Genomic DNA, 230,686 nt, shown 5'->3' with positions numbered 1-230,686 from the left:
CTTGATCTGCCACTCCAGCTAAATAGCGAATCCCCATAACTACTGTTGCCATTTTACTCTCCGTAGTAATCACTAATGGCCAAAGATACTGATTCCAACCGTACACGAACAAAATAACAAATAATGAGGCAACTTGCGTTTTGGATAAAGGCAAAACAATATCAAAAAAGAAACGTACAGCACCTGCCCCATCCAGTTTTGCTGCATCAACAAGTTCAGAAGGAATTGTTTTAAAAAACTGACGAAACAAGAAAGTTCCAGTTGCAGATACAAATAGAGGTAAAGTTAACCCAGTAAATGAATTTAATAATCCAAATGAAGCAACAACCTGAAAAGTAGGTACAATCCTGACCTCTATAGGCAACATCATGGTAGTAAAGATCAATGCAAAACATAATTTTTTAAAAGGAAAATCAAAATAAACCAAAGCAAAGGCAGAACCTAAGGCAAAAACAATTTTTCCCAAAGCAATAGCTATAGCCATAAAAAAACTGTTTAACAACATAGAAGTAATAGGTTCCCCACCTGTAACCGACAAGCCCTCCGTCATCACAGCCTTCAAATTCTTGAATAATAAACTCCCTGGAACTATAGGTATATGAGATTGCATCATAGCACTGCCATCATTACTGGCAGCGACAAGAGCCAAATAAACAGGCAATAACATCAAAATCACAAAAAAGCATAAAAAACTATGCTGGATAACACGAGCGAAATATGATTTCATGCGTAATGAACCTTTTTTTCGAGGTATCTAAATTGCACTAAAGAAACAATAATTACAATAAACATCAGCAGTACTGATTGCGCTGATGAACTTCCCAAATCCATTCCTTCAAACCCATCTTGATATACCTTATAAATCAAATTAGTCGTACTGTTGCCAGGTCCGCCATGGGTTATCACTTGAATAATGCCAAAAGTATCAAAAAAACCATACATTAAATTTATAATGAGCAAGAAAAAAGTAGTTGGTGATAAAAGTGGAAAAATAATTTGCCAAAAACGTTGCCATCCAGATGCACCATCAATAATCGCCGCATCAATTAATGACGAAGGAACCGCTTTGAGTGCTGCGAGATAAAATAGGAAATTATAGCTGAACTGCTGCCAACTGGCAGTGAGAATTATTACTGAAAATGCCTGATTTACATTATTTACATAATCAAAATTAATCCCTAATAATTGTAAAAGATGCGTCAGCCATCCTAAAGTGGGATGGCATAAAAAACGCCATAAAATTGCTGCTACTGCAGGGGCTATAGCATAAGGCCAAATTAATAAAGATTTATAAACCCCTTGCGTCTTGCCTCTATTATTCACTAATATGGCCATAAGGAGTCCTAAGCTCATTGTGAAAAAAGTCACGCTCAGAGCAATAATAAAGGTTACCCCAATTGTCTTGCTATAACTTGGATCAATGAATAGATCCACAAAATTGGAAAATCCTGCAAACTTTTTATGTAACCCAAAAGCATCCGTGTAAAAAAAAGATTGCAATAATGCATTACATGCAGGCCAAATAAAAAATATGAGGGTAACAATAAGTTGTGGAATTATAAAAAGCCAAGCAGAAAGACGTTGATGATTGAATTTAGCCATTGCCCAATATATAAGAGGGTCTGTATAAGCATTATATAGGTATGTTTTTTTAAGTAAAGTGTCTGAGCTCTTCACTCGCCCCATTAATTTCTTAAATTAAGGAAACCATTTTGCGCTACGTACACATAGAAAATCCAGGCCCCCACAGTCGATTGATCATCAAAAATGGTCCTAAGCCAGAATACAGCGCGTCACAAATTTTAGTGGGTGTTAAAGTGACTGCCCTTAATCGGGCAGATATTATGCAACGCTATGGTAAATACCCGCCTCCTCCTGGGGAATCAGATATTCTAGGCCTGGAGGTTGCTGGAGAAGTTGTCGAGGTGGGTGCAAACGTAACTCAATTCAAACCTGGTGATAAAGTCTATGGGTTAGTCGGTAGTGGGGCTTATGCCGAATTTTGTCCTGTAGAAGAATCGCTAGCCCAACATATCCCTGAAAATTGGAGTTATGCGCATGCAGCAGCACTTCCTGAAGCACTAACAACCGTTTATGCCAGTTTATTCGATTTAGGGAAGCTCAAATCGGGACAAACCTTGCTTATTCATGGAGCAGGAAGCGGCATCGCCTCATTGGCAATTCAAATGGCAAAATTGATCCATGCCCATGTAGTTACCACAGCAGGAACAGATTTCAAAGTAGAAAAAGCAATTAAACTCGGCGCAGATCAAGTGTTTAATTATCACAAACAGGATTTTGAAGACTTAATTGAAGATCACAGCGTGGATTTAATCGTTGATTTTATAGGTGGAGATTATTTTAATAAGCATCTGCATTTATTGAGGCCTAAAAGCAAGCTCATCCAGATTGCATGCCTCAAGGGAAGCTCAGTGGAATGCAATCTTGCATTGATTATGCGTAAAAGATTGCAGATCATTGGTTTTGTGCTTCGTTCTCAATCGATTGAAGAAAAAAATAAATTATGGAGTCAAGCCCATAAAGAGTGGATAGAAAACTTGAGAATAAAAAAATTGATGCCCATTATTGACTCAGAATTTAAACTGGAACAAATTGAAGAAGCACATCAATACATGCAATCAGGAGCACATTTCGGCAAAATTGTTGTCCATGTAGATTAAGTCGGGATGTATTGTATGCCTGAGTGCTGGTTATTTAGACGAAATTTTCTTAGTATGGAGAGCACGATTCAATAATTGCTCATAGATAGGTCCATTTGGGGTGAGCTGGAGCACAATCGTTGCGGTAATACATGCCATCATTACCGGAAAGATTAAATAATAATTATGAGTCATTTCTACCACCAATACTGCTCCGGTTATTGGTGAACGCGTAGATGAGGCAAAGAGTGCAGCCATCCCCGCAACTGCAAACATCCCCGGCTGGGTTAAAAAGTCAATATGCAAAATTTCCAGGATATGAAATATCGCCAAACCAAGAAGTGTCCCTAAAGACAATATAGGAGCAAAAATTCCTCCCGGAACCGCTGTTCCATAGCATGCCATGGTTCCTATAAATCGTGCTACTAAAAGAAAAAACAAAAAACCAAATCCTGGCGATAGGGTTAATGCCTGATGAATAATGTGCATGCCGCCACCTACTGCTTCTGGATGATGTACTGCTAAATAGCCAATCAAAAATCCTACAGCCAGCACGTAATATGTTTTTTGTTTTGAAGAAAGTTTATCCAGGAGCTTTAGGGTACCTATTAATGAAAGATTAAATAAAAGTCCTACAAAGCCTACCACAATGCCAAAGAGAGCAAATAACCATAACGAATCAAGATGAGGAAATTCAAATACATTCATTGGGATCGTTGGCTGAGGACCAATTATCAATTCAAGAATAACAGTAGCTGTGATGCAACAAATAACCACCATACTGAAACTGGTAAAAGAATAGTTGAACTGATTTCGCATTTCTTCCATGACAAAGATAACTCCAGCTAGAGGAGCATTAAATGCAACTGCTAAACCTGCAGCAGCCCCTGCGGCAATTAAACTGTCCTTTCTACGCCGCGTCAGGTTGAATAACCCGCCCAACATTTCTCCCAAACTACCCCCAATGTGGATCGTGGGTCCCTCTCGTCCCAAAATCATTTGGGCAGAGAGCACCAAAATACCAAAAAAGAATTTTACAGGTAATAAGCGGCGCCAGGATATGCGTCTTAAATGGAGTAATGCGCCTTCAATCTCCGGCACGCCGCTTCCTGATGCCTCAGGTGCAAAGTGCTTCACAGCTAAATATGCAACGTAAACCATAATCATCGAGACAAAACCTGAAATCAATCCGGCCGGCCATCCATGAAGACTAAGTAAATGAAAAAAATTATCGAGCAAATTACTCAACATATCGATTGATAATCGAAATGTTGAACCGACAAGGCCAACTACAATGCCTAAAACAAAAGATACAGCATAAAGCATTAATATCTTATTGCGCATTGCGTTACATCATCCCCATCAAATTGTTAATAATTTTGAGCCCCGCCTGATTGACTAAAGATAATATGGTTTCAGGATGAAATTGAACTGCATGGATTGGTAATTGCCGATGCGAAATAGCCATCACAATCCCATCATCACTCATAGCTGTAACCTTCAACTCTTTTGGCATCGCGTTTAAACGGGCATGGAGTGAATGGTACCTCCCTGCTTTGAAGTGCTCCCCCAAACCCGAGAATATTTTGGAATTATCTACAACTTTTATGATGGATGGCTTGCCATGCATGGGATATTCTAGAACATCCAAAATGCCACCAAAATGCTCAACAATTCCTTGCAAGCCCAAACATACTCCGAACAAAGGGATGTGGCGAGAGACAGCAGCGTCAATTGTTTGAGATAGATTAAAATCACTGGGTTTACCAGGTCCGGGAGATAAAACAACAAGATCATACTTTTGATTTTGTAAATAGTGTAAGGCCTTATCAAACCGAATTGTACTCACCTCTGCCCCGGTTTGGCGGAAATAATTTGCTAAAGTATGTACAAAAGAATCCTGGTGATCGATAAGTAAGACGTGCTTACCTTTTCCAATCAAAGGCAAATGGGACGTCTCTGCTTGGATATGGGTTTCTCGCTTTTGCAACATGTCTAAAAAAGCAGATGCTTTTAAACGTGTTTCCTGTTCTTCAGATTCAGGAACTGAATCGTAAAGCAAAGTAGCGCCTACACGAATTTCAGCAACTCCTTTTTCAATGCGTACAGTTCTTAAAACCAAACCGGTATTTAAATTTCCATCGAACCCAAACCAACCCACCGCACCGGCATACCACTTGCGAGGAGATTTTTCATGTTTTTCAATAAAATTAAGAGCCCAAATTTTAGGCGCACCCGTTACGGTCACGACCCACATATGAGTTAAAAAAGCATCTACAGCATCAAAGTTTTCCCTTAAAATGCCTTCAACATGGTCCACGGTATGAATCAATCGTGAATACATTTCAATTTGTCTACGACCAATAACTTTCACGGAGCCCGCCTCACAAATACGGGATTTATCATTTCTATCCACATCCGTACACATCGTCAATTCAGATTCTTCTTTTTTTGAATCCAATAAGATCTGGATATTTTCTGCATCTTCAATCGCATCAGCGCCCCGTTTAATCGTTCCAGAAATTGGACACGTTTCTACCCTTCTTCCCTGAACTCGAACATACATTTCAGGAGACGCACCAACCAAATACTCCCCATTACCCAAATTAATAAAAAAACCATAGGGGGAAGGGTTTAATCGACGCATTTGTTTGAATAAAGAAGACGGTTGCTCTCTATAATGGGTGTAAAAAGTCTGACTTGGAACTACTTCGAACAAATCACCACAAGCAAAACGCTCCTTGGCTGTATTTACAACCTGAGCATATTCACCTGGCATATGATCACATTCTTTTTCGGGTTTATTAGAGGATTGATATACTTGAGAAACTCCCTCTCTCGGCAAAGATTTTGTTGATTGACCTTGGAATTGAAAATCATAACGTCGAAGAAAAGCTTCTTCTTTGCGATGATTTACTACATAAATTTCATCAGGGAGATAAAGAACCATATCTCTTTGTGACAGCTCTCTTTCTTTATGCTTTTGTAACTCTTCAAATTGAAAAATCAGATCAAAACCTAATGCGCCATATAATCCCAAATAAGATTCATTTTCGAATTTAAAAAAGGACAATAACAAACGGATTACCGTAAATACTGAAGGCTGTTGGCTGCGTTCTTCTTCGCTGAAAACCCTTTCAGAGGCCTTAATCTGGATTTGCAACAACTCATTACTTTGCGCCACAATTTCTAAAGACGCTTCATTTTCCAATAAGGGAATAATAAAAGTTAATAATATCTTGCCACGATGATTTAAAGCATCAATTTGAATTAAATTCTGTTTGCAAATAACAGCGAGAGGCGGATTATAAAAGCCGATATCCCAACATGTGTAACGTCCTGGATATTCAAAACTTGAAGCAAATAATGCTCCCCTTTGTGAATCCAGATGCTCAAGAAGATTTTCGATACCTTGTTGGTACTCTACAGTGGTCTGAGAACACTCTACTTCAACGCCCCCTTGGGTTTTGTAATGCTGCAACATGAATGACTAACTCGATTAAATAATTTATAGAGATCTTCATTCTACTTTAAAAATGGTGTTCTGCAAGGATCTCGTTTCTTAGATCCAATGTAGCCTGGGTGCAGCGAACTGAATTTTCTACACATCCCTGAAAAACCAGTCAAGCCCCTATTCCTATGTCCACCCCCACGACTTGTTCGCAGGGGTGCCCGCGAGATCCAGAAGATCTTCCTAGAACACTGGACCCCGCGGAGAAAGCCGCGGGGGCGTAGTCAGGGATGTAATCAAGAGACAGACGCTGCACCCAGGCTACATTGTTAAGATGGATTTTTAATGATCTCCTCAAGAGAGCAATTTTTATCTATTGCTTCCTGCACCCACAAACCCACCTGATGATGTGCATCCCTAAAAGGCATACCTTGTAATACTAAGGACTCTAAAACTGCAGTAGCGTTCAAGTAGCCGCCATTGGCTTTCTGTTCCATCAATTTTGTATTAAATTGCACGCTTTCAAGAAAAGGAGTAATTATTTCCAAGCACGCAGTCAAGGTTTTTATTGTGTCAAAAAGACATTCTTTGTCTTCTTGCATGTCCTTATTGTATGCGAGCGGTAATCCTTTCATTACCGTTAGAATACCCATTAAATGCCCAAAAACTCGACCGCTTTTACCCCTGATTAACTCCAGAACATCCGGATTTTTCTTGTTAGGCATCAACGATGAGCCGGTTGCAAAGGCATCATCAAGGGTAATAAAACCAAACTCTTGAGTAGCCCAAAGAATCAAATCTTCAGCAAGACGTGATAAATGCATCAAAATGATGGAAGCAACAGAACAAAATTCAATAATAAAATCTCGATCGCTTACTGCATCAAGTGTATTCTCAATCACTCCGTTAAAACCCAAAGTTTCAGCAACCCACGCTCTGTCTAAAGGAAGCGAGCTCCCTGCTAAAGCCCCAGCACCTAGAGGAGAGAAATTCATTCGTGTATGCCAATCGTGCATACGGCTTAAATCACGTTGAAACATTGCCCCATAAGCAGCAAAAAATTGTCCTAAATAAATTGGCTGAGCTTGCTGCAAATGGGTATAACCTGGAATTTTATCTTCAGCATGATGGCTTTCCAGCTTTTGCAAAACCTGGTTTAAGCGCTGCAAAAGCAGATTAATTTGCTCACCTGCATCACGAGCATACAATCTTAAATCCAGGGCAACCTGATCATTTCGACTTCGACCTGTATGCAGCTTTTTACCCACACCACCAATTTTCGCAATAAGTAATTGCTCCACAAACATATGAATATCTTCACAAGACTCATCCAATTCATGGATGCCCTTCCTTATTTCATGACTTATTTCTTCCAGTCCATTGCAAATCAAATCTGCTTCACCCCCGGAAATAAGCTTTTGTCGTGCAAGCATTTTTGCATGTGCTTGACTCCCGACTATATCGTGAGCATAAAGCACCTTATCAAAAGCTAAAGAAGCATTAAAATGCATGACACCCGGATCGAGTTCTTTTTTGAATCGCCCGCCCCATGTTTTATGAGCCATTATTTATCTCCTTTATGTACCTTGCCATACACCTGCGCTGATAAAGAAAATAAATTTATAAATCCTTCAGCATCCTGTTGGTTATAAACACCATCTTCTTCAAAAGTAGCCAATGCAGGATCATGCAAACTAAATGGAGAGTACATTCCATAAGGAATGATGTTCCCTTTGAATAATTGCAAACTCACAGTTCCAGTCATATGCTGTTGTGTTACATCAATCAATGCATCCAATGCATTTTTGGCTTGGGAAAACCATCGTCCCTCATAAACAAGATTGGCATAAGTTTGCTGTAAGGACTGTTTTAAATGCAAAGTTGCTCGGTCAAGACATAAACTTTCAAGCATCTGATGCGCCTTATAAAGAACTGCTGCCGCAGGTGCTTCATATATTCCTCTAATCTTCATTCCGACCAATCGATTTTCTACAATGTCTGCCACCCCAATTCCATGAGCCCCTGCAATTTTATTTAACTCTTTAAGTAACGCCACTGAATTCATTTTTTTTGCATTCAAGGCAACAGGGACACCGTGGTCAAACTCAATGTTCACTAATTCAGCATTATTTGACGATTGTTCTAAGGATGCAGTCATCAGCAATAAATCATCGGGCTTAGGTTGTGCTGGATCTTCTAAAACACCACCTTCATGAGAAATATACCAAAGATTATGATCGCGTGAATAAGGTGATTTAGGTGTAACTGGCACTTCAATACCATGTAATTTGGCATATTCAATTGCCTCTTGTCTGGACTTAATTTTCCAGGATCTCCAGGGAGCGATAATTTTAAGTTCTGGAGCTAAAGCTTTTACAGTATATTCAAAACGAACCTGATCATTACCTTTTCCAGTGGCTCCATGAGCAATAGCCTCTGCCTTTTCTAACAGGGCAATTTCAACCAGTTTTTTTGCAATGAGCGGTCGAGAAATGGTACCCAGAACATACTGGTTTTCATAGAGTGCTCCTGCTTTAACCAATCGCCACAGGTAGTCGCTAACAAACTCTTCCTGTACATTCATCACGTAGGCTTTCGCGGCACCGCTTTTTATTGCTTTTTCCTTGATCGCCGTTAAATCTTCATTTTGTCCTAAATCACAAACCATCGCGATAATCTCTGCTTGCTGGTAATGCTCTTTAAGCCATGGAATCATTACTGAAGTATCCAGGCCACCCGAATAGGCAAGGACAATTTTTTTAATCGATTCAATCATGGTTTACTCCTGGTAGTATTGTTTTAAATGTAAAATAGGTTCAGCTAATTCTTTAGGTACTACATCCGCGACTAGCTGTCCCCCTTTTAGAACAATTAATCGGTCTGACATTTTGCTGAGAAAATCAAGATCGTGGGAGGCGATTACCATCGTAACTCCTAAAGATTTCACTGTATTTAATAAGTGAATCACGTCATCAATTGTTGCCAGATCAAGACCTGATGTAGGCTCATCACAAAGCAATAAATTGGGTTTCATCATTAAGCTACGTGCTAAAGCAACTCGCTGTTTTTGGCCTCCGGACAATTTGTGGGGATAGGCAGATGCTTTATCATTAATTCCCAAACTCAGCAGTAACTCATGTGCCTGTTCATCATGATGTAACATTTTGTCATGTAGGCGAGGTGCATACACCAAATTTTGCATCACAGTCATATGTGGAAAAAGCTGGAAATCCTGAAACATAAAACCACTTTGACCTGCTACTTCAATCGTACCCGAATCCAAAGTTTCTAATTGTTGTATGCAACGCAACAATGTGGATTTTCCACTTCCAGATGGTCCCGCCAAACCAACCACCGTTTGTGCTTGTACTTTTAAGTTAATATTATTTAATACGGTGAGTGAACCAAAATATTTGCAGGCTTGATTAATTGCTAACATAAGGCCTCCTTTGTTCCATTTTCTTACCCAGGAACTCTATCAAAAGCACCATGCCATAGTAAAAACAACCCGCAATGCACAGTGGAACAAAATAGGTAAATTGCTCTGCAGCCACCGATTGAGCTCTGCGCATCAAGTCCATTCCTCCAATAGTCGCAATCAAAGCAGTTTCTTTCAGCAGTGCAATCATTTCATTAATGTATGCAGGGAAAATATTCTTAATCACTTGCGGCAAAACAATATCCTTCCATAGATAAAAACCAGGTATTTGAAGCGTTTTTGCTGCCTCAAACTGTCCCTTTGGCAAATGCTCTATTCCTGCTCTCAAAATCTCGGCAATATAAGCGGAGCTGTTCAAACCAAAAGTTAAAAGTCCTGCTACCAAAATATTTGGTTTGATACCGATTAATGCAGGAGCAGCAAAATAAATAAAACTAAGTTGTAAAATTACTGGAGTCCCTCTCATTAGCGAAATAAATCCATTTATTATTGGCTTCATAATTCCTTGGTATCGCAGTAAAGCCAGTGTTGTTCCTAATAAAGTCCCTATCAATAACCCACCAAACAACAGAATTAAAGTAACTAGAGTTCCCTCGCCAATATAGAGGACATTTTGTTTTAATTCTTCCATTTTGTGTCCTCCAACCATTTTTTCTTGAGTGCAGTAAGCTCACCAGTTTGCTCCAGTTCATATAAAGCATGATTTATTTTGTGAGTTAATTCAGAATTCTTTTTCAGTGCCAAACCATAGCCATCTGCTGATTGAGCAAGAATCGCAAAGGATAATCCAGGATTTTTCTGACTAAATACCGCACCTTGCACTCCATCAACGAGAACCAAATCAACATGGCCAGCCTTTAGGGCTGCGATGGTTTGATTGTTATTATCCATTACTAGAAGGCTGGCATTTGGCATATTCTTTTTTAGCCAAATTTCCATGGTACTGCCTAATTGAACCGCTATTTTTTTATCAGCTAATTGTTTTACATCGTTAATCGGCTTTTTTTCGGGAAAAACAGCAGCCATACTTTCAAAATAATAAGGCTTAGTAAAATCAAAATTCTTTTTCCGCTGTTCTGTAATCGTAATCGTAGAAATTGCTGTATCAACCTGTCCTGAACTTAAAGCAGGTAAAATACTGCTGAATTCCATGGTATCAAACATTGCTTCCTTACCAAGCTTTTTTGCTATCAAGCGTGCTAAATCGATATCGAACCCTTTGATTTGACCATGATCGTTATATTCAAATGGTGGATATTCTGCAGCTACTGCAAAATGAATATATTGCCCCCCTTCATTGGAAATCTTTGCGTAACAAAGAGATACAAAAAAAGCAAACCCCACTAAAAATGTAAAGAATATTTGTTTCATTTGAATATAAATCCAGTTTTTATGCGTTTTTTAAATTTATCAATCTTGACTTGCCCTGTCAACTTATTTTGAATATAATTTCATTGAAAATGATTTTGTATTCAAAAAACACTAATAAAGTGGAGAGATAAATGAGCCAAGATGCTGCTCTTGATGGGCATATATTAAATATTGTGCAAACAGAGAAAATTGCGGAACAAATTGATTTACAAAACAGTTTAAAGCAACGAGGCTATACTATTCCTCAGGCAACCCTATCGCGAAGATTGAAAAAATTAAAAATTGCGAAAATAGGGGGCACTTATCAAGTAGTGGATTTCAATATACCCAACCTGCCTTTAGTGTTGAATATGCAAGTATCCGATTATGGTCTTATCGTGCTTCATACACATCCAGGGAATGCAAACAGTCTGGCTTTTTTTATTGACAGAAAATTCGTGTCTTACTCCCCTCAAGTCGCTCAAAACTCAGGTATATTAGGTACAATTGCTGGCGATGATACCGTGCTTCTTATTGTAAAAAGCAAAGAACAATTACACCAGGTAATTCATTTATTGCAAGATGAATTTCCTTATCTGAAAAAATAATTAAATTATGTATCCTGGGTGCAGCGCAACCCGGCATTTAGAAGTTCATTCATATTATGAAAACCCGGGTTTCGCTACGCAGCCCCCAGGCTATAACTATATTTATATTTATAAGTTATAACATCCTCGTTATAATATGGTGTTAATTCTTGGGGTACCATTTTATGACCATCTCAGCAAAAGATTTAGAGAAAATTTCTCAACTAGCCTATCTGGATACGGATATAGAGCATTCGCCAAAGCTCGTTGAAGAGATTAACGCAATCATGAATTTTGTCGATCAACTGCGCTCTGTTAATACCCAAGAGGTTGAACCGCTTTTTCATCCCCTTGCCTTAAGTCAACGTTTAAGGCCTGATGCGGTTACTGAAGAAAATTGTCTGGTTGAATTAGAGGCTCTTGCACCAAAATTCGAACAAGATCTTTATTTAGTACCTCAAGTCATAGACCAGAGTAAATAATCATGGAACATTTATCATTAAAGCAATTATCACAGGATTTACATCAGAACAAACTCTCTAGTGTTGAATTAACTCAGCATTGCCTAAAGCAAATTCAAAAACATAAAGATTTAAATGCTTTTATCAGTTTGGATGAAGAGCATGCTCTCCTTGAAGCTCAAAAAGCAGATCATAAGTTAAAAAATGGGGATGACAAAATCCTTACTGGTATCCCTATGGCATTGAAAGATTTGTTTTGTACCAAGCGTATGCCGACCACTTGTGCTTCTAAAATGCTTGAACAGTTCCAGTCACCTTATGAAGCGACATTGGCCAGTAAGTTACTTGAACAAGGATCGATTCTGATAGGTAAAACAAATATGGACGAATTTGCCATGGGCTCGTCTAATGAAAACAGTTACTTTGGTGCGGTAAAAAATCCATGGGATAAAGATCGGGTTCCTGGTGGTTCTTCGGGTGGCTCAGCAGCGGCCGTAGCCGCCGGGTTGATCCCTTTCGCTATAGGCTCTGATACTGGGGGTTCGATAAGACAACCTGCCGCCTTATGTGGAATTAGTGGAATTAAACCCACTTATGGACTCATTTCTCGCTACGGAATGATTGCCTATGCATCCAGTCTGGATCAGGCAGGACCTTTGGCCAGAAGCGCAGAGGATCTTGCATTGGTCCTCCAAGCTATGGCAGGATTTGATCCCAAAGATTCTACATCGGTTGATACAACAATTCCCGATTACTACACTGAACTCAATAAACCTTTATCCGAATTAAAAATTGGATTACCTTCGTGTTTTTTTCAACCCCAGGTAGATCAAGAAATACAAAATACGATTCTTGAAGCAGTAAAAATTTTTGCAAGCATGGGCGCCGAAATTATTGATTTGAATTTAGAACTCCAACCTTTATGGGTACCTTGTTACTATGTAGTTGCGTGCGCTGAAGCTTCATCCAATCTATCACGTTACGATGGTTTGCGTTTTGGTTACCGCAGTGATAATGCATCAACATTAACCGAACTCATTCGTAATACGCGCAGTGAAGGTTTTGGTATCGAAGTTAAACGTCGAATTCTTACCGGCACCCACGTTCTTTCATCAGGTTATTTTGATGCTTATTATTTGCAAGCACAAAAAATTCGTCGCCTTATCCAAGAAGAACTCGTTACAACACTAAAATCGGTCGATGTTATTCTCGGTCCCACATCCCCGATAGGTGCATTTAAACTGGGTGAAAAAATTGCTGATCCAATCCAAAACTACCTGGCAGACGTGTTTACTGTAGCTGCTAACCTTGCTGGACTCCCCGCAATTTCAATACCTGCAGGTTTTTCTAAAGGGTTACCTGTAGGCATGCAACTCATGGGCAAACATTTTGGTGAAAGCCACTTGCTCCAGATAGCTCATCATTATCAACAACACACCAACTGGCACTTGGCCAGTCCAAACCAATAAGGGTGAATTATGGAATGGGATACAGTCATTGGCCTTGAAGTACATATTCAGCTCAAAACAAAGTCAAAACTTTTTTCTGGTGCATCTACCGCTTTTGGTTCTCCCCCTAACTCTCAAACCTGCTTTATCGATGCAGGATTTCCTGGGGTTTTGCCAGTATTAAATCAGGAAGCGGTCATTATGGCGATTCAGTTTGGCTTAGCTATCCAAGCTGACATTAATGATCAATCTGTTTTTGAGCGTAAAAACTATTTTTATCCGGATTTACCCAAGGGTTACCAAATCAGCCAATTTCAAAAGCCAATAGTTAGCAATGGTAAATTAACAGTTGCTTTGAATGACGGCAGCGAAAAAGAGGTGTTGATTGTACGTGCCCATTTGGAAGAAGATGCAGGTAAATCATTACATGGAGTACATTCAGGTTATAGTGGTATTGATCTTAACCGGGCAGGCACACCCTTATTGGAAATAGTAACTGCCCCCTGTTTGTTTTCAAGCCATGAAGCGGTGAGTTATCTCAAAAAACTGCATCAATTGGTTCAATTTATAGGTATTTGTGATGGGAACATGCAAGAAGGAAATTTCCGCTGCGATGTCAACCTATCCTTAAAACCTAAAGGTTCTTCTGTTTTAGGAACACGAACTGAATTGAAAAACTTGAATTCATTCCGTTTTATTGAAAAAGCCATCGCTTATGAACAAGCACGCCATCAGGATATACTGGAAAGTGGCCACCCCATAATCCAAGAAACTCGTCTTTATAATCCTGACACACATACAACACATGCAATGCGCAGTAAAGAAAATGAAAATGATTACCGATATTTCCCAGATCCCGACTTACTGCCAATACAAATCACCCGATTTCTTATTGCCGAAGTAAAGAATAATTTACCGGATTTACCTGAGAAAATTCATGCTGAATTAAAAAATGCACCTTCTCTAAATGAGGGGGACATTAATTTTATTCTCTCTTCACCCGCAGCTTATCAGTTTTTTAAATCAATTAAAGCTGAATGCCGTGCTCCGGAAAAAATGATTATTAATTGGCTTAAAGGTCAATATGCTGCTGCTTTAAATGAAGAGAACTTAACCTTTGATACACCGCGCATATCAGCAGAACTCATGGCGAGCCTTCTTAATAAACTGCATGACGGTACTATTTCTTTAAACAATGCGCGAGCTATTTTTGCATTACTTTGGGCTGGAGAAAAAGACATTGAAGCAATTATTGAGCGTGAAGGATACCAACAAGTCGATGATACTGCTGCTTGGGAGGAAATGATCCTTCAGCTGATTCAGCAATATCCTGAGCAAACTGCGGATTACCGAGCAGGAAAAGAAAAATTATTGGCATTCTTTGTCGGACAAATTATGAAACAAACTAAAGGAAAAGCTAATCCGGAACAAATTAATACCCTCCTGAAAAAACACTTAACAGGAAATGGTTCATTTTGAATTAAAAAAGAAATTTTATCCAGAAACTCGAGGCACCTGTTTCACATAATGCTTTAGGTATTAAAGAACGCTCTCCCTCCTTGATTTCAAATCAAGCCAGGTTATTAAAGGCATTCTAGTTTTTTGTCAGCTGCGCTTGGAAATACCTGTTCTTTTAGCTGCTGGTATGCTTTATCACTGTCAGCTTCTTCAAGGAAGAAATTTTTCACGATATTTTCTACGTCATCACCAACTAAGCCCGAAGTTTTAAGTCCATGCAAATCAGACTTGGTTGAAAATAAAAGAATTTTGGAGTGTCCTTTCATTTTCCAGGCTTCATCAATGCCCAAAAGTCGTTGTAAACTAAGCATGCGGCTTGTACCGAAATAGCTACCACCTTTGGTGATGATTTCTTTTTGAGCACCAGCGCCTGTGGTTACTTTATTATGAGCATTATTAATAATATCGTGTAAGTTGCTTTCAAAATTTAAACCTTTATCTTGCAACTTAAGTTCTTTTTCTAATGCATTGCAATAGCTTATCTTCGCCTGATTTCGTGATTTATGAAAAAATTTTACAGAAAATCGTTCTTGCTCGTGTTCTATTGTTTCTCTATATGTTTGTATTAATGAGATTGCTTCTTGCAGTCGGTTTTTCTTTGCCATAAACGTTTCTTCATTTTTTGGATCACTTTTCTCAGGTAACTCCTGTGGAGAGGAAAACTCCTCATCTATTCTTTTTTGTGGGACTTCACTGCTCGTCTTGCTAATTTTTTGTAAAAGAGACTCGGCCTCCACCTTTTTTTGCCGAATGGATTGTTCAATCTTTTCAATAGCCTGGATAGTTTGTTGATGTATTTCCGAGCTGCCATTAATCCCTTGCTTGATATGCTGTATTTCTTGTTCCTTAGCTTCAATTAATCGTATGAATTCTTGCAGTTTCTGAGCATCTGAAGGGATTAGTAGTTCAACTTCTTTTTGCGTGATAATGCCTTCAATCGTTTTTACTTGCTTAAGCAGCGTCGTTAAGCTCTTTAAATCTGTTGCTTGCTTCATAATCAATTCAAAGTTTATTATTTGCTGATTAAGCTCTGATTGCTCCTTCTTAATCACTTCTTCCACAGAGGTTCCTTTACATTCCTTTACGATTCCATCCATACTGAGCTTTCTTTCAGCAAAGTGCTTTCTGAATGCCAAGATGGACTTCTCAGCAAATAAACGAGCAAATTTCTTCTCAAATGCAACAAATGATTCTTGCGAATAATTTGAAAGCAACTCAAGATAATCGTCTTTCATTAATCCCAAGTTTTCCTGATTTATATCTATGTCAACTCTTGCTGAATTTACTAAAGACTTGGCTTTGAAGACTAGTTGTTGATTGCGAAGAGCCTCTAACTCTTTTTTAAATGCATCCAGTCGTTTGGCAACGTTCATATTGAGAGTCGAGTCCTCAATGTCTTCAATTGACGGGTATTCGTCCTTCGTTTTTGGTTGCCTTGAATAATGTTGATTCTGAGCATGCTTCTCACGAATAATCCTTGTATTAATATCCGTTTTTGCTGAAGACAATACTAGAATCATGGCATTTAGGAAATCCAAATAGTCCTGGCTGTATTTTGAGGCATCAAACGCGGTAGAAGTGAATAACTTAATGTTCTTTTTATTGGATTCAATGAATTTTTTGAGGTGTTCATTAAACCCTATTTCAGCGAACTCCTTAACTTGCTCTAGAAGAGTTTGTTCAGAGATTGCGTCAGGGTTTGTATAAATGGCACGCAGTTGCTGATTTTTCATAATAAGCATTACGGATTAAAAACAGAATGAATATATTATAATCCAAATTGACAATTAATTACACATATTTCGAGCTAAATGGAAATTGAATTTACATTAAGGGCAAAATTGAATCATTGTTTAAAAATAAGAATATAGCTATTGATCTACCTAATTGAAAATCCTTAACTTGGAAATCAGTCGCTTCATAGTGCGCTGGGATTGTAGCTTAGTTCGTGTCAAAGGCTTCTTACAACATAAATATTACTTTCACTATCCCCGATAATGATAAAATGGATATCTGACATTGAATTTCTATAACTTGAAATTATTGTAATTTAAGGAATAAGAATCAAATCGATGGGTAGATAATTGGATAATGAAGTAAAAAGAGTCAGTCGATAAGCCGGGTTCTGTCATGGACAATCATTCATCTGGGACATGCGTCACCACATGCCTCAAGCGACCTACCCGAATCCCGTGCGGGTCACACGTAATGACTTTTCAGCCAAATGGATTCCTATTTGATCTTGCTCCGAGTGGGGTTTTCCCTGCCACGTCTGTTACCAGCCGTGCGGTGCGCTCTTACCGCACCATTTCACCCTTACCTCAAAGAGGCGGTATATTTTCTGTGGCACTTTCCGTAGGTTCACACCCCCCAGGCGTTACCTGGCACTCTACCCTATGGAGCCCGGACTTTCCTCCCTTTGCAAAGCAAAGAGCGATTGTCTGACCAACTCTGTTATCAATAGTAGCAGAGTGCCTAGCTAAAGACCACTATATTGGGAATATTTAATTATGAAAAAACCAGCGAGACTATTCTAATCAATTAGAAATCACGAGTCCCAATAAATTCATCATCAAAATAACGCTTTAATTTAGTACGTAATGTACCACGGCTTACACCAAGAACACGGGCAGCTTTTGATTGGTTGTAACGGGTTAACTCCATAACAGTACGAAATAACGGAGCTTCAACTTCTTCAACAATTAATTGATATAAATTTAAGTTGGAATCTTTATTGCTAATACTGGTTAAATAACCCTTAACAGCATGAATTACTTGATGTGAAAGTGCTTCGCTGCTTTGCACCATTGTTTCTGTGCTCATTTAAGTCTCCTAGTACAGATTAATTAAATAAAATTATGCCCAGTACATACACTCACCGAACACTATGGCCTATATAGTACCAAACATCTCAAAGAGTGTAAATATTGTTTTAATGATATTCATTTCTTAAGGAAATATTAAGTCAAAAAAATTTTACCATTTTACAAGTTGAATGGACAAGGCGAATTTATTATTTAATTGCTGTATGACTGTTATTTTTTATTAAGTAGAAGAAAAATAATAAGAAAATTTGTATGATTTTATCTCAAATGCCCAAAAATTGTAGATTCCTATTTAATCTTTTCAATTATTTTTCATAACTGGTGGCATTTGAATTATTAAGGATAAATAGGCCAAAAGAGCATACCAGTGACGTGTATTACCATCTTAATGGAACCTTTAGTTTCCCTTTTCTGGAAAAAACAGCAAAAAAAATAACTGCATTGAAATATATGAAGAATTAATTCGAGTACGTAGAGAATATCTCCAAAAAACACCGCAACACCCCAAAGTGCTTATTCCAAAGAGTTAATTGTAATTATTTGGAAACATTTAACTTGGTGTATAAGATGATTCAGAATCTAACTGATATTTTTGATGGCGCGGTGGATATAGTAGAAAGTTCAAAAGCTAAGTATATTGAAATTAGAACAAAACCTAAAGAAATGGCGAATGAAACGCGTGATAGATATATAGATTCATTCATATTCGGCCTATAGTTAATCTTCGGCGCTTCTTCCAAAGCTGAATTAAATAAAGTCTTAGGCTTTTTTTTCAAATAAGCAGCAATTAAGCAGGAAACAAATTAAAGAGCATCCATTATGTTTTCCATATAAATTCTCATCAATGTAGGTATGTTTATTGATGAAGCCCTCCGTTAACGTGCCACAGCTTCTCCGTAGCACGTAGGCTATAAAGACATTGCTTATGCCGCAACGCATTCTACTCCACTGTGAAACTTTCCCCACATCCACATTGACCTGTTTGGTTAGGGTTATTGAAAACGAATTTATAATTTAAACCCTGTTTTACGTAATCAACACTCATATTTTTCAGAAAGGGATAACTGGACTTATCAATACATGCACTATAATTTTCAGTCAGAGTAAGAACCAAATCACTTTCATCAGGAGCTCGTACATAATCAATGACATAAGATAAACCAGAACACCCAGTTTTTTTTACCGATAAACGGATCCCAGTATATTCAGAATTTTTTTGCAAATAAGACACCAAGTGTTTTACTGCTGCTTCAGTAAAAATGATTTCAGGTACGGTGCTTTCTACATGATGCATTACTACACTCATTATTACCTCTCGATTCGATTTGTTTTCTTCATTAAAAGCAATGCTTCTTTATAAACATCAATAATCCTTAATGCTATAGGATATTGAGCAACAGGAATATCTAATTCTTTAACGATGAGCTGATAATCAATTTGCGGTACGGCATCCATGGTCCGCCCTTCAAGCTGCCTGCATAACCATTCCAGGCTCGCAATTACATAAGGATTACCATTTGTTTTAAAACAAGCTCGGACAATTGTACCCTCTGAATTACACTGTACATAGAGTTCAATCGTTCCTTGACCTTTTTGGTCGTTTTTAACAACTCCCGCAAAATGATCATTTAAATCGATAACCCCTACATGTCTGGGTGAAAAAAAACAATCCTCTACAATTCTATTATACATCATGATGGTGATATTTCATGCAATCGAGTTACTTGCGTACAAATAACGTTAATCGCGTGCTCTACTTCTTCTTCCTTAGTAAAACGCCCTATTGATAATCTCATGCTACTTTGCGCCAAATCATCGCTTAGCCCTAAAGCTCTCAACACGTAAGAGGGTTGGATACTGGCAGAACTACAGGCTGAAGTAGTAGATACAGCTAACTCATTCAATGCTAAAAGCAAAGAATCCCCATCTAAACCGGCAAAGCTTATATTAAGATTGCCCGCAATTCGCTTTTGCTCATCTCCATTAAGCTGGATGCCCGGCAAATGCTTAATACCATTCCATAAACGCTGACGATAGCTTAAAAGACGGGCTTGTTCCTCTTCTCGTAAGCTTTCGGCTAACGCAAACGCTTCTCCCATGCCTACAATTTGATGCGTGGCCAAGGTACCTGACCGTAAACCTCCCTCATGCCCACCACCAAAACTTTGCGGCTGAAGACGAATTCGTGGTTTGTGCCGGACATAAAGCGCACCCACACCTTTGGGACCATAATTTTTATGGGCTGATAACGCCATTAAATCTACAGAAAGATGTTCAAGGTCAATAGGAATTTTTCCAGCACTTTGTGCTGCGTCAACATGAAAAAGAATTCCTTTATTACGTAATAAAGCACCAATAGACGCAATATCTTGTACTACACCAATTTCATTATTCACATGCATGATGGATACTAAAATGGTATCTGATCTCAATGCTTGAGTAAGTTTTTCAAGATCAAGCAAACCATTGGATTCAGGCTGCAGATAAGTTACTTCGAATCCATCTTTTTCTAAACGATAAAAACTATCAAGTACTGCCTTGTGTTCTGTACTCATCGTAACCAAATGCATCCCTTTATTCTTATAAAAGTGGGCTGCGCCTATTATCGCCAAATTATTCGCTTCTGTGGCACCTGAAGTAAATACTATATCCTGGATGGACGCGCGAATTGAATCTGCAACTTGTAAACGCGCATGCTCAACAGCAAGAGCTGCAACGCGACCGTATTCATGGGTTACTGAAGAAGGATTACCATAATCTCCATCTGGGCCTAAATAACAAATCATGCGCTCTACTACACGCGGATCTGTCGGTGTTGTTGCCATATAATCAAAATAAATTGGTATTTTAATTATTCTGTTCACTCCGGCTCCTTTTACTTGCCCATTCCAACGTTTTTTGAACTTGACTCAACATACCTCTTAGCAGATTTACTTCCATTTTTTCCAAATTTACCCGATTAAATAATCGACGCACACGCTGCATTAAACGTCTTGGATTTGACGCTTTTAAAAATTGAATCTCAATAAACACTTCTCTCAAATGCTCATAAAATTGTTCTATTTCATCCGCTGCAGCATATTCATCCTCACGTAATGCCACTTCTGCTTTGGGTGCTAACAGCTTCATTCGCAATTCATAAGCAATAATCTGTACCGCCTGTGCCAAATTAAGTGAAGCATATTCAGGATTGCTCGGAATATGGATATGATAATGACATTTTAGCAGTTCTTCGTTAGTAAGACCTGCATGCTCTCTTCCAAAAACAATCGCAATCTGAGTATTTTCTGATTGTTGGCTTACCAAATCCGCACACGATGCAGGAATTAAGCCAGGTAAGGAAAGACCTCTAGGCCTAGCGCTTGTTCCCAAAATCAGCTGGCAGCCAACCAAAGCCTCATCTAAAGTTTCAGTAACGACAGCTCGTTCTAAAAGGTCATCAGCCCCTGCTGCCATTTCTTTTGCTTTATAATCCGGAAAAGATTTAGGTTTAACCAGATACAGGGAATTTAACCCCATAGTTTTCATCGCTCGAGCTGCTGAGCCTATGTTACCGGGGTGAGATGTTGCTACTAGAATAATACGAATTGAGCTTAACTTCATAAAAAAACTTTTATTAATGCATTGAAATGCCTCTATCATATCATCGAACACCCTTTTTGACGATTTTTGCTTTTTTCATATTTAACTCTATTTGCGCAAAAAAAATATGATAGAATCACCGGTTTTGTACATTCAAGAGTATATTCATGGAACCACTTTTAAATATAGCAATTAACGCAGCACGACTGGCCGGTGAAATTATAATTCGACATATGGAGCAAGTGGATCGTCTCAAAATTACCGCTAAAAATAACCATGAATATTTTAGTGAAGTAGACATCAAAGCCGAACAAGCCATTATTCATACGATTCATAAAGCATATCCTGAACATGGGATTCTTGCTGAGGAAAGTGGTATCCAGGAAGGAGATGGCGAGTCAATCTGGATTATTGATCCACTGGACGGAACATCCAATTACTTACATGGATTTCCTTTCTTTTCAGTTTCTATAGGGGTAAAAGTTAAAGGCAGGATAGAACATGGAGTTATTTACGATCCATTACGACATGAATGTTTTGCTGCAAGCCGAGGGCGCGGAGCACGATTAAATGATCGAAGAATACGCGTTTCCAAGCAAACTCAACTTGTGGCCTCGCTTTTAGGCACTGGTTTCCCCTCACGGGACATCAATGCAGCACAAAAATACCTACCTACTTTTGAAGCATTATTTGGTAAATGTGCCGGAGTCAGAAGAACTGGATCTGCAGCACTTGATTTGGCTTATGTAGCCAGTGGTCGGCTGGATGGATTTTGGGAGTTCGGTTTGCGGCCTTGGGATATTGCAGCAGGATCCTTATTAATTCGAGAGGCAGGTGGATTAATTAGTGATTTACAAGGCGGTGATGATTTTCTCAAATACGGAGACATTGTAGCTGGAACACCTAAGGTGTTTAAATCATTGTTACAAACTATTTCCCCTATTTTGAAATAAGAAAAATCGTAGCCTGGGTGAAGGCAGAGCCGTTACCCAGGAATAATTTGTTACAGTCCCGGGTTTCGCTGGGCTCCACCCAGGCTGCAAAGAATTCAGGGCTTAAATTTTATTTAAACCCCGGCTTTAATCCAAGAGCTAAAGGAAGTTCATCAGCCAAAGCAGTTCCAAGACTTTTGGACACTCGATCAAAAAGATTTTGCTTATGGGTATAATCAATAACTTCAGGGATTTTAATCACTTCACGAGCTACCTGTCCACTGCTGGCAAGACCATCAATTAGCCCAATTGATAAAGCCTGTTCGCCAGTCCAAAAAAGTCCAGAGAATGTGTCATTATCAATATGTAAGCGACTTCCTCGACCTTCTTTTACTCGATTGATAAACTGTTCATGTACTTGATCCAACATAACCTGTAATTTTTGCTTGGCGAAATCAGTTTCAGGGGTAAAAGGATCTAAAAATGATTTATTTGCACCCGATGTTTGTAATCTTCGCGAAATACCAATTTTATTGATTAAATCTACAAAACCAAAACCATTATACAAAACACCTATAGAACCAACCATGCTTGCAGGACTGGCATAAATATTTTCCGTTGCAACAGCAACGTAGTAAGCAGCAGAAGCACACGCATCCACACAAACTGAATAAATTTTTATATCCGGATATTTTTTATGATAAAATTTTATAATGTTGTACATATATTCAGCCTGAACTGGACTGCCTCCAGGGCTATTAATACGAACAATCACTGCCTTTAACCCAGGATTTTTATAAGCTGAATCCAACCCCTTTGCAAAATCATCTGCATTGGCTTTAGTTTCAGACATTTCTCCTGTAATATCTACTATACCTACGTGAGACTTGATATTAGTACCTACACCTTCATTGGTTCCCTTTGACACGTAATAAACTATATAAGCAATGATGAGCAAATAAATAACACGCATAAACCATTTCCATCGGCGCTTCCTTTTCGCTTCTTTCATATAATCAATAATGATTTGATTCAGCAAAGCTTGGGAATCCGAAGTAGAATTAGAAGAATGGTTATTTGTCATAATCAATCACTTGAAATAATTAAATAAGCCCTTATTTTACGGTAGATGCAAGAAAATTAATACCCATTAACCATTAGAAGGTTATACATCATGAGAATGGATAAACTAACATCAAAATTTCAAATAGCTCTGGCAGATGCTCAATCTCTGGCTTTAGGACGAGACAACGGCTTTATCGAACCCGAACACTTAATGAAGGCGCTTCTGGATCAACAAGGAGGTACTTGCAGACCGCTGCTTAGTAAGGCTGGTATTAATATCCCTCTCTTAAGAACCCTTTTAGATCAGGCGTTAGATAAACTTCCTAAAGTTGCTGGTATGGGAGGTGATATCCATATTTCAAATGGATTAAATCGTCTATTAAATCTTACTGACAAGCTGGCGCAACAAAAGAAAGACAATTTTATTTCCAGCGAGCTTTTTGTTTTGGCGGCAATAAGTGAGGAAGGCAGTCTTTCTCGCATACTAAAACAAGCAGGTGGTGAAGCGAAAGCAATAGAAAATGCAATTAATGAATTGCGTGGTGGAGAAACGGTTAACGATCCTAATGCCGAGGAACAACGTCAAGCTCTTGAGAAATATACTCTAGACCTAACCGCCCGCGCAGAACAAGGTAAATTAGACCCGGTAATTGGTCGCGATGATGAAATTCGCAGAACCATTCAAGTATTGCAAAGGCGTACAAAAAATAATCCTGTTTTAATTGGTGAGCCCGGCGTAGGTAAAACAGCAATTGTTGAGGGATTGGCACAACGTATTATTAATGGTGAAGTTCCTGAAGGTCTAAAAAATAAACGGTTACTTTCATTGGATATGGGGGCATTGATTGCCGGAGCAAAATTTCGCGGTGAATTCGAAGAGCGATTGAAAGCTGTTCTAAACGATCTAGCAAAACAAGAAGGTCAAATTATTCTCTTTATTGATGAGCTTCATACTATGGTGGGAGCTGGAAAAGCGGAAGGCGCAATGGATGCAGGAAACATGCTCAAACCAGCTTTAGCGCGCGGTGAGCTCCATTGCATCGGTGCAACCACTCTTGACGAGTACCGACAATATATCGAAAAAGATGCTGCTTTGGAACGGCGCTTCCAGAAAGTTCTTGTTGATGAACCCAGTGTTGAAGATACAATTGCTATTCTTCGTGGTTTAAAAGAGCGTTACGAAGTACATCATGGGGTTGAAATTACTGACCCAGCTATAGTCGCAGCTGCTACTTTATCGCACCGATACATTACGGACAGACAACTTCCCGATAAAGCGATTGATTTAATCGATGAAGCAGGAAGCCTGATCCGCATGGAAATTGATTCTAAACCCGAAAGCATGGATAAGTTAGAACGACGTTTGATTCAATTAAAAATTGAGCGTGAGGCACTCAAAAAAGAACACGATGAAGCATCTAAAAAACGACTTGATGACTTACAACATACAATTGACGAGATGGAACACAACTACTCTGATTTAGAAGAAGTTTGGAAATCAGAAAAAGCGATGATGCAGGGAGCAACTCAAATTAAAGAGGCCCTTGAGCAAGCAAAACTTGAAATGGAAACCGCACGTCGAGCTGGAGATTTGAGTAGAATGTCTGAATTACAATATGGACGTATTCCAGAACTTGAAAAACGTTTGACACAAGTGGCTGAAGCAGAATCTCATGAAAATAAATTAGTGCGTAATAAAGTGACAGAAGATGAAGTGGCAGAAGTCGTTTCCAAGTGGACTGGCATACCTGTAGCTAAGATGATGGAAGGTGAAAAAGAAAAATTACTGAGGATGGAAGAAGTATTGCATCATCGTCTCATAGGTCAAAATGAGGCAATAGATGCTGTATCCAATGCCATTCGTCGTTCACGTGCAGGATTATCCGATCCTAACCGTCCTATTGGATCATTTTTATTCCTTGGTCCTACTGGTGTGGGTAAAACTGAATTATGTAAGGCCCTTGCTTCATTTCTCTTTGATACCGAAGATGCGATGGTACGCATCGATATGTCCGAGTTTATGGAAAAACATTCTGTTGCCCGTCTCATTGGGGCGCCACCTGGATATGTTGGTTATGAGGAGGGAGGCTATTTAACGGAAGCGGTTCGACGCAGGCCTTATTCCGTTATTTTGCTTGATGAAGTAGAAAAAGCGCATACGGATGTGTTCAACATACTCCTGCAAGTGATGGATGATGGACGCTTGACTGATGGCCAAGGACGTACTGTTGACTTTCGCAATACCATTATTGTCATGACCTCAAACCTGGGCTCCAATCTGATTCAGGAAATGGGGAATAAATTTAAATACGAACAAATTAAGGATGCTGTAATGGAAATGGTGCGCCAGCACTTCCGTCCTGAGTTCATTAACCGCATTGATGATACCGTAGTTTTCCATTCCCTTGCTAAAGATCAAATTGCGAAAATTGCTGCAATCCAAATTGGTTATTTGCAAAAACGCCTGAAACAACAAGATATCCATCTTGATGTAGCTCAGGAAGCATTATCACACTTAGCAGAAGCAGGCTTCGATCCTGTATATGGGGCAAGGCCTTTAAAACGCACCATTCAACAACAATTGGAAAATCCTCTGGCTCAAGATATATTGACAGGAAAATTCAAGGCAGGTGATACCATTAAAGTCACTTATAAAGAGGGTGAGATGAAATTTACAAGTCATTAATCATGGCCGCATGAGCGAGTCATAGTCGTGCTGGCCATTAAGTGAAGGATTCTCGACTTTCTCCCCTGCTTCCCGCGGCTTGTCTGCGGGAAGCAGATAACTGAATAGCAGACCCCATTATACCTCATCCAATGCTATCTAGATTACTTCTTAACACTTTATACGCTTTAACCGTTCTACTAACCGTTTTTTCACCTCTGGCCATTCTCCGGCAAGGATACTAAACAGGACCGTATCTGTGACCTGGCCATTGTGATGAATCATATGTTGACGGAGAATACCTTCTTGTGTTGCTCCCAATTTTTTTAACGTATTGTAGTTTTTGACATTACGAGGGTCTGTTGCAATTTGTATGCGATTGATACTCCAGATCTCAAATGCATTTTGAAACAGTAACAGCAAAGACTCGTGATTATAGTGCTTCCCCCACACTGACGGTGTAAACCAACCATAACCAACTTCTAGCTTTTTATGTTGCAGATCTATCTCATAATAAGCTCGGCTTCCAATTAATTCATTGTCCTTTAACCGTCTTATTACATAGGTAAGTTGGATGCCGTGGAGCTGCTTCATCAAACAATTCTGAAACCAGGTATCATAAAATTTACCATTCGCTTTATTGGGCATATAAGTCCAAATTCGCGCGTCATTGGCTGGATGACGCAAGCTCTCGTAATGACTTAAAGCAAGAGGCTCCATTTGAATGCTTTGACCAATAAGGTTCTCAGGCACAAGTGTACTGACTTTTGTTTTACTTTTGGGCATAATAAGCATGTCATACATTATTGTTTTCTCAATCTAAAAACATGATCAATAAATTATTTCATCGAATAAAACAACTGTTCCAAGTTCCAGCGGATAAAATTATTTCTAATGCTTATCGGATTATCTCAGTTAATGAGAGTTATCAAAACACTGCAAAAGTTTATGTTACAGTGCAAGTTACTGGAAAAGCAGTAACCTTTGACAAGTCAGTAAGCGAATTGTATCAAAAAAAATGGCTGGATAATTTTTCGCATGAAGATGTAGCACATATTGCGGCTTTATATTCTGCAGAACAAACCAAGAATCTGGATTTAATTAAACGATTCCCCAAACAAACCCCCGCAAACAAATCCAGTGTTATTAGTGTTGGAATACTGTTCACAACTTTTTTAATCTTATCGAATTTAGCAGCCTTTAAAATAGCTGCTTTTGGTTCCATCAATTTTGCTGCGGGTTTAATTTTTTTCCCTTTAACCTATGTCTTTGATGATATTCTGACTGAAGTATATGGATTTAAAGTTAGCAGGCGGATCATTTGGATGGCATTACTAGCGAATACTATTGTATTCTTGGGCACCTGGCTTACCATTTATCTGACCCCTTCGCCCTACTGGTCTCATCAAGAAGCTTATGCAACAGTATATCAAGGAACATTAAGAGTTTTCGTAGCTTCCGTCATTAGTTATTTTTTTGGGGAATTTGCCAATTCAATTATTTTAGCCAAACTCAAAGTGCTGACATCCGGGGAGCGTCTGTGGCTGCGTGCGATTACAAGCACGATGGTTGGGGTGGGTATTGATACAGTACTTTTTACTCATATTGCCTTTTTGTTCCTAATTCCCTACGCAGGCATTTGGCAAATTATTGGAACAATGTATTTACTCAAAGTATTGTATGAGGTATGTGCGTTGCCCATCACATATCGTGTTTCAAATTATTTAAAACGAAAAGATAATGTCGATCATTATGATGTAAAAACTAATTTTAATCCGTTTTCATTAGCGCTTTAATCATGGATACAACCATAAATAATCTATCTGGAAATGGAAGAATTATTATTCATTCGAGTTATTTGTGGTATTTGACCTTAACTTATTCCATGATCATTATACTGGCTAATTGGTTTGATCCAAGGTTAATTAATGTTTGGGGCTTAACAACTGATGCTGGAACACTGATCTTTCCATTATCCTTTTTGCTTTCTGATTTGATTACTGAGGTGTATGGTTATAAATATGCACGTCGTACTATTTGGTGTGGGTTCGTATTTAATTTATTTTTTATTTTATATGGCCAACTTGTCATCCATATGCCCAATCCTAATTTTACCACCAATAATGCTATTTTCGATACCCTGTTAACCATTAACTCCAGAATTATTTTGGCATCATTTATCAGTTACCTAATTGCCGAATCGTTCAATTCTTACCTTATTGCCAAAACCAAAGTTAAGACTCAAGGACGGTATATGGGAGGAAGATTTCTTTTTGCTACATTTTTAGCCTCAGGGCTGGATAGTGTAATTTTTACAGCGATTGCATTTTATAAAACACTACCTAACTCTGTTTTCATTACCATGATGTTCACTATGTGGTTCATTAAGGTGTTTATTGAATTATGTGGCCTTCCGCTCTCCATAAATCTAGTCAATAAGTTAAAAAAAATAGAACAAATTGATATTTATGATAAAAACACAAAATTTAATTTATTTCGTTTTGATCTCAACTACATCCAGCAAGAAAACGAGTATTTAAACAAAACAAGAGGAAATGATACAGTGTGACCTGGGGGTCGCGACCCCAGGTTAGTTTGCAATAAAAATTAAACCGTAAGAATCACCACTTCGCTCTCTTCTTTTTTCGGTGCTACTTGCAAAGTAAGTTCTTTTTCAGCCCTAGCAATCGCAGTATGCATCTTCTCTGCTCCTTCAAAAAACTCACAATCAAAGGCAGTATCCTGTTTGGACTCAATGAACCGTTTGAGAAATTTCACACCGTCTAACATATCTTCTTTTGACAATTCATCCAGAGATCGTTCCAGACCTAAAGCCTGTTGGATAATAAATAACAGATCTGTATCAAGGAGCTTTAGTTGTTGCAGTAGTAATACATAACCACCAAAAAGCATGTAACTGCATGTAGAATCAGAACAATCTTTCATCTTTCCCAAAAAATTACTGTGATCAATCGATTCAAGATCATCTTGAACCGAGGGAGTATAAAATAAACTAAATATTGCATTTCTTGATGTCTCTGACTCAACATGTTTAATCAGACTGGCATTAATTGTTTCTCCGTCTAAAATTTTAAACGAATTAAAATTCCTATAATCTTTTGCAACCCCTCTACACCATTTCTCCATATCTTTTTCAAGCTGTTGGCGTTCGCTTTCGATTTGTGTCACTAGAGATTTAACAAAATCAATCGCTTTAAATCGATGTAACACTGCTGCGCCACGTTTTCTTTGCTCATCAATAATATCCTGAAGATACTGTTTGAAATGTTCATCCTTTACAAAATGGGGGTACTTCATGAAACGGGGAACTTTCTCTTTATCTTCAAGCAACATGTTATCACGAAAAACTTCTAATGATTTTACGATGGTTACAACATCAAGAATCTTTAAATCATCCTCTTTATATCTTTTTCTGACAACATCTATTTCTTTAAATTGCAAAGCTCTTCTTATGGCTTGGAATAACTTGCAAGTGGTCACATCACATTTGCCAAAGTAGGTCCAAGATGCATATGCATTATAATCATCATATTCTTTAATCAACCGAAAATAGCGATGAATTAATGCACCTAATAAAAACAAAGTACCTTGTTTGGTTTTTTCTTTATCCTCTTTGGGAATTTGCCGCAGTTCATTTATGAGTAAATTAAACACATCAACCTGGGTATCTCTGCCCGATTTACATTTTATTACCTCATTTGTTCTAGCAATTAATACTTCAAGGCTAGATTGTTGTACTACAGAGGATCCATCATTGACCTGACTATCCACTACTTTATATCTTCCTAATAAAGTGGAGTATTTTGCTTCTAGATTAAGCGTATTGACTCTAAATTTTGCAAATGCTGGCGGGATAAAAGTCATACATCCTCCTTAATACATACTCATTCCTAGAGAACTCATAACCCCTTTATAAAAGCCATATAAGGATGAAGAGTTCTTATTAAACGAAAAATATTTTGTCTCATGAATATCCTTTTGAATTGTTGCTCCTAATCGTTCGTTTAGATCCTTATATGTTTTTTCTTCTCTTCGTTCATATACAAAGGTGCAATAGTAACTAAACTCACTCAAACATGAGTTAAAAAAATCCTTATCCATGTCTTCAAGAGATTGAATGTCTAAATGACTGCGAAATAAATCAATTAAACTTTGATGAAGATAATTACTTACCGAGGAATCATATTGAAACCACTTGACCAAATATATTCCAATAATAACCTTTCTTCTAAATTCATTGAAATCATCTAGAGTTAGCTCAGGATTTCTTTTAACGACTTTAACATATTGGATTAATTCATATGTCTCATCTAAACTGTGAGCCAGCATACTTATTGTGGTCGCATCATCCATGGCAGCATGTCTCGAAATGAATAGGGAAAAAAAACTTAAACATCCCGCATGTTGTCCATTAGTTCGCGCTAAACACGTCGCTAGTCCTCTTGCTTTTTGCTGAAATTCGGCAAACAACATTGTCATTGCGTCCCTCCTGCAAATATTGACCCGCAATAACTGCAACGCGTCATTGTCCAAAAATGTAAACGCCTTCATTTTTTATAGCAACCTATAAAAAATAATGCAACTATTAATTTAACTAATTGAACATAAAAAGAATTAAAAGTCTTTTTTATAATTTTTTATGTCCAATACGTTCGAGGATAACTCAAGTAAGAAAGAGGTGAAGAGCAAAGAAATTAAGCCCGGGCGAACAAAGGTGCAGCATAACTAAAAAAACTAAAGGAAGCCTGGGTGAAGCGGGTACGCTTCGCCCAGGTTATAAACTATCTTGAAAAGCGCTCGTCTATAGAGTTGATTAATTTTTGATGAATTCCATTAAAACCTCGATTACTCATGACCAAAACAGCATCCCCCTCTTGTACAACCCCAGTCACCTCTCTAATTATTTCATCATGGTTTTTACAAATCTTATAGGGACAAGTCCAGTTGTTTACAGTTTCGTGCAAATTAAAATCATTCGGTTCCAAAACATATGCGCCATTCACTGGTTCCAAAGCATGTGCCATTTCATTAGCATGAACACCAGTACGCATGGTATATGAGGCAAATTCTAACACCGCAAAAATACGTTGATGTCTCTTACTTTGTTTTAAAGCATCGATTGTTCGCATAATGGCTGTAGGATGGTGCGCAAAATCATCATAAAGTGTTATACCATATTTATTGGATCGAACCTCTAAACGACGCTTTACTGGAGTAAAACGTTCTAACGCTTCAGCTGCTACTTTGGGGCTTACTCCAGCATTTACACTGGCAACAAGAGCAGCCAAGCCATTTTCCACATTAAAACGCCCAATTAAAGGCCATCTAACTTCAGCCACTTCCTTGCCATCATGCAAGACTTTAAATGCTGAACCATTCTCTTCAATTAATTGTGCTGTCCATTGTGCACTATCACCTAAACTCAACTCTTCAATTCGCGAATATTGACCACGAGCAATCACTTCATTAAGTGCTTTATCATCTCGAGGCTTAATCACAACACCACTTGCAGGGATAGTTCTCATCAGATAATGAAATTGCAATTGAATCGCTGCTAAATCAGGATAAATATCTGCATGATCAAATTCCAGATTGTTTAAAATAGCGATTCTTGGACGATAATGCATAAACTTAGGACGTTTATCAAAAAAAGCACTATCATATTCATCTGCTTCAATTACAAACCATTTACCCAAACCAAGACAAGAGCTTGTTTGAAAATCAGATGAGACCCCACCAATTAAAAATCCAGGATTAAATCCTGCTTGATGCAAAATCCAGGCAACCATTGACGTAGTTGTTGTTTTACCGTGGGTACCAGAAATGGCGATTACTTGATATCTGGATAAAATATTTTCAGCAAGCCATTGTGGTCCAGAAGTATATGGTTTGCCTGATTCAATTACAGCTTCGAGTACTGGCATACCTCTTTTAATGGCATTGCCCACAATAACCAGATCTGCTTGTAATGCTAAAGTAGTATCATCATAACCTTCATTCCAGGTTATTCCTTTTGCTGCGAGTAAGTCACTTACTGGCGGATAACAGTTGGCATCACTTCCAGTAACCTTATAGCCCGCATCACGCGCCAACAAAGCTAAGGCGCTCATAAAAGTGCCGCTTATACCTAAAATATGTAAATGCATGATAATCCTAATCTCATTGTAATAAAGAAATAGTTAAAATATTAACCGCTATTAAGCCAAATGCAGCCAATACAGATTGAATCGCTGTAGTGTTTAATGCAAACTTATATATATGAGCTGTGATAACAATCTGCCAAACAGATAATCCCAAACTTAAAAATAAATAAAGAATGCCAATAAATAAAAATAAAGGATTTCTTAAATTAACCAGAGAAAGATATGGTCCAATAATCAATAGAGGAATAATTAATATATGGATGATAATATTAATACAGTACAATGAAGTGACTGTCTGCACAAGCCTCGGGGTCAATCCTTTAACAAACAACACAAGATAAGTATAAATGACATAGGAGATAATTAAAGATATGGAGGTGAATACATTATTTATCATCTCCCCAGAAGAATTTATCATCTTTTCAGTAGAGTTGAAATAAGCGTAATCCCATTCGACCGCCATAAGTAAAGCCAATAAGAAAGCACTCAAAACCATTCGAGTAATAGAGTAAGGTGTATTTTCTGGACTTTCTTTTAATAAGCAAATATCCCAATAACGATCAAATATTAGATGTAACATTTAAGTCTTCATTTTTTAATTAAATTTAATCACTACAAAACTACCTACTCTCCGATAATGATTCTTCTTTTCTCATTATTTTTTTTACCATGCCGAGCTGTTGTACAACAGGCTCGCTCCATGGCCCTGAAATTTTATAACTGTATGCAGATATTTTTTGCATGCTCTGATTAATAATTTTATTCGCCACCCAAGCTGCAACACCTGCTACAGGACCGCCAGCAATAGTTGCAACCACAGGCAAACTCGCGGTTATATGGGGAGATATTTTTAAGTTCAGGTCATAGGTATGTTTCACTAAGTCAAGATCTCCTTTCATACTTGCATAAGCAACAGGCCCATCAAGATAACTATCCTGTGTACCCATGATTCCTTTATTCACACTAAAATTTCCCTGAAAAATATCAAAACTATAGCCTTGATGTGCCAAATCACTAAAATCCAATTGTAAACGGCGTGGAATAGTCTGCAAACTTAGAATACTTAATAATTTACCTAGGCCTAACTTTTCTTCTGTGTCCTTGCTTAAATTCGTAATTCTTCCATTTTTAAGTTGTAAATACATAGTTCCTTTTAGCGCGGCAAGAGAAAATTGATACAAACTCTTTTTCCAACCCCCATGAAACTCCATATACCCTTTTTTTGCATGAACAGCAGGAGTTACATTCCAACGCTCTAAAGTTTTAGCTAAATTTGTGATATTCAGTTTTACATCAAGATTTGTCTGATTTACATTTTCTTTTTGAATCCATTCCCCCTCAACATTAAATTGATAGACTGGAGATGTAATTTGGCAATAATCGACTTTCCATTTTTCAGTGGTGGATTTACTCTTCAAAGTTACATCCCCCACTTGCACTTTTCCCACAGACAAATTATCAACACGCAAATTAAGGTTTGGTATTTGATTTGGATGCATTTGTGTCGTTTCAGCAAACTCTTTACCTGCGGTATCCATTTTATCCAAATTTAAATGGTGCACATGACCGCTTAATTCATTGGTAGGTCCATGATAAATTAAGTCAGCAGCAACATTTTTTTGCTGTAAATTAAAAGACCAATCTTTACTCGGTAATATTTTTGCTTTCACTATAATTCTATTAAACTGCTGTTTCAAAAAACTGAATTTATCTATAGTTATATTAATAATTCGCAAATTATTTAATATAGATGAGTCTGTTTTTGCAGAAGAAAATTGACTGTAGATATCCTTCCATTCCTGGAGATCGAATCCTTTTAAGGCACCTACAACAGAAAGGCCGGGTAATTTTTGATTTACAGCATTTGCACTACCTAAACGCAACTGTCCAGAATCAAAGGCATACCCCTCTTTAGAATTTTTAAATAATAGATCCGCGCTTAAACGATTATCGTAGTTACCTCGTAAGCGCATTGATTTTTTCGCATTGAGCTCAAGAGTTAATTCCAAGGGGGTCTTTTCATTTGATTTTTTACCTAAAGGAGTAGGTAAATTTACATCCATCCCCTCTAAAGTACTATTAAAACTGATACTGTCTGCTTCGGAAGGTTTATCACTTAACTTTAATACTGCGTTCACATCTAAAGAACCATCAACTACAGCAAGTTGGGGCAATCTAAATTGGTTTTTCAAAGAATCAACGGTACATTTCCCATTGATCGTAATTGTTGTTGCAGGCATTGGTGTTTTAACCGATTGAATTTTGATGTTCATTGGATGTCCCAAGATTGTGGCAAACAAGTAACTATCTGTTATCCCTGTTTCATTAAACATCAACCCGCCTGATAGATTTTTCACAGAAAATTGGGCTACTTCATGATTCACTGTAATTGTATTATTTTTAAAGGTGAGATTCCCTTTAGCAAGTACCTCATCATTTTCTGGATATAAAGGAACCTGTACGCTTAAATTGAGTAAGGCAGAGCCTTTAATGGACAGCATTTTTAAAAGGGTTAGCTTTTTCCTTAAAGGAGAAGCCATAACATAATTAATCATTTTTTGTACTGATGCATCAATTTTTCCAGTCACCAGCAAATTTTCTTTATTCTTTCCAATGTCATTGATACGCAAATACATTTCTTTTGTAGGTACACCCTGGAAATTAGCATGGACTATATCAATATTAAGATCCCGGTTTTTTAAATGAATAAATCCATCAATTTCTTTTATAGCCCGCCATTTGGAGTTGATTGCTATCTCTCCACCACTTGCAAAACTCTCTATGATAAATTCGCCGGTATTGTTATCGAAAGGAAAATCTTTTGCCATACCATTAACTCTTACCCTTCCACTCGCATTAGCAATCCGTTTTACATCATTTTTTAGCCAAAGATACAATTTAGGTTTCATGTATTTTTTAGGTAAAAACGGAACCCATTGCTGCCAATTTTTACCAGAAAATTCCGCACCAAGACGAACATGACCCACAGATTGGCGAGTCACCTGATCTACCGCGCCCTGCATGCTTAATGTTAATTCAGGCTGGCTTACTACAAACCGTTCCATACTAACCCGTAAACCATCATTCAACTCCTTCCAGTCAAAAGCACCATTAAGTAGTGTTAATGTTTGCTCTGGATAACCATTAACCTTTATCGAAGTATTTTCAGAGTCAAGCTCCAATCGCCCTTGTTCGGGTTGCCAGTTTATAACACCTGAAAGATTTTTTACTTGGGGAATATCATCTTTGGCATCCCATCCTAACTGCTCAAAACGTGTTAAAATATAATTTATAGAATAGTCATCAATAGAAAAACCATTCCCTCTTTTTTGTGATGTGTCCGTAGCATTTGGGGTTGTGTTAAGTACGGTCGAAGATTCTGATTGCAAATGCTCATTTTCAGTAACCGTGCTAAAAACCGGGACTGGAGGAATAACCGAAACATTGGTATTTAGTGAGACCAGGACCTGAGTATCTTTTAAAATTCCCTGCGGTTTCATAGCCAATATGTTCTGGATACTTTCAGGCCAGTTAATTGCATCAGAAAACAATGATTCAATAATGATTGATTTTGCAAATAATAGATAACTTTGTTGTTCTTTATTGTATTTAAGCAATAATTTATTCTCAGGCCAAGCTACACCACCAATACGCAATTTAATTGGATCGGCTTGGAGCTGCCAGCCTAAATTGTCGGGCTTCCATGAAAGATTTGCAAAGAATGATTGGATAAGTTGACTGTTTTGATTATTCAGCAATCGCCAAGCCAGCCGCTTAAAGGTTATCTGTGCTTGCACTGAAGAAACTGCACCATGATGTACATCAAGCCAGACCTTAATATTGCCCTTTCCCCCCTCAAAATGCTCAGTCGTCTTAGGAAACAAATTTTGCCATTGAGCAGGCACTATATTTTTAGCTGAAAAATAAAATTGCCCTTCAATATCCTCAAAATTGTCGGGATCAAAATATCCATCACCTAACAGTTGAAAATTAGTACTGCTTGTTTGTGCAAGTTGCGCCTCTCCTTTAAACTTATAATGTCCACCGCGATTTGCTACCGATACATTTAAACCATCAACAGGAATCAAGCCCCCGTCGCTAAAATGGAAATAAGCTGAAACATGCTTAATGATTAAGTGTTCTTGCTGCGAGAGCCAGACCAAAATCCGCTTGGTTTTCTCTGGCGTCATCTCGGTACTATTTAGGGGATCGGTAGCAACACCATCAATAGACCAATGATTATCTTTTTCTCTCAAATTGAGATGCATGTCATCAATAAAGAGAACTCCCGGTTGGATCTGCCAATTCCATAATGATTTAAATAAGTTAATTCCGACTAACAATTTATTGATATGAAAATCATGCTCTGAATCATCCCCCAAAGTAACCTGATTTAATTTAAGTACAGGTTGAAACCAATACCATCCTGTTTCCATTGTTTGTATTGTTACAGGTTGCCCTATAAGGATTGATAGACGATGTTCTACTTCTCCCTTATATTCTTTTGCCCAGGGAGTTAGAGAGCGAAATATGCTGGATAAAACAGCCATAAAGATAATTAGGACAGCTAAAAGCATCCAAACTCTTTTTAATACTGTACTCACGCGTTGTGTTCGATTACTCATTGATTTTTTTACTATACCATTGCTTTTGCGCATACTCATCATTTTCTTTTTGTTCGATGCGCTGTAATTTGAGTTGTTCGATCTTGTTAACCCGATCTACCAATTGGCCAACCCCTTCTTCAGAAATCTTTGTCTGTTTATATTTGAGTTCAGCCTTTGCCCTTATTTTTCCTAAATGAGCCAAATGTGCGGTTAATTGTATTAAAGCCGTATCCAAATGGCTAATAAAATCGATGCGATTACGTAGTCGAGCAACTGCTGTTCCTTGTTGACCAATTTTCTCAACTTGCTTTAGATAATCCTGTCGATAAGCAACCAACTGATCATGCTTTAACTTATTATGCTTAAATTGCTCCTGGGCTTTTAAAAACTCATGATATGCAGCATAAGTTGCTTCTTTTTTAATCTGTAAAAGCTGTTTTAAACGTTCCAATCGCTGACTCATCCATTAACTCCAAAAGATGATGCTAACTGGGATAACATATCCACACTTTCCTCATAAAGAAACCGTTCATTGATACTTTGCTCCATATATCTGCGAATTTTATCTCGAGATTGAATCGCCTTATCGAGATTTGGATCACTTCCCATTGCATAAGCGCCCAGCAATATGAAATCTTTATTTTTTTCATACAGTGATAAATTCTTTTTGAATAATAGCATATCATTCATTTGTTGCTCAGATACTATAGTTTGCATTACCCGACTAATTGAAGCTTCCAAATCAATAGCAGGATATTGTCCTTCTTCAGCAATAGACCGACTTAAAACAATATGCCCATCCAAAATAGCTCGTGCTGCATCTGCAATAGGATCTTGCATGTCATCGCCTTCCGTTAAGACTGTATAAAATGCAGTAATCGAACCACTGCCAGTTTCGCCATTACCCGCACGTTCGACGAGTTTTGGTAATTTGGCAAATACAGAAGGGGGATATCCTTTAGTTGCTGGCGCTTCACCTATAGATAGAGCAATCTCTCTTTGAGCCTGAGCAAAACGAGTTAAAGAGTCTATTAGCAGGAGTACATGCTTGCCCTGATCGCGAAAATACTCAGCAATACTCGTAGCTACTTTAGCACCGTGTAAACGCATTAAAGGGCTTTCATCTGCAGGTGCCGCCACAACAATTGCGCGCTTTAAACCCTCTTCACCTAAATTCAATTCAATAAATTCCTTGACCTCTCTACCACGCTCCCCAATCAAACCCACAACAACCACATCAGCTTTGGTAAAACGAGTCATCATTCCTAACAAAACAGATTTTCCTACTCCTGATCCTGCAAATAATCCGATTCGTTGGCCACGTCCCACAGTAAGTAATCCATTAATTGCGCGTATTCCTACATCTAGGGGCGTATCAATGACCGCTCTTTTTAAAGGATTAATTATGGGACTAATTAAAGGATATACCTCATTTAGCTCAAGAGGAGGACCGTCATCTATAAGAACTCCAGAACCATTTATAACTCGCCCTAATAATTGAGCCCCCACTTCGACCTGAGCAACACGTCCCGTTGGGGTAATAATCATCCCGGGAGCAAGCCCCTGAATCGCGCCTATGGACATCAAATAAGCACGATCTTGGCTAAAGCCAACAACTTCAGCGTCAATCGTGCGTGATTCATCAATAGTAATAAAACAACGCGCACCAACAGGTTGATTAAAACCTTTAGCCTCCAGTGTGAGGCCGACAGCCCGACTTATGCGACCACAATGTAATAATCCTAAATGCTTTTTTTCGCGAATTTCAGGCAATATTTTGGCCAGATGTGACTCGTAAACTTTCATCTGTTCACCTTAGTTTTGCAAAGGTTCAATCAGATCGTGAGTAATATACTTTGTGAATAAAGTGGCTAAACGGGTATATACTCGAGCATCTAATTCACTATCTTCCCCTTTTAAATAAAAATCTCCTCGATTTAATAAAGGATCTGCCACCAAAATCTCTTGCAGACCAGGTATCTCTTTTTCACCAAATTCTTTTTTGACCCAGGTAACATCTTCTGGATGCATGGCAAGCACTTTATAGGTTTTTAGGGAAGGCAATTCAGATTTGATGGCATTGAGTAAATCTATTAATTTATTAGGATTAACAGATAGTTCCACACCAATACAATGCTGAGTTAACCAAATTATAGTTTGAATTATTTCTTGAGTAACCTGTTCATCCACAAGTTTTATCGGTTTTTGCAGTAGATCAAACCAATATATAAACTGTTTTCTTTTTTCATTAATTTCAGCCTGTGCCTGTTGTATGCCTTCTGCATAGCCTTTTTCTTTAGCCTCCTGCTTTAAACGTTCACACTCGGCGAGAAACCGCTCCTCTTCATTAATTTCAACTTTCGCTTCATTATTTATAATCGATTTATATTCCCAGGCACTAAACTCGCTATTATTCTCATTTCTCTTTAGGTAAGGCTCGAATTTATCCGACATATACTTATCATCCCTGAAAATCATATCCAATCATAAAATGTAACTTTAGTGCAAAAAAATAAACATTAGTTCCCTTCACTACAACCCAGGTTAGATCATCTCATCCCCACCTTTGGAGCCTAGTGCAATTTTACCATCTTCTGCAAGATTTTTTGCTGTCGCCAGAATATCACGTTGAGCACGCTCTACATCAACTACTTTAACAGGTCCTTGTAACTCAATATCCTCTCGTAATAAATCGGCACCACGTTTAGACATGTTAGAGAATATTTTTTCCTTAGTAGGCTCGGTAGTCCCTTTCAAAGCCAGTTTTAATTGCTCCGGTGTCACATCACGCAATAACGTTTGCATGCTTCGATCATCCATATCCACCAAATTCTCAAAGACGAACATTTTATCTCGAATTTTTTCGCTTAACTCTTTATCCCAGTCTTTAATTTTATCGAGTACTTCTTCTTCCATAGCACCATCAAAATAGTTAATTACATCAGCTACACTCTTAATGCCTCCTACCGAGGCAGATTTACTTACTTTCTGACCACTGAGTTGTTTCTCTATAACTTGGCCTAACTCTGAAATGGCTTCTGGTTTTACTGTATCAATATTGCACATACGCAACAATACTTCCGAGCGCTTCTCCACACTAAAATAACGCACCACTTCAGCCGCTTGTTCACTATCCAAATGGATTAATATTGTTGCAATAATTTGTGGATGTTCATTACGAATTACATCAGCAATTAATCGACCATCTAACCATTTTAAACGGTTAAGTCCGCTGTCTTTATCAGAAATCAGAATGCGATCAATAAATGGAGTCGCTTTTTCTAATCCTAAAGCTTCAATGAGTACTGTACGTAAATAATGCTCTGTATCTACCGTTAAACTGGTTTGCTCCCCAATAGCATTAGTAAATTCGACAAGCACAGTTTCCATTTTCGCCTTGGTAACATTACTGAGCGTCGACATCGCGACACCCACCTTTTGTACTTGTCTCGGCTCAAGATGTCTCAATACTTCAGCAGCATTTTTTTCACCCATGCTTAATAGCAAGATGGCTGCACGCTCTATCCCATCCATAATTACCCCCGATCAACCCAATTTTTAACTACCTGTGCTACGCGCTTGGGCTCCTTATCAACAACCTGGCGTAATAAATTTAACTGCGATTCATAATCATTGGCTTCTTTGATTGAGATTGTTCCATCATAGGTCAAATCTGCTATAGGTTGCTCATCATCCGCAACACCTCTGACATTTCGATTACTGGCCAGTGTTTTTAGCATTGGCCTTAGCACGCCAAAAATTAAAGCCAAAACAAATAGAGCAGCTGCCGTTTGCTTCACTATGGACCAGAAAATATCCTTTTGCCAAAAACGCTCTTCAGGTATAGCCGCTATAGGATCGGGTTTTACAAAATCTGTATTGATTACATTTAAACTATCACCGCGTTGTGCATTTAATCCAATTGCATCTGCAGCAAGTAATTTAATTTGTTGTATTTCTTTTTGCGTCAAAGGAGTTTTAGACATTTTCTTAGTTTTCTCATCCATTACCGCCCTATTGTCTACCAAAACTGCAACAGTGAGTCGTTTAATTGTTCCAGGTTGATTTTTGGTATGGCTAATTGTCTTATCCAACTCAAAATTCTTAGTACTTTGCCTACGCAAATCCGTGGATTGATTGGTATCTGATGCTATTTGTGTTTGCGGTGGTGCATTTGGTGGTACATTTTTAGGAGGGGCATTTTTGGGATTAAGAGCAGGATTGGCTTGCGGTGTATTAGATAAAGTTCCAGGGACTCCAACCGCTTCATTTGAAACATTACGTTTCTCTTCCATGGTTTGTTCGCTTCGCAAAGAAGGAAGCTCGGGATTAAACATTTCTTGTGTTTGTTCATAAGTGGTAAAATCTATATCAGCAGAAACTTTTGCTCTAACCCGACCATAACCAAGTATTGGTGTTAATATATCTTGAATTTTTTGAGCATACTGATGTTCCAAATTTTGTCTGTAATCTAAAAAGCGCTCTGTAGCTGTAAAAAGGGTTTGTCCACCGCCTTCATTTAACAACTGTCCATCCTGATCGACAACCGTTACCCGACTTGCAGAGAGATTTGGAATGCTGGATGCAACCAAATTTACAATTGCGGCAATTGTATGTTTTTTAAGTTCCAAACCTGAATAAACATCTAGGAAAACAGAAGCGCTAGGCTCGTGAGCATCTCGAACAAAAGCCGATTCACGTGGAATTGCCAAATGAACCCGAGCTGATTTAATATCATGGAACTTACTTATAGTACGGGCAAGCTCAGCTTCTAAAGCTTGTTTGTAACGTGCGTTTTCCATAAATTGACTGCTGTTAAACGCATTCGAGCTTGAAAAAAGCTCTTCCGAACCCACAGGATCACGTGGCAATCCTTCCATTGCAAGTTTAAGACGCACATTTTGCAGATTATCTGCTGCAACCATAATCATGCTATTGCTATTATCAATCTTAAAATCAATACCATTGCGTTCAAGAGCAGAGACTACTTCAGCTGCATCACGCGCATTCATTTGCGTGTATAAAGGGACATAATTCGGATCACGAGACCATAAAACAACTGCCAAACCGATTGCAATGCTTGCAGCAATCCCCACCAGCAAACCAATTTGCCGCGCAATAGAAAGATTTGCAAATTTTGCTGCCACTGTTGACGCACTATTAGCCAATGCCATATCAAGCTCCTAATTATACTGGCATATTCATAATGTCTTGATATGCTTGTACCACTTTGTTGCGAACCCGAACAGTAGCCTCAAGTCCCAGATTGTTTTTCTGGGCTGCTATCATTACTTCCCCTAAACTCACATTAGGATCACCCATTTCAAAACGAGTTTTTAAAGAATCTGCAGATTGATTTAACTCATTGACTTGACTTAATGCTTGTTGAAATACCGTACCAAAAGAATGACTCGTTTCTGTTTCAATCACCGCACCTTCAGCCTTTGCAGACATTGTCTTTATCTGATTTAGCAGATTTACTGTATTAATATCACTCATTTCCTTATCTACCTCATAATTATTTGGTGTTTTATCCCTTCATCTGGTGATTTGGTGTCACCAGAATTTGTCCTTGCTGCAATGATGTTACAATTATTTATACTGTATACCCTTCCTCACGCATTTTTGCTAATTTATAGCGTAATGTTCTTTCACTTACCCCTAATAAAGCTGCTACTTTCTGTCTATTTCCCTCATTCTCCAATAAAGTTTTTTCAATTAATTCAAATTCATGAATTTGCAGATTTTTACTGTTAGCAAGTGGAGTAATTTCAGGAACCAAGGTAGCATTTAATGACAATTGTAAATGCTCTGCTTCTATAATACCTTGAGTTTGTAAAACTAATGCTCGTTGAATCACATTATCTAATTCCCGCGCATTCCCCGGCCAGGGGTAAGCTAACATCAGCTTCTGAGCTGCTGGACAAATCACTGGAACCACAGGTTGCTTGTGCTGACAATGTTTACGAATCAGATAGTTAGCCAAGGGAATTATGTCATTCTTTCTTTCACGTAAAGGATGCCACTGCAATGGAAATACATTCAAACGATAAAACAAATCTTCCCTAAAACGACCCGCTTTCACTTCATCCTTAAGCTGTCGGTTAGTCGTAGCCAGAATGCGTACATCCAAACTAATTGTTTTATTGGCTCCAATTCGCTCCACTTCTTTTTCTTGCAAAACTCGAAGTAACTTAGCTTGTAAGCTTAAAGGCATTTCACTCACTTCATCAAGAAGTAAAGTCCCCCCTTGTGCCTGTTCAAACTTTCCAGCCGTTGATTTATAGGCTCCAGTAAATGAACCTTTTTCATAACCAAATAAGGTGGCCTCGAGCATTTGCTCAGGAATTGCAGCGCAATTAATCGCAATGAAAGGTTGTTTTTTTCGGGGTGAATGATCATGAATAAAATGAGCTAAAACTTCTTTACCCGTGCCACTCTCTCCACTAATCATTACACCCACATCCGATTGGGCCACTTTCAATGCCATAGTTAGTAAAGCCTGACTTTTAGGATCCTTGGCAATGGGCTCACCAGTATCCTCATCAAACTCCACTTTAATGTATTGATTAATTTTTTCAGTTAACAATTGGGCACTAAAAGGCTTTTGTAAATAATCCACCGCACCATTATGAAGAGCATTCACTGCATCTTGTACTGATCCATAGGCGGTCATCAAAATTACAGGAAGACCCAGTCTTCTCTTTTGGATCTCAGCTAATAGCTGATTTCCATCCAGTTCATCCATGCGAATATCCGTTAGTACCACTGATGGATTATGAATTTCGAGAAGAGCCAAAGCTTCCCTGCCATCTTTAGCAGTAATATATGTATGGCCAGCAATAGTCATTGTTTCAGCCAGCGCTTCCCTTAATACTGGATCATCTTCAACGATTAAAACATGACTCATAAAAAGTCCTTTTTCTAAGTGTTATAAAAAGGATATCATCCGGGGCGTGGTAAAGCGCCCCCTGAATTTATTTTAAAAGCTTAAACGGGAGACACTCAACATGCTCAGGATGACGACTTAAAATATTACGGCAAAAACAAATTAACTTGAGTTCCAACTCCTTCCGTAGATTCCATACTCAACCGACCGCCGTGTGCTTTTGCTACAGCATAAACAACTGCCAAACCTAAACCATTTCCTTGCGCTTTTGTAGTATAAAAAGGGGAAAAAGCCTGGTTCTTTACTTCCTCAGTCATTCCTTTACCATTGTCCTCTACTGATATTTGTATACCTGAATCATCCATAGATGCAAGTGTTAAATTAATTTCTGTTGCATCCGATTGCAATGAATTGATCACTAAGTTTAAAACAGCACCAATTAATGATTCTGCATGGACTAATGACTCACTGGAAACCAGTTGATTGTTCACATTGAATGTCACATTACGAGCTAAAACATAAGGCTGCGCACGTTGTACCAGCAAGGAACACCAATAGTTCATATCCGTGCGTGTGGGCTCTATTGTAGTTCCTCGTGCAAATAACAATAAGTCCTGAATTTGCTGCTCAATGCTGGTATGGCACTCTTGCAATCGATGAATCCAGTTTAGGGTACGCCCATCTAAATCAGGAAGATTATTCAAATGTTCTGTATACAACATCGCTGAAGCCAAAGGAGTTCTAATTTGATGTGCGAGCTGTGCCGTCATTGTACCAATTGAAACCAATTGCTTTTCATTTTCTTTAGCCTTCTCATAATCTCGTGTCGCAGTTATATCAGTTAAACTAACTAATATGCCCGGCAAACTGTCCAAGGTTGCAATCGCTACATGGACACGACGGCCGTCCGCCAGAGAAACTTCATGGCCATCATCAGCTCGAGGAACAAAAGCACGTAAAATCACATCCAACCATAATGAATCGAGTAAACCATATCCCAACATTGCCTCAGCAGGCGGATTTAACCACACAATACGTCCTTGAGAGTTAATGATGACTAAAGCGGTTGGCAAGCTAGATAAAATATCCCACTCAGAAAGAGGTATTTGCGGTCTTACAGCACATGTTTGGTAATTAGAATAATGCATACTGGATGAAATTATTATAATTAATAAGATGACTGTAACAAATTTAGAATAAAATGAAAATACTTTTAAAATCAGGCAATTAATTACTCTAAACTCCATTCCTCCTTTTTATTGACATAAAATGATAACCGTGATAAACATATTGCTATTAAATTATTCAAGAAAAGTAACATTATGACAATTATGCGTCCTAATATGACTATGTATATGAGCTGCCTGAACATTGTTTTTCAGGTTGGGCATGTGCAGTTAAATTTGGCGCTATAACTCCCCCACATTTCCCAATACCAGTGTTCAGGATAATCTCAAAAAGCGACCTTGTTAAAGTTAGAGGGCTTATTCATGAGCATATGCATTTTAAAAGGATCAAAGAGTGAATCTATTGATGAAATCAATTATCCAAGCATCAAGGGATGTTACCAGGAGTTAATTAAAGCTTTGGTTAAAAAAGGTTTCCCACTGGAAAGCATCAAAATTTATTTTGATGATGAAAAAAGGCAAATTCATTTTGATTACTACCCCGATGAACTGGATGTTCTAATCACTTATACGGATTTTGATGAAAAGCTACAACTTAATGTAACCCAACTACCTTTTGCATCAAATTGGGATGGTAATCGCTACCTTCTTTGGCATAATAAATCAGTGGAAGAATATGTAGCTGAAATTAAATCTTTGCATAAGTTGTCTGTTGATTTAGCACAACAAACAAACTATCCCCATCCTCGTTGGAATTTTTCACAAGCATCACATTCCTATTTATCAGTACCCCAAAGAAAGGAGGCACTAAAAAAATCATTCAGTGAGTTAAAAAATAAAAATGCGTTTCCCCAAGGAATCTACTTAGGCGAAATTCATCATCATAAGTTTCCCAAAAAATTTCTTACAGAAAATCTGGAATATTTTAAGCAACTAGGAATAAAAACCTTATTTTTTGAATTTCTCTTTTACGATCGCCATCAAACATTGCTTGATGCATATTTAAATAGCCCCAGTGAAGAACTGCCCCCTGAATTGGCTGCCTATTTACATTTCAAGGATGTAGCAAGTGGATGCGGATTTTCTGGTTATACAGATGTAGTAAAAGCAGCAAAAAAAGCAGGTATTCGTGTAGTTGCTCTGGATTCTTATCCTGCAATCTTATCCTGTATTAAAGGTTTCCAAATCAAATACTTAGGTGGAGATGAATACTTTAGAATTCATAGTTTTAATGGCAATGCAGCGAAAATTATTGAAAAAGAAAGCAATGGTGAACCTTACCTGGCTTTTTTAGGTTTTGATCACAGTTACATCAGTGGTAATTCTCGCTATAAAAATATCAAAAGTGTAGCAGAGTTATTACCAAATACGTGTTCAGTATTTCTTACAGATAGCCAAGTAAGTTATAAAAACTTATATGCTCCTTTTTTTAGTCATGGTAAACCATTGGTATTTAATTACAGCCGATATCATGAAGCAGGAGCAAATATTATTGAGACGAGTTGGAATACCCTGGATTGTCGATTATAAGTGCAAAAATACAAAAGAGTGGATCCATGTGGAACCATTCCCTGGCATTAAATTAAGAACTAATGCTCTCACGGCTTGTCCATGGAACACAGAATAAGATTAAGGACAATTAATGCGACATGAGACAGTGAAAGATCTACTCTTTTTAGAGATTAAGCTATGACTCTTGCTTTTTTTCATCCAATGATTTTAAAAAGTCTAACTTTTCGGCAATTTTTATTTCTAAACCACGATTTACTGGTTTATACCAACCGGGCTCCTGCATCCCTTCAGGTAAATAATGTTCTCCAGCAGCATAAGCATGCGGCTCATCATGCGCATAACGATACTCTTTTCCATATCCTAGTTTTTTCATTAAACGTGTAGGAGCATTACGTAAATGAATAGGTACTTCTCGAGATTTATCCCGTTTTACAAAATCCATAGCCTGGTTGAATGCGACATAAGCTGCATTACTTTTTGCAGCAATTGATAAATAAATGACAGCTTCTCCCAGAGCAAGTTCTCCCTCAGGAGAGCCCAATCTTTCATAAGTAAGTGCAGCATCATTTGCAATTTGGGCGGCACGCGGATCAGCTAGACCTATATCTTCCCATGCCATTCTAACGATACGCCGTGCCAAATAACGAGGATCCGCTCCCCCGTCTAACATACGGCATAACCAATAAAGTGCTGCATCAGGATGGGAGCCGCGCACTGATTTATGCAGCGCAGAAATTTGATCGTAAAAATTTTCGCCGCCTTTATCGAAACGTCTTACTTGTTCTGTCAGTGAATTCATAACAAATTCTTTAGTGACATGTACATTATTCATTGTGGTACATGCTGCATGCAATTGTTCGAGACTATTCAATAATCGCCGGGCATCCCCATCAGCAAATCCGATAACCATTTCTATCGCGTCATCATCAAATTGGATATGAGATAAAACAGCTTTATATGCTTTTTGGAACAAACGTCTTAATTCTTCATCAGTTAAAGACTTTAAAACATAAACCTGTGCGCGTGACAGCAATGCTGAGTTTACTTCAAAAGAAGGATTTTCAGTAGTAGCTCCTATAAAGGTCACCAAACCTGATTCAGTATAAGGTAATAATGCATCTTGTTGCGCTTTGTTAAAACGATGAATTTCATCAATAAACAATAAAGTATGTTTACCATAGGTCAAATTTTCTTGGGCTTTTTCAACTGCAGCACGAATGTCCTTTACACCGGAGAAAACCGCTGAAAGCGCTATCCATTCGCAGTCAAAAGCTTCAGCGGCAATACGGGCAATCGTTGTTTTACCAACTCCTGGTGGCCCCCATAAAATCATTGAATGAAGTTTTTTCCCAGCAAAACTCAGTCGTAACGATTTTCCTTCCCCCAATAAATGACTTTGCCCAATCACTTCATCCAGACTTTTGGGTCTTAAAAGCTCTGCTAATGGTGGTGTAGGCATCATCTTAAATAAGCTCATTGCCGAACCACATCCACCCCTTTTGGCGTTTTGAATTGAAACAAACTAGCGGCCAATTTAGGGTTTAATTTGATTTGCGATAATTGGACAGTTGTTACTTGACCCAATTGATCATAAAGCTCCAACCCTGTTAAGGCATTTTGGCGAAACTTCAATTTTATCCGTTGGAAGTTTGCTTTAGGTGATTTTGATTTCAAATCAAAAACAAGCTCATTACCCACATTACTTTGAGCCACCTTAAAATCTCGAGTTACAGTATCGTCATAGCCACTCAAGAATAAAGCAGCAGTTCCCCCTAAACCTTTTTGTTGTGCTTTAACAGTTACTTGCTCTAAGTCCTTATCATAGACCCAAATTTTTTGACCATCAGCTACCATTAACTGCTCCATAGGTTGTGTCGTCTGCCAACGAAATCGACCCGGTCTTTGTAATGCCATAGTACCCGATGAACGAGATACTACTCGTTGTTTTGCTTTTACTGTTTGCTTAAAAACAGCTGTCATAGAGCGAATGCTATTTAATTTGGCCTGCAATAATGCATCGGGTGTTTCACAAAATCCGGCGATAGAAACACTCAAGAGTACTGCGAATAATATTTTTTTCATTGCTAATCCTCCGTCACGGACGATACCAGAACATCACGATAGCCGCCATCTAATGGCCCCACAATTCCTGTTCGCTCCATTTCCTCAACCATTCTTGCTGCGCGGTTGTAACCTATTTTTAAACGTCGTTGAACTGCAGAGATACTTGCCTTACGCGTTTGAATAACGAATTCTACTGCTTGATCATAAAGAGGATCATCGTCCTCAGCTGCGGATTGCCCCTCTTCATCTGCTCCACCTTCATTACCATCACCAGTTAACTTTAAGATATCCTCAATATAATCAGGTTCCCCTCGAGCACGCCAGTCATCGGCAATACGATGAACTTCTTTGTCATCAACAAAAGCCCCATGAATACGTAAGGGTGCTCCACTTCCTGGTGCCAAATAGAGCATATCTCCATGTCCTAATAATTGTTCTGCACCTTGTTGATCTAATATAGTACGAGAATCAATTTTTGACGAAACTTGAAACGACATCCTTGTAGGAATATTTGATTTAATCAATCCTGTCAAAACATCCACCGAAGGCCTCTGTGTAGCAAGAATCATGTGAATTCCAGCGGCACGTGCTTTTTGAGCAATTCGCGCAATCAACTGCTCTACCTTCTTACCTACAACCATCATCATGTCGGCAAGCTCATCAATCACAACAACTATATAGGGTAAAAGCTCTAACTCTGGAGCTGTTTCATCCATTGAATCAACAGGCTTCCATAAAGGATTTACCAAAGGTTTGCCATCAGCAATCGCCTCAGCGATTTTACTATTAAAACCTGCCAAGTTCCTTACACCCAAAGCAGCCATAAGCTTATAACGACGTTCCATCTCTTCAACGCACCAACGCAATGCACTGGCAGCTTCTTTCATATCGGTAACCACAGGAGTCAACAAATGCGGAATTCCATCATAAACGGATAACTCCAACATTTTAGGATCAACCATAATGAGACGTACCTGATCGGGGGTTGCCTTAAATAAGATACTTAGAATCATGGCATTGATACCAACCGATTTACCCGACCCTGTTGTCCCAGCAACCAATAAATGCGGCATTTTAGCCAAATCAACCACTACAGGATGGCCTGCAATATCAACACCTAAGGCTAAGGTAATTGATGAGTGGGCCTGTTGATATACATCCGCTAATAGGACATCCGATAAGCGAACGGTTTCTCGCGAATGATTGGGTAACTCCAATCCAACCACAGTTTTACCTGGGATTACTTCAACAACACGAACTGAAATGACAGATAAAGAACGGGCTAAGTCTTTAGCCAACGCAGTCAACTTGCTTACTTTGATACCTGCTGCCAATTGTAATTCAAAGCGAGTTACCACAGGTCCAGGATGGACAGCAACTACACCAGCCTGAATGCCAAAATCCAGTAAATGTTGTTCTACTTCCCTTGATAAATTCTCCAATTCCTGATGCGTATATCCACCCATTGGTTTTCCAGGTTGTCCTTTATCTAATAAACCTAGAGAGGGCAATTCACCGGAAATACTTACTTTGGGAATACGGATTTCCTTTATTTCCTTAACTGGAGCCGGAACCGATTTAACAATTTCAGGTTTTACTTCAGTAATTAAAATAGGAGGAGCTATCCCCTCTTTTTCTTTCTCTACTTTTGGCTTAAATAATTTCGGAGCGGTTTTTTCACGAGGTGCTTTGGTTATTTCCTTTAACTTTGAACGCTCAACTTGAGCCTTAAGAAGATATACTACTTTTTGTATTGCCTTAGAAACATAATTTGCAGCGAATAATGTATAAAAACCGATAAGTTCAATTGCCTTTATCCAGGATAGACCGGTTAACCATGTAGTTCCTACCAAAAGCATAGCCAATAGAACCAAGCTTGCTCCATGCAAATTCAGCATTTGATACCAACCACCTCCAACAGCTTGCCCTATAAATCCTCCGGCACCATGAATGGAATCCAATTGATTCATCTCTGCCTCGAGGCTTAACAAGCCGCACCCCCCAGCAAACATAAGCATCAATCCAACAGAACGAAGAACTAAAACGCGTTTATCAAAAATCTTTAATGCACGAAAATCATGTAATAAGGCCCAGGAAATATAAACAAAAGCGATGGGGACCAAATAGGCAAAATATCCAAATGCAAAGTAAAGAGCGTCTGCAATATAAGCGCCCACTTGCCCACCTGAGTTTGCAACTAGCGCTCCGGCTCGTGAAGCATGTGAAAATCCAGGATCACTGACTTTATAAGTCAGTAAAGACAAGAGCACAAAAAGAGCACTTGTTAAAATTAATATAAAACTACCCTCACTAAGTCGCTTTACAACATAGCTAGGCATGTCTTTTTTAGAAGCACCAGATTTTTTTCCTGAATGTTGTTTTTCCATAGGTATTTTCATATAGTTGTTTTTGTCATAATATTCGCCATCTTAACACAAAATATCAAAATATTAAGGAAGGCAGAGACAATGAGCTCAAGCAATCATCATCGCTTAATCATATTAGGTTCAGGACCAGCAGGTTACACCGCTGCAGTCTATGCTGCAAGAGCCAATCTTCATCCGGTTTTAATCACTGGAATGCAACCAGGAGGTCAATTAACGACCACAACGGACGTTGATAACTGGCCTGGTGACATCGAAGGACTACAAGGCCCTGCCCTGATGGAGCGTATGCAAAAACATGCAGAACGCTTTGAAACCCAAATTATTTTTGATCATATTGTTAAAGCGAATTTAGCACAAGCACCTTTTACCCTGCATGGTGATAGTGATATTTATACCTGCGATGCACTGATCATCGCGACTGGAGCTTCTGCACGATACCTAGGATTAGAGTCAGAATCAGCTTATCAAGGCCGAGGGGTCTCCGCTTGCGCTACGTGTGACGGCTTTTTTTATCGCAATAAAGCAGTTTGTGTTATTGGTGGAGGAAATACTGCCGTTGAAGAAGCGCTTTATTTGTCTAACCTCGCCTCCTCCGTAACCTTAGTACATCGACGGGACAGTCTGCGCGCAGAGAAAATCCTCCAGGATAAACTCTTTGAAAAAACACGCAATGGCAATATTAAAATAATATGGAACTCCACTCTTGATGAAGTCATTGGTGATGATAAAAAAGTAACTGGGGCTTTAATTCGTAATGTACAAAATGATACAAAGGAGTTACTAAATGTCGATGGGGTATTCATTGCTATAGGACACACACCCAATACTGATTTGTTTAAAGATCAACTCATCATGAATAATGGTTATATCGTGATTAAATCAGGACTGGAAGGTATGGCAACCAGCACTTCCGTTCCCGGTGTATTTGCTTGTGGTGATGTGGCTGACCATGTGTACCGACAAGCCATCACCTCTGCTGGTTTTGGTTGTATGGCTGCTCTTGATGCAGAACAATATTTGGATTTAGGGGAGTAGCGTTTAATTAAAATCTCGCGCAGTGAAGCTGACTTAGAAGGCAATAACGTTGCTTTGCTGTCCCGATAAAATTGCTATTTATGGTGACCCTGTAGTTTCATTTTGATGAAGCATTTTCAACATAATATCTTTCCCCATAGCTTCAATCATTTTCATAAATAAGGGCGGGTTTTTCTCTTGTAAGCGGCGCAAATCGGAATAACGCCAATATAAAAAATCCACTGGTTCTCGTGAATGTATGGTAGTGCTGGCCTTACCGTCTCTAAAATAGCTCATCTCACCAATAAAATGATAAGGGCCTATCTCAATAATAGCCCCATCTACCTCAATATAAACCAAACCTTTGGTGATCAACATTAGGTTTTCTACAAGTTCTCCTTTAATCAGCATTCTTTTATTGCTGGAAGTACCTCGATAACTCAATTTTATAAGGCGAATAAAATCACTCGTTTGCATACTTGAAAAAAATAAATCTTTTATTTGTTGCAAATCATAAGGCAAGTCTCTAGGTATCATATCTCTTAACAAAATGCCAATCTGTACAAAATTAATCACTAATGATGCGATAGCCCAATATGCAACTGGAGGTACATCAGCCAATACGCCATAAAGCAAAAACGATAAATCCGATAGTATAAATATTGTACGAAGAAAGAGTACTTTTCTAAAGCAAAGACTCAAGAGCATTAAAATATTTCCCAAACTATACAGATAATCCAATTGCTTCCTCCTGTTCTTTGTTTAACCTAGAAAAACAGTAGAAACCCTAGTAAGCGAACTAAAGATCCTGAAGGAATTGGACTGTTTTAAAACAATCCGGCAAATTTGATACCTTTAGGTCCCGCAGCAGGTTTCAACTGCTTTTTCTAGGTTTATAATAATTGTAGAATAAAAAAGATTTGTAAGAGAAAAATTCTTGATAAATCCAGGAGATTGTATTGAGTTATAATGAAACTCACTTCTTTCCAAATCCAGAAACAAGTGATAACCAAGGTCTATTATTCATTGGCGGTGATTTATCACCCCAACGCCTACTTCAAGCTTATAAACAAGGAATTTTTCCCTGGTATGAGCCAGGAACCCCTATTCTCTGGTGGTCTCCAAATCCAAGACTCATATTAATTCCCAATGAATTTAAAGTATCCCGCAGTCTACAAAAATCATTAAAAAAGTCCTTCAGATTCACAATAGATACTGCATTTAAACAAGTAATTACTGCATGCGCTACGCGTGCTGAACGAATAAATAATACCTGGATAACAGAAGAAATGATTGAAGCATATACCCGTTTACATACCATGGGCTATGCTCATTCTTTTGAAATATGGTATGAAAATGAACTTGTAGGAGGCTTATATGGAATCAGTTTGGGCCATGCTTTTTTTGGTGAATCTATGTTTCACAAGATAACCAATGCTTCAAAAATTGCTTTTTATTATTTATGTAAAACAATGGTAGACTGGAACTTTGATTTTATTGATTGCCAAATTCCAACCAATCATTTACAAAGCCTAGGCGCTAAAGTTATCGAACGAAAAGAATTTCTTCACCTGTTATCCCAGTCATTAGAACACCCTACAAAGCAAGGCCAGTGGAATATCATTTTACCTTAATATTTCAAATAGCAACATCAGTGTACTATTATTATACGATATAGACATACCATTACCATTTCATCCTGTTATGGCTTCAATGATTGATAAGGTAGTTACATAACCCGGAGTAGTTGCCTATGGATTCAAAACAAAATAATGAATCAGGGTCTAAAGTTTCTATTATTTTTGGACAACTTAGCAGTTACCAATTACATGATATTTTGGATAACCATGGTGCCACAAAACAAGAAACTAAGGCTGTGTTTTTAATAAGAGATAATTCGGCAGGGATAATGACTGTTTCATATTACTCTCAAGAACACGAAATGGTAAAACATCTCCGATTGGGATTAACACATGATGGGTGGAAAATGGTTCCTAAACCACCTAAAGAGCCTGCATTTACAGATACCCTTGAAGTAAAAGCAAGATATATGCACGATAAAGCAACTTTTGATGAGGAAATGCGGTGCTTTCTCAATACGGCAAAGCGGCTATTTGAACAAAGCGTTACCCCAGAGCAGATTAAGACACTGAGCTTTGAATTACAAAAAAATGAATTTAATCTGCATGGGCTGATTAGACCCAGTCGTGCGCAAGCCAGTCAAGAGAGATACTATTTTGACTATGTCGGTGATGTATTTGTAGCTGAGAATATTCCTGGATTAGTTAAATAAGAGAGATTTTATTAATAGCTGAGTCGATAATGTCTGTAGTAAACCCATTGTGGAGCAGTACAAATAATTAAATTTTAATGAGCTTAGATTGCCATTTTCTTCATTTTAGTGCAGTATACACGCAGTAAAGTATATAATAATAAACCTTAAATTTTGGTAGATTACTGAGAGACCTATGGCAAAAGAAGATCATATAGAAATGGCTGGAACGGTTATAGATACCTTACCCAACACCATGTTTCGAGTTGAATTAGAAAATGGGCATGTTGTCACCGCCCACATTTCTGGTCGTATGCGTAAAAATTACATTAGAATTTTGACTGGTGACAAAGTTAAAGTCGAATTAACTCCCTATGACTTGTCCAAAGGTCGCATTATATTCCGCGATAAAAACTAAGTAGCGCTTTTTTTCTTTACACCGTGTAACCTGAGAGACAGCAAAAGCAAAATGTAGCTCGGGCTTGACATGGAAGAAGAAACATTGAGCCAGGCAAAAGCATCAAACCTGGAACGTGAATTAGGACTCCTACTTATCAATTGAAGTCAAATATAGGATAAGCAATTAAAGAGGATAATTAGTCTTCAGAACTCTTGGAAATTTTATGTTGCAGCACTCGTAATTTGATTGAAAGCACAAACCAATTAGAGAACCTCAGTGCCGCGCGCTTTTGCTTCACCTAGGCTCTCATTCATATTAACACTATTACCGTGAACAGGTTCCTACAGCCACTCTGCTACAAATTTATAAGGCTTCAAATATTGCAGCAGCGCCCATGCCTGTACCAATACACATAGTGACCATGCCATATCGTCCTTTAGTTCTTTTTAACCCATGCAATAAAGTAGCTGTTCTTATTGCACCTGTTGCACCTAACGGATGTCCTAAGGCAATAGCCCCACCTAGAGGATTCACTTTGGTTCGGGGAAGATCAAGTTCTTTAATCACTGCCAAAGCTTGCGCTGCAAAAGCCTCATTGAGCTCTATCCAATCCAGCTGATCTAAAGTAATACCAGCTCGTTTTAAAGCAACTGGAATTGCTTTGATAGGACCAATCCCCATAATTTCCGGAGGAACCCCGGCGACCGCATAACTCAGTAATCGTCCTATTGGTTTCAAGTTATATTGGTGTAAAGCCTGTTCACTGGCCAATAAAGCAATACCGGCGCCATCACTAGTCTGTGAACTGTTTCCAGCAGTAACCGTGCCCTTTGCCGCAAAGACTGGTTTTAATTTAGAAATCACATCATAAGAAGTGTCGGCTCGTGGTCCCTCATCATCATTCACCCATTTCTTCTTCATGATTACTGTGGCATTTTCTAAATCTGCCTGTCTTAGGATAATTTCTACGGGACTGATCTCAGCTTTAAAGTCACCCTTTTGCTGTGCTGTTATTGCCTTTTTATGACTTTCAGCAGCAAACTCATCTTGTTGCTCGCGAGTAATCTCCCAACGTTTTGCAACATTTTCAGCAGTAATACCCATCCCGTATGCGATTGCGATATCGTCATTATTGAATATCACAGGATTTGCTGTATATTTATTTCCACCTAAAGGAACCATAGACATGCTTTCAACACCACCAGCGAGAGCCAAATGCATGTCTCCATTACGTATAGACTCTGCAACAGTAGCAATACTTTGCACCCCGGAAGAACAAAAACGGTTGATTGTCATTGCAGGAACAGATTGAGGTAAGTCAGCAAGTAATGCTGCGATACGCGCTACATTCATACCCTGCTCTGCCTCAGGCATAGCACAACCTATAACAACGTCTCCTATTTCCTGATGATCCACTGATGGATTACGTTCTATTAAATTTCTAATCACATGGGCTAATAAATCATCTGGTAAAGTATTCTTAAACACACCGCGTGGTGCTTTACCTACTGGAGTGCGTAATGCGTCAACTATATATACATTAGTCATTTTTCAAATCTCCCTTAGTTGCGTAACGGCTTGCCAGTTTCTAGTAAATGACTAATGCGTGCTTGAGTTAATTGCGATCCAGCAAGAGTTATAAAAGCTTCTCGTTCTAACTTAAGCATCCAGTTCTCATCAACAAATGTGTTTTGATTGAGATTGCCACCACAAAGTACTGTTGCCAGCTCCGTAGCAATGAAATAATCATGCTGAGAAATAAATCCACCCTCTAACCAATTAACCAAACCTGCCTGTAATCGTGCTTTACCTTCAATTCCAGCAATTTGAAACTGTTTCTTTAAAGGAGGCAAGTAATTTTCTGTATGCATAAAATTTACTTTAGCCAATGCAACATAGAGGACTTCATCAGCATTCATGACATAACGGTCCGTGCTTCGTAAATAGCCCATCTGCATTGCATCAGCAGCTGAACTTGCAACTTGCGCAGTGGCGATTTGTTGATAGTAACCCTGAAAAACTGCCATCAAATCGCCTTTAGGAGCCAGATGTGCAGCACGCATGGCCATTTCTTTACATCCACCCCCAGCAGGTATGACTCCAACGCCAAACTCAACCAAACCCGGATAAGCTTCAAAGGCTGCAACCACGGCATCGCAATGCATCATTAATTCACAGCCACCACCAAGAGCACGTCCTCTCAACGCCGCAACTGTTGGAATAGAACTATATTTCAAACGTAAAGCTACATGTTGAAATTGTGCAATCATAGTGTCCAAAGCCTGCATTTTCTTGTCCTTAATTAAATTAAGAACACCACGTAAGTCAGCGCCCGAACAGAAATTAGTCGCATCATGTTGATAAATAATTAACCCACGGCATTGTTTTTCCGCAGTTTCAACTGCAGCCTCCAATCCATCAAGAACAACTTGTCCCACAGTATTTGCTTTACTTTTGAAATTCACAACAGCTACATCATCTTGTAAATGCCATAAACGCACACCTTCATTTTCATAAATCACAGGTGTAGGATGAGCTGTTTCTTTAATAACCCGGTCAGTGAAGAATTGACGTTTGTACACAGGTAATTGGCTTCGTGGTTGATAATCATTCATCTGCGGCGAATATGCACCATTTTTAGTATAGAAAGCATCGATTTCAAAAAGCCATCCGGGCAATTGCGCTGTACTAAGAGAGGATTTTTCCTTCATTGCCTGATTAATATATTGAGTCATTTTTGCCAGGTCTGCTAATTGCCATGTTTCAAAAGGTCCTTGCATCCATCCAAAGCCCCAGCGAATCGCCAAATCTACATCTCGAACATTCTCTGCAATTGACTCTAGATGATAGGCACAATAATGGAATAAATCTCTGAAACATGCAGCCAAAAACTGTGCTTGCTTGTTATTCGAAGTAAGTAGATTTTGCATGCGTACTGCTGGATCAGAATTACCCATGATCGTTTTCAACTCATCGCTTACAACAGGTTGAGCCGGACGATAAGTTGATGTTCTAACATCATAAACCTCGATAATTTTGCCATTTTTTCTATAAATACCCTGGCCTGTTTTTTGACCTAAATGTCCCTCTTTAATAAGATTAAGCAGCCATTCTGGCAGTTTAAACGTATGATGCCATGGATCATCGTGTAACTGCTGCTGCATTGTGTGGATTACATGTTGCATGGTGTCGAGACCAACAACATCCATAGTGCGAAATGTGGCAGATTTTGGTCTCCCTAACAAAGGGCCTGTCAATGCATCAACTTCATCCAATCCCATATCCATAGAAAAAGCGTGATGCAAGGTTGTTAAGAGAGAAAATACGCCTATACGATTACCAATAAAATTAGGCGTATCTTTAGCGCGCACCACTCCTTTACCTAAATTACGAGTTAACCATGTTTCCAGTTTATCCACTAATTCCTTATCTGTAGTTTTCGCAGGAATAAGTTCTGCAAGGTGCATGTAACGTGGAGGATTAAAAAAGTGTACACCACAAAAATTCTTCCTATGCGCCTCAGGTAAAACAGAACATAAAGAATTAATACTCAAACCTGAAGTATTACTCACTAAAATAGAGTGTTCTGTTAAAAATGGAGAAATCCGCTTGTATAAATCTTCTTTCCAATCCAAGCGCTCGGCTATTGCTTCAATCACTAAATCGCATGAAGATAAATCAGCAAGATCCTGATCATAATTTCGTGCTTGCAACAATGTTGCAGTTTGGGCAGTAGCAAGAGGAACAGGTTTTAGCTTCCCTAAATTAGCTATTGATTTATCAATCAGTGCGTTTGGATTTCCTTCTTTAGATGCCAAATCATAGAGTAACGTTTCTATACCTGCGTTAACACAGTGCGCTGCAATCTGCGCACCCATAACACCAGCACCCAGAACTGCGACTTTTTTTATAAAAAAAGGTCCCTGCATTCTTTTTTCCTCGTTAATTAAATGTAGCCTGGGGTGAGGTGAATTGTAACCGGAGTTACGCCTCGCTTCACCCTTCAATTTGCTTAAATCGTATCCATTCACCAAAATTTTAAAAATCTTGGTGAAAAGTCAGATTTGAGTGCAGGTTGGGCGAAAGCCATTCTAAAAAAGCGCAGCATAGATGGCTATGTGAGCATTTTTTAGAATGGCTTTCGCCCAAGATGCACCAAATATGGCTTTTCGGTGAACTGTGCTAATAGTTACCTTAAATCAAGACAAATCAAAACGAATGCCTTGCGCTAAGGGTAGTTCATTTCCCCAATTTATCGTATTGGTTTGTCGACGCATGTATGCTTTCCAAGAATCAGAACCCGATTCACGCCCACCTCCGGTTTCTTTTTCTCCACCAAACGCACCACCAATTTCAGCACCTGAAGTCCCTATATTAATATTGGCAATTCCACAATCACTGCCCCAGGCACTTAAAAAATGTTCCGCATTTTTCAGGTTTTGGGTGAACATGGCAGAAGACAATCCTTGAGGTACATGATTTTGTAAAGCAATCGCCTCATCGATTGTCTGAAAAGGCATAACGTACAAAATTGGCGCGAATGTTTCTTCCTGTACAATTTCCCAATGATTTTTTATATTACATACCAATGTAGGCTGAACAAAAAAACCAGGACGCTGTACTGGTTCGCCGCCAAAAATAATCCGGCCGCCTGCTTCCTTAATTCGAGCTATTGCCTGATTAAATTGATGCACAGCCTGTTCATCAATAAGCGGTCCCATTAAATTTTTCTTATCTAAAGGATCACCAATTGTTATTTGCTCATAGGCAAAACGTAAACGTTCTACAACATAATCATACTTAGAATGATGAATAAATAAGCGTCGTGTAGAAGTACACCGTTGACCTGCAGTACCTACTGCTCCAAAAACAATGGCTGGGATTGCTAAATGAAGATCTGCTGATTCATCGAGAATAATTGCGTTATTACCACCTAATTCCAGGATAGTTTTACCTAATCGGGCTGCAACTTTTTCTGCAACCTTTTTACCTACAGCTGTTGAGCCAGTAAATGAAATAAGAGGGATACGTTTATCATTAACCATTTCCTCAACCACATCGTGGCTTTCTGGAATAATTAAACTAAATATTTCCGGACAACCATTAGCTCTTAACACATCATTGCAAATATGCTGAACCGCAATAGCACACAAAGGAGTCTTTGCTGAAGGTTTCCACAGAGTCACATTACCACAGATAGCAGCCAGAAAAGCATTCCAAGACCAAACTGCAACGGGAAAGTTAAACGCCGAAATAACGCCAACAATACCATATGGATGCCACTGCTCATACATTCTGTGTTGAGGACGTTCGGAGTGCATGGAATTACCATATAACATTCGTGATTGACCCACCGCAAAATCGGCTATATCAATCATTTCCTGAACCTCTCCGTCCCCCTCCTGCTTGGATTTACCCATTTCAAGTGAAACCAAACTTCCCAATGCATCTTTATGTTCACGCAAGGCCTGGCCAATTTGCCTGATGATTTCTCCTCTTTTGGGAGCAGGAACTTTTTTCCATTCATGCGCAGCATGTTGAGCACGAGTCATTACCTCTTCATAATCGCGTAGAGTGCATGTTGCTATTTCTGCAAGTTTTTCACCATTTGCAGGGTTATAAGAGATTAGTTGATGCTCATGAACTCCACTTTGCCAACCTTGGCCACTAAAGGCGCCAGGATTAACTGCATGAATTTTCAAACGTTTTAATATGTCCATTAAATGTCTCCATAGTAACTCGGACTCACTAAAATATAATCCGGGTACAGTAACATGATATTTCTAGATTAAGCGTAATAGCGACCAAAACGATTTTCCAGTACTGAAGACAATTGGAATTTCTCTTGTAAAATCATTCCCTTATACTCATTCTCTTGCCCAAGCACTAAATCAACTACTGCACAAACACCAGAAGCAGTACTTATTTGAATTGCTGACCATTCCAAACCACAAATTTCTGCAGGATAAATCTTTTTCACATAATTTTTTTCGGTTAACTCGCCTCGTTTCATTCCTTCAACAGAAACATAAACAATCACAAGATCTTGATAAGTTTTAGGAATAGCATTTTCTAAAATTCGTTTTAATGTAGGTCTATCTTGGTTTAATCGCAAGTCGTTCATTAATAAACGCATCTTTGAACAATGGCCAGGATAACGCATTGTTTTATAATTCATGGTTTGTACTTTACCTGCATGTAATTCTGCCAAACTTCCCAATCCACCTGAGGTATTAAAAGCTTCATATTCACAACCATCGATTTGAATTGTTTCTAATCCTTCTAGAGGTGCTAAAGTTACTGCTTTTCCATATTTAATTGCATAACAAGGATTGCCGTATTCATTAATAACTCCATCAGTTGACCAAGTTAATGAATATTGGAGGGCATTATTTGCATTTTGAGGAAGAGCTCCGACACGTAATTTAACATGGTGACACTCTTCAAACTCATGCATTAAACTGTTTGCAGCGATGCTGATAAATCCGGGAGCTAACCCGCATTGAGGAACAAATGCAGTTTCTGCATCAAGAGCAATTGCTTTCACTGCTTCAGTCACCGCGGTATCTTCGGTGAGATCAAAATAATGTGCTTTGGCAGCTTTTGCAGCTTCAGCAACATAAGTATTTAGGAAATATGGAAGGCTTGAAATAACAGTCACAATACCATTTTTTTCCATATAAGCTTGGGTTGACTGCTGATCTCGAACATCTAAGGCTACAGTTTTAATTTTGGGTACTGCGTCCAACAGCCTTTTTACATCGGATCCATTAAAATCAATATCAACCAGATGAACTTGGTAAGAGCCGCTCTCTGATAATAAACAAGCGATTAAGCTACCAATTTTCCCTGCACCAGTAATCATTACATTATACATTTATCCCTCTCCCATTATAAAACGCAATCATCCTACACAAAATATTCAGAATTGGATAGTATTCTCTAAACTATGTGCGAAACAAAATGAGAATATTAAAATCGAGTTATTCTATTTTTTAATACATAATATTTAAAAGGACTATATTTTAAAAATTCTTGAATTCATAAAAGGAATTGTCATGAATAAATCGAAAAAGAAGCCCCCAAAATCTACTAAGAAAGCCCAGGCCCCCTTATTAACCGAATCAGAAAAATGCGACTATGAAGGGGTAAGTTTTGATAGATTATTCCATGCGATAATAAGCCAATTGTGTAACTGGTTATCCCCAGGAACACTCATGATGTCTTTTACAGATTGGCTAATCTATTTAATTTTTTCGCCGGCAAAGCAAATTGACTTAAATAAAAATGCACTCCAAAAACTAGGGCGTTTATTGTTATACATACAACAACAAAGCCAGGATAAATGTGAACCCTGTGTTGAAGTACGGCAAACCGATCATCGCTTTCAAAATGAATTATGGTCTCAGTATCCATTCAATGTTTATTCACAATCCTTTTTATTAACAGAAGAATGGTGGGAGGATGCTACAACACATCTTCGTGGAGTTTCCAACCATCATGAGAATATAGTTAATTTTGTAACACGCCAAATTCTGGACGTTTTTGCTCCATCTAATTTTCCTGGAACAAATCCTGAAGTAATTACTGCCACAATGAATGAAGGGGGCATGAATTTTAGCAAAGGATGGAATAATTTTATTGAGGACATCATCCGGAGACTGAATGACAAACCACCAGCGGGAAGTGATCAATATAAAGTAGGAAAGAATGTAGCAGTAACATCCGGGAAAGTTATTTATAGAAATCATTTAATTGAGCTGATTCAATATGAATCAACAACCTCAACAGTGCACCCAGAACCAGTCTTAATCGTCCCAGCCTGGATTATGAAATATTACATTCTTGATCTCTCGCCTAACAACTCCATGGTTAAATTCTTAGTAGATAAAGGGCATACTGTATTTATGATTTCCTGGAAAAATCCAACCTCTGAAGATAGAGACTTAGACTTTTCTGATTACGCAATACAAGGTGTGATGGATGCATTAAAAACAATTAATCAAATTATTCCGCAAAAAAAAGTTCATGCCGTAGGTTATTGTATTGGAGGGACTTTATTAACCATGGTTGCTGCAAAAATGGCAGCTGATAATGATGATCGATTAAAAACCATGACGCTGTTTGCAGCACAAACTGATTTTCAGGATGCAGGCGAATTGCAGCTATTTATCGATGAAAACCAACTTACATATATTGAAGATATCATGTGGGAAAAAGGCTATTTAGATGGTTCGCAAATGGCAGGGGCGTTTAATATGTTACGCTCCATAGATCTCATTTGGTCTCGTGTGGTATATGATTATTTATTGGGCAAACGCCAGACAGTAAGTGACCTAATGGCATGGAATTACGATGCGACCAGGATGCCTTATAAAATGCATAGTGAGTATCTGCGCAAGTTATTTTTAAATAATGATTTAGTTGAAGGACGATTTAAGATTCATGATCAGAACATTAACCTTGCCGATATCGAATTACCTATTTTTTCAGTAAGCACTATAAAAGATCACATCGCGCCTTGGAAATCGGTGTATAAAATTCATTACTTTATTGATAGCGATATTACCTTTGTATTAACTAATGCAGGGCACAATACAGGAATCGTTAATGAACCAGGGGACGATGGACGTAGTTATCAAATGCTCACCCATAAATTGGATGATAAACATTTGGCCCCTAACATTTGGTTAGAAAGGGCACCTCATTTTAAAGATTCGTGGTGGTCAGCCTGGGAAAAATGGCTTGCAGATTATTCTGGTACAAAAAAGAAACCACCTGAATTAGGCAATCCTGAGCAAGATATAAGACCGATTTGTGATGCACCAGGAACCTATGTTCTGAAAAAATAATAGTCACTAGTTCTGGACCCTGCAAGCAAGTCATGGGGAGTGGATGTACATAAAAAGGCCTACGTGCAGCAGCTTTTCCGCTGCATCCATGAATGGCACCGAAGCGGGATCCTGTACACAGGCCGCAAGACGTAGGCGGTGGTGATCTATTGCAAATCAATTTCATGTCATTAAAACACTCGCTTGCACTTCATCCGGATTAGGAGACAGATCAGTTATAAAATGTTTCACTAATTCTTGACCTGGATAAAGGACTCAATTATCTTATCGTTTTATAATTTTTTAACAACTCATGAAGCAAACCGCTTTAGCCAATTCTATCCCTTTGAGTTCATCAATTCGTTTTGGCTATGTTAAATACTTTTTTATATTTATAGCAGGCCTTCTGGCTCCTTTTGGTTTTGCCCCTTTCCATATACCAGGATTAGCACTGTTGAGTTTAGCCTTTCTCTATTCGAGCCTACAAAATTGCTCTGCGAAACAAGGCTTTTCACTTGGTTTTTTTTATGGGATAGGCTATTTCGGTTTTGGAGTTTCCTGGGTTATAGTCAGTATCCACGATTATGGCCAACTCAATTATTTACTTGCAGGATTAGTTACATTAATTTTCATTATGTATCTCGCGCTCTTCCCTGCCCTTGTTGCTTATTTTTATCAATTGCTTAAGTTTAAAAATCGACAATTGTTGTCTTTAACTCTATTTTGTGTCTTATGGTGCTTGAGTGAATACTGCCGTGCTACGTTATTTAGCGGTTTTCCTTGGTTATTGACAGGCACCGTGCTCATTGATACTCCCATTAAATACATCGCGCCTGTTTTAGGGATTTATGGACTCAGTTTTGTCTGTATTTTAATTTCTGCATTACTGACTTTAGCTGTGTCACAAAATACCAAAAAACGTTACCACTACTTGATCATAATTGTACTCATCATTTTGAGCCCAATACTTTGCAAAAATAGTTCATGGTCACAAATCAAACAAGAACCTATCAGTGTAGGCGCTGTTCAGGCTAATTTATCCATGCGCGATAAATGGGATGAAACCTTATTTTGGAATTTATTAAAATACTATGAAGATGCAATTAATAAACTCCTAGGTAAACAATTAATTATTTTGCCAGAATCCGCCATACCACTGCCTGCAAGTTATTTGGATAAATACTTATTTAAACTGAACAAAAAAGCTTTGAAGGCGAACAGCGCGCTTATGTTAGGCATTTTACAACCTACAAATGATAGTGAAACAAATTATTACAACTCGGTAATTACCCTTGGACAGGCAAAAGGGAAAAAGCTCAAACGCCATTTGGTTCCTTTTGGTGAATATATTCCCAAACCTCTGGTTACCATTAATCGTTGGTTGAGTTTACCTGAACCCAATTTATTACCAGGGAAAAGAAAGCAACCTCTAATTCGAATTGAAAACCATCCTATAGCAAGTCTCATTTGTTATGAGATTGCTTACCCCAATATTTTACGTGATCAAATGCCTAAAGCCCAATGGATCGTTTCAATTAGTGATAATGGCTGGTTTGGACACTCATTAGCCAGCTACCAACAATTACAAATGGCTCAAATCCTTTCCCTGCTTACAGGACGATATCAAGTGGTAGTCAATAATGACGGCTTATCGTCAGTAATTGACTCAAGCGGAGATATAGTAGAAAGTCTGCCTCCATTTAGTTCTGGGCTATTGCAAAGTAGTATATTTCCTGCTGAAGGACTTACTCCATGGATTATTTGGTATGAGTATCCAGTACTCATATTTTGCACAATTTTTCTTTCTTTTGTACTTTTTATTCAACTTCGTCGCTTATTCCAGTAATAATCTATTGCTGGCAGACACAAGAGGAGTTATCCTTAGCGATTTAGAGTCACTTAAAAAATCGGACTATGGATAATACCTATATACCACAAGAAGTTGAGGAACAAGCTCAACAGTATTGGCATAAAAAACAATCATTTAATGTTTCAGAAGATTTAAACAGAGAGAAATTTTATTGTTTATCCATGTTTCCCTACCCAAGTGGGACATTGCACATGGGGCATGTTCGTAACTACACCATCGGTGATGTTATTGCCCGTTATCAACGTGCTTTGGGTAAAAATGTGCTTCAACCCATAGGTTGGGATGCATTTGGCTTGCCTGCTGAAAATGCAGCCATCAAAAACGGAATCCCTCCTGCTGAATGGACCAAAAAAAATATAGAGTCCATGAAAAAACAATTCTTACGTCTTGGTAATGCCTATGATTGGCGACGTGAAATTTGTACTTGTGCCCCAGAATATTATCGATGGGAGCAATGGTTTTTTATTCGATTATTCGAAAAAGGGTTAGTGTACAAAAAAAATGCCGTGGTAAATTGGGATCCTGTGGATCAAACCGTTTTGGCAAACGAACAAGTCGTCGATGGGCGCGGCTGGCGTTCTGGCGCTCTTGTGGAGCGGAAAGAAATTTCCCAATGGTTTATTAAAATTACAGCTTATGCTGACGAGCTCCTCAGTTCACTAGATACATTGGACGAATGGCCTGCACAAGTAAAACAAATGCAACGCAACTGGATAGGCCGCTCAACTGGAACCGAAATTCATTTCAATGTCAATAATTATCCCAAACGATTAAAAATATATACAACCCGCCCTGATACCTTAATGGGGGCAACCTACCTTGCAGTAGCAACGGATCATCCCCTTGCCAAGGAAGCAGCAAGTGCTCATAAGGAAGTCAAAGAGTTCATTGACAGTTGTCAAGGTACTAAAATGGCTGAAGCAGAACTTGCTACCATGGAAAAACGAGGTATTGATACGGGGATGTCGGCAGTCCATCCTATTACTGGTGAAGAACTACCGATATGGGTGGCAAATTTTGTGCTTATGCAATACGGTTCTGGAGCTGTAATGTCAGTCCCAGCACACGATCAAAGAGACTGGGAATTTGCACGCAAATACCAATTGCCTATTAAGGAAGTTATTAAACCTGCAAATGACAAAAAACATGACTTAAGCAAATCTGCTTATACCGAAGAAGGGACATTAATTAACTCAGGTCAATTTGATGGATTAAGCTCCTCCCAAGCAGTGGAAACTATAACCAGTTTCCTTGAGGAACATGATGCAGGAAAAGCAACAATTAACTATAGGTTGCGTGACTGGGGCGTATCAAGACAAAGATATTGGGGCACCCCTATTCCCATGATTTTATGCGAACAATGTGGTACTGTACCTGTTCCAGACGAAGATCTTCCAGTAATTCTTCCTGAAAATGTAACAATCACTGGAACCGGCTCACCCCTTGCTCAATGTCCAGAATTTGTTAACGTAAGCTGTCCCAAATGCGGTCAGGATGCATCTCGCGAGACAGATACTTTTGATACTTTTGTAGAGTCATCTTGGTATTATGCTCGTTTTGCATGTAAAGGTCAGGAAAATGCCATGCTTGATGATCGAGCAAAATATTGGACTCCTGTAGATCAATATGTGGGTGGAATTGAACATGCGGTAATGCATTTACTTTACGCTCGCTTTTTCCACAAGCTGATGCGTGATGAAGGTTTAGTGAATTCGGATGAACCATTTAAAGCGCTGTTAACCCAAGGGATGGTTTTAAAAGACGGACATAAAATGTCTAAGTCTGTGGGAAATGTCGTCGATCCCAATCATCTTATTGATACTTATGGAGCTGACACTGCACGCCTATTTGTTATGTTTGCTGCACCTCCTGAGCAATCATTAGAGTGGTCAGATACTGCTGTTGAAGGCGCGCACCGTTTTCTAAAACGCGTCTGGGCTTTTGCCCATCAGCATCAAAATATGTTCATTGAAATCAATGACATCATTCTAAGTGGCAATGGACATGTGAACTGGCAGCAAGTAGAAAGTCGGCTAAAGAAATCACGTCTTGTTGTGCACCAAACTCTCGCACAAGCGACACATGATTATGATCGAAATCAGTTCAATACAGTAGTTTCAGGCTGCATGAAGCTGTTTAATGAAATATCGAGCTATTCTATAGAAACTGAAGAAGATAAATTCTTTATTCACTCCAGCATGAGTATACTGTTGCGGTTATTGGCTCCTATAACACCACATATTACCCATCATATCTGGCAACAATTAGGCTTTGAAAAAGCAATTATTGATGCAAACTGGCCAAGAGTAGATAAAGGTGCCCTGAAAACTGATGAAGTGGATTATGTAGTTCAAGTTAATGGGAAACTAAGAGCTCAATTTACCGCGGCTGTAGATGCTGCAGAAGAAACATTAATTGCTGCAGCCAAAGAACATGTAAAAGATTTTCTGGCTGATAAAATAGTAAAAAAAGCAATCGTTGTTGCACACAGGCAATTAATTAATTTGGTTGTTAACTAATGAAGTATGGCCAATCTGGTGTTTCTAAAGTCCCGCATGGACTTCGCGTACAATTTGTGGGACTTGAACAACAAAAACATCAAATTGCAGTTTTACGCTGTCTAATACCGTTACTGCTCTTATTATTACTATCAGCTTGTGGGTTTCATCTACGAGGTATGGACAATGTCCCTGGATGGCTTAATAATGTAGCTATTATTTCTGAAAACGATGACAAACAATTCGTCTCAATACTGCAATCCCGACTGGAAGGATCCAATGTTGAAGTGAATCCTGATCCCTCTCGAGCACGATATTGGTTAATTGTTAATGAGGTTAACTTACAACAACAGATCATCAGTGTTGGAGCAAGTACAAATCCACGCCAATATACTTTAACTTTAACTGTAGTATTTGTATTGAAAACACGCGCAGGCCAAGTTATTAATGCTCCTGGTAGAATAAGTATTTCCCGGGAACTTATATTAAATAATAACAGAATTCTAGGTTCTAAAGATGAAGAAAGTATTTTAATTGGAGAAATGAAGCAAGATGCTGTGACCCAAATAATTTATCGACTTAGCCATCTGCAAGAACCTAGAACAGGTAGCGTGGGGTAAGAAAAAAACGACACTGCACATGCTTAAACTAAAATTATCATGCAAATCAAACAACAAATGCTTGCCCAGCAAGTAGAAAAAAAAATTGCCCCGCTCTATATAATTATTGGGCAAGATAATTACTTGCTGGAAGAGTCTTTAGCTACTATAAAGTCAGCCATCCAAAAAAATTATAACTATGATGAGCAACTCATATCCATCCAGTCAGCAGAGGATTGGAATACTGTAAAGGAAGAAGCAAACAGTTACTCCTTATTTTCAGATACCGTACTCTTAAATATTTTTTATGATAAGAAATCCATAGACGCTACGGGAAAGAAAATTCTCACGGAATACCTTAACTTAATTAATTCACGTTGCTTCATTGTTATTAGAGCGCCGAATGTACCTGCGAAACAATTACAGTGGATATCATCTCATCAACAGGCTGCACTTGTCCTATCCTATCCGCTTAATTCAGAAGCAATGAAAAGTTGGATAGTCACGCAGTTAAAGAAAAATTTCATGAGTTATGATCTGCAAATTCCCGATTTAATTCACCAATATACACAGGGAAATATGCTGGCTTGTGCACAAGCCATTGAAAAAATAGCATTATCTTATACTCCTAACAGCAAAATTGAGGCGCAACACGTATTGGAGCACTTATCCGATCAATGTGACCATAATCTTTTCGAGTTAGTCGATGCATGTCTCCTTGGCCAAGGGGATAAGGCGATTCAGATTTTACGTCATGCGGCAAATAATAAGACAGAAGCTACTTTAGTCTTATGGATGCTTAGTCAGGAAATAAGATTAATCATACAGCTGTCTTATTTAATGGAAAAGAAAGTTGATATTCAAAATGCATGCAGCCAATTAAAAATTTGGCCCCAGCGTGTCAACCTCTATAAAATATGTTGTAATCGATTTAATCAAGCAATATTGCAGCAGCTTCATCGATATTGTTACTCTATCGACGAGCGTATTAAATCGAATAGCTCATATAGCCAAGTATGGAATTCCCTCGAAAACGCTGCCCTCTCGCTTTGTCTGGGGAAATTAATGGGTGACACATGCACAGCATAGCTATTTTTGGCGGCACCTTTGATCCCATACATAATGGTCATTTGCAGGCCAGCAAATTTATTCAAACACATATTAAATTTGACTCGTATATCTTTCTTCCCTGTAAAACACCAACTATAAAGCCTCCAACGCTAGCTAACAATGAGCAAAGAGTGGAAATGTTAAAGTTGGCAATTAAAGAGATACCAGACTTTAAGCTAGATTTACGAGAGATAGAACGCGACACCCCCTCTTATATGGTTGAAACTTTGAAAAGTTTTAGGCTGGAATACTCAAAAGCATCGATAACTTTGATTATTGGATATGATGCCTTTCTATCATTACCCCGTTGGCATCAGTGGGAGAAAATTATTACTCTAGCGAATTTACTAGTAATCAATAGAAAAGAGTTTGCCAGACAAGCTGTGCCAGAAATTATGCAGGAATTTTTAGAAAAGCATCAGATTAAAAGCAAAATAGAACTCTTAAACACACAAGCTGGAAGTGTCTTTTTATTTGATGCAGGCAATTATGATATTTCCTCCACTTTCATTCGGGAAGAAATAGAAAAGGGAGCTGATGTTAAAAACATGCTCCCTCACACAGTCTATGAATACATCAAAGATCAGGGCTTATATCAATAAAATTAAAGGACTCATTTGCCGATACCGTTTGTTTAGCTTTATTAATTAAACCGGGTAAAGAACCAGATATCCAGTTTATAACCGGTACAAGCTGATTATAAATTCTGGAGCTTTGAACGTATTGCTGATATGGCAAAGAAGTCATGCTGAGTATTGCGAAGATAAGAGAAAGAATGAAAACGCCACGGGCAAAGCCAAAAATACCGCCCAAAACTTTATCCATAGCACCTAAACCGCTTCCCCTTAAAAAAAGGCCAAGTATCGCATTAGCAATACCCCCAGCGATTAAAACACCAAGTACAACAATAATAAAACCTAATATTGTACGAATTGATTGATCTTGGATATATGGTTGCAGATAGGGATTAAGAGCTCCTGAGTAGTTATAACCTACCCATACTGCTAATATCCATACTCCCAAAGCAATAAATTCTTTAATAAATCCTCTTAACAAACCAGTAATTGAGGATAAACCAATTATTACTATAAAAATTAAATCAACCCATTGAAATTGCATGGTTAGCTAACTCCAGTATTGACTACAAAACCATTCAACTGCAGGGCACTTGCCAATTGAATTTTCAATTTCATTACATCACTTTTAATAGGTGAATGTCCTGCATAAACTTTATAAATAACCCCTTGTCGTCCAGCAGTTTTGATGTAACTTGCTTTATATCCTTTGCTACGTAATTTACTAACTAAGGATTGGGCATTGGCTAACTTTGAAAACGAGGCCAGTTGAACAGCATATATATTTCTTTTGTAATTTTTAGTATCGCTTGTATTTACTTGAGCAATTACCGGTTTTTTAATCGTTTTAGGACTCACATTTGCTACCGGTTTAACGGGTGTAGCCGATTTAGCTGGTATTGTTGCAGCTACTACTTTTACTTGTTTTTTAACAACATTTTGCGCGGCATTGCTTAATGCTAACTCTATGGGTTTCGCTACAACTACAGTATTCGCCTTAGTTGCCTCTGCCTTAGCAACAGAAATAGCGGCATCATCAGCTTTTTGAACGGATTGAATGATGTCTTCTTTTTCTGGATTTAACTTTTTTTGTTCTACGGCAGGAGGAATTTCAATCTTGGCTATTTTTATGGTTTTAAACATCTCCTTTTCATCCGTTATCGCTACATCAGGAGTTGTTGGTTTAGGAGGTAGCTGTACCTTTACACTAAAATTATTTTCAAGGCGTTGACTTGATTTCTTCATCATTGCAGGCAGAAAAATTGCACCTAATGATAAAACAACAGCCACACCAACCAAACGATGTTTTAGCTTCTCATCAATTACTAATTTCATTGAATCTCCTATTAGCCATAACATGACTCACAGTAAAAAATGACCCATAAACAACAATTAAGTCACCAGGTTTAGCTTGTTCCAATGCGGCTTCAAAAGCTGCAAAGGGGTTATTATAACAAATTCCCACAGGAATTTCTGCATCCTTAAAAAAGGTGAGCAGCACATCTCCACTAACAGCACGTTTATTATCCAATTGTGCAGGATACCATCTCTCAACACAATCCTTCAAAGGCATAATCAGGCCCAAAATATCCTTATCTTTTAATGCAGAAAAAACAGCGTGAATTTTTATTTTCTTCATCATGCGCAAAGTATCTGCAAGTAATCTTGCCGATTGAGGATTATGAGACACATCAAATAAAGTGCTCACCTTGTCTTTATGCAATTGCAAACGACCGGGAATATAAATACGCTGCATGGCAATTTGAAAATGGGTACGTGTCACTGGCAGATGATGTTCAAGTAAAACACCTGCAGTAATTGCAGCAGCAGCTGATTTGAGCTGTATTGATGGTTTAGGCAATCCATAAACAGAGGAAAGCTTCAGTTTTTCCTCGTAATGAAGATTCCAGACAGAATTTTCTTCTTGAATAGAGAATTCTTGGCTCCACAAATAGGCAGGAACACCAAGTTGCTTCGCTACATGAGTTACTGATGCAGGGGGATTAATATCAGCATAGATGAATGGTTTACCAGAACGAAGGATACCCGCTTTCTCATAACCAATCGCATCAAGTGTATTTCCTAAGTACTCCTGATGATCAAAATCTATAGTAGTAATTATGGATAATTCTGCATCCACAATATTCGTAGCATCCAACCGGCCACCTAATCCCACTTCCAGAATAATGATATCCAATTCCATTTTTTTGAAATGCCACAATGCTGCCAAAGTAGTCATTTCAAAATAAGTTAAAAGAGCTTCTCCACGAACTTCTTCGATAATACTAAAGGCTTGACATAGGTCATCATCAGAAATGGGCGTTAAATTTACTCGAATACGTTCATTAAACTGGATAAGATGAGGTGAGGTGTAGGCGCCAACTTTATATCCGGCAACATGATAAATCATTTCAAGGGCAGTTACTGTTGAACCTTTTCCATTAGTACCCGCTACAGTAATAACAGGACAGCATGGGCGTTGCAGACATAATTTTTGTGCAACTTCCATAATACGCGTTAAACCAAGTTGTATTTCATGAGTATTTCTAGTTTCTAAATCATGCAACCATTCATCAAGAGATTTTTTTCGAAACGCTGCCGGGGAGGAGAATTGCTTCGTCGATACGGTACTCGAATCCTCATGTACGCTCGTGTACACTCCAGTTCTGTGCTCCGTGTTTTCTCGCACCTCTCTCTTTACAGCGTGTTTCGTAAGCGGTCTAATACGATCCTGCTTTGGCAACTGAATCCCCTAGACTTTTGCGCGTTAATTTAGATATCAATTCAGCAACAACTGGACGGATATCTTTTCTTTCGAGAATCATGTCGATATGTCCATGCTCTAACAAAAATTCGCTACGCTGAAACCCTTCAGGTAAAGTTTGTCTTACAGTTTGCTCAATAACTCTTGGACCAGCAAAACCAATTAACGCATTAGGCTCAGCAATAATCACATCTCCCAGACTTGCAAAGCTGGCAGAAACCCCGCCCATGGTTGGATCAGTCAACACGACAATAAAAGGTAAGCCCGTTTCAGCAAATTTAGCCAGAGCAGCTGAAGTTTTGGCCATTTGCATTAAGGAAAAAAGCCCTTCTTGCATCCGTGCACCACCACTTGCAGTAAAACAAATATAAGCTCTTTGTTCTTTTGTTGCTACTTGAATTGCACGAACAAATTTCTCCCCTACCGTAGCTCCCATGGAGCCGCCCATAAAATTGAATTCAAAGGATCCCACAACTACAGGTTGTTGTAATAACGTACCTTTGACAATAATCAAAGCTTCCTTCTCACCTGTTGTTTTTTGTGCTTGTGAGATCCTGTCTTTATATTTTTTTGAGTCCCTAAACTTTAACCGATCCTGGGGCTCCAATAATTCAGCAATCTCTTCCTGGCCTCCCTCATCAAGAAATTGCTGAATTCGAGTCCGTGCAGAGATCCGGTGATGGAAATTACAGGAGGGACAGACCATTAAATTCTTTTCTAATTCAGTGCTATAAAGAACTTCATTACAGCCTGCACATTTAAGCCATAAACCTTCAGGAACTCCTTTTTTTTGGGAGGAGCTCGTACTCACTCTTGAAGGCAATAGTTTTTTAAACCAACTCATAATTGGAACCCAATATTATAGAATCGTAATATTATACACAGAAAAAAATATTCTTAAATGCACATGAAATCGAATTGGAATTTTTCTTTTTGTATGATCTTTTTATGCAGCTGCATACAGTGCGTATACTGGGGTCAGGTTTCGTTTGCACTGTGATTCATCCCAGGTTATGTGCCTTGAAGTTAAAAAAAGTAAAATATTGAAAGAATTAGAAACAAAAACAAAGTGTTCAAAAAATGCAACCCATTCATTTTAATAAATAAATTTTCCATTTTTTTTTAAAAAAACAAGGGTGAGCCTAAAGTTTTTTGCCGGATGTCCGATAACCTTTTTGCGTACGGTAAATTCGCCATTTAAAAGGAATTTGCCAATTTACAAATGTCCCAAACCAGGGATTTAGGTCTGAGGAGACTATAATATGGCTCAAATTATTAATACTAACGTGCCCTCGTTAATTGCTCAACGTAACTTGTCTAAATCAAGTAACGCTATGGCAACTGCGATACAAAGATTATCATCTGGTTTAAAAATTAATAGTGCAAAAGATGATGCTGCAGGGCTGGCAATTGCAACCAATATGACATCACAAATTCGGGGAATGGACCAAGCAGTGAAAAATGCTAATGACGGTATTTCACTCGCCCAGGTTGCCGAAGGTGCGATGCAAGAGTCAACTAATCTTTTACAACGCATGAGGGAATTAGCGCTTCAATCTGCAAACGGAACTTATAGCCAATCCAACCGTCAAGCGTTACAAAATGAAGTAAATAACCTTTTGAGTGAAATGGATCATATTGCTACGAGTACACAATTCAACGGGCAAAGTATTTTGAATGGTGCTTATACTAACGCTTCTCTGCAAATTGGCTCTAATGCAGGTGAAACCCTTTCATTTTCGATAAATAGTATTGCCTCCTCAACAATAGGTAGTATCGCTTATCAACAAGGAACCGAAGTAAGTGCCGCCGCTGCTGCTGATGTTACTCTTGCTCTTGGTTCTAATCCAGCGGTTAGTGTCAGCTCGTCTGCAAACTATGTGGGAACAGCAAACGGCCAAGACAGCTCATCCGCATATGCTAAAGCAGCTGCGATTAATGCTGCAGGTGTTCCTGGTTTAACAGTAACCGCATCAACAAGTGGTACCCAAACTGTTGGAGCTATAGGTGGCACTGCAGCGGATACTTATAATCTGACCATTAACGGTGTTGATATATTTACGAACCAAGACGTCTCCACTGCATTAACGAATACAGATCTTATGGATGCAATCAATGCCGTAAGCAGCCAAACAGGGGTTGTGGCCTCTCTAAATGGCGGTGACATGACGTTAACTGCAGCAGATGGAAGAAACATTGCCGTAACTGAAAGTGGTACCGGATTTATTGCAGGTACTGACGGACTCACAGTCACAGGTGGTCCATTTGCAGCAACCCTGCGCGGACAACTCACTGTAAGTGCTGCTCAAACTATTTCTGTAGGGGGTACTCTGGCTGATGTCGGTTTATCAGGTACCATCAGTCTGGATACAAATGGTGTGAATAGTATTGACATCACGACCCAGGATGGTGCAGAGCAAGCAATATTGAGAATCAGTGCCGCCTTAGATAGTGTCACTAATAATCGCGCTGCATTAGGTGCTTTGCAAAACCGACTTGATGCAACAGTAGCTAACCTGCAAAACGTATCTGATAATATGTCCGCAGCACGAGGCCGTATTCAAGATACTGACTATGCAGCAGAAATGGCAAGTTTAACTAAAAACCAAATCTTACAACAGGCAGGAACAGCAATGTTGGCCCAGGCAAATGCGATGCCACAATCTGTTCTTTCCTTGCTAGGATAGTTGTAAGAAAGTAAAAACCGAAATGCGGCAATTGCCGCTTTTCGGCTTATTTTATATCCCAATGATTAAAGTATCAATCAAGGGAAAGGAGTAAAAAAATGACTATGGAATCGATTCCTCCAGCAAATAATAAATTGCTACAAAGTGATTCAGTCAAATTAAAAGATAAAAACATTAAGCCTGTGACTAAATGCGCTACGTCGGATCTGAATCTGGATACTGATTCGAAACAGGCCATAGACCATGCCACAGGCCTTCTGCAAACTATAGTAACTGATAAAACCTCAGATAAAATAATACGCAAAATACCCTCAGATGAGTATTTAGGCTTACTTAACTTGCTTGATGGGATAATTAGTGGTTCTATAGATAAACATGTTTGATGCAATTTATGGATAAACGTAATTTCATTGAGATTACTAAAACAAATAGGGAATATTATGGGCCTATCAACTCCAGGCATTGGGTCAGGTTTGGACATTAAAGCAATGGTCGAAAGCATGGTCAAAGCCGATCTCATGCCAGCACAAGTACGACATGATAAAAAGCTTAATTCCGTTACCACTGAGTTGTCTGCTTTTGGTCAATTAAAAAGTGCCATATCCAATTTTCAAGCGACACTCAACTCCCTATCTTATGCTAGTGAATTTAATAAAATGAATTCGTTACTCAACGAAGCTGGGTATGTTTCTGCCTCAGTGACAGAACAAGCAGCTGAAGGCTTGTATCAGATAAAAGTGAATCAATTAGCTCAAGCGCAAAGCCTTGCAAGCGGTTATTTCGCTAACAATAGTTCTTCGATAGGCAGCGGAAGCATCACGATAAACTTTGGTACATACAGCAATGACAATGCAACATTCACACTAAATACTGAAGTGTCTCCTGTAACAATTAATATCACTCCAGGAAACGACAGCCTTAATGCAGTTCGCGATGCCATCAATGCCGCAAACACAGGTGTTACCGCAGCAATTGTACAAGATAGTGTTGGCTCAAGATTAACGTTAACTTCATCCGAAACAGGTGAACAATATGCGATGCAAATTACAGGTAGCCTAACTGCTATGAATTATGACCCGACAACCGCCAATACCTCTTTAAGTCAAACCATGGCTGCCCAAAATAGCCAGGTACAAATTAATGGATTGCTTGTGAATGAAAGCAGTAATCGATTGGAAAATGCGTTAACAGGAATCACGCTCGATCTTCAACAAGCTGATCCGGCAAAAACAATCACTTTAACCGTGAAAAAAGATGTAGCTCATCTCAAAGGCTTAATTAATGATTTTGTCAAAAAATATAATGATTTTGTCAATTTCATCACTGCTTTAACTGGTTTCGATATGGAAACCAGGAAAAGAGGAGTATTGCAAGGTGACGACAAGCTTAGGGATTTAAAAATAAACATATATCACTTAGCCACTAACCCATTAACTACTGATGGGCCCATCCAAAGTCTTGCTGATCTGGGGATTACCAGCGATAAGCATGGCTTGCTGGAAATTGATCCCGATATGTTGGATGAAGCGATTAATAATAATTATCAAGATATTAAGAATTTATTTGCAAAAAAAATAACTGCTACCGATCCAAATATTAAAATTAATTCATTGGATACCGAAGTTGCTGCAGGAGCATATGATGTCATATTAAATGAATATACTCCAGGCATTAGCATGTCAGGCACCCTAGGAGGCGTGTTGGCCAACTCAACAGATGGAATTACTCTAAATGGTACTGGTGATTTCAGTACATTATCAATTGATGTTCTTTCTGGGCTTGCTGGGGATAGAGGACAAATTATCGTCAGTGATGGGTTAGCCTCATTAATTGATGGCTATTTAGGTTCATTAATCGATGAAGACGGTGAAATTGAGGAACGAATAGACCGTTTAAATACTCAGGCACAACAATTAGATGAAATGCAAGAACACATCAATGAACGCAGCATTACTCTTGAAAAAAGATATTATAAACAATGGAATGCCGTAGATCTCTTAATCTCGCAGATGCAAAACACCAGCAATACGCTTACTCAAATTTTGTCGAATCTACCCAAATTGAAAACTAAATAATTGGAGCATTATCGATGAAGAATCCAAATCAACAAGTTATAAATCACTACAAAACAATTGAATTAAAAACTCGTATCGATGCTGCCTCTCCTTATGAATTAATTAACTTGTTATTGCAAGGTGCGCGAACTCATATTGCCACAGCCCAAGGCAATATTGAGCGAAAAGAAATTCAAGAAAAAGGAGAGCATATTAGTAAGGCATTAAGTATCATTGAGGGTTTAAAAACCAGTTTAAACCACGAACAAGGTGGTGAAATAGCAGAAAACTTACTCCAAATTTACATGCATATTGAATATTTACTATTAAAAGCAAATCTCAATAACGATAAAGAATTGTTAGCGCAATCCAATGCATTACTTGCGCAAGTTCACGAGGCTTGGCAAAAAATTTCCCCCAGCAGTTCAGAGCCTGACTCTTCGCTTTCATCCTGATTTTTATCTTTGAAACATAATGATGCCTGGGTTTGCACAGTAAAACCCAGGAATTTCTTACCCAGTTCTCCACATGATAGTATCCTATAAAAGTCATGTATAAAGTTATTTTTTAAAGTGCCGCTATAGAGGATATAATGACCCCAATTGAGATCATTTATGAAAGTTATGATATCAATAATCGTCTCTATTTATTTATTTACAATAAGTCAACTCGCTCTTGCTCATGCGAGATACGGTGAAAATTTATGTAATTCATCGGACTATTTTTGTATGAAAATTAAAAATGGTGAAAGCTGGGAAAAGCTATTCCCTAATCCCGAAGAGCGAGACATGGTACGACGAATTAATCGTATGAATGTTGCGTTACATTCGGGAATGACTATAGCAGTACCGAAAAATATCGACCGCTTGACTATCTATGATGTTTCTCCTTTCCCAAGATATATTGACTCTCAAGGAGAAAAAGCAATTTATATAAGCCAAAAAAAGCTAGCTTGGGCAGCCTATGATCAAGATGGTGAGCTCCTTTGGTGGGGACCTATTTCGTCAGGGATAGGAAAATGTCCAGGCGTCATCGGAGGCTGCAATACACCAACTGGTTCATTTCGCGTTATTCGCAAGCAAGATATTGATTGTGTGTCCACTGTATTTCCGAGAAGATCAGATGGCAATGATGGTGGTGCTTTAATGCCCTATTGCATGCATTTTTTTAGAGGCTATGCGTTACATGGTAGTTATGATGTACCTGGATATCGAGCAAGCCACGGTTGTATCAGGATGTTTATTGAGGATGCGCGTTGGCTAAATGAAGAATTTATTGACCTGCCGGGGGATGGAATGAAAGGAACCCGTGTAGTCATTGATCCCCCGGACTACCCAAACGAGCAATAGACAAATAATAACCAAACTGTTAATATTTTATATGATGAAATTTATATGTTTGTATGGTAATGTTGCCGGTTGACTTTTTGATTTAAAAAACTGCATTAAAATGGAACACAAGGTTTAACCACCTGATCTACAGGACTATTCCCAGTTTTTCTTCAAAATGTATATTTCACATGTTTCATCAAAGTGAAGTTTTAGAGCGTAAAAGTAAGGACTGCATACGAAAATTTTTAAATTGAAAAACGCCAGGATGGCTGGCCATAAGTAATAAACTGTAATCTTGGCCCAAGAGTGATAATACAAAATCAATTTCGTATCGATGAATCTGGAGAGTTATAAAATAATGGCACACTACAATACACGGTCCGACTCAGTAGCAAGTTTTGGGATACAATCAATAATGCCTTGGATGGTATGGGGCTTAGGTTGCTTATTTTATTTTTACGAATGTCTTTTACAAGTTTCCCCTAGCGTTATGAGTAATGAATTAATGAGGGATTTCTCCGTTACTAGCCAAACATTAGGAATTCTATCCGGAATCTATTTCTATTCTTATGCAGCCATGCAATTACCTGGCGGTGTCTTAATGGACTATTTCGGTCCACACCGATTATTAACTCTAGCGACTATAGTTTGCGCTGTCAGTACCATTGCATTCGGAATGACAGATAACTTTTTTATGGCCTGTGTGGCACGTCTAATGATAGGTTTTGGCTCGGCATTTGCGGCTGTAGGTACAATGAAGCTCGCAGCGAATTGGTTTCCTGCTCAGCGTTTTGCCTTACTTACTGGCCTCATGGTTACCATAGGAATGTTAGGTGCAATCGGTGGGGAAGCACCTTTGGCATTGTTAATTGAATCCTTTGGTTGGCGCCACAGCATGCTCATTATGGGTATTGTAGGTCTTATTCTGGCAGTCTTGCTTATTGTCATTGCTCAAGACACTCCTAAAAATTATGAAAAAACTCACCACCCTTCTATTAAAGAAGAACCCTTAATACCAAGTTTATTAACACTGATAAAAAACAAACAACTTTGGTTGGTTGCTTGCTATGGCGGTTTAATGTATATGGCTACTCCTGTTTTTTGTGGTCTCTGGGGGGTTCCCTTTTTGATGACTAAAATGATGATCACTAAAACAACTGCCGCAAATTATATTTCTTTAGTGTTTATCGGTTGGGCAATTGCCAGCCCCTTATGGGGAATATTGTCGAATCGTATTGGTTTACGCAAACCACCTATGTACATAGGATGTATCGGCGCACTTATAACCTCCATAATTTTTATTTTTGCTCCAATTAATAACCCAATCTACATGGAGATTTTGTTGTTTGCGTTTGGTATCTTCTCCGCAGGCTTTTTACCTGCATTTACTGTAGCCAAAGAGTTATGCAATAAAAAATATGTCGCTACAGGTTTAAGCTTTATGAATATGATGAACATGATAGGTATTGCACTGGCACAGCCACTTATTGGCTATATTCTTGACAAAATGTGGCAAGGTGAAATGAATGGAAGTGTTAGAGTATATCCATTGGAGGCTTACCATACGGGACTTGCACTTCTTCCCCTGGGAATGCTTACTGCCTTAATTATTTTGCCCAAAATTAAAGAAACTTATTGCCAAAGTGTACATTAATGAAATAATACGAAACTTCCTGGGATACAGTAACCTGGGTGCAAAGCCGGACTCAGGTCTACCTGCTACGGATTGTACTCTCACTCAGGCTACACATTTTTAAAGTAGATTTGATATGGCTAAAAAATTATACATCAAAACCAACGGCTGCCAGATGAATGAATACGATTCAACTAAAATGGCAGAAGTTTTGTTGCAATCACATGGCTTAGTCAAAACGGAGCACGTTGAAGAGGCAGATGTGATATTGCTTAATACGTGCTCTATTCGTGAAAAGGCACAAGAGAAGGTTTTTTCGCAATTAGGACAGTGGCGTGAATATAAAGCTAAAAATCCTCATGTGGTAATTGGTGTGGGTGGCTGTGTTGCAAGTCAAGAAGGTGAAGACATTATTAAAAGAGCCCCCTTTGTTGACATCGTTTTTGGTCCACAAACATTACATCGACTTCCCACATTGCTTAATGAACGAATGGAAAAGAAAAAGCCAGTTGTTGATATCAGTTTCCCAGAAATTGAAAAATTTGATCATCTGCCAGCACCAAGAGCTGAAGGACCTACGGCATTTGTTTCGATTATGGAAGGCTGCAGCAAATACTGCAGTTTTTGTGTCGTGCCTTATACTCGCGGCACAGAAATCAGTCGTCCTTTTGATGACGTACTTGCTGAGTGTTATCAATTGGCAATCCAAGGTGTCAGAGAAATCAATTTATTGGGACAAAACGTTAATGATTACCGTGGAGTGATGGAAAATGGTGATATTGCGGATCTGGCACTTTTAATTCATTATCTTGCTGCCATAGAGGGTATAGGCAGAATTCGCTTTACTACATCCCATCCTTTGGCGTTCTCAGATAATTTAATTAATGCCTATGCAGAAGTGCCTGAATTAGCGAATCATTTACATCTGCCTGTACAAAGTGGTTCCGATCGCATTTTAGGGTTAATGAAGCGTGGTTATACTGCTTTGGAGTTTAAATCCAAGATCAGAAAATTGCGGAAAGTACGCCCAGACATTCGTTTATCAACAGACATTATTGTTGGCTTTCCAGGAGAAACAGATAAAGATTTTCAGGACACTATGGATTTGGTTCATGAAATAGGTTTCGATACTTCATTTAGCTTTATTTACAGTCCAAGACCAGGTACTCCAGCTGCAAATTTACCCGATGAAACCCCTATGGAAGTAAAAAAGCAAAGATTGCAGATATTACAAAACAGGCTGGTATTAAACGCCTCACGGTACAGCCAATCTATGATAGGAAGCACCCAGAAAATATTAGTTACTGGGCACTCTAAAAAAGACTCCCAACAGCTGTCTGGTCGTACTGAATGCAATCGGGTGGTGAATTTTGATGGTCCCGCTCATTTGATAGGACAATTCGTCGGCGTTCAAATTAATGATGCATTACCTAACTCATTACGAGGACGCCTCGTAGCAGCTGAGACTGAAACGATTTGATGATAGAACATATTCATAAACAATTAACTGTTCCGCGCGAGCATCACAATCAACGTATTGACAGTGTGCTCGCCTATTTACTGCCTGAATACTCACGTTCGCAAATCAGCAATTGGATTAAAAACGGTACAATAACGCTTAACCAAAAGCCATGTAAACCTAAAGACAAAGCTTTAGATGGAGATTTGATTGAGATTAATGTTGATTTTACTTTAATGGAAAAGGATTTTAACCATTGTATTGCCGAGAAAATTCCCTTAAGTATTGTTTATGAGGACGAAGACATTTTAGTACTCAACAAACCTGCAAACATGGTCGTTCATCCTGGGGCAGGAAATAAAGAGCACACATTAGTCAATGCATTGTTGCATCATGAACCATCCTTACATCATTTGCCAAGAGCGGGCATTATTCATCGATTAGATAAAGATACAACAGGCTTATTAGTCGTGGCAAAAACACTCCCCGCACATACTTCTTTAATCCGTCAAATGCAAGCTCGCGAAATTCAACGTCATTACATTACTCTAGTACAAGGCCATATTATTTCCGGCGGTACGATTGATACTGGTTTTGGACGAAACCCACGAAATCGATTAAAAATGGCCGTTCAAGAGCAAGGCCGGCAAGCAATAACTCATTATTCGGTAAAAAAACAATATCAGGATTTTACTTTATTAGACGTCAAGCTGATGACTGGGCGAACACATCAAATTAGAGTCCATTTGGCTTATATCCATCACCCGGTTGTTGGTGATCCACTTTACGGGGGACGTATGCGATTCCCAGCTCAAGCTAAAGAGCAATTGCGCGCCCTGCTCCAAAACTTTAAAAGACAAGCACTGCATGCATGCATGCTCTCATTTTATCATCCAAAAACAGAAAATGAGTTGACGTTTAAGGCTCCAATACCTGATGATTTTAAACTTCTTCTTAACACATTGGACCAGCATTATGAAGACTAATCCAGCTAATTGGCCAGCACCAAAAAATATCACAGCCCTTAGTACAACTCGTTTATCAGGATATAGTCAAGCCCCTTATGACAGTAATAACATGGGCTTGAATGTAGGGGACAATGATCACCACGTCCTGCAAAACAGACAACAACTTATGGAGTTGTTGCAACTGCCCGGCGAGCCACAATGGTTACATCAAACCCATGGGACTCATTGTGTTATTGCAGAAGAAGATCCAAACAGAAATGCAGATGCCTCAATAACCCGCTCAATGAAACATCCTTTAGCCATTCTTACTGCTGATTGCTTACCTATCATGCTTTGTAATGTTCAAGGCACGGAGATTGCAGCAATTCATGCTGGTTGGAAGGGATTAGCGCATGGTATCATTGAAAAAACACTCGATAAAATGGAGAGTTCAGAGCCAGAGGTATTAGCCTGGATAGGCCCCTCAATCTGTCAAAAGTGTTATGAAGTCGGAGAGGAAGTATATCAAACTTTTACCGATACATACCCTTTAAGTAAACAGGCATTTAACCCCGTTAATGGAAAATGGCTGGCTAATTTGCCTCTAATTGCTGAAATTGTTTTGAACTTAAAAGGCATAAAAGCCGTTTATCAGTCTGGTTTATGTACTTTTGAGTTAAAAAATGAGTTGTATTCCTATCGAAGAACGTCACAAACAGGTAGAATAGCTACCTTAATTTGGTTTAATGATCAACCTCAGGATTAATAATTATGATAAAACATATCAAATTCATTATAAGTAGCCTGCTTTTTTTAACGGTCTCGTTAACTTACGCAGCTAATGCGACTAATGAAGCAGCGCCTACCCCTATGCCCAGTTTGGCTCCCGCTTTAAAAAATATTATGCCTGCAATTGTGAATGTTGCGGTACAAGGTTATCTACCTCCTAGTGCATCTCCTGGTGCAGCTGGAAATGATGAAGAGGCTCAAAACAGCAGACAACCACACCAAGCAGCTCCTGAAAAAGGGCGTAAATTTGAAAGCATAGGTTCTGGTGTGATTGTGGATGCAAAACATGGGATCATTATTACGAATGATCACGTAATCCGCAATGCGAGTCTTGTCACGATTACTTTACAGGATGGCCGACGCTTAAAAGCAAAACTGGTCGGTAGTGATAGTGAAACGGATTTGGCCATATTAAAAATTAATGCCACAAACCTGAAATCCTTGCCTATAGGTGATTCGGATCAACTACAAGTGGGCGACTTTGTAGTAGCTATTGGTAATCCTTTTGGCTTAAACAGTTTTGGCAACAGCCAGTCTGCAACGTTTGGTATTATCAGTGCCTTAAAACGCAGTGATTTAAACATTGAAGGCGTAGAAAACTTTATTCAAACAGATGCTGCAATTAACCCAGGTAATTCTGGTGGTGCTCTGGTTAATACAAAAGGAGAATTGATCGGGATTAATACCGCCATTCTTTCTCCTTATGGCGGTAACGTAGGAATAGGTTTTGCTATCCCCATCAACATGGCAAAGGATGTAGCACAACAAATCATTAAATTTGGTTCTATTCATCGTGGCTTAATGGGTATATTTGTTCAGCATTTAACACCTGAACTTGCTCATTCACTTGGATATCCCGAAGATTTCCAAGGTGCATTAGTATCACAAGTTAATCCAAACTCTCCTGCTGAGCGTGCTGGTTTAAAATCAGGCGATATTATTACCCAAATTAACAATACAAAAATCACACAAGCGACTCAGGTAAAAACGACGATTAGTCTCTTGCGTGTAGGTTCAAATGTTAAAATGGTTGTTCAACGTGATGGCAAGACTATTACGCTGGATGCAGTCGTTACTGACATTAAATCACATGAACAAAAACTGCAATCAGAGAATCCTTTCCTTTATGGGCTGGCATTAAGAAACTTTGAGCAAGAAACACCGCCTCATGGTAATGTTATTGGCGTACAAGTCGTTGGTGCCTCTGAAACAAGTGCAGGATGGCGTGCAGGTTTAAGACCTGGAGACATTATTATCTCTGCGAATAAAGAGCCAATTAAAGACGTTAAAGCATTACAACAAATGGCCTTACATAAAAAAAATGAGTTATTAGTGCAAATATTACGTGGACCAGGTGCCATGTATCTATTGATCATCTAACTTACTAGACAATTTATCCTGGGTGAAGCACTGCAGAACCCAGGACTCCTCCCCTACGCGCACTTCCAAAATAGTGCCTGCGCCTGTATAGACCTCATGAAAAGCACTGCTGTACATGTGACTTCGGGTACTTTAGACTCAGAACCTCAATTGTTATGCAGATATCGATCTTAAAGCATAAAAGTTAATACCAATTAGTTAATTACAAGCTCAATGAGCCTGGAATACTTGCTACTTCTTCCTCAAAAAACTGGAGAGGAATCTTCCTCGCATTGGATACATCTAAAGAAAACTCCAGGTGATTCATAATGAGTTCGTTAACTATCATAGTCACCATGGTCAAAACTAAAGAAGTTAATAAAAAAGTTTCATAGTTTAGATCCAATTTGAGAGCTAAAAGAGATGCCAGGAGTAAGCCCAAACAACAGGCAATTCTATTTCTAATGGTCTTATTCCAATAAAATGGGCCGCTTTTTTCGTTTCGCAATCTTTGTTCAAGCCTCAATTTCGCAAGTTGATTTTCTTTGTAGTTATGGTAATCCGAAGCTGCTCTTTATAAGTGTGTGGGAAGAAAAAGCAATTAGCTTTCTGGCTCATCCAGTTAAAACGTTTGCAACTTAAAGCAAAAGAAACCATATCGTTTGGCTTAAGGATATAATTCTTATCTTTATTGCGTGCATTAAGAATCTCCAATAGCATCTCGCTAGCTAATTCATCAAAAGGATTTTGATTTTGTTGATTGATGTTATGCATCGACTTTTCCTTTATTTTTAGCAGAAACCTTTTGCTCCTCTGTGAGTTCAAAAAAAGTATCTGGGTATCCTTAGTCTGCCAAATCACCCGGCTATACTCAATAAGTTTTTAACCCTCTGATTTAAGATAATTTTTAATAAATAGAGGTCCAGTATTTTATGAAATTAAAGTTCTAAATTTCCTAATTAAGAGTACGGCTGACATTTTTTTCTTAAATCGATTTATTGATTATGCTTTTGTTTTATTGAACTTAAGCCATTATAAAAAATGATTAAGCATACTTAGGGCATGTTAACAATTCATTCCCCTTGCCTACGTGCCGCGAACAAGTCGCGGCACGTAGGCGATGGGGATAAATTGTCAACATACCCTAGGAATAATCAGAAAAAAATCAAAAAAATAGGGTAACAGACTTGACAATTTTCCATTAAAACGACAAAATCACGCCTCTTGTGGCTATGTAGCTCAGCCGGTTAGAGCGCGGCACTCATAATGCTGAGGTCGGTGGTTCGAGTCCACCCATAGCCACCATTTAGATCAATAAGTCACAACAAACATCGAATAAAAACTTATACTTAGGTGCATTCATAACAGAACCACAGAGTTTTCCTACCTTTCTTGAGGATCCAGGAACGAATAATTATCATGCGATTTTCCTGCTATGAAAATTGAGATTTAAACATACTGATTACAGCGAAGATAAAGCATATCTGCTGATGCTGAAACCTCACATATTGGTTAAGTAACATGACAGTACAGGAACAAAAAATTAATCGTGAAGTGTTACAAAAAACGATACAAATGCTTCAACAGCATTTTGCAACCCAAGTAGAAATAAACTCCATACAGTTTCTCAGTGAAAAAGAGCGACGTAATATTGTGGCGCGTATCACTCTAGCGAGTAAATCAAACTCTATTCCAAGAAGCATCATTTTTAAACAATCCCTCCCTGAAGCATCAGATCGTGATGACAAAGAGGCTTATGCTCGCTTTGCTCGCGATTGGGCAGGTCTTGAGTTTGCAAATCAGATTCATCAGAGTATGCATAATATGCCTCGCTTTTATGGTGGTAATAAAGAATATCGATTTATTCTTATTGAGGATTTGGGAAGACAGCATATAAGTTTAGTGGACTCTTTAACACTTCCTTACCGGGATAAGGCAACGCGTGCCTTAAATCGATTTATGAAATCATTAGGAAGTTTTCATGCAGCAAGTTATGGTAAAACATCAATGTATGAAGCACTGTTAAAGAAAATTCATGGAAACGTTGAAACGCTGCAAGAAGATTTGGATTTTACACGTACTGATTTAATCGAAAAATTGCATGCAGCGAATAAAAAGTTACATTTACCGTTAACAACAGAATGCATTAATGAAGCGAATTCCCTGATTGAATCTTTACTTAAACCAGGCCCATTTACTGTGCTTACCCATGGCGATATTTGTCCAGACAATGTTTTTGATCATGAAGACACACATGATTTGCAACTTATTGATTTTGAATGGGCTTTTGTACGCAATGCGCTACTCGATGGTACTTATCTTAGAATGAGCATGCCTACATGTTGGTGTGCCAAATCCATACCTGAAGAAGTCATCATCCCGTTAGAGATTATTTATCGAGAAGAACTCAAACAAACCATTCCAGCGGCATCAGATGATTTAGCATATACTAAAGCCTATACTGAAGCGTGTGGCTTCTGGTTATTGCAACAAACCCTCCCTTTTCTTGATTCGACTCTAGAAAAAGACAGAGTTGGTCCCTCAGGACCTGTTCCAGCAAATTCATTATGGAAGGACGAAGAAAATTGGGTTAGGCCAAGAGTTTTATCGCGTTTGCACGCGTTTATTCACGTTGCATCCAGAAACAATTTATTGCCTCACTTAAAACAAATGGCAGAAAACATACTCCTCGAACTCAAGAAACGCTGGACTGCAAACTCTTTAGAATTTTATCCCGCCTTTAAAACATTAAATCAAAAATTTTATATCAGAACTTTTGAACCGGGTGATGAAACAGAAATCTATCAACTATTTTATGATACTGTCCATTTTGTCAACTGTAAGGATTATACGAAAGAACAACTCAATGTATGGGCACCTAAAAAACCCAACTTATCCGAATGGCGAAAATCTCTTGCGAATAACTATACCTTTGTAGCTATTGATAAAGACAGTAACAAAATTATTGGATTCTCGGATTTAGAAAAAAATGGGCGCCTCAATCGAGGTTATGTACATAAGGACTATCAAAAACAAGGAGTTGGCAAGGCCTTATTAGAAGCTCGTGAACATACAGCAATAGCCTTAGGAATACCAAAGCTCTTTTCAGACGTCAGCATCACAGCAAAACCATTTTTTGAAAATCAAGGATACACTACTGAAACAAAACAAACCAAAGAATTAAATGGCATTACCTTCAAAAACTATCGTATGACTAAAGTATTCACTTCTTAGAATAGTAGTTCAATCTCCTCTATTGCTTATACTTTATAAGGGTGTGTGTCGTTGCCAAATCCACAATGAACCTCAGGAAAACAAAAAACTAATATGAAATTAATTCAGCTACTAACCAAGGTAGGCGCTCCCGGTATATTTTGTATCTCCGAGGTTGATTGATTTTCAGATATTTGGTCCTGATGCTTTTGCTTAAAACTCTGGAATTTCGAGATAAGCTCTCTATCCGGTGGGGTTTTAAGATTATGTTCTGTTTGAGCTAAAGAATCAGGAGTGGACGAAAAAGAATCTTCATTTTCTTCAGAACAATTGAGTTGGAAAACACTTTGGATGTAATCAAAAAATTTAACTAATTTAGTACCAATAATTTCGAAAATATTCATTTTTCGTGATGCTTTTTCAGTAATAATATCTTGACTTGGTTTATCAAAATTCATTCCATTTTGCTCTAAAGTCTTAAGGATGTGTATATTGAGCTTTTTAACTTGTTCTTCGGATAGAGATATCTTGCTCACAATGTCTGTTGCCTGTTCAGGTCCCATATTGCTTATAAGTTCGTCTACCATATGCACATTATTAGTATTAATGGCAAGAAGCAAATATTTCTGTTGTTTCTTCTCGGTCAGAATATAACCTTCTTGGTTCAGCTTTTTTAAAAGCACTTCAAGACATTCTGGAGAATGTCCTTTTATGGCTAAGGTTATGGCATTATCCCCTCTAGAGTCTTTTTCGAGAATAATTTGCGTTAACCGAGTCCGTTGTGGCATTATGGGTAAGTCCTCTCTTAAAAAATCGGAAAGACTATCTACTTGAACTTCTACCTCTTCCATATCCAATAAATCGGAGAGATCCATTACTTCTACTTCTTCAAATTGAGTGTCTTTTTCATCTGTATCTAGAAAATCAATAATGGACTGGGTATCCTCTGTTTCCTCTAAAGTTTCTATTGCAGGATTAGTTTGAATTTTTTCGAGAATATCAATTAAAAGTTCTTTATTACCTCCTCGAGCAACCATATTTAATAACAGCCCATCATCGATACTCTGAAAAACCTTTTTTCCAAATTCATTTTCGATGAGTTTATTGAGTAATTCGGCACGGCCATCTCTCAAGGAAAGTAAAATCATGCTGAAAAATGCTGATTTCTTATCTTCTTTCTCTTGCTTAGTGCTTTCAGGACACGAATTTAATTGATTTAAAATCGGGATGATACTTTGAGTGTTATTTTTCAGTATTGCCTCAAAACCTAAATCCATAAGTTCAGTGGCAGTCCAAATTTTATTTTTATCTTTATTGAGACAGATTTGCATTAACTGTTCATTACCATTTCTAGCTATTATTATGGCACCGGTTATTGTTTTATCGTCATAAGAAGCAATAGCATTGGGATCAAGGTATTTCCTAGTATAATCTTCAGGTGTAGCTTGTTCAAAGGATGAGCTATGCTTGAATCCGGAACGAGTTAAGCGCGTGAATGTTAATGCCATGCTGCTATCCTGGAATTGGAAAACATTAGTTCGTAACTCTGTCATTAACGCCTCTTCGGAGTCAAATTTTTTGATCCCTTCTTTGTAATTAGGATCGAAAACGACATACTCACCCTTTAATCGATGAATTGTAATTGCGTGATTAGGCGAGTTAATTTTTAAAACCTCTCCATGTTGAAGTTCCATGTCTTTCAGTATTTTGGCCCAATTTTCTTCTGATGTAATTAATGGAAGTACAAAATCTGAGTCCAAAGGTTTTCCATCAATTTTTAAGGCCTTATATGAATCCCTTTGAGAAAATGTTTTTTCGAAAAGACCAGGGTCATAGGCTAAAATGACTTGACTTATAAAATGATCAATGTCTTCTTCAGGAGAATCACTTATAGTTGATTGGCTGAAGTCCCCTTCACTCATGGCTGCAATCTTTTGTAATATTTTTAAAAAAGTATCCTCTTTTCCTTGAAGCACATAATGAGCATGGACTGTAGCTAAACCATTACATACACCTGTTTCATTCCATTTTATGGGCAGATTATGCCATTTTAGATAATTGTTAATAATTGTTATTGTTTTTGCTTGTGAAATATTAAGATTTTTCATGCTCACTCGCATTGCAAAAGCAGGTTGCTACACTATTAAAAACTTCAGATATCCATGACATCAAAATGCACTTTTTCAACTCAAGGTTGTGAGTTACGCATTTTGTTCTGATGCGCCAGGCATAACCTAAATCCAATGTTTAAGAGCATAAAATTTTACACTGCATTCTAATTGAGATTTGCCAATGATTTATTTTATACTAATAGTTTTTATTATAGACACATAGTTCTTATTTTTGCACATTAAATGGAATAGATTGAGATGAATTCAATAGATTCTGACTTCTTTTGAGCCAATTCGGACATGAATGATTTTGATACAGTTTACTATACTATAAATAATACTTAAGCGTTATTGTTGGCGAGCAATTATGCAGCAACGTACAGAGAAAGAAAAACTAATTGCACAAGCTCACGCTATCTCAAATTTGCCTGGAGTCATAAGAGTTACACCTTTTGTACAAAATTATCAACCCGGAAAAGAACATCAACAACCGCAAGATAAAATTCGGATTCAGTTTAAAGATCGGGAATTCCTTGCTCAATTTATGAAAAAATATGGTATAGAAGGATTAACACTGGGAAATGGCCTAGGGCAAACAGCTAATTCAAAGCAATGGTATTTAGAAATACCTCCGAGCAGACTTGGCCCAATCTGGCAGCAGATAGAAAAAGAAAAAAAAATTCAAGAAAAAAATAAAATTAGAGTAATTAATTCTCACAGTGAAATGACGCATGTTTTAGGGTTGCAAAATAATCCTTCTTTTTTTGCCTCTCGAAATACTGGTTGGACGACAGATGCAGCAGTAGATAGTATTAAAAGGAGATACTACCGATTAAAAGCTGGCTCCAATTTAAATTTCGATGTACTGCCTGATTTTTTTTATCGAGATGCTGCAAAAAAAACTACGGATCTACCTCTTGGTGGATATGTTGGATTTTCTTGTGAATGGTTTCGCCATGCTTATACTGTTCATGCTGTTAAAGAAGAACAACAAACTCATTTTATTTACGTAAATCGTGGGCAACGTCATTATGACTTAGCCACAGGGGAGGACATAAGGAGTGCACCTGCAGTACTGGTTTTTTCTGTAAAAAATGAAAATGCAGAAAGTTTTGCAAAGGCATTGATGAGCGCTGCTATGACTTCAGGTGACTCGCGCAAAATGATGTCTGCATTTTTAGAAAAAAATCGAGATAAGTTCAATGGAAAACTTTCTCTAGAATTACAAAAGAAAGATCAAAAAACCGGAAATTGTACTATAGCAAATTCAAATATCGCCTGGCATTTTCAATTGGCATCCGATGAAATGCGAAAGAGCAATTCAGAGTTTGCTCAAGCCTATGAAAATACAAACCAAAAATATAGAGAAATGAGGGTTGATGACAGAGTCCAAGCGTTCAAATACCTCTTGGATGATCGAGATTGTTATTCTTATGATAGTGAATTTCTTTATAATTATTTCCAGGCAATTGAAAAATTTGCAAGAAAAGATATTAAAATACAACGCCAGCAAAACCCAATGGAGCATATTAAAACATTGGTTGAGGAGCTTGATTCTAAGGGACTATCCAAATTAATAGAACCATTAATTAATGATAATTTTACCATCAAAGTAGATGAATATATCAATGCCAGGATACAACAACTTAAAAAGGGCTATCCAACTTTATCGGAACAATACTGTAAAGATTTTGCGGCCATGACACGAGATGGCTTACAGTCAGCAAAAATTAGAGTCTTAATGCTTGCTTTCAAAAAATTATCCCTAGAAGAACAAAAGCAAATTATAGCTAAGGATATTTCATTATTGGGTTATGCTGATCGTCAACTGCAATTAGACTTACTGGAACTGGATTACAATAAGTATGCGCTGTATGCAAATAAAGAACTAAAAAAAACTTGCGCAAGGCATCCTTTTAATCGGCTTCGTGAAGAGCATCCAACTGAATATAATTCAGTAAGTGATAGCATGAAAGAAATGATGGAAGCATTCATTGATGGTAAAGAGGAGGAATATCTTAAGAAAAGTAAAGTAATTGCTACAGAAAGAAAAACCAAAGATATTGCTTTCTTGTCGCAAGAAGCCGCACAAAAAGAAGTAGTGATTAATAATACATTGAGAACTTTATATTCCTATCTATCAGCAGGAGACACGGAGCATGCCACTAAAACATTTGAAAAACTGTGTCAAGTTTGCTGCGAACGCAGATTTTATCTAGGTGGGGATAAGTATTCGGTACATAATCAATCGGCACAATGGTTAATTAATCGAATCTGTGCAGATGATGATATAGGGGAAGACTTCAGGAAACTTTTAGGAGTCCAGAATAGTAATACTGATGAAGTAACAAAGATAGTTCGAAACACTCTCTCTGGAAAAGACACAACGACCCATCATCATTTCAATAGCTATAAAGAACGGTATGCTCAGCAACTCGAAACATCAGTTGAACCTACTCCCAAATCCTCCTACGAAAGCAGTTTAAGAAGTAGCATTTCGTGTTGACTTTAAGACTTCCCCAACTAAAGTGAGTGCGCACTATTTTTTTCTCATATTATTAATTACAAAAAAACCTAGATACTTTAAAATTGAATTTTTGTTATGTTTAATAAAACAATTACATTCGCGCACTGTATATAGATTAGCCAGTGTCTTTAAATTTCTTTTTCAAATAGGAGAATAGAATACTATGGAACGGTTAAAATCCTATTTTCTTAAAGACACCACTCTGAAAACTGAAATCCTTGCGGGTATCTCCACTTTTCTAACCATGGTGTATATCGCTTTCATTAACCCGAGCATACTCCATGAGGCCGGGATGGACCAGGGAGCAGTATTTACCGCCACATGTCTTATTACTGCCTTTGCCTGTTTTTTTGCAGGGGTATTTGCTAATACCCCCATTGGCATTGCACCGGGTATGGCATTAAATATCTTCTTTTCTTACACGGTAGTGCAAGGCATGGGAATCGCTTGGGAACAAGCATTAGCCATTGTTTTTCTTTCAGGTGTCTTGTTCTTTTTAATGTCACTTACACGCCTGCGACGTCTATTAATCGAAGCAATTCCTCATAATTTACAAATTGCTATCTTAATAGGAATCAGTTTATTAATTGCATTAATTACCTTACAAAATAATCAAATTATTATTGAAGATCAGCATAATTTAATGCGTCTTGGCGAAATTAATCGTCCAGAAAGCGGCTTATTTTTCTTAGGATTCTTACTTATACTGATTTTAGATTATTTTCAAATTCCTGGGGCGATTATCCTCGGAATACTCAGTATTTCGCTCTTGAGCCTATTGATGGGTTTATCTACCTGGCAGGGATTAATTTCCATGCCTCCTTCCATGGAAGCTACTTTTTTAAAGCTCGATTTTTCTGGCCTAAATACAGTTCCCGCCTTAAAAGCCACGTTTACCTTTTTTTTAATTGCTGTGTTTGATGCTACGGGAACCTTGATCGGCTTATTAAATCCTTCTGTATTTAAACAACAAAAAAATTATTCCAAACGTCTTAGCAATTGTCTAACCGTTGATGCAGCTGCTTCTGCTGTAGCAGGATTATTAGGCTCTGCAAGTACCTCTCCTTACATCGAGTCTGCAGCAGGAATTGAAGCAGGTGGACGCGGTGGAATCACAGCTATAGTCATCGCAATCGGTTTTCTTCTTATGTTATTTTTTTCACCTTTAGCACGAATGATTCCTAACTATGCAGTAGGCCCCGCCCTTTTGTATGTGGCGTGTTGTATGATGAAACACCTCACTGACATGAAATTACAGGATGTAAGCGAAACAGCTCCTTGCATGGTTACTATCATGATGATTCCTTTTACTGCGTCTATTGCGGATGGAATTGGCGGGGGTATTATTCTCTATACCTTATTAAAGCTGTTAACAAGACAAAAAATTAATTTTTTACTCTTCGTGTTAAGTATTGTTTTTGTAGTATTCTTCCTTGTAAGTTAAAACACCTTGGAATTATTCTTTAACGTTACAGTTTGTAAAAATTTATCACAAGGATATTTCATATGTCCATTAAATGTTCCGTATTTATTGCCACAAGCATGGATGGATTTATTCCCGGGATGATGGCTCTATTGATTGGCTCATGAAAGTCAACTCGCTTGTTCCTGAAGGTGAAGATGGTGGTTACCAATCCTTTATTTCCAGCGTGGACGGATTAATTATGGGGAGAAATTCATTTGAACAGGTGCTCACATTTGATGAATGGCCATATGGTGATCTGCCAGTGGTGGTCATGAGCAGCAGACCCATGAATATCCCCAAACACATACAAAAATGTGTTTCTTCATCTTTTGAAACACCTTATGCCCTCGTGCAGCGCCTGGCAAAAAAAGGGATGAAACATCTTTACATTGATGGGGGAATTACCATTCAAAAATTCATTGTAGAAAATCTCATTGATGAATTAACAATTACCTTAATCCCTATATTACTCGGTTCGGGTCGTTCTTTATTTGGTCCACTGAAGCATGACATCGGGCTTGAACTTTTGGAGACAAAGAGTATCGGCAGTAGTATTGTACAATTAAAATACCGTATCATGCGCGTTGGAGGTTTGGATAATACAACCATTCAATCTTAGGTTAATTCACTGAATAATTGCGTTTGTGCAGAAAAATTGCTTTACTTAAACTGATATATAAGTTCAACTGAGTTACAGTATGTAATCACCATAACCCATTCAGCTGGAGATTATTATGACAAAATTTTTCGATACAAAAACGAAAACCTTATTTGTTACCGGAGGAAGAACGGCTGTGGCTGATTTATCAGATAATCCGCTCATGCAATTGCCTAATCCCGATGAGGTTCCCCCTGCTCTTGCGTTGCGTAGACAAAATGCAGTAGCAGGAAGAAATGCTGAAAAAACTTACGTAAGCGCAACAGGTGAAGAGCTTCACGGAAATTATGATTTAAACGATCCCAGTAATGCGGATCTTGAAGAAGTCAGAGACACAATTTATTGCCCTTAAACCCATATAAAGAAATCTCAAGAGCCTTCTACACTTATCAGAAAAAACCAGTAGAAGGCACCTCTCTAAGATCGTCCAATATATTGATTCAACTTAAATTTTTAAATGCTCAGAAAAACATATACATTTACCAAACCATCTGCATATAATGCGTTAAGATGATATTTAAAATGTACAACTTTGCACATTATCATCTGAATAAACAAATGGATGCAATTCAATTCTTTATTAAATGAGGATGAAATAATATGAGAAGAAAACACGAACATCAGCCAAAAAACCACGAGCACACTCACCCATCAACCACCCAGCCACACACTCACACTTCAGTGGTTGTTACAACCCCAGCTCTAGGTGCTAATCCTAACTCTTTCTATTATCATCATTCACATCAACATCCCTATTACATACCTCAGCAACATCATACTCCTCAGCCATATGCCCATCAGCACTCCCACAGTCATGACGCGCACGATGAACATACACATTACAAACCTTAGTAAAAAGCAACCCGGATTAACGATATGTTGTCCGGGATTAAAAAGGAAGAAAATTGTTTTTGACCTACGAAGGATATTCTTACCCGATGAATTTAGAATTCATGCTTCAAAATAAAAACAAGTGAATATAAAGATAGATTCTTAGCAGTTAAGATAATCTTGAAGCAGAATTTTAAAAAGGCTTCAAAATACCTTCAGTAACACGTCAAAAAAACTATTGTAAGTTTATAAATTTAGTTATTATGTTATTTAATTAGGATTTTGCGATTTTTCAATGCGCTCGATAGTAATTTTTATTTTAACATTTATTTGTTCTGCATTAATTCATGCAAACGAAATTAATATTTCCACAACTACTAAAAATGGGAATACTACTTTTTATTTGCAAGCAGGCGCATTTAATTTAGAAAAAGATGCAAAACAACGCCAACAAGAATTATCCGCGCTCGTTAGTGAACCGGTGGAAATTAAGAATCTATCGGATAAGAAACTTTATCTCATACAAATTGGACCAATTAGTGATTATCTCACAGCACGTGCCTTGCAGAATAAATTAACTCAAAAAATCATCGATTCTAAAAAGAACAAACACATTGAAAATCAATCTCCTCCTTTAGCCCAATCAAACCCATCCGACAGTTCAAGTGAGCCAACAGAAATACCTCCGCCACCAAGCAGTAAGTTATGGAACCTAAGAAATGCGGATATCAGAGCGGTCATCGCTGAAGTGTCTCGAGTAACAGGAAAAAACTTCGTCATTGATCCTAGAGTACAAGGAAAAATATCCATTGTATCGGCAACACCAATGAACAATGACGAACTCTATGAAGTGTTTCTTTCAGTGTTACAAGTCTCTGGTTTTGCCGCGATACCTAGTGGTGCGATCATTAAAATTATCCCTAATATTGATGCAAAAACACAATCACCTGATCCTTCAGGCGAAATGAAACAGCCCCCTAAAGGCGATGACATGATGGTGGCCGTCGTGCCCGTTCATTATGTTCCATCTGAGCAATTAGTACCTGTTTTACGACCACTAATGCCCCAATGGAGCAGTATCTCTGCGTATGCTCCCTCAAACATGCTTATTTTGTCAGGTAGAGCCAACAACATTCGTAGTCTTGCAGAAATCATCAAACAAGTAGATTCCTCTTCTGCAAATGGTATCGATATGGTCCCTTTAAGACATTCATTAGCTATGGATATCGCTGCTACTTTAAAAGATCTTGTTAAAATTCAACCCAGCATGGGAGGATCACGAACACAGTTAACTGTAGCTGCCGATGATCGCTCCAACTCTCTATTGATCAGTGGAACCAAAACAGACAGAATACGTCTTAGGATGTTAATATTAAAGTTAGATAAAGAAAGCTCAGAAGGTCAAAACAGTAATACGCAAGTTGTTTATCTCAATTACCTCAGAGCAGAAGACTTGGTCCCCATTCTTGCAGGTATTGCGCAGGCAAATTTCAGTGGTAATGTTGGAACAACCATTGGTACGATTACTCGTCCTATCTTGGACAGTACAAACCCTGCCTCCAATCTTACCAGTAACTCAAATATACAAAGCTCCAGTCCCACCTCTTCTTCTCTTTATTCATCAGGATCAGGTAGCGGCCCGTCCCCCCTTACTGCATCAGGAGCTACTGCAAATACTACAACGGCAACAACGCAAAATGAGGGCACAACCAAACCTTCAGTGCAAATTATTGCTGAGCCTAACACAAACTCTATTATTCTTAATGCACCCGCGTCGGTGATACGTATTTTGAAAAGAGTAATTGTTCAACTGGATATTAAACCAGCACAATTACTTATAGAGGCAATGGTCGCAGAAATAAACCAATCAGATATTAATGATTTGGGTATTGAATGGGGAAGTAATCAACTAACGGGGAGACCACAAGATTTTAGACCAGGATTTGCTATAATTAATAGTGGAACCCGACTTGATGACTTACAAGCACAAATATATGCTTTGGCTAGAGAGAACAAAGCGAATATTTTATCAACGCCTTCCGTTGTAGTTCTTGATAATCGCCAAGCCAAAATATTGGTAGGTAAACAGGTTTCGATTGCATCAACAACTCAACCTGCTAATGCAGGAGGGACAACAAATGGTGGTGTTCCATTTACCACTTTCGATCGAGTAAACGTCGCATTGCATCTCTATGTCCGCCCACAAATCACGCGCGGGAATGGAATTCAAATGCAAATTGACCAAGGTAATGACACCCTGGATCCACCCGTTGTTGCTCCAAACGTGACTACTCCAACATTTCGAATTAGCAGTATCGTCACCTCAGTTCATGTTGAGAGCGGTGATGCAGTTGTTTTAGGCGGTTTAACACAAGACAGTCTAAATAATGACAATAATCGTTTACCCATTTTAGGAGATATACCTGGTATGGGTCGTATATTCAAACGGAAAATAAATTCTCGTGAAAAAAGGGTGCTTATGGTCTTTATTAAACCCCTTATTTTACGTAATGAACGCGATAATATGCATATGACAAGTGAAAAGTACAACCATGTTCGTCAGTACCAACTGGATTGGCTAAGATCACAAGATGCATTTGTACAAAGCAATAACTCAACCGTATTGCCTGCTTTGAAACGCGCTGAATTGCCCAAACCGTTTCATCGCCCACCTTTGCTAGTAACGAAGTAAGCTATGGAAAATGAAGAGAAATCACTGAAAATCCCATACAGTTTTGCAAAAAACCATGGGATTGTTGTTGCGAATGAAATGAGCGATAACCATGCTCTTGTTTATCATTTACCTAATACCCCATTACAAGCTCTTGCGGAAATAAAACGTTTATTACAATGCGACTTTACTCTGAAACAAGTTGATGAATCAGCGTTTCAACAACATTTAGCACACGTGTATCAATCTAAATCATCAATATTAGAAGCTGCTGGAGGCATGGAAGAGGATATGGATCTCTCATTGCTGGCAAGTCAATTACCAGTAAGTGAAGACTTATTAGAAAATCAAGATGATGCGCCGATAATCCGCTTATTGAATGCATTATTTACCCAAGCAATAAAACAAAAAGCATCTGATATTCATATTGAAACTTATGAAGATAGAGTATTAGTACGTAATCGTATTGACGGTGTTTTACATGAGGTTTTAGAAATTCAACGTGCTATAGCCCCCTTAGTTATTTCTAGAGTCAAAGTTATGGCCAAGCTGGATATTGCAGAAAAGCGCATTCCGCAAGACGGTCGTATTTCACTACGTATTGGTGGGCATAATATTGACGTTCGGGTTTCAACCCTCCCATCAAACCATGGCGAACGTGTCGTTTTGAGGATTTTGGACAAACAAGCTGCACAATTGGATTTAAACCTATTGGGGATGCCTCAACCTACTGTAAAAGCCATGCGAAAAATGATCGCAGAACCGCATGGCATTATTTTGGTCACTGGACCAACAGGTTCTGGGAAGACTACCTCTTTATACGCCATGTTAACTGAATTAAATCAAGTCACGCGCAATATTCTAACGATCGAAGATCCCATAGAATATGATCTTGAAGGAGTTGGACAAACACAGGTTAATACTAAAGTACAAATGACCTTTGCCAAGGGCTTAAGGGCAATACTCAGACAAGATCCCGACGTGGTCATGATAGGAGAAATTCGTGATTTGGAAACTGCTGAAATTGCAGTTCAAGCCAGTCTTACAGGACACCTTGTATTGTCAACCCTACACACAAACAGCGCACTAGGCGCCCTCACTCGTTTACGCGATATGGGCGTTGAATCTTTTCTCTTATCTTCTAGTATCGTTGGACTTATCGCACAACGCCTGGTGAGAAAATTATGTCCTCAATGCAAAACACCTCATCAATTAAGAGACGACGAAAAAGAACTTATGGGACTCACAGAAGATGCAGATATATCTAAAGTTTTTGAGTCTAAAGGTTGCGATTTCTGTAATCACCTAGGCTATAAAGGACGAACTGGCATTTATGAGCTGATTACTGTAGATGAAGAACTAAGAGGAATGATTCATCGCCATGAAAATTTGCAAACAATGGAAAGTTATTTACGCCCCACTACTCCCAGTATTCGAGATGATGGATTTAAGAGGGTGCTCGCCGGCGATACATCACTTGCTGAAATTCTTCGCGTAACAACGCAAAGTTAACTGAAACTATTCTGCGGAAACCTTAATACAACGATATATCTTTTCGCTCCATTAAGGTTATGTTTGATAAAAAAAGGATTTATTGTCTATTATAAGAACAGAAAATGGTGTCATTCTCAGCATTTGAATTTTGTGAACTTCCTTCCAAAATTAACTGATCATTTTTTAATGAAATTGTCATAGTCCCATAACCAAAATTCTTCATACTCAAATCTTGCCCATGGAAATGTCCGGTAGAGGAAAAACTAAATATCAGGTTAGAATAATCAGCATTCCATTCCAATAAGTTGTGGAAAAAAAATGTAGCCTCTTTATTTGATCTGGATTCAGTTTCTAATGAGCCAATATGATATATTTTATCATTAATTATAAATTCTGAATCTGAGTTTTCTATAGCAACAGTATCTGTTCCTTCATAACCAGTACAATTTCCTACCCATGTTCCTGAAAAATCAACAAAATGTTTAACTCCATTTTTTGATTTAGATTGTGCCTTTTCTTTTAATGCTGTACTTATCTTTTTTGTTGGATCTACTGCTAAATGATGAAAAAAATTGGAAGCAAATAGTGGGGTTGCTATGAGACTACTTGTGATAATAATTACAGCAAAATCCTTTTTGTCCATGTTATATAACTCCTGATTTATTTAAGTCATTAGAAAGCGTGATGTGGTCTACAGTCAAAAAGTTAACTCACTTTAAAATGCGATACCATCATAAGATAACGGAAAGCCAGATTGCAAGTCACTGCCTCTTGAAGTAAATACACAACATTATTGTCCATTTTAAGGAAGCTCTTATAATACCAGTAACTAAGATAGACAATGAAGAATCCTTAGATATTTGGTTTAATAATGTAAGTAACGTCTTTAAGACTGCCGTATGTTTATCTAAACTCTCGGTAGCAAATGCTAATCCAATTATAAGCTTTTGTCTCGATGCATTAACATCCGTAATATATCAATGCAGGCCTTATAAAGACTTGCTTGAGTTTCCTTAGAGTAATATTTCACCCCCTCATTGCTCAAAAGAAAACTCAAAACTTGAGAATTCCTTAATAATTTGTAGCTATCTAGTCATCAAGAGAAAATACCTTTGAAAATCAAATGTTAATGGTTACTATATTAAGATAGTTTTGATGGTGGAATTGAAACTATTTTAATGATGGGTGTGTTGCCAAATAAAAAGGAAGTGTTATGCGGTTTTGGATCAGAGGATTTATTTGTTTTAGTTTCTATACATTAATATCCTGTACTGTTTCTCTTCCTCAGCAAAGCCAGATTAAAAATATAAAAACTGTTCCACACATGGAGCATTCGATTAAAAAAAGTTTACAAAAGAAAGAGATTTTTTCTAAAGGCAAGTGGCCAAACAAGCAATGGTGGTTATCTTATAACACTCCTGAACTCAACACTTTAGTTACAGAGGCTTTAGCTAATAATCCTTCAATTCATGAAATCAAAAGCCGCATTGAAGTTGCTAAACAGCGAGCTATTGTCACACGCTCGCTACTAGCCCCTTTAGTTTTTTTTAATGCTCATGAAAATCGACAATATGTAAGCAAAAACGGCTTATATCGCGCATTCAACCCTAATTTTCCTTTAAATGCCAGACTCTTGGATCTGTCTCTTTCTTTTACTTATGAATTTGATTTTTGGGGAAAAAACCGTAATCTTTTTTATGCCGCTTTAGGAGAAGCAAAAGTTCAAGAAGCAGAAGCTGCAGAAGTAGAGTTGATTACAAGCACCGCAATTGCCCAAGCTTATTTTGCTTATAAAACGAATCTTGTAAGAAAAAAATTATATGAGCAGTTAATTGAAGTACGACAAAAAATTACAAAATTACAAAAATTATTGGTACAAAAGGGACTTTCTTCTAAATTACCCGCATTGGAAACTTCAGAAAAATTACTTGAATCCCAAAAACTACTATCAAGCATTACAAATGAATTATCTGTCAATAAACACTTGATTAATACTTTAGCAGGACGTGGGGCAGATGATCCCTTATTGATTAATTCCACACTTCCCTCACTACCCAAAACTCTGAATATTCCTCAAATACTGCCATTGGATTTCTTAGCCCGCAGACCTGATCTTATGGCACAAATTTGGCGTGCCAAAGCTTTAGCTTATAAAACAGGAGCAGCAATGGCGGAATATTATCCTGATTTCAACCTCGTTGGTCTGATTGGTCTGGAAAGCACAAGTTGGAGAAAACTTTTTGATTTATCAAGTGGTACCGCGGCAATTAGACCTGCCTTGCAATTACCTATTTTCACTGCAGGAGCAATACGGGCTAATATTAAAGCAACTAAGGCACAATTTGATGCAGCAATTGACGCTTACAATAATTTGCTCTTATACAGTACTCAAGAAGTTCTTGATGTGTTAGCTTTTGCTGAGGATATCTACCAGCAAAAGATAGAACAAAAAAAAGTGGTGGAGTATACAAAACAGCGTTATCAATTAAGTTACTTGCGTCAACAAAAAGGCCTAGACAGTTTATTTGATCTTTATTTTTTACAGGAAGAAGTCATTCAAAAAGAACTTGTAGATGTTATTCTACTTTATAACCAATATTTAGCCTCTATAAAATTAACCAAAGTGTTAGGAGGAGGTTACCATCAAAATACGATACCCTTGGTGAAAAACTCATGAAAAAAAGATCCGCCTCTTTTTATTTCGCAGTCGTTCTTATTGTTTTATTTATTTTCCTTTTTTTGTATTGGCTTTTTGTATGGAGCCACCAAGTTTATACCAATGATGCCTATGTACAAGGGAATCAGGTCTACATCAAATCTTTGCGCCCAGGATTCGTTACAGGTATCTATACTGATGATAGTTTTCTGGTAAAAAAAGGACAACTCCTTGTTACATTAAATGAAACAGATTCACTTATTGCGCTGGAAAAAGCCAAAAAGAAACTTGCCAGTACGGTGCGTGATGTATGCCAGGCATTTCATGATGTGTTTATACTGGCTGCAGACATTGAAATGAAGAAAGCGCAACTTTTAAAAGCACAACAAAACCTGAAACATCGTTATGATGTCATTAGTGCGAAAGGAGTTTCTTTAGAAGATTATCAAAATGCCCAAGATGATCTAAAAGCATCAATTGCTTCATTAAATAGTACTAAAAACAATTATCAAAAAATGCTCGCTTTTGTACAAGGAACGTCCATTACCGAACATCCTTGGGTACAAGCAGCTGCGCAAGAAGTACGCGATGCATGGGTACAATTATATCGATGTAAAATTTATGCACCTGTAGACGGACTGATAGCACAAAGAACAATTCAAGTAGGCATGTGGCTTTCTCCTAAAGAACCACTTATGTCCATTATTCCTTTGGATCAAATATGGGTAAATGCTAATTATAAAGAAACCCAACTAAAAAAAATGCGCCTTGGCCAAAGTGTTAAGTTTACTTCTGATCTTTATGGTTCTGATGTTGTGTTTCATGGCAAAATTGTGGGGTTACCAGGAGGCGCAGGCAATGTTTTTTCATTGTTACCGCCTGAAAATCTCTCAGGAAACTGGATTAAAATCGTTCAAAGATTGCCTGTTCGGATTGCTCTAGTACAGGATGAATTAAAAAAGCATCCTCTGCGAATTGGTCTTTCTTTAGAAGTAACTACAGATCTGTCCGATCAAAACGGCCCCTTAGTACCCACCACAACTTCTGACTCACCGCATTATGTTACCGATATTTTCCAAAAGGAAGAAATAGGTGATGAGGAGCTTATAGCAGATATTATTAAGCGTAATTTGGATCCTAATCTGCAGAAATATGCCAACTCACCCCTTACTTTAAATAAAATCGCCCAAAATGAGATGAGTAAACAATGATTCTCTATATTTTACTCTTATCACTTGCTGCAGTAATCTTCAATCTTACCTTACCTATTATGGCAGGTCTGTATATTGTAAGTGATCTGGGTGGCAGTCCCTATATGACTTCATATACGGTCAGTTTTTTTTGTATTGGAAACCTTTTAGGAGTACCGTTAGGGAAACCCTCAGTAACACGATTAAGCCCTATTCAGCTTTTTGTGGTCTGCCTCAGCCTTACCGCATTATGTTCATGGGGATGTGCTACAGCTGGAGATTTCTTTACGTTTATCTTATTCAGGTTTTTAGAAGGTGTTGCTTCAGGACCAATGTTTCTTCTTATTACATGTACGCTTATTCCCTTGCTCTCTCCTAATAAAGATAAAGTATATATTGTTTCTTTAGTGTTGATTTGTCTTTCAATTATTCCCGTAATCGGTGCTTCATATGGTGCTTGGATTGCTTACAGCTACCATTGGCGATTCCTTTTTTTCTCTAACATACCTTTATGCATCTTTTTAATTGTGTATGTTGGCTATGGGTACAGAAAATATCATGAGCCCGTAAACAAAGCATATTTCGATAAACTTGGTTATTTTTACTATTGCATTAGCATGATTTTTATTGGAACTGCTTTAACTACTGGTCAGGAATTAGATTGGTTTCGTTCTTCCTTAATTACTTTTTTGCTTACTACTGGTGTGATTAGTCTTATTTTTTTTATTTTGCGCAGTTGGGCTACACAGTATCCAGTTATTGATTTGAAATTACTTAAAAATTTTTATTTTTCCCTTGCAATGATTTACATCGCGTTATTTTTTGCACTCTATTTTGGCATGGTAATCTTATTGGCTTTATGGCTAAAACTCTATGTTAATTACACCCCTGATTGGATTGCCCTCATTATAGGAACCATGGCATTTTGTGGATGGATTCCAGTATTCATCAACAAGAGGCAATATGAGCCATTTTATCCATTATTCATTGCCTTACTTTTTTTTGCCATTTCCTGTTTTTATACCAGCTCCTTTAATGTAGATATCAATTTTGACCGAATTGCATTTTCACGAGGACTAGCCGGTGTAGGTCTTGCATTGTTTTTATCCCCCCTCTTTCAATTATCAGTGCAAACCTTTCCTGAAACAAAGGTTGCTGAATGTATTTGTTTTTTTCATGTTTCGCGCTTGCTTGGCAGTGGTTTAGGAGTGGCTTTATTTCTTATTTTATGGCATAGGCGAGAAGTATTTTTTCATCTTCGCCTGGGAAGTAGTTTGACTGCATTTTCTCATGAAACCCAACAATTTTTGGAGGGAGCGAAATTGCAGCATATTCAAGGGAAACATGCACTTGCTCAATTAAATGAATATCTGACGCGTCAAGCCATTGCTTTGGCACTTGATGATTGCTTTTATCTTATGGGCTGGATGGCTCTCTCGATGCTGTTTTTTTTAATCATTATTCTTCCATTCCGAAGTAAAAAGAATCCAGGCCAAAGAAAAAAAGATGGGAGTCCGCTATTAGATAAAGGTATTTTAGAACAACGATCTTAAAGTGGAAGCCTAGGTATACCTACATTCCCCATGAGTAGGTTCAAAATTTATTCTATACAAACTCCATATTTATTTTCCCGGTTTCTGCTGTAAAGAAAGGACCATCCATAAGTTTTTCTGGCCATTTAAAAAGCATTACGGTAAGCGTATTACGATGTTCACCAAATATAAAATCTACTGAACTCGTGCGAGTAGGAATCATCTGATGCTGCGTGCTGTATGCAGTTTCTAAATGATCTCTTATTTTTTTAATTGCTGGAGAATCTTTTTTATTTAATAACAATAAGCAAACCCCTACCTCCGCAATAACATCATTTTCAGCTCGCTCTATTATTTGTTGCATATTGCGCTCAAAATATTCGCTTATCCAGAGAAAAGTCTCGTCACTCACCGAGTTTTGATAATAATGACTCGCGGCAGTGATAAAATGAGTCATACCATAAATTTTTGCTTCATACTCCAATTCTGATAGTCGACTATCCATATGGTCTGGAAAAGTTTGCTGAAATAGTTTGGTATAGGATTTTCTTAAATCAATAATGTGTAAATCATGTAAATAATAAACGTAATTAACTAATTGAGCACCATAAAGCTTAATGTTTTCCTCGCTTAAGATAAATTCTTCCAACCGAGGAATTTGGGTTTTTAATACGTCAATAACAGTATTGGTTTGCGGAAATAGAGAAGTATTCTCCAAATGATAGGAAAAAATTTTATTGGTTATTTCTAATAAATAAAGATAAAAAAATAAATCACCATATTGTGATATTTTTTTGATACGTAACTTGTGTTTTTGCGAGGGATCTTGGTTAGCATCTAATAATAAGTTATTTGATTTTTTAAGGATGAGCTCTGGTTGATCCAAACTTGAAAAAAGATATTGATATTTATGGCTTAGAAAATACACATAATCCATTACAGAATTCAAATGTTCTTTATCGCCTGTGATTCGGTACATTCTTATTGAAAAGTGCTCTTGTTTCACTAAAGGCAATCTATCAAGATTTGCTTTATAGTTATCTAAGACCAAATCAGCCATTTCTGCATGACCAACAGCAGAAAAAAATAATATTAAAAAAATTAGAGGTCTCACGCTACATTATATAAACAGTTATTAAAAATATTCGGCATAATTATAAAGTAATCATGAGTTAATTGAAAACAGTATTACAAAATCCAGCGGCAAAACTAAAGAAGTTTGAGTGTTCCCTTGTTACAACCACAGATAATACTTGCGGTATACTGCAATTGATTTAATTAAACGAAGTTATAGATGAAATCGAGAACTTATTAGCAAAAAAAAACATAAGCACTTGTCTACTCAAGAATGTAAATCTTTGGAATGAAGTATAAAAATATCCAAGCAGAAAAACCCCGGGGTTCGCTGCCTTGAACTCCGGGCTAAAACAAATAAGAAAAACAAATAATTATTCTACTTTACGCCAAGTGGTCCCGTTTGCACCATCTTCCAACTCGATTCCTCGGCTTAACAAATCTGCTCTTATCTGATCAGCATGTTCCCAGTTTCGATCAGCACGTGCTTGGAGTCGCTTAGCAATTAATTGCTCTATTTCTACTCTGTCTTCTTCTGCAAAACCCGATTGTAAGAAGGATGCGGGATCTTCCTGCAATAACCCCATGATGTTAGCTAAGTGCTTCAATGTATTCACTAAAATGGGGGAGTTCTTTTTATTTACTTCATGACTAAGCTGAAATAGAACAGATAATGCAATGGGAGTATTAAAATCATCATTCATTGCTTGATTAAATTCATTAATCCAATGATTATCTAATTCATTATTCGTAAAAGAATGGTTGTCTTTTATCGTTTGATATAAACGAGTCAATGCTTTTTTAGCATTAGCTAAATTTTCTTCAGAATAATTTAATGAACTACGATAATGACTGCTTAAAAGAAAATAACGCACAACTTCGTGATGATGTTTGGCTAAAACATCGGCAATAGTAAAAAAATTACCTAGTGATTTTGACATTTTTTCATTATTAACTTGCAGCATTCCTACATGCAACCAATAATTTGCAAAAGGTTTTTCAGTTGCCGCCTCACTCTGAGCGATCTCATTCTCATGATGGGGAAATTGTAAATCCAATCCCCCCCCGTGAATATCAAATTGCTCACCTAACTCACTCATTGCCATGGCAGAGCATTCAATATGCCAGCCTGGACGTCCTTCGCCCCAAGGAGAAGGCCAACTGGGCTCGCCAAGTTTTGCCTTTTTCCATAAAACAAAATCCAATGGGGAGCGCTTTTCTTTAACAATTTCAACTCGAGCGCCAGCGACCAGTCCTTCCAGATCTTTATGTGATAACTTACCATACTCAGCAAAAGAATCGACTTGATAACATACATCACCATTCTCACTAAGGTATGCATTCCCCTTTTCGAGCAGCCGCTCAATTAACCGAATAATACTGCTTATATGTTCTGTAGCCCGCGGCTCTACATCCGGAGGTAAAATATTTAACGCTTTTGTATCCTCATTCATTGCTGCAATATACTGGGCAGTCAACTCATCTATAGGTATTGCACGCTCATGTGCCCGCGCAATAATTTTGTCATCAATATCGGTAATATTACGTACGTAGTTCACATCATAACCTTGTGAGCGCAAGTAACGAACAATAACATCAAAAGATACCATAGAGCGAGCATGGCCTATATGGCAATGATCATATACGGTAATACCACAAACATAGATACCAATTTTTCCTGGTGTAATGGAAACAAATGGTTCTTTTGTCCTGGTTAAAGAATTATATAAATGCAACATATCTGCCCCTTAGCCTAGGCCCCGAGTTTTCCCCAAGTATCCTTCAAATCAACTACACGATGAAATGCGTTTACATGTCCATCTTTTAATTCATTCACACAATAATATCCCAACCGCTCGAACTGAAACACCTCGCCTAACTGTTGACTTGCTAGAGCCGGTTCACAATATCCTTGCTTCATTTGCAATGAATTATGGTTTAAAAACTGGAAGAAATCATCTTCACGGCCTGGATTAGGATCATTAAATAGACGATCATACTCCAACACTGTCACAGGATAGGCTTGTTCACAAGATACCCAATGAATGACTCCTTTAACTTTTCTATCTTCAGGATTTTTACCTAAAGTTTTTTCATCATAGGTACAACGCAACTCAATGATATTGCCTTGTTCATCATGGACTACATCGTGACATTTAATCACATAAGAATGGCGTAAACGTACTTCCGCACCAGGCGATAAACGAAAATATTTTTTAGGCGGCTCTTCCATAAAATCAGAACGCTCGATAAAGAGTTCTCGAGTAAATGGTAAGTCTCGTGTGGCTGAATCTGGATCTTGTGGGTTATAGGCAGGTTTTAATAGTTCTATTTTACCTTCAGGGTAATTTTCTATGACTACCTTTAATGGATCCATAACACATAAAGCACGTTTCGCTGTTTTATTTAGCTCAGAACGGACACATTCTTCTAATACCGACATATCAATCACGGAATCACTACGTGATATTCCTATTACTTCACAAAACTGGCGAATCGCTGCAGGAGGATAACCGCGTTTACGCATACCACGTAAAGTGGGCATTCGCGGATCATCCCATCCAGATACCGCCTTTTTTTCAACTAATGTTCGCAATTTGCGTTTTGAAGTCACTGTGTGTGATAAATTTAATCGCGCAAATTCAGTTTGTATTGGTTTTGCAGGTAAAGGTAAATTATCGACACACCAGTCATATAGAGGTCGGTGGTCTTGAAATTCCAATGTACATAAAGAATGAGTAATTTTTTCCAACGCATCAGAAATAGGATGTGCATAATCATACATAGGATAAATACACCATTCATCCCCTGTACGTTGGTGAGATGCATGTCGAATACGATAGATTACAGGATCCCGCATATTCAAATTACCTGATTGCATGTCAATTTTTGCCCGCAATACATGAGCACCATCAGGAAACTCCCCCGCTTTCATGCGAGCAAATAAATCCAAACTTTCTTCTATTGGCCTATTTCTGTAAGGGCTTTCCTTTCCAGGTTCTTGCAAAGTTCCTCGATAAGCGCGAATTTCCTCCATGCTCAAACTATCTATATAAGCCAGATCTTTTTTAATTAGCAATACTGCAAAATCATAGAGCTCATGGTAATAGTCCGAAGAATGAGTCATTTCATACCATTCAAAACCCAGCCAGCGTACGTCTTCAATAATAGCGTTGACGTATTCCTCCTCTTCCTTGATGGGATTTGTATCATCAAACCGTAAATAACAAATACCGCTAAACTCTTGCGCCAAACCGAAGTTCAAGCATATAGACTTGGCATGCCCCACGTGTAAATATCCATTAGGTTCTGGAGGAAAACGAGTCACTACAGACTTATGTTTGCCGCTAGCCAATTCATCAGTAATCAATTGTCTTATAAAATGAGCTCGTTTTTCAGTTAATTCTATCATTCGATCTTTCCATCACTGTTTATTACTATGTCTGGGTAAAGGTAAAGACGCGACCTGGTTAATTCATTTTACTTGCCAAATTATTAGGCCCCGTCTTTAGCTTTATCCAAAACGTCACATTATTTGCAGCAGGCCCTTTATTCTAAAATTTCCATGACTTATACAGAAGATTAGTATGACCTGTTGCTTATCATTTTAAATTATTATCCATAGCATGTCGCATTGAGTACATTAAATCTGCTCCTGCTTGCAACATATTACTATTGGCATTGTAAGCATCTAGAATTCGCGTGATCAGAGCAGCTCCCACAATCACACCATCTGCAAAACGAGCAACCTCCGCAGCCATTTCCGATGTTTTTATACCAAAACCGACCATTAAAGGAAGTGTAGTTTGTGCTTTTCGATGTTGATATTGTGATTTTAAAGACGAAACATCCAGTGCATTAGAACCGGTAACACCTTTTAAAGACACATAGTACAAATATCCCTTGGCAAATTGGTTAATTAATGCCATTCTCTCATCTGAGGTCGTAGGCGAACAAAGAAAGATACTGTATAAACCATATTTTTGCCAGACTTTAACTACCTGTTCACTTTCTTCAGGGGGTAAATCTACCAAGATAGTTCCATCCACGCCCGCCTCTACCGCGTGTTGTGCAAAAAGTTCATAACCAAAATGTTCAATGGGATTTAAGTAACCCATTATAACCACTGGAGTCTCTTGATCCTGCAAGCGAAACTCTTTCACCATATTCAATACAGTTTGGCAATGCACATTCTGAGCGAGCGCACGCTCCATCGCTTTTTGGATAACCGGCCCCTCCGCCATGGGATCAGAAAATGGGATACCTAATTCTAAAATATCTGCTCCAGCTTTTACTAATTCATGCATGAGTTTGACTGTGACCCCAGGATTAGGATCTCCAGCAGTGATATAGGGACTCAGCATTTTTTTGCCATCCGCTTTCAGACGCATTAAAGTTTTATCAATTCGGTTCATACAGTAATCCCATCAATTTGTGCCACAGTATGCATGTCTTTATCACCACGACCTGATAAATTCACAATAATATTTTGTTTCACTGACATTTTTTTAGCGAGCTTCATGGCATAAGCAACTGCATGGCTTGATTCAAGGGCTGGAATAATTCCTTCTACTCGTGTTAGGGTACGAAATGCATTCAATGCTTCATCATCATTAATTGCTTCATAAACAACACGTCCGGTGTCTTTTAAATAAGCGTGTTCTGGACCTACCCCAGGATAATCAAGACCTGCTGAAACGGAATGAGTATCTTTAATTTGACCGTATTCATCGCAAAGTAAATAAGTTCGATTACCATGTAAAACTCCAGGGGTTCCAGCAATCAACGAGGCAGAATGTTCACCACTTTCCAAACCTTTTCCTCCAGCCTCTACACCGTAGATAGCAACTGTAGAATCATCCAGAAAAGGATAAAATAAGCCGATTGCGTTAGAACCACCCCCCACGCAAGCAACCAGTGCATCAGGAAGATGTCCTGTCTTTTCTAAAAATTGAGCCCTTGCTTCAATGCCAATAACGGATTGAAAATCTCGAACCATCTGAGGGTAAGGATGTGGGCCGGCAACTGTTCCAATAATATAAAAAGTATTGTCCACATTACTTACCCAATCACGCATTGCTTCATTTAACGCATCTTTCAATGTCCGTGATCCCGAAGTGACTGGAACAACTGTTGCACCCAACAGTTTCATGCGGTAAACATTGGATGATTGTCGTTTTATATCTTCAACACCCATGTACACCACACATTCCAAGCCTAATTTAGCAGCTACCGTTGCTGAAGCCACTCCATGCTGACCTGCACCTGTTTCGGCAATAACCCGGGTTTTTCCCATGCGTTTGGCAAGCAGCGCCTGGCCTACAGTATTATTAATTTTGTGTGCCCCAGTATGATTCAAATCTTCCCGCTTTAAGTAGATTTGTGCACCACCTATTTCTTCGCTTAAACGTCGCGCATGATAAAGTGGATTAGGACGCCCCACATAATCTTTTAATTCAGCATTCAGCTCAGCTAAAAAATCAGGATCTTTTCGATATTTTGCATAAGCTTCTTCCAATTGCTTTAATGCATGCATCAAAGTATCTGCTACAAAAATACCACCATAAGGACCGAAGTGTCCGCGCTCATCAGGAAGCTCTTTTTTGTTCATTAATTTACCTTATTTAACTTCTTATCAATATACTATTAATTTAACAATTTCTGCATAAAACGGCTCATTTTGCCATGATCCTTAATACCAGGCGATGCCTCAATGCCACTGCATAAGTCAACAGCATAAGGGTGACATAATTTAATTGCATCATGTACATTATACTCATTCAATCCGCCAGCCAATATAAAAGGCTTTTCTGCCTTTTTTGGAATAATTGTCCAGTCAAAAGCACAACCGGTTCCGCCTCTAGCCGTCTCAGAAGGGGTATCTAGCAATAACGCCCGTGCTGTCATAAAGTCTCGTACAGTCTTGTGAATATACTCTGCTGAATCACAATGTATGGCTTTAATAAAAGGTTTATTAAATTGTTGGCAAAACTCAGCTGATTCCTCTCCATGAAATTGCAATAATTGAATTGGCAATTCCTTTATTATTCTATGGACAAAATCTCGCTCAGGATTAACTAAAACAGCAACCGAATCTACAAATGCAGGCAAATCGTGTAATAAAACTTTTGCCTGCTCTATTGAAACACAACGTGCGCTTTTTGGATAAAAGATCAAACCGATAGCATCTACACCCAGCTTTATGGCATACGCGATATCTTCATTACGCGTCATACCGCACATCTTGACTCGCACACGTGCTGTTTTCATTATTTCTCCGGAAGAAAAAAAGGCCCCAAACTACTCTGCAATATAGAAAATTCCTGCGGATAAGTCACTTGCACTAAATATAATCCATAAGCAGGTGCAGTCTCAGCACCTAATTTTCTGTCTTTTGCTTTGAGTACTTCATCTACCCAAGATACAGGATGTTTTCCTGATCCTACCGCAATTAACACGCCAGCAATATTTCGTACCATATGATGCAAGAACGCATTGGCAGTAATATCAATCATTACTAAATCACCCATACGATTAACCTGTAAATTGTGGATATTTCGCATAGGCGTGTTCGATTGGCACTCAACAGAACGGAATGAAGTGAAATCATTCTCCCCCAGTAAAACCTGTGCCGCTTGATGCATCAGACGATGATCTAATTGTCTGTATTGCCATGTTACATTGCTTCGCAATAAAGCAGGACGAATGGCACTATTATAAATGATATAACGATATCTTCTTGCAGTAGCAGAGTATCGTGCATGAAACTCTTCTGGTAAATCTCGCCCCCATTTAACGCAAATATCTTTAGGTAGAAAAGAGTTCACCCCATGAATCCAGGCACGAATGCTGCGCACTTTATTGCAGTCAAAATGAATTACTTGATTTGTAGCATGTACACCTGTATCTGTTCTTCCTGCACAAACCACGGAAATAGGGCAATCTGCTACTTTTGATAAAGCATGTTCTACGGCTTGTTGCACAGTATGCAAGCCTGTTTGTGCTTGCCAGCCATGATACTGGCTACCATCGTACTCAAGCACCAAGGCAATACGCATTGATTATTCCTGATAAAAGGGTCAATTTATAATACAGTATATGTTTTGTCTATACCCTAATATAATTGATTTTCAAGTTTATTAAATATTTAGTCATTTCTCTTGATCTAAATTCTGCAATCAAAGATTGTTAAGTTCTTGTATCTCAGCAGATGTAATTTCTTTTATAAAATCATCTTATTGATTTAGCTCATTTAATTATGATACTTTTTCATGCCACAATAAAATCATTGTCAATAATTGTGCAAATCTTTCTAGGGTCTGTTTATTTTCGCTAGATTGAGTTCAAAATCCCTGCTTTTCGTGTACCGAAGCACAGAAAATCAGGTAATTTGGATCAAGATAGCAGAAATGTAAACAGCCCCTATAGTTATCATTAAATTTTGAGACTTAATTATGAAATGGAATTTATTTTATTCAACTACTTTCACTTTATTACTTGCCGTCTGTAATCTGTCTTTCTCTAAAAATATTAAAAATGCCCAAAATGTATTACCACCCTCTATTTTCAACAGTCAAGGTAATTGGTTTATATCTCTTGGAGGAGGTGCTCAATTTCCCGATTTAAATTCCCATATGAAAATAAATAATGGCTCAGGATTTCCAAAGCCTTTTGATCAAGATCATTATTCAATCACAAATAACAATGGAGGAGTGATTGCAGCATCTGCAGGCCGGCGTTGGCAAAATAATAACTTCTGGCTTCCATCCTATTCTTTGAGTATTTTCTGGCAGTATTTTTTTAAAACTCATATCAACGGGGAAATAACGCTATATTCCTTACCTGAATTTGCCAATTACAATTACAATTTCGACTTTGTCTCTAATCTTTTATTAGCCAGTGGAAAAATTAATTTGTTTCAATATGGGTTATTTTCCCCTTACATTAATGGCGGAATAGGAACCTCTTTCAATAATGTATCTAACTATAGAGAAGAGGCATTTTCAGGGGTTACCTCTCGAGTTAGCCCAGGATTTAAAAACTCCAATACAAGTGAATTTGCTTACAATGTGGGTGCCGGAATTGATGTGCAAATCCTTCCTCAATTGATTCTCTCAGTGGGCTATCTTTATCAAGATTTAGGCCCAATTTCCTCAGGTAATGGAGTTGATACATGGGCTGAGCAATCATTAAATCCTGGTTCCTATCGTTCAAATGAAGTTTTAGTCACTGCAACTTATCTGTTCGGCAGAGAAAAAAGCTTTGTAAAATAAAGAAACCAATGAGTGAAAATAAAAAAAAAATATTTTAAGTCAGTCTGGACGTAGTGAGCTCTTCAGTACATAGTATTGAGCATTTTATAAAAGGATGCTCTGGCATTAACTCCTCCAGACGATGAGTTTTGAATTAGTACTATGCTTATTCTAAAAACCGAATAAAAACATGATATTACCTCCATGAGTGCGATTTTAAAACTATAGTATATTTACAATTAAAAATGATTCTATAAACCAAACTATCAATCCTTTCGGAAGTAAAACATAAGGGGTAATTGAATTACACTTCATAGACATACTATGAGGTTTTCTAGGCAGATATTGGAGACAAATATTAAGACTTTCCGTTAATCTCATCCATTAGGCGTTGTGCTTCTTCTTTTTGTGATTTACTTCCGTGCTCCATGACTTCATTTAAAGAATTGAGTGCGGACTCTATATCTTCCATTCCTATGTAGGTTTTAGCAAGAGCCAAAAGCGTATCTAATGCTTTTGGGTTCTTTAAGCTAGAAAGCTTTTTACTTTGATCATCTTTCTGTGTTTGCCCTATGTCAGCGGGCATAGAAGGAGTAAAATCCAAACCATGACCCTCATCACTTATTTGCTCTTGATCATTATTTTCTTTCGTGGTCGACTTCTCTGTAAGTAAATGATGTAGACCCGATTCAAACTCCAATAAATTATCTTCCCCTGGTTTATCTCTTAAAGAGTTTTGCTCCTCATTAGTTTGAAAAGAGGGTTCATTTTCCACTTCAGTCGGTATTATTTCCAATAATGGTTCTTCATCTATTGTTGTGAATTCAACAGAAGTATTTTCTGTAGAATCATTAACAGGCTCTATATTCATCTTTTCTGGAGAGATAGCTAACTTGGGTTTTAATTCTGATTCCACATCTACCCCGGGTTCGGGCTTAAATTCAAACTTAGATTCTAGATTAGGTTCAGGCTTTAACCCGGGCTCAGACTTTAACTTAGGTTCAGACTTTAATTTAAGCTCAGGTTTTAACTCAGGTTCAGCTTTTAACTCAGGTTCAGTTTTTAACTTAGGCACACGTTTTAACTCGGGTTCAGGCTTTAACTCAGGTTCAGGTTTTAACTTGGACTCAGGTTTTAGCTTAGCCTCAGATTTTAACCTAGCCTCAGATTTTAACTTAGGCTCAGGTTTTAGCTTAGCCTCAGATTTTAACTTAGGCTCAGGTTTTAGCTTAGCCTCAGATTTTAACCTAGCCTCAGATTTTAACTTAGGCTCAGGTTTTAGCTTAGCCTCAGATTTTAACTTAGGCTCAGGTTTTAATTCAGGTTCAGGTTTTAACTCAGGTTCAGGTTTTAACTCAGGTTCAGGTTTTAACTCAGGTTCAGGTTTTAACTCAGGTTCGGGTTTTAACTCAGGTTCGGGTTTTAATTCAGATTTAACTTTTTCTAATTCATCCCTAACTAACTCTTCTTTTGTACTAGTAATGGGTTGAATCGAAGCAGGATGAGATACTATTGGAGTAGAAGATCCCTTTGGTGTAGGTGCCTGTTTTTTTCTTTGATCACGCTGTTTAAAATAGTAAAATGCAGCGACACCACCTCCTCCAGCAAGTAGCAACAGTATGAATAAAATCCAAAAAACATCCGATTTATTAGATATGTTCGTTGAGCTGCTTTGCCCTGCTATTGCCATGCGCTCTTTCATCAAAGTTTGAATTTGATTACGCATTAATTGAAGTTCTTTCTCTCGTACATCCAATTGTTTTTGTAACTTTTTATTTTGTGTCTGTAACAAACTCAATTGTTCTGTTAATAGCGCATTCGACTCCCGTAAAGAATCTACAGCAGCTGTGGTAATAGATATTTCAGCTTTGAGTGTCCTGCTTTGTTCTGGGCTTACTTGCTTTTCTAATAAGGGTATTGAACTCGGTATAAATCCTGGGAGTTTTTGGTTTGGCATAGAGGTTGCGGTATCCGGAAACTTTGGAGCTGGAGGTATTTGTGAATACTCAACAGGAGTTGCGTGGGATGCTTGGCCTGTTATATAGGGTGGAGCCAATACATGGTTAATCGATGTTTTTTCATTCCAGGCCTTATCATGAGCCATTACCTCAACCGTAGCTAAATCAGCAGGCACCTCTAAGAACTTTTTATCCGAAGGAATTTTAAGACGAACGTCTGCTTTTAATCCATTCAAATTTCCATCAATAAATGCATCAGGATTTGCCCCCACAATTGCAAGCACAATTTGCGGTAAAATAGCTTCAGCAGTTTTATATCGTTGGGCAATTTGCCATATATTTTCATTGGATGCTGTAGGTCCATATACTGCTTTTTTCTTTTGTCCAGAATGCCCTACTTCAGCATGTTTTTTGGGAGCAACTGTTGTTTTTTGCTGATAATTAGTAAATTTTCTCTGATAAGTCAGGCCGCTTTGTGCAATTGTATTTGCTAATTTATAACCAGGCGGATCCAACAATACCGTATAAACTTTAAAAATTTGTCCTTTGGGCCACGTTAAATCAACAATAAGCTGCATGTAAGGCTCAGTCATTCGTTCTTTGGAATGAACTTCCAAAACGAATTTTCCTTGTTTATTTTTTTTAATGTCCAAAAAAAGAATACTTATTGCTTCAGAGCGTTCAACACCTAAACTTTTATAACTTTGTGTATCAGCAAGTCCCACTTTTATATTGGATAAAGAAACTTCGTGTGCGTCAATTAATTCAATTTCAGCAAGAAAAGGTTGATTCAGGGCTGATTCTACTTTCATTTCACCTAAGCCAAGTGCATATGCACATAGTGGAAAAAGTGAAAATAGAGATGAAAACAAAGCAGTTTTTTTCAATCAGAGCTCCTCCATGCCTCATGATGATGAAGACATGTTAACTTAAAAAAACTAACATTATTTATCTATCTATTCAAGCAATTAGAGCTTTTATAAGCATTTTATCCAGAATATTTAAGGTAAACAGAATAAGTTAGTTCTATTGTTAAATAGATTGCACAATTTTGATAACTACACTTGCAATATCCAGTATTTCAAATAAATCATAAAAGAGCTATCTCCAGTTTTTTACCAACTAAAATTTCACCCCGAAACCCCTAAAATTTCAAACAAAAATGAGCTTCCCATCACAGGAAGAATGATTAATAATAGAATTAATTATTTATTGAAAAAACAGGATAAAAATCATGGAATTTACCAAAATTAATCCGCTTGCTCTGGCAATATCTATTAGTATTTTATCAGCACTCGCTTCATTTTTTATGGGTGTAGCAGCTTTTGTGTTTTATACCGGAAAACCCATAGTAGCCATGGTTGGAAGTATATATCTTTCCTATAATCCCTCTATGGCTAATGCAGGTCTTGGTGCAGCTATAGTACTTATGAATACTTTTGTTAGTAGTTATATCGCTGCTTGGATATATAACTTTCTACTTGACTACATTAGATAAGTGTTGGCTCCCGGGTATCGTGGTTTGCAACACCATGATAACTAGACGCAGCATAACATTCTTCAATAGAAATAAAGTCAAACCAACAAGTCTGCAGTAACATTAAAGTCTTGTAACCCATTTCAATATTCGTTGCGAGCAATTGTTCTATGATTAATTCTAAATGTTCATGTTGATGCAAGGCTGGTTTTGATTTAGGTTTTTCCTTACCCATTTTGGTAAACATGGCATGAAATCGTTCTTCTACCATTCTAGGTACTGTCGAATTACCATCAAAAATACGATGATCGGCACTGATGGATACCGGCAACATATCTTTAGGCTCAAATGAATCTGTTTCTTTTTGCCAAACAGGTTTTCGCTCCACTTCCATTATAGTAAATCTCATTGCCTCAGTTTTGCGAAGAGGAGCCATGGATTGGGTATAACCAAAAACACCAATATTACTTAGTGTGATATAAGGAGTTCCTGCGAGTGGATAAGGATAAGTGTTATAAGCATATTCATAAACCATATCTTTCATGAGTTGTTGGACACGTGGATGTGTTTTTTCCAGTAGCTCACGTTTTTTGTAACAATAAACCATCATATTTACAATAGTCCGAATTTTTGCAGACAATTCATAAAAACTAAGATTATGACAGTTTTCAAGAACAATCGTGCCTAAATGATCACCACATCCTGGTAACATGACTACCAGACCAACATAGGCTTCTTTGGTTTGAAAGATTTTTCTAAAACTTAAGTAATTTCTGTGATGATCGGATATTGTCATCCAGGAACTAACAGCTTGCAACATCAAAGTAGTCAAAGTCTCTGAAGCAAATTTTTTATTAAAAAAATCAAGGCAAGTGATATCGATACTAAATTGCCCCGTCATGGTTGGATCACTTGGCCCATCCCACTGAGTCATAAATACTTTTCGAATCGGTGTCATTTCAACTTCCCGATTTGACTCAGTATAATTCTGCACTCTGGGTAATACTTCGTCCGCAAATTCTATGAAATTTTTCCAATTCTCACTGGGCTCGAGATTTACTTTACTGAGTTGCTGTGTATGCTTTTTATTTAGCGATTCTTTAAAATGAATAACCCCTTCAACGCCCAATAAAGCACAAACTGAAGACATATATTTATATTGCATAAAAATATTGGTTATCAACTGCTCTTCCAGATAGGCAATTTTCGGTTTGATTTCATCAACATTTGGCATGCCAATATCACGATATAAATCTGCTTCACATACATGGCGATGTTCGTCCTCAAGAATTGTTGTAAATACTCTCGGCGCGACCCCATAGCGATGTAAACTCTCAAAAATCTCCTCAATCCAGCCTTCACCTATAAGATTAAGCAACATAATCGCTACTTTGGGGCAACTTTCATTACGAATAAAGTTACAAATGATTTCAATATGAGGACTGTATGGAGGGGGGGAAGCATAAGGGGCACAGAGCATATAAACAATTTTAGTGAAAACTAAACCATGAAATATTTCGTCAAGTAATTGTTGGCGCATGCGCTCTCTGTATTCAACTGTTGACATTTTTGATTCAAATTTAAGAGGAATTTGAACTGCTAATACTTCAAGCTGGGCTAAAAGAGAAAAAGTGTAAATATAAAAAAGTTTATCGGATTTAAGCTCAAAAGGTAAACCATCGCAAAATAACTCATTTAATCTATTTTTTATGAGTTGTTTCTCATCTGCAGTAATCTTGTTCCACCCTTCTAAAATCCATTTTTCAGCACCCCAAGATGGTCTAAGTAATTCAGTAAGTTCATCCACGATATTTACCATAAAATCAAAGATTTTTCAGTATAGACATAGCAAGCGTATGAGTCAATCATACTTTATAGCGAAACTATTTGCTCATTTAATTCTGCATTTCCATTAAGTGCGGTTGCTCGTATTTTAGGTCTGTTTCCATTTTGCTCGCTTGATCCAGGATAGCCTGATTTTTGTGCACCGAACCATTCTCGAGGTATGCGAAGATCATAACGCAGAAAATCAGAACAATTTGACCATAAGAGTAGAAACACAAACAGACACTTCACATGATTATCGTAATGATGAATAATGCAGTAAATCAATAGAAAAACAATAGGATAACTATCATGAAATTTGGCAAAATAGATCCAATTGCTTTAGGTGTATCTCTTGGTGCCCTCTCAGGAATATCCACTTTTTTTATGGGATTGATGTTGTTGCTTTTTAATAAAGGGAAACCGTTTAGTGGTATCATGGGTACAATATATTTTAACTATGATCTTTCCTTTATCCAATGTTTACTCGGCGGAACGGGCGTATTTATTAGTACCTTCGTTACTAGCTCTCTCGTTGCCTTGGCTTACAATTTTCTGGATAAACAGCTTAACAACAAGGCGTTAGTTGATAAAGATAAACCATAATAAAATCAGTATCTAACCTAGGTCTGTTTCCATTTCGCCAGCTTGAGTCAAAATGGTCTGATTTTCAAGTACCGAAGCACAGCATACACAGAGTATGTGAGCATCGAAACGCAGAAAATCTGGGCAGTTCGGCCAAGATAATAGAAATGGAACATAGCTTTTAGAGACCGAGAATTTTGGGTAATTCTAAACTCTTAATCCTATTGCATTACCTCAACCTCTAATTCATAATTACAACCTTTGATTTCTTCTGGTTAACTATGTCAGCATCATTGATTGACGGAAAGGCGGTCGCCTCTCTTCGTAGAGAAGAATTAAAACACCATGTGCATGATTATATACAAATGAAACATCGTGCCCCTGGCCTTGCTGTGGTTCTCATTGGCAACGATCCTGCTTCTACTGTGTATGTAGCCAATAAACGTAAAGCATGTGCTGAAGTGGGTATTATCTCTCATTCTTATGACTTATCCGAAGACACAACCCAGGATGAATTAATCAGGCTTATTGATGAGTTGAATTCCTCAGATAAAATAGATGGAATTCTCATTCAATTACCATTACCCAAACATATTAATGAACGGGTCATTATTGAACGCATCAAACCAGAAAAAGATGTAGATGGTTTTCATCCTTATAATTTGGGGAGACTCGCTCAACGCAATCCATTATTACGCCCATGTACGCCTCTTGGCATAATGAATTTACTAGAACACTATCAGCTCGAGGTTAAAAGAAAGCATGCTCTTGTTATTGGTGCATCGAATATTGTTGGTCGTCCTATGAGTTTAGAATTACTTCTTGCTGGGGCAACGGTCACCATAGCGCATAAATTCACGCAACAATTAGAAAAATTAGTACAGATAGCTGACCTTGTGATCATTGCAACAGGTAAAATGGATGTTATTAATAGTGAGTGGCTTAATAAAGAACAGATAATTATCGATGTGGGTATCCATCGTTTGGCCGATGGCAGTATAAGGGGCGATATAGATTTTAAAAAAGCGGTAAACAAAGTCTCATGGATTACACCTGTACCCGGAGGGGTAGGTCCGATGACTATAGTTACGTTGCTTGAGAATACATTAAAAGCTGCGATTTTAGGGAAATAGAATGCAAAAATTAGCCTGGTTGGTTGCAACTGTCTCTGTCTACGCCCCACGTCTTGTCCGCGGGACCCATTATAGCACATATCTCCTTGGATCCCGCGGACAAGCCACGGGAAGTCGGAGTAGATCTGGACTGGTTTTCCAGCGATGTATAGAACATCCAGTTGCTTGCAGCCAGTCTATATAAAAAATTACTTATCTATAACATCCCAATCAAAATCTCCGCTCAACTCATCAAAATCATCTTTAAATTCCTCTTTTAAACGTTTGCGCTCCAACTTTTCCTCCAGCAAGCGTCTAATGTTTTTTCGATGAACGGTAGACTCAATATCATCATCATAATTATAATCAGAGAATGATTGGTCATCATAATCTTCGTGAAGATCCATAGCTTTCCCCTTTTATACTCTCTTAAAAAGAGTATAGTAGACATTTATAAAAATGCTTTAGGAATAACATGCTCAGCTATCAACACGGATATCATGCAGGTAATTTTGCTGATGTCATCAAACATATTGCTTTAACCCGTCTTTTGAACTACCTAAAACTTAAAGATAAACCCATGTTTTATCTTGAGACCCATTCAGGCAAAGGCTTATATGACTTAAAAAATAAACAAGCTGAAAAAACCCAAGAATACAAACAAGGCATTCAACCAATTTGGCTTGACAGAAAGTCCTTACCCTCTGTTTTTCAAAACTATCTTCAGCTAATTGATCTGCTCAATCCACCTGGTACACTAAGATATTATCCTGGCTCACCATTTTTAGCGATCAACATGCTAAGAGTGCAAGATAGAATGTATTTTTGCGAACTTCACCCAAGGGAGTTTGAAGCGATGAACCAACTTCCTCGCTTGAATAAAAAAGTACATTTCAGCAATACCGACGGTATTGTAGCGATGAACGCATTACTTCCGCCGCCAGAAAAAAGAGGACTCATTTTTATTGATCCTTCGTTTGAAATAAAAGAAGAATATAAAGAAATTCCGCTTTCAATCAAACACGCCTATTCCCGTTTTGCTACAGGAGTATTTTGTCTTTGGTATCCACTGGTCAATAAAAGACTAACTGATAAACTCAATAGAAATATGAAAGAAATCCAGGCAAAAAATGCTTTGCATATTGAATTTAACCTGACAGTAGCACCAATGGAGGGTATGTCAGGTTGTGGTTTATGGATAATTAATCCACCATTTACTTTAGCTGAGGAAATGAAAACTGTATTAAATGCACTTAAAGCTTATTTTAATCCGGGCATTTCTTCTTATATTATTGAGGCCTATACATGACTATTTTTCCAATTCCTGCGTTTTCAGATAATTACATTTGGGCGATTATTGATAAAATTGCAGGAGCATTTGATTGCGTCGACCCTGGTGACGCAGAGCCCGTAGTACAATTTGCTCATTCAAACCAACTAAAATTACGTTCAATTTTATTAACACATCATCATCAGGATCATATTGGAGGAGTGAGTCAATTACTCAAAGCCTATCCCTCGTGCATTGTATATGGTCCAGATGATCCACGCATTCCTAATGTAAATAACATGGTACAAGAACATCAAACCATTCAAGTTGGGAAATGTGTTTTCAAAATCTTATTCAACCCAGGACATACTTCAAGTCATATTAGTTATTATGAATCCCAGTATGAATTATTGTTCTGCGGCGATACTCTTTTTTCTGCGGGTTGCGGACGTGTTTTTGACGGAACACTGGAACAGCTCCATCAATCGTTATCTCTTTTCAAAACGTTACCTCCCACTACAAAAATATTTTGTGCTCATGAATATACCCAGCAAAACTTACGCTTTGCACAAACAGTAGAACCTAATAACCCTACTGTTCAACACTACTTACAAAAAATACATCACACAAAAAATAGTCTCTGCACACTCCCATCGACTTTGGAACTGGAATTATCAATTAACCCTTTTTTACGCACCGATCAACCCGAAGTACAAAAATACGCATTAAAGCATGGAGCAACATCAAATAATTCATTAGAAATATTTCGGGTTTTAAGAGAAGAAAAAAATTCATTCAAATAATTACCCATGGAGATTCAATTTGAACCTTTATGGATCGATTAAGCGCAACGAGGTTTAATCCTATAACTATTTTTAGTAAACTCGGGAGTTAATTATATTCATAGGTAATTACCATTGAAATTTAAGTTTTTCAAAATAAAAGTTTTTTTATTCTGTTTACTCATTTTTTTGGGCATTACTAATGAGACTTTAGTATATGCAGCTACTGATGCATGGGAAGTATTACGTGCTCAATTCACTTTAAACCATGAAACATCGCGCCCTGAGGTTCAGGAGCAAATCCGCTGGTTTATCGCTCATCCAGGCTTTCTTAATAAAGTATGCCATCAGTCTGAACCCTATCTTTATCATATCATTAGCGAAGTAAAAAAAAGAAACCTCCCTGGTGAGTTGGCCCTCTTGCCTATGATTGAAAGTGCTTATGATCCCTTTGCTTATTCTGTAGCTGGTGCCGCTGGATTATGGCAATTAATGCCACAAACAGGTGCCGGTTTAGGATTAAAACAAGATTGGTGGTTTGATGCGCGACGCAGCATCAGCTCCTCAACCGATGCCGCGCTCAACTACCTTCTTTATCTCAATAAATTTTTTAATGGCAATTGGGTTCTGGCCATAGGAGCTTATGATGCTGGGGAAGGAACTATAGATCGAGCAATCAAGGCAACAGGTGGACGCACTCGAAGTTTTTGGGATTTAACTGTACCAAGAGAAACTCAAATTTATGTTCCTCGCCTGCTTGCCTTAGCAGAACTTATTAAAAGTCCTTCACAATATAAATTAACCCTACCTGAAATACCCTATCTTCCTTATTTTGTAGAAGTAAATATAGGAACCCCAATTGATTTAAACCATGCTGCCAAAATGGCAGGAATCAGTTATAAAGAGTTAATTAAATTAAATCCTGGTTTTAATCGCTGGACTACCGCCCCCGATAAACCCATAAAATTACTTATTCCTGCTGAAAAAGTACATCAATTTAATTTAAACCTTGCTAACCTTCCTGCTGAGAAACGGGTTAGCTGGGAAAAGCACATAGTACAACCCGGCGACAATCTGGATAGTATTGCTGTGAGATACCACACCACGGTGAATTTAATAAAACAGTTAAATCAACTCACAACTAATCGTGTGGAGCCCAATCAATTCCTTTTAATTCCGAGTACCAGAAATGCTCCTGCCGTTGTTAAAAAAGAACCCGCGGCGCCTGCCCCTGCCCTACCAGAGCATCAAATACCTATGCCACAAAATCATCGTGTTATTCATATTGTGCAAGAGAATGAGACATATCAGACACTGATGAGAACTTATGGGGTTAGTGCTACAGACATTCAAATATGGAATAAATTAGCAAGCAATCAACCGTTACAAATAGGTCAGCAACTTGTGATCTGGAAAAAAGTACATCAACCCATTCAATATATTGTAAAAAAAGGCGACAGCCTCAGTGCTATAGCACGACAACATAAAACGCAAATAGAACGTATTATTACATTAAATCCAGGACTTAAACGAAATGATCCATTGCATAGGGGACAAAAAATATTTGTTGGTTAATTTAATCTACTGTTAGAAATTCAAATTACTAGGAAGATAGCCTGCCGAGATTTTAGTTCCCTTTCTATTCTGCCCAAGAACCGAACCAATCGATTTAATGAACACATAGTGGCTTATTATTAACAATTATTTTTCATTTCTAGTATAAAGCAAGGAGGAGAGCACAAAAACTTGTGTTATACTCAAAGTAACTTATTTTTACTGTATTAAAATATATGAAATTACTATTTGATTTTTTTCCTATAGTTCTATTTTTTATAGTATACAAATTTTTTGGTATCTATACTGCGACGGCTGTAGCTATGATTGCCTCTTTAAGCCAAGTCGCTTTTTACCGATTAAAATTTCAGCATTATGAAAAAATGCATTTAATTAGCCTTGCAATAATTATGGTCTTAGGAGGAGCCACCCTCTTTTTCCATAATCCATGGTTTATTAAATGGAAACCAACAGGTATTTATTGGCTCTCTGCTCTAGCCTTTTTTAGTTCAGGTTATATAGGTAGCAAACCGTTGATCCAGAAAATGATGGAAGCTAATGTGACTCTTCCTGGAAAAATCTGGCATAGATTGAACTTGGCATGGGTATTGTTCTTTATTTTAATGGGTGCGGTAAATATTTATGTTGCCTATAATTTTAATACTGATGCATGGGTTAACTTTAAGCTATTTGGTGGGGTTGGTTTTACTCTGCTTTTTGTATTAATTCAAGCTTTTTACCTGACCAAACATATGGATGAAACTGGCCTTGAAAAACAATAGGAGCAAGAATGAGACTATTGCTAGTTGAAGACGACGAATTACTTGGTGATGCTGTCAAAACCGGCTTAACCCAATTTGGTTATATCGTAGATTGGCTTAGAGATGGTGAAGCTGCTCGAGCCGCGTTAAAATCTGAATCATTTGAGCTAATTATTCTTGATTTGGGTTTACCTAAACTTTCTGGTCTCGCATTGTTACAAAGTATACGCCATGATGGTAATCCAACTCCTGTTATTATTTTAACAGCTCGGGAGTCAGTTGAAGATCGTGTAAAAGGTTTAGATAGCGGGGCAGATGATTATTTGATAAAACCTTTCGATCTTAATGAGCTAAGCGCCCGAATCAGAGCCCTGGTCAGACGCTCACAAGGCCGTGCTGATTCTGTGCTGCAATATAGAAATATTACTCTAGATCCAGCTGCTCACTCTGTATTTGTTGATGATGTGCTAGTTAATGTTCCACGCAGAGAGTTTGCGCTATTGCAGAAACTTCTAGAAAACAGTGGTCAGGTTTTATCGCGTGAACAACTCATGCAAAGTATTTATGGATGGGAAGAAGACGTAGATAGTAACGCGCTCGAAGTTCATATTCATAACCTACGTAAGAAACTTAATGCCAATTTCATTCGCACGATTAGAGGTGTTGGATATATGGCAGAAAAAAATGATGGTATTTCTGTATCGTGAAATCTTCTATAAGAAAATTTCTTCTCATAAATTTATTGCTGGCCATTACTATAACGACCACATTAACTGCTATAGGTAACTATTATCTTGATCAAAAAGACATTCAAGATCACTTAGATAGTTTAATGGCCGTTTCTGCTCTTTCTTATCAAGCATTACTAGGTGATGATCTTCATCAACGCCCTTTAGCAAAAATTCAAGAAGCACTCGAAACAATCCCTAAAAAAATTGATACATACTATCAGAAGAGATTTTTGAATGAAGAGCCTCCAGAAAATTATCTAAATAAGTTTAATTTTCAGGTTTGGACCAATGGCGGCAAATTATTGTTACATTCATCTTCAGCACCAAAGATTCCTTTAACTTCGGAAGTCGATGGATTTAGTGATAAAAAAGTATCCACCCAAGATTGGCGAGTCTTTACAACTTACAATGATAAAGCCGGGATTCGCACCGTTTTAGCAGAGCGATACGACACAAGGAATGAGTTGGGTCATAGAATTGCTCAAGATGATCTCTATATTATGCTTCTGACTTTCCCATTATCGGGTCTGCTCATATGGATTATTATTGGGCGCGGTCTAGATAGTCTAGATAAAGTCGCTGAAGAGGTAGCTAACCGCGCTCCCACCCATCTTGAACCCGTTGATTTACACGAGGTTCCCGAGGAAATTAAACCTGTAATCGATGAATTGAATAAATTGTTTTTTCGACTCAAAGAAGGATTTGAACGAGAAAAACGTTTTGCTGCTGATGCAGCGCATGAACTGCGCACACCGCTCGCTGCACTAAAAACCCAAGCGCAAGTTGCATTACACTCTAATGATATAGAAGAAAAAAATCAGGCATTACAAAAGCTTATTGCAAGTGTTAATCGCAGCACTCATATTGTCCAGCAGTTACTTACTATGAGCCGACTTGTACCCGAAGCAGCTCATATGGAGGAAAAAGATGAGGTCAATCTAAGTCGATTAACTCGCGAGATACTTGCTATGCTTGCACCCGCTGCTGTGGAAAAGCAAATTGATCTAGAATTTGAAAGCGATGTAGAAAATCTGACTATTCATGGTAATTCAACTGCATTGGGAATACTAATTCGTAATCTTGTAGATAACTCGATACGATACTGTAATGAACATGGAAGGATTATAGTGCGTCTGGCTAAACTGCAAAATGAAATAATGCTTGAAGTGAGTGACAATGGACCAGGTATTCCGGCTGAATTACAAATGCGGGTTTTCGAGCGTTTTTTCCGTGTTCTGGGAAACAAAAGCCCTGGAAGCGGTCTTGGCTTAGCAATAGTTCAGCAAATCGCCGAGCTGCATGGTGGAAGACTAATGCTGGATACACCCAAAGAAGGCACGGGTTTAATCGTAAGATTCTTTTTGCCTATTCAAGAAAAGTAGTTTACCTCCTCTATTTTATTTGTCATAAGTTGGACAAAGTAGAGATTGGGATCAAACATCTTGCTCTTAGTCACAAATTAAGAGTCCAGGGGAAAGTCATATTTGGCACATCTTGAATTAAAATAATTCTAAGAACTGCTCACATAGCCCTATATGCTGCGTTTTTAGAATCATTTTCACCCAGCCTCCACTCAAATCTGACTTTTCGGTGAATTGCGCACAAGAGACAGGCAAGTATTTCTCGCATTGCTCAGACTAAAATTATTACTAGTTTAATTATCGAGCCGCTAAAACTTGCAATGCGTCACGAATTAACTGCTCGCAACCTTTAAAATTATCATTTACTTTATTGACTGCCTTTAGTGCTTCCTGGGGCTTATATCCCAGTGCTTCCAAAGCGCTAACTGCTTCATCCTGGCCACTCATAATGGGTATTGATTTGTCATTTAAGGAGGCAGAAGCAGATACAGCGAATTGCTTCATACTGTCACGCATTTCAACAACTAAACGCTCGGCTGTTTTTTTACCTATACCAGGTAATTTCATTAACAAAGAAGCGTTTTCTTGTTGAATACATTGAATAAACTCGTTTGGAGTAATACTGGAAAGAATTGACATAGCAAGTTTTGGACCAATACCATTCACTTTAATCAAAGCTCTAAATAACTCCCTTTCCTGTCTCTCCAGAAAACCATAGAGCAACAACGCATCTTCACGGACTATAGTATGTATATGTAACCCTACTGAAGCACTTAAGTTATCAAGCTGAAAAAAGGTATTTAATGAGGTTTCCACATCATATCCAACCCCATGGACATTAAGGACCAATTTTCCTGGTTGATGTTTATCAATTATTTGCCCATCCAGCCAACCAATCATCTTTTCCTTCTCCTTAATCCTCGTCTACCAATCACTGATGATAAATTATGACGCATATGACTATGACAGATTGCTATTGCCAAGGCATCTGCAGCATCTTTTTGTGGCGCCTTATTCAGGGCAAGAAGATGTACGACCATGTGACTTACCTGAGCCTTTTCTGCAGCGCCATACCCAACTACCATTTGCTTAATTTCTCGCGCAGAATATTCACTTACTTTAACACGATGCGATGCTGCAGCAACCATAGCAACACCGCGTGCATGACCTAATTTTAAAGCTGAATTTGGATTTTCATGCATAAATATTTGTTCAATCGCTACTTCTGTAGGCGAATAATGGTCCATTAATTGACAAATACCATCATATATTTGCAATAACTTTTGGCTTAACTCACCATCTAGAGCAGTACGAATGCAACCACTATCAATGTATTCAATTTTACGGTCTGACTCTTTAATCAAACCGTATCCTGTAATCCTTGAACCGGGATCTATCCCTAGAATTATGGCCATTAATTTATTGATTCTAATTGTTTTTCCGAGAATTCCGCATTACTGTATACCTCTTGTACATCATCCAAATCCTCCAGCATATCGATTAACTTCAAGAGGCTTTCTGCCGAGTCATCATCGATAGAGACTAAAGTTTGTGCGCGCATGGTTAAATGAGATTGTTCGATTTCAAGACCGGCCGCTGTAAGCGCATTTAATACGCTATGATATGCTTCGACAGGAGTAATCACTTCAACCTGACCTTCATCTACAGAAACATCATTTGCTCCAGCATCTATAGCTATCTCCATAACCTGCTCTTCGGATTGTCCTGGTGCCATAAGAATCTCGCCCTGATTGGTAAAGAGATATGATACTGAACCGTCTGTTCCCAAATTCCCGCCATTCTTCGTGAAGGCATGGCGCACATCAGATACAGTTCGGTTTTTATTATCCGATAAACAATCTACAAGAACTGCAATACCACCAGGTCCATACCCCTCATAGCGCATAGCAATCATTACTTCACCGTCAAGCCCCCCCACTCCACGCTTAATTGCATTCTCAATTGTATCGCGTTTCATATTCGCACTAAGCGCTTTTTTTACTGCGTCCCTTAATCTTGGATTAGAAGATTCATCCCCTCCTCCCATTCGAGCAGCTACAGTAATCTCTCGAATCAATTTAGTAAATATTTTTCCACGTTTTGCATCTTGAACGCCTTTACGGAATTTAATATTTGCCCACTTACTATGACCAGCCATGTTACTACCTCAAAAAACCTTATTTAATTTCGTATAAATTATACATGCTCTTTTGTTAAAAAGAATAACTTAACTTGTATTTGGACTCGACATTTTTAACTTTTTTAGACTATAGTAGCGCCAGAATGAAGTTTGTAATTTAGTGCAAATAGTATTTGCCTGGGTGAGGCTATTGAAATAGATGCAGCTAACTTGAATTTCGCTCTCCACTCAGAGTAACTCAATGAATCCATAATACTAGAGGAGATCAACAGTGTATTTGCAGGGATTTGGTAATCATCATCAAACTGAAGCAGTTCCAGGCGCTTTGCCAAGTAGCCAGAATTCACCACAACACTGTAACTTAGGTCTTTATGCCGAACAATTAAGCGGGACAGCCTTCACTCGTCCAAGACAGAATAATTTACGAAGCTGGCTTTATCGCATTCTGCCTTCTGTAGTTCAAGGCCCATATCAAGTTTATGAGATGGAACTGTTCAAACCCTATCATGCAGAACAGTCCCCCAATCCCCTGCGTTGGTCTCCTCTGGACCTGTTTAAAGAAGAAGATTTTGACTTTGTCGAAGGCATGTTTCATCTTGCAGGAAGCCAACATGTAAATGCATATATTTATCATTGTACTCGATCCATGCAAGATAAATACTTCGCCAATAATGATGGGGAAATGCTTTTTGTTCCATACTTGGGCGAAGTGAACTTACATACTGAGTTTGGGAAATTAAATATATGTCCAGGCATGATAGCGGTTATTCCTCGTGGCGTTAAATTTAAGATGGAACTCATTAGTTCTGAAACGAAAGGATATCTATGTGAAAACAGTGGCAGTCCCCTCACTCTACCTCCCTTAGGACTTATCGGAGCTAATGGTTTAGCTAACCCACGACATTTTCAATACCCTACGGCTGCATTTGAGCAAGGGATTACCCAAGTGACCCTTATATGCAAGTATCAAAATAAATTATGGACCGCAAAATGCAATCACTCACCACTTAATGTAGTAGCTTGGCATGGTAATTATGCTCCTTATTGTTATGATTTAAGTTTATTTAATACAATTAATACAGTAAGTTTTGATCACCCTGATCCATGTATTTTTACTGTGTTAACTTCAGAAAGCGATACACCGGGGGTAGCCAATTTAGACTTCGTCATTTTTCCTCCTCGATGGATGGTTGCAGAACATACATTTAGACCCCCTTATTACCACCGTAATTATATGAATGAACTTATGGGCCTTGTTCGCGGTGAATACGATGCTAAAAAAGAAGGATTTTCTCCTGGTGGGGTAAGTATTCATAATTGCATGACAGCACATGGGCCTGATCAAATAAGTTATGAAAAAGCGGTAGCGCAAAAACTAGAACCTGAGCTTTATTCGAATACTTTAGCCTTCATGTTTGAAACTAAAGATGTATGGAAAGTTACCGAACAGGCTATGCGTATTCCACAGAAACAAAAAGATTATGCGGATTGCTGGCAGGGACTGAAAGCGAATTTTACAAGTCCATAGTGTAATCTTGATGAAGGTGCAACAAGAAAAATTAATGCCATAAGTCTTCAAGGCAAATTAGTATTATTTTTAATACAAAAGTTCTTTTTTGCCTACTTTCCGTGCTTTATGAACAGCATCTAATCGATCTATATGAAGACATGATCTGGATTCCGCGCATGAAGCGCGGAACGTAGGGTATTTTTTTTAAACGTAGGGTATTTTGTTTTATACGAAAAGATGGGTTTACCTGATAGATCCCGAATTCTAATGCGCTTTCACCCTGTCTACAGGACTCAAGCAAAAACCTTAAATCCTTTATTTAAAGTACAATCAATTTGATGACTTGCTAGTTGTTGATAATTAATAGCATTCATTATCGTATTTTTTATAGAGACACTTCCATCTGCATTAATACTATACTTAACAAATTCGAAGGTAGGATTACCTCGAGCAATAGAACTATCCAAAGTAAAATGGCTTATTGAGGTAGTAATACGGTTGTTATCAATAATAAGGAAAGCATCTGGTTGTGCTGTTCCAATAAGGGAACTTGAAGGCATTTTTTGTGAGCTGCACTCTTGAATACTCATTACCAAAGTGATTTTTTTTCCTTGTGATATTGCATCGGCCATATCCGTAAATGTTGTTAATTGTTCTGCATGAACCACTGATGATAAAGCAAATAAAGCGGATAAAATCATTCTCTTCATTAAAACGGCCCCTTATCTTTTTGATATTAACAATAAAAAATAGCCTGGATGAAACGTACGACTTTGGAAAATCTCAAATTTCCTACGTTTCATCCAGGCTACACTACAGCATAATGTTTTTATACAGCGAAAAGTACTAAAACAAATCTTCCTGTGTTAAGCCCATTTTTTCTAATAAACCACGCAATGTTTTTAATGCTTCAACCTGGATTTGACGAACCCGTTCTCGTGTCAAATCAATTTCCTTACCCACATCCTCAAGCGTTGCTTTTTCAAATCCTCTTAAACCAAATCTTCTCGCAATAACCTGCTGTTGATTTTCGGTCAATTTATCCAATAGAGATTCTATATGTAAACGCAAATTTTCATTAGTTAAAAGTTCTGCAGGATTAACGCTGTTTTCATCAGCTATAGTGTCTAATAATGATTTATTTTCATCAAAGCCAATGGGTGTATCAACAGAGGCTACCTTATCATTCAAGCCTAATAACTTTTGTACATCTTCCAAAGGTTTATCGACCATTTCTGCAATTTCTTCGGGTGAAGGCTCATGATCTAATTTTTGGGTCAGTTGCCTTGCAGCCCTGAGATAGACATTCAGTTCTTTAACCACATGGATAGGTAAACGAATGGTTCGTGTTTGATTCATAATAGCACGTTCAATTGTTTGTCTAATCCACCAGGTGGCATAAGTTGAAAAGCGAAAACCACGTTTAGGATCAAATTTCTCAACTGATTTCATTAAACCTAAATTTCCTTCTTCGATTAAATCGAGAAGAGGTAAACCACGATTAAGATAACGACGAGAAATTTTAACCACCAAACGTAAATTAGATTCAATCATCTTTTTACGGGCAGCAACATCCCCTTTCAAAGCAAGGGTTGCATAATGCACTTCTTCTTCAGCACTGAGCAAAGGAGAAAATCCAATTTCACTCAAATAGAGCTGAGTCGCATCCATCATTTTTAGTGCATTTTTACCACGAAATGAGGGAAATGCATTATCATCCGAAAAATCAGGAAGATCAGGCTCTTCATCTTCTTCATCTTTTTCAAGAAGGGAATCAATGTCTTCCTCAATTAAGAGTGATTCATTGTCTGGTTCAGACCAATCTTCATCCTTAAGTTCTGGTTCTTTACTTGACTCATCGTCTTCGTGCATTGTTTTTCACCTATAGTGTTATAGCCTGTCTACAATTCTACTATTTTGACCAAACAGGCCTGGCTTCCTATGTTCCAATGCGCACATACTACGTGTATGCTGCGCTTCGGTACTCGAAAATCAGGCCAGTTTGGCTCAAGTTAGCGAAATGCATGCAGACTCTAGTCATATTGCGAAATTTATTCCATAACTACATTATACTTCATAAAAAGGTTATTGTTGCTATAACTACAAGTTATCTGTCAACCTTTTTGTAGATAATTCAAAGGATTGACTGGTACGCCCGACTTTCTGATTTCAAAATGAACACCTGTATACTTGCGATCGATAATACCTGCTCTAGCAATGACTTGTCCTGCTTTTACATGCTGTCCTTCGGAAACCATAATCTGTGCGTTATTGCCGTAAGCAGTTAAATATTCATGATTGTGCTTAATAATAATCAAGTTACCATAACCAGCTAACCCACTTCCAGCATAGGCAACCATACCATCTGCCGACGCAATTACCTTCTCCCCTTTTTTACATGCAATGTTTATTCCTTTTTTACCTTGCTCCGGAATAAATGATGTAGTCACTCGCCCACTCACAGGCCATAACCATCCTGAAGCAGAACGAGCATATCTATTTGTGGGCGAATAAATTACAGAAGGTCTTGCTTGGGGAGTAACATAATAATGTCGCATCGGGGCAGGACGGACTGTTTGTCTATGTCTTGGAATCCCTCGCAAGTTGATGACTTGCCCCACCCTTAGAGAATAAGGCGGATTAATATGATTTAACCGAGCTAGAGTTCTGTAATTTGTATCATAGCGAAATGCAATAGAAAAAAGCGTGTCTCCACGTTTTACCACATAGACTTTCTGAGAGCGCGAATAAGGATTCCATTTTAACTCCGTAACAGGAGCTAAATTATTTCCACAACCAACCAAGGTTATAATGAGGAGAAGGCATACAAATCTTTTGCAAAAGGTGGCTATCATTTATTAAACCTCAAACAAATTGTTTTATTGAATGTGGATCCCATCGAGCCAATTGGCTAATTGATCGAACATTTTGTAATTTGTCATATCCAGATGAAGAGGTGTGATTGAAACATACCCTTCACTTATCGCATAAAAATCTGTTCCGGGACCTGCATCAGCCTCGGCTCCAGGCAAACCAATCCAGTAAATAGGCCGTCCTCTAGGATCTTTATCTTTTACTACAGCCTCAGCACCATGGCGAGTTCCTAAGCGAGTAACTTGCAACCCCTTTATTTTATCTAAGGGCATATCAGGAACATTAATATTAAAGATAGTTTGAGAAGGAAGGCGGTGTGTGCCTAATTTCATCACCAAATGCTTGGCAATAATTGCCGCTGTGTCATAATGCTGGATGTTATCCCCTACCATAGAAAATGCAAGGGCAGGCAATCCTAAATAACGTCCTTCCATTGCGGCAGCTACAGTACCCGAATAAAGAATGTCATCACCTAAATTAGCGCCATCATTAATTCCAGAAACAACCATGTCGAATTGGGTATCTAAAAAACCCGTTACTGCCAAATGCACACAGTCTGTTGGGGTGCCTTCAACACTATAATAACCATTATCCAATTTTTTGGCTTTTAGCGGTCGTGACAAAGTCAAGGAATTGCTTGAGCCACTTCTATTCCTATCAGGAGCAACGACTTCAATATCTACAAAAGTGGATAACTCCTTGGCTAATCGGTTAATTCCAGGTGCGAAAACTCCGTCATCATTACTTATAAGTACTCTCATCTTTTAACTCATAGGTGATTCAAACCATCTAACCACTGCTAAATGATCCGCTAAATCATGTTTGTTTTGAGTTAAATTGGCTTGTAAGGTTGTATTATTATTCTCAATTTTTAATTGGGCTTGTTCTTTAACAATTGTCTCTTGCAAAGCCATAATTTTTTTTCCAAAACCTTGGGGACTGAGTTGTAATTGATAGGCAAGTTTATTCATACGATTGGCAAGAGATTCCAATTGTTGGCAGGTCAAACCTGCTGGTTGTTTGTTTGGACAAGCTTTTAGCGCTTGTTGCAATTCATTAGGATGCGATTTGTAATAATGTTCATTTTTTGCTGAGCAAGATGTTAACCCTAAAATTATAAATAATACTGCCAAAGATTTATTCATACTCAACCTATCGTAAACTACAAAAAACCGATATTATCATTAGACAAACGCTAACGCCATCTTATGAGATAACTATGCTTGATTTTAAATTGCTACGTGATCCTCAAACAGGAGAACAATATATTGAAACTTCTCTTTGCGGTAAACCACTCCTAACTACTCCCCAATTGAACAAAGGCACAGCATTCACAAACGAAGAAAGAAAAGAGTTTGGTCTGTTAGGAAAACTTCCCCATCGCGTTGAAACATTAGATGAACAAGTCAAACGTGCTTATTTACAATACTCCAGTTATACAACACGCTTACAACAAAATATTTATTTAAATAATTTACACGATAAAAATCAAATTTTATTCTATAAATTAATCAACCGTCATTTAGGTGAAATGTTACCTACAATTTATACTCCTATAGTAGGAACTGCAGTAAAACGTTTCAGTCATGAGTATAGACAACCTCGCGGCTTATATATTTCCCATACAGATAAAAATCAAATAGAAGAAATATTAAAAAATCGTTCTAATCCAGAAATCGATGTGATTGTTGTTACTGATGGAGAAGGAGTATTGGGCATAGGCGATCAAGGAATCGGAGGAATGGACATTCCTGTTGCCAAATTAATGGTTTATTGTTTATGCGGAGGTATTGAACCAACTCGTACCCTGCCAATATTTCTTGATGTAGGCACAAATAATCAAGAATTGCTTAATGATCCTATGTACTTAGGTTGTCGGCATCCACGCATTAGTCCAGCGGCCTATGACGAATTTATTTCTACTTTCGTTCATGAAATTCACAAACAATTCCCCAATGCATTTTTGCACTGGGAAGATTTTGGCCGAGGCAATGCGCGACGCATTCTGGAAAAATTCCAAGACCAATTATGTACCTTTAATGATGACATTCAAGGTACTGGCGCTGTGACCTTGTCGGCTTTATTAGCTGCTTGTGACGTAACCGGTTCAAAACTGCATGAACAGCGAATTGTTGTTTTTGGTGCAGGTTCTGCAGGAACTGGTATTAGCGATCAAATTATTGATGCAATGGTGCGTGAAGGAATTAGTCCCGCCGAAGCGTATCAACGTTTTTGGTTGATTGATCGTCAAGGCTTGTTACTTAATACAGACCCGGAACTTACTGAAGCACAAAAACCTTATGCACGTGATCCCAAAGAAATAGAAAAATGGACCATCAATGAAAAACAACATCCTTCACTTACTGATACTGTAAGACATGTTAAACCTACTGTTCTTATAGGTTGTTCTGCTCAACCAGGGGCTTTCTCCCAAGACATCATTGAAACCATGTCTGTTAATTGTGAACGTCCTATTATTTTCCCCTTGTCTAATCCAGATGAAAAATGCGAGGCAAAACCGGCAGACATCCTTACTTGGAGTCAGGGAAGAGCTTTAATTGCTACAGGTACAGCCTTTCCAGCAGTTGAATATCATAATCGTATGGTACAAATTGCCCAGTGTAATAACGCATTGGTCTTTCCTGGAATAGGGCTTGGAGTCCTCGCAGTTAACGCAACAAAATTAACTGAAGATATGATCCTGGCTGCAGCACATGCTTTATGCCAGTTCGCACCCAGTAAAAAAGAAAGTTACTTACCCTTATTACCTTCTTTGGATGATGCCCAAACAGTTGCCAAGGAAATTGCAGTAGCTGTAGCACGTTGCGCTATTGATTCAGGACTTGCACAAAAAAATCAGGATGCTGATTTAGGAAAATTGATAGAAGACATGTTTTGGGAACCTAGATATTTACCATTTAAATTTAAAAAATCATGATGAATGTATAGTCCCCACAGGAATGCTTATTTGATCGGTTGGATTTGAGCACTGGTTGTGAGCAAAATTTTTCTAAGCAAGCGCAGCATAAATCAGTATGTAAGCATTGATTAGGAGAATTTTCTCGCAAGATGCCAAATACGGCCGTTCCCCCGGTTGAGCACTCAGGCACTAATTTTAATTGTTATCCGCTTTTACGAAATTCACTTTAATATTTTTCAGAGTCGCAGTATCAGGTTCCCAGGAACGGGCGTATTTAAATACGATTATCGTATTTTCTGGATAGCTTTTACTTTTCTGTAAGCCAAAGGTGAAATGCATTTGCCCACCGGCACCGATAAGCTCAGTCTTCGGTCTTTCATAAGTACTACTTCGAAGCGTTAATAAATTTTTATCAAAGCGCACAACCGACCATTGAAATCCTGTAGTGGGATTTGCAGGTAAAGTAACGACAAAACTTGGCTCATCCACATTAACATTCATGGTTAAATTAGCATCTGCATAGCACATCATGGAAAAACTAAGAAGTAAGAAACCAAATACTGTTTTCATTAACAAACTCCTTTTGGATATCTACAATCAGTTTAGCTTATTTTGTTAAATTCTGTTACTTCTTTTATCGTGCTCTTATTCAAGGAATTCAAAGATATTCGGTAAAAAATCATAATTGGAAATTGATTTGAGAATAAAGTTAACTGTTTGACTCTATTTATTAAATTAGATACCCTGCACCAAGCTGAATCATTAAGAGGATTTTATGTTAAACTTAATTGGCTGGAATGAAATAAGTGAAATATTAGATTTAAACGATGAAGCACAAGATGAGAATTATCTTTCAGGAATTATTGAACGAGCAGTAAGCACATATCGAGATCGTCCCGGTTTTTTCACTCCGTATCAAGATGGCCAGGAATTTGCAGGCGGATTATTGGCACCGATTTGGTATCCTACTGCATCTGCAACTGGAACAGCATTTATGGGATTTACCGCACTTATTGGTGCGTGTTACTTTGTTGGATTCACATTACTTGGACTTTTGTCAATTATAATGATGAGTGCTGAATATCGAAATACAGCATTGGAAGGAGTCGCCAACAGCCTTGCGCTAATAGGTTTAACCCTTCTTGGAACTGTTGCAGGAGCATTACTAACAGTTCTTAGTTTTCCACACAGCATTGTTTCGCTATTTACTCGCTCAGCCGCCACAGTAATTTCTGCAACAACGGAATGTTGTGAAAATGATTATCAATATTCAATTTAATTATTAGATTTATATAGCCTGAATGAAGCATAATAAAGCCTAGATTGTTGCAGATTCAGTATGCTACATGCGGTCTAAAAAGCATATTAATTTTCAATATAAATCTTGATCTTAAAGCATAGAAAAGCGATTATTTTATCTTTTTATCATCACAGTTAGGAGCGCGTGTGGAACACGAAACCATGGAATTTGATGTAATCATCGTCGGTGCAGGGCCGGCGGGGTTATCTGCCGCGATTAAATTGAAACAGCTTGCCATAGCTGCAGAAAAAGAATTATCCGTTTGTATTTTAGAGAAAGGAGCCCAAGTTGGAGCTCATATTCTCTCTGGAGCGGTTCTAGAACCTAGAAGCCTTAAAGAATTACTTCCTAATACCTGGCAAGAGGCGCCTCTCGATACCGCAGTAAGCGAAGATCGTTTCTATTTTCTAACCTCAAAAAACTCCTATAAACTCCCCACCCCCAAGCCCATGCATAATGAAGGAAATTATATTATCAGTCTAGGTGAGCTTTGTATGTTTCTTGCACAACAGGCGGAGTCCCTGGGGTGTGAAATCTATCCTGGCTTTGCCGCAGCTCACACACTTTATGACGATCACAATCAGGTAATTGGTGTTGCAACTGGGAATGTGGGCCTCGACAAAAATAAAGAGAAAACAAATAATTACCAACCTGGTATGCATCTTCTTGCCAAACAGACTTTATTTGCAGAAGGATGTCGCGGACAACTTAGCCAAAGTGTAATGGCACGTTACCACTTAAGGGATAAAGCAAATCCACAAACTTATGGACTAGGAATAAAGGAAATATGGCAAGTCAAGGCAGAACAACATAAACCCGGACTCGTCATTCATACTGTAGGCTGGCCAATGGATCACATAACTTACGGTGGTTCATTTATATATCATCTATCAAAACAACGCGTCGCTATTGGTTTTGTAGTCGGTCTGGATTATAAAAATCCCTGGTTAAATCCTTTTGCGGAGTTCCAGCGCTTTAAAACACACCCACTAGTTCAACCTGTTTTAACTGGCGGCGAACGAATCGGTTATGGCGCACGGGCCCTTAATGAAGGGGGATGGCAATCCTTACCAAAACTCACTTTTCCAGGCGGTGCATTGATTGGTGATGCTGCAGGTTTTCTTAATGTCCCTAAAATTAAAGGAATACATATGGCAATGCAGTCAGGCATGCTTGCAGCAGAAGCTTGCTTTGAAGCACTGCAACAAGAAAACTTTGCCCCATTTGAAATAATGGGCTATCCAGAGAAAATCAAAAATTCCTGGCTGGATAAAGAACTTTATGCCGTACGCAATATAAGACCCGGATTTAAATACGGCTTAATTCCAGGCTTAATCAATGCAGCTTTTGAAACATACATTACACGTGGACACTCCCCATGGACCTTAACGAATCATGCCGATCACGATACTTTAATTCCGGCAAATAAAGCAAAGCAAATCAATTATCCTAAACCCGATGGAGTTCTTACTTTTGATAGACTTTCATCTGTTTTTTTATCGAATACCTATCATGAGGAAAATCAACCCTGCCATCTCGTATTGAAAAAACCTGATCTGGCAATAGATATCAATTTAAAAACTTATGCATTCCCAGAAGGTCGATATTGTCCTGCAGGCGTGTATGAAATAATTGAAGAAGAAAAAGGCCCTAGATTGCAAATTAATGCCCAGAACTGCATTCATTGTAAAACCTGCGACATCAAAGATCCCCGACAAAATATAGTGTGGCATGCTCCAGAAGGAGGCGGTGGACCAAATTATTCTGGAATGTAAACCGGTGAAAGTACAAAACTCATGAACAAAACGGAGCGCTCCGAGTGAATTTATGCTGCTCCGTTTTACCAAACTTAATGAGACTTTGTTTTTTATTAGCTAAATAAGCATGAAAATTAGTAAATATTTTTTTATGTATTTGCGTTAATCTAGACATAAGCACCCTTTATTAAGAATTAATAGATCAAGAACAGCTCAGCGCTTTCTCATTCATTACTTTATAGAGGGTGGATTATGATTGAGTATGATTAAAAAAACTCTATTACGGTAATTTTTTTAATGCGGTTATCCTTTAGGGCGATAACCGTTGCAAATGCCATTCATTATTCTTAAAGACATATTCCCAAACATCGGACAGTTCATCTTGTCGGTATGCATAGAATACCATGCGTTCAGGTTGGATACGGAAACCACAATACTCCGGGCTTACAGGGATTAGTTTATTTAGAAATGAATCCTCAATCTTTTGCCGCTTATCCTCAAGAATTTCTTTACTCTCAATAATCTGCATTGACGTGGGAGCATAACTTAAAAAACGAATTTGCGCCCATTGAGGATAGCTGCTCCAATAATATTGATTCTCAGCATGCTTTAGCAATAAAGCCTTACCTTCAATAATCACTTCTCGTTGTAACAGTTCTAGCCAAAACACGAGACTTACCTGAGGATTGTTTTTTAACTCGCTTACTTTGCGAGTACTTTTTTGAGTAAAAAATAAAATCCCCTCATCTGAAATATCACGAATAGCGACAACACGGCTATGTGGCGCTCCATCCAATGAAGTAGATGATAAAACTGCGTGATTCGGGTTAGGTGCTCCAGTCTCTCGCTCACTTGCTAACCAAAGACTTAGCTCAATAATAGGATTTGTTTGCATTCCCTGTTTCCTTGATTTAAAAATTGAAGGATTAATTGTACTTGAAGGTCGGTTGCATACTCACCATTAAGAATTAAATCCGCATTTTTCTTCAGCTGCTCATCAAAGAATAAAGGTCTCGCTTCATCTAAGTAAAACATCAACTCATCCAAAAGCTCCTTTTTTTCTCTTGTTTCCTCTTTAAAATCACGCAATATCCTTCTACATAAGGAAATGTCTAAAGGAACTTCAATATGCATGCATAAATCAATATATTGTCCTGTCTGTTGATGTAAACGTCCAAGGGGGGCATCAAAAATAATGAACTCAGTTGGTTTTAAGGCCTCCTGTGTTATCGGATGTAATGTTGAATGTCCGAGCTTAAGTAGCTGCAGTATCTTAGCAAGCTCGCCGTAATTCCACTCGCGATAATCATGTCCGCGTTGATACCAATCCACGTAGTCTTCTGGAGCGATTGATATCTCATCAAACTCATCCCAGCTAATGAGTACAGCACCTAATTCCTTTGCAAGAGTTGCAGCAAGCGTTGACTTCCCAGCACCCGATACACCACTAATGCCAAGTATTGTTGCCATAAAGCGACTCCATTAGTGTCTATGACTATTAAAATCCCCCTGCTTATTATATTCTAAATTCTAGGTTGGTTTGACATACAGGACGTAAAAAAACATTTAACTACTCTATAGGATGGCAAATATGTTTAATTCGTTCCACTTACAAGCTGTAGAGGCGTTTAAAAAAAGTGAATATGTACAAGCTAAAACACTGTTTCTCCAAGCAATTAGCAAAAATCCTGAAGTCCCAGAAACCTATTTTTTCTTAGGGAAGACCTGCTTTCTATCTGATGAAAAAGAGGAAGCAATTTTTTATCTAAATCAGTTTATTGAAATAACGAGGAATGTAACAACGCAGGAAAATAGATCTCATGCCTTTGACCTTCTAGGGCAATGCTATGCTGCTAACAATAAAAATGAAGAAGCCGTCACATATTACTTTGCTGCAATAGAAAATGACCTTAGTTGTGTTTCAGCACGACACAATTTGGGCTTAAGTTATATGAGACTGGCTCAAGATTATCTCGAGTCCCATTTAGAAAATTGTTTTACTTTACTGAAAAATGCTCATATTGCGCTCTCTTCAGCTTTAGAACTATGTGCTGATAATCCTATGTTATTACATACGGCTGCGAGCTGGCATGAGCAGTATATCGATCTACTTAAAAAATTATCTAAAGACAAAAGGATTCAGGAGGACATAAGCGTGAACTTTATGTGTTCCATTCACTATTATCGTGAAGCATTAGCACATTGTAAGAAAGATGATCTGATGTTGAAAAATATAATTACAGAAAATCTTACTGAGTGTTATGCCCAATTTGGACATCATCTGTACCAAAATGAAGAGTATAACAAAGCGCAGGAATTATATGTCTTAGTTCTCGAGGGGGATCAAAATCATATTCCAGCACTCAATCAAATAGGCATGTGTGCATTCAAACAAGGAATGTACCAGGAAGCAAGAAAAAAGTTTACTACAATTCTTGAACGAACGAGTGACGCACAAGATCAAGCGGATGCATGGTTAAACATAGCCTGTTGTTATCGGCTTGAAAAAAATTGGGACCAGGCAGGACAGTCCCTCAGTGAGGCAAGGAAATTAGCCCCTCAAGATTCAAGCATCAATGAGGAAGCTGAGAAGTTAAAGCTGGCACAATCGCAAGAACTGCTTACAGCAACAAACCAAGTCTTCTTTGGCCTTAAACCAGATAGCTATTCCTTTTTTCCTTCTCAGAAGGCAGAGAACTGGCGATTAAATTAATTCAATGTTTTGTATCCTGGGTGAAGCGGAACCCAGGATAGCAGACATCATAACCCGGGTTCCGCTGCGCTGCACCCCAGGCAACATCTAAATTTAGTTTTTTTGAGCAAGCCAAACGGTTGCTCCCCCGCAATTTGGATCGTTAACCTTATGCACCAACACCTGCAAGTTATTCTTATTTAAAATAGTTTCATATTCTTTAGTATCCAATGAAGCATGATATAAATCATATCCGCCATTTTCCCCCCAAACTTCCCCTGCCTCGGGTCCCGAAGTAAAAAGTAATAACCCCTTTGGTTTAACCAAGGAAGAAAATAAATTCAATGTACTTCTTTGATCCGCTTGTGGTAAATGAAAAAAACTATGCCATGCTATAACAATATCGAACTGAACAGTAAATTTCATCGTTCGCATATCTTCCAAAATCCATTGAGCATTTGGAACATTGTGTTTACAACGCTCTATCATTTTTTTGCTGGCATCAACACCGGTTAACTCATAACCTGCTTCAATCAGAAATTTTGCAATAGGTTCTCCAGTACCACAACCAATATCCAAAACACTCCCACCATGGGGAAAATGTTTTTTTATTTGCTGCAAATAAAATTGTTCCATAAGCAGTTCTTTATTGCGATGCGCATCAAACCAATCAATGAGTTCATCATAAGCTTCATAAACTTTATTTTTATTCGATTTTTTCATCATTTAATCTTTATTAAAATTGAAATAGTATATGGGGTAATTCCATTAAACACCGAACTCTTGGTGCTCAATGCAAATAATTATTTATGTGTCGAATTTTATCATGGGCAAGGGTAAATAGGCCTTTACTCTCAGATTCTTGCATTATTTTCCCATATGATTTTTTGATATCTTGCCAAATCTGATTGCATTTCCCTCAACCACTCCCAGTAATGTTATTACCAAGTAGATGCTCACTTTCTTCCTCTTCTTGAGGAATTATTTCTTTAAGAGCAGATTTATAAAGAGCAGAATTATATTTTATTATAGAATCGGATAATTTTTTATCCTGAACAATTCCTACTTGCTCAGTCAACGTTGAGTTGGGGGAGATCTTAGAAATTAAAGACACAAAGAACTTCACAGCATCGGCCAAAGCGCGCCATACTGAAGAGGAACTTCCCATTGCCTCATCGGATAGGCTAATTAATTCCGCATTAATTTTTTCCATTTCGTGTGTTTCACCTGCTTGCAACAGCATAAAACTGTTATGACACTGAGCAACTATATGTGTAAGCGCATCCAATTTCTTCGGATCCAGATTTTTCAATGCAGCCTCATCATTATGATCGGCAATCGCATCAAGTAGCTTTAATATGTTATTCATTGCCTTTCGAAGCTTAGAGTCCTCATCCGTTTTTTTAGCAAATGTTTCAAAGATTTCATAATGATTTTGATAGACTTTAACTGCTGAGTCCTTAAACGCATCAACTGCATTTACTTTTTCATTCCTGGCAATCTTCTCTTTCAGATCAAGATAACACGTTATACGCGCTTCGACTCCTGCTGCATGTTTACACTCAGCCAATGAATCCAGGAATGTCTGCATTAACTCTTGTTTTGCTTTTAATTGCCCTTGCTCACCTGCACACCATTCATGTTCGTCAAAAAAAATTTTTTTAAGTACTTTTTCTAAATATTGATTTTGCGGGTCATCCATTAGCCGTTGAACACATTCTAGTTTTTGTATATGTAAACCGAGCGCCTTATCTAAGAACCCATCAGGACCTAAATACTGGTTATAATAATCGACTAATTGCATCCTAGCCCATGCTTTATCATCCTCATTATCACCCTCGGTTATTGCTAAAATTTTAGCAGCTATATCTGGAGCAACACCAACTAAACGGGCAACCATTAGATTTTTAACACGGTCAAACTTGTCAAGCGGTAGAGATGTTTGAGGAGGACTGATAATCACATGATGGTCCCGCTCAGAATCAGGCTCTAGTCCAACTTGCACTACTGTCAGTCCCTTATCGATTTTTTCCCGGGATACATTTTGAGCTATATTGCCATCATAAATTGTCACAAAATCCAGTGTACCGCGCGCTGCATCACCTTCACGTTTTGGATCGGCTACTAATTCTTCACCTGTTTCTTGGTCTATTTTTGTATGAGTATAGGTTTCATCTTTGCTGTACTTGGCTGCTGCCATGGAAACAAGATGCAGTGCATGGAGTTCAGGATGCTCATTAGGATTATCCCAAATCTTGGTCTCAGTCTTATGCTTCTTATCAAATTTGTTTCGGGTATTTGCATCATATCCCGAAAGCAATAAATCAGGACACGCATCAACAAGCTCATCCCAGCTCATCACCTCTTTTACAGTTCCTCTATAAAGCTTCTGCCAATCTTTATTTCGCTTTACTACATCACCTGCATCCAAATGCCCAGTAACTGTTTGTACTTTAATACGTTCTTCACTAATACCTTCTTCAATGTCTTCGCTTCGTGTTACAGTAAAATGAGTGACCAAACCTCCTTTATTATATGCTGCACCACTTAGCCTCCTGCTACTTCGCCGTGCTTCTACTGGCTCACCTTCGACGCTTACCTGCAAACCCGTCTTATGAATAACAAAGGTTGCCATTCCTGTCGTAGGAAGGATTTGCGTATCCAATTTAGTATGGGTTGCCATCTGACTCAGGCATTTTACCTCATAGCCATCTGGAAGTAATTTTTGTAACTGCTCCTGAGTTTTTCCAAAATGAACTTCTTGGCAATTAATGACGAAGAACGCTGCATCGTCTTCTTGAAGCAACTGAATAATTGTGCGAGAGGCATCTTCACCAAGGGTGTCATTGCCACAATTTGCTGTAATCGATCGATAATTAAAAGGCATATAAAGCACTCCCTTTACTGCTCGATCATTTGATAGAACATACTATTAATATAGACCATAGCAAGTAAGACAAAGCGAAATTTGAAAAGTCAACCAACAAATTTCTTATTCAAAAAGATAATAATTGTGACATTATATATTATTTTATATATATTTGATATGTTTTTACACACTTATTCCGGGTGATAGATTCTCTATCTCTGAGGGTTGACTCCTATTCTTAGAAACAATTACCGCATCAAATATTTGCTCAACCTCGCCTTTTTCAGACCAAAAACTTTGAAATGCTAAAGGATATTTTACTAATACATCCTTTTTAGAAATTTTTTGAGAAGTTTCTATTACGTTTAATAGTGTTGTTAATAAGGAAATTTTATCTTTAATTTTTTCATCTTCTAGATCGGCTTTTTGTCTTAATATCTGCAATTTCCACTGAATAAGTCCTAGCAGATACGGTTTGATCGCATCTATAGCCATCGTTCGAATTACTGCACTGTAATCACAACATGTAAAGATCCTATGATGTTTCGGATGATTTGGTTCCTCTTCTTTAAAATTTTTAACTTTTAGGTTTTCCTCCTGATTTGCAATTGCATCCTGAATCACATCGGGTTTGCTCAAATGAAACCATCCTTTGACTGTTCGTTTTAAAGCATGAGGAACCACACTCCATAATATGTCAAGGCCAGTAAATAGGACCGCAGTCAGTGCAAATAGAGTACCTACAGCAGGAGCAATAGGGAACAGCAGAGTAAAAACAACCGCCCCTAATGCAAAAGTTAAAAGTGTCATAGCAAACAAATTACCCAATGCTGCTTGAATGTAATGCATGCGATGAATGCTATTTGGAGGAGATTCTAAAGCTCTATATAAATTGAGTCCAAACATGACGAGCTGATGCCCCCATGCCACAATTAAACTGCTGGTAAAAAACCAAGGAGCTGCAGCAAAACTATAACCCAGAGCCATGGATATTGCTGCCCCATAGAGTGCTATACTTGCTAAAAGCGCACAAACTGCAGAAGTACCAAAAAGAAACCAGCGATCAAAATTGCGATTGTTGGCTTTTGCAAGACGATAGCCATTTATTAAAGCATTTACAGTCAGTAAAAGACCTATAAAAGGCAATGTGATGTAAAATAAAGGTGATGTACGAAATATCGCAGATAATCTTGCATCAGCCAGCGTAGTGAATAATGCGATTTCCTGGGCTTCTCTAAGATATGTAATTGCCCTCTGGAAGTGAGTAACAAACATAAGTCACCTGTTAAATTATTATTATTCCTTGATTTTTTATTTCTTATATTTTGAAAACCGTGCTCAATAAGAACTCATAATCACATGGTCTGATTCTAGAGATACATTAACTTAATGGTTCTTGACCTTACTTCCCGCGGACAAGCCGCGGGACATAGGCAAAAAACGTAGTTTTAACTCGACGGCAGTGGTTAAAGAAAGCCCTAGCAGGGGAATTTTTATTCTCTCAAAAAAACCAGTTAGAATATCTTTAACAAACACCAAATCTATAAAAAATTATTCTTGCTTGCCAGTCACTATTTATTGCCGTAAATGAGGAAATAAAATAACATCCCGGATTGACTGAGAATTGGTAAACAGCATGACCAACCGATCAATGCCTATACCTTCTCCTGCCGTAGGAGGCAATCCATATTCCAGAGCTTCGATATAATCACTATCAAAATGCATGGCTTCTAAATCACCGGCATCCTTTTCTTCAACTTGCTTACGAAAACGTTCTGACTGATCTTCAGCATCATTTAATTCAGAAAATCCATTCGCAATTTCCCGGCCAGCAATAAAAAATTCAAAACGATCAGTCACTTCAGGGTTATTATCACTACGGCGAGCCAAAGGTGATATTTCAGTAGGATAACCTGTAATAAAAGTAGGTTGAAATAATTGATGCTCAACAGTTTCTTCAAACAATATGATTTGTAATTTGCCTAAACCATCAGTTTCTTTGAAAGGAAATCCTTTCCTCTGCAAAATTGCACGACAACTCACTACACTTTCAAGTTCTTTCGCATTGATTTCTGGATGATAATGTAAAATTGCTTCTTTCACTGTCATACGTGCAAATGGCTTGTCAAAGTCAATAATTTGGCCTTGGTATTCAACCTGACGTTTTTTCAAAACAGTATCACATAGATAGCACAGTAATTTTTCGGTAAAATCCATCAAATCCTTATAATCGGCATAGGCCTGATAAAATTCAATCATAGTAAATTCTGGATTATGGCGTGTTGATATCCCTTCATTCCGGAAATTACGATTAATTTCATAAACACGCTCAAATCCACCCACAACGAGTCGTTTCAAATAAAGTTCAGGAGCGATACGCAAATACATAGTCATATCCAGAGTATGATGATGCGTAACAAAAGGACGAGCCAGAGCACCACCTGGGATAGGATGCATCATCGGTGTTTCTACTTCTAGAAAATAGTGTTGATCCATAAACTGTCTAAACGCTTGAATTAATCGCGAACGTATTAAAAAAGTATGGCGACTCTCATCATTGGCAATTAAATCCACATAGCGTTTACGGTATTTTACCTCTTGATCAGCTAAACCATGAAATTTATCAGGCAAAGGCCGCAACGACTTAGTTAATAATTCAATTTGCTCTGCATTTACTGTAAGCTCACCTGTATTTGTCTTAAATAACTCACCTTTAACCCCAACAATATCGCCTAAATCCCAATGCTTAAACTCTTCATATTGCTCAGGAAGATCGTTAGCTCGGATATATACTTGAATCCGCCCAGAAACATCTTGAATGTGAAAAAAGCTGGCCTTTCCCATGATACGTCTCAACACAATACGGCCGGCTACACTGACCTTAATATGCTGTTGTCCTAAAGTCTCCTTATCTAATGAATCATAATGCTTTATGATTTCCTGAGCTAAACTTTCACGACGAAACTGATTTGGGAAATTAAAACCTTTTGTACGTAATTCAGCTAATTTTTGTTTACGAATACTATAAACTTCACTCTCATCAATATGTTCAATTTGCTCTTCACTCATGCTGCCCTACTCCTGCCTTTAAACTGGCTTCAATAAACTGATCCAATGCCCCGTCCAATACCGCTTGTGTATTGCTCGTTTCAACATTGGTGCGCAGATCTTTAATACGAGATTGATCCAATACGTATGAACGAATTTGGGATCCCCAACCAATATCTGATTTACTGGCTTCTAATGCTTGCTGCTCTGCATTTTTCTTTTGCATTTCCAATTCATATAACTTGGCACGCAGCTGTTTCATTGCCTGATCTTTATTGCGATGCTGGCTTCGATCATTCTGACATTGTACTACAATCCCGGTTGGTTCATGAGTAATACGTACTGCCGAATCAGTGCGGTTAACATGCTGCCCCCCAGCTCCAGACGCTCGATATGTATCAATACGCAAATCTGCCGGATTAATTTCTATATCAATATCATCATCAACCTCAGGTGAAACAAATACTGCTGCAAAAGAGGTATGCCGTCTATTTCCTGAATCAAAAGGGGATTTTCGCACTAACCGATGTACTCCGCTTTCGGTACGCAACCATCCAAAAGCGTACTCTCCTTTAAAGTAAATCGTAGCGCTTTTTATACCTGCAACATCTCCAGGAGAACATTCGATAAGTTCAGGTTCGAATCCATGCTGCTCTCCCCAACGCAAATACATGCGCAATAACATTTCCGCCCAGTCCTGTGCCTCCGTACCGCCCGAACCCGACTGAATATCCAAATAAGCATTCGAGTCATCCATTTTTCCGGAAAACATGCGGCGAAATTCCAAATCGGCAACTTTGTGTTCAATGAAATGTAATTCTTCGCCAATTTCATTAATCGTTTGCTCGTCACCTTCCTCTCGTGCAATCTCAAACAATTCACTCAAATCAGTAATGGATTGACCTAATTGGGTTATAGTTGAAACAACTGCTTCAAGCTGCGTTCTTTCACGTCCTAGTGCCTGAGCAATTTCAGGATTATTCCAAACGGTTGATGATTCCAGTTCTCGAACAACCTCTTCTAAACGCTCACGCTTAGCGTCAAAGTCAAAGATACCCCCTAAGCGCTTCTACTCGCTTTTCAAGCTCCACCAGATTAAGATTAATTTGGTTTACTTCTAACATAAGTGTCTCTTAAAATAATAATCGTCCGATACCTTATCATAATGGAGTCTCTGGCAAGACTGCGCTAAGCACAAGCAATATTATGATTCAGCATGACTTTGTAAAAAATTAGTATGGGATTTTACCGTGAAAGCAGGCAAAAAAACAGCTATGAAGTCTTCATTGCGGTTCGATAGGCTTGCAAATTCATCAATAATTCCGCTTCGGCGAGAGATAAATGGCAACTTTCTACAATTTCATCGCGATTACCCCCCATTTCCAAAATACGCAAAGCATGACGATATCCGCCATCATTATCTCGTTTATTTTCCAAATCCTGTATTTGATTATCCATACTAATCAATTGAGTATTAATTTCCTTTAACTGCTTGGAGAATAATAAATCAGCATGAATCAACACAGGATGATCTTTTGTGATTTGATCAATTAATTTTTGCTGTGTATTCAACTCCTCTCGAAAACTAATTAGTTTTTTCCGCTGATTCAATAAATAATTCACTATGAATAAAAAAATAACCACATTTACGCTTAAAAGAAAAGTTATCATTTTATATTTTTGCCCCCAATAACTACGCCATGAGCTTGTTCGCTTAACGCAGGGTTTAAAAGTCGAAGAACATTTCGATTCAATGCAATGATAATAGTCACCCTACGATTTGCAGCCCTCCCTAGTTCTGTAACATTATCGGCAACTGGATATTGCTCCCCATAACCCGTTACTAAAATACGATCTGTTGTTATCCCAAATGAATTCAAAGTACGTCCAACAACTGCTGCACGCATCGCAGAAAGCTCCCAGTTTGATGGAAATTGTGGCGTTTCTATAGGAACATTATCTGTATATCCTTCTATTGCAACAATAGAGGATGATTTTTTAATTTTTGCGGCTAATTGCATTAATTTAACAAAAGCTTCTGGTTTTAAATCTGCATCACCTGAATCAAATAATGCACCTGATTTAATATCCAACTCCACCCACCCCTTCTGCCGGTTGATCTTATAATTTCCATCTTGCAGCTCTATGAGTGCTTGATTTAATTCATCCAGCCCATCATGAAAAGGCCCTTGAAATTGTGTAGTTTGTGGTCCGTCTTTTATACTTTTTGTTGATTTAAGGGCCCGAGCCTCATCTTTTTTATTAAACGCCGATTTCATTCCCTCTGAAAGCGATTTGTACTTTGAGATATTGACGGAAGAAATAGCATACATTACTACGAAAAATGCAAATAACAAGGTAATAAAATCTGCATATGAGACAACCCAGCGATGATGATCATTATGCTGCTCATTTCTTTTTTTTCTTTTTTTCATCTTTCTTTTGCTGGCCAAAATTATTGAGTTTTAACATCAAAACTCCTGGACTTTCCCCAGAAGCAATAGTGACTATACCTTCTACAATCATCTCGTCATAATGCACTCGACGAGCAATGCAACTTTTTAATTTATTTGCTACAGGTAAAAAAATAAGATTAGCCATTCCAACCCCGTAAATAGTCGCTACGAAAGCTACCGCAATACCTAATCCCAATTCATTTGGTTCAGATAAATGACGCATCACTTGAATCAATCCCAGCACTGCTCCCAAAATTCCTATGGTTGGACTGTATCCCCCCATACTTTCAAATACTTGTGCTGCATGGATATCATGATCTTCAACTCTTTCAATTTCGTCTTCCAGAACTTTTCTTATAGTGAGTTTATCTACGCCAATCACCAACAATTCCAAGCCCTTATTGATAAGCGGGTTTTTTTCAACCTCTAAATGTTCTTCCAGAGAAAGTAACCCCAATTGACGCGCTTTTCGGGCCAAATCAAACATTTTGTTGCGGCAAGGTTCAAAATCAAGTTTGGGGGGAGTAATGACCCAAGGTAAAATTTTAAATGCTCTTTTAAAGGTATTTAGTGGTGTTTGCACCATAACCGCGCCAATTGTTCCTCCGAGCACGATCAACAATGCAGACAAATTCATTAAACCCTGTATACTTCCACCTTCAAAAAACTGGCCAAGTGTAATCGCTAAAAAACTAGTGAGTATCCCTGCTAAAGTTAAAGCATCCATTCTTTTTATTCCGGTAAGCGTGATTTAATTCGATGTATTGCCTGACTAAGAATCTGTGAAATGCGTGATTCGCTAACGCCAATAACTTCTCCGATTTCTTTTAGATTCAAATCCTGTTCATAATATAAAGAAAGTACCATTCGTTCTTTCTGGGGCAATCCGCGAATTACCTCGGATAAACGATGCATCAAATCATTATGTAATACATTGACATGCGGTTCAGTAGAAGCGTATCCCTCCCCAACCTGCAAGGCATCATCAGTGACGCCCAAATCGTCAAAACCATATAAATGACTGCTTATGGAGTCCTGCAACATTTCATGGTATTCAGCAATTGATATTTCAAGTTCAGCTGCGATTTCAGAGTCCTTAGCTTCTCTTCCTAACCGATGTTCGAGATTTTTAACAGCTTCCGAAATCATTCTTGAATTGCGATGTACCGAGCGAGGCACCCAATCATTACGCCTTACTTCATCAAGCATATACCCTCTAATGCGAATCCCCGCATAGGTTTCAAATGAAGCACCTTTGGAAGAATCATAATGTCGTGTTGCTTCCAGTAATCCGAGCATTCCTGCTTGTATTAAGTCATCCAGTTGTACGCTTTGCGGCAAGCGGCCCAATAAATGATGTGCTATGCGTTTAACCAATAAGGCATGAGTTTTTACCAGCGTTTCCTGAATTTGCTGGTTAACTTTGCTATAGGCAGCCAAAGCATCCACAATGATCTCCTTAAAATTCACCTGCTACTAAACGCTCTAAAAAGAAACTGGTATTACCACCCAATAAAGCGCTGGGAGGCCACTCAGATACTTCATCTGCTAACTGTCTCAGTGCTAAAGCAGCAGCAGAATCAGGATAAGCAATCAATACCGGTTTTTGCATTTTCACTGCCTTGTGTATGTGTTCATCAAATGGTACTGCTCCTAAATAGTCTAGCTGAACCTCGAGAAATTGCTCGGAAACTTTGAATAATTTATTAAATAATTCACGTCCCTCTCTTTCATTCCGCACCATATTTGCCAAAATGTGAAAACGCGTCCATTCATAACGCTTACTCATTACTTTAATTAAAGCATATGCATCTGTTAATGAGGTAGGTTCATCACATACAACAACAATTAATTCTTGCGACGAACGAGTAAAACTTAAAACAGTGTCAGAAATTCCAGCAGCAGTATCAATAATCATGTAGTCCAGATCATCGGTAAGCTCATTAAATGAATCGATGATTCCAGCAAGCTCTGGAGAAGAGAGTTGCGTCATAAACTCTGTACCAGAGGCTGCAGGAATGACAAGGACACCATGAGGCCCTGACAGAATAATGTCACTTAAATGACAGATTCCCTGCATTACATGAGATAAATTATATTTGGTATGCAATCCCAACATAATATCAATATTTGCCAATCCTAAATCGGCGTCAAGAAGCATGACTCTTTTATTAAGCTGTGCCAAACCAACCGCCAAATTGACAGAAACGTTGCTCTTGCCCACACCGCCCTTTCCAGCAGAAACAGCAATTACTTTAATTGGTTTTGCACGTGAAAGATTTCTCAAACCAGAAGCTTGATCGCTTATATTTTGATTCACTTTAGACATGATATTCTCTCCAGGCACTTTGCTGTGCTTTCCTAATATTGTCTGCCTGAAACAGTTGTGCTTCCTGCTCTGCAAACAACTCAATTAGCTGATGGCGTGTGGCCATTTTAATGTCTTCAGGTACTCGTTGCCCGTGTGTTAGATAGCTCACACCTAAACCCGACTCGATAAGTGCACTCAACACTCCGCCTACAGCCAATGACTCATCCAGCTTGGTCAAAATGCACTGATCAATTTGAGTTGCTTCATAACGTTTTATTGCATCAATTAATACTTGATAATGACTTGTTGCAGGTAAAACCAAAACATTGGAAATCGACAATAAATATGTACCTAAAACATGCATTTGTTTTACAACTCGCTCATCCGCAGGATTCATTCCGGCGGTATCAATCAAAATTAATTTTTTGTCATTTAATTGCCGTAATACTCGCGCCAAAGAAACTTCATCCTGAGCAACACATACCTTAACGCCTAAAATTTTCCCATACATCATGAGTTGTTCTTGCGCCGCGATTCGATAGGTATCCATAGTAACCAGGCCTAACTTATCTGCTCCAAATCTCAAGGTAAACCGGGCTGCAATTTTGGCCAATGTTGTCGTTTTCCCGACGCCCGTTGGACCAACAAAAGCATAAACCCCACCTTCTTCTATTCTGCGTGTATCACAAATAGTTAATTTATCTGCAATATGATTCAATACAGCTTCCCAGCCTTTTTGTTGATTTAAATCAGATCGCACAGAACATGCCCAAGTCGCGGCTGTAGTATGACTTACTCCCAGATAGAGAAGTTTTTGCAGTAAAATAGTATGCAGAGGCTCATGGACGCCAACATTTCCCCTTAACTGAGCTTCAAGCATACCTCTTAGTGTTTGAATCTCCTGGCGCATGTCATCAAGGGGTGTTTGCATTTGGAGTTTATTTGCTTGGCTCGTTGGCTCAGCACAAGCTACTGCTGCTGAAGGTGACAGAATTGTTTCATCAAAATCAATCGCAGCAACGACCTCCACTCCACCATCTATATGATGACTGGACAAAATAACAGCATCGGCACCAAGTATCTCTTTAATTTGTTTCATAGCGCTGCGTGTATCGGTCGCAACAAAACGTTTTAATTTCATAAAGCCTCCTGCTTATGAAGAAATTTGTCACTATTCACGCAATGCCTCTTTAGAAATTGTAGCTTGCTTGCAGGAAAACTGAGAAGTTTTACTCTAGGAGTTTACATTCAACACCTAGGCTACTCATTCCAATGTGATACACCTCAGTTACTCCTATCCCACAGTACCTACTATTCTTATTTGCTTATTATCAGGAATCTCCTGATAAGACAAAACATGAAAGTCATGAGATATATTACGCACAAATCGTGCCAACACTGCGCGTATTCCCGGCTGTACTACCAAGACGGAGCTCTCCTGTTTCGCCTGCTGTTGCATTGCTAACTGTGTCAAAGAATGTTGTATTTTATCTGCCATTCCTGGCTCAAAATTTACCCCTCCAGAGCCACTACTCTGAATAATGTTTTGCAATAATTGTTCCAACTCAGGTTTTAGCGTAATAATCGGCAGTTCCTCATGAACACCACTGATTTTTTGAGTAATTAATCGAGATAAAGCAATACGAACCTGACTGATTAAATATTCTGTATCCTTAGATTTTGGCGCCAGCTCCGCCAAAGTTTCGACTATAGTGCGAATATCCGTTAAAGGAATATGCTCCGCCAATAACCCTTGTAACACTTTGCTAACCATTCCTAATGAAAGGCCTTCTGGTACTAGTTCTTTCACTAATTTAGGAGAACTTAATGCAAGTTTGTCTAAAAGCTGTTGGGTTTCTTCATAACCCAACAATTGTTGGCTGTTTTGTTCTAATATCTGGCTTAAATGCGTAGCAACAACCGTAGAGGTATCGACTACAGTGTAACCCAAAGTATGCGCTTGTTCTCGTTGACTTTCATTAATCCAAACCGCCTCCATACCAAATGCCGGATCACGAGTTTTAATTCCTTCAATTTCACCAAAAATCTGCCCAGGATTTATCGCTAAGCAGCGATCAAGATGAATTGCTGCCTCCCCCATCACGACGCCTGCCAAACTGATACGATAATGGTTAGGTTTTAAATCCAAATTATCCCGTACATGTACAGATGGAATTAAAAAGCCCAGCTCTTGTGATATTTTCTTTCGAACTCCTTTAATACGAGAAAGTAAAACACCACCTTGCGCTTGATCCACTAAAGGAATTAAACGATATCCTACCTCAAGACTAATCACATCAACTGGATTCACATCATCCCATGACAATTCTGTAGAAATATTTGGATTTTGAATCGCAAGAGAATCATTTTCTTCACTAAGTTGTTCCTTGCTTTTTTCTTTATCTTGTTGAAGAAACAAATAAGCAATTCCTCCCAAACCTACAGAAAGTAAAATAAATGCAATATGGGGCATTCCAGGAATAATGCCAATCAATCCCATAATAGCTGATGCAATAATTAATGAACGTGGATTAGCAAATAATTGGGAAATAACTTCATGCCCCATGTTTTGCGCACTGGAAACTCGAGTAACAATGATAGCAGCAGCAGTTGATAAAACTAAAGAAGGTACTTGCGCAACCAAACCATCACCAATAGTTAACAAGATATAGTTATGTAGCGCATCAGAAAAATTCATTCCATGCTGAAAAACCCCAATAATCAATCCCCCAATAATGTTAACTGCCAAAATCAAAATCCCAGCAACTGCATCGCCTCGAACAAATTTACTCGCACCATCCATGGAGCCATAAAAATCTGCTTCCTGTGCTACTTCTAATCGACGCTTTATGGCTTGCTCCTGATTAATTAAACCGGCATTCAGATCGGCATCGATCGCCATTTGCTTTCCGGGTAAAGAATCCAATGTGAACCGTGCGCTTACCTCAGATACACGCCCAGCCCCCTTAGTTACTACAACAAAATTTATGACTACTAAAATAATAAAAACAACCAAACCCACTGCATAGTTTCCACCAATGACTACTTCGCCAAATGCTTGGATCACATGTCCGGCAGCATCAGTTCCTTTATAGCCATTTAATAAAACAACACGGGTTGAGGCAACGTTTAATGTCAAACGTAATAAAGTTGCCAGCAATATCACTGTTGGGAATACAGCAAAATCCAAAGGCCTTTCGCTGTAGATCACTGCTAACAAAACTACAAGTGATAAAGCAATATTAAAAGTAAAGAAAACATCCAATAAAAATGGAGGCAGAGGCAACATCATCATACCGAGCATGATGATCAGCGCCAGAGGTGTTCCTAAACCTTGACGCATCCAATATTGTACATAGTGCAATGCTTTATTCATTAGCATCCTCCTCTGCTTCGCGTGCTAACTCTTCTGGAATAGGGACATTCTGTAATACAGCGGGTTTGTAATCATATCGTTCTCTATCGCGCAGTTGAAACACATACGCTAAAACCTGGGCTACAGCAATATAAAGGCCTCTTGGTATTTCTGCATTTAATTTAGTGGAAAAATAAAGAGCACGCGCCAGAGGGGGTACAGAAATAATGGGAATTTGATGTGATGTTGCAATGTTACTAATTTGGAAAGCAATCAAATCTTTACCCTTTGCAACTACTATGGGTGCTTTATGACTCTTCTCTTTATAACTGATTGCTACAGCATAATGAGTCGGATTGGTTAAAACCACGTTTGCTTTAGATAATTCATTCATCATACGCCGTCTCGAAATCTCTTGCTGAGCTCGACGAATAGCGCTTTTTATTTCGGGTTTACCTTCTATTTCCTTGTATTCATCCCTTAATTCTTGCATCGTCATTTTCATGCTTTTTTGATGCTCATACAATTGGAAAGGAACATCAAAAACAGCAATAAAAATCAAACTGGCAGAAATCAACACAAAAGATTTCACCACAACCAAACTACCGCTACTAATTGCCGTTTCAATAGGAGCATGGGCTAAACTAAGTAACACAGGAATTTGTGATTTAAGTACCACTATAGCGACAACTGCTACGATAAGAAATTTAAAAAACGATTTGAACATTTCGACAAAACCTTTCAACGAAATCATTCGTTTAAATCCTTGAGCCAAATTGAGTCGCGAAAATTTAGGCTGTAAGACTTGGCTACTAAAAACCCACCCGCCCATGAGCAAAGGAGCTGCCAAAGTAACGAGAAAAATAACCACTAATAAAGGCATTAAGGACCAAAACCCCATTTTCACTAAATAAAATAAACGCTCAACACTTATCATAGGAGTAACGATAACGCGCGTATCAAATTCAAATGCATGCTGCATCATGGCTGCCAGCTGGTTAGCTAATTGCTTGCCAAAAATAAAAAATCCCAATGCAGTAAAAAGTAGCGTTACTGTGGTATTGAAATCCCTTGAGCGCGCAACCTGGCCTTTTTTACGAGCCTCTCTAAGTCGTTTGGCCGAGGGCTGTTCAGTTTTTTCTTGTGCGTGTTCTTGCTCGGCCATCAGTGCAACATCCCTGTCATAAAACGCATTCCCTCTTTGATAAGATCTGCCATTTGTATCGCAACACTAGGCAAACCCACCTTAATTACAACCATTCCCATAATTAACGTAATAGGAAAGCCCAAAGAAAAAATATTTAATTGAGGCGCTGCCCGAGACATAATTCCGAATGCAAGACTCACAATAAGCAAAGACAATAAAGCGGGGATTGAAATCAATACCGCTTGTTTGAACATCCATCCCGAAAATAAAATGACATTCCATACCATAGCTTGAGTAACAGAAAGCTGTCCTACAGGCATTATTCTGAAACTATCCAATAACGTTTGAAATACCGTTAAATGTCCATTGAGTGCCAAAAAGATGAGCATCATCATCATTGAATAAAGTTGGCTGACTAATGGAACACTGGCACGGCTTGCAGGATCCACCATCACTGCAAAACTAAGACCAGCCTGCATCGCAATAATTTGTCCTCCCAAAACAAAAACTTGAAAAACCAGCTGCAAGACAAAACCCATTAATAATCCAAAAAGCAATTCTTGGATGATATATGCCAAAAAAATCCCGTTGAAATTCAGAAATGAAAGCTCTTTAGGAACCATAAAGGCACAGACGCAACTTAAAACAAAAAGCAAAATAATTTTAATACGAGGGGGTAATAAAACAGAAGAAAAAACAGGTAGTGAAAGCAATAATCCGCCAATGCGTCCCATTGGCCAAATAACCTGGCTTATCATGCCTAGTATTGTTGGATAGTCCAGTTTCATCTTGAGCTAACCTATTAAATAAGGGATATTGGTAATTAAAGAGTCTGTGTAATTCACAATGATCTTGAGTAACCAGGGACCTGCAAATACGAGCATCAAAAAAGTAACAAATAATTTGGGTATAAAACTTAAGCTCGTTTCATTAATTTGTGTGGCCGCTTGAAACATGGAAACAATCACACCAATAATCAAACCAGGAAGAATGAGTACACTGATAAGTAGCAGCATCAAATACACTCCTTCACTGAACATAGAAACTACTGACTCTGGGGTCATATATTATTTCCCTATAATTTTATTAGACTTCCTTACTCGATGGAGTAAGTTTCAAGGAAGTCTTTTGTCCTTATAATTCGTAGCCTAGATGCATGCGATATTTAGTTCATTGCAAAACTTGATGCAAGGGATCCCAAAATGAGTGTCCAGCCATCAACCATCACAAAGAGCATGATCTTAAAAGGTAATGAAATAATTAAAGGTGATAGCATCATCATACCCATAGCCATCAGAACACTCGATACCACCATATCAATAATTAAAAAAGGTAAAAATAAAATAAAGCCTATCTGGAAAGCTGTTTTTAATTCACTGGTAATAAATGCAGGAATTACCACACTCATTGGCACATCATTAAGCGTTGCTGGATTGGTTTGAGCAAATTTTTCAAACAAGGATAAATCATTTTTGCGTGTTTGATTTAACATAAATTGGCGTAAAGGTACTTGTGCATTCGCCAATGCTTGCGGAAATTTTAGAGTCTCTGCGAGATAGGGCTGTACTGCAGTTTCATTGATTTTGTTAAAAACAGGAGACATCACAAAATAAGTCATAAACAAAGCAATACCAATTAAGATTTGATTCGTAGGAGTTTGCGCCATTCCTATGGCTTGACGTAATATGGAAAGCACAATAATTATTCGCGTAAAAGCTGTCATTGCCATCAACATTCCTGGCAAAACAGTTAATAAGGTCATAAAAATCAAAATTTGCAAATTAACACTATAAGTTTGTTCACCATTCGCGCCAGGCTGTACTGTTAATGCAGGTAATGATAAAGGTGCTGCCTGTAACGCCAGGGGTATGAAACAAAATAAAATCAGGAATAAAGTAGCCTGGGTGAAACGAAGCATAACCCAGGATTTAGAGCTCCCCTCTCCCACTGCCATTAAGTTATGGGAATTTTTCATTCCCGCGCAGGCGGAAATCCATTTCTGAATTGACATCGATATTCGACTAAAGTTGGATTCTCGCCGCGGGGATGACAACTTCCATACGGATGATAACCATTTTCGTACATTTAAATTCACTATCTTCATCTTATGATTTCACAACTGATTTAAACAGATCTGCAAACGAAGTTTTATTTATAGGGTCAAAACCAGTCGGCAATTGTTCACCAAAATCATAGATCAGGGTGACCTGTCCAGAGCCTGAGCCGACTAATAAATAACGCGTTCCCACTTTTAACAAGGTAATTTTTTCCTTGGGTCCTAAAATCATATTCGCTATGGATTGAAATCCTTTTGCCGAACCCACTTGCATTCCATGTAAGCGTTTTATTACCCAAGATAATGCAATGATGAGCAATAAAACTAACAATAAGCCCATGACAATACGCATAAGCTCTCCATGATTGAGTACACTATGCATTATCTTAATCGCTTAATTCGTTCTGCTTTACTGACGATATCAGTCAATCGCACACCAAACTTATCATTAACTACAACCACTTCCCCATGTGCAACTAAAGTCCCATTAACTAAAACATCAAGCGGATCGCCTGCCAAACAATCGAGAGCAACAATTCCTCCTTGGTTTAACTGAAGTAAATTACGGATTGTCATTTTGGTGCGCCCAATTTCTACAGTCACCGAAACAGGGATATCCAAAATTAAATCCATTTTTTCACTGTCCGCTTCCTGAGGAAGATTATTTGATGGTTTAGGCTGTTCTATTGCTTCTTGAGACATTCCTCATCTCCTAGTAACTAATATTTTTAATTATTTTTACAGCGCGCTTGTCATTTGCAGTTCCTTGAGTTGCTGTAAAACCTGGCGTTCCTTCAATATCTAAAGTAACTATTTCTTTCATTTCCATAGGTATAAAATCACCTACTTGCCATGACATTACTGCACCCAAAGTACTTTTTGTTTCAGCCATTGCAGAACTTACAGTTAATTCAACTTCCATCAACTCTTCCTTCAATGATTTAACCCAGTTCGGATCAATTTCATCATCAGGACGAGAAGCGCCAAGTTCCAGTTGTTCTTTGATGGGTTCAACCATGGAGTAGGGCAAGATAAAATAGAAAATACCGACTTCTTTACCGAAATCCATTGAAAAACGTGCGACTAAAAGCATTTCTCCAGGTTCTGCTATATTGACTAATTGTGGGTTCGTTTCATCATTAAATTTGCTGATATCAAGCTGAATAATTGGCTTCCAGGCTTGGGTAAGATTGGCAATAAGCTTTTTCGTGATAACATCCATAACACGCAGTTCGGTAGCAGTAAAATCAGTTCTATCTTTTTGGGCAAAGAATTGAGAGCTGCCGCCAAAATAATAGTCAACGAGATCATAGACAAAAGTACTATCAAAAAGAATAATGCCTTTGCCTCGTAAAGGTTTGAATTTAAAGATACTCATTAAACTTGGATTAGGTAAGCTCTCCATAAAATCGCGATGCTTTATAATAAGCAATGGATCTTGTTTAATTTCAAAATCTTTGGCAGTTACATTATAGATATCCGAGGCGAATAAACGCACTGCACGATCGTAAATTCTGTCTAATACAGGTAACTTTCCTTTGACAATACGTTCCTGAGCAGTAAAGTTAAGTATTTTTACATCACCCTCTTGCTGTAGTTCAACAGGTTCAAATACAGCATTAGATACTTCCTTTTTACTGCCTTTTGCTTTTTTATGGCCCGATTTTTCTCTAGTAGCTGTTTGACGCTCTGTTGCATGGCGTTCTTCTTCAGGAGACTCACCAACCGTTTTCAGCAGCGCATCTATTTCTTCTTGTGATAAAACATTTTTATCAGCCATATAAGCAATCCATACTAATTTTTAAACTTGAATTCACTCATTACGTGTAAGTAATTATCTGATTTTTCTATTGAATTGGTTATGCAAACTATATGCCATTTATAAAAATGGTCGCTCATCACATAATTCCAATGTACCTCTGGTTATAAATTGGAAAAAAGACGTGCTGGTTTGACAGTCAAAAAATCATATGCCAATCATTTGACAATACATCCAAATTAATGAAAAAAATGCTACTCAATTTATTCATTAATTTCTTGCTGACATTTTGCTTTCGCCATGTTTCGACAATTTTCCTGACAATCAGTTTCCTCTGAGGTCAGACATTGTGAATTAATACAATCTTGAGTCGTATTATGAAGACACTGTGTTCTATCGTACTTTTGGGCGCCCAAGGCATCCTCAGGAATATCTGCTGCAAACACTGCAAATGAAAAAAAGAAACCCCAAAAGATTAAAAAAGTTTTCATCATAATTCCTTTTAATTATGCTCTTAAATGAATTATAGTCTTAATATTAAAAATAATTAAATGATGCCAAAATGCGCAGCAAAATAAGAACGCTCACTAATTTTAGCCGTGCACTATCCAGCCAATCTTTCTGTCTACGTCCAGAGAATGAAGAGCAACTTACTGATTATCTTGCCCATAATCCTCAGCAAAACATACTCATGCGTGGTTCAGGATTGTGCTACAACGACAGTTGTTTTAATACTGATGGTTTTATTATCAACAGCGAGCGTTTGAATCACTTTATCAGTTTTGATCACGAAACCGGTATTGTGCTCTGTCAGGGAGGAGTATCACTTAAAGATTTATTTTTAGTGCATCCTGATTACATTCCTCCTGTCATTCCAGGTACTATCCACATTACAGTTGCCGGCGGAATTGCTCACGATGTGCATGGAAAAAACAATCATCAAGCAGGTAGTTTTGGCCACCACCTCATTGGATTTGATTTACTGATTGGAGGTAAAAAATTTCATTGCAGTCCTAATGATAACAGCGATTTATTTTATGCCACAATTGCAGGCTTAGGCCTTACAGGTGTTATCACTCGTGTCGCGCTCCGCCTTAAAAAGGCTCCACGTTTTGTGCAAGCGAAACATCAGCAATTTGAATCATTTCAAACACTCACTGAATATATGAGAACTACGGGTATTCACCATGATTATCAAGTTGCTTGGCTTGATCTACTCAATCCTGCTTTACGCGCTGTTCTTTCAGTAGCGGATCACTGTGAGCCTTTCGACAATAAAAGAATAAAAATCCGTACAATCCCTAATATTCCCTTTTCTTTAATCAAATCATGGAATATAAAATTATTTAATCAGTATTTCTTAAGTAGTAAAAAAGGACACGAAAAACTCACACTGGAACAGTTCAATAATCCTCTTGATAAACTCATGCATTGGAATAGACTTTATGGCCCTAAAGGATTAATTCAATTCCAAGCAGTATTCAGTGAAGACCGGGCCTTAGACACTTTTGAGCAGTTAGTACAATTGATTAGAGCTCATAAAGCAACACCTACTCTTGCTGTTCTCAAGCTATTCACTCAATCAGGTGAAGGTTTACTCTCATTCTGTAAACCAGGATTCACCCTAGCAGTTGATTTTATTAATAATTTACATGCGAAACAGGCAATATCAGCCATGAATCAATTAATCACAGAACTCAATGGGCGAGTGTATTTGGCGAAGGATTTACTTTTGAATGAAGAACAATTTCACCAGATGTATGAGAAACATGAACAATTTTCTCAAACCCTTGAGCATTATGGATGTAACATGCATTCTGATCTGGCACAACGTTTAGGGCTAAAAAAATGACACAGAGAACATGGGTCATAATCGGAGCAACCTCCATCATTGCAGAAAAATTTGCACATATTGTTGCCCAGTCAGGCCATCAATTACTTTTAGTAGGACGCCAGGAAACACAACTCAATCTCATCGCAAATGATATCAAACTTAGGTATCAAATCAGTTGTGATGTACTTATTTTGGATTTAGTTGATCAAATTGATGCTCTCGTTTCAATACTTAAAGCAAAAGATGGCGAACTTGATTTGTTTATTGCACACAGTGACTTCACTGATAACGATCACTTGAATGATGAAACAATCGCTCATCTTATCAAACTGAATGTTTTGACAACTGCTTTATTGATCCATACGTACTTAAATCGTCAACAAAAAGAACATAATTTGCTGTTCCTAAGTTCGGTTGCTGCATGCCGAGGACGCTCTAAAAACAGCCTTTATGGAGCCAGTAAAGCAAGTATTGAAATTTACCTCCAGGGCCTACAACAGGCTGCCAGTCCAAGCCAACACATTACCATTGCCCGCTTGGGTTTTATTGATACGAAACAAACTTATGGTTTACCTGGTATTTTTTATGCGGCCCCACCGGACTCCTGTGCACAAGCCTGCTGGAACGCATTGACGCGTAGAAAAAGAATATTCTATTATCCTTATTTCTGGCGAATAATTATGGCGATAATTACCCGATTGCCATTTTTTCTTTATAAGAAAATGGGCAAGATTTGAGATTCTATTGGTTACTTCATAGCGAATAGTAGGTTGGGCGTTGGTCCACAAAGTTAAGTTATTCTCAAAACAGACTCTTTGTAATATCGGTGTACGCCTTGTTGCTCGCAATCAGGATTTCAATCAAATCCTCTATTATTAATCACAACAGACTTTTGCTGCAATTTTGTCCCTAAATTGTTGGATTGTTTTGACCTGTGAGATCTCAGTTTTTCATTTTAAATTTTTCTACGTACCGCGCTTTATGCGCGGTATCCAGGGGATCCTGCTATAGAAATGCTCAGTGGCATCTTAAAATATCGTTCTGGATATGCGCTTAAAGCAGGTACGTAGGCGAAAAAATTAGTGTGGGGTTCTCATCAAAAAACTGACGATCCCTCAGGGCAAAATGACCCAACCTACTGAGTATTCAATTGCTTTATTTTAAGATCTTAATCATAGGTAAGATTGTTTTTATCAAGTCAAAAAATTGTAAAATGTAGATAACAAGAATGATAAGTACCAATACATTTAATAGACTTTTAATTGATGGCGGCATTGGAATAAAAGTATTGATTAACCACAAAGCCACCCCGAAAACCACAATTACAGCGATTAAGTTCAATAGCCCGGCCATAATTATCCTTATTAATGAGGGTTTCTGTTTAAAATTATAGCAGATTTACAAATACTTAGGAGTCTAAAGATGAAAAAGTCTATGGATCAAAAAACTATTGTCTTGGTGTTCCTGTCTTTTCCTTCAGTAAGTCGCGAATTTCAGTTAATAAAGCTTCTTCCTTTGTTGGGGTTTCTTTCTTTTCCTCCTCTTTTCTTAACAAAGAAATCACTTTAATTGCTACAAAAATTGAAAACGAAATGATAGTAAAATCAATCACTGCCTGGAGAAACTCGCCCCACTTTACAACCGCATCACCCACAGTAAACGTCCTATTGGCGACATTGATTCCACCCAATAATAAACCAATTATAGGCATGATAATACCACTGACAAGTGAGCTAATAATTTTGCCAAATGCAGCGCCTATAACCACAGCAACCGCAAGATCCATCACATTTCCTTTGATAGCAAATTGCTTAAACTCTTGCAGAAAACTCATGTCATGTCCTTATGTATGGTTGTTTTCAAGATAAGTAGCCTGAGAAGATAGGCTACTTGATATCATTTTTACGAACGGAGCACCATTTCTCTAATTTCTTCTATCTTTTTCTCTAAATCAGGTGGGACCTCCCCGCCGCCTTGGGCCATATCATCACGGCCACCGCCTTTTCCACAGAGATGCCTTACTAAAGCGGCTGCAGCAGGTGCTTTACCTAAAATATTTTTACTCACTCCTGCAATCACATTCATTTTATTTTGGTCTACGGTAAATAAAACAATGACAGCTGAATCGAGTCTGGATTTCAGTTGATCCAAGGTAGTACGCATGGTTTGGCTATCTACACCTTCCAATCGTTTTACAAGCAAACTAATTCCGTTAATTTTTTCCACTTCATTTGCCAGATCAGCACCTGATTTTTGTGCTTTCTCACTTTGTAATTTGGCGATTTCCTTTTCCAAACCTTTATTTTCAGTAAGTAGCTGTCCCACTTTATCCGGTAAACTATTTGCTGTGGTTTTTAACAAAGAAGCTAACTCATTCAGCATGAACTGTTGTTCATTAACCCATGCTAGAGCATAACGCCCTGTCACCATCTCGATACGCCTCACGCCACTGGCAATCCCGTATTCAGCAACAATTTTAAATAGACCAATATCACCTGTCCGTTGCGCATGCGTTCCACCACAAAGTTCTTTAGAGAATTCACCCATGGATAATACGCGCACTTTATCAGTATATTTCTCTCCAAAAAGAGCTACTGCACCACTTTTTTTAGCAGAATCAATATCCATAATTCGAGTTACCACTTCATGATTGGCCCGAATTTGATCATTAACCAACGATTCAATTTCTTTAATTTGTTCTGCGGTTAATGGTTCAAAATGAGAAAAGTCAAAACGCGCACGCTCCGCATCAACCAATGAACCTTTTTGCTGGACTTGGGATCCAACTACTGTTTTTAAAGCAGCATGCAATAAATGAGTGGCTGTATGATTTAAACGAATTGCTTCTCGACGCTCATTGTCTATTTGTGCCTTAACTAATTGATCTAAAGTTGCAGTACCTTCCACTACTTCGCCATAATGCACTATGGCTTGACCTGTTTTTTGTGTATCATCGACTCGAAAACGTAAGCCCGCACTGGTTAATAGCCCTTTATCCCCTACTTGGCCACCACTTTCTGCGTAAAAAGGCGTGTGATCCAAAACTAAAGCTCCTTGCATCCCTTGACTTAAGATTTGCACTTCGCTTCCTTCGTGCAATAAGGCAATAATTTTTGCTTCTGTTTCCTTTTTCTCATAGCCATGAAAATCAGATTGGTAGTCCAATTGGGCACTGGTGCTATAATCCATGCTGAATTGGCTAGCAGCTTGAGATTGCTCTCTTTGCTGTTGCATCAATTGATTAAAACCATCCATATCCACATAAAGCCCTTGTTCTCTCGCTATATCAGCAGTTAAATCAACCGGAAAACCATAAGTGTCATACAGTTTAAATGCGATCTCTCCAGATATTTCGTGGCCTCCTAGAGAATGCATTTGTTCTTGCAAGAGACGTAAACCCTGATCCAGCGTACGTGCAAATTGATTTTCTTCTTGATTAAGGATTTTTTCTATATGCGCTTTAAATTTTATCAATTCAGGATATGCATCCCCCATTACTTGAATTAAGGGCTCTACCAATCGTGAAAAAAATGGTGTTGGCAAGCCCAACTTATTACCATGTCGTACTGCTCTTCTTATGATTCTTCTGAGCACATATCCTCGTCCTTCATTACCTGGAATCACTCCATCGGCAATTAAAAATGCACAAGAACGAATATGATCTGCAATTACTTTTAAAGAGGTATGGTTTAAATCGAGAGGCAGGTTAGATGTGATCTTTCCATCTTCTATAGCGACATAAGTCTTTGAAAGTTTTGCAGCAGATTGAATTAAATGCTGGAAAATATCCGTTTCATAGTTACTGTGCACGCCCTGGACTACTGCAGCGAGGCGCTCAAGGCCCATCCCTGTATCTACAGAAGGTTTAGGTAAAGGATGCAAATTCCCTTCCTTATCCCGGTTAAACTGCATGAATACCAGGTTCCAAATTTCTATATATCGGTCCCCATCTTCATCAGGAGTCCCTGGAGGACCCCCTGGAATTTCAGGGCCATGATCATAAAAGATTTCAGTGCAAGGACCACAAGGGCCAGTATCCCCCATGGACCAAAAATTATCCTTTTCCCCGCAACGCGAAAATCGTGCAGCCGAAACTTTCATTTCTTTAAGCCAGATATCTTCTGCTTCCTGATCTTCTTTATAAACAGTTACCCACAAACGCTCTTCGGGTAAATGCAGAACTTGAGTTAAAAATTCCCAAGCAAATTTTATTGCTTCTCGCTTAAAATAATCTCCGAAACTAAAGTTACCCAACATTTCAAAAAATGTATGGTGTCTTGCTGTATAACCCACATTCTCCAAGTCATTGTGTTTACCTCCTGCACGCACACAACGTTGTGCAGTGACCGCTCGTTGATAAGCGCGTGTTTCAAGTCCTAAAAATAAATCCTTAAATTGCACCATACCTGCATTAGTAAATAATAAAGTAGGATCATTCGCAGGAACTAAGGAACTGGATTCCACTAATTGATGACCACGTTGTGTGAAATAATCAAAGAATGCTTGTCTAATTTCAGAACTTTTCATTTATAATCAACACCAATTTGAGTTAATTTAATCTTTAGCCTGGGTGAAGCGGAGCTGCACTGACATTGAGTTACGACATTTGACTTTACTTCTACGTCCTGCGGCTTGTCCGCAGGATCCAGTGATGGTGAGAGATACTTTGGATCCCGCGGACAAGCCGCGGGACGTAGTCAAAACATTTATCTCTTAACTCAATGTCAGTACGGTTCCGCCTTCACCCAGGCTACAAAGTACCTAGGATACGATTTCATTTTTATTTTTCCAATTCTTTTTTTACTCGAGCAATGATATCCATACCAAATCCGCGATAAAGCAAAAACCGCTGCTGCTTTTGGAGTTCCTCAAAAGATAAATCACATTGACCTTTACTTTTTTTTCGCCAGACATCTAAGGCATAAGTCAACCAATTATCTTCCTCTTGCTGTAAGAATTGATGAATTAATTCCTTGTTAATTCCTTTACTACTTAATTCCTGACTTATTTTTAAAGGTCCATAACCCTGACGAATGCGTGACCGGCTGTATATTTCTACAAAACGATAATCATTTTGTAAATCCAAGCGTTGGCATTCCTCCAGTGCATTTTTTATTTCTATTGGATTATATCCTTTTTGTTTTAATTTATCATAAAGCTCTACCCTACTGTGCTCGCGCCTGGATAACAGGCGCATAGCACTATCAAATGCTTTAGTCATCAATTGTCTCAAATTCATCGGCACTAGCTGATGCAAGCATAGGTAGTTTTTTCTCTAGGAGCTCAGTACGGATTTGCTGCTCAAGAACTGCTGCAACTTGAGAATTCTCCTTAAGGTACAAGCGAACATTATCCTTACCTTGGCCAATTTTCTCTCCTTTATAACTGTACCAAGCACCCGATTTTTCAATCAGATTGAGTTGGACACCCAAGTTGATAATTTCACTTTCACGAGAAATACCTTCATTATAAAGAATATCAAATTCAGTCATTTTGAATGGTGGGGCAACTTTATTTTTAACTACTTTAACGCGGGTTTCACTACCTAAAACTTCTTCGCCTTTTTTAATTGACCCAATGCGACGGATATCCAAGCGGACAGAAGCATAGAACTTCAATGCATTGCCACCAGTGGTTGTTTCAGGGCTGCCAAACATCACACCAATTTTCATACGGATTTGGTTAATGAAAATAACTAGGGTATTGGACCGTTTAATATTAGCGGTCAATTTACGTAACGCTTGCGACATAAGTCGAGCTTGTAAACCAACATGTGAATCCCCCATTTCCCCTTCAATTTCTGCTTTGGGAGTCAATGCCGCAACAGAGTCGACGATAATTACATCTACAGCGGCTGAACGAACCAGCATATCAGTAATCTCCAGAGCTTGCTCCCCTGTATCCGGTTGAGAAACCAATAATTCATCCACATTAACACCTAGTTTTTGTGCATAACTAGGATCTAAAGCATGTTCTGCGTCAATAAATGCGGCAGTGCCTCCCATTTTTTGACATTCTGCAATTACTTGTAAGGTCAAAGTAGTTTTACCAGAAGATTCGGGACCATAAATTTCAACAACACGCCCTTTGGGCAGACCACCAATCCCCAATGCGATATCCAATCCTAAAGATCCTGTTGAAATGGCTTCTATATCTCGGGATACGGTGCTGTCTCCCATACGCATCACTGATCCTTTACCAAATTGACGTTCAATTTGAGAGAGGGCAGCTGATAATGCTTTTTGTTTGTTTTCTTCCATAATATTTTCCAGGTAGTTAGAGTTATGCAAGGGTAAAATTATCACACAGATAGGAACAAGCAGCAAATTGATTCACTGGATTAAAAGAGTTTTTTTTGCTCAAGCCTAAGTAATGCAAAAATAGAATCAATGACCCAGAAAAGGAAAGTGAACTACGGGGTCGAAAATCCATGTTTTAAGAATAAAGAGAAAACCCAATAATATCCTTTCTTGGTCAGGTGTTGATTAAATTTATTACTATATGTTAAAATTTTAACAAATAATTTTTTAATATGGAAAATTGCATGCAAAGTAAAAATGAAAAACCATCACCAATTTCTGACGTCATAGCTACTTCATTATATGCAGAACGTGTAGTAATTAATATATCTAATGCCGCTAAGCATCTTTTTTTTCCCACACCAGAGGAATCAAGAATAAGTTTTACAGATCGTGCTCAAATTGAATTTAAAAGGAAGGGGCTGTCATTGGCTAATGATTTAACCAGCATACTTCCACAAAAGTAGGTAGGTTACATGCCCAGGCTTGGCTCTACTGTCAAAAACATAAATTTCAAATATATCTATACTACTTGATGTAAGAAAGAATGCCTGATAAAGCTTCTTGGCATGCAGCCAAGCGTATGTCTTGCCGGTTTCCAGTGAACTGTTTTCTTAATATTCTAGGATTCATCCCTCGAGCTGCCCAACCAAAACACACAGTACCCACTGGCTTCTCAAGACTGCCTCCGTCCGGGCCTGCAATACCAGTAACTGATACAGCGACATGTCCTGCACTATGTTGTAAAGCACCAATCGCCATAGCCTGTGCAACAGGTTCACTGACTGCACCATATTCCTCAATTAATTGTTTAGGCACTGACAAGAGTTCTTCTTTGGCTAGATTACTGTACGTAACAAATCCACGTTCAAACCAGACTGAACTTCCAGAAATTTCAGTGAGATAACTTGCGATGAGACCTCCAGTACATGATTCAGCCGTGACGAGTTGCCAATTCTTTTTTTTTAGAATTGTTGAAATTTCTTTGATTAGTTTATCAAATGGACTCATGAATATACTGAAATTGACCTGGGTTATGGCCTAAGCCTTCACCCAGGTCAAAAAATTTACTGGTTTGGAGTTTGGTTTTGAGTTCCACCAGCTGGTTGAGTTTGTGCTGGTTGAGGTGTGGTCGTAGTCGTATCCGTAGTGGTTCCTGCAGCGGGTTGCTTGTTACTTTGCTCACCACATGCAGTTAACGCTAATGCCAATAAACCAGTTGCAGCAACAAAAGCGAAACGTTTCATTTTATTCTCCCTATAAGTTTAATATTTTTTTAAATCCCTTTAGATTCTAGCAAATAAATTTAAATTCAACCATGACCTATTGATATTTCAACAAAAAAGTTGAAGCATACAGTACTTTCTTATTTTAAAAACTCAAAAAATTAACAATCCAACTAGAAAATACTCTATCATCACAATGTTTCTGTAATGATTTTAGACACTGATCGACCAATTCCTTACTCAGCTTATTTTTGCGGATTTCAATCAGTGCCTGGATATAATTTTTACTATACTCAGGATGGCCTTGTACAGTAAACAGGTTGTTGCGAATTTGCAGCATGTAAAACGGACAGAAATCACTTCCAGCGAGCACTTCTGCCTCTGGAGGTAGAAGTACAACTTGATCCTGGTGGCTAACGAGTAGGTTGAGCGCTCCGAGAGATGGATCCATCCAAGATTTATGCTGAGTGATTTTATTTACCGACAATCCTATCCCCCAACCCTTGGGAGATTGAATCACCTTACCTCCTAATGCCTTCGCAATAAGCTGATGACCAAAACAAATCCCCACGACTTTTTTCCTTCTTGCATGAAGAGATCGGACCAATTCTTCAAGTGCAGTAATCCATGAAAAACCGTCATTGACACCATAGCGACTCCCAGTAATAACATAAGCATCTTCGGCGTCAATATGGGCTGGTAGTTCACCATGACACACATCATAGACTGTAAATATCAAATTGGGTTCTGCCTGATGCAGCAACTTGACATACATTTCTGAATAAGTGCCATGTACAGGAATTAATTCAGGTACTACTTGGTCACATTGCAATATTCCGATTTTCATAGTGTCCCTATGGAATTCCTTAAGGTGCTTCCGCCAATCTCATTACCAAAGTCTTGGAATGATGCAAATCATCCCCATGGATTGCGGCCATAAGAATGCTCCTATATTGCTGCTGGTCGAAAAGGATAGGATTGCTTTGTGCCGAAGGATCTTCTGTTGCCATTATTGCAATACGTGCAACATGTTGCTCATCAATGCTAATTTGAGTCAAACAATGTTCGATCCCTGATTCACGACGCAATTGCAGTATCCAATTGAGAAATCCATCAAATCCATTATCAATCTCCAAATAAGCCGCCAATCGCATTATTTTATGTTCGATCTCAGGTCGATTGGCTTGCAATACATAGGGCATTAAAATGGCATTTAATCGACCATGATGGGCATCGTAAATTGCTCCTAAGGGATGAGCAAGTGCATGCATAGCACCCAAACCACGCTGGAAAGCTGTTGCTCCCATTAACGAAGCGACAAGCATTTGTGTTCTCGAGTCGATATCATTACCATTTTGCATTACTCGAGGTAAATGTTCCTTTATTAGACGTATCCCCTCGAGAGCAATTCCCTCCGCTAATGGATGATAGCCGGGAGCAGAATAAGCTTCCAAGCAATGAGATAATGCATCCATACCTGTTGCTGCTGTGATATTCGGAGGCAAAGCAACCGTCAATTCAGGATCTAAAATAACCATGGCGGGCAACATTTTTGGGTGAAAAATGATCTTTTTACGCTGTTGTTGCGCATCAGTAATAACCGAAGCACGCCCGACCTCTGAACCAGTACCCGCAGTACTTGGTAACGCGATAACAGGGGCTATACCAGCAACATTCACCCGTCGCCAATTATCTCCTATATCTTCAAAATCCCATAACGAACAATTTTGTCCAACCATCAATGCGATGGCTTTGCCTGCATCAAGAGCAGATCCGCCTCCCATAGCAATGACCCCATCATGTTGTCCTTTTCGGTAAATATCTACACCTGCCATCACATTTTCACCTGAAGGATTCGCTTTTACAGCTGCGAATAAAGCAATAGGCAAACCAGCATCATGGCAATTCTTCAATACGGATTCAATCATTGGCAATTTTGCAAGGTTACTGTCTGTAACTAACAATGGTGATTTCATTCCCAGACTATGACAGGCATCAACCAGTTCACGTACACGCCCTGCCCCCACCTTTATCGAAGTGGGATAGTTCCAGTTAGCCGTTAATGATAATGTGCTCATCTATAAATTCCTTTCTAATCGATCATTTTTACATGAAAAGATTTGGGACGGGTCAGTACAGCATATCCTATAGAAGAGAGCGTACATCCACGCCCAGAGTTTTTAATGCCAGTCCAAGCCAAGGCAGGATCTAGATAATCACAACGATTAATAAAGAATGTTCCTGTGTGAAGTTGCTCACCAATAACGATTCCTTGGTCTATATTTTGGGTAAAAACAGCTGCAGTTAATCCATAGTTACTGTCATTCATTAATGCAATCGCTTCGTCATCGCTGTCAACGGACATGATGCCGACCACTGGTCCAAAGGTTTCTTCCGTCATCACCCGCATTTTATGGTTTACTTCGGTTAAAATCTGCGGAGCCATATAGGCAGACCCTGGTTGATCCATGACAAAATCTCGACTGTCGATATGTGCTACAGCACCCTGAGTTAAAGCTTCTTGAATCTGTGCACGAACAAATTCAGCAGAAGATGGGCGAACAAGTGGTCCTAAAGTTGTTTCCGGTTCATCAGGACGCCCAAGTTTATATTGTTTAACCAATGCGACTGCTTTGTTGAGAAAATGATCATAAACCTTCTTATGTACATAAATACGCTCTATCCCGCAGCAGGATTGGCCTGAGTTAAAAAACGCCCCATCCATTAGCGTATCTACAGCTTTATCAATATCTGCATCAAAACGAACATACGCAGGATCTTTTCCTCCAAGCTCTAATCCTACATTCAAAAAACGTCCGGCCGTTATTCGCTCAACCATCTCTCCACCAGCAACAGAACCTGTAAAAGCAACATGATTTATCGCTGGGTGATGCAAGATGTTTTCCGTATCTGTATGCGTCAGATGCAAATACTGGAAAACCCCTTGTGGAAGGTCTGCTTCCCTAAATGCCTGAGCGAAGCGTTCTGCTACAAGTGGTGTTTGTGCTGAATGTTTCAGCAACACAACATTTCCCGCCATAATGGCAGGGATAATTGCATTGACTGCAGTAAGATAAGGATAATTCCAGGGAGCAATCACTAAGGTTAATCCTAATGGTTCACGTGTGATGTAACGAAGAAAGCCTGGCTTTTCAGGTAATCTGATCGGAGCAAGTGCAGCATTTGCAGCAGCGATCATATAACGAGCCCTTTCCTCAAGGCCGTTAATTTCTCCGGCGGCATAACAAATCGGTCTTCCCATTTGCCAGCAAATTTCACTGGCAATCTCATCCTTATTAGCAACCAGAGCATCTACCGCAGCAGTACAATAGTTCGCCCGTTCAATTAGAGTAGTCGCAGCCCATTGTTTTTTTGCGCCTACTGCTCTATCCAATGCAACTTGAATCTCATGGTCATTGGCAAAAGCACGCTCCACATAAAGCGAATTATCTATAGGTGAATAAGTCTTCAATGTATCTTTCATAATCCAGGAAATCCAGGTTAGATAATTTCAAAGTAACGGTCCAATTCCCAATCTGTTATATGACGACGAAATTCTCGTTCTTCCCATTCCCGAGAGGCAGCAAAATGATCAACAAATGGATCACCAAATAAAGAACGAGCAACCTTTGACTCCCTAAAACGAGTAGCTGCTTCCCACAGTGTACGTGGCAATGCAAGTTCTTCTTCATGAGGTTGTGCATAGGAATTGCCTTTGATTTCCGGGTATGGTTCCAGTTTCTGTTCAATTCCATAAAGGCCAGAACCTAAAGCCGCGGCCAAAGCCAAGTAAGGATTCGAATCGGCGGAACCTAAGCGATACTCAACGCGCTGCGATTTATCACTTCCCGGTATAACACGTAGCGCCGTCGTACGATTTTCTACCCCCCACGTCGCATCAGTTGGAGCCCAGAATCCCGGAATCAAGCGAGAAAAACTGTTCACTGTGGGTGAAACCATCGCCAAAAACTCCGGCATGAGCTTTTGTTGACCTGCCACGAAATGTCGCTGAAGCGCGCTCATATTATGTTGCATCGAGGGATCATAAAAAGCGCTCCTCATATCATTTTTATAACGTAAGGAAAGATGAATATGTCCACTTTGGCCAGGAAAATGCGGCGACCATTTAGCCATAAAAGTTGCCATCATATTGTTGCGTTGTGCTAAGACTTTCATGAATGTTTTAAATAACGCAGCCTTATCTCCCGCTTCTATAGCTTTATCTACAGCAATTGCCGCTTCAAGCACCCCTGGGCCAGTTTCTGCATGCAACCCTTCTATAGGAAAGTCCATAATCTCGCTCATATTAAGGATCTGATGATATAAATCTGCATGAACCGTATTGCGAATCATTGAATAACCAAAAAAATCAGGTGTCATGGGTTTTAAATCACGAAAACCTTTAGAGCGTACACTGTCAGGAGTCTCATCAAACATAAAGAACTCATATTCCAATGCAGCATACACATCAAATCCCATTGAATCGGCTTTTTGAACAATTCGACGAAGTAATGCTCTAGGACATAACGCTTCGGCCTCTCCAGCAAATTCAGCCATAAACAACAATTGATTCTCTTCGAAAACAAGTTCGCGGCACGTTTCCGGAAGAACGCGCACTAAGGCATCAGGGTAACCTGTATGCCAACCTGTATATTTACCATTATCATACAGTTTATCTTTGGAGTCCCATCCTAAGATTACATCACAAAAAGAAAAACCACTCTCTAAAGCCGAGAAGAATTTATTACGGCTCATATATTTTCCAAGCATCACCCCATCCACATCAAAAATACCAACCTTGATATGGGTCAGATTACGCTCCTCAATAATTTGCTTTGCTGCCTCAACAGTCTGAACATCCTTTGGAGTTAACATAGCATTTCCTTTGCCTATTCGTTATGAGTCATTAGATAATATCCAGATTCTATTCTTGAATCCAGGGTTATTTATTGAAGTCGAAGAGGCAAATCCTTCAAAATTAATTGCATAACTAATTGTCTAAAGGTTAAGGTTTTTCATATGTAATTAAACTCATCCATTTTACCGACATATCTAAGCTCATTTTTGTTGAATATAAAAAGTATCTACTCTCCCTCACGTGATTTTGCTAAAATTGCCGCAATTTCAACTCAAGCAAAATACATTCATGACCTCTTCCCATACACCGATGATGCAACAGTATTTACGTATTAAATCAGAATACCCTGACCTACTTCTGCTCTATCGTATGGGGGATTTTTATGAATTATTTTTTGATGATGCAAAACGTGCAGCCCAATTATTGGATCTTACCTTGACCCACCGTGGCCAATCTGCCGACAAACCCATTCCCATGGCTGGTGTGCCTTATCATGCTGTAGAAAATTATCTGGCTCGATTAATCAAAAAAGGCGAATCGGTAGCTATTTGTGAACAAATAGGAGACCCTGCAACGAGCAAAGGACCTGTAGAGCGTCAGGTTACTCGTATTATCACTCCAGGAACAGTGACTGATGAGGCACTTTTGGATGCAAAAAAAGATAATTTATTACTGGCTATTCACCGCCAAAAACAAAAAATTGGTCTTGCATGGGTTGAGCTAAGCAGCGGGCGCTTTCATTTATTGGAATTAACAGAAGCACATCAGTTAAGTGCAGAGCTTATGCGGTTGCAGCCCGCTGAATTGCTCTTACAAGAAGAATCTTCTTTGGAAGAATACTGCATGAATTTTCCAATCAAACTAAGACCTGGCTGGGAATTTTGTTTTGACAACGCAAAAAAACTCTTGTGTGAGCAATTTTCAGTCAATAATCTTTCTGCTTTTGGGGAGCAAGATCACCCTACTGCTCTGGTCGCAGCAGGAGCTCTATTGAGCTACTTACAGACGACACAAAAACAAGCCCTTCCTCATTTAACCACAATGACTCTTGAGCATGCTCATGATTACTTGCAACTGGATGCGGCGACACAAAAGCACTTAGAAATATTTGAAAATATGAGTGGCAATCATGAAAACAGCTTATTATCTCTGCTCGATAAAACCGCTTGCTCCATGGGCAGTCGTTTGCTTAAACGTTGGTTAGGAAGACCACTCAAACAACATGGCCAGATCATGGCGCGCCAACATGCCATAAAGGAAATTATCCATCTGCAACAGAATGTATCCATCTATGAACTACTGAGACAAATATGTGATGTAGAACGAATTGTGTCGCGCATTGCTCTAAAATCAGCGCGCCCACGTGATTTAGTTGCTTTAAGCCATACGTTGGCTTTACTTCCTGAGTTGAACGAGGTACTTACTCATAACAAAAGCGAACTCCTGGTGAAGCTAAAAAATCACACTAGGCCTTTACCTGTATTGCAGCAGTTGCTTGCATCGGCAATTATAGAAAATCCCCCTGTATTGATTCGTGATGGTGGCGTCATAGCTCCTGGTTTTGATGAAGAGCTTGATGAATTAAGACTGCTTAGTACGCGAGCCAATGATAAACTCATGCACTTAGAACAAGAAGAAAAACAAAAGACTGGACTGTCTACTCTGAAATTCGGCTTTAATAACGTACAAGGTTATTATATTGAACTTTCTAAAACTCAGGCAGAAAAAGCGCCTCCGTATTACCACAGAAAGCAAACTTTAAAAAATGTGGAACGTTATATCACACCAGAATTGAAACAATTTGAAGAGAAAGTACTATCAGCACAAGTAAAAGCCTTGGCACGCGAAAAGTGGCTCTATGAAAATTTATTGATAGAGATTCAGCAAAATATATATGAATTGACACAATTAGCCCAAGCATTAGCAAAATTGGATGTATTAATGACTCTTGCAGAGCGAGCTCAAAGCTTCAATTGGTGTTGCCCTAATCTAATCTCTGAATCACAAATTTCCATTGAGGCAGGCCGCCATCCAGTAATTGAACATTTGCTGCAAGAACGTTTTATCGCCAATGACTTACAGCTCAAACCGTCGCAAAATATATTACTCATTACTGGGCCCAATATGGGCGGTAAATCGACTTACATGCGTCAAACTGCTTTAATTGTCCTTTTAGCCCATATTGGCAGCTTTGTCCCTGCCAAGTCGGTAACTTTAGGACCTATTGATAGAATTTTTACTCGTATAGGTGCGAGTGACGATCTGGCCTCTGGACGTTCAACCTTTATGGTAGAAATGACCGAAACAGCACAAATTCTAAGACAGGCAACCCGTGAAAGTTTGGTTTTAATTGATGAAATCGGACGTGGTACAAGTACTTATGATGGCATGGCTCTGGCCTATGCGAGCTGTACTTATCTGGCAACGACCATTAAGGCATATACTTTATTTTCTACGCACTATTTTGAATTAACTCAGCTTCCTCAACAATGGGCGTGTATTCGGAATGTTCATTTACAAGCATCATTAGATACGGGGCGCATCATCTTTTTATATCGGGTAGAACCAGGACATGCAAATCGAAGTTATGGATTGGAAGTAGCAGAGCTTGCGGGCATCCCCCCTGAGGTTTTAAAAATTGCTCATACTCATTTAAATCACATACAAACCACGCCCCCAGTTTCGCAAAAACGCTCAGAAGTTCAAGTGCCTACCCTATCACCTATTTTAGATGAACTGGCACAGCTTGATCCGGATCGATTGACTGCTCGAGAAGCACTTGATTTAATTTATCGGTTCAAAAGCATGGTAAAAAATTAATGTCATGATTCAAATAAAACTCTTAGCTATGGGAGTTGGAACAGTGCACTCTGATTGTTCGCTTGGCACAGCTTCACTTTTTGTGAAAAACAGACCAGGAGTTAGATAGCGAAATCGTTGATTCTGGTAATAAGCCAAAACTCTAGTTTGAAATTGCTTAAAGATACTCTCTGCTGCATTCGCACTCACATGAGATGAAAAGCCATGCGCCCCTCCTTCTTCCCTGTCCATATAATACTCAATATGCGCCTGCACCAAAGTGATATTTTGCGGCAAATTTTCTCCCACTATATCAATTACCTTACCTCCTGAGGTTTTCTTTGAAGCAGTAGCCTCAATACCCTCAGCTGGCCCTAAATCATACCCTTGGTGATGCATGAATATCACATTAGGCACTTCCTTATCTGCTACAGACGCTAAGGTTCTACTGGTTGAATAAAGAGGAGCTGCCGCCTTTATGCTTTTAAGCTGTATTGCTTCAACTAAATATTGACGTCTTTCTGGCGAATCAAGCTCTTGAAAAATCGTTGCGCCGTAGGACGCTGCAATCACTTGTGAACCACGACAAATACCGCATAACGGTTTGGGGGCTGAAGCACGTTGTTGCATATAAACCAAACTAAATTCAAGAATATCTCGGCGCGGATCACTGAATTCTGGATAATCAGTATAAGTTGGTAAACCCGTTTTAGGATGGCGCTCTGCTCCATAAAAACGAGGATCCATATCCTGGCCTCCAGTTAAAAGGACAGCATCCACCTGATCAAATATCGATTTTGCATGTCGATAAAGAGCCGCCATTTGTGGAAATGAAGATGTGTTTTTAGCGTTTTCTTCACGCATGATTTGAATCATCATTAGAGGGAAACACATCCCTTGTTTTTTCCATTCTGTTGAAACAACAGGGAATGTATTTTCATTTGTACCGGAGTGTTGCTCAGGTGCAAGAGCATCTTCACTTTGCTCTGCATGATGTTCATGATTTAAATCTGTTTTTTCTTGGGGAAGCTTGGTCCCAAACTTTTTGACCTTGGTCTCCTCGCCGTTTAATTGTTGCATCCTTTTTTGGGTTAGCCTACTTAAGTCATTTATTTCTTTATCTAATAATGCAGCATCTACTTCAGCCATTATATCCATGCGCACAGGATACATTCCTTTCGCCAATATCATTTTCTCAGCCAATACTGCTGACATCAAAGGAGCCCCATTATTCCAAGCGACCAATACAGCAGGTTTAGTATTTGTTTTTTTAAACTGCTTCATAGCAATCTGTTTATCAATTAACAACTCGCTTACTTGAGATAATTTCTTTTCAGGTGAGTTATTAATAATCACTTCAACAGCACAAGCACCTCCTAGCATGGGAACTTGCTGCAAAAGACAATCCTTAAACATTACCTTATGGAATTGCTTTAAATAATTAAAACTCGTACGAAGAAAGGTATTTTCTACAAAAAGCAGATCATCCAATTTGCTGTAATCGAGGGTGGCTTGTGTAAAATGGCAATTGATAAAGCGAACTTTATGGAATGATGCATGATTAATAACAGTATTATTAAAAGAAGAATCATGGACGTCCAGGTCATACCAAACTGTTCCTGATAAATCGCACGCATCAAACTGACAGTTTTTTATTTCACAGCCGGTGAAATCAATATTATTCAATAGATCCATTCTGCGAGGCAACTTAGTGGCGCTCGCCAACGATCCATCCGCCCGTTGCATCTGTATCATATTGACTGTTTTACCCGGAACTGCAAAATTGAGACTCTGTAATACGGATGAATAGCCTTTGTCTCTTAAATAAGAAGCCAGGTGAATTTTAGATTTTGGAGGCAGTTCCTTTTTGTATTGTAAAAATTCATCTAAAATATTTTCAAATTCACTTTGTGTAATAGGAAAACCCATAAATTAATTCCCATCCATTAACTGCACTTATCTTCAATAAAAGAGCACAGAATTCTAAAAACTCATTTTTGATCCCGATATGGGAATTTATTATACACATTAAATCAAATGTGAAAATACTGATGATTATATACCCTTTTATATCACCCTAGCCCTTCTACTCGATTAAGTGTATATTCTCAAAATGTTTTCTAATGCAGGTAGGAACATTTTTGGTGAAAAAAGTACTGAGACTATCGTGAAAAAACTACTCTATCTGATACTTCTCATTACCTGTTTTGCGTTATTCGCTCAAAACAATGCTCCAGTATCCATTACAATTTTCGGAGTTTCCGGAAAAGTCGAAGCAAACGTTGAAAAACGTTTGAATGAACTCCAGAAATTAAAACCTCTTGCACAATTCAGTCAAGAAGAATTGCAAGAACAAGTCATTCAGGCAATCCAGCCTTTTGGCTATTTTAAAGCAGAGGCTACTGTACGAAAGCCTAATGCGCACCAATTGACCGTCATAATCCATCCAGGTCCACAAATCAAAATTTCACGGCTTAAAATAGAACTCTCTGGTGAAGGCTTCCGCAATCCTATCCTGCGTGATGCAATAAAAAATGTACCGTTAATACAAGGAGATCCTCTCTTCACAGAGCAATACGAGCGAACCAAATTAAAACTTCTCGATACAGCAGAAAATCAAGGTTACATGCGTGCTGGATTTAAGAAAAGTGAAATTTTAATCGATGAAGAGAATTATACGGCAGAAATTACACTGATTCTTGATACTGGACCTCTTTATTATTTTGGACAAATACAGTTCAATCCCACATACATTGATCCTAAGTTACTGCATCGTTTTGTTCCATTTCATCCGGGACAAATCTATTCCGGGGATAAAATACTTCAGCTAAATAATGACTTATCAAGTAGCGGGTACTTTAGTTCTGTACTTGTTAAACCACAAATTACTGAAAGCTCAATAGTTCCGGTGCAAATCGATACTGAACCTGCATCCAAATATTCTTACACTCTGGGTGCAGGATATGGAACAGATACAGGAGTTCGTGGCCGAGCTGCATGGCATGTAGCACCCGTTAATCGCCAAGGACATAAATTCAATCTCATGGCTCAAGGATCTTTTGTTCAAAATGCATTACAAGCCCAATATATTGTTCCTGGTAAAAATCCTGTCAATGATCAATACACACTGACGGGAAATTTTTCGAATTTAAATTACACCGCAGGATACAGTAATTCATATCTTATCTCCCTCGCCCAACAACATCGGGTAACCAATTATCAACGAATACTCTCTATAAATACACTTTATGAAGGATTTCATTATTCGTTTGAGGAAAATACAAAGCAATTTCTACTTTATCCCAAAGCAAGTTTGACGTTTAGCAAAACCCAAGATCTACTTTTTTCACCGTCAGGATATAATATTTCGGTTAATGGTCTTGCAGCAAGCAAATCCCTTCTTTCTACTATTAATTTTGCTCAGATTTCATTGGATATGAAAGCTGCGATGCGAATAGAACCTCTGCGTTTACGTCTTTACGGGCATGCAATTCAAGGATTTACTGCAATCGATAATATTAATCAGCAACCTATATCACTTGCATTACTTTTGGGAGGAATGGATAATTTAAAAGCATTTGGCTTTAATTCAATAGGTCCAGGCAGAATACTTAGTTATGCTGGTTTTGAAATTCAAAAGGAAACCAAAAAAAATTGGTATCTGATCGGATTTTATGATGCAGGAGCTGTTTACAATCCAGCCCCTTTAACAGCTTATTATGATGCAGGTGGTGGTTTAATGTGGGTTTCACCTATAGGTCCAATTAAAGTTGGGTTGGCTCAGACAATTAATAATCGATGGCACCGTGACGGAAACAACCCTCGTTTGGTAATCAGCATGGGACCCGATTTATGAAACGAATTCTGATAAAATTTCTTCGAGTGTGCGTTAAAACACTTTATATAAGCTCTTTATTCCTTATTTTACTTGCCGGAATAGTCTTATTTTTATTGGATACAAAACCAGGGCTGCATACTCTTATTCAATTTAGTCGCCTATACCTTCCTGGTACTCTAAAAATTCAGCAACTTGAAGGCAGCATACTAAACCACTTTACTCTGAACGAAATTGAATACAAAGATAAATCATTTAAAGTAACAATAGAACAATTTGAAGTACAATGGCAGCCGCATTCTTTGCGAGAAAGTCAATTAGTGACCGCTCGATGGAAAGGTCTGCACTGGAATAGAGCAAAAGATAAAATCATAGACAGTGAAAAAGGAACAATCACTGCAACCGGTGTTTTACCAAATATGCGAATCAATATGCACTCACAAATAACTACTGTACCCAAAGATCAGTGGCTAATGGATGCAACGATTCGCGGAACCTTGCCCTGGCAGTGGACTTTTAATGCCAACCTAACCCAACCTCAAAGTAGTTCTGCTCAACACGCTCGTTTGTATACTAATTTATCGACTCATGGCGAAATCACCGCCAAAAATCAAGGTAATTTATTGCTAACAATACATCCTGGTTTTTATCATGACCCCAATAATGATGCCCTTCCTGTTGTTCAATTTAAGGGCGGGTCTTTAAAGATCATCCTTTCACCAGAACAGCTTAAAGGATCCGGTATTTTGGCAATTGATGAAAATAAAAATTTAAAACTGCAATTTAATCTGCCTAAGTTTACCCTTGATGCTGGCTTACAGGACGACCAAGCTATAAATAGCGAATTATCATTGGAATTAAATTCTCTTAATTTTTTGGAAAAAATTAGCCCTGAAATTGACGAACTCAAAGGGCAATTGATTGCTTCATTAAAAGTTAATGGTACTTTGAGTAAAAGAAAAATAGAAAGTCATTTAATCCTTAGTAAAACACGTCTTTCCTTACCTAAACTGGGTCTTAATATCGATACCCTCGAAATGAATGTACGCGGCAATGAACGTTCTTGGGAAGCAACAGGTTCAGCAGCATCAGCCGGTCATTATTTATTAATTGCCGGAAAAGGAAGTTTAAGATCTCAATTTACAGGGGATTTCACTCTTGAAGGCAATGATTTTCCATTGGTTCAAACCAGTGAATACAAAATCAATATTTCACCCAAACTCAAGCTACATTTAACCCCAAGTCTACAATCCCTTTCTGGTACTATTTTGGTTCCTTATGCTGAAATTAAACCCCGCTCATTTAACAACAGCGTTTCTTTACCCGATGATGTGGTCTATAAGCATAAGGAAAAAACATCTCCTTCATTTACCTTGATTAACAATATGGATATTGAGCTCGAAATGGGGAAAGAAGTTTTAGTCAATGCAAAAGGATTAAGAGGGCATTTAGATGGAACATTGAATATCAAACAACAACAAAGTTCAATCAATGCTTATGGCGAATTATCAGTTAGAGATGGTACTTATAAAGCCTATGGACAGAATTTAGCAATTCAACAGGGCCAATTAACCTTTGGCGGGCCTATGAATAATCCAGGAATTAATCTCCGTGCAGCAAAAAAAATTAGAACTACGCCAACAACTTTTGCCACCTCAAGCCAACTTTTGGACTTTAATAGTACAAATCAAAATATTAATTACGGAGAAACGATGATTTTAGGCGTAGAAGCTACAGGTCGATTGTCTCGCCCTAAAATTCAATTATTTTCCGAGCCTGCATCTCTTTCTCAAGCAGATATCCTTTCCCTGCTTGTCCTTGGGCGTCCGGCAAACCAAGCAGACAAGGCAGGGGGGCAGTTGCTTCTCGCGGCTATATCTTCTATGAATCTAGGAAGCGACACAAAGAGTCTCCAACTTTTAGAGCAACTCAAACAAACTGCAGGTATTGATTTTAATGTGCAAACGAATACGAACTACAACCAATTAACCAATACTACGAGTGATACTACTTCTTTTATGGTTGGAAAATCACTTTCAAAGCGTCTTTATTTAAGCTATAGCATTGGATTATCTCAAACAGATACAAACATGTTGACCCTAAGGTACTTACTCAACAAGTTTTTTAGTATTCAAGTAAGTAATAGCGATACGAGTAGTGCTATTGATTTTTTGTATACCTCAAATAAAAAAACTAATAAAATTAAAAAAGGAAAACCCTCCAGCTAATTTGGAATGCTTTGTAGTCTGGGTGAAGGCGCAAGCCACAACCTGGGTTCGGGTATCCTCAGCTGCATCGTCTACACATCGTTGAGAAACCAGTCCAGCACCACTCCGACCTACCACAGCGTGTCCTCGAGCTCTAGATGTTCTGCACTAAAACACTGGAGCCCGCAGGCACACTGCGGGGAGTAGACAGAGATGGGATCAAGAGACAGATGCTTCACCCAGACTACGGGAGTTGTGTTAAAATACATCTTTATTCTCGTGGCCGTATCGAAGTGAACTACATAACAGGATTAATTTCATGACCGATTATAATATACCGTTAAGGTTAACTCGTTTAAGAAATAGTGCAATGTCTCGTGCTTTAGTTAAAGAAACACGCTTACATCCGCAAGCAGGCACACTGCGGGGAGTAGACAGAGATGGGATCAAGAGACAGATGCTTCACCCAGACTACGGGAGTTGTGTTAAAATACATCTTTATTCTCGTGGCCGTATCGAAGTGAACTACATAACAGGATTAATTTCATGACCGATTATAATATACCGTTAAGGTTAACTCGTTTAAGAAATAGTGCAATGTCTCGTGCTTTAGTTAAAGAAACACGCTTACATCCGCAACAATTCATAGCTCCTTTATTTATCAGTGAACTACTGAATGAGCCACAAGAAATAAATGCAATGCCTGGTCAATTTCAATTAAGCCTCGATTGTATTCCAAATGAAATTGAATTACTTACCTCCTTAGGTATTCCCGCAGTGCTTTTATTTGGCATACCCAAATATAAGGATGCTTATGGTAGTGAATCGTTTAATCATGAAGGAATTATTCAAAAAGCGATAAAAGCAATTCGTGCTGTAAATAAGGACATCCTAATTATTACTGATCTTTGTTTTTGTGAATACACGGATCATGGTCATTGTGGTGTACTCACAGGAGAATGCATTGATAACCACAAGACCTTGGCTTTTCTTGCAAAACAAGCTGTAAGTCATGCACAAGCTGGCGCAGATTGGGTTGCACCGAGTGGAATGACTGATGGGATGGTTCGCGTCATTCGTGAGGCTTTGGATGCACAAGGATATCAGCATATCCCTATCTTAAGTTACAGTGCCAAATACTGTTCCTGCTTATATGGACCTTTTAGAGAGGCAGCTCAGGGCGCACCAAAATTTGGGGATCGTAAGGCCTATCAAATGGATCCTGCGAATAGTTCTGAAGCTTTAAGAGAAACAGCTTTGGACATTGAGGAAGGCGCCGATATGATCATGGTAAAACCTGCTGGATTTTACCTGGATATTATAGCGAGGCTAAAACAACATTTCCCTGAGGTACCTCTTTGTGCCTATCAAGTAAGCGGTGAATATTCGATGATTAAAATCGCGGCTCAAAACAAGCTCATCAATGAAAAGCAAGCCATAATAGAGAGTTTGGTTGCGATAAAGCGTGCTGGAGCAGATTTTATTATTTCTTACTTTGCCAAAGATATCGCACGTTTATTGAGTGAGAATAAATCATAAGCATAATCGCCCTAGCTTAACACTTTGCCATTCCAATAGTGCTTACGACTAATGGTAATAGACACTAAGTTATTTTGCGATATACTCTTTGATGCGTTTTAAAGATGTAAAAAATCCGATTGGTTAAGAACAGTTATTTTTTCACTACCTTAGCGAACATATTAACTTCTAACGAATCACTTATAATTAAATGGAGAAAAAGATATAATGAATTTAATATTTAAAGGTTTTTCAGCAGTAGTTTTAGGTTTAAGCGCTGTAACAGCTTTCGCAAGTCCCGTTTATTTAATCACCCATAACAATACTCCTGTAGAATCAAATGCATACATTGCGGGCGTCCCTTCTCCCTACCCTACTGCCCCCAATTCAACACAAAAAGTTTATTGGAATCTCGTAAAATTGGCCTGCTACGGACATACAACGGGTAAACAGTGTTCTGCAATAATTAAAATGGCTACTAATACAGCTAATCCCATAGAAGTTGGAGAAGTTCGTATGGATCTAGATACCGGTGATATCAATCCAAAATATTTATCAAAGAACGGATACACCCTTTTTGTGAATGGCCTAGGTGAGGCAACCATTATCAAAAATTAATTATCTTCATGTATATCAGTAAGGAGGCGAATTTCGCCTCCATCTATTTGAGTACCCATAAGATCAGCAGAGTAGCCTAGTTGCTTGCAACCAGAACTTTCACAGAAAGTACTCTATTAGATCCTGGCTGCAAACAACCAGGCTTCACAGGCTAACTTCTAAGCTAAATATTAATAAAATAGAAGTAACAGTTTACGGCTGGTGTGCTGAGCTTAGGAAGCTGCGTTCGAAGGGTTGGTTGTACCACGTTGAGCACGGGATACTTAATTATTTACCAGAGGAGTAAATAAAAAAGCCACTTGAAGTGGCTTTTTATTCATCGTGATCATTTATAAAATAATTATTTAGTAGGCACTTCGGGAACTTTATCCATAACCCATGTCAATTGAGCACCCACAAGATCCGCAGCGAAGTGACCGTCATTAACACTCACATTGTATGTAGAGGTTTGTGAAAGAGCCTGAACAGAATTCACATCTGGCTTACCTCCAGCAAACAGGTGAGTATATCCTAGATCAACACCAATAGTGGGTCGCCATTGATAATGGGCACCAACAGCAATTGCCCAACGATCAATATCAGGCAAACGAATATTTCTATCTATATCATTTGTTGGAGTCTGATCATAACCACCACCTACGCGCAGCATAAGTTTTGGATTCACATGATAATTTGCACCAAGAGCAACACGCCAAGAATCATGGTAGTTTTGTGGTACAAGGCTGTTAATATTTGCTTGGGTCACATTAAAAAGTAATGGAGGGCCAATATTGGGTACCGCAACATTATTTAATTGAATTTGTTTAAAAACACCCCAACCGGTATAAACAACAGATCCTAATAAAGCTAACTTTTCATTGATATCCTGATAAGCACTTAATGTAAGTACATCTGGGAATTCTTGTGGATCACTAAATAATTCATTGTTTATACGGGTTGTTGAAGGGGGTAATACCGGGAAAATCAGATTAAAATCATTATTAGCCAATATTCCAGTCAAGCGGCTATGCCCGTAGAAAACATGTCTTATTCTGGATTGATAATTAATACCTATGCGGGTGTGATTATCATTAAATATTCCCATCACCCCGACATGGAAACCAACCCCATAAGATTTTGCTTTGTTGTAACTTAAAGTGTCAACAAGCGCAGGATCATCTCCAAGAATTTGGAACAAAGTGGGTGCGCCAATTATTTGATTAAATTTAGCACGGGACCATTGAATATCGAGGCCCGCTCCCAATGCAAAATGTTCCGTGAGTCGAGTACCTAATTCTGGCGAAACATTCATGGTTAAAATTTCGGTATAGGTCGCTGAATAGCGTACAGGAGAATCAGGAGCCCAATCAGTAGATAACCCAAATGGAGAAGTGACACTTAGAGCAAAGGTAGTACGTTCGCCTAAAGGACGAGCATAATGGAATGAAGGAACAAATCCATTGTAGCTTCCATCTACCCCGTTGAAATCTTGTATGTATTGAACAGAAGCAGGACCAGTACGAGTAGTAAACGTACTCGTGCCATCCAATTTCATAGTAGGAAATATGCCAACACCACTAAACACTACTTGCTGCTCACGAATTAAGGCTAAGCCAGCAGGGTTATACCAACCTGTTGATGCGTCAGCTGCTTCAGCTGCAGAACCAGCAGCATAGTTACCGACTGCATACCCAGCGCCCTCTCCGTATAAAGAGAATCCTGCTGCATGAACTCCACCTGCAGCCAGAACACTAATAACAGCCGCGCTAACTAGTGTCCTTAAAGGTTTGTGCATATTTTTCACTCCTTACTCCTCAAGTATCATACTTCAAAAAATTGATAAAATACGTCCACTAAATAGCGAGTGTACCCTGTTTTCAAATCATTAAAAACACCCTAAAAACACTTTTTTCTTATTTGTATTCAATAAGTAATGAATATTGGTCCATAGTGATTTAATTAAGTTCATCATGGTTAATTAATAAGAAAATAATCGGTAAATCTCTAATTCAAAACATTTAGACTACTTGTACACCTACTCCCGTCCATGCTAATGTGTTTTAATTTTGTGCGGAAATGAATCATGCGACAAATAGTAACTAAATTCGGCGGCACTAGCGTTTCAACTCGTAACACTTGGAATAATATTGCTTCCATAACTAAAAAACATATGAGTTCTGGGGTACAGCCCGTTATCGTATGCTCCGCACTAACGCAAATTTCTAACAAACTTGAAAAAGCCATTGAGGCTGCTTTAATCAATGAACATCAGAGCATTCTTGCTGATATTCGTCATGGACATATTCATCTTGCTGAACAGCTGGAAGTAGATTCTGAATTAATTTCCAAGGATTTGTTGCAATTAGAGCAGTGGCTCACTGGCATTGCCTTACTAAAACAAGCCCCTGCAAAAACGCATGCAGAAATTTTAAGCATGGGTGAACTGATGATGACTCGCCTAGGTCATGCATTTCTCGAAAAACAAGAAATTTGTTGTAAGTGGTATGATGCACGTGAACTTTTAACCAGTACACCATTCCCTGATGGGGTGGCCGCAAATTATCTGTCTGCTCGTTGTGAGAGTGAACATGATCCTGAATTAGTTGAACAATTTATCTCGAGCGGTGCCCAAGCCATTATTACCCAAGGTTTTTTTGCTGCAAATCCTCAAGGCGAGACTGTTTTGTTAGGGCGTGGAGGCTCGGATACTTCCGCAGCTTTGCTTGCTGGAAAACTCCAAGCTTCATCTTGTGAAATCTGGACTGATGTCCCAGGAATCTATACTGCAAACCCTCATCAATTGCCACAGGCACGCTTATTGAAAAAATTAAATTATGATGAAGCTCAGGAAATTGCGACAATGGGAGCGAAAGTATTGCATCCCAATTGTATTCCTCCTGTTCGGCGTGCCAATATTCCAATGTCAGTCAAATTTACACAAATGCCAGAACATTCGGGAACACTCATCACTAAGGATATTGATGAAACAGCACCATTAATAAAATCCATTCAAATCAAAAACAGTATTTTACTGATTTCTATAGATACCTTGCACATGTGGCAACAAGTTGGATTTTTATCTGATGTATTTACTGCCTTCAAACATCATGGTTTTTCAGTAGACTTACTCTCTTCCTCTGAGTTTAACGTAACACTGTCTCTGGATATCAATAGTAAAATACATGACCGCCCAGCAATTAATGCCTTACTCGCTGAATTGAATCAATTTGGTCGCGCCAAGCTTATTGAGCCTTGTAGCGCTGTAAGCCTCGTAGGTCATCACATCAGAACTGTATTGCCTCAACTCGGCCCAGCCTTAGAAGTGTTTGAAGCAAAACAAGTCTATTTAATGTCACTCGCATCCAATGACTTAAACCTAACTTTTGTCGTTGATGAATCGCAGGCGAATCAATTATGCCAGAAGCTGCATCATTTACTCATAGAAAATAATCCCCAAATTTTCTATTATTCAAAAAGCTGGCATGAAGAATTTGGCAAGCCTGCTGTTCGAGATATTCCTTGGTGGGAAAAAGAGCGCGATCGTTTATTAACTATTGCCTCGCTTAATTCGCCTTGTTATGTCTACCATAGTCCAACTCAAGCTGCTCGAGCAAGACAATTGTTGGCTTTAAAATCGATTGATACTTTGTTTTATGCGATTAAAGCCAATCCTCATCCATCGATTTTAAAAACCATGGAACATGAAGGCATCGGTTTTGAATGTGTTTCCATTCAAGAATTAGACAGAGTATTGGAACTCTTTCCCAGCATAGACCGAAAACGAATTTTGTTTACCCCTAATTTTGCACCCAAAACAGAGTACGAATATGCGTTAAATCTTGGTTGTTATGTTACCATAGATAGCTTATACCCTCTGGAACATTGGCCTAACTTATTTAAAAACCGCGAAGTCATTATTCGTATTGATCCAGGGACTGGTGCTGGCCACCACAAACATGTTTCAACCGGGGGAAATGAGTCAAAATTTGGCATTACGCAAAATGACCTTGACCAGGTTGTGGCACTAACCAAGAAGCATAAAATCCAGGTTGTTGGTTTACATGCACATTCAGGTAGCGGCATTCTTACTCCAGAGTTATGGCAGCAAACCGCATTAATGCTTGCCTCTCTAACAGAACAATTCCCACATGCCCAATCCATTAATTTGGGTGGCGGCTTGGGTATCGTAGAAAAACCCGGGCAACAACCATTAGATTTTGCAAATATGGATGCTTTATTAATGGCAGTAAAATCGCGTTATCCACATATTGAAATCTGGCTTGAGCCTGGTCGTTTTTTTGTAGCAGAAAGCGGTGTTATTCTTGCCAAAGTCACTCAATGTAAAGAAAAAGGAAAGGTAAAATTTGTGGGCATTGAAACAGGTATGAACTCACTAATCCGACCTTCCTTATATGGTGCCTACCATGAAATTGTCAATTTGAGTCGATTGCATGAGGAAAAAGCTGGTTTTTCTCATATAGTAGGTCCAATTTGTGAATCAGGAGACACCTTAGGTTATGACCGATTATTACCTGTGACCGAAGAAGGTGATGTGTTATTAATTGCCAATGCAGGAGCCTATGGTCGTTGTATGAGTTCCCATTACAATTTACGTCCACCCGCCCAAGAAATCATTATAGACTAGCGTTTCCTTCTTCGTGGAGAAGAAAAGGCCGCCATTCAGGTTAAGGAACCTAGTTTTGCCTGCACACTGAGGCTTCCCCGCGGGATGCAGGCAAAAACATTTAATAAAAACATACACGGATAAAAAGAATAATGCTAGACGACAGTGATCAACGAAGCCAAGCCACAAATCCTTCCATATCATTTATCGTACAAGCACCAGCAGGTTCAGGTAAAACTGAAATTCTTACGCAGCGTTATTTGCGATTGCTAAGTACTGTAACCGCCCCAGAACAAATTGTCGCATTAACATTCACCCGCAAAGCCGCAAGTGAAATGCGCGAACGTATTGTGCTTGCCTTGCAACACGCAGCAAATAATATAAAAGCCAATACACCCCATCAACAAATGACACTCGATTTTGCTCATGCAGCCCTTCAGCATGATAGCCACTTTCAATGGAATTTATTACATCAGCCGAATCGATTAAAAATCATTACAATTGACGCTTTATGCCAAAGTATCAATCAGGCAATTCCTCTCTTGGAAAAACAAATTGCTTACTCACAAATTACCGAAAAAGCGAACACTCATTATTTAAACGCTGGTCGACGCTGTATTCAGTTTGCTCTAACAACACCTGAATATCAAAAAGCGATAAAAACACTCTTGTTGCATGTCGATAATCGTCAGGATCGATTACTTGAATTATTTACCGTACTGCTTTCCCAAAGGGATCAATGGTTAGTTCCCCTCTTTCAAGCACGCGCTCAAGAAAAATCAACTTTTGAACGCGCACTGCGACTTATAGAGCAGCATGAATTAAAACGGTTCACACAAAGTTTGCCCTCACATTTGGCTCTTGAGTTGACTCAATGTGCTCGCGAATTGGCAATCATAGAAAACAATCCCCAGTCACCGCGCTATCAGCTAAAAGATTGGTATGATTTTCAACAAACCAATCAAGAGATTGCGGCCGCTTTAAGTAAACTCTTGCTTACAGGAGATGCGCATTTTCGCAAAAGTTTTGATCATCACGTGGGTTTGCTCAGTACCTCCTGTGCTCCGGATGAATATAAAAAACTCAAAAATGCCAGCAAAGAATTGCTCAACGAACTCAATGAATATCCTGATTTCCTTGCAGCATTAATTCAAGTCAGCAATTTACCTGAGCCAGAATATGATCCTGAGCAATGGGAGGTTCTGCAAGCACTCTTTTTGTTACTTCCACTTCTTGTAGGTCATTTACACGTTTTATTTAGCGAACAAAATGAAGTTGATTTCACTGCAATATCTCAGCAAGCATTAAGTGCATTAGGTGATGTAGAAAATCCTACCGACCTGGCTTTATATTTAGATCATGCGCTTCATCACATTCTTGTTGATGAATTTCAGGATACTTCGATTACCCAGTTTGAATTGTTAACCAGGCTTGTCAGTGGATGGGAGGAAGGAGATGGGAAAACTCTTTTTATCGTCGGTGATCCCATGCAATCCATTTACCGTTTTAGACAAGCAGAAGTAGGATTATTCTTTCGCGCTAAAGAACAAGGAATAGGTTCCGTCAAACTCCAATCACTGCAGTTGTGCTGCAATTTCCGTTCAACACAAACGATTGTAAACTGGGTAAACAATCAATTCTCCGATATCTTCCCCAAACAAGTTGATATAGAGTCTGGCGCAGTTTCATTTCATCCCAGTAAACATGTTATTCAGGATGAAAAATACAGCGCCATTCACGCCATTCAATTTAAAAATCGAGAACAGGAAGCAAAACAACTCATAGAAATCATTCAAGATGAATTGCAAACCAATCCTGAGCAAACTATGGCTATTCTGGTCCGCTCAAGAACCCAACTTGGTGAAATCATTCGCCTCTTGCGCCAACATCAAATTCCCTATCGGGGTACTGATATCACTTTATTAGCCAATCTACGCCATCTGCGTGATGTTTGGTCATTAACCCAGGCTTTACTCGCTCCAGCAAATCGTCTCTCTTGGCTCGCTGTACTTCATAGTCCTTATTGTGGTTTGGCTTTAAATGATATCCATGCCATAGCTCACTTTAACAAAAGAAAATCGATTTACTTTGCCTTATTGCATTTAAACGAAATCCATGGACTAAGCGAGGAAGGAAGAGTTCGCGCTAATTTCTTTATACACGTCATGCACAAAGCACTGACCCAAAGATATGAAAGCAGGCTCTCAGTCTGGGTAATTCAAACTTTAAAAGAATTACACATTAACAATATTCTAAACACCAACCAACTCAATGATCTCGAACAATTCTGGACCTTACTTGACCGCTATGAACAAGACGGTCGTTTACCGGATATGAAAGAATTTCTCTCAGAATTCAATAAACTCTATTCACAGCAAGCAAATCCTTCTCGTTTGCACGTGATGACCATTCATAAGTCCAAGGGACTTGAATTTGATACTGTATTTTTACCCGGTATAGGCGCACAACCTAATCGTGGCGATAATCCCATGTTACGCTGGCTGAATTTGCCGACTCAAAAACAGGGCAATTTATTACTGATGTCGCCTATACAAGCTGCACATCAGGAACATTGTGCTTTATATGATTACTTAAGCCAACTAGATGAAGTAAAAAGCCATTATGAAACACAACGATTACTGTATGTTGCCGTGACTCGAGCCAAGTCGCGTTTGTATTTAATGGATCATTCAGACAGATCCTCTAAGGCTTCATTTAAAACACTTCTTAAGCATCTAGAATTTACCGAAAATGAACCCACGCTCCTTGTTGAAGAAAGAAACTTGTCTCTTCCTAAATTCTTAGGCTTGCCCCTTGATTATTACCAAAATAAAGAATCTGAAATTTCTAATCTTTATTTTAATATAAAAACAACGTCTTCTCCTTTATCAACAAGTATTCCTAGGCTAATTGGTATAGTAACTCACCGATTATTGCAATGGATCTGTGATAATCATCCAAGAGCTATAACGGAAATTCCCTGGAACCTCGCTCGTTACGAATTGATAAAGTTAGGTTTTGATGACAAAACCCTACATGAGGCACTATTTAGCATGCGGGAACATATTTCCCGAATGTTTAAGGATCAAATAGGCTTTTGGATTATTAGCAAACATGACCAAGAACAAAACGAATACGAATTATTGGTGGAACAGCAAAATAGACCCATTACTCGCATTATTGATCGTACTTTTGAGGATCAAGGCAAACGCTGGATTATTGATTTCAAAACTGGAAAAGAAGATGGAGATTTATTGGTGAAACACCGACAACAATTAGATGAATACGGTTCTTATCTATCAGAGCATACCTCCCTTCCTGTGTATTGTGGTATTTATTATCTTCCCAGCAATCATTGGGTTAGTTGGCAATATGAACGTTCAGAACTTACGGTTTGATCTGTGCAAACAAATTCTATGAAATAACACTGCTCTGCGTTATCATTCCTCTTTTGTGTTTAAGGGACAATCCATGACCACTGAAAATACTGTAATCCACTTGATGAGTACCCTAAAAGATCCGTTTCTTGCTCTTACAGGCAAAGAAATGAATTTACAGTGCAGTCTTGAAATGACAAATAATCAACTGCTCATCAACCTAACTGCTGGATTTCCCTGTCACTTACTTGAAGAAAATTATAAACCCCTATTACTTTCTGCCTTACAATCAGCATTCCCAAATCAGCACATAGTAATTCACATCAATCAACGGATCAAACCACACAGAACGCAACTCGTTGGCAAAGGCTTGCGTGGAGTTAAAAACACTATTGCTGTAGCTTCAGGAAAAGGAGGCGTGGGAAAATCTACTGTAACCGTCAACTTAGCGACTGCACTAGCTCGCTTAGGTGCACAAGTAGGTATTCTAGATGCTGACATTTACGGCCCAAGTATGCCTTTAATGCTTGGCAAAACGGAACCCGTGCAAATCAGTGGTGAACATTACCTTCCTGCAAAAGCGCATGGAGTACAAACGATGTCTATTGGCTATCTAACACATGGTGAACAAGCACTAATCTGGCGAGGTCCTATGCTTGCTAAATCACTAATCCAAATGTTGGATATTACCCTTTGGCATGATCTGGATTATTTATTTATCGATTTACCACCTGGTACCGGTGATATTCAATTGACTTTAGTACAAAAAATTCCCCTCACCGCCGCTATAGTAGTGACTACCCCACAAAACGTGGCAACTCTTGACGCACAAAAAGCGTTAACCATGTTTTCTAAAACAGGAGTTGATGTGCTGGGTATTATAGAAAATATGGCCACTCATATTTGCAGTCAATGTGGACATCAAGAAGCAATTTTTGGTGCAGGTGGAGCAGAAGCGCTTTGTGCTGCACACCAAACCACATTACTCGGACAACTTCCCTTAGATGGGCGCATACGACAAAACTGTGATGAGGGTTCTCCTACAGCGACTCAAGCTCGCGATAAGTTAACAAATACATTGCTTGAAACAGCGATGAAGAGCGCTATAGAGTTGTCCAAAAAACCAATTAATTATGCAGACAAATTCCCCAAAATTGTTGTTGAGTGAACTCTTTGGAGGCGGGTATAATCGAGTAAGGCCATCCCTTATTCCGCTACAATAAGATTCAGGGTAAAGTCCATTAAAATAATAACAATAAATAAATTGAGCCATGGAACGATTAATAATAATAACACTAAGTATCCTATACTCCTGCCTGACTATAGCGAAGTCTTCCTATCAAGTTGATTTAATTATATTTGCCCATCCAAATCAAAACCCGCAAATGGCCGTTGATGCACCTCTTATTCCAATGGGTGCAAATGCTATCCCCTTGAAAGTGGATACAGAAAAATCAGGAAAACCTTATCGTTTGTTATCTTCATCCTCCTCCAGCCTGCGCGATGAATATTACCTGCTAAGTCGAAAATCGCATTATCAAGTTTTGGGTCATTACTCATGGAGACAACCAGCCAATAATCAAAGCAGTGTCGCTCTCCCTGTAGTGGACCATAATGGGTGGCAAATACAGGGCACATTAAATGTGAAGCAAAGTAATTATTATTCTTTTGATGCAGAATTACAGATATCACCGCCCAACAATCCACAATCCTCATTTACTGTGTCACAAAAACAACGCCTAAAAGATGATATCGTTTATTATCTCGATAATGCTCAGATTGGTATGCTCGTTAAAATTCATAAATTGGGATAAATATTTTTATCCTGGGTGTACCAGCTGTCTCTTGATCACATCTCTGCCTATGCCTTGCGGCTTGTCCGCGGAGACCATTGTTTTAGGGTAGATCTTCTGGATCCCGCGGACAAGCCGCGGGATGTAGGTAGAGTTGGAATGATTTTTCAGAGATACTTATAAGATTCAGGGTATCGCAACGGGCCAGGTTTTCATGGAATCGCTAGTTCCGCTGTGTACTCTTCTATCAATTTTCATTTCCCAGGGGGGAAAATCCGATCAAATACAGTGGCCCCCCCTTCGACAACATGGTTCGTTGTAGTATTTACATCGGAGATACCAGGATTAGTCTTATTTGAAAAAAAGCCCCAAAAGCCATTTCCTGATTGTTTGCTTCTGCCTACTTCATGTAATCCAAATAATGCTGCAGCAGTAAGAGTCAGTGAGGCAAATGGACCTAATCTTCCATAAAAAGGCGACATAAATAAATTTCCAAAACTGATTAATGCACCAGTCTTTAATGCTTTATCAGGATTTATTTGATCTCTAGGCATACTACTTCTTCCTTGATAATTTATTAAAAAAATACGTATTATGGACGCTTGGTTTCACTTGGCATAATTTCGTCAAATATCGCCGCACCTCCAACTACGATATTATTCACAGTATTTTGCACTTCTGTACTTTTATCACCAGTGATTCCTCCAAAAAAGGAATTCATGCCATTTATTCCGTTTCCAACAGCTCTTCTTTTTTTACCTATCTCATGGGCACCATATAAAAATGCACTGGTCGCAACAATTGCTGTAGTCAAACCTAATTTAGCATCAACCCAATACAGAGGAGCTAAAATTGTATTCCCAAGCGCCAGTAATGCACCTGTTTTACCTGCATCATCAATATTGATTTTATCTTGAGCCATATCAATTCCTTATGATCATTAGTTTGAATAATCAGACTATGTGAGCATCAATAAAATTGCAAGCATAAATTTAATACATCATCATGAGCAATATTAAACCAAATACAATGTGAATTGAATTTGCTCTCTTTGTAAATTATAATTTCATATGACGGAGTCAACTTATGAGCCCATAATGTCTCAAAAAAGCCGAATTATTGATGCGCTCACCTTATGCCTCAGGCAAAAGTCCAATAAGGATTTTAAATTAAATAAATCAGCGGCTTATACTGGACTGACCGATTTATATGAACACTATGCTTTAGAGAATAAAACGGAGCAATTTTTTGAAGCATTTGAACAATTATGCAGGATACCGGATGATTATCTACTTGGAGATAATCCAATTTTGGATAATTTTATCATTCAATTGGGAAAAGTTTTTCATCCCCAAAAACCGGAAAAAAAAATAACTCGCCCTACCCCATGGTGGCAAATTGAACGAGAATCCTTGCTTGCAATTGCAGAAACGCGTTCACCTTGTTATGTCTATCACTGCGCAACACAAATAGCCCAGGCGAAACAATTACTGAACCTAAAATCAATCGACACTTTATTTTATGCAATTAAAGCCAACTCACATCCTTCGATTTTAAAAATATTGGAAAAAGAAGGTATTGGTTTCGAATGCGTTTCGATTCAGGAGTTAAAGAGAATATCAGCCCTATTTCCAGAGATAGACAAAAAAAGAATTTTATTTACTCCCAATTTTGCACCAAAAACGGAATATGAATTTGCAATGAACTTAGGTTGTTATGTGACAATAGATAATTTGTACCCTTTAGAATATTGGACTGAGCTGTTTCAAAACCGCGACATCATCCTGCGTATTGACCCAGGTGCGGGCGCAGGTCATCACAAACACGTCGTGACAGGGGGGAATGAATCAAAGTTTGGCATTAATCAAAAGGATATAAGACAACTTAAAACGCTGACTCAGGAAAATAATATCCGTATCATTGGTTTACACTCGCACTCAGGAAGTGGAATTCTTACCCCAGAACTTTGGGAACAAACTGCTTTAATACTCACGTCGCTTATTCAGCAATTTACCAATGTGCAATTCATTAACTTAGGCGGCGGCTTAGGGATTGTTGAAAAACCAGGACAAAAACCCCTGGATCTCAAGAAACTCGATGCACGCTTATTGGCAGTAAAATCGCATTACCCTCATTTAAAATTCTGGATGGAGCCCGGCCGTTTTTTTGTTGCCGAAAGTGGTGTCATCCTAGCCAAGGTCACTCAATGCAAAGAAAAAGGCGAAGTAAAATTTATCGGAATCGAAACGGGGATGAATTCATTAATCAGACCCTCTTTATATGGTGCTTATCACGAAATTGTCAATTTAAGTCGGTTATACTCGGAAAAATCTGGTTTCTCGCATGTAGTAGGTCCAATTTGCGAATCAGGAGATACACTGGGATACGACCGTTTATTGCCTGCCACACATGAAGGAGACATCATTCTAATTGCGAATACTGGAGCCTATGGACACTGTATGAGTTCTTATTACAATTTAAGATCACCTGCGCATGAAATTATTCTAACAGCGTAATTATAAATTTTTATATTTTTCCTAATCTGAAATCTTAGCTTGTTTCAAATTGAATAATTTTAAATCATTATGAATTGAGTTAAATTAACATGTCACTTATAATCGCAACAATTAAAATAAATGAGATGAACTATGCCCAATCAAGGCAAAATTATTAGCGCAGTAAATCTTTGTCTAAAGCAAAAAAACAACATCGATTTTGAATTGAATAAAAAAGGAATTTGTGCTGGACTGGCTGCTTTATATATCAAATATGCTTTAGAAAATAAAACCTCACAATTTTTTTATTTGCTTGATAAGTTAGCCACCCTGCCCAGTACATATAGTTTTGGTACCAATAATGCCATTGATCAGTTCATAATCCAAGTTGAAAAAGCATTCCGAACTGAGGAGTTCAGTCATTATGAAATCCTGCAAAGTGATATTGAAAAACTCTTGTATATTGGGAATAAACCGTTAAGAAATGAATTTAATTTAGGATTCATAACAGATGAAGAACACTGGAGAGAAATCTTCAAAAAAATTGCCCGCAATAATCGATCCTATTTAATTTTCAGTAAAAACCATGCAATCGCTTTATCTGTCGCAAATGGAAAATATACTTATACTGTTTACGATCCGAATTACAATAGAAAAACAAAAGAATTTGAAACAGTTGATGAATTAATCAAGGAAATTAAAGACTGCTTTGAATATAACGATGATTCTTTCGGTCTAGTAATTCGTGCATTTGCACATCCCAATGCAACTCCTGAACACTACCCTTCTCATGATGAATTACATCAAATTGCCTTTGTGAGTCAGGCGGATGCGAATTCGAGTTTCTTTGCGGCCATGGCACGTGATATCGAAACTCTCAAATACTTATTTCAACAAAAGAAAATCAACTATGATAACTTAGGGAAGGAATATTTTCGTCCCGAGTTTAATGATCTTTTATTGCAACAACCTAAATCACCGATTTTAAAAAATGCCATCTTGCGAGGAATTTTACTCACCCTATTTGGAAACCTTAAAGAAGCAGAAAAGCTAATTGCCCATTATCTCCAAACATACCCTACAAGAGAAGAACACGATGAATTAAAAAATGAACTGCAGAAGTTTCTTAATGAACCAGTAAAAGCACGCTTGTTATTAATGAAAAGAGAGGCAGATTACAGTAAAATATTAAAGTTATTTGAACAATTAAGCCTCTCTCAAGAACCTAAAAATCAAACAACTTATTACCATTTGCAACTTTTAACTTTTGTTAAAAAAGAAGTAGATACTGTAACAATAAATCAGTTTTTAAGTAAGTTATCCCCAGAACAAATAATCAAACAAATTCAATGTGCTGCCATTGCTAACCAACATCATGTTTTAAATCTGTTAATCAATCAATTAACGACTTCCAAAATTGATCCCACGTCATTCCCTTCCATTTTCAATAAAGAAGTCATCGAAGAAATTAATGCGATTACTCTGAAAAGACTTCTCGAAAATGGGTTTACTATCGATATTCAAGCCCCAGATTTGCTCACCCAGTGTATGGAACGCAATGATAAAACTATTTTCGAAACTTATGCACGCGCCTGGGCGGAACAAACAAAACAGTCTACAGTTTGGAAAAATATTGATGAACATCAGTATCAGTTAATTGATTTAAACACTTCCATAGGTTCAACTAACTTGCTCAATATATTGATTTTCCTGCGACGTAATGAGCATGTCAAAAATGCCTGGCAAAATAATCTTCCTGAAGAAGTAATCAAAGGTGCGCTTACTATTGCCATATTGAACGGCAATAAAGAAATGAGCATATTTCTCCAGGGCAAACTGGAATCTAAAAAAAGTCATCTTGAACAAGAAACCTTGGAGTTTCTCTATAAAAAAGGATTAGCAGAAGAAGACTTATCGATTTTGTCCACACTCGCCCAATTAAATTTTAATGTCTTGCACAACATCCAAGACGTACGCGCACTATTCATGTTATGTTTTGACTATGATGACTATTCAATCATCGAAAGGTGTTTTGCAAAAGCAAGTCCTAAGATAAAGCAACTCTTTTTAGAATACAGTTTAAACTGGAATATTGCCCCGGCAATAACGCTCTGTGTACAAAAGGAACCACAGCTTTTTAATGAATACCTCAATGATGCAACTACAGATCCTGGGAAACTGACTAAACTCAATCGAGTAGTTAACATGCTTCCGCCCGATACACTTTCATTGAAACATGATGAGTCCACTCAAAAAAAGGTGGTCAAAGATTGCTTTAAAAGAAAGCTTCTGGGGCTAGGAAAAATATTATGCAGCAAAGTAGCCTGGGAAGAGGAAGAACTCGATGAACTCCTTAATGAGTTAATCCAAGACAAAAATGAAAATGGGATCATATTGCTGCTACAAAGCTTCCCAGCTTTAAAACAAAAACCAAAACTTGTATCTCTGCTAGAACACAATAATTTATTAAAACCTATAGATTTTTTACTGACTAAAGAGAGAGTAATACTCGAACAAGAATTAACCGAACAAATCTTTATTTCTGCTTTAGCCAGCAACTATAAAAGATTAGTTGTTCAGTTTTTGACTCAGGGAAGCATAGCTCCAGAAACTAAATTAAAACAGCCTCTTGTAGAATCACTTAAACAAGCAATAGAAAAAGGTAATGATTCTGCTTTAGAACCATTTATTGAATCTACTCTTAATTTCGGATTAGATTTCAAAGAATTGTTTCTTTTTAGCTGTTCCCAAAAGCAAACAAAAATAGCCAACCTGCTGCTTACCAAAGAATTTACTCTGAGTCCCACTGAACAGCAAAGTGCTATTCATCAATTATTTGGCGATCAATCCACTTCTACTCTGTTTGATACAGTCTATGCTCAAGGTTATGGCAGACTTTATCAATTAGTATTAAAAGCTAATGTACAAAACCCCAGAACCTCATTACTCAATTCGATTAAGAATCCAGAACACGATCCTTTATTCCAAAATACTGCACTCTATTTAAATCCTTTAAAACGTGCAATTAAAGAAAAAAATGAGAAGATATTTAATACCTTGTTTGAGCAAAGTGATCTACCAGGTGAACCCGATGAAAATATTTTAAACTTTTTAAAAGATCCTGTTCTTTTTGCAAAAGTTATACCTTTATTCGAAAAAAAATACGGTGTAAAAAAATTATTAGATGCATCTTTTAAGCAAAAAAAATGGGCAACATTAGCCAATCTTATTGAGAATAAAGAATTGGCTGATTTGGATGCAGATTCGCAACAATGGGTTCAAGAGCATGATGGAGACATCATTACAGCATACTTGGAAAATCTTGAAGCACACTTTGATAAAATTGACGTCCGCCCGCGGCTGTTTCGACTTCTAACTAACACAAACTCATATATCCTTACTCAACTCGCAGTTCCATATCGAGAAGTAATTCAAAAAACTCTGGAACGTATTGAGTTTAATATGCTAGAAAAACAACTTGATTTAAACAATCAAATTTACCGCTACACCTTTAACAGTTTGCCATTAAAACAAGCACTTGAGGAGCTTGGTAAAATATTCGAGGAATGCCAGAAGATTATTAGAGAGCAGAACATTGATCTCGATAAGGCCATCGAAAATTCAGAGATAGTAAATCATCTGGCGCAAATAAAAAGAGTTATGGCAGGGCAAAATATTTCTCCGGATTACCTGAATGAAGAACATGTTGCGCTTTTGGAAAGGTTGATAGAAAACCCTCGCTTTAAACAAGTGTGTCAATTGGAATTTAAGCTTTATTGTTTACTCAGGCAATTTAACAAACCGCTTTCAGGACAAAATGAAGAAACTCAAAAAGAATTTAATACCACAATAACATTACTTCGTGAAACCTTAGAACAAACAAACTTACCTGAGCGTTTTGTTTTACCTGAGATTCAGGGCTATTTCCCACCGCCTCCTTCCGTGAGTTCGCCAACACGACAAAAAAATGAAGAACGATTACCTTCTAAATCAGTTACGCCCCAACCTAATCTAGCTGCCTTGCAAAAAAGATGCATGCAAGCATTGGATTATTATCTGCAACATCGGGATCAAACTTTAAGCTGGTTTTCTTATTTTTTTGATTATTATCGGGGTCAAACTCGTGCTCAACACTACAAAAATTTAATTAAATCGGCACAGACAGAACAAGAAGTCTATCTTCTAGAATATGCGATCCTGGTTAATGATGATGGAACTCAATTAAAAAAAGATTTAGTGTCCCAACTGAAATTTAACGATGAAGATACGGCTAAAAAACGTCTCAAAAGAGCAATTCTAAATTCTTATACTGAGGAAGAGTTACTTCATCTCGATGAATTGATTGAGTCAATCAATCAAAAAATTAATGACGATGATGCTACAGCTACTCGTACCCTGTTCCGTGATGAATTAACCTATTTAAAACAAATAAATAATCCAAAAGAGAATTTGAGGCATTATTCATTTTTTCAAGTTAAAAAGCATGAGCCAGACCCTGGTTTTTGGCAGTGGATTGCAAACTGGCTTGGTTTTAGCAGTTCTTCTACTGAGGAGAACAGATTGTCTTTAAGACCATAATATAAATAGAGAAATTATTGTAGCCTGGGTTGTACTGTACTGAGGGATCGTCAGTTTTTTATTTTAAATTTCTCTACGTACTGCTTAAATTTTACTACGTATCGCGCTTTATGCGCGATCTCCAGAACGATATTTTAAGATGCTGCTGATCATTTCTATAGCAAGATCCCCTGGATACCGCGCATAAAGCGCAGTACGTAGGCGAAAAAATTTGTGGAGGTTTCTCATCAAAAACTGAACGTTACCTCAGGTTGTACTGTACTCAGGCTAATTTTATTTTTTTAGAAAATATTCTGCATGAATAAATTATGCTAGGATGAGGCATTCTTTACTGTTTGTACGACATGATGCAGGACGCACTAAAAACATTTTTCCAAAAATACCCGCAGACAGAAGCTCCTTTTATGTATGAACAAATCGCTGAATGGAGCATCACACGCCCTTTGACCGGATTACGTATAATCCATCATGTTCCTGTAGTAACGAATACTTTATTAAAAATAGCATGCTTAATTGAAGCTGGTGCTGAGGTTACAGTCACTAATCCTACAGACTTTTGTCGTGCCCATCCCCATGCGGTATCCTCTTTAAAGGAAGCAAAGATTCGGTATGTAGAAGATCCTCATTCACTTGTCGGGGAAATTTTTGATCTTTATTTTGATTGTGGTGCTCAGCTTTATCAATTTTTGGGAAAGCCAAAAATTGGCGCAATCGAACTAACAGGTTCAGGGGATCAATTTTATCGACAACAAGCGCTTAACTTTCCTGTAATTAGTGTGGATCGCACATTGACCAAACAACTCGAAACAGTTTTTGGATGTGCTGAAAGCAGTCATATGGCTCTGGCTCAATTAACACGAATCAATCCAGCAGAAACATCATGGATTATATTTGGATTTGGGAAGATTGGGCGCGGGCTCGCCTATTTTTGCAGCCAAAATAAAGTACCTGTCCTTGTAGTTGACCCTAATGAAAAGCAAAGAAGTTTAGCACAAAACTTGGGTATCAAAGCGATCGATCCCCAGGATTTCAGCGCGCTGGAACGTGCATTAATCGAGGCGAATGTGGTTGTTACCGCAACCGGAAAAAAAGCAATTATGAGTGATTATCCTCACTCCTGGTTTAGTGGAAAAATTCTGGCAAATTTAGGTGTCTATGATGAGTTTGGCCCTCATTTTAGTGATGAAGAAGTCTTAAATCATAAAATGCCAGTTAATTTTATACTCAATGATCCCACACCAATGAAATATATCGATCCGGAATTTTATATCCATAACCTTGCCGCATTAACGTTCCTGAAAGAAAAACTGACGCCGGGGGTACATGGGATATCAGCAACATTAGATAATAGTATTATTAAGCGCTGGTGTGCCTACCACTCATTTTCCTTAGATACGATAAATACTTGGTTATATTTATAGTACTTGGAAGCACTATAGCTTTGTAGCCTGGGTGCAGCGAAACCCGAGATCAAAGAATTCCTTCATACCCCTAACCCCAGGCTTCAATGCGCCGCACCCAGCAGACAAGCTACAATAAGTGCTCACATTTTTTAAAATAAATTTACACTTTCTCCAGGATGCTATATATTTCGCCTTTTTGTCGAAACAGAATTAATGAATTTATTAGCCTCAACACATTCATGCAAATCCAAAAGAACCACCATATGGTTAGTCGGCGTATTTTTTCTATTATTTCAATTTTTCTTACAATTATCTTCTGGAATTGTTATTGGCGCCATAATGCATGAGAAACAACTCACTGCATTCACTGCCGGCCTACTAAGCAGTGCCTTTTATTATGTCTATACCACAATGCAAATTCCTGTAGGGCTTCTTTTTGATCGATTTAATACACGAACCTTAATGTCCTTAAACGCACTCTTGTGTGCTTTGGGCTGTTTATTATTTTCTATAGGAAATAACTTATTTGTGTTATTCCTTGGCCGACTGATTATCGGAGGCGGCTCCGCTTTTGCATTTGTGGGTATGACGCGAATACTACGCCAACATTATCCTCTAAAACATTATGCTTTTATGATTGGGCTTACCGAAACACTAGGATTTACAATTACTGTATTGAGCATGATTGGAATGGGATCGCAGATAAATCACATTAGCTGGCATTATTTTCTTGCAGGAGCCGGAGTAGTTGGTCTTTTAATTGCTGTTTTATGTGCGGCGTTTATTCCCAGTAACAAACCTGTAATCAATAATTATCAGCAGTATAAAAAGCATTTGGTGCTCATGTTAAAAAATAAATTGGTATGGTTTAATGGATTATTTGTTGGATTAGAGTTTTCGGTTATTACTGTTTTTGCTGCAATGTGGGCAGTTCCTTTTCTCCAGTTAAAATTGAAGTGCTCTCTAGAATGCGCCAGTATTCTTACCTCAATGATCTTGTTGGGGGCGGGGTTGAGCTGTCCCATTTATGGTTGGCTCTCCATACAACTGTCTCGGCGCAAACCGTTAATCCATATTTCCTGTTTATCAACTGCCATTTTATTCATCCTTGTTCTTTATTTACCAATACATAACCTGCTGCTTGTTGGAATTATGTTGTTTGCAATTGGACTGTGTTGTGGGGCCTATATGCTTGCGTTTACCATTGCCAATGAACTGGCACCGCCCGAATCACTCTCTGCTTGTACTGGATTCACCAATACGTTAGCCATGGCCACTGCCCCACTCCTACAGCCGCTTGTAGGTTATTTACTTGACTACGCCAAAAGCAATACTAATAGCTATACCTTAGGGGATTATCAACTTACTCTTTTAATCATTCCAGCTGCATTAGTAATTGCCAGCGTTTTATCCCAATTTCTCCCGGAGAAAGAGATATAGTTACGCTAACTATTTATCTTTTCTCCTTTTTTACGTTTCTTTCTCGCCATGCTTAATTTGATTAATAAAACCTTAATAATTAACCTATAAAATATACAATTATTGATCAGCATGTAGTTATTTTATATGGCAGAAGCCAAAAGAGAGCCCAAACCCTCCAAACCTAAAAAAGAAATTACCCACTATGTCGTATTGGGTGATAGCCTTTCCGACGGTAAAAATATGGGTGAAAAGTTTTCTTTCCTAGGCTCCTGGATCAACGGATTATGGAAAAAAACATTAGGATTAGATAAGTCTCCTAAAGAACGCTTCACCAATGGTTATACTTGGGCAGATGTGCTTCGAGCCACTCTCATCAGTAAATTCCTTAATGACGATAAAATAAAAAAAGATTCTGCACGTCGTTTTGGAAAATATAACCTGGATAATACAGATATAGGTGATGATGTTCTCTATTCACCCGAAAAAAATTATACTGAAGATGAAATACGATCAGAAATAAGAGAGGTACGACGCAAAAAGCGAATAGAAGCCAGAGAAGAAGCACATCTATTTGCGCCAGAAGGTCCAATAAATCCTAGGCATATAATAGATAACACGGATATAGCTGATGTTGCAATCGCACATCGACATAAAACGAATGTTCAACGTGAGTTTATTCAGAGAAAAAGGGGACTTTTAAAAGCTCCTGCTCTGCGAGAATCTTCTGATGATATATCGGATCAGGTAATAACAGATCCGCGTTATAGAAAAGATATTGAAGAATATTATTCACTCGATAATGGCCGTACTGCTCAATATAACGGACAAAATTTCTTTGCAAACTACGCCCAAGGCGGTGCAACATCCTATAACTACAGCTGGAGTGGTCTTTTTCTTTCCATTCTTTCTCCATTTACCTCGATAAAGCTTTTTTTCACTCGCTTAATAGTATCCAACTTGACTAAGCAAGTGAATCAATTCTTAGAAGACGTTGAGAAACAAGAAATTTCCGACGAAAAAGAAAAGACTTTGATTACTGTATTTTCTGGAGCCAATGATTTAATTACAGCTAATTCAGAACCAACAAAAGAAGCAGCTGATCTGGCTATAAAAAGTAACCTTGAGAATATTAAGAAATTAATGGATAAAGGTTATAAAAATATTGTTCTATGTAATTTGCCCGATTTATCATTAACGCCGCGTTTTCAGAATAAGCCTAAATCAGAACGAGATAACGCTGCAAAAATAGCAAAATATTATAATGAGAAATTAAAAGCTGAATATGAAAAACTAAAAAAAGATTATTCTGATTGCTCTATTGATCTATTCGATATCAACACTGTCTTTAGTAAGATTTATGATGATGTTCGTATACACGGTGAACAATCAAAATACGCTCAATACTTTGACGTCAAAAAACTAAAAGAAGCGTACAAAGACTCATCAGATTATAAGATAAATCCTGATGGAACATCTCCTGGTATGAGGCATATGTTTTGGGATGATGTTCATCCAACCGCCACCATGCATGCCTTGTTAATGTCTGAATTTTACAAAAGTAAAGAAGTCCTGGGTCAATACAAGATATCAGCGCCAAAAGAGCAAAGCACAGAACATTTATGCGATATATTTCAAAAAAAATATGATGAAAAATTGGAAAACACTTGGTTTAAATTTTTGAGTTGGAATAAAGAACTTCCTATTGACTATGATGAACCACAGAAAGCACTTGTCACCATATTGCGCTATGCACTCGATAAACATAACAAACAGGCAAACTTGGTACGTGATGCGATGGCGGATTTAGGTTGGTGGGTAAATGATGAGCCTAATATGTGTATCCCAGCTCTAGCCGATGCCATGTGGATTTTAAATCCTAAATTAGCACTACAATTAGAAGCAAAATTAGACCCTCATCTGGAACAACCACAGTCTACTTCGCATAAAAAGATGACGAAGGCATTAAATGTAGGGGGGGAATCTACTAAAAAAACAGTTCCTCCAGAGCTTGCTTTGCCTCCTGAAGTAGTGAAAAAATTAAATGCAATGAGCAGCACTCAAGCTACAAGCCGCAAGGACAAGAAGCAAGAAGAAATAGTGCAACCGGAAGGTACAACTGTTGAAAGAGAAGATTCAACCATGATACTTACCTAAGATATTCTCATGCCTGAGTACCTAGTCTTAATCCCAGGCTGCGGCACCTGAGGTATCGTCAGTTTTTATTTAAAATTTCTCTACGTACCGCGCATAAAGCGCGGTACGTAGGCGAAAAAATTATTGGAGGCTCTTCGATCCCTCAGTGCGCTGCACCCAGGCTGCGAAACGAATAAAAATCAAGCCGTTAACTTGACATTCTTCATATCGAGTTCAGTATTTTTTAAAAATGATTGTTGCGTCACAAAACAAAAACCCTCTCGACTGTCTTTAGAAAAGCCTGCAACAGTATGTGTTGTGGGATCATTTGCCTTCAGAGTATTCACCAATGTTAAATGCAGTTTGGGCAATCCAATACTCAGCATGCACTGATCATCTTTTAAAGGCTTTAATGAAACAAATTGAGACATTTTTACTTTATTACCCAAAGGATCAAACCAACCTGCAACAGCTGCGCTGGTTGCATCCTTTTCTTTAAGATTTGCAAAATAAAATCCATTCTCATCATTTAAACGACAAAAAGTGGTATTAATCTCATGAGCATCTTTTTGATCGTTGTTTAACACTAATTTACCAAACCAGGCTTTGTTCCCGGTAACAAATTGTTCTTTATCATCAATCCGTAAATGTCCATTAAGCTGGCTTGTCTGTAATACGGAAAATTGTACACCAGGACGCAAGACTAAGGTTTCATTGTTCTTATTTTCTTGCTTTAACATGTCCACCTTGAAATTAAAACCTTTTTTGTCTGCTGCTTTAACACCAAAAATCCAGCTGTCATTAATTGGATTGAAACGAATAAACGAATTACCGACATGCCAATCAAGCGTTGTCGATTGTTCTTTTTTTTCTTTGCCTTCGTAAAAAAATACCAATTGGTTTGTTTGTCCATCAATTAACGCAGCTTTAGTATGGAAATCTGAGCCTTGACGCTGCATTTCAAAAAAATAGCCGTATTTATCCCCGCTCTCATTTTTCACCATACCCGAAAAAGTCCAACTTCCAATGGTTGGTTCGACGGATTGTACCGGTTGCGGCATGGGCTCCACTTCAGATGCAAACACCCCTGTACATATGTGGAATATTATTAAAAATAAAAAACAGCGAATCCAAGCAAACATAATCAGCAATAACCCTTTAACTGTTGATGTAACCACAATGCGTCCCAAAATGCATCATCCAATACAGCGTCCACAGGTAAATAATGCATGGTGTCCGAACTGAATGCTCGGCATTTCACTGCATCTTTTTCCGTCATAATAATAGGTGATTTGGAATAATTCAAATCATCTGGCTTAAACTGATAATGATCAGGATAAGAACAACTGTCGAATTCTATCCCTAATTGCAATAAAGTGGAATAAAAACGTTGAGGATTACCAATTGCAGCAATCGCTTCCCATTTTCCATATGTATGTACATCAATGTCCTCATCCGTACTTAATTTTTTAATTTTTCCGGGTTTTAATTTCATGGGATATGCATTGTTCCATTGACCTTCATTTACCACAATAAAATCAACTTGTTCCAGGCGCAGAGCAGATTCTCTTAGGGGGCCTGCCGGTAAACACAAACCATTCCCTAATCCCCGAGTCCCATCAATAACAGCAATTTCAATAGCTCTTCCCATACGGTAATGCTGTAATCCATCATCGCTGATAATGATTTGGCTTTGATGTTTTTCTAAAAGATAGCGTACAGCCTGGGTTCGTTTGGGAGAAATTACTACCGGACATTTGGTTTTTTGTGCTAACAGCAAGGGCTCATCTCCAACTTTTAGAGCGGAATCATTGACTTGAACCTCATAGGGGAATTGCTTTATTGTTGCTCCATAACCACGACTCACAATGCCAACCCTTAATCCTTTTTGTTGTATTCTCTTGGCCAATTCAATAACCAAAGGGGTTTTACCCACCCCCCCAACTGTTATATTACCAACAACAATGAGAGGAACTGGGCAACTTATTTGACTAAAACGTTGCAAAAAATAGCGTCTAGCCGAAACAATCACGGAATAACCCCAAGATAATGGACGCAATATCCATTGTAGAGGGTGATGATGGCCATACCATAGCTGTTCCAGGAACGAAGACATCAGGCTAGTGCATCCTCATGAATTGTATCTGAGTTTTGTATGCCTTGAAGCTGGGCGTAATATCCTTGTGCATCAAGTAATTCTTGGTGGGTGCCTTGCTCTACAATGCATCCGTTCTGCATCACAATAATTTTATCTGCATGCTTAATCGTTGATAAACGGTGTGCAATGACTATAGTCGTTCGATTTTTCATTACTTCTTCTAAAGCAATTTGTATGAATCGTTCTGATTCACTATCCAAGGCAGATGTTGCTTCATCGAGAATTAAAATGGGTGCATTCTTCAAAATGGCACGCGCAATTGCTATTCTTTGCCGCTGACCGCCAGAAAGCAACACCCCATTTTCGCCAACACGTGTATCATACCCTTCGGGTAAACGACTAATAAATTCATCGGCAAACGCCATTTTAGCGGCGCGTATAATTTGTTGTCGGCTTACATCTGGGCGACCATACGCTATATTATTAGCCAAAGTATCATTAAAAAGCGTCACATTTTGGCTTACCAAAGCCATTTGCTCACGTAAACTGGCTAAACTTATTTGATTGATGGGTATATTATCCAGAGTAATCATACCTTGAGTTACTTCATAAAAACGAGGTAATAAACTGGCTATAGTCGTTTTACCGCTTCCAGAATGTCCTACCAATGCAACTGTTTTACCCGATTCAACAGTAAAATTTACATCATGTAATACCTTTTCCCCTTGTCTGTAAGCATAAGATACATGCTTAAACTCTAGAGAGCCCTTTGATCTTTGCGATAGAACAATTCCTTGGTCTTGTTCTACAGGGAGATCCAACAGATGAAAGACACTTTCTGCTCCAGCCAACCCTTTTTGAATTACCGCATTTAAAGTAGTGAGGGTTTTCATCGGTTTAATTAACTGAATCATTGCCGCGATAATTGCTAAAAAAGATCCTGCAGAAATAATCACTACCGTAGACAATTTAATGGCTGCCGCAATGATTGCTGCAATCCCTATACCGATAACAATTTGCACTCCAGAGACATTAAGTGCCTTACTTGCTGCAACTTTCATGTCGTTCTGACGTGAATACTCTATGGCTTTAGTAAATTTTTCAGATTCATAAGAAGCACCTCCAAAAATGCGCACTACTTTATAACTTTCTATTGCTTCACTCGCAATCTCAGTCACCTCGACCATTGTTTTTTGTACTTTATGACTGATTCGTCGCACACGTTTATTGGTGTAGTTCACAATAAGACCAACAAAGGGAATGGTTAACAGAAACATAAGGGATAATTGCCAGCAAATCACCATCATGACAGTGAGAAAGCCTATAATTAAACACGTATTTTGAACAATATCTGTCAAAGCCTCTGCACTAACCTGAGCTACTTGTTCTACATCATAAAGAATTTTAGAAAGCATTTGTCCTGAAGTTGCTTCATCGTAAAAATCCGCAGGTAAGCGAAGAATATGGTTAAAAACTTTTTCCCTTAATACTTTAACCACAGCGCGCGCAACCCAGGTCATACAATAACTGCCCACGGAGCTCACCAGCCCCCTCAAAGTAATCCCTATTAGAATGATATAAGGAATTTTTTTAATAAAATCCATATCAACATTAATAAAACTTTTATCAAAAAAAGGCCGCATCATGTAGGTAAAACCTGCATCAATCAGGGAATACAAAATATTGGCAAAAATACCTAATGCCAGTATGGCCCAAAATGGCTTCACATAAGCTAACAAACGTTTGTATAAAATGCTGGTTTTAACAGAAAGTTTCTTTTTCATGACAAGTGGTTCAATCGAAACATGGGTTATTGTAACTGTTATTACATTGAAGTGCTAATATTCCTTAAAGCGCCTAGGCGCCTGGGTACAGCGCAATGGAACCAGGGATGAATATTCGTTCACATTTAAAAACCGCTGCCGCTAACTATTGGCAAATAAACATCATTCCAAGGTCATTTTGATTCGTGTATAGGCACAATGAAATCCTATTTTTTGCACATTACAATCGGAAACGCTCCCAGGCTCTGTTGTAACCGTTGCCCAAGACAACCCATGCTGTTTTGCTGTATTCAATCGGGTTACTAATAATTTTTTTTGTAACCCCTTCCCTCGGTAAGCAGGTAAAGTACTGGTAACCCCTAAATCACAAAAGTCGCCATGCATGGCAAGTGTTGCCCCAGCTACAATGAACTCATTATCATAAACAGCATAGGCACTGACTCCCTTAGATTGGGCATAACGAACAAATTGATCTTCAGCTTCAGGAGCATCAAAGCCTAGCGCTACTCTTTTCGCCCACTCTCTTGTTTCGCTGGATTTTATTTTTCTAATTGTTAAAGAACCTGCAGCCCAATCAAGTGGTTGATATGTTTTTAAATCCAGGATTGAGACATTATTTAATTCACTGATGCAATAACCCCGCTGACTTAAAAATGCGGTGAGTTCATTTCCGACAAAAGGACATAATTCAATATCTACTCGTTTATGATTTAATGTCTTATAAAATTGTTCTATGCATTCAATTTCAGACTGAAAATGCTTAAATTTCGTATTAAATCCCCATCCTACTACCTGTGACAAGTATGAATCAAATCCTGAAAAACACGCAGCTCCTCCATTAATTTCCAAGATCTTTCCTTGAGAATACTGCTGTGTTACTTCGATATGAGTTTGCTTGATGCAAGACTCCATTTGTGCTGTCAGATCTTTAGTAATACATTTCATCTTAAATATTATTCCATCGAATCCAGAGAAAATCTCACGAATTTTGCCTTACGTACCGCGCTTTATGCGCGGTATCCAGAGAATCTTACTTTAAAAAAGAACTCAGGAATACTTCAACGCATCGTCCTGGATACCACGCATAAAGCGCCGTATATAGAAGAGATGAACACAGAATTCTTTTATCTATTTATCTACTATTTTATTTTAATCCTTTTGCTAACTCATATACCAACCCAGGTCCCTGGTAAATCAAACCCGTATATACCTGGATTAATGAAGCACCTGCATCCAACTTTGCCTGCGCGCTCCTGCAATTATCGATACCCCCGACGCCAATTAAAGTTACGTCGTTACCTACATAGTGTTTTAGCAAGCGCAAGCACTGAGTAGATAGCTCCCATACCGGTTTACCGCTTAGCCCCCCGGTTTCTTCAGCATAAGGTAAATGAGACACTCCGTTGCGAGAGCAGGTTGTATTCGTCGCAATAATTCCTTCAATACCATAATTCAAAATCACTTCAGTCATTTGTTTTAATGTTTCTGGCGCTTCATCTGGTGATATTTTAATCACCAAGGGAACATGGCGCTGGAATGTATCAGATAATTTAATTTGTTCCGCCTGAATTTGCGACAATAAATTGGCAAAATACTCTTTCTGCTGTAATTGGCGAAGATCGGGAGTATTCGGTGAGGAAATATTGATGGTTACATATGAAGCATATTCATACACTTTTCTCAAACAATGAATGTAATCCTCCGCAGCATGCTCTAACGAAGTCTCTTTATTTTTACCGATATTGATGCCCAGAATTCCTTTATAATGTGCTTTTTTTACATGGTTCACCAAAGCATCTACACCCTGGTTATTAAACCCCATGCGATTAATAATTGCATCAGCTCCCGGTAACCGAAATAATCGTGGTTTTGGGTTACCGATTTGTGGTCTTGGTGTGACTGTTCCCAATTCGATAAAAGAAAAACCTAATTTGGCTAATGCATCCAAATGCTCTCCGTTTTTATCCAAACCTGCTGCCAAACCAACAACATGAGGAAATTGTAATCCTAAGGCTGCCGTAGGTTTAGGCTTAGCCTTTTTAAAACAAAACTCAGGTACATAATGCAAAGCAGATAAACTAAAAGTATGTGCACTTTCAGGATCCATACTAAAAAGTAAAGGACGTAACATTGAATACATAAAAAACCTTGATTTTCCTGGGTTATACTACGTGTCATCTCTCTTACCCACGTCCCGCGACTTGCCCATGCGGAACGTAGGGTTAAAATCGTGTACTTCTTAACTTAATGGCAAAGGCACAGCGCTTTTCCCTAACTTACTTTAATTTAGATATCACATTTCTGCGCCCAAACACGCAGCATTGCGTTTTCAGACTTATGCAAATGATAATCTACTTCTCTAATTTCTACTCCGTATCCTTCTTTTTGTAATTCAAGCAATACGGGACCTAAGAACTCAGAGGTCTTACCTTCCACGTCATTTAAGGGAAAAATTCTTACTTCTTTGGCTACTCTTGCTAATTCACGAATTACATTTACATGGAATTCGACTGTTTGATCTTCCAAATCAGCAAACAAGTAATTCGCGCTTAATGCAAAATCAAAAGAGAAATCCGGATAAGGTAAATGGTAATCTGCTGCACCATAATATCGTCCTTCAGCCTTACCCTGCTCATAATCGGCAAAGAATTTTTTCATGCCATTACGACGGTTTTCCAGTAATTGCTCTATACCTCCAGTGCGGCTGAAATCAAATTGATCTTGTTCTCGACGTACTTCATCTGCCATTTGTGCAAAAATCATAACCGCCTTGGAGGATAATGTATCTTTATCCAAAACAAACAAAGGATCACAACTTACGGCTTGATGCGCTTCCTGAAACTGTTGGGCGTTTACTGCACTGGGACCACATCCATATTCTAAAATCTTGGAATTCATATCCTCTTGAGACAAATCAAACATCTCACGATACTCATCAACACTATGTCCCCAGAGTACTAATTTACGCATGAATGACTCTCCTAAATAGATAACCTGAAACGCTGAAATTTTGACTTAACTACTCGCTGGTAGTTTTCCTTGGCTTAAGATTAGGCGATTTTTTAAATCAGGTAAAGGAGCATTTTTAAAAACATTCATGCAGTTTTGAACAAAATGAACGCATTCGGACATGCTGTAGATATCGATTTATTTAAATTTTGGTGAAACTTCAGTCTAAGAAATGCAACCATAATGCAATAAATAATTTTAATCTTGACAGTTTCCTCTCCCATTGAGAATAATGGCAATAATCAATAAGATAAATACCTTTAAATCTCTTTGAGATAGGATAATAGGAACGTTTTACAAGGTAGTAAAATGAAAATTCTAGTTACTGGTGGCGCGGGCTTTATTGGTTCTGCAGTGGTTCGATATCTTATTGAAAATACTACGGATACAGTAATCAATGTTGATAAACTGACTTATGCTGGAAATTTAGATTCGCTTAATCGCATCATCAACAACCCACGTCATATTTTTCAACAAGTAGATATTCGCTCCCACGATCAAATAAATCATCTATTTTCTAAATTTCAGCCAGATGCAATCATGCATTTAGCAGCAGAAAGTCATGTCGATCGCTCTATTGACGGGCCAGCTGAGTTCATACAAACAAATATTATTGGGACTTATAGTTTGCTTGAAGCCGCACGCGTTTATTGGCAATCATTGCCTGCAATACAACGCCAATCATTTCGTTTTCATCATATCTCTACAGATGAAGTATTTGGTGATCTTGAAAATAAAAATGAATTCTTTACGGAGACAACTTCTTATGCGCCAAGCTCTCCATACTCAGCAAGTAAGGCAAGTTCAGATCATTTAGTTAGAGCATGGCATCGAACTTATGGATTACCAACAATAATAACGAATTGTTCTAATAATTATGGTCCTTATCAATATCCTGAAAAATTAATTCCGGTTATAATTCTGAATGCCCTTGCTGGAAAAAATTTACCCGTGTATGGCAATGGAACGCAAATTCGAGATTGGTTGTATGTCAATGATCATGTTCATGCTCTTTACATGGTTTTAAAAAATGGGGTAATAGGTTCTACCTATAATATTGGCGGGAATAATGAGAAACAAAATATTGAAGTAGTTCATACAGTATGTGATCTATTAGAAGAATTAGTCCCCCAAAAACCAGCACATATTTCTTTCTACAAAGACTTAATTACGTACGTTAAAGACCGCTCAGGCCATGATCTACGTTATGCTATTGATGCAACAAAAATTCAACGGGAATTAGGATGGAAGCCCAGAGAAACCTTTGAAACAGGAATACGGAAAACAGTGGAATGGTATTTAAATAATCAAAGTTGGTGCCAAAATATTCTAAACAAACTTCTACAACAGAAACAATTACGAGTTACTGAAAAGGAATTATCAACATGAAAGGAATCGTGCTCGCAGGAGGCTCAGGTACACGTCTTTACCCTATAACGCAGGGCATCTCAAAACAATTACTTCCTATTTATGATAAGCCCATGATTTATTATCCCTTATCAGTTCTCATGTTAGCGGGTATTCGTGAAATTCTTGTGATTACTACCCCCGAAGATCGCCCAGCATATCAACGAATCTTAGGAAATGGGGAACAATTTGGCATAAAAATACAGTATGCATTACAACCCAGTCCAGATGGCTTAGTACAAGCCTTTATTATTGGTGAAGAGTTTATAGGTCAAGATAATGTGTGTTTGGTATTAGGTGACAATATATTTTATGGGCTTGGATTTACAAAAAAATTACAAGAAATTTCCGCACGTCAAACAGGAGCCACTATTTTTGCTTATCCAGTAAAAGACCCCGAACACTTTGGCGTTGTCTCTTTTGACGAGCACATGAAAGCAATATTAATTGAAGAAAAGCCAACAAATCCTAAATCAAACTATGCTATAACCGGACTTTATTTTTATGATAATCAAGTGATAAACCTTGCCAAACAAGTACGCCCATCCTATCGGGGTGAACTGGAAATATCGTGTATTAATCAGTTCTACCTTGAATGCGGAAATCTTCACGTCGAGCTACTTGGACGTGGATTTGCCTGGTTAGATACGGGTACTCCTGAAAGTCTTTTAGCCGCAAGTTCCTTTGTACAAACTATTGAACATCGTCAAGGATTGAAAATCGCTTGTTTAGAAGAAATCGCTTACAAAAACAATTGGATAAGCGCAGAAATGCTTAAAGAAATTGGTCTTAAACTAAGTAAAAATAGTTATGGAACTTATTTACTTCAGTTAATTGAACAAAAATGATAAAAGACAAACTTGGCGTGGAGTAGTAAGTATAATGGGGCCAAGCGATTCGTTATGAGATATTTTGCTCCATGAGATGCTCCACTACTCCTGGTAAATAATCCTTCCAACTTTGGCATTGAATATTTAATATTTGCTCGATTTTTGTTGTATTTAAAACTGAATTTTTTGGCCTTACCGCTTTAGTCACATATTCTTCCGATTTTATGGGCCTTAAATGAGTGAGCGTCAAACTCATTCCTTTTTTCTTGGCAAGATCAATAAAAAAACGTGAGAATTCATACCAATTAGTTATACCCGTCCCCGCATAATGGTAAATCCCCCAATCGTTAAAAGATGGCGTACTTATTTTCGCTACAATCGCCAGTACTACCCTGGCAATATCTTGCGCTGCAGTTGGCCTACCCCATTGGTCTGCAACGACGCTCAGTTCCTCTCTCGATGAAGCCAGTTTTAAAATTGTTTTTACAAAATTTGTTCCATACACGCCAAAGACCCAACTCACACGTAATATGATATGCTCCTTGAGTTGTGAGATAATTGCTTGTTCGCCTGCTAATTTGGATTGAGCATAAACACCCTGAGGATGAGTAATATCTGTCTCGCGGTAAGCACCTTTCCTGGTACCATCAAAAACATAATCCGTGGACAAATGAATTAAGCTTATTTTTTTCGGGGCACAATATAGAGCTAACTGCCGCACAAACTCTGCATTAATCATATGAGCCAACATCACTTCATCTTCAGCTTTGTCTACAGCCGTATATGCAGATGCATTAATAATCAATTCAGGTTGAATCAAAGAAAGAGTTGAGATCACTTCACTGACCTGAACACAGTCAAATTCTTTTCGCGTCAAAGGAACAATTTGATGTTCTGTTGACATAAACAGCCGAATAATTTCTGAACCAACCTGACCATTAGCCCCTATAACTAATATTTTCATAGAAATCTCGGCAGAAATTGGCGATCGATTAAGTTCAAAGGGCTTGCTTGAATATCTTTTGCCGAAAGCTGCACATCATCAGATAGAGGCCAATTGATACCCAATTCTGGATCGCGATAATTAATCGACAATTCACTTTCTGGATGATAAAAGTCTGTGCATTTATAAAAAAAATCGGCAGTAGGGCTTAAAACATAAAACCCATGGGCAAAGCCTTTGGGGATCCAAAGTTGGCGCTTATTCTCTCCAGAAAGAATGACACCTACCCACAATCCAAAAGTTGGTGAGCCTAACCGGATATCAACAGCCACATCAAAGACTTCTCCAGCCAAAACAGAAACCAATTTTCCCTGAGCATGCTGATATTGGTAATGTAAGCCTCGCAAAACTCCTTTACGCGACCTCGATAAATTATCCTGAACAAAAGTATCGTGTATGCCCAGTAATGCCGCATATCGAGCAGCTTGAAATGATTCGAAAAAAAAACCACGCTCATCACCATGAACTCGAGGTTCTATAATTTTCACTTCAGATATTTTCGTATCTAATATATTCATTAACTATCGCCATGTTTCTGTATTGAAAAATTTACACTCATTGATTTTACTTTATGTTTGAGAGAAAAGGCTTATGGCGATCTTTGTGGGAAACCATCACTTCCTGCATTAAATTGAGCCATCAACCGTCCTGTTTTTTCCCAAAGTTTGATGATGTCTTCTTGGTACCATCCAGGAAAGATATTTTCGTTATTTTTTGCAAATTTATATAAGGTATCAAGCAGATAACACAGAACACCGGGAGTCATTTCGAATCCAGAATGTTGCATTGAGATCCGTCGGAGTTCTTCTATGCGTTTAAACGAACCTATAGAGGTTTTAGTCGCAGCATATTCTCGGCTTGCAGACAAAACAGCATCGACAGGATGAGGATCACCCAATGCTGACAGCCGCATCCACAAATCAGAATCCATTCCATACTCTAATTCCACATTAAGATACCCTATTTGTTCTAAACAATGGCGATTCATAAATGTTGAAGGTTGCAAGATATAGTTCAAACCCATAACTAATGCATCACGGTCGAAAGTCAAGCTGTTCTTGGGGAAAAAATGGGCCAATACTTCGCCTGTTGCCGAAACACGAAATCCATCTCCGAAGAAAAAGGGAGAGTGTGGATTTATTTGGTACGCATTGACCACTTGTTCAAACGCGCCTGGAAGGTAGTAATCATCGGAATTAAGCCAAGCAACCACCTCTCCAGATGCTTTCATGAACCCTTTATTTATTGCATCGCTTTGGCCTTTATCTGGCTCACTTACCCAATAAGTAAGATAAGGCTCAAATTCATGGATAATTGATAAGGAATCGTCATGAGATCCACCATCAATAATAATATACTCCAAGTTTGGATAATTTTGAGAGAGTACGGATTCAATACACTGCCGAAGAAAAGAGCCTTGGTTAAATGAGGGAGTCACAATAGAAACCTTTGGCAGATTATTTTCTTGCCTCATTTTAATTCCTTAAAAAATTTAATTATCCGCACGTGATTTAGATTCTTTTAATTTTAATTGTTTTTGTAAGGCCAATGCTCTTCAACTCTTCGTCGACTTATACTGGGGTAACTTTTAAATTAGAAATAGTATAAGCAGCACGCCTTGAATCGGTTTTGCTTAAAGGCTTAGCTGCTCCATTAGTCACAATGGTAAGTTTAGTCAACGATGCAGGGGAAATATCAAGTACTTTATCATAAACGGATCGTTCTCCGTTTTTTGCATTAAGCACAATTTTATAGGGGTCATTCTTGTCCCACAAATAAATGGTTAATTGCTGATCTCCATGTATCCCATATTCAAAAAATAACCTTATTTTTTTCATTTCTGAAGATGCATCGGAGGGTTCCAATTGGAAAACAATCTTATCTTTAACCCAATACCACCAATTATCACCACTCTTCTCTTCGGGATATGAATTGCTTACATTAATAATTTTTATCTCGGCTCGAGATAAATTGTGCAAACGCGCATCTTCTGAAGATACATTCATCGTTTTATCATTAGGGATCTTTTGCATACCCTGTACTGAATCAGCCTCAGTCTTCTGTGCAATTCCCGGGTATTTCAGAGCAGATAAACTTATCACGCCCACGATTATGCCTAAAAAAAATCCTCCAAAAAAATCCTTCTTTTTCATAATTAATCCTTATAATTCCTATATTTAATAAAGCATTTTCGTTTGCTCAAGATAGCACACTCATAATAAAGAGAACAATATTTAAAAGCAGTTTATCTCTTATAGCTGCTCACCAAACTCAAGTTACCCAGGTATCTCGTTCGGAAAAAAAATTCGTATCATGAAGTAAGAATGCGAGCTCTCTACCTGCAGCATCGATAAAAGACTCAGTGAATTGTATATAAATTCGTTTGTTATTTACTAACTCATTGGGAATAGATACTTGTTGGTACTGATGGGCAGTAAATTGAAACTGACCTACTCTTTTTTTACCTGCCATAATAAGCATGGTTGAGTCCATTGGCGTAACTCCACCTATGTAGAGAGTTTCTCCAACGGCTCTCTTGCCCGAGTTACATGAAAATTCTTTTGAGAGCCAATTATCCGAAAAAAAACCACGAATGTTAGATTTTGAAATAGTTTTATTGATAAAACGAATTTTTTTGAGAGAAGTTTTTCCAAATTCTTTAATTCTTTTAGTCAGATTTGAAAGGCTCTGAGTCCGACGTGACCAATGGTAATGTAGCTTGCTGATAGGATGATGTATCCCTTTAATGGATAATAAGCCAACTATCTTACTGATTGCATTTTTTTTCTCATAAATCAAGTGGTGCCAGTATCCCTGGTAATAATTGAGATGTGTATGACCAATATGATGTTTGCATATGCTAAATATTTCTTGATAGATCTTGATACGCCCCGAAAGAGTCTTAGTTTCTGGATATAAGCGTGAACAGGAAAGTTTTTCGTGCAAAAACTGGATATCCATGTTGGCTTTTGCAATACGTAACCAGAAGTCATAATCCATAACAAAATGGAGTTGTTCATCAAAAAATCCAATTTCTTCGACTACACGACGTCGCCAAAAAGCAGAAGGCTGACATATCATGCAGTCTTGGGACAATCTATTAAATGAATATTCATCCGTCTTATAAGTACCAATGATATTATCATGTTCATCAATATAATCTGCCTGACCATAAACCATATCACAGTGCGGATGATTCAGAAAAAAATCAACAACTTTCCGAATAGCGCCGGGAGTTAACACATCATCAGAGTTCAAATAAGCAAGAATTTCTCCCTTTGCCTGCTTCATACCTTTATTAATGGCATGAGTTTGTCCATTATCTGGCTCTGAACTCCAAAAAAACCGATCAGTATAAGAACGAAGAATATCTACGGAATTATCAGTAGAGCCTCCATCAATTACAATATATTCAATATGAGGATAGTCTTGGGTAAGTACACTATCTATGGTGCGCTTGAGAAATCTTCCTTGATTAAAAGAGGGAGTGATAATAGATACTAAGGGTAAGTTTTTTGATGTCGATTCTTCATAGACCTTTTGTCTGGTCTTTTCTGCAACTCGAGCACAAGCCGCAAATAAATTATGTGCTGATCGCTCCCAAGAATATGCATTTAATCGTGCTTTACCACGTTGAACTAGTGTTTCACGCAACTCATTATTTTGCAGAATCTCTTTCATAGCATAAGCCATTGCTGAGATATCTAAAGGAGAGCACGTAATCACAGCATCCCCCCCTACTTCAGGAAGACTGGTAGTATTACTGCATAAAACGGGGGTACCTGTATTAAAAGCTTCTAATAAAGGTATCCCAAAGCCTTCGTAGAGTGTGAAAAAAACCAATGCTTGGGCGCGTTCCATAAGTATTCGAAAAAATTCAGGCCGAATAAAGCCCAGATGTAAAACAGGCAAGTCCTTGTTGTTTTTATGAAGCTTTTTCCACCCATCTCTATTACCAGTTAAAACAAGAGTCACATTTAAATCACGATTATTTTTTAAAAGGAAACGAAAAGCTTGCAGCAATCGAATATGATTTTTATGCTTCCAGATATTTGCAGGAAAGAAGAAAAATGGCGTTTTAGGAATCAAAGCCTTTTCTTTATCAGTCAAACAATCTTCGGTTGTTGTTAGACTATGGACTTTTTGTAAAGAGGGTTCCATAAGAAAAATATCGTTGCATTTTGTTTGGGGAAAATCATAAAGGGATTTTTTTGCAAATTCTGATATAGTGCCGATAGCTCCTGCCTGAGTCAGTGCTTTTGAAAAGGATGATCTTCTAGATTGAAGTACTTTTTTAGAGAAAAACTCAGGATAAACTTCGTGTTGTATATCAGGGATTAAAAAAATTTGCTTGTTTAATGGAAACTGTAATGTATCTTCCATAGGATAAGTACGAAAAAGAACATCAAGGTTATTTTCAGCCGCAATTCTATCCAAATCAGAGAAAAAAGTAGTACTCGATAAAGTAAAAAAACGAATGTTTTCTGAGTGAGACTCCAGCATGGCTCTATTAAAAGGAGTACAAAATACTAAAAATTGATGCTCTGGATAGAGGATAAACATCGATTCACAAATCCCTTTCACTAGCTGAGAAATGCCTCCAGAAGCACCAATCACTAATTGGCGAAGTTCAATTCCTATAATCATATCGTAATTCCATGTATTTATTTTATCTTGTTTTTGAGAAGGCTTATTAATGATCTTCGTGGAAAACCATTTTTGTTTGCATTAAATTGTGCCATTAACTGTCCTGTTTTCTTCCCAAATTTTATGATGTCTTTTTGATACCATCCAGGAAAAATATCTTCATTTTTTTTTGCAAATTTATAAAGATTATCCAACATATAACGCAAAACGCCTGGAGTCATCTCCAGTCCCGAATGTTGCATTGAGATACGTCGAAGTTCTTCTATGCGTTTGAATGAACCTGTTGAGGTTTTAGTGGTGTTATATTCCCGATTTGCAGACAAAACACCATGGATAGGATGAGGATCACCTAATGTGGAAAGACGCATCCACAAATCAAAATCCATTCCATACTCTAATTCCACATTAAGATACCCTATTTGTTCTAAACAATGGCGATTCATAAATGTCGAAGGTTGCAAGATATAGTTCAAACCCATAACTAATGCAGCACGGTCAAAAGTTAAACTGTTTTTAGGGAAGAACCGAGTTCGTATTTCCCCTGTTTTCGAAACTCGAAATCCATCTCCGAAAAAAAAGGGAGCGTGTGGATTTATTTGATACGCATTGACCACTTGTTCAAACGCGCCTGGAAGATAGTAGTCATCGGAATTAAGCCAAGCAACTAACTCTCCAGATGCTTTCATGAATCCTTTATTTATTGCATCGCTTTGACCTTTATCTGGCTCACTTACCCAATAAGTAAGATAAGGCTCAAATTCATGAATAATTGATAAGGAATCATCATGGGATCCACCATCAATAATAATATATTCCAAGTTTGGATAATTTTGAGAGAGAACGGATTCAATACATTGCCGAAGAAAAGAGCCTTGGTTATATGAGGGAGTCACAATAGAAATTTTTGGCAGATTATTTTCTTGCTTCATTTTTAATTCTCTTAAAAAATTGTACTTTTGTAAAAAGGTTATTCCATGTATTGAGAGTCTTAAGAGCAATTTTTATTAGCGGTAAGGAGAGCAAATTCTGTGCGTCGGTAAGCTGGACTGTCAATGATTGAATTTGAGCATCAGCATGTGTTTTATACTCTTGAAGAACCTCTACCTCTTGACGCGCTTCAGTAAGCCATATAGTCAACGACTGAACTTGAGCATCCGCATTTGTTTTATACTCTTGAAGAACTCCAACCTCTTGACGCGCATCAGTGAGCCATGTGGTCAATGAGTGGATTTGAGCATCCGCGTTTGTTTTATACTCTTGAAGAACCTCTACCTCTTGACGCGCATCAGTAAGCCATGTGGTCAATGAGTGGATTTGAGCATCCGCGTTTGTTTTATACTCTTGAAGAACCTCTACCTCTTGACGCGCATCAGTAAGCCATGTGGTCAATGAGTGAATTTGGGCTTCAGCATTTGTTTTATACTCTTGAAGCTCCTCTACTTCTTGACGGGCATCAGTAAGCCATGTGGACAACAATTGAATGTGTTTCCCCCGTTCAGCACGATCAGCCTCTACTTCAGTTAATGAATTCTGACACTTTAAAAAATTAGAGCGAAGATCTAATAATGCCAGGGTCATCCTTCCACTTGCAGTTGCAAGAAGACTCTTTTCAATCTCATCTTGAGAATGTGGATTAAGAGGTTGACGGCTAACAATCAGGAACATATCATAGTGAGCAAATATTGCCGGCTCAAAAGCAATATGATTTGCCCCTAATTTAGAGAACAAACGCTTGATTGATGTTTGACTGAATAAATAGAGATGTTCATCATGCGTTAACAGTTGTAAAAAAGGAGCTCTAGCAGCTTTCAGATTTTCATAGACATCATTTTCTTTGAATTGAGGCGTTTGAATGATTAAGCAGCCCCCGGGCTTAAGTAATTGAAGGCAAAGTCGCATTGTTTTTTCCGGGTCGGGTAAATGCTCAAGCACATCCATTAATGCAATGACATCAAAACTTGCCGGCTCAAGCTTAGCTTGTTCAACTGGCCCTAGCAATATAGGAACATCAAAAATATGTTGGCCATATTCAATAACCCAAGGACTGAGTTCTAATCCGCACGCCATATAACCTGCTTGTTTCATCAACGCAACAAAGCTGCCGTGGCAACAGCCTATTTCAAGTACCTTGGCCGGAGGGCTTTGATATTTAAGTAAGGTCTGCATCCAATGTAAGTTTCTTTCGATTAAATCAGTTCTGGAGCGAGTAAAAATATCTGCTTGTTCTAGATCGTGGGTCTGGTGCTCAATCCAATATTTTTTTCCATAAAAATCCGTTTCATCATCCTTTACTAATAACTCCTCATCATTAAGTCCGGCCTGTGAAACCAGAGTCTGGCAATCAAGACAAAATCCATAATTTGGTCCAAATTTACTTAAATTTTTTGTAGTCCCACACCAACATTTTCTCATTTGGATTCCTTTATTTTTGGGGCTGCGCCTCTTATTAGAGCTCTTGCAAACTAATATTGTCCTTTGATGATGCACAAGTGCGAGGGAGAACCTCGATGAAAGATAATTTTAATCAATAATTCTTCAATGTACCTATGCACATCTTTTCCCAAGTTAGCAAATGCAAAATGTATCAGAATAGGACTTTTTTGATAAACATACAGGAAAGTGACTTGCATTGACTACATGATAAAATCTAAATACCCACCGAAGCTTTTTCAAAAAAAAATATGCTCATACTCAGTCAATCTGAAAAAATAAAACATACTTAAGACAGGGGAAAGCAGTTCAATCCACGAGCATAATCACCTAACCCAAATCCGATACAACTTCTTATTTGCAGTATATCTTACTTTTTTTAGTGAATACAATAAAAACATCACATGGAAATTTTGTAAACAATAATTGATAAATAACTCTGAATAACAACGCCACAAAAAGCTTCAAGATCATATTAATCACGCTATCAAAGAAAATTTTTAGAAAAAAAAAGAAGTATTACAATCTATTTCTGAGCTCTAGAAATTCCCATTAACAGCGGAAACCTTATTTGCTTAAGCTAGACAAACATCTGCTCCTTTAAATCGAGCAGGATAACATTTATTTTATTTCCTTCCTCAGAAAATCGAATGGCGTGGAGTATTTCTTCTCGCGGGACTCCTTGATTTAGTTGAGGTAGGAAGTTTTGAAATTCATTTTCATCTGGTTCTCGACATAATAAATAACGATAAGCATTTTTAAGGAACTGAATATCCTCGTATACCAAAAAATCTTTAATGCAATTAAATTCTTCTAATACTGTGTTACTGGTAAGCTCCGTTCCGGTCAAACGTAAAGGTTGATTGTCTTTCAGATTAATAACTTGTAAATAGCGTAAGGACTTTAATTGTTCTACAAATTTATCTTTTGTGTAACAGGGCATTAAATTAAACAATGCTCTTCGATAAGCTTGTTCAACACTGAGTGCCTCTAGTTTTCCTTGGTTAACATTATTATGCACAAAAAAGGCGTTATTCCCCGCCATAGTAGATCCTATAAGAACATACCCGTGATTTTTCAATAAATCGTAATAGGCACGAAGAGACGCTCCAAAATAAGTTGGTGGATAGGTTGTATTCCAAGTAAAATTTTCTTTATAAGGGATAGATACCGATAGTTCCTTGCCAAAGAAACTATTGTATTCCAAAATAATAATCGCCGGTTCAAATTTTGGATTGCATTCCATCAGACTTTTCAGGACCCAATAATCATTACCATCAATATCCAATGAAAATAGCCCGATCTCGTCAGGTACATCCAATTCACTTATAACACTATGAATATTATCTTTCGTAATATAATGTTTCTTAGCAAAAAGATTATTTCGCCAGAAAAAATTGCTTGCTTTAATGCTGTTAATGCTCTTTTCACAACAGTCAATAATAATGCCTTCCCAGTTATTATTTTCTAGTAAAAAACGAGTATTTGCTTCAGTGTAATCTTCCACACCAATTTCAATAAATATCTTATTTTTTATGGCGTCTGCTAAATGATGTGTAATAAACTGAATAATACCGTCTTCTCCAAACTGTGAATAAACAGCAAATTCCACATCTTTGATTGGCGATTTAAGAGATTTTTGCTTAATTTGATCAGAAAGAAGTTTTCCTAATAATTGCTTAGTTTTTAACATAAAGCGTAAGCCCCTTCTATGTGAACTCCTGTTCCAAGGAGTTTATTAATCTATTTTCGTAATCTTTGCTCTACCCCATTCTCCCCTGACCTGGTAGAAGACTCCCTCGAAGGGGTAATGGGTCTAAAATTTAGCACCTAACTCTCAGAGCCCACATTATCCACAAGTCCGCAGACCATGGAGTAGCCTTAAATAATTACACTCCAGTGAATCCTGTGGATAATGCTAGCCGCATCTCAAATTCAAATCTAAATCATCAATAATAGTTTTTGCTTATTGCATAGTTTTAGTTCGTTAGAGCCAATGGTCTATTAACTATCTTCTATCCGAAGGATGCTTATTCATAGTTACCCAATACTGCATAGGCTATATTTCGTTTCTTGGATATTTCAACTGATTGAGCTAACGATAATTTTTTCATCATGTTGCGAAAAATCAAACATGAATTTTCCTGGTAAATCAACAATTCCATGGTGAGTTAATGGTGGACCGGAGCGTTCGCCAGTACGCATTCTTACACTCAGAACACCAGCATCGGGTAAATGACAGATTCGAATAATTTGACTGAATAGTTCTTCATGCTTCAGGAAAGATTTATCTTTATAACTCTTGGAATCAATACTAGCGAATCCTAATTCAAAGCTATACTCGCCCGGCTGTAATTTTAAAGTAATCATTTGTTTGCAGCGAATAAGCGTCCCTGCTTTGAAATGTTCAGAAGAAACATCGACATTGTGTTCTAAAGAACCTTTACCATGAACAATGATGCCTTTATCATTTCGAATGACAATACCCCCCAGAGGAATAGCTATAGCCTGTAATAAAAGAAATTCGTAATAAAAAACTGCTACGTCACCTTGAGAAAATCGGGTACACGGATTCCCCAACTTATCACATAAAACATATCGTGTGCATTTGGCCATATGATTGGTAACTTGCTTTAGTTGAGAAGCATCCATAAATATAGAATTGTCATCCCAAATATCTGTTTTATTAGAATGAGCCTCTTGTATGCGCTGCTCTGGAACTATTTGCTTTGTCGAAGATTCTTGCACTGCTTGCCACCCGGGTTGATGCAATAAATAATAATGTTTTGTAGTCTCGACAGCATTACCAATAAAAAATGGTTTACCATTTTCCAATAAAATTGCTCGCTCACAGTGCTGTTCTATTTCATTCATCGAATGGGACACTAATAAAATGACGGTACCCGATTCTTTTAATTTTTCTAAATGAGCATAACATTTCTGACGGAAAAATATGTCGCCCACAGCGAGTGCTTCATCAATAATAACGATATCCGCATTAACATGGGCTTGAACTGCGAAAGCCAGCCGCACAAACATTCCGCTCGAATATGTTTTTACAGGTTGATTAATGAAATCACCAATATCAGCAAATTCGACAATCTGCTCATACCGTTGCTGAATTTCTGTTTGATTGAGTCCTAATATATATCCATTAAGAAAGATATTCTCTTTTCCTGTGAATTCTGGATTAAAGCCGCTGCCTAACTCCAAGAGCGCCGCGAGTCGACCTTTAGCGATAACACTTCCACTTGTTGGGGTTAAAATCCCCGCAATAATTTGCAATAAGGTGCTTTTTCCGCTGCCATTACGACCAATGATTCCGAGGGTTTCCCCCTTACGCACTTGAACCGATACATTTTGTAATGCCCAGAATTCTTGGTAGTAAGTAGGTTTTTTATTTTTAACAATACCTAAAGATGCGCCTGTTTGACAGAGCCGAGACATTAGAGCCTGCTTCAATCTATCTTGAGGTTTTGAGTAAGATTCATAGCGCTTGCTAACGTTAGCAACATCTATAACAATTTCAGAAGTCACGGGTATATACTCAATGTATTATGATTTCTTATTATTTGAGGATCGTGACAATTACCATTCATGGTTGCAAAGTAATAAATCATTTTAAGTACATCCGCAAATCCTTTTCCCCACTTTAAAACCCAATCTGCCTCGGGTTCAACCATCCCTTAAAATAATATAAAGTTCATTAAGAATCAATAAAATCAAAAGGTAATTGCAATTACGCTCATCGAAAGATTGACTTCTTAAATTCAATAAGAGACTCTATTGCGGCTTTACAAATAAACTGGCAAAAAAATAAAACAAAAGTTTTAAATGGGATGCTGAAAATAGTTTAAGTGAGTGAGGTCTTTATGCGGCGTGCTTTGATCACAGGGATTAATGGCCAAGATGGTTTTTTTCTCAAAGAGTTGTTGTTAAAAAAAGGATATCAAGTATTTGGCTTTGCTCGTAAAACATCTCAGGCAAGCTCAGAGATACCCGAGCCATTAAGCAACGTACAGATGATCTATGGGGATATTTCCAATGAAGCGGATATTTCTGCTGCAGTTGACGTTTCAAGCCCCGATGAGATTTACCATCTCGCATCCCAATCACGCCCTGGCCAATCCTGGACCCAAGTACATCAAACCTTGAATGCGAATGGCATGGGAACGATTCATCTCTTGGAAGCTTTGCGTCGATTATGCCCCGAAGCACGATGCTACCATGCATCATCTTCAGACATGTTTGGACACACTAAAATATCCCCTC

General features: G+C 38.3%; 194 protein-coding genes, 1 tRNA gene, 1 other RNA gene and 1 pseudogene (2 of these 197 cut by a window edge). 78 read left to right on the top strand and 119 right to left on the bottom strand.

Annotation, left to right across the window (positions count from 1 at the left end):
- Both ugpE and LXO92_RS09985 read right to left on the bottom strand, forming a co-directional pair.
- Positions 1-727, bottom strand: the 5' portion of a protein-coding gene (gene ugpE / locus LXO92_RS09990) for a sn-glycerol-3-phosphate ABC transporter permease UgpE (RefSeq protein ID WP_182352528.1). Its footprint begins 104 nt before the window's first position; the window shows 727 of its 831 coding nt (coding positions 1-727); its start codon is at positions 725-727; the stop codon falls past the left edge of the window.
- Complete coding sequence (locus tag LXO92_RS09985; protein WP_182352527.1) at positions 724-1,602, bottom strand: ABC transporter permease subunit; 879 nt, start codon at positions 1,600-1,602, stop codon at positions 724-726. Before LXO92_RS09985 ends, ugpE begins: the two co-directional genes overlap by 4 nt.
- A 110-nt stretch (positions 1,603-1,712) precedes the next feature.
- Here LXO92_RS09985 and LXO92_RS09980 point away from each other — a divergent pair, with 110 nt between their 5' ends.
- Positions 1,713-2,681 (top strand): NAD(P)H-quinone oxidoreductase, encoded by a 969-nt coding sequence (locus tag LXO92_RS09980; protein WP_182352526.1) that lies wholly within the window; start codon positions 1,713-1,715, stop codon positions 2,679-2,681.
- Positions 2,682-2,711: 30 nt separating this feature from the next.
- Here the strand turns inward: LXO92_RS09980 and clcA are convergent, their stop codons facing one another.
- The 7 genes from clcA to LXO92_RS09945 all read right to left on the bottom strand — a co-directional run bounded on the left by clcA (position 2,712) and on the right by LXO92_RS09945 (position 10,921).
- Positions 2,712-4,004 (bottom strand): H(+)/Cl(-) exchange transporter ClcA, encoded by a 1,293-nt coding sequence (clcA, locus tag LXO92_RS09975; protein ID WP_232890882.1) that lies wholly within the window; start codon positions 4,002-4,004, stop codon positions 2,712-2,714.
- Between the two features lie 4 nt (positions 4,005-4,008).
- On the bottom strand, positions 4,009-6,144 hold the full coding sequence (locus LXO92_RS09970; RefSeq protein ID WP_232890881.1) for an anthranilate synthase component I: 2,136 nt from the start codon (positions 6,142-6,144) through the stop codon (positions 4,009-4,011).
- 296 nt (positions 6,145-6,440) lie between these two features.
- Positions 6,441-7,676 (bottom strand): argininosuccinate lyase, encoded by a 1,236-nt coding sequence (gene argH / locus LXO92_RS09965; protein WP_232890880.1) that lies wholly within the window; start codon positions 7,674-7,676, stop codon positions 6,441-6,443.
- Positions 7,676-8,887 carry an argininosuccinate synthase gene (locus LXO92_RS09960; RefSeq protein WP_232890879.1) on the bottom strand — a complete coding sequence of 404 codons (1,212 nt, stop codon included), beginning with the start codon at positions 8,885-8,887 and terminating at the stop codon, positions 7,676-7,678. Before LXO92_RS09960 ends, argH begins: the two co-directional genes overlap by 1 nt.
- Positions 8,888-8,890: 3 nt before the next feature.
- Positions 8,891-9,550 carry an amino acid ABC transporter ATP-binding protein gene (locus LXO92_RS09955; RefSeq protein WP_182352521.1) on the bottom strand — a complete coding sequence of 220 codons (660 nt, stop codon included), beginning with the start codon at positions 9,548-9,550 and terminating at the stop codon, positions 8,891-8,893.
- Complete coding sequence (locus tag LXO92_RS09950; protein ID WP_232890878.1) at positions 9,537-10,181, bottom strand: amino acid ABC transporter permease; 645 nt, start codon at positions 10,179-10,181, stop codon at positions 9,537-9,539. The genes LXO92_RS09955 and LXO92_RS09950 overlap by 14 nt, the downstream gene beginning before the upstream one ends.
- The gene (locus LXO92_RS09945; RefSeq protein ID WP_232890877.1) at positions 10,169-10,921 is read right to left on the bottom strand and encodes a substrate-binding periplasmic protein; all 753 of its coding nucleotides are present in this window, start codon (positions 10,919-10,921) and stop codon (positions 10,169-10,171) included. The genes LXO92_RS09950 and LXO92_RS09945 overlap by 13 nt, the downstream gene beginning before the upstream one ends.
- 131 nt (positions 10,922-11,052) lie before the next feature.
- Here LXO92_RS09945 and LXO92_RS09940 point away from each other — a divergent pair, with 131 nt between their 5' ends.
- The 4 genes from LXO92_RS09940 (at position 11,053) to gatB (ending at position 14,875) form a co-directional block, all read left to right on the top strand.
- Positions 11,053-11,508 carry an arginine repressor gene (locus tag LXO92_RS09940; protein WP_182352518.1) on the top strand — a complete coding sequence of 152 codons (456 nt, stop codon included), beginning with the start codon at positions 11,053-11,055 and terminating at the stop codon, positions 11,506-11,508.
- Positions 11,509-11,672: 164 nt separating this feature from the next.
- A complete protein-coding gene (gatC, locus tag LXO92_RS09935) occupies positions 11,673-11,969 on the top strand; it encodes an Asp-tRNA(Asn)/Glu-tRNA(Gln) amidotransferase subunit GatC (RefSeq protein ID WP_182352517.1) in 297 nt (98 codons plus the stop codon).
- Between the two features lie 2 nt (positions 11,970-11,971).
- Positions 11,972-13,417, top strand: coding sequence for an Asp-tRNA(Asn)/Glu-tRNA(Gln) amidotransferase subunit GatA (gatA, locus tag LXO92_RS09930; RefSeq protein WP_182352516.1), 1,446 nt, complete (start codon positions 11,972-11,974; stop codon positions 13,415-13,417).
- 9 nt (positions 13,418-13,426) lie between these two features.
- On the top strand, positions 13,427-14,875 hold the full coding sequence (gene gatB, locus LXO92_RS09925) for an Asp-tRNA(Asn)/Glu-tRNA(Gln) amidotransferase subunit GatB (protein ID WP_182352515.1): 1,449 nt from the start codon (positions 13,427-13,429) through the stop codon (positions 14,873-14,875).
- Positions 14,876-14,979: 104 nt separating this feature from the next.
- On the opposite strand, the gene LXO92_RS09920 is transcribed toward gatB, so the two are convergent.
- From LXO92_RS09920 to trmJ, 7 genes are all read right to left on the bottom strand, one after another.
- Positions 14,980-16,647 carry a hypothetical protein gene (locus LXO92_RS09920; RefSeq protein ID WP_232890876.1) on the bottom strand — a complete coding sequence of 556 codons (1,668 nt, stop codon included), beginning with the start codon at positions 16,645-16,647 and terminating at the stop codon, positions 14,980-14,982.
- A 365-nt stretch (positions 16,648-17,012) separates the two neighbouring features.
- Positions 17,013-17,367: RNase P RNA component class A (gene rnpB / locus LXO92_RS09915), an RNA gene on the bottom strand.
- 88 nt (positions 17,368-17,455) lie between these two features.
- Positions 17,456-17,737: a helix-turn-helix domain-containing protein gene (locus LXO92_RS09910; protein WP_182352513.1), complete on the bottom strand. Its 282-nt coding sequence runs from the start codon at positions 17,735-17,737 to the stop codon at positions 17,456-17,458.
- A gap of 942 nt (positions 17,738-18,679) precedes the next feature.
- On the bottom strand, positions 18,680-19,045 hold the full coding sequence (locus tag LXO92_RS09905; protein WP_182352512.1) for a HesB/IscA family protein: 366 nt from the start codon (positions 19,043-19,045) through the stop codon (positions 18,680-18,682).
- Positions 19,046-19,047: 2 nt separating this feature from the next.
- A complete protein-coding gene (locus LXO92_RS09900) occupies positions 19,048-19,434 on the bottom strand; it encodes an iron-sulfur cluster assembly scaffold protein (RefSeq protein WP_182352511.1) in 387 nt (128 codons plus the stop codon).
- Positions 19,431-20,603, bottom strand: a complete 1,173-nt coding sequence (locus LXO92_RS09895; protein ID WP_304599235.1) for an IscS subfamily cysteine desulfurase — start codon at positions 20,601-20,603, stop codon at positions 19,431-19,433. Before LXO92_RS09895 ends, LXO92_RS09900 begins: the two co-directional genes overlap by 4 nt.
- Positions 20,587-21,342: a tRNA (cytosine(32)/uridine(32)-2'-O)-methyltransferase TrmJ gene (trmJ, locus tag LXO92_RS09890; protein WP_182352799.1), complete on the bottom strand. Its 756-nt coding sequence runs from the start codon at positions 21,340-21,342 to the stop codon at positions 20,587-20,589. The genes LXO92_RS09895 and trmJ overlap by 17 nt, the downstream gene beginning before the upstream one ends.
- Positions 21,343-21,488: 146 nt before the next feature.
- Here trmJ and LXO92_RS09885 point away from each other — a divergent pair, with 146 nt between their 5' ends.
- The gene (locus tag LXO92_RS09885) at positions 21,489-22,274 is read left to right on the top strand and encodes an inositol monophosphatase family protein (RefSeq protein WP_182352510.1); all 786 of its coding nucleotides are present in this window, start codon (positions 21,489-21,491) and stop codon (positions 22,272-22,274) included.
- A 109-nt stretch (positions 22,275-22,383) separates the two neighbouring features.
- Here LXO92_RS09885 and LXO92_RS09880 read toward each other — a convergent pair whose 3' ends face one another.
- Positions 22,384-23,337, bottom strand: a complete 954-nt coding sequence (locus LXO92_RS09880; RefSeq protein ID WP_182352509.1) for a S49 family peptidase — start codon at positions 23,335-23,337, stop codon at positions 22,384-22,386.
- A 90-nt stretch (positions 23,338-23,427) separates the two neighbouring features.
- Here LXO92_RS09880 and clpB point away from each other — a divergent pair, with 90 nt between their 5' ends.
- A complete protein-coding gene (gene clpB, locus LXO92_RS09875; RefSeq protein WP_182352508.1) occupies positions 23,428-26,004 on the top strand; it encodes an ATP-dependent chaperone ClpB in 2,577 nt (858 codons plus the stop codon).
- Positions 26,005-26,154: 150 nt separating this feature from the next.
- On the opposite strand, the gene LXO92_RS09870 is transcribed toward clpB, so the two are convergent.
- Complete coding sequence (locus LXO92_RS09870) at positions 26,155-26,787, bottom strand: GNAT family N-acetyltransferase (RefSeq protein WP_182352507.1); 633 nt, start codon at positions 26,785-26,787, stop codon at positions 26,155-26,157.
- A 23-nt stretch (positions 26,788-26,810) separates the two neighbouring features.
- Between LXO92_RS09870 and LXO92_RS09865 the strand changes: the two genes are divergently transcribed.
- Together LXO92_RS09865 and LXO92_RS09860 are read left to right on the top strand one after the other, a co-directional pair.
- On the top strand, positions 26,811-27,779 hold the full coding sequence (locus LXO92_RS09865) for a queuosine precursor transporter (protein WP_232890875.1): 969 nt from the start codon (positions 26,811-26,813) through the stop codon (positions 27,777-27,779).
- Positions 27,780-27,781: 2 nt separating this feature from the next.
- Positions 27,782-28,552, top strand: a complete 771-nt coding sequence (locus LXO92_RS09860; RefSeq protein WP_182352505.1) for a queuosine precursor transporter — start codon at positions 27,782-27,784, stop codon at positions 28,550-28,552.
- Between the two features lie 38 nt (positions 28,553-28,590).
- Here LXO92_RS09860 and LXO92_RS09855 read toward each other — a convergent pair whose 3' ends face one another.
- From LXO92_RS09855 to LXO92_RS09795, 13 genes are all read right to left on the bottom strand, one after another.
- Positions 28,591-29,868, bottom strand: a complete 1,278-nt coding sequence (locus LXO92_RS09855; protein ID WP_182352504.1) for a hypothetical protein — start codon at positions 29,866-29,868, stop codon at positions 28,591-28,593.
- A gap of 9 nt (positions 29,869-29,877) precedes the next feature.
- Complete coding sequence (locus LXO92_RS09850) at positions 29,878-30,483, bottom strand: hypothetical protein (protein ID WP_182352503.1); 606 nt, start codon at positions 30,481-30,483, stop codon at positions 29,878-29,880.
- Between the two features lie 302 nt (positions 30,484-30,785).
- Positions 30,786-32,150 (bottom strand): UDP-N-acetylmuramate:L-alanyl-gamma-D-glutamyl-meso-diaminopimelate ligase, encoded by a 1,365-nt coding sequence (gene mpl, locus LXO92_RS09845; protein WP_232890874.1) that lies wholly within the window; start codon positions 32,148-32,150, stop codon positions 30,786-30,788.
- 13 nt (positions 32,151-32,163) lie between these two features.
- The gene (locus tag LXO92_RS09840; RefSeq protein ID WP_182352501.1) at positions 32,164-32,727 is read right to left on the bottom strand and encodes a hypothetical protein; all 564 of its coding nucleotides are present in this window, start codon (positions 32,725-32,727) and stop codon (positions 32,164-32,166) included.
- Between the two features lie 40 nt (positions 32,728-32,767).
- Entirely contained in the window at positions 32,768-36,805 is a 4,038-nt protein-coding gene (locus LXO92_RS09835; protein ID WP_425600746.1) for a YhdP family protein, read from the bottom strand.
- Entirely contained in the window at positions 36,765-37,217 is a 453-nt protein-coding gene (fliJ, locus tag LXO92_RS09830) for a flagellar export protein FliJ (RefSeq protein ID WP_232890873.1), read from the bottom strand. Before fliJ ends, LXO92_RS09835 begins: the two co-directional genes overlap by 41 nt.
- Positions 37,214-38,560 (bottom strand): flagellar protein export ATPase FliI, encoded by a 1,347-nt coding sequence (fliI, locus tag LXO92_RS09825; protein ID WP_182352499.1) that lies wholly within the window; start codon positions 38,558-38,560, stop codon positions 37,214-37,216. Before fliI ends, fliJ begins: the two co-directional genes overlap by 4 nt.
- Before the next feature lie 9 nt (positions 38,561-38,569).
- Positions 38,570-39,208: a flagellar assembly protein FliH gene (locus tag LXO92_RS09820; RefSeq protein ID WP_182352498.1), complete on the bottom strand. Its 639-nt coding sequence runs from the start codon at positions 39,206-39,208 to the stop codon at positions 38,570-38,572.
- A 90-nt stretch (positions 39,209-39,298) separates the two neighbouring features.
- Entirely contained in the window at positions 39,299-40,288 is a 990-nt protein-coding gene (gene fliG, locus LXO92_RS09815; RefSeq protein WP_182352497.1) for a flagellar motor switch protein FliG, read from the bottom strand.
- Positions 40,289-40,290: 2 nt separating this feature from the next.
- Complete coding sequence (fliF, locus tag LXO92_RS09810) at positions 40,291-41,928, bottom strand: flagellar basal-body MS-ring/collar protein FliF (RefSeq protein WP_182352496.1); 1,638 nt, start codon at positions 41,926-41,928, stop codon at positions 40,291-40,293.
- A gap of 13 nt (positions 41,929-41,941) precedes the next feature.
- Complete coding sequence (fliE, locus tag LXO92_RS09805) at positions 41,942-42,253, bottom strand: flagellar hook-basal body complex protein FliE (RefSeq protein WP_232890872.1); 312 nt, start codon at positions 42,251-42,253, stop codon at positions 41,942-41,944.
- A 97-nt stretch (positions 42,254-42,350) separates the two neighbouring features.
- Positions 42,351-43,664, bottom strand: coding sequence for a sigma-54-dependent transcriptional regulator (locus LXO92_RS09800; RefSeq protein WP_182352494.1), 1,314 nt, complete (start codon positions 43,662-43,664; stop codon positions 42,351-42,353).
- Between the two features lie 125 nt (positions 43,665-43,789).
- Positions 43,790-44,791, bottom strand: a complete 1,002-nt coding sequence (locus tag LXO92_RS09795) for a sensor histidine kinase (protein ID WP_182352797.1) — start codon at positions 44,789-44,791, stop codon at positions 43,790-43,792.
- Positions 44,792-45,133: 342 nt separating this feature from the next.
- Between LXO92_RS09795 and LXO92_RS09790 the strand changes: the two genes are divergently transcribed.
- On the top strand, positions 45,134-46,300 hold the full coding sequence (locus tag LXO92_RS09790) for a TraB/GumN family protein (RefSeq protein ID WP_182352493.1): 1,167 nt from the start codon (positions 45,134-45,136) through the stop codon (positions 46,298-46,300).
- Between the two features lie 157 nt (positions 46,301-46,457).
- Here the strand turns inward: LXO92_RS09790 and LXO92_RS09785 are convergent, their stop codons facing one another.
- From LXO92_RS09785 to LXO92_RS17180, 3 genes are read right to left on the bottom strand one after another with little or no spacing between them, the layout of a single operon-like run.
- Positions 46,458-47,759 (bottom strand): replication-associated recombination protein A, encoded by a 1,302-nt coding sequence (locus LXO92_RS09785; protein WP_182352492.1) that lies wholly within the window; start codon positions 47,757-47,759, stop codon positions 46,458-46,460.
- Entirely contained in the window at positions 47,756-48,364 is a 609-nt protein-coding gene (lolA, locus tag LXO92_RS09780; protein WP_182352491.1) for an outer membrane lipoprotein periplasmic chaperone LolA, read from the bottom strand. The genes LXO92_RS09785 and lolA overlap by 4 nt, the downstream gene beginning before the upstream one ends.
- Positions 48,365-48,366: 2 nt before the next feature.
- The gene (locus LXO92_RS17180) at positions 48,367-50,733 is read right to left on the bottom strand and encodes a DNA translocase FtsK (protein WP_304608169.1); all 2,367 of its coding nucleotides are present in this window, start codon (positions 50,731-50,733) and stop codon (positions 48,367-48,369) included.
- Between the two features lie 81 nt (positions 50,734-50,814).
- Between LXO92_RS17180 and trxB the strand changes: the two genes are divergently transcribed.
- The gene (gene trxB / locus LXO92_RS09765) at positions 50,815-51,768 is read left to right on the top strand and encodes a thioredoxin-disulfide reductase (protein ID WP_182352489.1); all 954 of its coding nucleotides are present in this window, start codon (positions 50,815-50,817) and stop codon (positions 51,766-51,768) included.
- Positions 51,769-51,846: 78 nt separating this feature from the next.
- Here the strand turns inward: trxB and LXO92_RS09760 are convergent, their stop codons facing one another.
- Positions 51,847-52,488 carry a cyclic nucleotide-binding domain-containing protein gene (locus tag LXO92_RS09760; protein WP_182352488.1) on the bottom strand — a complete coding sequence of 214 codons (642 nt, stop codon included), beginning with the start codon at positions 52,486-52,488 and terminating at the stop codon, positions 51,847-51,849.
- A gap of 218 nt (positions 52,489-52,706) precedes the next feature.
- On the opposite strand from LXO92_RS09760, the gene aat reads away from it, so the two are divergent.
- The 3 genes from aat to infA all read left to right on the top strand — a co-directional run bounded on the left by aat (position 52,707) and on the right by infA (position 54,437).
- Positions 52,707-53,381, top strand: a complete 675-nt coding sequence (aat, locus tag LXO92_RS09755) for a leucyl/phenylalanyl-tRNA--protein transferase (protein ID WP_232890871.1) — start codon at positions 52,707-52,709, stop codon at positions 53,379-53,381.
- Positions 53,382-53,500: 119 nt separating this feature from the next.
- On the top strand, positions 53,501-54,040 hold the full coding sequence (locus tag LXO92_RS09750; protein ID WP_182352486.1) for a hypothetical protein: 540 nt from the start codon (positions 53,501-53,503) through the stop codon (positions 54,038-54,040).
- 175 nt (positions 54,041-54,215) lie between these two features.
- A complete protein-coding gene (gene infA / locus LXO92_RS09745) occupies positions 54,216-54,437 on the top strand; it encodes a translation initiation factor IF-1 (protein WP_006872751.1) in 222 nt (73 codons plus the stop codon).
- Between the two features lie 345 nt (positions 54,438-54,782).
- Here infA and LXO92_RS09740 read toward each other — a convergent pair whose 3' ends face one another.
- From LXO92_RS09740 to LXO92_RS09725, 4 genes are all read right to left on the bottom strand, one after another.
- Positions 54,783-55,967 carry an acetyl-CoA C-acyltransferase gene (locus LXO92_RS09740; protein WP_182352485.1) on the bottom strand — a complete coding sequence of 395 codons (1,185 nt, stop codon included), beginning with the start codon at positions 55,965-55,967 and terminating at the stop codon, positions 54,783-54,785.
- 14 nt (positions 55,968-55,981) lie between these two features.
- A complete protein-coding gene (locus LXO92_RS09735) occupies positions 55,982-58,348 on the bottom strand; it encodes a 3-hydroxyacyl-CoA dehydrogenase/enoyl-CoA hydratase family protein (protein WP_232890870.1) in 2,367 nt (788 codons plus the stop codon).
- 270 nt (positions 58,349-58,618) lie between these two features.
- Positions 58,619-60,139 carry an L-piperidine-6-carboxylate dehydrogenase gene (gene amaB, locus LXO92_RS09730; RefSeq protein ID WP_182352483.1) on the bottom strand — a complete coding sequence of 507 codons (1,521 nt, stop codon included), beginning with the start codon at positions 60,137-60,139 and terminating at the stop codon, positions 58,619-58,621.
- 68 nt (positions 60,140-60,207) lie between these two features.
- Complete coding sequence (locus tag LXO92_RS09725; RefSeq protein WP_182352482.1) at positions 60,208-61,296, bottom strand: saccharopine dehydrogenase family protein; 1,089 nt, start codon at positions 61,294-61,296, stop codon at positions 60,208-60,210.
- Between the two features lie 181 nt (positions 61,297-61,477).
- Here LXO92_RS09725 and LXO92_RS09720 point away from each other — a divergent pair, with 181 nt between their 5' ends.
- From LXO92_RS09720 to nadD, 6 genes are all read left to right on the top strand, one after another.
- Positions 61,478-63,271, top strand: coding sequence for a PHA/PHB synthase family protein (locus tag LXO92_RS09720; protein ID WP_182352481.1), 1,794 nt, complete (start codon positions 61,478-61,480; stop codon positions 63,269-63,271).
- Positions 63,272-63,563: 292 nt separating this feature from the next.
- Positions 63,564-65,096: an apolipoprotein N-acyltransferase gene (lnt, locus tag LXO92_RS09715; RefSeq protein WP_182352480.1), complete on the top strand. Its 1,533-nt coding sequence runs from the start codon at positions 63,564-63,566 to the stop codon at positions 65,094-65,096.
- 68 nt (positions 65,097-65,164) lie between these two features.
- Entirely contained in the window at positions 65,165-67,639 is a 2,475-nt protein-coding gene (leuS, locus tag LXO92_RS09710) for a leucine--tRNA ligase (RefSeq protein WP_182352479.1), read from the top strand.
- Entirely contained in the window at positions 67,639-68,238 is a 600-nt protein-coding gene (locus LXO92_RS09705) for an LPS-assembly lipoprotein LptE (protein WP_232890869.1), read from the top strand. The genes leuS and LXO92_RS09705 overlap by 1 nt, the downstream gene beginning before the upstream one ends.
- Positions 68,239-68,277: 39 nt before the next feature.
- Positions 68,278-69,306 carry a DNA polymerase III subunit delta gene (holA, locus tag LXO92_RS09700; RefSeq protein WP_182352478.1) on the top strand — a complete coding sequence of 343 codons (1,029 nt, stop codon included), beginning with the start codon at positions 68,278-68,280 and terminating at the stop codon, positions 69,304-69,306.
- Positions 69,294-69,929 (top strand): nicotinate-nucleotide adenylyltransferase, encoded by a 636-nt coding sequence (gene nadD, locus LXO92_RS09695; protein WP_182352477.1) that lies wholly within the window; start codon positions 69,294-69,296, stop codon positions 69,927-69,929. The genes holA and nadD overlap by 13 nt, the downstream gene beginning before the upstream one ends.
- Here nadD and LXO92_RS09690 read toward each other — a convergent pair.
- From LXO92_RS09690 to accD, 4 genes are all read right to left on the bottom strand, one after another.
- Entirely contained in the window at positions 69,904-70,446 is a 543-nt protein-coding gene (locus LXO92_RS09690; protein WP_182352476.1) for a CvpA family protein, read from the bottom strand. The genes nadD and LXO92_RS09690 overlap by 26 nt on opposite strands.
- Before the next feature lie 2 nt (positions 70,447-70,448).
- Positions 70,449-71,237 carry an SPOR domain-containing protein gene (locus LXO92_RS09685; RefSeq protein ID WP_232890868.1) on the bottom strand — a complete coding sequence of 263 codons (789 nt, stop codon included), beginning with the start codon at positions 71,235-71,237 and terminating at the stop codon, positions 70,449-70,451.
- Positions 71,221-72,468, bottom strand: a complete 1,248-nt coding sequence (folC, locus tag LXO92_RS09680) for a bifunctional tetrahydrofolate synthase/dihydrofolate synthase (RefSeq protein WP_232890919.1) — start codon at positions 72,466-72,468, stop codon at positions 71,221-71,223. Before folC ends, LXO92_RS09685 begins: the two co-directional genes overlap by 17 nt.
- 154 nt (positions 72,469-72,622) lie before the next feature.
- Complete coding sequence (gene accD / locus LXO92_RS09675) at positions 72,623-73,510, bottom strand: acetyl-CoA carboxylase, carboxyltransferase subunit beta (RefSeq protein WP_182352473.1); 888 nt, start codon at positions 73,508-73,510, stop codon at positions 72,623-72,625.
- Between the two features lie 418 nt (positions 73,511-73,928).
- Between accD and LXO92_RS09670 the strand changes: the two genes are divergently transcribed.
- The 10 genes from LXO92_RS09670 to LXO92_RS09625 all read left to right on the top strand — a co-directional run bounded on the left by LXO92_RS09670 (position 73,929) and on the right by LXO92_RS09625 (position 84,946).
- The gene (locus LXO92_RS09670) at positions 73,929-75,353 is read left to right on the top strand and encodes a flagellin N-terminal helical domain-containing protein (RefSeq protein WP_182352472.1); all 1,425 of its coding nucleotides are present in this window, start codon (positions 73,929-73,931) and stop codon (positions 75,351-75,353) included.
- A gap of 98 nt (positions 75,354-75,451) precedes the next feature.
- Positions 75,452-75,736 (top strand): flagellar protein FlaG, encoded by a 285-nt coding sequence (locus tag LXO92_RS09665; protein WP_182352471.1) that lies wholly within the window; start codon positions 75,452-75,454, stop codon positions 75,734-75,736.
- A gap of 57 nt (positions 75,737-75,793) precedes the next feature.
- On the top strand, positions 75,794-77,428 hold the full coding sequence (gene fliD, locus LXO92_RS09660; RefSeq protein WP_182352470.1) for a flagellar filament capping protein FliD: 1,635 nt from the start codon (positions 75,794-75,796) through the stop codon (positions 77,426-77,428).
- A 14-nt stretch (positions 77,429-77,442) separates the two neighbouring features.
- Positions 77,443-77,862 (top strand): flagellar export chaperone FliS, encoded by a 420-nt coding sequence (gene fliS, locus LXO92_RS09655; protein WP_182352469.1) that lies wholly within the window; start codon positions 77,443-77,445, stop codon positions 77,860-77,862.
- Positions 77,863-78,021: 159 nt separating this feature from the next.
- Entirely contained in the window at positions 78,022-78,756 is a 735-nt protein-coding gene (locus LXO92_RS09650; RefSeq protein WP_232890867.1) for a L,D-transpeptidase, read from the top strand.
- Between the two features lie 340 nt (positions 78,757-79,096).
- The gene (locus LXO92_RS09645) at positions 79,097-80,392 is read left to right on the top strand and encodes an MFS transporter (protein WP_182352467.1); all 1,296 of its coding nucleotides are present in this window, start codon (positions 79,097-79,099) and stop codon (positions 80,390-80,392) included.
- Between the two features lie 115 nt (positions 80,393-80,507).
- Entirely contained in the window at positions 80,508-81,851 is a 1,344-nt protein-coding gene (gene miaB / locus LXO92_RS09640) for a tRNA (N6-isopentenyl adenosine(37)-C2)-methylthiotransferase MiaB (RefSeq protein WP_182352466.1), read from the top strand.
- Positions 81,851-82,816 carry a 23S rRNA pseudouridine(1911/1915/1917) synthase RluD gene (gene rluD, locus LXO92_RS09635; RefSeq protein WP_182352465.1) on the top strand — a complete coding sequence of 322 codons (966 nt, stop codon included), beginning with the start codon at positions 81,851-81,853 and terminating at the stop codon, positions 82,814-82,816. Before miaB ends, rluD begins: the two co-directional genes overlap by 1 nt.
- Entirely contained in the window at positions 82,806-83,543 is a 738-nt protein-coding gene (gene pgeF, locus LXO92_RS09630) for a peptidoglycan editing factor PgeF (RefSeq protein WP_182352464.1), read from the top strand. Before rluD ends, pgeF begins: the two co-directional genes overlap by 11 nt.
- Positions 83,544-83,548: 5 nt before the next feature.
- A complete protein-coding gene (locus LXO92_RS09625; protein WP_182352463.1) occupies positions 83,549-84,946 on the top strand; it encodes a Do family serine endopeptidase in 1,398 nt (465 codons plus the stop codon).
- A 202-nt stretch (positions 84,947-85,148) separates the two neighbouring features.
- Here the strand turns inward: LXO92_RS09625 and LXO92_RS09620 are convergent, their stop codons facing one another.
- Positions 85,149-85,433, bottom strand: a complete 285-nt coding sequence (locus LXO92_RS09620; RefSeq protein ID WP_232890865.1) for a hypothetical protein — start codon at positions 85,431-85,433, stop codon at positions 85,149-85,151.
- A gap of 14 nt (positions 85,434-85,447) precedes the next feature.
- On the bottom strand, positions 85,448-85,699 hold the full coding sequence (locus tag LXO92_RS09615) for a hypothetical protein (protein ID WP_232890864.1): 252 nt from the start codon (positions 85,697-85,699) through the stop codon (positions 85,448-85,450).
- 454 nt (positions 85,700-86,153) lie between these two features.
- Here LXO92_RS09615 and LXO92_RS09610 point away from each other — a divergent pair.
- Together LXO92_RS09610 and LXO92_RS09605 are read left to right on the top strand one after the other, a co-directional pair.
- Positions 86,154-86,230 (top strand) — tRNA-Met (locus LXO92_RS09610).
- 216 nt (positions 86,231-86,446) lie between these two features.
- A complete protein-coding gene (locus LXO92_RS09605) occupies positions 86,447-88,159 on the top strand; it encodes a GNAT family N-acetyltransferase (protein ID WP_232890863.1) in 1,713 nt (570 codons plus the stop codon).
- Positions 88,160-88,263: 104 nt separating this feature from the next.
- Here LXO92_RS09605 and LXO92_RS09600 read toward each other — a convergent pair whose 3' ends face one another.
- Positions 88,264-90,246, bottom strand: coding sequence for a hypothetical protein (locus tag LXO92_RS09600; protein ID WP_182352461.1), 1,983 nt, complete (start codon positions 90,244-90,246; stop codon positions 88,264-88,266).
- A gap of 370 nt (positions 90,247-90,616) precedes the next feature.
- Between LXO92_RS09600 and LXO92_RS09595 the strand changes: the two genes are divergently transcribed.
- From LXO92_RS09595 to lspE, 7 genes are all read left to right on the top strand, one after another.
- Positions 90,617-92,755: a hypothetical protein gene (locus LXO92_RS09595; protein ID WP_232890862.1), complete on the top strand. Its 2,139-nt coding sequence runs from the start codon at positions 90,617-90,619 to the stop codon at positions 92,753-92,755.
- A gap of 184 nt (positions 92,756-92,939) precedes the next feature.
- Complete coding sequence (locus tag LXO92_RS09590) at positions 92,940-94,220, top strand: NCS2 family permease (RefSeq protein WP_182352459.1); 1,281 nt, start codon at positions 92,940-92,942, stop codon at positions 94,218-94,220.
- 142 nt (positions 94,221-94,362) lie between these two features.
- The gene (locus LXO92_RS09585; RefSeq protein WP_232890861.1) at positions 94,363-94,860 is read left to right on the top strand and encodes a dihydrofolate reductase family protein; all 498 of its coding nucleotides are present in this window, start codon (positions 94,363-94,365) and stop codon (positions 94,858-94,860) included.
- Positions 94,861-94,975: 115 nt separating this feature from the next.
- A complete protein-coding gene (locus LXO92_RS09580) occupies positions 94,976-95,251 on the top strand; it encodes a hypothetical protein (protein ID WP_182352457.1) in 276 nt (91 codons plus the stop codon).
- A 248-nt stretch (positions 95,252-95,499) separates the two neighbouring features.
- Positions 95,500-95,751 (top strand): hypothetical protein, encoded by a 252-nt coding sequence (locus LXO92_RS09575; protein ID WP_182352456.1) that lies wholly within the window; start codon positions 95,500-95,502, stop codon positions 95,749-95,751.
- Between the two features lie 274 nt (positions 95,752-96,025).
- Positions 96,026-98,422, top strand: coding sequence for a GspD family T2SS secretin variant LspD (lspD, locus tag LXO92_RS09570; protein ID WP_182352455.1), 2,397 nt, complete (start codon positions 96,026-96,028; stop codon positions 98,420-98,422).
- A 3-nt stretch (positions 98,423-98,425) separates the two neighbouring features.
- Positions 98,426-99,913 carry a GspE family T2SS ATPase variant LspE gene (gene lspE / locus LXO92_RS09565; RefSeq protein ID WP_182352454.1) on the top strand — a complete coding sequence of 496 codons (1,488 nt, stop codon included), beginning with the start codon at positions 98,426-98,428 and terminating at the stop codon, positions 99,911-99,913.
- Between the two features lie 79 nt (positions 99,914-99,992).
- Here lspE and LXO92_RS09560 read toward each other — a convergent pair whose 3' ends face one another.
- Positions 99,993-100,538 carry a hypothetical protein gene (locus LXO92_RS09560; protein WP_182352453.1) on the bottom strand — a complete coding sequence of 182 codons (546 nt, stop codon included), beginning with the start codon at positions 100,536-100,538 and terminating at the stop codon, positions 99,993-99,995.
- Positions 100,539-101,108: 570 nt separating this feature from the next.
- Between LXO92_RS09560 and LXO92_RS09555 the strand changes: the two genes are divergently transcribed.
- The 3 genes from LXO92_RS09555 to LXO92_RS09545 are packed head-to-tail and all read left to right on the top strand — an operon-like array spanning position 101,109 to position 105,294.
- Positions 101,109-102,572: an efflux transporter outer membrane subunit gene (locus tag LXO92_RS09555; protein ID WP_182352452.1), complete on the top strand. Its 1,464-nt coding sequence runs from the start codon at positions 101,109-101,111 to the stop codon at positions 102,570-102,572.
- Positions 102,569-103,762: an HlyD/EmrA/EmrK family protein gene (locus LXO92_RS09550; RefSeq protein WP_182352451.1), complete on the top strand. Its 1,194-nt coding sequence runs from the start codon at positions 102,569-102,571 to the stop codon at positions 103,760-103,762. Before LXO92_RS09555 ends, LXO92_RS09550 begins: the two co-directional genes overlap by 4 nt.
- Positions 103,759-105,294, top strand: a complete 1,536-nt coding sequence (locus LXO92_RS09545; RefSeq protein WP_182352450.1) for an MFS transporter — start codon at positions 103,759-103,761, stop codon at positions 105,292-105,294. Before LXO92_RS09550 ends, LXO92_RS09545 begins: the two co-directional genes overlap by 4 nt.
- A gap of 52 nt (positions 105,295-105,346) precedes the next feature.
- On the opposite strand, the gene LXO92_RS09540 is transcribed toward LXO92_RS09545, so the two are convergent.
- From LXO92_RS09540 to truA, 7 genes are all read right to left on the bottom strand, one after another.
- Positions 105,347-106,387 carry a DUF3541 domain-containing protein gene (locus tag LXO92_RS09540; protein ID WP_182352449.1) on the bottom strand — a complete coding sequence of 347 codons (1,041 nt, stop codon included), beginning with the start codon at positions 106,385-106,387 and terminating at the stop codon, positions 105,347-105,349.
- 334 nt (positions 106,388-106,721) lie between these two features.
- Positions 106,722-108,086 (bottom strand): cysteine--tRNA ligase, encoded by a 1,365-nt coding sequence (cysS, locus tag LXO92_RS09535; RefSeq protein WP_182352448.1) that lies wholly within the window; start codon positions 108,084-108,086, stop codon positions 106,722-106,724.
- Positions 108,087-108,100: 14 nt separating this feature from the next.
- On the bottom strand, positions 108,101-109,759 hold the full coding sequence (locus LXO92_RS09530; RefSeq protein ID WP_182352447.1) for a glutamine--tRNA ligase/YqeY domain fusion protein: 1,659 nt from the start codon (positions 109,757-109,759) through the stop codon (positions 108,101-108,103).
- Between the two features lie 190 nt (positions 109,760-109,949).
- Positions 109,950-110,762, bottom strand: coding sequence for a tryptophan synthase subunit alpha (gene trpA / locus LXO92_RS09525; RefSeq protein WP_182352446.1), 813 nt, complete (start codon positions 110,760-110,762; stop codon positions 109,950-109,952).
- Entirely contained in the window at positions 110,759-111,958 is a 1,200-nt protein-coding gene (trpB, locus tag LXO92_RS09520) for a tryptophan synthase subunit beta (RefSeq protein WP_182352445.1), read from the bottom strand. Before trpB ends, trpA begins: the two co-directional genes overlap by 4 nt.
- A 35-nt stretch (positions 111,959-111,993) precedes the next feature.
- Positions 111,994-112,617: a phosphoribosylanthranilate isomerase gene (locus LXO92_RS09515; RefSeq protein WP_182352444.1), complete on the bottom strand. Its 624-nt coding sequence runs from the start codon at positions 112,615-112,617 to the stop codon at positions 111,994-111,996.
- Positions 112,617-113,405: a tRNA pseudouridine(38-40) synthase TruA gene (gene truA, locus LXO92_RS09510; RefSeq protein WP_182352443.1), complete on the bottom strand. Its 789-nt coding sequence runs from the start codon at positions 113,403-113,405 to the stop codon at positions 112,617-112,619. The genes LXO92_RS09515 and truA overlap by 1 nt, the downstream gene beginning before the upstream one ends.
- A 396-nt stretch (positions 113,406-113,801) precedes the next feature.
- Here truA and LXO92_RS09505 point away from each other — a divergent pair, with 396 nt between their 5' ends.
- Positions 113,802-114,620 (top strand): outer membrane protein, encoded by an 819-nt coding sequence (locus tag LXO92_RS09505; RefSeq protein WP_182352442.1) that lies wholly within the window; start codon positions 113,802-113,804, stop codon positions 114,618-114,620.
- 337 nt (positions 114,621-114,957) lie between these two features.
- Here the strand turns inward: LXO92_RS09505 and LXO92_RS09500 are convergent, their stop codons facing one another.
- The gene (locus LXO92_RS09500) at positions 114,958-117,444 is read right to left on the bottom strand and encodes a FimV/HubP family polar landmark protein (RefSeq protein ID WP_232890860.1); all 2,487 of its coding nucleotides are present in this window, start codon (positions 117,442-117,444) and stop codon (positions 114,958-114,960) included.
- Between the two features lie 347 nt (positions 117,445-117,791).
- Here LXO92_RS09500 and LXO92_RS09495 point away from each other — a divergent pair, with 347 nt between their 5' ends.
- Complete coding sequence (locus LXO92_RS09495; RefSeq protein WP_182352440.1) at positions 117,792-118,055, top strand: hypothetical protein; 264 nt, start codon at positions 117,792-117,794, stop codon at positions 118,053-118,055.
- Here the strand turns inward: LXO92_RS09495 and LXO92_RS09490 are convergent.
- Both LXO92_RS09490 and LXO92_RS09485 read right to left on the bottom strand, forming a co-directional pair.
- Positions 118,048-119,841: a 2-oxo acid dehydrogenase subunit E2 gene (locus LXO92_RS09490; RefSeq protein ID WP_232890859.1), complete on the bottom strand. Its 1,794-nt coding sequence runs from the start codon at positions 119,839-119,841 to the stop codon at positions 118,048-118,050. The two genes, LXO92_RS09495 and LXO92_RS09490, sit on opposite strands and share 8 nt — an antisense overlap.
- A 65-nt stretch (positions 119,842-119,906) precedes the next feature.
- Entirely contained in the window at positions 119,907-120,095 is a 189-nt protein-coding gene (locus LXO92_RS09485; RefSeq protein WP_182352438.1) for a hypothetical protein, read from the bottom strand.
- Positions 120,096-120,170: 75 nt separating this feature from the next.
- On the opposite strand from LXO92_RS09485, the gene LXO92_RS09480 reads away from it, so the two are divergent.
- Positions 120,171-120,464: a hypothetical protein gene (locus LXO92_RS09480; RefSeq protein ID WP_182352437.1), complete on the top strand. Its 294-nt coding sequence runs from the start codon at positions 120,171-120,173 to the stop codon at positions 120,462-120,464.
- Positions 120,465-120,724: 260 nt separating this feature from the next.
- The gene (gene folD / locus LXO92_RS09475; protein ID WP_182352436.1) at positions 120,725-121,576 is read left to right on the top strand and encodes a bifunctional methylenetetrahydrofolate dehydrogenase/methenyltetrahydrofolate cyclohydrolase FolD; all 852 of its coding nucleotides are present in this window, start codon (positions 120,725-120,727) and stop codon (positions 121,574-121,576) included.
- 188 nt (positions 121,577-121,764) lie between these two features.
- Here the strand turns inward: folD and LXO92_RS09470 are convergent, their stop codons facing one another.
- Positions 121,765-121,962 (bottom strand): hypothetical protein, encoded by a 198-nt coding sequence (locus LXO92_RS09470; protein WP_182352435.1) that lies wholly within the window; start codon positions 121,960-121,962, stop codon positions 121,765-121,767.
- Positions 121,963-122,030: 68 nt separating this feature from the next.
- Between LXO92_RS09470 and LXO92_RS09465 the strand changes: the two genes are divergently transcribed.
- The 6 genes from LXO92_RS09465 (at position 122,031) to LXO92_RS09440 (ending at position 128,035) form a co-directional block, all read left to right on the top strand.
- Entirely contained in the window at positions 122,031-122,864 is an 834-nt protein-coding gene (locus tag LXO92_RS09465) for a 23S rRNA (adenine(2030)-N(6))-methyltransferase RlmJ (RefSeq protein ID WP_232890858.1), read from the top strand.
- On the top strand, positions 122,861-123,628 hold the full coding sequence (gloB, locus tag LXO92_RS09460) for a hydroxyacylglutathione hydrolase (RefSeq protein WP_232890857.1): 768 nt from the start codon (positions 122,861-122,863) through the stop codon (positions 123,626-123,628). Before LXO92_RS09465 ends, gloB begins: the two co-directional genes overlap by 4 nt.
- A 114-nt stretch (positions 123,629-123,742) precedes the next feature.
- Entirely contained in the window at positions 123,743-125,182 is a 1,440-nt protein-coding gene (locus LXO92_RS09455; protein WP_232890856.1) for a lytic transglycosylase, read from the top strand.
- A gap of 215 nt (positions 125,183-125,397) precedes the next feature.
- Positions 125,398-125,943: a septation protein A gene (locus tag LXO92_RS09450; protein ID WP_182352431.1), complete on the top strand. Its 546-nt coding sequence runs from the start codon at positions 125,398-125,400 to the stop codon at positions 125,941-125,943.
- Between the two features lie 8 nt (positions 125,944-125,951).
- Positions 125,952-126,629, top strand: a complete 678-nt coding sequence (locus tag LXO92_RS09445; protein ID WP_019233175.1) for a response regulator — start codon at positions 125,952-125,954, stop codon at positions 126,627-126,629.
- Positions 126,626-128,035, top strand: coding sequence for an ATP-binding protein (locus LXO92_RS09440; protein WP_182352430.1), 1,410 nt, complete (start codon positions 126,626-126,628; stop codon positions 128,033-128,035). The genes LXO92_RS09445 and LXO92_RS09440 overlap by 4 nt, the downstream gene beginning before the upstream one ends.
- A 276-nt stretch (positions 128,036-128,311) precedes the next feature.
- Here the strand turns inward: LXO92_RS09440 and ruvA are convergent, their stop codons facing one another.
- The 3 genes from ruvA to LXO92_RS09425 are packed head-to-tail and all read right to left on the bottom strand — an operon-like array spanning position 128,312 to position 130,172.
- Positions 128,312-128,914 (bottom strand): Holliday junction branch migration protein RuvA, encoded by a 603-nt coding sequence (gene ruvA / locus LXO92_RS09435; protein WP_232890855.1) that lies wholly within the window; start codon positions 128,912-128,914, stop codon positions 128,312-128,314.
- On the bottom strand, positions 128,911-129,429 hold the full coding sequence (gene ruvC / locus LXO92_RS09430; protein ID WP_182352428.1) for a crossover junction endodeoxyribonuclease RuvC: 519 nt from the start codon (positions 129,427-129,429) through the stop codon (positions 128,911-128,913). The genes ruvA and ruvC overlap by 4 nt, the downstream gene beginning before the upstream one ends.
- The gene (locus LXO92_RS09425) at positions 129,429-130,172 is read right to left on the bottom strand and encodes a YebC/PmpR family DNA-binding transcriptional regulator (RefSeq protein WP_182352427.1); all 744 of its coding nucleotides are present in this window, start codon (positions 130,170-130,172) and stop codon (positions 129,429-129,431) included. The genes ruvC and LXO92_RS09425 overlap by 1 nt, the downstream gene beginning before the upstream one ends.
- Positions 130,173-130,425: 253 nt before the next feature.
- Between LXO92_RS09425 and hmgA the strand changes: the two genes are divergently transcribed.
- Positions 130,426-131,682: a homogentisate 1,2-dioxygenase gene (gene hmgA, locus LXO92_RS09420; RefSeq protein WP_182352426.1), complete on the top strand. Its 1,257-nt coding sequence runs from the start codon at positions 130,426-130,428 to the stop codon at positions 131,680-131,682.
- Positions 131,683-131,957: 275 nt separating this feature from the next.
- Here hmgA and LXO92_RS09415 read toward each other — a convergent pair whose 3' ends face one another.
- From LXO92_RS09415 to LXO92_RS09395, 5 genes are all read right to left on the bottom strand, one after another.
- The gene (locus LXO92_RS09415; RefSeq protein WP_232890854.1) at positions 131,958-132,374 is read right to left on the bottom strand and encodes a VirK family protein; all 417 of its coding nucleotides are present in this window, start codon (positions 132,372-132,374) and stop codon (positions 131,958-131,960) included.
- A 136-nt stretch (positions 132,375-132,510) separates the two neighbouring features.
- Positions 132,511-133,536, bottom strand: a complete 1,026-nt coding sequence (gene rpoS / locus LXO92_RS09410; protein ID WP_182352424.1) for an RNA polymerase sigma factor RpoS — start codon at positions 133,534-133,536, stop codon at positions 132,511-132,513.
- A 242-nt stretch (positions 133,537-133,778) separates the two neighbouring features.
- Positions 133,779-134,519, bottom strand: coding sequence for a peptidoglycan DD-metalloendopeptidase family protein (locus LXO92_RS09405; protein ID WP_232890853.1), 741 nt, complete (start codon positions 134,517-134,519; stop codon positions 133,779-133,781).
- Between the two features lie 24 nt (positions 134,520-134,543).
- Positions 134,544-135,299 carry a 5'/3'-nucleotidase SurE gene (gene surE, locus LXO92_RS09400; RefSeq protein ID WP_182352422.1) on the bottom strand — a complete coding sequence of 252 codons (756 nt, stop codon included), beginning with the start codon at positions 135,297-135,299 and terminating at the stop codon, positions 134,544-134,546.
- Between the two features lie 3 nt (positions 135,300-135,302).
- Positions 135,303-135,683 (bottom strand): hypothetical protein, encoded by a 381-nt coding sequence (locus LXO92_RS09395; RefSeq protein ID WP_182352421.1) that lies wholly within the window; start codon positions 135,681-135,683, stop codon positions 135,303-135,305.
- 74 nt (positions 135,684-135,757) lie between these two features.
- Between LXO92_RS09395 and LXO92_RS09390 the strand changes: the two genes are divergently transcribed.
- Positions 135,758-137,476: an NAD-dependent malic enzyme gene (locus tag LXO92_RS09390; protein ID WP_182352420.1), complete on the top strand. Its 1,719-nt coding sequence runs from the start codon at positions 135,758-135,760 to the stop codon at positions 137,474-137,476.
- Between the two features lie 177 nt (positions 137,477-137,653).
- Here the strand turns inward: LXO92_RS09390 and LXO92_RS09385 are convergent, their stop codons facing one another.
- On the bottom strand, positions 137,654-138,028 hold the full coding sequence (locus LXO92_RS09385; RefSeq protein WP_232890852.1) for a protease inhibitor I42 family protein: 375 nt from the start codon (positions 138,026-138,028) through the stop codon (positions 137,654-137,656).
- Between the two features lie 205 nt (positions 138,029-138,233).
- Here LXO92_RS09385 and LXO92_RS09380 point away from each other — a divergent pair, with 205 nt between their 5' ends.
- Both LXO92_RS09380 and LXO92_RS09375 read left to right on the top strand, forming a co-directional pair.
- A complete protein-coding gene (locus LXO92_RS09380) occupies positions 138,234-138,737 on the top strand; it encodes a hypothetical protein (RefSeq protein ID WP_182352418.1) in 504 nt (167 codons plus the stop codon).
- 167 nt (positions 138,738-138,904) lie between these two features.
- The gene (locus LXO92_RS09375; RefSeq protein WP_232890851.1) at positions 138,905-140,533 is read left to right on the top strand and encodes an electron transfer flavoprotein-ubiquinone oxidoreductase; all 1,629 of its coding nucleotides are present in this window, start codon (positions 138,905-138,907) and stop codon (positions 140,531-140,533) included.
- Positions 140,534-140,825: 292 nt separating this feature from the next.
- Here LXO92_RS09375 and LXO92_RS09370 read toward each other — a convergent pair whose 3' ends face one another.
- Together LXO92_RS09370 and LXO92_RS09365 are read right to left on the bottom strand one after the other, a co-directional pair.
- Positions 140,826-141,410 (bottom strand): pyridoxine/pyridoxamine 5'-phosphate oxidase, encoded by a 585-nt coding sequence (locus LXO92_RS09370; RefSeq protein WP_182352416.1) that lies wholly within the window; start codon positions 141,408-141,410, stop codon positions 140,826-140,828.
- Positions 141,383-141,985 carry an AAA family ATPase gene (locus LXO92_RS09365; RefSeq protein ID WP_182352415.1) on the bottom strand — a complete coding sequence of 201 codons (603 nt, stop codon included), beginning with the start codon at positions 141,983-141,985 and terminating at the stop codon, positions 141,383-141,385. Before LXO92_RS09365 ends, LXO92_RS09370 begins: the two co-directional genes overlap by 28 nt.
- 121 nt (positions 141,986-142,106) lie before the next feature.
- On the opposite strand from LXO92_RS09365, the gene LXO92_RS09360 reads away from it, so the two are divergent.
- Positions 142,107-143,228 carry a tetratricopeptide repeat protein gene (locus LXO92_RS09360; protein ID WP_232890850.1) on the top strand — a complete coding sequence of 374 codons (1,122 nt, stop codon included), beginning with the start codon at positions 142,107-142,109 and terminating at the stop codon, positions 143,226-143,228.
- A 93-nt stretch (positions 143,229-143,321) separates the two neighbouring features.
- Here the strand turns inward: LXO92_RS09360 and LXO92_RS09355 are convergent, their stop codons facing one another.
- The 20 genes from LXO92_RS09355 to LXO92_RS09260 form a co-directional block, all read right to left on the bottom strand.
- Positions 143,322-143,930, bottom strand: a complete 609-nt coding sequence (locus LXO92_RS09355) for a class I SAM-dependent methyltransferase (protein ID WP_233291528.1) — start codon at positions 143,928-143,930, stop codon at positions 143,322-143,324.
- 196 nt (positions 143,931-144,126) lie between these two features.
- Positions 144,127-146,094, bottom strand: coding sequence for an exonuclease/endonuclease/phosphatase family protein (locus tag LXO92_RS09350; protein ID WP_182352412.1), 1,968 nt, complete (start codon positions 146,092-146,094; stop codon positions 144,127-144,129).
- A gap of 165 nt (positions 146,095-146,259) precedes the next feature.
- Positions 146,260-147,351, bottom strand: a complete 1,092-nt coding sequence (locus tag LXO92_RS09345) for a hypothetical protein (protein ID WP_182352411.1) — start codon at positions 147,349-147,351, stop codon at positions 146,260-146,262.
- A gap of 300 nt (positions 147,352-147,651) precedes the next feature.
- Positions 147,652-149,145 carry a lysine--tRNA ligase gene (gene lysS / locus LXO92_RS09340; RefSeq protein ID WP_182352410.1) on the bottom strand — a complete coding sequence of 498 codons (1,494 nt, stop codon included), beginning with the start codon at positions 149,143-149,145 and terminating at the stop codon, positions 147,652-147,654.
- Positions 149,138-150,248 (bottom strand): peptide chain release factor 2 gene (gene prfB / locus LXO92_RS09335; protein WP_232890848.1). Its coding sequence is split into 2 segments (ribosomal slippage): positions 149,138-150,172 and positions 150,174-150,248, totalling 1,110 coding nucleotides; the frame shifts between segments, so codons are not numbered across the junction. Before prfB ends, lysS begins: the two co-directional genes overlap by 8 nt.
- Positions 150,249-150,396: 148 nt before the next feature.
- Positions 150,397-150,795 carry a DUF2802 domain-containing protein gene (locus tag LXO92_RS09330; RefSeq protein WP_182352408.1) on the bottom strand — a complete coding sequence of 133 codons (399 nt, stop codon included), beginning with the start codon at positions 150,793-150,795 and terminating at the stop codon, positions 150,397-150,399.
- Complete coding sequence (locus LXO92_RS09325; protein WP_182352407.1) at positions 150,792-151,559, bottom strand: flagellar motor protein MotB; 768 nt, start codon at positions 151,557-151,559, stop codon at positions 150,792-150,794. The genes LXO92_RS09330 and LXO92_RS09325 overlap by 4 nt, the downstream gene beginning before the upstream one ends.
- Complete coding sequence (locus LXO92_RS09320; RefSeq protein WP_182352406.1) at positions 151,534-152,307, bottom strand: flagellar motor protein; 774 nt, start codon at positions 152,305-152,307, stop codon at positions 151,534-151,536. Before LXO92_RS09320 ends, LXO92_RS09325 begins: the two co-directional genes overlap by 26 nt.
- Positions 152,308-152,312: 5 nt before the next feature.
- Positions 152,313-153,029: an RNA polymerase sigma factor FliA gene (locus LXO92_RS09315; RefSeq protein ID WP_182352405.1), complete on the bottom strand. Its 717-nt coding sequence runs from the start codon at positions 153,027-153,029 to the stop codon at positions 152,313-152,315.
- Positions 153,030-153,039: 10 nt separating this feature from the next.
- Positions 153,040-153,909 (bottom strand): MinD/ParA family protein, encoded by an 870-nt coding sequence (locus tag LXO92_RS09310; protein WP_182352404.1) that lies wholly within the window; start codon positions 153,907-153,909, stop codon positions 153,040-153,042.
- Positions 153,902-155,032, bottom strand: coding sequence for a flagellar biosynthesis GTPase FlhF (flhF, locus tag LXO92_RS09305; RefSeq protein WP_232890847.1), 1,131 nt, complete (start codon positions 155,030-155,032; stop codon positions 153,902-153,904). Before flhF ends, LXO92_RS09310 begins: the two co-directional genes overlap by 8 nt.
- Positions 155,033-155,185: 153 nt before the next feature.
- Entirely contained in the window at positions 155,186-157,267 is a 2,082-nt protein-coding gene (gene flhA / locus LXO92_RS09300; protein ID WP_182352402.1) for a flagellar biosynthesis protein FlhA, read from the bottom strand.
- Positions 157,260-158,411 carry a flagellar biosynthesis protein FlhB gene (gene flhB / locus LXO92_RS09295; protein WP_182352401.1) on the bottom strand — a complete coding sequence of 384 codons (1,152 nt, stop codon included), beginning with the start codon at positions 158,409-158,411 and terminating at the stop codon, positions 157,260-157,262. The genes flhA and flhB overlap by 8 nt, the downstream gene beginning before the upstream one ends.
- On the bottom strand, positions 158,411-159,181 hold the full coding sequence (gene fliR, locus LXO92_RS09290; RefSeq protein WP_182352400.1) for a flagellar biosynthetic protein FliR: 771 nt from the start codon (positions 159,179-159,181) through the stop codon (positions 158,411-158,413). Before fliR ends, flhB begins: the two co-directional genes overlap by 1 nt.
- A gap of 6 nt (positions 159,182-159,187) precedes the next feature.
- On the bottom strand, positions 159,188-159,457 hold the full coding sequence (gene fliQ, locus LXO92_RS09285) for a flagellar biosynthesis protein FliQ (RefSeq protein WP_182352399.1): 270 nt from the start codon (positions 159,455-159,457) through the stop codon (positions 159,188-159,190).
- A gap of 101 nt (positions 159,458-159,558) precedes the next feature.
- The gene (gene fliP, locus LXO92_RS09280) at positions 159,559-160,311 is read right to left on the bottom strand and encodes a flagellar type III secretion system pore protein FliP (RefSeq protein ID WP_182352794.1); all 753 of its coding nucleotides are present in this window, start codon (positions 160,309-160,311) and stop codon (positions 159,559-159,561) included.
- A 187-nt stretch (positions 160,312-160,498) separates the two neighbouring features.
- Positions 160,499-160,801, bottom strand: coding sequence for a flagellar biosynthetic protein FliO (fliO, locus tag LXO92_RS09275; RefSeq protein WP_232890846.1), 303 nt, complete (start codon positions 160,799-160,801; stop codon positions 160,499-160,501).
- A 29-nt stretch (positions 160,802-160,830) separates the two neighbouring features.
- Positions 160,831-161,151 (bottom strand): flagellar motor switch protein FliN, encoded by a 321-nt coding sequence (fliN, locus tag LXO92_RS09270; protein ID WP_182352397.1) that lies wholly within the window; start codon positions 161,149-161,151, stop codon positions 160,831-160,833.
- Positions 161,152-161,161: 10 nt separating this feature from the next.
- Positions 161,162-162,229, bottom strand: a complete 1,068-nt coding sequence (fliM, locus tag LXO92_RS09265) for a flagellar motor switch protein FliM (RefSeq protein ID WP_182352396.1) — start codon at positions 162,227-162,229, stop codon at positions 161,162-161,164.
- 242 nt (positions 162,230-162,471) lie between these two features.
- Positions 162,472-162,699, bottom strand: coding sequence for a hypothetical protein (locus LXO92_RS09260; RefSeq protein WP_182352793.1), 228 nt, complete (start codon positions 162,697-162,699; stop codon positions 162,472-162,474).
- Between the two features lie 71 nt (positions 162,700-162,770).
- Between LXO92_RS09260 and LXO92_RS09255 the strand changes: the two genes are divergently transcribed.
- Positions 162,771-164,060, top strand: coding sequence for an FAD-binding oxidoreductase (locus LXO92_RS09255; protein WP_182352395.1), 1,290 nt, complete (start codon positions 162,771-162,773; stop codon positions 164,058-164,060).
- On the top strand, positions 164,057-164,779 hold the full coding sequence (locus LXO92_RS09250; RefSeq protein ID WP_182352394.1) for an SDR family NAD(P)-dependent oxidoreductase: 723 nt from the start codon (positions 164,057-164,059) through the stop codon (positions 164,777-164,779). Before LXO92_RS09255 ends, LXO92_RS09250 begins: the two co-directional genes overlap by 4 nt.
- Positions 164,780-165,197: 418 nt before the next feature.
- On the opposite strand, the gene LXO92_RS09245 is transcribed toward LXO92_RS09250, so the two are convergent.
- The 5 genes from LXO92_RS09245 to recA form a co-directional block, all read right to left on the bottom strand.
- Positions 165,198-165,395, bottom strand: a complete 198-nt coding sequence (locus tag LXO92_RS09245; protein ID WP_232890844.1) for a Thivi_2564 family membrane protein — start codon at positions 165,393-165,395, stop codon at positions 165,198-165,200.
- 94 nt (positions 165,396-165,489) lie between these two features.
- Complete coding sequence (mscL, locus tag LXO92_RS09240) at positions 165,490-165,876, bottom strand: large-conductance mechanosensitive channel protein MscL (protein ID WP_182352393.1); 387 nt, start codon at positions 165,874-165,876, stop codon at positions 165,490-165,492.
- A gap of 68 nt (positions 165,877-165,944) precedes the next feature.
- Positions 165,945-168,569: an alanine--tRNA ligase gene (alaS, locus tag LXO92_RS09235; protein WP_182352392.1), complete on the bottom strand. Its 2,625-nt coding sequence runs from the start codon at positions 168,567-168,569 to the stop codon at positions 165,945-165,947.
- Between the two features lie 253 nt (positions 168,570-168,822).
- Positions 168,823-169,263: a recombination regulator RecX gene (gene recX / locus LXO92_RS09230; protein ID WP_182352391.1), complete on the bottom strand. Its 441-nt coding sequence runs from the start codon at positions 169,261-169,263 to the stop codon at positions 168,823-168,825.
- On the bottom strand, positions 169,256-170,302 hold the full coding sequence (gene recA / locus LXO92_RS09225; protein ID WP_182352390.1) for a recombinase RecA: 1,047 nt from the start codon (positions 170,300-170,302) through the stop codon (positions 169,256-169,258). Before recA ends, recX begins: the two co-directional genes overlap by 8 nt.
- A 284-nt stretch (positions 170,303-170,586) precedes the next feature.
- Here recA and LXO92_RS09220 point away from each other — a divergent pair, with 284 nt between their 5' ends.
- Positions 170,587-170,808 (top strand): hypothetical protein, encoded by a 222-nt coding sequence (locus LXO92_RS09220; RefSeq protein ID WP_182352389.1) that lies wholly within the window; start codon positions 170,587-170,589, stop codon positions 170,806-170,808.
- Between the two features lie 61 nt (positions 170,809-170,869).
- On the opposite strand, the gene LXO92_RS09215 is transcribed toward LXO92_RS09220, so the two are convergent.
- From LXO92_RS09215 to LXO92_RS09190, 6 genes are all read right to left on the bottom strand, one after another.
- Positions 170,870-171,352: a CinA family protein gene (locus tag LXO92_RS09215; protein ID WP_182352388.1), complete on the bottom strand. Its 483-nt coding sequence runs from the start codon at positions 171,350-171,352 to the stop codon at positions 170,870-170,872.
- Between the two features lie 56 nt (positions 171,353-171,408).
- Complete coding sequence (locus LXO92_RS09210; RefSeq protein WP_182352387.1) at positions 171,409-171,588, bottom strand: hypothetical protein; 180 nt, start codon at positions 171,586-171,588, stop codon at positions 171,409-171,411.
- Positions 171,589-171,712: 124 nt separating this feature from the next.
- Positions 171,713-172,414: a glutamine amidotransferase-related protein gene (locus LXO92_RS09205; protein WP_182352386.1), complete on the bottom strand. Its 702-nt coding sequence runs from the start codon at positions 172,412-172,414 to the stop codon at positions 171,713-171,715.
- A 19-nt stretch (positions 172,415-172,433) separates the two neighbouring features.
- Entirely contained in the window at positions 172,434-173,645 is a 1,212-nt protein-coding gene (locus LXO92_RS09200) for an iron-containing alcohol dehydrogenase (protein ID WP_232890843.1), read from the bottom strand.
- A 14-nt stretch (positions 173,646-173,659) separates the two neighbouring features.
- A complete protein-coding gene (locus LXO92_RS09195; RefSeq protein ID WP_182352384.1) occupies positions 173,660-175,051 on the bottom strand; it encodes an aldehyde dehydrogenase family protein in 1,392 nt (463 codons plus the stop codon).
- 17 nt (positions 175,052-175,068) lie between these two features.
- On the bottom strand, positions 175,069-176,442 hold the full coding sequence (locus LXO92_RS09190; RefSeq protein ID WP_232890842.1) for a glutamine synthetase family protein: 1,374 nt from the start codon (positions 176,440-176,442) through the stop codon (positions 175,069-175,071).
- Between the two features lie 271 nt (positions 176,443-176,713).
- Here LXO92_RS09190 and mutS point away from each other — a divergent pair, with 271 nt between their 5' ends.
- Positions 176,714-179,245 carry a DNA mismatch repair protein MutS gene (mutS, locus tag LXO92_RS09185; RefSeq protein WP_182352382.1) on the top strand — a complete coding sequence of 844 codons (2,532 nt, stop codon included), beginning with the start codon at positions 176,714-176,716 and terminating at the stop codon, positions 179,243-179,245.
- 9 nt (positions 179,246-179,254) lie between these two features.
- Here the strand turns inward: mutS and LXO92_RS09180 are convergent, their stop codons facing one another.
- A complete protein-coding gene (locus LXO92_RS09180; protein WP_232890841.1) occupies positions 179,255-181,153 on the bottom strand; it encodes a gamma-glutamyl-gamma-aminobutyrate hydrolase family protein in 1,899 nt (632 codons plus the stop codon).
- 238 nt (positions 181,154-181,391) lie between these two features.
- Between LXO92_RS09180 and LXO92_RS09175 the strand changes: the two genes are divergently transcribed.
- From LXO92_RS09175 to LXO92_RS09155, 5 genes are all read left to right on the top strand, one after another.
- Positions 181,392-183,080 carry an autotransporter assembly complex protein TamA gene (locus LXO92_RS09175; protein WP_232890840.1) on the top strand — a complete coding sequence of 563 codons (1,689 nt, stop codon included), beginning with the start codon at positions 181,392-181,394 and terminating at the stop codon, positions 183,078-183,080.
- The gene (locus LXO92_RS09170) at positions 183,077-185,287 is read left to right on the top strand and encodes a translocation/assembly module TamB domain-containing protein (RefSeq protein WP_232890839.1); all 2,211 of its coding nucleotides are present in this window, start codon (positions 183,077-183,079) and stop codon (positions 185,285-185,287) included. The genes LXO92_RS09175 and LXO92_RS09170 overlap by 4 nt, the downstream gene beginning before the upstream one ends.
- A 298-nt stretch (positions 185,288-185,585) precedes the next feature.
- Complete coding sequence (locus LXO92_RS09165; RefSeq protein WP_233291527.1) at positions 185,586-185,816, top strand: hypothetical protein; 231 nt, start codon at positions 185,586-185,588, stop codon at positions 185,814-185,816.
- Positions 185,813-186,805: a porphobilinogen synthase gene (hemB, locus tag LXO92_RS09160; RefSeq protein ID WP_182352378.1), complete on the top strand. Its 993-nt coding sequence runs from the start codon at positions 185,813-185,815 to the stop codon at positions 186,803-186,805. The genes LXO92_RS09165 and hemB overlap by 4 nt, the downstream gene beginning before the upstream one ends.
- Before the next feature lie 207 nt (positions 186,806-187,012).
- Positions 187,013-187,402 (top strand): hypothetical protein, encoded by a 390-nt coding sequence (locus tag LXO92_RS09155; protein ID WP_182352377.1) that lies wholly within the window; start codon positions 187,013-187,015, stop codon positions 187,400-187,402.
- Positions 187,403-187,742: 340 nt separating this feature from the next.
- Here the strand turns inward: LXO92_RS09155 and LXO92_RS09150 are convergent, their stop codons facing one another.
- Positions 187,743-189,185 carry an OmpP1/FadL family transporter gene (locus LXO92_RS09150; RefSeq protein WP_182352376.1) on the bottom strand — a complete coding sequence of 481 codons (1,443 nt, stop codon included), beginning with the start codon at positions 189,183-189,185 and terminating at the stop codon, positions 187,743-187,745.
- 279 nt (positions 189,186-189,464) lie between these two features.
- On the opposite strand from LXO92_RS09150, the gene LXO92_RS09145 reads away from it, so the two are divergent.
- The 4 genes from LXO92_RS09145 to LXO92_RS09130 all read left to right on the top strand — a co-directional run bounded on the left by LXO92_RS09145 (position 189,465) and on the right by LXO92_RS09130 (position 197,196).
- Complete coding sequence (locus LXO92_RS09145; protein ID WP_182352375.1) at positions 189,465-192,026, top strand: bifunctional aspartate kinase/diaminopimelate decarboxylase; 2,562 nt, start codon at positions 189,465-189,467, stop codon at positions 192,024-192,026.
- Between the two features lie 131 nt (positions 192,027-192,157).
- On the top strand, positions 192,158-195,403 hold the full coding sequence (locus tag LXO92_RS09140) for a UvrD-helicase domain-containing protein (protein ID WP_232890838.1): 3,246 nt from the start codon (positions 192,158-192,160) through the stop codon (positions 195,401-195,403).
- Positions 195,404-195,476: 73 nt separating this feature from the next.
- Positions 195,477-196,550 (top strand): iron-sulfur cluster carrier protein ApbC, encoded by a 1,074-nt coding sequence (gene apbC, locus LXO92_RS09135; RefSeq protein WP_182352373.1) that lies wholly within the window; start codon positions 195,477-195,479, stop codon positions 196,548-196,550.
- A gap of 103 nt (positions 196,551-196,653) precedes the next feature.
- Positions 196,654-197,196 (top strand): CsiV family protein, encoded by a 543-nt coding sequence (locus LXO92_RS09130; protein ID WP_182352372.1) that lies wholly within the window; start codon positions 196,654-196,656, stop codon positions 197,194-197,196.
- A 233-nt stretch (positions 197,197-197,429) separates the two neighbouring features.
- Here the strand turns inward: LXO92_RS09130 and LXO92_RS09125 are convergent, their stop codons facing one another.
- Both LXO92_RS09125 and LXO92_RS09120 read right to left on the bottom strand, forming a co-directional pair.
- Positions 197,430-197,729, bottom strand: coding sequence for a hypothetical protein (locus LXO92_RS09125; RefSeq protein ID WP_182352371.1), 300 nt, complete (start codon positions 197,727-197,729; stop codon positions 197,430-197,432).
- 38 nt (positions 197,730-197,767) lie between these two features.
- Positions 197,768-198,097 (bottom strand): hypothetical protein, encoded by a 330-nt coding sequence (locus LXO92_RS09120; protein ID WP_182352370.1) that lies wholly within the window; start codon positions 198,095-198,097, stop codon positions 197,768-197,770.
- A gap of 454 nt (positions 198,098-198,551) precedes the next feature.
- On the opposite strand from LXO92_RS09120, the pseudogene lysA reads away from it, so the two are divergent.
- The 5 genes and pseudogenes from lysA to LXO92_RS09095 form a co-directional block, all read left to right on the top strand.
- Positions 198,552-199,691, top strand: a pseudogene (gene lysA, locus LXO92_RS09115) (diaminopimelate decarboxylase); the annotation flags it as partial.
- A gap of 132 nt (positions 199,692-199,823) precedes the next feature.
- Positions 199,824-204,248 carry a hypothetical protein gene (locus LXO92_RS09110; RefSeq protein WP_232890837.1) on the top strand — a complete coding sequence of 1,475 codons (4,425 nt, stop codon included), beginning with the start codon at positions 199,824-199,826 and terminating at the stop codon, positions 204,246-204,248.
- 344 nt (positions 204,249-204,592) lie between these two features.
- Entirely contained in the window at positions 204,593-205,669 is a 1,077-nt protein-coding gene (locus LXO92_RS09105) for a saccharopine dehydrogenase NADP-binding domain-containing protein (RefSeq protein WP_370529193.1), read from the top strand.
- A gap of 195 nt (positions 205,670-205,864) precedes the next feature.
- Positions 205,865-207,091, top strand: a complete 1,227-nt coding sequence (locus LXO92_RS09100; RefSeq protein ID WP_182352367.1) for an MFS transporter — start codon at positions 205,865-205,867, stop codon at positions 207,089-207,091.
- Positions 207,092-207,313: 222 nt separating this feature from the next.
- Positions 207,314-209,227: an SGNH/GDSL hydrolase family protein gene (locus LXO92_RS09095; protein WP_232890835.1), complete on the top strand. Its 1,914-nt coding sequence runs from the start codon at positions 207,314-207,316 to the stop codon at positions 209,225-209,227.
- Positions 209,228-209,406: 179 nt separating this feature from the next.
- Here LXO92_RS09095 and LXO92_RS09090 read toward each other — a convergent pair whose 3' ends face one another.
- The 6 genes from LXO92_RS09090 to LXO92_RS09065 form a co-directional block, all read right to left on the bottom strand.
- A complete protein-coding gene (locus tag LXO92_RS09090) occupies positions 209,407-210,348 on the bottom strand; it encodes a hypothetical protein (RefSeq protein WP_232890918.1) in 942 nt (313 codons plus the stop codon).
- 2 nt (positions 210,349-210,350) lie between these two features.
- A complete protein-coding gene (lpxK, locus tag LXO92_RS09085) occupies positions 210,351-211,322 on the bottom strand; it encodes a tetraacyldisaccharide 4'-kinase (RefSeq protein WP_182352365.1) in 972 nt (323 codons plus the stop codon).
- Entirely contained in the window at positions 211,322-213,088 is a 1,767-nt protein-coding gene (gene msbA, locus LXO92_RS09080) for a lipid A export permease/ATP-binding protein MsbA (RefSeq protein WP_182352364.1), read from the bottom strand. Before msbA ends, lpxK begins: the two co-directional genes overlap by 1 nt.
- A gap of 162 nt (positions 213,089-213,250) precedes the next feature.
- Positions 213,251-214,033: a GNAT family N-acetyltransferase gene (locus tag LXO92_RS09075; RefSeq protein ID WP_232890834.1), complete on the bottom strand. Its 783-nt coding sequence runs from the start codon at positions 214,031-214,033 to the stop codon at positions 213,251-213,253.
- Positions 214,034-214,232: 199 nt separating this feature from the next.
- Positions 214,233-215,228: a quinone-dependent dihydroorotate dehydrogenase gene (locus LXO92_RS09070; RefSeq protein ID WP_182352362.1), complete on the bottom strand. Its 996-nt coding sequence runs from the start codon at positions 215,226-215,228 to the stop codon at positions 214,233-214,235.
- Between the two features lie 146 nt (positions 215,229-215,374).
- Positions 215,375-216,058, bottom strand: coding sequence for a hypothetical protein (locus LXO92_RS09065; RefSeq protein WP_182352361.1), 684 nt, complete (start codon positions 216,056-216,058; stop codon positions 215,375-215,377).
- Between the two features lie 348 nt (positions 216,059-216,406).
- Between LXO92_RS09065 and rfbB the strand changes: the two genes are divergently transcribed.
- On the top strand, positions 216,407-217,486 hold the full coding sequence (rfbB, locus tag LXO92_RS09060) for a dTDP-glucose 4,6-dehydratase (protein ID WP_232890833.1): 1,080 nt from the start codon (positions 216,407-216,409) through the stop codon (positions 217,484-217,486).
- Positions 217,483-218,352, top strand: a complete 870-nt coding sequence (gene rfbA / locus LXO92_RS09055; protein ID WP_182352359.1) for a glucose-1-phosphate thymidylyltransferase RfbA — start codon at positions 217,483-217,485, stop codon at positions 218,350-218,352. The genes rfbB and rfbA overlap by 4 nt, the downstream gene beginning before the upstream one ends.
- Positions 218,353-218,404: 52 nt before the next feature.
- Here rfbA and rfbD read toward each other — a convergent pair whose 3' ends face one another.
- The 9 genes from rfbD to LXO92_RS09010 form a co-directional block, all read right to left on the bottom strand.
- On the bottom strand, positions 218,405-219,298 hold the full coding sequence (gene rfbD / locus LXO92_RS09050) for a dTDP-4-dehydrorhamnose reductase (protein WP_232890832.1): 894 nt from the start codon (positions 219,296-219,298) through the stop codon (positions 218,405-218,407).
- A complete protein-coding gene (rfbC, locus tag LXO92_RS09045) occupies positions 219,295-219,855 on the bottom strand; it encodes a dTDP-4-dehydrorhamnose 3,5-epimerase (RefSeq protein ID WP_232890831.1) in 561 nt (186 codons plus the stop codon). The genes rfbD and rfbC overlap by 4 nt, the downstream gene beginning before the upstream one ends.
- A gap of 71 nt (positions 219,856-219,926) precedes the next feature.
- Entirely contained in the window at positions 219,927-220,811 is an 885-nt protein-coding gene (locus LXO92_RS09040) for a glycosyltransferase family 2 protein (protein WP_232890830.1), read from the bottom strand.
- Positions 220,812-220,908: 97 nt separating this feature from the next.
- The gene (locus tag LXO92_RS09035; protein ID WP_232890829.1) at positions 220,909-221,490 is read right to left on the bottom strand and encodes a hypothetical protein; all 582 of its coding nucleotides are present in this window, start codon (positions 221,488-221,490) and stop codon (positions 220,909-220,911) included.
- 118 nt (positions 221,491-221,608) lie between these two features.
- Positions 221,609-223,984: a glycosyltransferase gene (locus LXO92_RS09030; protein WP_232890828.1), complete on the bottom strand. Its 2,376-nt coding sequence runs from the start codon at positions 223,982-223,984 to the stop codon at positions 221,609-221,611.
- A 17-nt stretch (positions 223,985-224,001) separates the two neighbouring features.
- Positions 224,002-224,913, bottom strand: coding sequence for a glycosyltransferase family 2 protein (locus tag LXO92_RS09025; protein WP_232890827.1), 912 nt, complete (start codon positions 224,911-224,913; stop codon positions 224,002-224,004).
- On the bottom strand, positions 224,897-226,396 hold the full coding sequence (locus LXO92_RS09020) for a class I SAM-dependent methyltransferase (protein ID WP_182352354.1): 1,500 nt from the start codon (positions 226,394-226,396) through the stop codon (positions 224,897-224,899). The genes LXO92_RS09025 and LXO92_RS09020 overlap by 17 nt, the downstream gene beginning before the upstream one ends.
- A 598-nt stretch (positions 226,397-226,994) precedes the next feature.
- Complete coding sequence (locus LXO92_RS09015; RefSeq protein WP_182352353.1) at positions 226,995-228,107, bottom strand: DUF4214 domain-containing protein; 1,113 nt, start codon at positions 228,105-228,107, stop codon at positions 226,995-226,997.
- Between the two features lie 389 nt (positions 228,108-228,496).
- Positions 228,497-229,951 (bottom strand): ABC transporter ATP-binding protein, encoded by a 1,455-nt coding sequence (locus tag LXO92_RS09010; RefSeq protein WP_232890826.1) that lies wholly within the window; start codon positions 229,949-229,951, stop codon positions 228,497-228,499.
- A 335-nt stretch (positions 229,952-230,286) separates the two neighbouring features.
- Between LXO92_RS09010 and LXO92_RS09005 the strand changes: the two genes are divergently transcribed.
- On the top strand, positions 230,287-230,686 hold the 5' end (the start) of the coding sequence (locus LXO92_RS09005) for a GDP-mannose 4,6-dehydratase (RefSeq protein ID WP_232890825.1). It continues 614 nt past the right edge of the window; the window shows 400 of its 1,014 coding nt (coding positions 1-400); the start codon lies at positions 230,287-230,289; its stop codon lies beyond the right edge, outside the window.

Origin of the sequence: Legionella resiliens (genome assembly GCF_021344005.1) — a bacterium.
GTDB lineage: Bacteria > Pseudomonadota > Gammaproteobacteria > Legionellales > Legionellaceae > Legionella > Legionella resiliens.
Note: the sequence above shows the minus strand (reverse complement) of the source record. Positions and strands in the feature narration are given on the sequence as shown.

Excerpts from the sequence above, each read along its gene's own strand:
- LXO92_RS09985 (WP_182352527.1), bottom strand. The coding sequence starts at position 1,602 with ATGGCTAAATTCAATCATCAACGTCTTTCTGCTTGGCTTTTTATAATT.
- clcA (WP_232890882.1), bottom strand. The coding sequence starts at position 4,004 with ATGCGCAATAAGATATTAATGCTTTATGCTGTATCTTTTGTTTTAGGC.
- LXO92_RS09970 (WP_232890881.1), bottom strand. The coding sequence starts at position 6,144 with ATGTTGCAGCATTACAAAACCCAAGGGGGCGTTGAAGTAGAGTGTTCT.
- argH (WP_232890880.1), bottom strand. The coding sequence starts at position 7,676 with ATGGCTCATAAAACATGGGGCGGGCGATTCAAAAAAGAACTCGATCCG.
- LXO92_RS09960 (WP_232890879.1), bottom strand. The coding sequence starts at position 8,887 with ATGATTGAATCGATTAAAAAAATTGTCCTTGCCTATTCGGGTGGCCTG.
- LXO92_RS09955 (WP_182352521.1), bottom strand. The coding sequence starts at position 9,550 with ATGTTAGCAATTAATCAAGCCTGCAAATATTTTGGTTCACTCACCGTA.
- LXO92_RS09950 (WP_232890878.1), bottom strand. The coding sequence starts at position 10,181 with ATGGAAGAATTAAAACAAAATGTCCTCTATATTGGCGAGGGAACTCTA.
- LXO92_RS09945 (WP_232890877.1), bottom strand. The coding sequence starts at position 10,921 with ATGAAACAAATATTCTTTACATTTTTAGTGGGGTTTGCTTTTTTTGTA.
- LXO92_RS09940 (WP_182352518.1), top strand. The coding sequence starts at position 11,053 with ATGAGCCAAGATGCTGCTCTTGATGGGCATATATTAAATATTGTGCAA.
- gatC (WP_182352517.1), top strand. The coding sequence starts at position 11,673 with ATGACCATCTCAGCAAAAGATTTAGAGAAAATTTCTCAACTAGCCTAT.
- gatA (WP_182352516.1), top strand. The coding sequence starts at position 11,972 with ATGGAACATTTATCATTAAAGCAATTATCACAGGATTTACATCAGAAC.
- gatB (WP_182352515.1), top strand. The coding sequence starts at position 13,427 with ATGGAATGGGATACAGTCATTGGCCTTGAAGTACATATTCAGCTCAAA.
- LXO92_RS09920 (WP_232890876.1), bottom strand. The coding sequence starts at position 16,647 with ATGAAAAATCAGCAACTGCGTGCCATTTATACAAACCCTGACGCAATC.
- LXO92_RS09910 (WP_182352513.1), bottom strand. The coding sequence starts at position 17,737 with ATGAGCACAGAAACAATGGTGCAAAGCAGCGAAGCACTTTCACATCAA.
- LXO92_RS09905 (WP_182352512.1), bottom strand. The coding sequence starts at position 19,045 with ATGAGTGTAGTAATGCATCATGTAGAAAGCACCGTACCTGAAATCATT.
- LXO92_RS09900 (WP_182352511.1), bottom strand. The coding sequence starts at position 19,434 with ATGATGTATAATAGAATTGTAGAGGATTGTTTTTTTTCACCCAGACAT.
- trmJ (WP_182352799.1), bottom strand. The coding sequence starts at position 21,342 with ATGAAGTTAAGCTCAATTCGTATTATTCTAGTAGCAACATCTCACCCC.
- LXO92_RS09885 (WP_182352510.1), top strand. The coding sequence starts at position 21,489 with ATGGAACCACTTTTAAATATAGCAATTAACGCAGCACGACTGGCCGGT.
- LXO92_RS09880 (WP_182352509.1), bottom strand. The coding sequence starts at position 23,337 with ATGACAAATAACCATTCTTCTAATTCTACTTCGGATTCCCAAGCTTTG.
- clpB (WP_182352508.1), top strand. The coding sequence starts at position 23,428 with ATGAGAATGGATAAACTAACATCAAAATTTCAAATAGCTCTGGCAGAT.
- LXO92_RS09870 (WP_182352507.1), bottom strand. The coding sequence starts at position 26,787 with ATGTATGACATGCTTATTATGCCCAAAAGTAAAACAAAAGTCAGTACA.
- LXO92_RS09865 (WP_232890875.1), top strand. The coding sequence starts at position 26,811 with ATGATCAATAAATTATTTCATCGAATAAAACAACTGTTCCAAGTTCCA.
- LXO92_RS09860 (WP_182352505.1), top strand. The coding sequence starts at position 27,782 with ATGGATACAACCATAAATAATCTATCTGGAAATGGAAGAATTATTATT.
- LXO92_RS09855 (WP_182352504.1), bottom strand. The coding sequence starts at position 29,868 with ATGACTTTTATCCCGCCAGCATTTGCAAAATTTAGAGTCAATACGCTT.
- LXO92_RS09850 (WP_182352503.1), bottom strand. The coding sequence starts at position 30,483 with ATGACAATGTTGTTTGCCGAATTTCAGCAAAAAGCAAGAGGACTAGCG.
- mpl (WP_232890874.1), bottom strand. The coding sequence starts at position 32,150 with ATGCATTTACATATTTTAGGTATAAGCGGCACTTTTATGAGCGCCTTA.
- LXO92_RS09840 (WP_182352501.1), bottom strand. The coding sequence starts at position 32,727 with ATGTTACATCTAATATTTGATCGTTATTGGGATATTTGCTTATTAAAA.
- LXO92_RS09835 (WP_425600746.1), bottom strand. The coding sequence starts at position 36,805 with ATGCGCAAAAGCAATGGTATAGTAAAAAAATCAATGAGTAATCGAACA.
- fliJ (WP_232890873.1), bottom strand. The coding sequence starts at position 37,217 with ATGAGTCAGCGATTGGAACGTTTAAAACAGCTTTTACAGATTAAAAAA.
- fliI (WP_182352499.1), bottom strand. The coding sequence starts at position 38,560 with ATGAAAGTTTACGAGTCACATCTGGCCAAAATATTGCCTGAAATTCGC.
- LXO92_RS09820 (WP_182352498.1), bottom strand. The coding sequence starts at position 39,208 with ATGTCGGATAAATTCGAGCCTTACCTAAAGAGAAATGAGAATAATAGC.
- fliG (WP_182352497.1), bottom strand. The coding sequence starts at position 40,288 with ATGGATGGGATAGAGCGTGCAGCCATCTTGCTATTAAGCATGGGTGAA.
- fliF (WP_182352496.1), bottom strand. The coding sequence starts at position 41,928 with ATGGCATTGGCTAATAGTGCGTCAACAGTGGCAGCAAAATTTGCAAAT.
- fliE (WP_232890872.1), bottom strand. The coding sequence starts at position 42,253 with ATGAGTGATATTAATACAGTAAATCTGCTAAATCAGATAAAGACAATG.
- LXO92_RS09800 (WP_182352494.1), bottom strand. The coding sequence starts at position 43,664 with ATGAGTCATGTTTTAATCGTTGAAGATGATCCAGTATTAAGGGAAGCG.
- LXO92_RS09795 (WP_182352797.1), bottom strand. The coding sequence starts at position 44,791 with ATGCATTATTCTAATTACCAAACATGTGCTGTAAGACCGCAAATACCT.
- LXO92_RS09790 (WP_182352493.1), top strand. The coding sequence starts at position 45,134 with ATGAGCATATGCATTTTAAAAGGATCAAAGAGTGAATCTATTGATGAA.
- LXO92_RS09785 (WP_182352492.1), bottom strand. The coding sequence starts at position 47,759 with ATGAGCTTATTTAAGATGATGCCTACACCACCATTAGCAGAGCTTTTA.
- lolA (WP_182352491.1), bottom strand. The coding sequence starts at position 48,364 with ATGAAAAAAATATTATTCGCAGTACTCTTGAGTGTTTCTATCGCCGGA.
- LXO92_RS17180 (WP_304608169.1), bottom strand. The coding sequence starts at position 50,733 with ATGGAAAAACAACATTCAGGAAAAAAATCTGGTGCTTCTAAAAAAGAC.
- trxB (WP_182352489.1), top strand. The coding sequence starts at position 50,815 with ATGAGCTCAAGCAATCATCATCGCTTAATCATATTAGGTTCAGGACCA.
- LXO92_RS09750 (WP_182352486.1), top strand. The coding sequence starts at position 53,501 with ATGGATTCAAAACAAAATAATGAATCAGGGTCTAAAGTTTCTATTATT.
- infA (WP_006872751.1), top strand. The coding sequence starts at position 54,216 with ATGGCAAAAGAAGATCATATAGAAATGGCTGGAACGGTTATAGATACC.
- LXO92_RS09740 (WP_182352485.1), bottom strand. The coding sequence starts at position 55,967 with ATGACTAATGTATATATAGTTGACGCATTACGCACTCCAGTAGGTAAA.
- LXO92_RS09735 (WP_232890870.1), bottom strand. The coding sequence starts at position 58,348 with ATGCAGGGACCTTTTTTTATAAAAAAAGTCGCAGTTCTGGGTGCTGGT.
- amaB (WP_182352483.1), bottom strand. The coding sequence starts at position 60,139 with ATGGACATATTAAAACGTTTGAAAATTCATGCAGTTAATCCTGGCGCC.
- LXO92_RS09725 (WP_182352482.1), bottom strand. The coding sequence starts at position 61,296 with ATGTATAATGTAATGATTACTGGTGCAGGGAAAATTGGTAGCTTAATC.
- LXO92_RS09720 (WP_182352481.1), top strand. The coding sequence starts at position 61,478 with ATGAATAAATCGAAAAAGAAGCCCCCAAAATCTACTAAGAAAGCCCAG.
- lnt (WP_182352480.1), top strand. The coding sequence starts at position 63,564 with ATGAAGCAAACCGCTTTAGCCAATTCTATCCCTTTGAGTTCATCAATT.
- leuS (WP_182352479.1), top strand. The coding sequence starts at position 65,165 with ATGGATAATACCTATATACCACAAGAAGTTGAGGAACAAGCTCAACAG.
- LXO92_RS09705 (WP_232890869.1), top strand. The coding sequence starts at position 67,639 with ATGAAGTATGGCCAATCTGGTGTTTCTAAAGTCCCGCATGGACTTCGC.
- holA (WP_182352478.1), top strand. The coding sequence starts at position 68,278 with ATGCAAATCAAACAACAAATGCTTGCCCAGCAAGTAGAAAAAAAAATT.
- nadD (WP_182352477.1), top strand. The coding sequence starts at position 69,294 with ATGCACAGCATAGCTATTTTTGGCGGCACCTTTGATCCCATACATAAT.
- LXO92_RS09690 (WP_182352476.1), bottom strand. The coding sequence starts at position 70,446 with ATGCAATTTCAATGGGTTGATTTAATTTTTATAGTAATAATTGGTTTA.
- LXO92_RS09685 (WP_232890868.1), bottom strand. The coding sequence starts at position 71,237 with ATGAAATTAGTAATTGATGAGAAGCTAAAACATCGTTTGGTTGGTGTG.
- accD (WP_182352473.1), bottom strand. The coding sequence starts at position 73,510 with ATGAGTTGGTTTAAAAAACTATTGCCTTCAAGAGTGAGTACGAGCTCC.
- LXO92_RS09670 (WP_182352472.1), top strand. The coding sequence starts at position 73,929 with ATGGCTCAAATTATTAATACTAACGTGCCCTCGTTAATTGCTCAACGT.
- LXO92_RS09665 (WP_182352471.1), top strand. The coding sequence starts at position 75,452 with ATGACTATGGAATCGATTCCTCCAGCAAATAATAAATTGCTACAAAGT.
- fliD (WP_182352470.1), top strand. The coding sequence starts at position 75,794 with ATGGGCCTATCAACTCCAGGCATTGGGTCAGGTTTGGACATTAAAGCA.
- fliS (WP_182352469.1), top strand. The coding sequence starts at position 77,443 with ATGAAGAATCCAAATCAACAAGTTATAAATCACTACAAAACAATTGAA.
- LXO92_RS09650 (WP_232890867.1), top strand. The coding sequence starts at position 78,022 with ATGAAAGTTATGATATCAATAATCGTCTCTATTTATTTATTTACAATA.
- LXO92_RS09645 (WP_182352467.1), top strand. The coding sequence starts at position 79,097 with ATGGCACACTACAATACACGGTCCGACTCAGTAGCAAGTTTTGGGATA.
- miaB (WP_182352466.1), top strand. The coding sequence starts at position 80,508 with ATGGCTAAAAAATTATACATCAAAACCAACGGCTGCCAGATGAATGAA.
- rluD (WP_182352465.1), top strand. The coding sequence starts at position 81,851 with ATGATAGAACATATTCATAAACAATTAACTGTTCCGCGCGAGCATCAC.
- pgeF (WP_182352464.1), top strand. The coding sequence starts at position 82,806 with ATGAAGACTAATCCAGCTAATTGGCCAGCACCAAAAAATATCACAGCC.
- LXO92_RS09625 (WP_182352463.1), top strand. The coding sequence starts at position 83,549 with ATGATAAAACATATCAAATTCATTATAAGTAGCCTGCTTTTTTTAACG.
- LXO92_RS09615 (WP_232890864.1), bottom strand. The coding sequence starts at position 85,699 with ATGCATAACATCAATCAACAAAATCAAAATCCTTTTGATGAATTAGCT.
- LXO92_RS09605 (WP_232890863.1), top strand. The coding sequence starts at position 86,447 with ATGACAGTACAGGAACAAAAAATTAATCGTGAAGTGTTACAAAAAACG.
- LXO92_RS09600 (WP_182352461.1), bottom strand. The coding sequence starts at position 90,246 with ATGAAAAATCTTAATATTTCACAAGCAAAAACAATAACAATTATTAAC.
- LXO92_RS09595 (WP_232890862.1), top strand. The coding sequence starts at position 90,617 with ATGCAGCAACGTACAGAGAAAGAAAAACTAATTGCACAAGCTCACGCT.
- LXO92_RS09590 (WP_182352459.1), top strand. The coding sequence starts at position 92,940 with ATGGAACGGTTAAAATCCTATTTTCTTAAAGACACCACTCTGAAAACT.
- LXO92_RS09585 (WP_232890861.1), top strand. The coding sequence starts at position 94,363 with ATGAAAGTCAACTCGCTTGTTCCTGAAGGTGAAGATGGTGGTTACCAA.
- LXO92_RS09580 (WP_182352457.1), top strand. The coding sequence starts at position 94,976 with ATGACAAAATTTTTCGATACAAAAACGAAAACCTTATTTGTTACCGGA.
- LXO92_RS09575 (WP_182352456.1), top strand. The coding sequence starts at position 95,500 with ATGAGAAGAAAACACGAACATCAGCCAAAAAACCACGAGCACACTCAC.
- lspD (WP_182352455.1), top strand. The coding sequence starts at position 96,026 with ATGCGCTCGATAGTAATTTTTATTTTAACATTTATTTGTTCTGCATTA.
- lspE (WP_182352454.1), top strand. The coding sequence starts at position 98,426 with ATGGAAAATGAAGAGAAATCACTGAAAATCCCATACAGTTTTGCAAAA.
- LXO92_RS09560 (WP_182352453.1), bottom strand. The coding sequence starts at position 100,538 with ATGGACAAAAAGGATTTTGCTGTAATTATTATCACAAGTAGTCTCATA.
- LXO92_RS09555 (WP_182352452.1), top strand. The coding sequence starts at position 101,109 with ATGCGGTTTTGGATCAGAGGATTTATTTGTTTTAGTTTCTATACATTA.
- LXO92_RS09550 (WP_182352451.1), top strand. The coding sequence starts at position 102,569 with ATGAAAAAAAGATCCGCCTCTTTTTATTTCGCAGTCGTTCTTATTGTT.
- LXO92_RS09545 (WP_182352450.1), top strand. The coding sequence starts at position 103,759 with ATGATTCTCTATATTTTACTCTTATCACTTGCTGCAGTAATCTTCAAT.
- cysS (WP_182352448.1), bottom strand. The coding sequence starts at position 108,086 with ATGTTGCATTTATATAATTCTTTAACCAGGACAAAAGAACCATTTGTT.
- LXO92_RS09530 (WP_182352447.1), bottom strand. The coding sequence starts at position 109,759 with ATGATAGAATTAACTGAAAAACGAGCTCATTTTATAAGACAATTGATT.
- trpA (WP_182352446.1), bottom strand. The coding sequence starts at position 110,762 with ATGAACCGAATTGATAAAACTTTAATGCGTCTGAAAGCGGATGGCAAA.
- trpB (WP_182352445.1), bottom strand. The coding sequence starts at position 111,958 with ATGAACAAAAAAGAGCTTCCTGATGAGCGCGGACACTTCGGTCCTTAT.
- LXO92_RS09515 (WP_182352444.1), bottom strand. The coding sequence starts at position 112,617 with ATGAAAACAGCACGTGTGCGAGTCAAGATGTGCGGTATGACGCGTAAT.
- truA (WP_182352443.1), bottom strand. The coding sequence starts at position 113,405 with ATGCGTATTGCCTTGGTGCTTGAGTACGATGGTAGCCAGTATCATGGC.
- LXO92_RS09505 (WP_182352442.1), top strand. The coding sequence starts at position 113,802 with ATGAAATGGAATTTATTTTATTCAACTACTTTCACTTTATTACTTGCC.
- LXO92_RS09495 (WP_182352440.1), top strand. The coding sequence starts at position 117,792 with ATGGAATTTACCAAAATTAATCCGCTTGCTCTGGCAATATCTATTAGT.
- LXO92_RS09480 (WP_182352437.1), top strand. The coding sequence starts at position 120,171 with ATGAAATTTGGCAAAATAGATCCAATTGCTTTAGGTGTATCTCTTGGT.
- folD (WP_182352436.1), top strand. The coding sequence starts at position 120,725 with ATGTCAGCATCATTGATTGACGGAAAGGCGGTCGCCTCTCTTCGTAGA.
- LXO92_RS09470 (WP_182352435.1), bottom strand. The coding sequence starts at position 121,962 with ATGGATCTTCACGAAGATTATGATGACCAATCATTCTCTGATTATAAT.
- LXO92_RS09465 (WP_232890858.1), top strand. The coding sequence starts at position 122,031 with ATGCTCAGCTATCAACACGGATATCATGCAGGTAATTTTGCTGATGTC.
- gloB (WP_232890857.1), top strand. The coding sequence starts at position 122,861 with ATGACTATTTTTCCAATTCCTGCGTTTTCAGATAATTACATTTGGGCG.
- LXO92_RS09450 (WP_182352431.1), top strand. The coding sequence starts at position 125,398 with ATGAAATTACTATTTGATTTTTTTCCTATAGTTCTATTTTTTATAGTA.
- LXO92_RS09445 (WP_019233175.1), top strand. The coding sequence starts at position 125,952 with ATGAGACTATTGCTAGTTGAAGACGACGAATTACTTGGTGATGCTGTC.
- ruvA (WP_232890855.1), bottom strand. The coding sequence starts at position 128,914 with ATGATTGGTTGGCTGGATGGGCAAATAATTGATAAACATCAACCAGGA.
- ruvC (WP_182352428.1), bottom strand. The coding sequence starts at position 129,429 with ATGGCCATAATTCTAGGGATAGATCCCGGTTCAAGGATTACAGGATAC.
- LXO92_RS09425 (WP_182352427.1), bottom strand. The coding sequence starts at position 130,172 with ATGGCTGGTCATAGTAAGTGGGCAAATATTAAATTCCGTAAAGGCGTT.
- LXO92_RS09415 (WP_232890854.1), bottom strand. The coding sequence starts at position 132,374 with ATGAAGAGAATGATTTTATCCGCTTTATTTGCTTTATCATCAGTGGTT.
- rpoS (WP_182352424.1), bottom strand. The coding sequence starts at position 133,536 with ATGCACGAAGACGATGAGTCAAGTAAAGAACCAGAACTTAAGGATGAA.
- LXO92_RS09405 (WP_232890853.1), bottom strand. The coding sequence starts at position 134,519 with ATGATAGCCACCTTTTGCAAAAGATTTGTATGCCTTCTCCTCATTATA.
- surE (WP_182352422.1), bottom strand. The coding sequence starts at position 135,299 with ATGAGAGTACTTATAAGTAATGATGACGGAGTTTTCGCACCTGGAATT.
- LXO92_RS09395 (WP_182352421.1), bottom strand. The coding sequence starts at position 135,683 with ATGAATAAATCTTTGGCAGTATTATTTATAATTTTAGGGTTAACATCT.
- LXO92_RS09390 (WP_182352420.1), top strand. The coding sequence starts at position 135,758 with ATGCTTGATTTTAAATTGCTACGTGATCCTCAAACAGGAGAACAATAT.
- LXO92_RS09385 (WP_232890852.1), bottom strand. The coding sequence starts at position 138,028 with ATGAAAACAGTATTTGGTTTCTTACTTCTTAGTTTTTCCATGATGTGC.
- LXO92_RS09380 (WP_182352418.1), top strand. The coding sequence starts at position 138,234 with ATGTTAAACTTAATTGGCTGGAATGAAATAAGTGAAATATTAGATTTA.
- LXO92_RS09370 (WP_182352416.1), bottom strand. The coding sequence starts at position 141,410 with ATGCAAACAAATCCTATTATTGAGCTAAGTCTTTGGTTAGCAAGTGAG.
- LXO92_RS09365 (WP_182352415.1), bottom strand. The coding sequence starts at position 141,985 with ATGGCAACAATACTTGGCATTAGTGGTGTATCGGGTGCTGGGAAGTCA.
- LXO92_RS09360 (WP_232890850.1), top strand. The coding sequence starts at position 142,107 with ATGTTTAATTCGTTCCACTTACAAGCTGTAGAGGCGTTTAAAAAAAGT.
- LXO92_RS09355 (WP_233291528.1), bottom strand. The coding sequence starts at position 143,930 with ATGAAAAAATCGAATAAAAATAAAGTTTATGAAGCTTATGATGAACTC.
- LXO92_RS09350 (WP_182352412.1), bottom strand. The coding sequence starts at position 146,094 with ATGCCTTTTAATTATCGATCGATTACAGCAAATTGTGGCAATGACACC.
- LXO92_RS09345 (WP_182352411.1), bottom strand. The coding sequence starts at position 147,351 with ATGTTTGTTACTCACTTCCAGAGGGCAATTACATATCTTAGAGAAGCC.
- lysS (WP_182352410.1), bottom strand. The coding sequence starts at position 149,145 with ATGAGTGAAGAGCAAATTGAACATATTGATGAGAGTGAAGTTTATAGT.
- LXO92_RS09330 (WP_182352408.1), bottom strand. The coding sequence starts at position 150,795 with ATGATAACTTTTCTTTTAAGCGTAAATGTGGTTATTTTTTTATTCATA.
- LXO92_RS09325 (WP_182352407.1), bottom strand. The coding sequence starts at position 151,559 with ATGAAAAAAAGAAAAAAAAGAAATGAGCAGCATAATGATCATCATCGC.
- LXO92_RS09320 (WP_182352406.1), bottom strand. The coding sequence starts at position 152,307 with ATGGATGCTTTAACTTTAGCAGGGATACTCACTAGTTTTTTAGCGATT.
- LXO92_RS09310 (WP_182352404.1), bottom strand. The coding sequence starts at position 153,909 with ATGTCTAAAGTGAATCAAAATATAAGCGATCAAGCTTCTGGTTTGAGA.
- flhF (WP_232890847.1), bottom strand. The coding sequence starts at position 155,032 with ATGAAATTAAAACGTTTTGTTGCGACCGATACACGCAGCGCTATGAAA.
- flhA (WP_182352402.1), bottom strand. The coding sequence starts at position 157,267 with ATGAATAAAGCATTGCACTATGTACAATATTGGATGCGTCAAGGTTTA.
- flhB (WP_182352401.1), bottom strand. The coding sequence starts at position 158,411 with ATGGCCGAGCAAGAACACGCACAAGAAAAAACTGAACAGCCCTCGGCC.
- fliR (WP_182352400.1), bottom strand. The coding sequence starts at position 159,181 with ATGAAACTGGACTATCCAACAATACTAGGCATGATAAGCCAGGTTATT.
- fliQ (WP_182352399.1), bottom strand. The coding sequence starts at position 159,457 with ATGACCCCAGAGTCAGTAGTTTCTATGTTCAGTGAAGGAGTGTATTTG.
- fliP (WP_182352794.1), bottom strand. The coding sequence starts at position 160,311 with ATGCTTCGTTTCACCCAGGCTACTTTATTCCTGATTTTATTTTGTTTC.
- fliO (WP_232890846.1), bottom strand. The coding sequence starts at position 160,801 with ATGCGTATTGTCATGGGCTTATTGTTAGTTTTATTGCTCATCATTGCA.
- fliN (WP_182352397.1), bottom strand. The coding sequence starts at position 161,151 with ATGTCTCAAGAAGCAATAGAACAGCCTAAACCATCAAATAATCTTCCT.
- fliM (WP_182352396.1), bottom strand. The coding sequence starts at position 162,229 with ATGGCTGATAAAAATGTTTTATCACAAGAAGAAATAGATGCGCTGCTG.
- LXO92_RS09260 (WP_182352793.1), bottom strand. The coding sequence starts at position 162,699 with ATGAAAACTTTTTTAATCTTTTGGGGTTTCTTTTTTTCATTTGCAGTG.
- LXO92_RS09255 (WP_182352395.1), top strand. The coding sequence starts at position 162,771 with ATGCGCAGCAAAATAAGAACGCTCACTAATTTTAGCCGTGCACTATCC.
- LXO92_RS09250 (WP_182352394.1), top strand. The coding sequence starts at position 164,057 with ATGACACAGAGAACATGGGTCATAATCGGAGCAACCTCCATCATTGCA.
- LXO92_RS09245 (WP_232890844.1), bottom strand. The coding sequence starts at position 165,395 with ATGGCCGGGCTATTGAACTTAATCGCTGTAATTGTGGTTTTCGGGGTG.
- mscL (WP_182352393.1), bottom strand. The coding sequence starts at position 165,876 with ATGAGTTTTCTGCAAGAGTTTAAGCAATTTGCTATCAAAGGAAATGTG.
- alaS (WP_182352392.1), bottom strand. The coding sequence starts at position 168,569 with ATGAAAAGTTCTGAAATTAGACAAGCATTCTTTGATTATTTCACACAA.
- recX (WP_182352391.1), bottom strand. The coding sequence starts at position 169,263 with ATGACTAAAGCATTTGATAGTGCTATGCGCCTGTTATCCAGGCGCGAG.
- recA (WP_182352390.1), bottom strand. The coding sequence starts at position 170,302 with ATGGAAGAAAACAAACAAAAAGCATTATCAGCTGCCCTCTCTCAAATT.
- LXO92_RS09220 (WP_182352389.1), top strand. The coding sequence starts at position 170,587 with ATGCAAAGTAAAAATGAAAAACCATCACCAATTTCTGACGTCATAGCT.
- LXO92_RS09215 (WP_182352388.1), bottom strand. The coding sequence starts at position 171,352 with ATGAGTCCATTTGATAAACTAATCAAAGAAATTTCAACAATTCTAAAA.
- LXO92_RS09210 (WP_182352387.1), bottom strand. The coding sequence starts at position 171,588 with ATGAAACGTTTCGCTTTTGTTGCTGCAACTGGTTTATTGGCATTAGCG.
- LXO92_RS09205 (WP_182352386.1), bottom strand. The coding sequence starts at position 172,414 with ATGAAAATCGGAATATTGCAATGTGACCAAGTAGTACCTGAATTAATT.
- LXO92_RS09200 (WP_232890843.1), bottom strand. The coding sequence starts at position 173,645 with ATGAGCACATTATCATTAACGGCTAACTGGAACTATCCCACTTCGATA.
- LXO92_RS09195 (WP_182352384.1), bottom strand. The coding sequence starts at position 175,051 with ATGAAAGATACATTGAAGACTTATTCACCTATAGATAATTCGCTTTAT.
- LXO92_RS09190 (WP_232890842.1), bottom strand. The coding sequence starts at position 176,442 with ATGTTAACTCCAAAGGATGTTCAGACTGTTGAGGCAGCAAAGCAAATT.
- mutS (WP_182352382.1), top strand. The coding sequence starts at position 176,714 with ATGACCTCTTCCCATACACCGATGATGCAACAGTATTTACGTATTAAA.
- LXO92_RS09180 (WP_232890841.1), bottom strand. The coding sequence starts at position 181,153 with ATGGGTTTTCCTATTACACAAAGTGAATTTGAAAATATTTTAGATGAA.
- LXO92_RS09170 (WP_232890839.1), top strand. The coding sequence starts at position 183,077 with ATGAAACGAATTCTGATAAAATTTCTTCGAGTGTGCGTTAAAACACTT.
- LXO92_RS09165 (WP_233291527.1), top strand. The coding sequence starts at position 185,586 with ATGACCGATTATAATATACCGTTAAGGTTAACTCGTTTAAGAAATAGT.
- hemB (WP_182352378.1), top strand. The coding sequence starts at position 185,813 with ATGACCGATTATAATATACCGTTAAGGTTAACTCGTTTAAGAAATAGT.
- LXO92_RS09155 (WP_182352377.1), top strand. The coding sequence starts at position 187,013 with ATGAATTTAATATTTAAAGGTTTTTCAGCAGTAGTTTTAGGTTTAAGC.
- LXO92_RS09145 (WP_182352375.1), top strand. The coding sequence starts at position 189,465 with ATGCGACAAATAGTAACTAAATTCGGCGGCACTAGCGTTTCAACTCGT.
- LXO92_RS09140 (WP_232890838.1), top strand. The coding sequence starts at position 192,158 with ATGCTAGACGACAGTGATCAACGAAGCCAAGCCACAAATCCTTCCATA.
- apbC (WP_182352373.1), top strand. The coding sequence starts at position 195,477 with ATGACCACTGAAAATACTGTAATCCACTTGATGAGTACCCTAAAAGAT.
- LXO92_RS09130 (WP_182352372.1), top strand. The coding sequence starts at position 196,654 with ATGGAACGATTAATAATAATAACACTAAGTATCCTATACTCCTGCCTG.
- LXO92_RS09125 (WP_182352371.1), bottom strand. The coding sequence starts at position 197,729 with ATGCCTAGAGATCAAATAAATCCTGATAAAGCATTAAAGACTGGTGCA.
- LXO92_RS09120 (WP_182352370.1), bottom strand. The coding sequence starts at position 198,097 with ATGGCTCAAGATAAAATCAATATTGATGATGCAGGTAAAACAGGTGCA.
- LXO92_RS09110 (WP_232890837.1), top strand. The coding sequence starts at position 199,824 with ATGCCCAATCAAGGCAAAATTATTAGCGCAGTAAATCTTTGTCTAAAG.
- LXO92_RS09105 (WP_370529193.1), top strand. The coding sequence starts at position 204,593 with ATGATGCAGGACGCACTAAAAACATTTTTCCAAAAATACCCGCAGACA.
- LXO92_RS09100 (WP_182352367.1), top strand. The coding sequence starts at position 205,865 with ATGAATTTATTAGCCTCAACACATTCATGCAAATCCAAAAGAACCACC.
- LXO92_RS09095 (WP_232890835.1), top strand. The coding sequence starts at position 207,314 with ATGGGTGAAAAGTTTTCTTTCCTAGGCTCCTGGATCAACGGATTATGG.
- LXO92_RS09090 (WP_232890918.1), bottom strand. The coding sequence starts at position 210,348 with ATGTTTGCTTGGATTCGCTGTTTTTTATTTTTAATAATATTCCACATA.
- lpxK (WP_182352365.1), bottom strand. The coding sequence starts at position 211,322 with ATGTCTTCGTTCCTGGAACAGCTATGGTATGGCCATCATCACCCTCTA.
- msbA (WP_182352364.1), bottom strand. The coding sequence starts at position 213,088 with ATGAAAAAGAAACTTTCTGTTAAAACCAGCATTTTATACAAACGTTTG.
- LXO92_RS09075 (WP_232890834.1), bottom strand. The coding sequence starts at position 214,033 with ATGAAATGTATTACTAAAGATCTGACAGCACAAATGGAGTCTTGCATC.
- LXO92_RS09070 (WP_182352362.1), bottom strand. The coding sequence starts at position 215,228 with ATGTATTCAATGTTACGTCCTTTACTTTTTAGTATGGATCCTGAAAGT.
- LXO92_RS09065 (WP_182352361.1), bottom strand. The coding sequence starts at position 216,058 with ATGCGTAAATTAGTACTCTGGGGACATAGTGTTGATGAGTATCGTGAG.
- rfbB (WP_232890833.1), top strand. The coding sequence starts at position 216,407 with ATGAAAATTCTAGTTACTGGTGGCGCGGGCTTTATTGGTTCTGCAGTG.
- rfbA (WP_182352359.1), top strand. The coding sequence starts at position 217,483 with ATGAAAGGAATCGTGCTCGCAGGAGGCTCAGGTACACGTCTTTACCCT.
- rfbD (WP_232890832.1), bottom strand. The coding sequence starts at position 219,298 with ATGAAAATATTAGTTATAGGGGCTAATGGTCAGGTTGGTTCAGAAATT.
- rfbC (WP_232890831.1), bottom strand. The coding sequence starts at position 219,855 with ATGAATATATTAGATACGAAAATATCTGAAGTGAAAATTATAGAACCT.
- LXO92_RS09040 (WP_232890830.1), bottom strand. The coding sequence starts at position 220,811 with ATGAGGCAAGAAAATAATCTGCCAAAGGTTTCTATTGTGACTCCCTCA.
- LXO92_RS09035 (WP_232890829.1), bottom strand. The coding sequence starts at position 221,490 with ATGAAAAAGAAGGATTTTTTTGGAGGATTTTTTTTAGGCATAATCGTG.
- LXO92_RS09030 (WP_232890828.1), bottom strand. The coding sequence starts at position 223,984 with ATGATTATAGGAATTGAACTTCGCCAATTAGTGATTGGTGCTTCTGGA.
- LXO92_RS09025 (WP_232890827.1), bottom strand. The coding sequence starts at position 224,913 with ATGAAGCAAGAAAATAATCTGCCAAAAATTTCTATTGTGACTCCCTCA.
- LXO92_RS09020 (WP_182352354.1), bottom strand. The coding sequence starts at position 226,396 with ATGAGAAAATGTTGGTGTGGGACTACAAAAAATTTAAGTAAATTTGGA.
- LXO92_RS09015 (WP_182352353.1), bottom strand. The coding sequence starts at position 228,107 with ATGTTAAAAACTAAGCAATTATTAGGAAAACTTCTTTCTGATCAAATT.